The organism is Acidovorax sp. FG27, from assembly GCF_040365715.1.
Lineage (GTDB): Bacteria > Pseudomonadota > Gammaproteobacteria > Burkholderiales > Burkholderiaceae_C > Paracidovorax.
Genome location: NZ_BAABVY010000009.1, coordinates 1,181,605 through 1,406,823, shown reverse-complemented (window position 1 = coordinate 1,406,823; position 225,219 = coordinate 1,181,605). Strand labels below are relative to the sequence as shown.

The window sequence follows — 225,219 nt, the reverse complement described above, 5'->3', positions numbered from 1 at the left end:
ACGCCCAAGGAGCACCTGGGCCTGCCCGACCGCGACGACGTGAAGCAGGGGATCATCGCGTACAAGATCGCCGCGCACGCGGCCGACGTCGCCAAGGGCCACCCCGGCGCGCGGGCGCGCGACGACGCGCTCAGCCAGGCGCGCTTCGACTTCCGCTGGCAGGACCAGTTCAACCTGGGCCTGGACCCGGACACGGCCAAGCAATACCACGATGAGACCCTGCCCAAGGACTCGGCCAAGGTGGCGCATTTCTGCTCGATGTGCGGGCCGAAGTTCTGCTCGATGAAGATCACGCAGGAGGTGCGCGACTTCGCGGCCCAGGGAATGCAGGGCAAGGCGGCGGAGTTCCGGGGCACGGGCGGCGAGCTGTACGTGCCCATCCAGCCGGTCCGGGCCGAGGCCTGATCGTGCGCAGGCCACCGCCGCCAGGGCCTCGCGGTCCGGAGGCGGTATCCCCCACCAATGTGTTCTCCAAAAACAACGGTTCCAGGTGGTCCGGGGTGACATGGGGGCCGTACAAAGCAGTCACGGCCGCGGCAGGCGCTGGCAAAAAAGAGCAAACAGGGGCTGCCGCACCGTGCCGTCGCGCCTCAATGTGACAAGTTGTTTTCGCCTGTCGGAATGCCTGCCGTGAATGGGGCGAACTCCGCTATCAGGGGCAACCCCCGGATGCCGGACGCTTGGGTAGCATAGAGTTACAGATGCACGCTGGTCACAAGCCGGAGCCGGTGCTATGGCGCGTTAATTGCGTGTCGTCGTGCGAATCGTTTTGCTTGAGGAGCGCCATGAACGCATTGGGTCGTCTGTCCATCCGTACCCGCCTGTATTTCGGTACGGTTTTTTCGCTGCTGCTGCTGGTCGCCATCGGCGCCATGGGATATGGCGCCCTCCATCGCACGCAGGCCACGCTGCAGGAGCTGTTCTCGCAGCGGGTGCAGACGCTCACCGACATGGCCGACCTGCGCACCAGCCTGGGTACGCTGCGCCGCGCTGAAAAAGACATCATCATCAACTTCAACAACTCGGTCGAGGTGTCGGCCCTGCGGGAAGGCTGGGGCAAGACCCTCGCCGGCCTGCGCAAGAGCCTGGCCGACGTGCGCCAGGTGCAGTCCGGCGATGCCGAGTTCGTGGCGGCCATCGACAAGTCGCTGGTGGAGATCAAGCAGTACGAGGACGGCATCTCGCCCGTCTTCGAGCAGATCGAACGCGCCCAGCTCGATGGCGCGGGCGGCGGCGCCTATGCCGACCGTCTGAAGGGCCACATGGAAGCCACCGACCAGCTCTTCGCCTCGCTGGCCGGCACCGCCCGCCAGCGCATGGACGAGGCCCGGCAGGCGCTGGAGGAGCGCACCGCCACCATGGCCGCGCTCATCGCCGGCGCGCTGGCGCTGGGGCTGGCGGTGCTGATTCCGCTCACCTTTTTCAGCGTGCGCTCCATCACCCGTTCGCTGGGCCAGGCCCGCGAGCTGGCCGAGCGCATCGCGGGCGGCGACCTGTCGCGGCAGGTGGAGCCGCTGCAGCAGGACGAAGTCGGGCAGCTGGTGGTCTCCATGGGGCTGATGCAGGAATCGCTGCGCTCGCTGGTGGGCCAGCTGCAGCAGGCGTCCAACAACATCTCCACCGCCAGCACCGAGATCGCGAGCGGCAACCACGACCTCAGCCAGCGCACCGAGCAGACCGCCGCCAACCTGCAGGAGGCCGCTTCGTCGATGGAGCTGCTGACCAGCACGGTGCAGCAGAGCGCGCAGTCCTCGCGCCAGGCGAGCGAATTCGCCGCGTCCGCCGCCGAAGTGGCGGGGCGGGGCGGGTCGGTGGTGTCGCAGGTGGTCAGCACCATGGGCGCCATCGCCGACAGCTCGCGCAAGATCGGCGACATCACGGGCGTGATCGACTCCATCGCCTTCCAGACCAACATCCTGGCGCTGAACGCGGCGGTGGAAGCAGCCCGAGCCGGCGAGCAGGGCCGGGGCTTTGCCGTGGTGGCGAGCGAGGTGCGCTCGCTCGCGCAGCGCTCGGCCGAGGCGGCGCGGGAGATCAAGACGCTGATCGCCGCGTCGGTGGAGCGGGTGGAAAGCGGCTCGCGCCTGGTGGGCGAGGCGGGCGCTACCATGACGGAGATCGTCGGCAGCGTGCGCCGGGTGCACGGCATCATTGCCGAGATCACCGCAGCGTCGTCCGAGCAAAGCGACAACATCGGCCAGATCAGCCAGTCGGTCAGCCAGCTCGACCAGATGACGCAGCAGAACGCCGCGCTGGTGGAGGAATCCACCGCCGCCGCCGAATCGCTGCGCGACCAGGCCCGCAGCCTGACGCACGCCGTGTCACGGTTCCAGCTGGGCGACGCGGCGGCAGCGGCACCAGCCACCGCCGCCGCCGCTGCCACCACGCCCGCCGTGACGCTGGCGCGGCCAGCGGCACTGCAGCGGCTGGCGTCGCGCTGACAACGGGACGGCGGGGCTGCGAGGCGGCGGGGCGGCAGGGCGGGCTGTTCCGACCGCCGGTAGGGACAACGGCTGATGCGCGGACCGCGCGCCACGGCCTACGATGGCGGCTTTGGCCGGGCGCCCGCGCGCGGCGCCTGCCAACCCTACGCCACCCAGCGCACGAGGAGCCGCCCATGCCCCTGTCCACCCACCGAATCGTTCACCGCCTCTCGGCCACCTGCGCGGTGCTGGCCCTGGTGCTGCTGGCCCCCACCGGCGCGCAGGCCCGGCCGGACGACCGCCGGCACGGCCCGGGCGCCCATGGCGGCCCTGCGCACCACCAGCACGGCAAGCCGGGCAAGCCACACAAGGCTGGCAAGAAAGGCCCGCCGCATCGCCACGCCCATGCTGGCGGCCCGCCACCGCATGCGCCGGCCCACGGCCTGCGGCGCGGCGCAGGCCCGCACCACGACTGGTACCGTGGCGGCCGGGTGCCTCCCTCGTACCGCACGCCGCACTATGTGGTGTCCGACTGGCGCGGCCACCACCTGGCCGCCCCGCCCCGGGGCTACCACTGGGTGCAGTACGGCGGCGACTACCTGCTGATCGCCGTGGCCACCGGCGTCATCGCCCAACTGGTGCTGAGCAGCCGCTAGCGTGGCGCGGCGCCAGGCATTCAGCAGCGCCAGCGGCGGCGCCGCGGCCGCCCGTCAGTAGCTGCGCCCGCCCTTGTACATGGCGTGCTGGCGCCGCGCCAGCGTGCCGGCCTCGCCCAGTCGGGCCATGGCGGCGCCCGCGTGGGCGTGGGTGATGGCCATGCCCAGCGCGTCGGCCGCGTCGGTGCCGGGCAGGCCCGGCAGGTGCAGCAGGCGGCGCACCATCTCCTGAACCTGCGACTTGGCGGCGCGGCCATGGCCCACCACGGCTTTCTTCATCTGCAGGGCGGTGTATTCGGCCACCGGCAGGTCGCTTGACACCAGCGCGGTCACGCAGGCGCCACGCGCCTGGCCCAGCAGCAGGCTGGACTGCGGGTTCACGTTGACGAAGATGATCTCCACCGCCGCCATGTCGGGCGCATAGCGCGCCGTCACCTCGGTGATGCCGTCGAACAGCACCTTCAGCCGCCCCGGCAGGTTGCCCAGCGCCAGCGCGGTGGTGCGGATGGTGCCGCTGGCCACGTAGCTGAGCGCGTGGCCGTCCACGTCGATCACCCCGAATCCCGTGGTCTGCAGGCCGGGGTCGATTCCCAGAATTCTCATTTGCTATTGAATTGATAGCTGCTCGCGCTTATAGATTAAGCGCCAGAGGTTGATTTGACTATAAGCCGAAGTACCAGCGCACCGAATGGAAGAACACCGGCGCCGCGAAGCAGAGCGCATCCACCCGGTCCAACAGCCCGCCCGCGCCGGTGACCGACTGGCCCTGCATGCCCCAGCTGGTGATGCCCCGGTCGCGCTTGATGGCCTTCATCACCAGGTGCCCCAGGCTGCCCGCCAGGCACGCCAGCAACGACATGCCCAGCGCCTGCCCCAGCTTGAAGGGCGTGATGAAGGACAGCAGCACGCCGGCCAGCCCGCCGATGGCCACGCCCGCCAGCCAGCTCAGCCACTGGAAGCTCTGGCTCACCTGCGGCGCCACCGGCCGGTGCGGAAAGCGCTGGCCCAGCAGGTGCTGCGCGATCACGCTGGCCTGCACGACCACGACGAGGAAGAAGACGAGGAAGGCGCCCTTGCCCTGGTAGCCGGGAAAGTCGAGCAGCAGCAGCGCGGGCACGTGGCTCATGCCGTAGACGCACACCATGATGCCCCACTGCAGCTTGGCGTTGCGCTCCAGGAAGCGCTGCGGGTCGTTGGCCAGCGCGCTCACGGCCGGCAGCGCCAGGAAGACGTAGACCGGAATGAACACGGTGAACAGGTCGAACTTGCGCAGGCCCACGATGACGAACTGCAGCGGCAGCACCACGAAAAAGGCCAGCACCAGGCTGCGGTGGTCGCCGCGCCGCGTGGGCGACAGCGTGATGAATTCGCGCAGCGCGAAGAACGCCACCAGCGCGAACAGCACCGTCGCCACCGTGTCGCCCAGCGCCCAGCCCACCCAGAAGATGGTGGCCATGAACCACGAGGTCTTGAGCAGGCTCCAGAAGCGCCGCCATTCCTGCTGGTGCGCCTCCTGGCGCGCCTGCTCGGCCGGGTCGCTGGCGCCGCTGCCTTCGCGCAGCGTCTGCACGAAGGCATAGGCCGTCACCAGCGACAGCAGGCCGAAGAGCACGACAAAGAGCGCGCCGATCTGCTGGGTGGTGGAGAGATTGCGCAGGAATTCCATCATTTGGGGTCAGATATCGCGCAGGGCGATGACGGCGCGCCTGGCGCGGTCGAGGAAGGGCCGGCGCTCCTCGCCTGGGGCGAGGGCGATGGGCGCGCCGAACGTCACCGAGCAGAGGATGGGCACCGGCACCACCTCGCCCTTGGGCATGACGCGCTGCACGTTGTTGATCCAGGCCGGCACCAGCACCACCTGCGGGAACATGCGCGCCAGCATGTAGAGGCCCGACTTGAAGGGCTGCGGCTCGTCGCCATGGCCGCGGGTGCCCTCCGGGAAGATCACGATGGAATCGCCGCTGGCGAGCGCCTGCACGAGCGGCGCCAGCGGATCGTCCGCCTGCACGGCGGCGCGCAGGGCCTCGGGCGAGGGCTCGGCCGCCGGGCGGTCCGGCGCCGGATCGGGGCCGCCCGCCGCCGCCAGCTCTGCCTCCGCCGCGGGCGGCGCGGTGTGCGCTGCCGTCGCCGGCATGGCGGGCGACGCGGCGGGCGCCGGGGTGGTGGCCGTGGTGGGTGCGGCCTGCCGGGTCACGTAGACCGCGTTGAATACGGCGGTGGTGATCCACTGCCGAAACGGCGTCTGCGTCCAGTAGTCGCGCGCGGCGATGGGCCGGGTGATGCTGCGCAGCTCGTGGGGCAGCGCCGCCCAGATCATCACCAGGTCGGCATGGCTCTGGTGGTTGGCGAAATAGATGCGTTGTTCGGCCTTGGGCGGGCAGCCGTACCAGCGGGCCTGCGAGCCGGTCAGGAACCGCACCAGCGCCAGCAGGAAAAAGCTCATCAACTTGGACAGCAGCATGCGGCGGATGATACGGGCCCACTCCGGCCACCACCCGGCGCCGGTGCCTGCATGCGGGATGCGTCGCCTGCCGGAAACATTTCAAAGACAAAGTGACTGCTGCGTCACTTTTCAGTATCATGAGTTTCCATGGGGCGGAAACGCGGATCGATCTCATGCAGTAATGCATCGGCAGCTCTAGACTGCGCCCCCATCACCCCTCGGCTGCCCGCTTCTGGCGCGCAGCCGGGTTTTTTCCTTCCCCGGTTTTTTTCGTCCCACCCCACCCCTGCCATACCCCCCATGGGTCCGCCGATCATTGCCTCGCGACGCCGTTTGCTGGCCCGCAGCCTCGCTGTGTCCAGTGCGTTGGCGGGCGCCGGCCTGGTGCCCGTGCACGCCAGGCGTCCGCATCGCAGTGCCGCGTTTCCGTCGCGTCCCATCCGGCTGATCGTGCCTTTCGCGCCGGGCGGCTCCACCGACCTGCTGGCGCGGCTCATCGCCCGGCACCTGTTCGAAGGCACGCGGGCCGCCGGGGGCCACGGCGTGTGGATCGACAACGTGGCGGGCGCGGGCGGCAACACGGGCGCTGCCATGGTGGCGCGCGCGCCGGCCGACGGCCACACGCTGGAGATCGGCGCCATGTCCACGCATGCGATGAATGCGCGGCTCTATCGCGGCCTGCCGTTCGACCCGGTGCACGACTTCGACACCGTCGCCATGCTGGCCTATGCGATCAACGTGATCGCGGTGTCGGCGGACCTGCCGGTGCAGACCTTCCCCGAACTGCTGGCGTATCTGCGCGCCCACCCGGGCCGCGTCAACTACGCCTCGGGCGGCATCGGTACGCACAACCACCTCACCCTGGCGCTGCTGGCCAAGACGCAGCAGCTCGATCTGCTGCACGTGCCCTACCGTGGCGGAGGGCCGGCCGTGGCGGCGCTGCTGCAGGGCGAATGCCAGTTGTTCGCCGGAGGCGCCTCGCTGCTGCTGCCGCACGTGCCCTCGGGCCGGGTGCGGCTGATCGCCGTGACCGAAGGCCAGCGCTCCGAGCTGCTGCCCGACGTGCCCAGCGTGGCCGAGACGCTGCCCGGCTACCAGGTGACCAACTGGTACGGCGTCTTCGCGCCGCGCGGGCTGAACCCGGCCGTGCGCCAGCAGCTCAACCGCGAGATCAACCGGGTGACCGCGTTGCCCGACGTGGCGCGCCACCTGCGCAGCCTGGGGCTGATGACGTCCCAGCTGGACGCCGATCAGGTGCACGCCATCCTGCAGGCCGACCAGCAGCTCTGGGGCGCCACCATCGACGGGCTGGGCATCCATGCCGAATGAGCGCCCGGGTGCCGCCGGGGGCCTTCCTGCCGCAACGGCGGCCCGCGCGCGACCGAGCCGGCCGCTGGTGCGCGAGCGGTGCGGGTTTTCCTCCGGTCTTTCCACGAAAAAGGCGAATTCCGCCTACAAACCCGGCCCGCGACCTCGCGAAAACCTTGTTGTCCACATGCTTTCGCCCTCCGACCCATTGCCCTCGCTTCTGCCTGTCCACGCCCCCCGCAGCACCCTGGTGGTGTACCCCCGGGATGGCCGCCTGAGGGCGAGCCAGCCATGAGCACCGAAGTCCGTTCCGTTCAGCGCGCCCTGCTGATCCTGCGCGTGATGAACGAACGCTCCAACTGGAGCCTGCAGGAGCTGCACCAGCGCACCGGCCTGGCCAAGTCCACGCTGCACCGCCTGCTCAGCACCCTGGAGGCCGAGAAGTACGTGCGCACCGATCCGCACGCCTATGGGCAGTACCAGCTCACCCCCATCGTCGGCAACCTCAGCAGCGGCGTGACCGAGCAGTCGCGGCTGGTGCAGGTGGCCGGGCCGCTGATGATCGCCACCACGCGCGAGATCAAGTGGCCGCTGTCGCTGGGCGTGGTCGACCGCCACCAGATCCGCGTGGTGTTCTGCACCATGCCCTACAGCCCCTACGCGATCCGGCCCTCCAGCGTGGGGCGGCGCTACGAATTCCCCATGTCGGCCCTGGGCCGCATCTACCTGGCGTACTGCGAGCCGGCCGAGCGCCGCATCCTGATCGAGGCGGTGAACCGCCGCGAGGACAACGGACCGCGCTTCACCGACCTGTGGGCCATGCGCGCCATGGTGCGGCAGGCCCGGCGGCTGGGCTATGCCATCCGCTACGCGCAGGACAACTCGGAAACCACCGCCTTCGCCGTGCCGGTGTTCAGCAATGGGCAACTGCGCGGCGCGCTGGTGTATTCCACCTTCGCCGGCCAGATGAGCGAACGCATGCTCGAACGCTTCCTGCCCCTGGTGCGGGCCACGGCCGACCGCATCGGCCAGGCGGCGGGCAGCGAACCGCTGCAGTCGGCGCATGTCACGCCGCCCGTGCCGCCGGTGCAATCCCTCGGCCAGTTCGATCCGCGCGCGGTGATCCCGAGCGCCTGACACAGCCCCAATCCCCCGCCACCGGGACCGGCGCAGGCGCGGCCCGCATGCGGCCCGCATGCGGCGCGCGGCGGCTTGCCGGGCGCCTTCTCAGGGCAGCTCCGCGCTGGCCATGCGCCCCACGATCACCCGGGTGCGGCCGGCCAGGTAGGCCGACTGCGGCGTCTTCTCGAACCGCTTGGGCTGCGGCAGCATCACCGCCAGCCGCGCGGCCTCGCTCGCCGTCAGGCGCGACGCGCTTTTCTTGAAGTAATGCTGCGCGGCGGCTTCGGCGCCGAATATGCCGTCGCCCCATTCCACGCTGTTGAGGTAGATCTCGAGGATGCGCTGCTTGGTGAGCAGGTGCTCCAGCGCCAGCGTGAGCACGAACTCCTGGCCCTTGCGCACCAGCGTGCGCTCGCCCGACAAAAGCAGGTTCTTGGCCAGCTGCTGCGTGATGGTGGAGCCGCCCACGATCCTGGCCGGGCGGGCCGGGCGCGATGGCGCGGCCTCCAGGCGCTGGGCGGCGCGCTCCTGCGCCCGGGCGTTCCTGTCCCAGGCTTTCTCCACCGCTTCCCAGTCCACCCCGTCGTGGTTGACGAAGCCGTCGTCCTCCGACGCGATGACGGCGCGCTTGAGGTGGTCGCCGATGTCCGCATACGGCAGCCACTGCTGGCGCCAGTGCAGGCCCTGCCGCCCGGCCAGCTGGGCCCAGGCTTCCGAGCGCTGGAACGCCGTCGATTCCGGGGCCACCACCCCCATGGCGGCGATGCGGCCGATGAAGAACAGCTGCAGCGCCAGGCCCGCGAGCAGCACCAGGCCGGCCCAGCGGAGCACGGCCTTCATGCTGCGGAACCCGACACGGCCGCGATCGCCGCCGCCATTGCCATCGCCACCGCCGCCATCACTGGCCTGCCGCGATGGCCGCGCGCAGCTCGTTCAGCACGCGGGCCCCATCGGGCCGCACTCCGCGCCAGCACAGGAAGGCCTCGGCCGCCTGCTCCACCAGCATGCCCAGGCCGTCACGCGGCACGGCACCGTGGCTGCGCGCCCAGTCCAGGAACCCCTGCGCGGCGGGGCCGTACATCATGTCGTAAGCCAGGCTGCCGGCGCGCAGCACCTGGGCGCCCACGGGCGGTCCGTCGCCGCCCAGGCTGCTGGCCGTGGCGTTGATGATGACATCGAAATCGGGCTCCAGCGCTTGTACATCCTGGGCCAGTAGCTCTGTTTTTTGTAGCAAATGCGGCAGGGCCTGATGGCGCCGCACCAGCGCCTCGGCGCGGGCCTGGGTGCGGTTGGCCACCACGACGCGGCGCGGCCCCTGCTGCAGCAGCGGCCCCAGCACCCCGGCCGCGGCGCCCCCCGCGCCCACCAGCAGCAAGCTGGCCCCGGCCAGCGCCACGCCGGCATTGCGGGTGATGTCTGCCACCAGGCCCAGGCCATCGGTGTTGTCGGCCAGGGTGGAGCCGTCCGGCTGGAAGGTCAGCGTATTCGCGGCGCCCGCCAGCTGCACCCGCTCGGTGCGCACCGTGGCCCTCTCGGCCGCCTCCAGCTTGAACGGCACCGTCACGTTGCAGCCCCGCCCGCCGCCGACCGCGAAGTCGCGCAGCGCATCGGCAAAACCATCCACCGGCACCAGCCGGCGCTCATAGACGATCCGCTCGCCCGACAGCTCGGCGAAGCGCGCATGGATCCACGGCGAGCGGCTGTGGGCGATGGGGTTGCCCATGACGCAGTAGGCGTCGGGCGGCGTGCGATGGGTCATGTCAATGTCTCAGAGCGATGCATGCAGTCTCCGCGTCGCAGGAAACCGACGCGGCCTCACCCGTCCGATGGCCGCGGAGCAGGCCACGCCAGCAGACGCCGTGGAACTGGCTTTGCCAGGCCACCGGCGTCGTCCCCCTCGAGGGGGAAGGCGCCGCAGGCGACTCAGGGTTTCGGCGCACAGCGGTTGCCTTGAATGCGGCCTCTCAGGTCTGAAGGCCGCGGAGCAGGCCAAGCCAGCGGACGCCGTGGAACTGGCTTTGCCAGGCCACCGGCGTCGTTCCCCTCGAGGGGGAAGGCGCCGCAGGCGACTCAGGGGGTGTTCGTGCCTCACCGCACACTCGTTTCCAGCGTCTGGTCGCGCGTGAACTTGAAGCGCGACACCACGGCGATCTGGTCGGCCTTGGCGCGCATGCCGCTGCTGAACGGGCCGAACGGGCCGGCGGCGCGGGCGATGGCCTCGGCCCGGCGGTCGAGCAGCGGGTTGCCCGAGCCCTGCACGATCTCGGTGGACAGCACGCGGCCGTCATGGTTCACAGTCAGGATCATGGTCAGCTCGCCGTAGAGCTTCCTGCCGCCCTGTTCGGGAAAGTTGTCGGTGCCCTTGTCTTCCACCTTGCGGCGCAGCGCGTCGTAATACACGGCGTACACCTCCTCGCGCGTGGCGGGGCTGATGTAGCGCTTCTTGGGCCGGGCGTTCTCTTCGTTGATGCGCTTTTCGATCTCGGCCAGCATCTTGACCAGCTGGCGGCGCTTTTCCTCCTGGGCCAGCAGCTCGGCGCTCTGGCTGGCCTTGCGCGGGTCGGGCACGGGCAGGGTGGCCAGCTGCTTGCGCAACTGGGCCAGCAGCTGGCTCTGCTGCTCCTGCATGGCGTCCATCTTGCGCTGGGCTTCCTCGAAATCGTCGCCCACGGCCGTGAGCGCGGAATAGGGCAGGGGGCTGGTGGCGCGCCCTTGGGGCCCGTCGCCGCCGCCCGCCAGCGACGACTGGGCGATGGCCTGGGCCTTGTCGGGCCGCTCGTTCGACTGGGCGTTGACCAGGATCACTTCCAGCGGCGTGTCCTGGAACACGCGGTTGAAGGCCTCGGGGTCGACGAAGCGCACCGACAGCAGCGCCGCATGCGCGAGTACCGACACGCCCAGCGCGATCTGCAAGGTGCTGAAGCGGGCAAGGAACGAGGGCGTTTTCACGGCGGCCGATTATCCGTTGGCGTGCGTCGCGACCTGCTCAGTTCGCAGGAGCGGGCGCCTCGGCTTCGTTCACGTCCACCGCGATGGCGATCGGGCCGGCCACGGCCTCGTCGTCGCCTTCGTCCTCCGGCTCGGGCAGCGGGCCGTCGTCGCTGGCATCAAACGGGTCGTCCAGGCGCGCCAGCAGGGTGCCGTTCACGTCGAGCGTGATGTCGTCGATCTCGCCCAGCTTCACACGCACGCGGGCGCCGCGCGGCAGGCCCTGCGCGCCCAGCACCGGCAGCACCAGCGGCAACTCGTCGGCCCGCACCAGGAAGCTGCCGCCCGGGCCCTCCTTGAACACGGTGGCGTCGATCTCGGTGATGCCGTTCTGGCGCAGGTACTGCAGCGTCCAGAAGCGCTCCATGCCGGCCTGGTAGCCGTTGTAGGCGCTGTAGGCCGCGTCGAAGCTGCTGATGATCGAGAAGAGGTCGGCGTCCTTGGGCTTGAAGGGCGCGGCCAGCGCCGCCGTCTTGCCGTGGCGCACGCAGGCGATGATCTGCCACTGGTTGACCAGATCGACGTAGCGGCGCAGCGGCGACGTCGCCCAGGCATAGCTCTTCACGCCGATGCCCGCATGGGGCAGGGCCTTGGTGCCCATGCGCACCTTCATGCCGGGCGCGAGGCTCGCCTGGCTGCGGTAGATGCCGGGCACGCCGTGCTCGGCCAGCAGGCCGCCCCAGGTGCTGTTGGCCACGATGGCGGCCTCGGCCACGATCAAATCCAGCGGCGCACCGCGCCGGCGGGTGGTGATGCCGACCGTTTCGCTGCCCGTCGGCTCCGCGCCGTTGTTCCCGGAAAGCCGGAAGTTGTAGTCCGGCCGGTTGAAGGTCTCCGGCTTGCCGCGCACCACCTCGCGCTGGGCCTTGAGCTTTTGCGCCAGGCGATACAAAAATGATAGCTGCTCGCGCAGGTCCAGCAAGCGCTGGGGCGTGTTTTCGACCTGAATCGACGGGTCGGCCAGCCAGGCCTCGGTGACGATGTGGTCGAGCTGGTCGTGGCGCAGGTTCACGGCCACAGGCACGCGTTCGAGCTTGGTCTCGGTGCCGGTGATCTCCAGCGTGGCCTCGTCGATGGTCACGTAGAGCGACACGGCCGGGTTGGCGCGGCCTTCGTCCAGCGTGTAGATCTGCACCACCTCGTCCGGCAGCATGGTGATCTTGTAGCCCGGCATGTAGACAGTGGAGAGGCGGTTGCGCCCCAGCTGGTCGATGGGCGAGCCCGGCGCGATGGCCAGGCCCGGCGCCGCGATGTGGATGCCCAGCGTGACGGTGCCCGTGCCCAGGCCCTGCACCGACAGCGCATCGTCGATCTCGGTGGTCTGCGAATCGTCGATGGAGTAGGCCTCGACCGGCGCCAGCGGCAGATCGGCCGGCGGCTGCGGCGCGGTGACGGCCGGGAACGCCGTGCCCTTGGGGAAGTTGTCGAAGAGGAATCGCTTCCAGTGGAACTGGTAGGGCGAATCGATGGCGCCGGCCTGCGTCAGCAGATCGAGCGGCGCCTTGTGCGTGGCGCGGCTGGCCTCCACCACCGCCTTGTATTCGGGCGCGTTCTTGTCGGGGCGGAACAGGATCTTGTAGAGCTGCTCGCGGATCGGCTGCGGGCACTCGCCCCGGCCCAGCTGCTCGGCCCAGGCGGCGATCTGCTCCTGGATCAGGCGCTTTTTTTCGATGCCGGCCAGCGCCTGCTGCAGGATCTCGGCGGGCGCCTTCTTGAAGCGGCCCTTGCCGGCGCGGCGGAAGTAGTGCGGGGCCTCGTACAGGGCAAACAGCGCGCCGGCCTGCTCGGCCAGCGTGGCGTTGGCGGAAAAGTAATCGCGCGCCAGGTCGGCGAAGCCGAATTCGTCTTCCGGGGCGAACTCCCAGGCCAGCGGCAGCTCGATGGTGGCGGCCACGGCCTGGGCCTCGCGCACCAGGTCGGCCGGGGCGGGCTTCTCGAACTTCAGCAGGATGTGGGCGGCCTTGACCTTGACCCGTTTGCCCGAATCGAGCTCGACTTGGGCCGAGCTTTCGGCCTCGGACAGGATGCGGCCGGCGAGGAATTTGCCGGCTTCTTCAAACAATGCGTGCATGGCGGGGATTGTCCCATGGGGCGCCGCCCCGGCCGGCCGCGCCTATCATCTGGGCCCTTGCGCCCCATCACGCTTCGTTGGCGCTTCGTTTGCGCCTCGCCCCCATCCCCCCTCCAATGCCCCTGCCGACATCGATCGCGTCGCTGCTGGCCGTGCTGGCCATCGCGCTGCCCTTCCTTTTCGCGTGGACCCAGGCGCCGCTCTCCAACTTCTGGCCGCTCATGGCGACGGCCACCTGCGCCTGGGTGCTGGCCGTCATCGCCTGGGCCCGCTGCGGCCGGCCCGGCCCGCGCCATGCCGCCGGCGGCACGCCGCACGAGCACCTGGTGCGGCTGCTGGCGGGTGGCCTGGTGCTGGCCGGCACGGTGGCGGCGGTCATCGGGCTGGTGCAGTTCTTCCAGGGCGACGTGGGCTGGTCGCCCTGGGTGTTCGCCGCCACGCCCGGCCAGGCCCCGGGCAACCTGCGCCAGCGCAACCAGCAGGCCACGCTGCTGATGATGGGCCTCTGGGCGCTGCTCTGGTGGCGTGCTCGGCAACCCGCAGGCGGCGATGGGCACAGGGATGGGCACGGCAATCGGCGCGGCGACTGGCGCGGCGTGCTGGCCATGGTGGCCGGCGGGCTGATGGCGGTATCGGCCGCCGCCACGGCCTCGCGCACCGGCGCGCTGGAGTGGTTCGTGCTCGGCATGCTGGTCCTCTGCTGGCGCCGCAGCCTGGGCGCGCGCGCCCTGGGCTGGGCGGCGGGGGCCCTGCTGGCCTACGCCGCCGCCTGCGCGGCGCTGCCCCTGCTGCTGCACTGGTGGACGGGGCTGGAGACGAACAGCCTCTTTGCGCGCGTGACGGGCGAGATGCCCCTGTGCGCCAGCCGCCGGTCGCTCTGGTCCAACATGCTGCACCTCATAGCCCTGCGGCCCTGGACCGGCTGGGGCTGGGGCGACCTGGGCTACGCGCACTACGTCACCCTCTTTCCCGGCGAGCGCTTCTGCGCGCTGCTGGACAACGCGCACAACCTGCCCCTGCACCTGGCCGTGGAGCTGGGCCTGCCGGCCGCGCTGCTGCTGTGCGGGCTGGCGCTTTTCGCCACGCTGCGCGCCCGGCCCTGGGCCGAGGCGCGGCCCGCCCGCCAGCTGGCCTGGGGCGTGCTGGCCCTGATCGGCCTGCACAGCCTGCTCGAATTCCCGCTCTGGTACGGCCCCTTCCAGCTGGCGGCCGGGCTGGCCGTGCTGCTGCTGTGCCCCTGGCCTGGCGCTGCCGCACGGGCGCGCCACGCCGCGTGGTGGCGGGCGGGCGGCGCCGTGCTGGGCGCCGGGGCGCTGGCGCTGGGCGCCTGGGTGGCGATCGACTACGTGCGCGTCAGCCAGCTCTACCGCCCGGCGGCCGACCGGCTGGCCACCTACCGCGACGACACGGCCGCGCTGGTGGCCCGGCAGGTCACCTTCTTCAAGGGCACGGCGGAATTCGCCGCGCTCACCACCACCGAGGTCAACGCCCGCAATGCCGCGCAGCTCAACCCCTTGGCCCGGCGCCTGCTGCACTACTCGCCCGAGCCCCGCGTGATCGAGCCGCTGATCGCCAGCGCCCGGCTGCTCGATCTGCCGGCGGAGGTGGCCTTCCACACCGAACGCTACCGCGCCGCCTATCCGCAGGACTTCGCCCGCTGGCAGCAGGCGCGCGCGGCAGCGGCGGCGTCCACCCCGGTGGCATCCTCGGCATCGGCCACGAAGAAGCCGCTCAGGTGAGCGGCGCGGCCCCTTAGAACGTGTTGACGATTTCCCAGGGGTCGCGCAGCGGTGTGGGCGGGTGGGCTGCAAGGCGCGGTGCGCAGTGAATAGCTTGGGCTATTCACAAGCGCCGAAACGCCGCAGAGCGCCCGCCCACACCGCTGCCCTTCGGGTTGGAGCGAAATCGGGCCATGGCAACGAGTTTTGACGCCCCGGCTGCTTGCATGGGCACGGGCCCATGCGGCGCATCCGCAGCATCCACTCATCCCGATTGCACTCCAACGCGATCCCCTGCGAGATCGTCAACACGTTCTTAGGCGAGGCCCAGGAACCGGTCGATGTCGTTCAGGTAGGCAGCGAACGCGCTCAGGGCGTGGTCGCCGCCTTCCAGCAGGCGCAGGTCCGCCTCGGGGTAGCGGGCCGCCATCTCGCGCCAGTCCAGCAGCTCGTCGCCCTTGGCGATGATCGCCAGCTGCGGCGCCGGGGCCGGTTGGCCACTCACGTCCAGCGCGCGCAGCTCGTCGATGTATTCGGGGCGGAAGTAGAACGATTCGGCCGGGTCGTGCCAGGCGGTCTGCTGGCCGATGTAGCGCTCCAGGTCGCGGGCGGGGTGCACGGCCGGGTTCAGCAGCACGCTGGGGCACGCGCACTGCTGCGCCACCCAGCTGGCATAAAAGCCCCCCAGCGACGAGCCCACCACGGCCATGCTGCTCCTTGGCCAGTCGGCCACACCCTGCGCCACCAGCGCCATGGCTTCGCGCGGCGAGGGCGGCAGCTGCGGACACCATAGGTGCACGCCGGGGTGGTGGCGCGCCACGTGCTGCGCCATCTGCCGCGCCTTGGCGGACCGAGGCGACGAGCGAAAGCCGTGCAGGTAGAGCAGGTGGGTGGTGCGGGGCATGGCGGCGAACGGTTCGGACGAGGGCTGGCCGGATTGTGCCTTTCACCCTGGGGAACCTCTGCACGAATCACCGCGCCGTGTGCATCTGCGGATTCGGGCAGTCTGCGGCGTTGCAAATCCTCGCCATAGCCCCGCTATGGCTGCGGTTTGCGCCTTGCAGCCCCTCCCGATCCGCAGCCCCCACTTTCCGCTCGATGCGTGCAGAGCTCCCCTGGGGCGGCCGCCCGCCTGCCGCGCCGATAATCGCGCCCCATGTCCGCCGTCTTCGACAAACCTTCCCTGCTGCAGCGTGTGCTGCCTCTCTTTCGCGGATTCGACTGGATTCTCATCGGCCTGCTGCTGGTGCTGGCGTCCATCGGCCTGGTGGCGATGTATTCCTCCGGCTACGACCACGGCACCCGGTTCTACGACCATGGCCGCAACATGCTGCTGGCGGCCGGCATCCTGTTCGTGGTGTCGCAGGTGCCGCCGCAGCGGCTGATGATGCTGGCCCTGCCGCTCTATGCGGCGGGCGTGGCGCTGCTGGTGGCGGTGGCGCTCTTCGGCATCACCAAGAAGGGCGCCCAGCGCTGGGTGAACCTGGGCATCGTGATCCAGCCCAGCGAGATATTGAAGATCGCCATGCCGCTGATGCTGGCCTGGTGGTTCCAGAAGCGCGAAGGCCAGCTGCGGGCGCTGGACTTCATGGTGGCAGGCGCGTTGCTGGCCGTGCCGGTGGGCCTCATCATGAAGCAGCCCGACCTGGGCACCTCGCTGCTGGTGCTCGCGGCTGGGCTCTCGGTGATCTTCTTCGCCGGCCTGCCCTGGAAGCTGGTGGTGCCGCCCGTGGTGCTGGGCGGCATCGGCATTCTGCTGATCGTTTGGTTCGAGCCGCAGCTGTGCGCCGACGGCGTGCGCTGGCCGGTGCTGCACGACTACCAGCAGCAGCGCATCTGCACCTTGCTGGACCCGACGCGCGACCCGCTGGGCAAGGGCTTCCACATCATCCAGGGGATGATCGCCATCGGCTCCGGGGGCTTCTGGGGCAAGGGTTTCATGGCCGGCACCCAGACGCACCTGGAGTTCATTCCCGAGCGCACCACCGACTTCATCTTCGCCGCCTATTCCGAGGAATTCGGGCTGGCGGGCAACCTGCTGCTGATCGTCTGCTTCCTGCTGCTGGTGTGGCGCGGCCTGGCCATCGCCATGGGAGCCACCACGCTCTTCGGCCGGCTGATGGCGGGGGCGGTCTCGATGATCTTCTTCACCTATGCCTTCGTGAACATGGGCATGGTGAGCGGCATCCTGCCCGTGGTGGGGGTGCCGCTGCCCTTCGTGAGCTACGGCGGCACGGCCATGGTGACGCTGGGGCTGGCGCTGGGGGTGCTGATGTCCATCGCCCGGGCGCAGCGCCAGCCGCTGGCCGAGCGGGGCGGGGTGTGACCAGGGCCCGCCCAGGCCGACGCATTGGCGGTCAGCCCGCCCGCAGGCAAGCCTCCACCGCGCGCCCGACCTGCAGCACCCGCGCATCGGCGCCGTGCAGCCCGCCTACCGACAGGCCTACAGGCAGCCCGCCCGCCGGCTGGCAGGGCAGGCTGAGCGCGCAGCCGTCGAGGAAGTTCAGCACCGACGGATTGCGCAGCACCTTGGCGTTGGTGGCGAAGAAGCGGTCGTCGTCTGTGGCCACGTCCTGCAGCAGCGGCGCCAGCACGGCCACCGTGGGCATCAGCCAGGCATCCAGCCCCTGCAGACGGTCCCGCGCCGTGGCCTGCAGCCGTGCGCGGGCGTCCAGCAGGTCGATGTAGTCGGCCGCCGAGATGGCCGCGCCGCGCCGGGTGCGCTGGGCCACTCGCGGGTCGTAGCGGGCGGCCTGCGCCGGGTCTTGCAGCCGGTCGCGGTGCACGTGCCAGGCTTCGGCGGTGACCAGGCCGCCGGCGGCGTTGATGCCGGGCAGTTCCAGCAATTCGGCGAAACCGAAGCGCACGATCTGCGCGCCGGCGGCCGACAGCCGCGCCAGCGCCTGGTCGAAGGCCTGCGCGATGGCGCCGTCCAGGCCGTCCAGCACGAAATCCTCCGTCACCCCCAGCCGCAGGCCGGCGAGCGGTGGCGCGGCGGTGTCCAGCGTCTCGCCGCTCAGCACGGCATCCAGGATCGCGCAGCAGTCCACGCTGCGGGCCAGCGGCCCGACCGAATCGAGGCTGCGCGAGAGCGGATAGGCGCCCGCGAGCGGCACGCGGCGGGCCGTGGGCTTGAAGCCGGTCAGCCCGCAGAACGCCGACGGAATGCGGATGGAGCCGCCCGTGTCGGTGCCCAGGGCCGCGTCGGCCAGCCCCAGCGCCACCGTCACGGCCGCGCCGGACGACGAGCCGCCGGTGATGCGCGCCGCGTCGTGCGGGTGGGCCGGGTGGCCGTGGTGCGGGTTCAGGCCCAGGCCGGAGAAGGCGAACTCGCTCATGTTGGTGCGCCCCAGCAGCACGGCCCCCGCCGCGCGCAGCCGGGCCACGGCGGCGGCGTCGGCCAGCGCCGGCTGCGTTCCGGGCACTGCGCCGGCGTCGGCCAGCGCCGGCTGCGTTCCGGGCACTGCGCCGGCGGATCCGGCCTGCGTGGCCTGGCCCTGCACGTCGAACAGGTCCTTGATCGACACCGGCAGCCCTGCCAGCGGCGAAGGCACCTGGCCGGCGGCGCGGCGCCGGTCGCTGTCCCGGGCGGCCTGCAGGGCGGCGCTGGCATCGACCGTGCCGACATAGGCATGGCCGCCGCCGGCCTGGTGCGCGGCGATGCGCGCGAGCGCATCGGCCACCAGCCGCTCGCTGGTGGTGGCGCCGCGTGCCAGGGCGTCGGCCCGTTCGCGCAGGGTGGGGTGGCGGGTGAAGTCGGCGCTGGCGCCGGAAGGGGTGGTGGGGTGCGGCATGGCGTGGAATATCACACAGACTCACATCGACGCTGCCGCCCTGCTGCGCCATCGTGCAGGCTCCGCGGATGGCCGTGCTGGTGGCCGGGCTGCTGCGGCGCGCCCGGGCCGGCCGGGCCCGGGGCTTCTAGAATCCCGGCATGATCTCCCGCGAACCCACCATCGAACGCCTGTCCATCGCCCGCCAGCTGCTGCTGGAGCCCTTCGGGCTGGACGAAACCCACCTGGCGCGCGCGCTCGCCGAGATCCGCGCCCACCGCGTGGACGATGCCGACCTGTACTTCCAGTACACGCGCAGCGAGGGCTGGAGCCTGGAGGAAGGCATCGTCAAGACGGGCTCCTTCAGCATCGACCAGGGCGTGGGCGTGCGGGCGGTGAGCGGCGAGAAGACGGCCTTCGCCTATTCCGACGACATCTCCGAGGCCTCGCTGCTGGACGCGGCCCGCACCGTGCGGTCGATTTCGTCGGTGGCGCAGGCGGGACGGGTCAAGGTTGCTCCTCAAACCATAGCAAAGAGCCGGTCGCTCTATGCCGGCATCGACCCCATCGCGTCGATGGACAGCACGGCGAAGGTGGCGCTGCTGGAAAAGGCCGAGCAGCAGGCCCGTGCCAAGGACCCGCGCGTGGCGCAGGTGATGGCGGGCCTGGCCAGCGAATACGACGTGGTGCTGGTGGCCCGCGCCGACGGCACGCTGGCGGCCGACGTGCGCCCGATGGTGCGCCTCTCGATCACGGTGATCGCCGAGCAGAACGGCCGCCGCGAGGTGGGCTCGGCCGGTGGCGGCGGGCGCTTCGGCCTGGCCTATTTCGACGACGCGCAGATCACCCGGTACGTGGACGACGCGGTCAACGCCGCGCTGGTCAACCTGGAGTCGCGCCCCGCCCCGGCGGGCGAGATGACCGTGGTGCTGGGCCCCGGCTGGCCCGGCGTGCTGCTGCACGAAGCCATCGGCCATGGGCTGGAAGGCGACTTCAACCGCAAGGGCTCGAGCGCCTTCAGCGGCCGCATCGGCGAGCGCGTGGCGGCCAAGGGCGTCACGGTGCTGGACGACGGCACCATCACCGACCGCCGCGGCTCGCTCAACGTGGACGACGAAGGCCACGCCAGCCAGCGCAACGTGCTGATCGAGGACGGCATCCTGAAGGGCTACATCCAGGACGCCATGAACGCCCGCCTGATGGGCGTGGCGCCCACCGGCAACGGCCGCCGCGAGAGCTACGCGCACATCCCCATGCCGCGCATGACCAACACCTACATGCTGGGCGGCGACAAGGATCCGGCAGAGATCGTGGCCAGCATCAAGCGCGGCCTCTATGCCACCAACTTCGGCGGCGGCCAGGTGGACATCACCAGCGGCAAGTTCGTGTTCTCGGCCAGCGAGGCCTTCTGGGTCGAGGACGGCAAGATCCTCTACCCGGTCAAGGGCGCCACCATCGTGGGCAGCGGGCCGGAGTCGCTCAAGAAGGTGAAGCTGATCGGCCACGACATGGCGCTCGACAGCGGCGTCGGCACCTGCGGCAAGGAAGGCCAGAGCGTGCCCGTCGGCGTGGGACAGCCCACGCTGCGCATCGACGGACTGACGGTGGGCGGCACGGCCTGACGCGGCGCCCGATACCGGCCGGCGCGACGGCCCTTTAGCGAAAAAAAGCCCGGCGGTTTTCTACCGCCGGGCTTTTTTGGGTTTCAGAGGCGAGCAGGGCCGCTGCGGCGGCCCTGGGCGTCAGGGCGTGACGACCACCGCCACCGGGCGCTGGCGGCGAAAGCCCAGCACGCCGGCACCGGCCGCGACGGCGGCGCCGATCAGCAGCACCACTAGGGTCGCCCAGGAGCCACGGGCCACGTTCTTGGCCGCCTGTTCGCCGGCTTCGCGGGCCTTCTGTTCGGCCTGCTGCTTGGCTTCCTCGATCTTGGCGCGGGCCTGGTTGTAGGTCTGCTCGTAGTTGGCGGCGATCTGCTCGGCTTCGGCCCGGCTCTTGCCGGTGCGCGCCACGATGATGTTGACCAAGGCTTCCTTGTCGGCGGCGTTCAGCACGCGTTCGCCGCGCTGGATCACGCTGGCCAGCCAGCCCTTGGCGTCGGCGTCGGCGGTCTGGGGCGTCTGCGCCGCCGATTCGGCGCGGGCCTGGCCTTCATTGGCGGCGGCCTGCGTTTCGTTCTTGATGTTCTCGGGCTGCAGTTCCGGCTTGCCGGTCTGGCGCAGCAGCTTCTCGAGCTCGGCCTGCAGGTTGTTCACGTCCAGCGAGATGCCGGCCTGGTCGAGCTGGCGTTGCACGGCGCCGCCCACGGCAGGGGCTGCGGCCGACACACCCGCTCCGGCGACGGCGCCCACGGTGGTCAGGCCCGTCTTGGCGGCGCTGCCGGCGACGTTCAACGCGCTGCCCGTCGCGCTGACCAGCAGGTACACGGTGACCAGCGTGGTCATCGCCCAGGCGAGCAGGCCGTGCAGGCCACCCGAGCGGCGCGCCAGCAAGCCCGCCACGAAGCCGCCGACGGCGATCGCCAGCAGCGTGGTCACCCCCGCCCAGACCCCAGCGCCCACGCCGAAGCCGCTGAACGGGTTGCGGTCCCCCATCGGGTCGATGGCCGAAGCACCGATGGCGGTGCCGAGCACCGAGAGCACGAGGTAGACGATGAGCGAGAGAACGAGGCCGGCGAAGACGGCCCCCCAGGACACGGTGGCGGTCCAGGGACGCTCGTCGTAGGCGGCGGCGGTGGTGGTGTGCAGGGGCATGAAGGCTTCTTTCAAGTGATGGGAGCAAGGGTCTGAAAAGACGCCTGAAGAATAGAAAGCGCCGCGGGCCCGTTACGTCTGTAAACGCGATCTGCCGCCGTAGGACAACCCCTGGAATCCACCGATTTCCGCCCATCGAACGTGTACTACCCGCCATCAACGCTTGGCTCGACTTGTCGCCGTGTCGCCGCGCGTGTCGTCAATCGGCAACGCGAGACTTTCCGCCACCCGAAAGCTCGTGTTACATTGAATCTCATGCAAGTGCGTAGCGCGTTTTATTTTGGCTTTTGGTTCTCTGTCCCTGGCGGATGAGAGGTAAGCGCGCACCCCACTGAGCACTCACCCCCCAAGAACCGCCGAAGCTGAAAAGCCCGGCGGTTTTTTGTTTTTCCCGCTCCGTTTTTTCCCCTTCTTTTTTTCTTCTTTTCACCCTGATCCCTACGAGGAAGCAACCATGACGGCTCCTGCCCACACCGCCAGCGATACCTGGTACCGCGACGTCGAGAAAACCAGCCAGACCGACGACGAACGTATCAAGGACATCACCGTGTTGCCTCCTCCGGACCATCTGATCCGCTTCTTCCCCATCCACGGGACGGCGGTCGAATCGCTCATCACCCGCACCCGCCAGACCATCCACCGCATCATGGCCCGCGAGGACGACCGCCTGCTGGTGGTGATCGGGCCCTGCTCCATCCACGACCCGGCCGCGGCGCTGGAGTACGCCCGCCGCCTGAAGGCCGTGCGCGAGCAGTACCAGGACACGCTGGAGATCGTGATGCGCGTCTACTTCGAGAAGCCCCGCACCACGGTGGGCTGGAAGGGCCTGATCAACGACCCCTACCTGGACGAGAGCTACCGCATCGACGAGGGCCTGCGCATCGCCCGCCAGCTGCTCATCGACATCAACCGGCTGGGCGTGCCGGCCGGCAGCGAGTTCCTCGACGTGATCTCGCCCCAATACATCGGCGACCTCATCAGCTGGGGCGCCATCGGCGCGCGCACCACCGAAAGCCAGGTGCACCGCGAGCTGGCGTCCGGCCTGTCGGCGCCCATCGGCTTCAAGAACGGCACGGACGGCAACATCCGCATCGCCACCGATGCGATCCAGTCCGCCAGCCGCGGCCATCACTTCCTGTCGGTGCACAAGAACGGCCAGGTGGCCATCGTCAACACCAGCGGCAACCAGGACTGCCACGTCATCCTGCGCGGCGGCAAGGCGCCCAACTACGACGCCGCCAGTGTGCAGGCCGCCTGCGCCGACCTGGAAAAGGCCGGCCTGCCGCCCACGCTGATGGTGGATTGCAGCCATGCCAACAGCAGCAAGCAGCACGAGAAGCAGCGCGACGTGGCCCGCGACATCAGCGAGCAGATCGCGGGCGGCTCGCACAGCGTGTTCGGGCTGATGATCGAGAGCCACCTGACCGCCGGCGCGCAGAAGTTCACGCCGGGCAAGGACCAGCCCTGCAACCTGGAATACGGCAAGAGCATCACCGACGCCTGCCTGGGCTGGGACGACTCGCTGGCGGCGCTCGCCGACCTGTCGGCTGCGGTGACGGCGCGCCGCGCCCGCTGACGACCCGGGCCGTGCAGGGCGCAGGGGCGGTGTAAGCTGCCCCGTTTGCGCCCTCTCTCTTTCCACGAAAGCGAAGAACCCATGCCCAGTGAAGTCTTGGTCACCGTGTCACCCCGCCAGCAGTTCCGCTGCGACCTGCAAGGGGCCGAGCCCCTGGCCCACGAGGCCGCGCGCCGCTGGCTCGACGACGAATTCAACCGCCTGGAGTGCGAGCCGTTGCGCGCCAGCGGCAAGGTGCTGCTGGCCGACAAGGTGCTGACCGTGGCCCAGGCCGCCGGCCCGGCGCTGCTGGGCGACGAGGCCTGGTTCCAGGCTTTCGCCCGCGCCACCAGCGCGGCGCTGGCCAAGCCCATCGTCCACGTCGATCTGCCCGCGATGGCCGTGAGTTTCTAGTCCAAAGTGCCTCTGGCGCTGGTGTGGATTGGGCTTGATGCTATTTTCTTGATAGCATATCCAGCAGCAGGGCGTGCACGCCGCCGAAGCTGCCATTGCTCATGCACACCACATGGTCGCCCGGGCGCGCCGCCTCGGTGATCTGACGGGCGAGTTCATCGACCGACGCCGCCGTGAGGGCGCTGGCCCCGAGCGGCGCCAGGGCCGCGGCGGCGTCCCAGTCGAGCCCGGCGGTGTGGCAAAACGACAGGTCGGCCGCCTCCAGCGCCCAGGGCAGCTGGGACTTCATGGTGCCGAGCTTCATGGTGTTGCTGCGCGGCTCGAAGGCGGCCAGGATGCGCGCCCCGGGGCCGACCCGGCGCCGCAGGCCGTCGAGCGTGGTGCGCAGGGCCGTGGGGTGGTGGGCGAAATCGTCGTACACGGCCACGCCGCCGGCGGTGCCGCGCAGCTCCATGCGGCGCTTGACGTTGCGGAAACGGCCCAGCGCCGCCGCCGCATCGGCGGGCGACACGCCCACATGCTCCGCCGCCGCGATGGCGGCCAGGGCGTTGAGCTGGTTGTGCACCCCGCCCAGCGCCCATTCCACCCGCGCCACCACCTGGCCGCGCCGCAGCACGTCGAAGGCATGGGGTTCGCCCCGGGCGGTGAAATCGCTCACGGCCGCGCCGAAGCTGGACACCTCGCTCCAGCAGCCGGCGTGCAGCACCCGCGCCAGGCTCTCTTCGAGCCCGTTCACCACCACCCGGCCGGACGGCGGCACGGTGCGCACCAGGTGGTGGAACTGCCGCTCGATGGCGGGCAGGTCGTCGAAGATGTCGGCGTGGTCGAACTCCAGGTTGTTCAGCACGGCCGTGCGGGGCCGGTAGTGCACGAACTTGCTGCGCTTGTCGAAGAACGCGGTGTCGTATTCGTCCGCCTCGATCACGAAGAGCGGCGCGGCGCCCGACGGGCCGGTGCCCGCCACCGGGCGCCGGGCCGCACCGAGTCGCGCGGACACGCCGAAGTCCAGCGGCACACCACCCACCAGGAAGCCGGGCTCGAGGCCGGCGCATTCCAGCACCCAGGCGAGCATCGACGTGGTGGTGGTCTTGCCGTGCGTGCCGGCCACGGCCAGCACGTGCCGGCCCTGCAGCACGTGTTCGGACAGCCATTGCGGGCCGCTGGTGTAGGGCGCGCCCGCGTCCAGGATGGCTTCCATCAGCGGAAACTTGGGCGAGCCGTCGGCCAGGCGCGCCCGGCTCACCACGTTGCCGATCACGTACAGGTCGGGTTGCAGCGCCAGCTGGTCGGCGCCGTAGCCCTCGATCAGGTCGATGCCCAGCGCACGCAACTGGTCGCTCATCGGCGGATAGACGCCGGCGTCGCAGCCGGTGACGCGGTGGCCGGCCTCGCGTGCCAGCGCCGCCAGCCCGCCCATGAAGGTTCCGCAAATGCCCAGGATGTGAATGTGCATGGGCGCCGATTCTACGGTTGGATACCCAAAAGGCCGCCAGCGCCCATCCATCCAGCGCATGCAGCTATTAAAACAGTAGCAATAGCCGGTAGCGGGCGGATGCAAAGCCCCTCGGCCGCGCGCTGCCGTAGCGCGCAACAGGGCCTCGGGCCGGGGCCTTCACGCGACAATGCAGCCTTGTACCGGAGGCCCGCCATGGAAACCGCACTCGCTACCGAGATCGCCAGTACCGCCGCCCGCCTGGTCGTGGAAGAGGGGTTGGAATGGGGGCCCGCCAAGCGGCGCGCCGTCAAGCAGCTGGGGCTGCCCGCCCGTACCCCGCTGCCCGACAACGACCTGGTGGAAGACGCGGTGCGCGAATACATCGGCCTCTTTTGCGCCGACACCCAGCCGGCCGAACTGCGTGCGCTGCGCGAGCTGGCGCTGGTCTGGATGAAACGCATGGACCCGTTCCGCCCCTACCTGGCCGGCGCCGTCTGGCACGGCACGGCGACCCGCCTGTCCGACATCTACCTGCAGCTGTTCTGCGACGACTGCAAGTCCGCCGAGATCGCGCTCATCGACCACCGGGTCGACTACGAGCCCCGCACCGTCACCGGGTTCCGGGGCGAATCGGTGGAAGCGCTGAGCCTGAGCAGCCCTTCGCTCGCGCTGGGCGAAAACGTGGGCGTGCATCTCATGATCTACGATCTGGACGATCTGCGGGGTGCCCTCAAGCCCGATGCGCGGGGACGCACACCGCGTGGCGATGCCCGGGCCGTGCGCCAGTTGCTCGCCGATACCCCGCCTGTTGCAGACTGACACTCCACACCCGACGCAGCCGCCGCATGACCCCGCCCGACACCGCCGCCACCGACACGCCTCGTTCCTCTTCCCGCCGCTGGGTGCTGGCGGGGGCGGGCGCCGCCGCGGCGGTGGCTGGCGCCGGCGTGGCGTGGTGGCGCCTACAGCCGCATGCGGTCACGTCGGAAGCGGAAGCCGCGCTGTGGGCCTCGAACTTCGCCGGCCCGGGCGGCGAGCCGGTGGCCATGCAATCCTTCCGCGGGCGGCCGCTGGTGCTCAATTTCTGGGCCACCTGGTGCCCGCCGTGCGTGGAGGAATTGCCCTTGCTCAACACCTTCTACCGCGAGCAGCAGGCACGCGGCTGGCAGGTGGTGGGCCTGGCGATCGACCAGCCGTCCGCGGTGCGCCAGTTCCTGCAGCGGCTGCCGCTCGATTTTCCCGTCGCCATGGGCGGGCTGGGCGGTACCGACCTGGCGCGATCGCTCGGCAACCTGACCGGCGGGCTGCCTTTTACGGTGGTGTTGGGCAAAGATGGCAACATCTTGCACCGTAAAATGGGGCAGGTGACCCCGGACGATCTCAAGGCATGGTCGCAGATGGCCTGAGCGCCCACCATTTCCTGGGCACGATCACGTTAATTGCGACAGATTCGGCGAACTAGGGCGAAATTCAGGTAAATTCGCGCCTCTTTCGTTTTTAGGCGCTGGAGCTCCCATGGATTTGCGAAAACTCAAGACCCTGATCGACCTCGTGTCCGAGTCGAATGTCTCCGAACTGGAGATCACCGAGGCCGAAGGCAAGGTCCGCATCGTGAAGGGCGGCGGCGCCGTGGTGCAGCAGTTCGCGCCCGCTCCCCTGCAGGCCGCGCCCGCAGCGGCAGCCCCCGCCGCTGCCGCACCGGCGGCGCAGGAAGCCGCCGCACCGGCCCAGACTGGCCACATCGTCAAGTCGCCGATGGTCGGCACCTTCTACCGCGCCGCCAGCCCGGGCGCCAAGGCGTTCGTGGAAGTGGGCAGCCAGGTCAAGGAAGGCGAGACGGTCTGCATCATCGAGGCGATGAAGATCCTCAACGAGATCGAGGCCGACAAGTCCGGCACCATCACGCGCATCCTGGGCGAGAACGGCCAGGCGGTGGAATACGGCCAGCCGCTGTTCGTCATCGAGTAAAGCACCGCATGTTCAAGAAGATTCTGGTTGCGAACCGTGGCGAGATCGCGCTGCGGATTCAGCGTGCGTGCCGTGAATTGGGCGTCAAGGCCGTCATGGTGTATTCCGAGGCCGATCGCGAGGCCAAGTACGTCAAGCTGGCCGAAGAGGCGGTGTGCATCGGCCCGGCCCCCTCGCCGCTGTCGTACCTGAACATGCCGGCCATCATCTCGGCCGCCGAGGTGACCGACGCCGAGGCCATCCACCCCGGCTACGGCTTCCTGTCCGAGAACGCCGATTTCGCCGAGCGCGTCGAAAAGAGCGGTTTCCAGTTCATCGGCCCCACGCCCGAGTCGATCCGCATCATGGGCGACAAGGTGTCGGCCAAGCAGGCGATGATCCGCGCCGGCGTGCCCTGCGTGCCGGGCTCGGAAGGCGAGTTGCCTGACGATCCGGTGCAGATCCGCCGCATCGCCAAGGCGGTGGGCTATCCGGTCATCATCAAGGCGGCGGGCGGCGGCGGTGGCCGCGGCATGCGCGTAGTGCATACCGAGGCCGCGCTGGTCAATGCCGTGCAGATGACCAAGGCCGAGGCGGGCGCCGCGTTCGGCAATCCGGCCGTCTACATGGAGAAGTTCCTCCAGAATCCGCGCCACATCGAGATCCAGATCCTGGCGGACAAGCACCGCAACGCTGTCTACCTGGGCGAGCGCGACTGCTCCATGCAGCGCCGCCACCAGAAGGTGATCGAGGAGGCGCCGGCGCCGGGCATTCCGCGCAAGCTGATCGAGCGCATCGGCGAGCGTTGCGTGGCGGCCTGCAAGAAGATCGGCTATCGCGGCGCGGGCACGTTCGAGTTCCTGTACGAGAACGGCGAGTTCTACTTCATCGAGATGAACACCCGCGTGCAGGTGGAGCACCCGGTGACCGAGTGGATCACGGGCGTGGACATCGTGAAGACGCAGATCATGGTGGCCGCTGGCGAGAAGCTGCCGTTCACCCAGCGCCAGATCGAGATCCGCGGCCATGCCATCGAATGCCGCGTGAACGCCGAAGACCCGTACAAGTTCACCCCGTCGCCCGGCCGCATCACCACGTGGCACGCCCCGGGCGGGCCGGGGGTGCGGGTCGATTCGCACGCCTACACCAACTACTACGTGCCGCCGAACTACGACTCGATGATCGGCAAGATCATCGTGCACGGCGACACGCGTGAAGAAGCCCTGGCGCGCATGCGCACGGCCCTGTCCGAGACGGTGATCGAAGGCATCAACACCAACATTCCGCTGCACCGCGAACTGATGGTGGACGCCAAGTTCACGACGGGCGGCACCAACATCCACTACCTGGAAGAGTGGCTGGCGCATCACAAGCGCTGAGACGGTGGACTGAGCGATCATTGCCATGCTGGCCTCCGGCGACGGACGCCAGCATTTTTGTTGCGGGGTTCGCCCCAAGGAGTGCCGAGATGTTTGAACTGAGCCTGTTGTGCCCTGAAGACCGCGTGGAAACCGTGAGCGACGCCTTCGACGCGCTGGAAGCGCTCAGCGTGTCGGTGGAAGACGCCGATGCGCAGACCGATGCGGAGCAGGCGCTGTTCGGCGAACCCGGCATGCCCCCCCCGAAGGACGGCTGGCAGCGCAGCCGCGTGGTGGCGCTGTTCCCTGACCAGGCGGCGGCCGACGAGGCGCGGCAGCTGCTCGAGGCCCAGGATTTCTTCGAGGGCTGCAGGGTGCTGGGCGTCACGCCCGTCGCCGACCAGGACTGGGTGCGCCTGACGCAATCGCAGTTCGCGCCGGTCGAGATCACGCCCGATTTCTGGATCGTGCCCACCTGGCACGAGCTGCCCGAGGCCGCCGTGCGCAGCATCCGTCTGGACCCGGGCCTGGCGTTCGGCACCGGCACGCACCCCACCACCCGCATGTGCCTGCGCTGGATCGCGCGGCAGCCCTCTGCCTATGCGCTCGGCCGGGTGCTCGACTACGGCTGCGGCTCCGGCATCCTGGCCATCGGCGCGGCGAAGTTCGGCGCGCAGGCGATCGACGCGGTGGACATCGACCCCGCCGCGGTCGAGTCCACCCTGCAGAATGCCGAGGCCAACGGCGTACAGCTAGCCGCCGGCCTGCCCGACCGGGCGCAGGGCAGCTACCAGACCGTGCTGGCCAACATCCTGGCCACGCCGCTGAAGGTGCTGGCCCCGCTGCTGTGCGGCCATGTGGCGCCCGGTGGGCACCTGGTGCTGGCCGGCATCCTGGAGCGGCAGGCCGACGAGCTCAAGCAGGCCTATGCACCCTATGTCGCGCTGGAGGTGGCGGACACGGAAGACGGCTGGATCCTCATGACGGCCCGGCGCTGAGCGCGGCGCCGACATCCCCGGGCGGCCTGGCGGCGGCGTGCGCGAAGTGCGCACCTACAATCCTCAGCCGATGAGCCAGATCACACGCTGCCCTTCCTGCGCAACGACCTTCAAGGTCGTCGCGGACCAGCTGCGCATATCCGACGGCTGGGTGCGTTGCGGGCAGTGCAAGGAAGTTTTCCACGCGGCCTCGAACCTCCAGGTGACGCCGGCCGAGCCCCTGCTGCCGGAGTGGCCGACGCCGCCCGCGCAGGGGCCGGGCGCCCACCAGGCGCCAGCGCCTGACAACGTCGTGCCCGCGCCGGCGATGGAAGGGGCCTGGCCCGCTGCGGGCGGCGTGAAAGTCTGGGGCAGTGCCCGATCCGCCGTGGCCGATGAAGCGCGCGACGGCGCGGGTGCGGGTGCGGGTGCGGATGTGGGTGTTGCGAATGCAGAGGCCGCCCCGTCGCCCTCGGGGCTCGCGGAGACTGACCTCGGCACGGCAACACCGGCCCCGGAAGTGCCCGCCTTTTTGTCCGCATCCCGGCGGGCGCAGGCTGCGGAGGCGCCCGCGTGGAATCTCGAGCCGTTGAACCCCTTCGGTTGGCGCACCCGCCATGACCCGCCGGCCGCCGCGCCTGTCGACGTACCGGTCGATCCACCCGCTGCGGCAGCGTTCACGCCACCTCCCGACCCGTCTGCCGCGCCGGCTGCCGAAACCGCGCCCACGCCCGTCCCGCCGGTGCGGGCTGCGCAGGCACCGCTACCACCGCTATCCAATGCCTCGGCCCCGGATTCAGGGGGCTACGAACTGCCCTTTGCCGAACTGCGGGATTCTGGCTGGCCCGACGACCTGGAGCTGGACGGTGGCAACCTCCCGGCGGCCAGCGGCCACGCCGGCGAGGAGCCGATGGCCCAGGTGGTGGAAGGCGCGGAGGCGCCGTGGGCCGCGGACCCGCTCGACACGATGGTGGCGCTGGAAGCGCAGGCAGCCGCCGATGCCGGCCCGGTCCTGTCCGCCCGCTCCGTCGATGGCGACGATGTATCCGGCGCGGGCTTGCTGCGCAAGGCGGATCCGGGTGACGGGCCTGGCAGCTCCCAGGCCGAACCGCCCCCCGCGTCCTCGGACGCGCATGCGCGTGCACAGACGCGTGCAGCACGCGGGGCCACGGCGCCCTCCGTCAGCAGCAGCACGGCAGAGCAGGAGCCCGGCTTCATCCGCGTGGCGCGCAGGCAGGCCGTCTGGCAGCGCCCCGCAGTGCGCATCGCCCTGGTTTCGGTCGTGCTGCTGCTGGCGGTCTTTCTGGCATTGCAGATGGTGGTGCGGGAGCGTGACCGGGTCGCCGCGCTGGTCCCCTCGGCCCGCCCAGCGCTGCAGGCCGTTTGTGGTGCGCTGGGCTGCACCCTGGCGCCGCCCCGCAGCATCGCCGACGTGGTCATCGACAGTTCTTCGTTCACCAAGGGGCGCACCGACGGCGCGTTCCAGCTGCAGTTGTCGCTCAAGAATCGCAGCGCCATAGCCCTGGCCATGCCGGCGCTGGAACTGACGCTGACAGACGCCCAGGACCAGCCGGTGATCCGCCGCGTGATCCGCCCCGACGAAATGGGGGCTCCCGCCGCACTGGCGGCCCACGGCGAATGGACGGGCACGCTGCCCTTGACCGTGCAGGCCGACGCGGCGCGGGTCGCCGGCTACCGCCTGCTGGCCTTCTATCCTTGAATTTTTTCTGACTGGACTTCTTCTTCTATGGCTGCCCTGATCTGCGGTTCCCTGGCGTTCGACACCATCATGACTTTCGAGGGACGCTTCGCCGAGCAGATCCTGCCCGAACAGTTGCACATCCTGAACGTCTCGTTCCTGGTGCCCTCGCTGCGCCGGGATTTCGGCGGCTGCGCCGGCAACATCGCCTACGGCCTGAAGCTGCTGGGCGGAGACCCCCGCCCCATGGCGATGCTGGGCACGGACGGTTCTGACTACCTGCAGCGGCTGCAAGAGCTGGGCGTCGATACCCGCCACGTCGGCCAGGTGGAGGACACCTACACCGCGCAGGCCCTGATCATGACCGACCGCGACAACAACCAGATCACGGCTTTCCACCCAGGCGCGATGATGCAGGCGCACCGCCACCGCATCGAGGCCGACGACGAGGTCAAGCTCGCCATCATCGCGCCCGACGGCCGCGATGCGATGCTGCAGCACGCCGACCAGCTGGTGCAGGCGGGTATTCCGTTCGTGTTCGATCCGGGCCAGGGTCTGCCCATGTTCAACGGCGAAGAGCTGCGCCGCTTCGTGGAGCAGGCGAGCTGGGTGACGGTCAACGACTACGAAGGCAAGATGCTGTGCGAGCGCACCGGCTGGAGTCTGGCCGACATGTCGCGCAAGGTGCGTGGCCTGGTGGTCACGCTGGGTGCCGAGGGCTGCGAGGTGTGGGAGCAGGGCGAACACACGGTGGTTCCGGCCGTCGAGCCTGCGGCGGTGGTCGATCCCACCGGATGCGGCGACGCGTGGCGCGGTGCTCTGCTCTTCGGCCTGGAGCGCGGCTGGCCGCTGAGCCGGTGCGCGGCGCTAGGCAACCGGCTAGGCGCGCTCAAGATCGCGCAGCGCGGCCCGCAGAACTACACACTCGATTTCTCCGTGGAGTCGTGGGCCGACGGCGCTGGCGCCCTCGCTTGATCGCTGGTCGCCCGTGGCCGGGCCACCGTTCATCCGGCCCGCCCGTCCCCTGGGCCGCAGGCGGACGAAAAAAAACCCGGTGCAGGCACCGGGTGTTCAAAGACGCTGAGGTCTCGTCGTTGCTTACGGCTTGCCGCCGGTAGGAAACGGCCACGCTGCCTGTGGGTTCAGCGTCGTCTGCGCCGTGGGGGCTGCCGCTGCGGGGGCGGGCGCCTTGGCGGCCTTTTTGGGCGCCGCGGCCTTCTTGGCGGCAGGAGCGGCGGCGGTCTTCTTCACTGCAGCGGTGGCTGCCGGCTTGGACGAGGCGGCCTTCTTGGCGGGGGCGGCGGCCTTCTTGGCAGGTGCTGCAGCCTTCTTGGCAGGTGCTGCAGCCTTCTTGGCAGGAGCGGCCTTCTTCGCTGGTGCAGCGGCCTTCTTGGCAGGCGCAGCGGCCTTCTTGGCAGGTGCCGCAGCCTTCTTGGCGGCAGCGGCCTTCTTCGCCGGTGCGGCGGCCTTCTTGGCGGGCGCGGCCGACTTCTTGGCAGGAGCGGCGGCCTTCTTCGCCGGTGCGGCAGCCTTCTTGGTGGAGGCTGCGGCCTTCTTGGCAGGAGCGGCCTTCGTCGCGGAGGCAGCAGCCTTCTTGGCCGGTGCGGCCTTGGCGGTCGTCGCAGCCTTCTTGGTAGCCGTGGTGGCCTTGATCGCAGTCTTGGCAGCAGGCGCTGCCGCCTTCTTGGCCGGCGCGGCCTTCTTGGCGGTGGTCGCGGTGGTCTTCTTTTCTGCCGTCACCTTCTTGGTAGCGGAGGTCGTCTTGGTCGAAGCAGCCTTGTCGGCGGCCGGTTTTTTCGCAGTTGCCATCATTTTCTCCTTGGGTCGATTGACAAAGAGCACTTCATGCCTGCATTGGGCACGCAGTGATCCATGGCCATGGGCAGTGCCCCATGGCCATGAACGCGGGAACGCCCCAGGCCAGTGCGATCCGCGAGGCGCACTGTCGAGGGGCGTGGAAGAAGGTGCATGGCCTGGAATACCGGGATGCTAGTCCCAGGACAACGCGCCGCCGGACTGGTACTCGATGACACGGGTCTCGAAGAAGTTGCGTTCCTTCTTCAGATCGATCATCTCGCTCATCCAGGGGAAAGGGTTCTCTTCGTTGGGGAAGAGCGTTTCCAGGCCGATCTGCGTGGCCCGGCGATTGGCGATGTAGCGCAGGTAACCCTTGAACATCGAGGCATTCATGCCCAGCACGCCACGGGGCATGGTGTCTTCGGCGTACTGGTACTCCAGCTCGACGGCCTGCAGGAACAGGCCCTTGATCTCTTCCTTGAACTCGGCGGTCCAGAGGTGCGGGTTCTCGAGCTTGAGCTGGTTGATCAGGTCGATGCCGAAGTTGCAGTGCATCGACTCGTCGCGCAGGATGTACTGGTATTGCTCGGCGGCACCGGTCATCTTGTTCTGGCGGCCCAGCGCCAGGATCTGCGTGAAGCCGACGTAGAAAAACAGACCTTCCATCAGGCAGGCGAAGACGATGAGCGACTTCAGCAGGGTGCGGTCGGTCTCGGGTGTGCCGGTCTTGAAGTCGGGGTCCATGATCGCTTCGATGAAGGGGATCAGGAACTGGTCCTTGTTGCGGATCGACGCGACCTCGTTGTAGGCGTTGAAGATCTCGCTCTCGTCGAGGCCCAGCGACTCCACGATGTACTGGTAGGCGTGCGTGTGGATGGCCTCTTCGAACGCCTGGCGCAGCAGGAACTGGCGGCATTCGGGCGCGGTGATGTGGCGGTACGTGCCCAGCACGATGTTGTTGGCGGCCAGCGAATCGGCGGTGACGAAGAAGCCGAGGTTGCGCTTGACGATGCGGCGCTCGTCCTCGGTCAGGCCGTTCGGATCTTTCCAGAGCGCGATGTCGCGCGTCATGTTCACTTCCTGCGGCATCCAGTGGTTGGCACAGGTGGCCAGGTACTTTTCCCAGGCCCACTTGTACTTGAACGGCACCAGCTGATTGACGTCGGTCTGGCCGTTGATGATGCGCTTGTCGGCCGCATTCACACGGCGTGCGACGGGTGCGACGGGGGTGCTGGAAGGCTGCGCGGTGCCGGCAGTTTGCGGATGCGCAGCAGTGCTCGGGGAGGGCTCTGCAGGACGGTAGCCGGGCAGGCCGCCGTCCGTTGGTTTTTGCGATGAGGGCTTGACTTCTTCGTCCCAGGTCAGCATAGATTTTCCAGTGCTCTGATTATGGAAGCAGCGCTGCAAAATGGAAAGCGCTGCACGGGGTGCTGCCGTGTTTTTTGTTGCTCTACAGCACATGCACCGCGCCGCTGTTTTTGGCGGTTCGCGGTGCATGGCGGCACATCACTGGCAGGCTTCGCAGGTGGGGTCGTCGATGGCGCAGAACTTCACATCGGTGGCGGGCAGCGCGGCGGCCTGGGCCTGCGCCGCCGCTGCTGCGGCTTCCAGCGCGCTGGGTGCCGCAGCGGCGGACGAGCCCGCAGCCTGGCCGTTGCCTTCGCTGCCCGATGCGACGGAGTTGAGCTGACGGGTATTCACCGTGCTCATCTCGACGTGGGTGGCGCTTTGCGTGCGCAGGTAGTAGGTGGTCTTCAGGCCGCGGATCCACGCGAGCTTGTAGGTGTCGTCCAGCTTCTTGCCCGATGCACCGGCCATGTAGATGTTCAGGCTCTGCGCCTGGTCGATCCACTTCTGGCGGCGCGAGGCGGCCTCCACCAGCCACGAAGGAGCGACTTCGAAGGCCGTGGAGTAGAGCGCCTTCACTTCCTGCGGCACGCGGTCGATGGCATGCAGCGAGCCCTTGAAGTGCTTGAGGTCCATGACCATCACGTCGTCCCAGAGCTTGAGGCGCTTGAGGTCGCGCACCAGGTACGCGTTGATGACCGTGAACTCTCCGGACAGGTTCGACTTCACCGACAGGTTGCCGAACGAGGGCTCGATGGAGGCGTCCACGCCGACGATGTTGGAGATCGTGGCCGTGGGCGCGATGGCCACGCAGTTGGAGTTGCGCATGCCGTCGGCCGCGATCTTCTTGCGCAGGGCATCCCAGTCCAGCGTGGAAGACCGGTCCACTTCCACGAAGCCGCCGCGCGCTTCTTCCAGCAGTTTCAGGCTGTCGATGGGCAGGATGCCGCGGTCCCACAGGGAGCCGGTGTAGCTCTCGTAGCGGCCGCGTTCCTTGGCCAGCTCGGTCGAGGCCCAGTAGGCGTAGTAGCAGATGGCTTCCATCGACCGGTCGGCGAATTCCACCGCGTCCTGCGACGCGTAGGGAATGCCCAGCTCGTACAGGCTGTCCTGGAACGCCATCAGGCCCAGGCCCACCGGACGGTGGCGCATGTTGGACACGCGGGCCTTCTCGACCGCGTAGTAGTTGATGTCGATGACGTTGTCGAGCATGCGCATGGCCGTCGAGATGGTCTTGCGCAGCTTGGCGTGGTCGAGCTCGCGACCGTTCTGGCCATCCTTCAGGTGGCGCATCAGGTTGACCGAGCCGAGGTTGCAGACCGCGGTCTCGGTATCGCTGGTGTTGAGCGTGATCTCGGTGCAGAGGTTGGACGAGTGCACCACGCCGGCGTGCTGCTGGGGCGAGCGGACGTTGCAGGCGTCCTTGAACGTGATCCAGGGGTGGCCGGTTTCGAACAGCATCGTGAGGATCTTGCGCCACAGGTCGGTGGCCTGCACCGTGCGCGATGGCTTGATCTCGCCGCGTGCGGCCTTGGCTTCGTAGGCGACGTAGGCCTTTTCGAATTCGGCGCCGAAGAGGTCGTGCAGGTCGGGAACGGTGGACGGAGAGAAGAGGGTCCAGGTGCCCTTTTCCATCACGCGGCGCATGAACAGGTCGGGGATCCAGTTGGCCGTGTTCATGTCATGCGTGCGCCGGCGGTCGTCGCCGGTGTTCTTGCGCAGTTCCAGGAATTCCTCGATGTCCAGGTGCCAGGTTTCGAGGTAGGTGCACACGGCGCCCTTGCGCTTGCCGCCCTGGTTCACGGCCACGGCCGTGTCGTTGACGACCTTCAGGAAAGGCACCACGCCCTGCGATTCGCCGTTGGTGCCCTTGATGTGCGAGCCCAGGGCGCGCACGCGGGTCCAGTCGTTGCCCAGGCCGCCCGCGAACTTGGAGAGCAGCGCGTTTTCCTTGATGGACTCGTAGATGCCGTCCAGGTCGTCCGGCACGGTCGTCAGGTAGCAGGAGGACAGCTGGGAGCGCAGCGTGCCGCTGTTGAACAGCGTGGGCGTGCTCGACATGAAATCGAACGACGACAGCACTTCGTAGAACTCGATGGCACGCGCTTCGCGGTCGGACTCGTTCAGCGACAGGCCCATCGCCACCCGCATGAAGAACGCCTGCGGCAGCTCGATGCGGTCCTTGCGAACGTGCAGGAAGTAGCGGTCATACAGGGTCTGCAGGCCCAGGTAGTCGAACTGCAGGTCGCGCTGCGCGTTGAGCGCCTTGCCCAGCCGCACCAGGTCGAACTCCAGCAGGCGCGGGTCGAGCAGTTCGTTGTCCACGCCCTTCTGGATGAAAGTCGGGAAGTAGGACTGGTAGGCGTCGCCCATCTCGGCCGGAGCCACGTCGCGGCCCAGCACTTCGCGCACGATGGTGTGCAGCAGCAGGCGGGCGGTGGCGTAGGTGTAGTCGGGATCTTTCTCGATCAGCGTGCGCGCGGCCAGGATGGAGGCCTTGTAGACCTCGTCCATGGGCACGCCGTCGTACAGGTTGCGCATCGTCTCGGCCACGATGGGCGCGGCCTGCACGTCGGCGCCCAGGTTGGCGCAGGCGGATTCGATGAGCTGGTGCAGGCGCAGGATGTCGAGATCCACGCGCTGGCCGTTGTCGATCACGCGCAGCGCGGGCATGGCGGGAGCGAGCTTTTCCTGGTGGTGCACGCGTTCCTGGGCACGGCGCTCACGATAGAGCACGTAGGCACGGGCCACTTCGTGGTGACCGCCGCGCATCAGGCCCAGCTCGACCTGGTCCTGCACGTCCTCGATATGGAACGTGCCGCCGTTGGGGCGCGAACGCAGCAGGCCGCGCACCACCGCCTGGGTCAGCGCATCCACCACTTCGCGCACGCTGGCCGAGGCCGCACCCTGGGTGCCGTGCACGGCCAGAAACGCCTTCATCAACGCCACGGCGATCTTCTGCGGCTCGAACGGAACCACCGCGCCGTTGCGGCGGATGATCTGGTAGTGCGACAGGGTGTTTTGCGTGGGCAGACCGGTGTTTTCGTCGGCATCGGGCGACGACGAAGGGGGGCGGTTGGCGTCCAGGGCGGGGGTGTTCAGCGCAGCTTGCATCGGATCCTCTGTGGCTGTCGGGGAGAAAGGGCCATGCGGGCAGCAAAGGTGCCGCATGGCGCGCGAAATGGAGTGGCAGCAAGTGCCTGCCAACACTATATCTGGGGTGTGGGGGTGGCGCAAGACACTACATGTAGTGTTTCGTGACGGTAGGGGCATTGCGCGTTTGTGGTCAGAAACCGACGGTTTCAGGCGCATGCCCCGACCTTTGCGCCGGGGACGGGGGCGCTATTCTCGCAGCAGTTCAGAGGGAAAAAAGCGTTCGCGCTTCAGAAGATGCGTTCGCACAGACGACCGCGATGCAGCTGGCGTTCTTCTCCTACGCGCGTTCGGCCCCGGATGCGCGACTGACGGGAACGCCCCGTGGTCGGCTGGTCAACCTGCTGGAAAAGACGCAGTCGGCCAGCCCAGCCGGCGTCGCAGCAGCGCCCAATCGAACCCCGGTCCCGGATCGTTCTTGCGCCCGGGCGCCACATGCTCGTGGCCAGCGACGTGCGCGATGGGAAACCGCTCGGCCATGTGGCCGCACAGCGTCGCCAGGGTGTCGTACTGCGGTGCTTCGAAAGTCAGACCCTCCAGCCCTTCCAGCTCCACGCCGATCGAATCGTCATTGCAATTGCTGCGGCCCCGGTAGGCGGAGGGGCCGGCATGCCAGGCGCGCTGCAGGCCATCGACGAACTGCAGCAGCGTGCCGTCGCGGCGGATCAGGAAGTGGGCCGACACCTGCAGCCCGCGGATGGACTGGAAGTAGGGGTGGGCGTCCCAGTCCAGCGTGTTGGTGAACAACTGTTCGATGGCCGGACCGCCGTACTGACCGGGGGGCAGGCTGATGGAGTGCACCACGATCAGGTCGATGACCGCGCCCTCCGACCGGGGGCCGAAGTTCGGCGATATGCAGCGCCGCGCAGGTAGATACCAGCCGCCGTCCCAGAGGTGGTCGGTGGGCGCCGGCTCAGAGGCCATCGTCGGCCCCCTCGCTCGCATGCGGCGTGGCGATGTTCAGCCGTTCGATGCGATAGCGGATCTGCCGCAGGCTGATGCCCAGGCGCGCTGCCGTCGCCGTGCGATTGAAGCCGGTCTCCTTCAGGGCCCGCACCAGGATCTCGCGCTCCTGCTGGTCCAGCCAGGCCTGCAGGTCGTGGGGCAGGGTCGGCGGCACGCCTGCCGCATCCGCTGCTGGCGCCGCTCTGTCGCCCTCGGCGGCAGAAGGGGCTTGCAGGGGCTGGGCCTCCTGCGGGTGGGAGGGGGGCGCGGACGATGCCGGGCTTTCCACCACCAGGTCCTGCCCGTCGCTCAGCGCCACCGCCCGATGCAGCAGGTTTTCCAGTTCGCGGATGTTGCCGGTGAGCGGGTAGCGCGCGATCTGCCGGAGCGCGTCGTCCGTCAGGCGCGGCACCGGGCTGCCGGATTCCTGTCCGATGCGGCTCAGCAAGGCGGCACACAGCGCCGGCAGATCCTCGAGCCGCTCGCGCAGCGGCGGAATCATGAGTTCGATGACGTTCAGCCGGTAGTACAAATCCTGCCGGAAACGGCCCGCTTGAACGTCGGCTGCCAGATCGCGGTGAGTGGCGCTCACGATCCGCACGTCGACAGGCTCTTCCTGCGTCGAGCCGAGCGGCCTCACGGAACGTTCCTGGATCGCCCGCAGCAACTTCGACTGCATCGCGAGCGGCAGGTCACCGATCTCGTCGAGAAAGAGCGTGCCGCCGCGAGCGGCCTGGAAGTAGCCGTCGCGGTCTTGCGAGGCGCCGGTGTAGGACCCCTTGCGGGCGCCGAAGAACTCGGCTTCCAGCAGGTTTTCGGGAATGGCTCCGCAATTCACGGCGACCAGCGGGCCCTCGTTGCGCTGGCTGCTGGCATGCAGGGCGCGTGCGACCAGTTCCTTGCCGGTGCCCGACTCGCCCCGGATGAGGACGGGCGCCATGCTGCGGGCGACCTTGGCGATGCGCTGCTTGACGTCCTGCATCGCGGCCGACTCGCCGACCAGGCGCTGCAGCGCGTAGGTCGGCTTGTGGGCGTCGCCCGCGCCTCCTGCCAGGCGCGGGGCGCCGGCGCCCCGTGCCACCCGCAGGGCGGTGGTGTGGCCCGGGTCCTGCACCGCCGAGGCGACCACGGAGCGGAACTGCCGCAGATCCACCGGCTTGGTCAGGTAGTCGAACGCGCCGCAGCGCAGTGCCTCCACCGCGTTCTCGGCGGAACCGTAAGCCGTCATGACCACGCAGCGCTCGCGCCGGTTCTGGTTGCGCAGGTCCTGCAACAGCTCCATGCCGAAGCCGTCGGGCAGCCGCATGTCGGTGATGACGGCGTCGAAGCGCTTGGCGCTGAGCTGCTCGCGCGCCTCGGCCACGCTGGCCGCGGTCTCGACGCGGTAGCCCTCGCGCAGCAGGGTCAGCTCGTAGAGCGTCCGCAGGTCGGGCTCGTCGTCGATGACAAGAATGGAGGCAGCGGGATTCATGGTTCCAGGGGGCGTCAAACGACGATTGTGTCAAACAGCGGGGTCTTGCCGGAGGTCGGCCGCACGGCCTTGCGGAAGCTCACGATGAACGCATTGCCGCTGACGGTGCCGCGCCCGGCCAGTTCGCGCGACGAGCGCTGGTAGCCGATCGAGGCGCCATGGCGATGGCACAGCTCGCGGCAGATATAGAGGCCCAGGCCGCTCGAGCGGCTCTCCGACGAGAAAAACGGCTCGAACAGGTGGCGCTCCACCGACTTGTCCAGCGGCGCCCCGTCGCTCCACACCTGCAGGCTCAGGTGGCCCGCCGACGTCATGGACGTTTCCAGGAAGAGCGAGTCGGCGTGGGGGCCCATGTACCGGAGCGCGTTGTCCAGCAGGTTGACCAGCACCCGCCGCAGGTGGTCGGCATCGAATTCGACCTGCATGTCGGCGGCCTGGAGCGACAGCTGGGCGACGCGCCGGGCAGGGTCCTGCGCGCGCCAGTCGTTCCAGACCTGGGCCACCACATCGTCCAGCGCCAGCACGGCCGCGGGCGCGTGGCTGATCTGGTGCTGCACCCGCGCGATGTCCAGCACCTCTTCCGCGATGCGCGCCAGCCGGTCGCCGTTTTGCTGCACCATCTGGGCCAGGCGGCGGTGGGTGGGTTCGCTCAGGTCTTCTTCCAGCAGGGCGCTGGCCTGCATGATGGCCGCCAGCGGGTTGCGGATCTCGTGCGCGACGGCGGCGGACATCCGGCCCATGGCGGCGAGCTTCTCGGTGCGCAGGCGAGCTTCCATCTCCCGCAGGTCGTGCAGGAACATGACGCAGAGCGGCTGGCCGCCGCTGGACGAAGGCGCGTCACCGGGGTTGGACGTGAGCCAGGTGCGCACGCGAAGCCCCAGCGGCCTCTGGCCGGCCTGCAGAATGTCCACGTCCGCAGACTGCGGCTGCTCGTGCCCGAAGGTGCGCCGCGCCAGCGTGCGCAGGGGCGCCCAGTCTTCGGTGGCCGCAAGGGCGAAGGGCACGGCCAGCGGCGCCTCATGGCCGAGCAGCAGCAGCGCCGCCGGGTTGGCCATGCGCACCACGTTGTCACGGTCGAGCACCAGCACCCCATCCGCCAGGTTCTCGATGATGCGAGCGCTCACCGCTTCCTGCGCGCGCGCGGCCATCTGGCTCTGCTGGGCGGCCTGCTGCACGCTGATCAACCGCGTCGCCAGTTGGTGAACGAGGTAGGCGACGACGAAGTAGCCCGTGCCGGTGAGGCCTGCCTGCAGGTAGCGCTGGGTCAGGTCCCCGCCCGATTGTTCTCCGATCCACCAGACGCCGGCCAGCGTGAGCAGCGTGGCGGCCGCCGTCGTGCCCAGGGCGAGCGTCAGCGTGCCCATCACGCCCGCCATCAGGATCGGCAACCCGAAGAGCGGGGCGAAGTTCATCGCGCCCACGTGCAGCGTCTGCATGGCGGTGAACATCGCCAGATCGACGCCGACCGATGGGAGCCAGTGCGCACCCGCCTGCGGCGGGGGCGGTGCGTGGTGGGCCCAGATGCGCAAGGCGGCCGTGGCGACGAGGTACCCCACGCAGAGGGCCATCAGCACGGGCTCGTGGATCTGGTTCAACGCGGCGCCCAGGCCCTGCAGAAACAGCAGCGCCAGCGCCACCATCACGCGGCCCGTCAGGAAACCATGCCAGAGGCGCAGGAATGGGCCGTCGGCGGTACCAGGGCGTGACTGCATCAGCACGGCGTGGCGGGCGGCGCTCTCAAGCGGGGCCCCGCTGCAGGTGCTGTGGGCTGCAGTAGGCATGGGGGCCGTCCATCAGCGCCTCGGACTGCGGAACGTGCGTGCCGCAGTGCGCGCAGGCGACCATCTGGTCCACGGGCAGTGCAGGCGGCGGGCGGCGCGTGGCCGCAGGGGGCGGACTGCGCCGCTGGTGCCGCCAGATGGCCCAGGCGACCAGCAGCAGGGCGGCCAGCAGAAGGTACTTCATAGCGTGCGGCCCAGCACCACTTCGAGCACGAAGCGCGAGCCGGCATAGGCCAGCAGCAGCAGTGCCGCGCCGGTGTAGAGCACCCGCACCGCACCCCGTCCGCGCCATCCGAAGCGGGACCGGCCCGCCAGCAGGATGGCGAAGGTGACCCAGGACAGCAGCGAGAAGACGGCCTTGTGGTCCCATCGCCACGCGCGCCCGTAAAGCACCTCTCCGAAGAGCCAGCCGGCGATCAGCGTGGCCGACAGCAGGGCGAACCCGGCCGTGACGAAACGGAAAGTGAGCCGCTCCAGCGCGAGCAGGGGAATGCCGCTGTGCGAGTCCGACGCCAGCCGGATGTGGCGTTCTGCCCGCGTCATGAGCCAGGCGTGCACTACCGCGGCGGCGAACAGCCCGTAGGAAGCGATGCCCAGCGCCAGATGCAGCGGCAGCCACGGCGAGGCCGTCACGTGCAGTGGCTGGCCCGGGAAGACCATTGCCAAAATCACCGTGGCGGCGCCCAGCGCGGCAAGGGTCCAGCGCGCCTGCATCTGCGGGAAGAGCTGCCGCTCGACCACATAGGCCGTCAGCACCAGCCAGGCGGTCATCGACAGCGCAGGGCCGAAGCCGAAATGGGGCGTCTGCCCGACCAGTCCCCAGGTCAGCACCGCCCCGTGCAGCAGCCAGGCCAGCCCCAACGCGAGCCGGCCGCCCTGCGCGCCCAGCCGCGTTCCGGCGGCTGCCGGCAGCGTGTAGGCCGCTGCCGCGGCCAGGGCCAGCAGCCAGCCGGGCAGGGACGTGCTGGGTAAAATCATGGGTTCACAGTTTAGCCTTTCGCCCGCCTCCGGCAGGCAAGGCCGCCGGCCGCGATCCACGGGCCGGCCCATCGGAAATGATCCCTATGGCCTCCGCTCTTACCGACAAACTCACCCGACTCGTCAAGGAGATGCGTGGCCAGGCCCGCATCACGGAGTCCAACGTCCAGGACATGCTGCGCGAAGTGCGCATGGCGCTGCTCGAGGCCGACGTGGCGCTGCCGGTGGTGCGCGACTTCATCGCCCGCGTCAAGGAAAAGGCGCTGGGACAGGAAGTCTTGGGTTCGCTCAAGCCCGGACAGACGCTGGTGTCGATCGTCAACCGCGAGCTGGCGGCCACGATGGGCGAGGGCATCGCCGACATCAACCTCGCCGCGCAGCCGCCGGCGGTGATCCTGATGGCCGGCCTGCAGGGCGCCGGCAAGACCACCACCACCGCCAAGCTGGCCAAGCACCTGATCGAGAAGCGCAAGAAAAAGGTGCTGACCGTGTCCGGAGACGTCTATCGGCCGGCCGCCATCGAGCAGCTGAAGACGGTCACGCGCCAGGCGGGCGCCGAGTGGTTCCCCAGCACGCCCGACCAGAAGCCGCTCGACATCGCGCATGCCGCGCTCGACTATGCCCGCAAGCATTATTTCGACGTGCTGCTGGTCGACACGGCCGGCCGCCTGGCGATCGACGAAGTGCTGATGCGCGAGATCCAGGAGTTGCACGCAGCGCTCAAGCCCATCGAGACGCTGTTCGTCGTCGATGCCATGCAGGGCCAGGACGCGATCAATACCGCCCGCGCCTTCAAGGAAGCCCTGCCGCTGACGGGCATCGTGCTGACCAAGCTCGATGGCGATTCCCGCGGCGGCGCGGCGCTGTCGGTGAGGCAGGTGACCGGCGCGCCCATCAAGTTCGCGGGCGTGTCCGAGAAGATCGACGGTCTGGAGGTCTTCGACGCGGAGCGCCATGCCGGCCGCATCCTCGGCATGGGCGACATCGTGGCCCTGGTCGAGCAGGTCAGCGCCGGCGTGGACATGGAGGCCGCCCAGAAGCTCGCGGCCAAGGTCAAGAGCGGCGACGGCTTCGATCTGAACGACTTTCTCTCGCAGCTGCAGCAGATGAAGCAGATGGGCGGCCTGTCGAGCCTGATGGACAAGCTCCCTTCCCAGCTGACGGCCAAGGCTGGCCAGGTCGACATGGACAAGGCCGAGCGCGACATCCGCCGCAAGGAGGGCATCATCCAGAGCATGACGCCGCTGGAGCGGCGCAAGCCGGAGCTCATCAAGGCCACGCGCAAGAAGCGAATCGCCGGTGGCGCGGGTGTGCAGGTGCAGGAAGTCAACCGGCTGCTCAATGAGTTCGAGCAGATGCAGGGGATGATGAAGAAGATGAAGGGCGGCGGCCTGATGAAGATGATGAAGAAGATGGGTGGCCTGAAGGGCGGCCTGCCGGGCATGGGCGGCATGCCCCGCTTCTGACGCGCCGAGCCCGGGGTGCCGTTGTGGCGCCCCATGAAAAACGCCCCGCATTGCGGGGCGTTTTCGTTGTCGAGCGCGCTCAGGCCACCTTGAGCACGGGCCTTGCCAGGCGGGTGGCATGCAGCCAGGCACGGCGCAGCACGGGTGGCGACCACGATTCCTCGGGGATCAGCAGCAGGCGCTGCGAGCGGGCCGCTTCGCCCACGCCGATGTGGCTGGTCAGCACGGTCAGGGGAATCGACAGGGCCAGCGGCAGGCCGACCGGCAGCAGCCACACCAGCGCGCTGCCGTCGACGAAAGCCACCGCCACGGCCAGGGCCGCGACCACCAGGCTCATCGGCGCCAGCTTGCGGGCCGCTTCGCTCCATGGCACGGCAGCGGCTTCTCGGGGAGGCGACTTCCAGTCCAGCTTGATGCCGGTAAGGGCCACCACGACGAACAGCGAATGGGCCAGCATGCGGATGGGCGCTTGCAGGATGGCGAGCCCGCTCTCCAGCACGGCGCTCTTGAACAGACTGGCGGTGCCGCCGTACTGCTGCTGCTCGCGGCGCATCAGGATGGCGGTCACGCCCAGGATGCGGGGCAGGAACAGCATGCACAGCGTCCAGGCCCACAGGCCCACCAGTTCACTGGGCAGGATGTTCCAGTCGGCCACCAGGCGCGCGCCCGACAGCCACAGCGCCGTGCCCAGGGTGATGAAGGCCAGCCACAGGGGAGCGGACAGATACGCCATGGCGCCGGTCACGAACATGGAGCGGTGCACCGGGTGGATGCCGGGTTCGGCCATCAGGCGAGCGTTTTGCAGGTTGCCCTGGCACCAGCGGCGGTCGCGCTGCAGCTCGGCCAGCAGGTCGGGCGGTTGCTGTTCGTAGCTGCCCACCAGGTCGGCGACCAGCCAGACGTGGAAGCCGGCGCGGCGCATCAGTGCGGCTTCGACGAAGTCGTGCGACATGATGCCGCCCGCCAGGCCGCCCGTGCCCTTGATGGGGGCCAGGGCGCAGTGGTCCATGAAGGGCTTCACGCGGATGATGGCGTTGTGGCCCCAGTAGTGCGACTCGCCCAGTTGCCAGTACTGCATGCCCAGGGTGAAGAGGCGGCCGCCGACGCGGGAGGCGAACTGCTGCGCGCGGGCGTGCAGGGTGACGTGGCCGATGGCCTGGGTGGCGGTCTGGATGATGCCGGCCTGGGGGTTGGCTTCCATCAGCTTGGCCATCGAGACGATGCAGTCACCGCTCATCACGCTGTCGGCGTCTAGCACCACCATGTAGCGATAGTCCTTGCCCCAGCGGCGGCAGAAGTCGGCCACGTTGCCGGCCTTGCGGTGGGTGCGGCGGGTGCGCAGGCGGTAGTACACCTCGACCTGGGGCTGCTTCGGGCTGCTTGCCAGCGCGGAGCGCAGTTCTTCCCAGGCGGCGCGCTCGGCGGCGGCGATGGCGGGGTCGTAGCTGTCCGACAGCACGAACACGTCGAAGGTCTTGCCGTGGCCGGTGGCCGCGACGGACTCGCAGGTGGCGCGCAGGCCGGCGAACACGGTGGCCACGTCTTCGTTGCAGATCGGCATGATGATCGCGGTGCGGGCATCGGGGGCCAGGCTGTGGCTGTCCACGCTGCGGGCCGACAGCGAATGGCGGTCGCCCTTGAGCATGACCCAGAAGCCCATCAGCGCCGTCAGGAAGCCGGAGACGACCCAGGCCGAGAGCAGGGCGAAGAGCGCGAGCTGGCCGTACTCGAGCCATGCGCTTTCATAGTTGGGTTGCACGCCGGCGAACAGGGTCGTCGCCAGCGCACTGCTGACCAGGGCCAGCAGCAGGAACACGGTGCGGCGCTGGCGGGCCGCGGCTTGCCAGGTCTGTTCCGGCTCGTTGGGGCGCGCGGCCTTCGAACGGCCCGTCAGGCGCATCAGCGCGGCGGTGCTCACGCTGTTCCAGAAACCGCGCCAGGGGCGGGCGGGCATGGAACCGCGGTGCACCGGGGGTGCCGTGAGGGAGTTGGGGTGGCGGTCCTCGCGCAGCGGGCTGCGGGTCGAGGCGACCGGTGCGGGATAGCTGGAGCCCAGGCGGGCGACAGCGGCGGCATCTGGAGCAGCTGCGTCAGCCAATCCAGTCCGTGAAGACATAAGTGGATCCATGGGGTGCTCACTGCGTTGGGTTGCGTTGGAAGGCAGCCAAGCGCCCGCCCGCACCGCGCCGGGCGAGCGGGTGCGGAAGGCTGGAGAGGGGTTGCGCGCTTGGTTCATGCGGTACATAGGGCAAACCCCGTGCCAACCGCAAAAAAGCGTTAACAATCAAGCGCTTGGAGCAATTTGCCGGGTTGCTTGCCGGCCGCGCTGACCGGATGGCCCCCAAAACACGGGTTTTTGTCGCAAAACAGCGACCTGTCGCACCCCGTGAAATGCGTTTTCCTTTGAAATCAACGACTTAGTCGTGTCGCTCTTCAGCGACATCGTCGGCTGAGGTCCCGTCGTTCTTGAATTGCCCCGGCGTCAGGCCATGCTTTTGCAGCAGCCGGTAGAACTCCGTGCGGTTGCGCTGCGCCAGGCGCGCCGCGTCGGCCACGTTGCCGTCGGTCATCTTCAGCAGGTCGACCAGATACTCCCGCTCGAACCGCTGGCGGGCGTCGCTCAGGCTCAGCACCTGGACGGCCGGTGTGCGCAGCGCACGCTGGACCAGCCCCAGCGGCACCAGGGGCGTGGTCGAAAGCGCGCAGACCTGCTCCACCACGTTGAAGAGCTGGCGCACGTTGCCCGGCCAGGAGGCACTGGTGAGCGCCTTCAACGCCTCGGGCGAGAAGCCGGACAGCCGCTTGGCGTACTTGCGCGCCAGCAGGTCGAGAAAATGGTTGGCCAGCAGCGGGATGTCCTCGCGGCGGTCGCCCAGGGTGGGCAGCGACAGCGTCACCACGTTCAGCCGGTAGTAGAGGTCTTCCCGGAACTGGCTCGCCGCCATCGCAGCCTCCAGGTCGCGGTGCGTGGCCGAGATGATGCGCACGTTCACCGGCAGCGACTGGCTGGAGCCGACGGGGCGCACGGCGCGTTCCTGCAGCACGCGCAGCAGCTTGACCTGCAGGGCCGGCGGCATGTCGCCGATCTCGTCCAGCAGCAGCGTTCCGCCATCCGCCGCCTGGAACAGGCCCTTGTGGTTGCTGACGGCGTCGGTGAACGCTCCCTTGACGTGGCCGAAGAGTTCCGACTCGAGCAGGGCTTCGGGAATGGCGCCGCAGTTGACCGCCACGAACGGCTTGGCGGCCCGGGGGCTGGCCTTGTGGATGGCGCGTGCCAGCATCTCCTTGCCCGTGCCGCTGTCGCCCAGCAGCAGCACGCTGGCGTCCGACTGGGCCACCATGTGTGCCTCGGCCAGCACCTCCGCCATGCGGTTGGACCGGCTCACGATGTCCGAGCGCCAGGTCTCGTTGGCATGGCTGTTCTGCGTGACCGGGGCGCTGAGCGCCAGGGCCTGGTGGATCTTCTCGATCAGTGCCTTGCCGTCGTACGGCTTGGTCAGGTAGGTGAAGACGCCCCGGGCCGTCGCCTCGACGGCGTCGGGAATGGTGCCGTGGGCGGTCAGCAGGATCACCGGCAGCGACGGGTGGCGCGCCCGCACTTCGTCGAACAGGGCCAACCCGTCGCGGCCGGGCAGCTGCACGTCGCTCAGCACCAGCTGCGGGCGGTCCGTGTCGAGCTGGGCGAGTGCGGCTTCGGCCGAACCGACGGCCGTCACCTCGTAGCCGGCTCCCTGCAGGCGCAGGGACAGCAGCCGCAGCATGTCAGCATCGTCGTCCACCACCAGAATGCGGGGCTTGCTGGAAGACGGCGTGGATTTGGGCGCGGGCATGGCGGGGTCTCGGTTCAGGGCGTGGCCGGCCGGGCGGCCGGAGCGGCGGGCGCGCCCGGCCGGGCGTTCAGGCTGCGCTCGATGGCCCGCATGGCCTCCAGCCTTTCGTTCAGCTGGTCGTTGCGCCGCTGGGCTTCACGCAGCTGCTGCGCCTGCCGGTCCACGAGGTCTTCCAGCCGCCGCGTGTTCAGGAACCGCGTCTCCAGCAAGCGGCCGAACGCCTGCTGGCCCGCGGTGAGCCCTTTCTGCGACAGCGCCCGCTGCACCAGGCCCAGGGCGCGCGCGGTATCGACCGGCTGGCGGGTCTGGCCCAATGCCATGGCCAGCTCCAGCTGGCGCTGAATCGACTCGTCCTGCACCGGCGTCAGCCGGGCGATCTCGCCGGAAAGCTCGGGTCCGCTCAAGGTCGCCACCCGGGCGGAAAACGCCAGCAGCTGCGACACCATCGTGGCCTGTCGCGGCTCCTGCGGCGTGGCTGCAGGGGATGCGGCGACGGTCTCTTCCGCCGCCGCATCCGGTGCCGGGACTGCCGGTGTGGGGGCTTGCACTTGCGCTGGCGCGGCGGCTGCCGGTGCGACCTGTGGCTCACAGGCGGTTTCGGCCTCGACGGTGGCGCAGCCCGCCAGCCCCAGCGCCAGTGCGGCGACGGGCGCTGCGAGCAAGGCGCGGAGATGGCTCAGGGGTCGAAGGCTAGGTGGCATGGGGCAATTCGATGCGAAAGGGAGTGCGGTCGCCGTCCTTCACCAGCTCCACCCGTCCGCCATGGGCGGTCAGGTATTCCTGAACGATGGACAGGCCGATGCCCGTGCCGCGGGCGGCGTCCTGCGGCTGGCGAACGCCGCGGTAGAAGGGCTCGAAGATCCGGGATTGGTCATTCTCGTCCACGCCCGGGCCCTGGTCGATGAAGTCCACCCGAATGCGGCCGGGCAGATGTGACAAAACAATGCGAATGGCGCCACCTTGCGGCGAAAAGCGGATCGCGTTGGACAGCAGGTTGCCCACGGCCGACGCGATCTTGTCCGCATCCAGCGGCAGCGTTACCGGCTTGCCCTCCACCGTCACTTCGAGCTTGCGGGCCTGCCACTGCAGGCGCTGCGCTTCCACCTGCGCTTCCAGCAGGGCCAGCAGGTCGGTGTTGCTGCGGCGCAGCTGCCGTGCCTCGAACGCGGCGGCGTTGAAGCGCAGCAGGGCTTCGATCTCGCCCTGCAGCACCAGGGTGTTCTGCTGCAGGATGGTCACCACCTCGCGCTGCCCGGCGTTCAGCTCGCCGGTCACGCCGTCCTGCAGCAGCGCCACGCCTTCGCGCAGCGACGCCAGCGGCGTCTTCAGCTCGTGCGAGACATGGCGCAGAAAGCGCGCCTTGTCCGCATCCAGCTCCAGCAGCCGCACGCGCAGCCATTCCAGTTGCTGGCCCACCCGGCGGATGTCCACCGGCCCGGCGATGTCCACGGACTTGTCCAGCTCGTTGTCGCCCAGCAGCCGGATGGCGTTCTCCAGCCGCTTGAAGGGGCGGGCCAGCCAGACGCCCAGCAGCAGGGCCAGCACCAGCGCCAGCACGATGACCCCCACCACCTGGTGCGTCACCTCCCGGCGGCTGGCCTCGATCTGGTCCTGCAGCGCACTGCTGCGCCGGGCATTGATGTCCTGCACCTCCTGCGAGATCAGCGCATTCAGCGCGTCGATCTCCAGGAACATCGCCGCCACCACGCGCTCGTTTTCCAGCGACTGGGCGGCGGGTGCATCCAGCAGCACCGCCACTTCGGCCAGGTGCGCCTGCCAGCGGCGCGACTGCTCCAGCGGCAGGCCGTTGAGTTCCAGCCGCTGCAGGATCTCGCGGGCCTCCCGGGCGCCTTCCTCGAAGCGGCGCCGCAGCTGCGCATCGGCCAGCACCAGCGACTGGCGGGCGGCGCGTTCCAGCGTCTGGCTGCGGGCGGTGAGGTTGCGTGCGGCCGCGCTCAGCTGGATGGCTTCGGCCGCGCCCTGGCGGCTCTGGCCCATCAGCTGCTCGAGCGTGAAGATGGCGCGCAGCGAGCTGGCCCCCAGCAACCCGGCGATGAGAAGAAAGGCCAGCAACAGCAACTGCTGGAACGACAGGCCGTTCAGCGAGGCGACCTTAGGGTGACGTGCGGACATGCTCATCGGAGGGGGTGGATCTCGGCCGGCCGTCACGCCGCCAGCGGCGCCTCCGCCGTGACCACCTCGCCGCGCAGGGTGTAGGCCTTGGCTTCGGTGATGGTGACATCGACCATCTGGCCCACCAGCCGCGGCTGGCCGACGAAGTTCACCACCCGGTTGCATTCGGTGCGGCCCATGAGCTCGGAGGTATCGCGCCGGGAGGCGCCCTCCACCAGGATGCGCTGCACCGTGCCCACCCGGCTCTCGCTGATCGACTTGATGTTGCCGTTGATGACCGCCTGCAGCTCCTGCAGGCGGCGCAGCTTGACCTCGTGCGGCGTGTCGTCGTCCAGGCCCGCGGCGGGCGTGCCCGGGCGGGGGCTGAAGATGAAGCTGAAGCTGTTGTCGAAATGCACGTCGTCGATCAGCTTCATCATCTTGCGGAAGTCGTCCTCCGTCTCCCCCGGAAAGCCGACGATGAAATCGCTGCTCATGGCCAGGTCGGGGCGGATCGCCCGCAGCTTGCGCACCGTGCTCTTGTATTCCATGGCCGTGTAGCCGCGCTTCATCGCCATCAGGATGCGGTCCGAGCCGTGCTGCACCGGCAGGTGCAGATGGCTCACCAGCTTCGGGATGCGCGCATAGGCATCGATCAGGCGGGGCGTGAATTCGTTCGGGTGGCTGGTCGTGTAGCGGATGCGCTCGATGCCCGGAATGTCGGCCACGTACTCCAGCAGCAGCGCGAAGTCGGCCACCTCGGCGGTGCCGCCCATCCTGCCCAGGTAGGCGTTCACGTTCTGGCCCAGCAGCGTGACCTCCTTCACGCCCTGGTCGGCCAGGCCCGCCACTTCCACCAGCACGTCGTCGAAAGGGCGGCTCACTTCCTCGCCGCGGGTGTAAGGCACCACGCAGTAGCTGCAGTACTTGCTGCAGCCTTCCATGATCGACACGAAGGCGCTGGCGCCCTCGACCCGGGCGGGCGGCAGGTGGTCGAACTTCTCGATCTCGGGGAAGCTGATGTCCACCTGGGGCCGCTGCAGGCGCTCGCGCTCGGCCAGCAGGTCCGGCAGGCGGTGCAGGGTCTGCGGGCCGAAGACCACGTCCACGTAAGGCGCGCGCTTGATGATCTCCTGCCCTTCCTGGCTCGCCACGCAGCCGCCCACGCCGATCTTCACCCCGCGGCTCTTCAGGTGCTTGATGCGGCCCAGGTCGCTGAACACTTTCTCCTGCGCCTTCTCGCGCACCGAGCAGGTGTTGAAGAGGATCAGGTCGGCCTCCTCCATGTTGCCGGTGGGCTCGTAGCCCTGCGCGGCATGCAGTACGTCGGCCATCTTGTCCGAGTCGTACTCGTTCATCTGGCAGCCGAAGGTTTTGATGAAGACTTTTTTGGGCATGGCAGGAATTCGGGGAGTGCAGGGCGGGTGTGCCGGTGCAACGGGCTGATCAAGGGAGGCATCGGCTGCGCATGCGCGCGGGCGGTCGTCTGCGCCGATGCAGGAGCGCGCAGGGCTAGCGCCGGGCGGGCGCGGTGTCGGACTCGGCGCGGAAGTTGCGCTCGACCGTGTCGCTCCCCTTGCGCGGCTGCCTGGCTTCGCCTTCGGTCAGGATCCAGGCGCTCAGCAGCATGCCGGTGCTCGCTTCCAGCACGTAGTTCACGCGGAACCGCTGGCCGATCACCGTGTGCAGGAAGACCAGGCTGTTCTGCGGGCTGAAAAGCCGCATGCCGGGGGCCATGCGGATGGGCTGGCCATTGAGTTGCGCCTCCACGGTGCTCTGGACCACCAGGGTGCCGCGCAGCGAAGCATCGGGAAAGTTGCGCACGATGCCCAGGCCCGGCGGCACATCCTGGGCCAGCGCCGTTGCCGGCGCCGACAGCGCGCCCAGCACGAGGGCGGCAATGCCGGAAACGGTCCGGGCGGTGAAGTGAGGGGGCAGACAGCGATTCATGGTGTACATCCAGGGGCTGAAGGCGTCGATTCTAAAAAAGCAGGCATGGCGCCCCTGCGCAGTGGCTGGGTGGGCGGCAAACCGGCCGGCCCAAAGAAAAAACCCACAGTGCGTGCACTGTGGGTTTCCTGTTTGGTGGTGGTAGGTGGACTTGAACCACCGACATCAGCATTATGAATGCTGCGCTCTAACCAACTGAGCTATACCACCGAAGCCCCGGATTATAGGGCAGATTTCAGAGGTGCGTAAAGTTCGCGGGGCGTTTGTTCAGGAAAGCGTCCATGCCTTCCTTCTGGTCCTGGGTGGCGAAGAGCGCCTGGAAGAGGCGCCGCTCGAACATCACCCCGTCCGACAGCGCGCCCTCGAAGGCCCGGTTGACCGATTCCTTGGCGGCCATGACGGCGATCTGCGAGAAGCCCGCGATGATGAGGGCCGCACCCAGCGCCTCCTCCTGCAGCTTGTCCAGCGGCACGACGCGGCTGACCAGCCCGGCGCGCTCGGCCTCCACAGCATCCATCATGCGGCCGGTGAGCGCCATGTCCATGGCCTTGGACTTGCCCACCGCGCGCGGCAGCCGCTGGGTGCCGCCGGCGCCGGGAATGACACCCAGCTTGATCTCCGGCTGGCCGAACCGGGCATTGTCCGCCGCGATGATGAAGTCGCACATCATGGCCAGCTCGCACCCGCCGCCCAGGGCGAAGCCGCTGACGGCCGCGATCACCGGCTTGCGGATGGAGCGGATGTGCTCCCAGTTGCGCGTGATGTAGTTGCCCTTGTAGGCGTCGGCGAAGCTGTACTTGGCCATGGCGCCGATGTCCGCGCCGGCCGCGAAGGCCTTCTCGCTGCCCGTGATGACGATGCAGCCGATGGCTTCGTCCGCGTCGAACGCACGCAGCGCCTCGCCCAGCTCGTCCATCAGCTGGTCGTTCAGCGCGTTGAGCTGCTTGGGCCGGTTCAGCGTGATGATGCCGACCTTGTCCGCCTCGGTGCGGACTTCGATGACTTCGTAGGCCAAGATGTCTCCGTCTTTCGTTGTGATGGTGCGGCAGACTATACCCAAGGCCCCCGCACCGGCTCAAGCGCGCCCTTCAGGCGAGCCAGCGCTCGGCCTGCGCGGCATCCGCCACCGTGAGGCGCACGGTGTCGGCCGGCCGGCCGGCCGCCGGCTGCAGGCCGAGCGGCAGGCGCAGCAGGCGCCGGTCGCGCGACACCCAGGCCGTCACCTCGGTGGCCGAGCCCGCGTAGAGCGGCAGCTCGTCGAGCTTCATCAGCCGCCAGGTGCCGCCGTGGACTTCCACTGCCAGCCACTCGTCGCCCGCCATGAAGCCGGCCTGCTCGGCCAGCCCGCCGCGCAGCACGACCTTGACCTGCAACCCCTGGGCTTCGCTCACCCGCAGGCCCAGGCGCTGCGCCCACTGGGGCGGCTCTTCGTGCAGGGTCACGCCATGGGCCTGCAGCAGCTCGGCCAGGGGCAGCTCGCCGGTGCCGTGCACCCACTGGGCGATCTCGCGCGACCAGTCGCGGCCGGACAGCGATTTCAGTGTCTGCAGCAGGTCGGCCTCGGTCATCGGGCCGCCCGCGCAACGCTGCCACAGGCCGCGCATCACTTCGTCCAGCGAGGTCCGGCCTTCCCGCCGCAGGGCGAGGTCGAGGCACAGGGCCACCAGGGAGCCCTTGGTGTAGTAGTTGACCGTGGCGTTGGCGGTGTTCTCGTCTTGGCGGTAGTACTTGACCCAGGCATCGAAGCTGGCCTCCGCCACCGACTGCACCTGCCGGCCCGGCGCCTGCAGCACCTGCTGGATGGCCCTGGTCAGCAGGCGCAGATAGGCCGTGTTGTCCAGCAGGCCGCAGCGGCGCAGCAGCAGGTCGTCGTAGTAGCTGGTGAAGCCCTCGAAGAACCACAGCAGCTGGGTGTAGTTCTCCCGGGCATAGTCGTAGCGGGCGAATTCGGACGGGCGCAGCCGCTTGACGTTCCAGGTGTGGAAGTACTCGTGGCTCACCAGCCCCAGCAGCGTGGTGTAGCCCTCCGGCGCGCGGGCCTCGCCCACGCGGGGCAGGTCGCGGCGCCCGCAGATGAGGGCGGTCGAGTTGCGGTGCTCCAGCCCGCCGTAGCCGTCGTCCACCACGTTGAGCATGAAGACGTAGCTGGCATGCGGTGCCTTGCCCGTGCCGTGCCAGAAGCGGATCTGGTGCTCGCAGATGCGGCGCATGTCGGCCACCAGGCGCTCGCCATCGAAAGAGGGCGCCGCGCCAGCCACCACGACCCGGTGGGGCACGCCCGCGGCGGTGAAGCGCGCGCTCCAGAACGTGCCCATCTCCACCGGGCAGTCCACCAGTTCGTCGTAGTCGGCCGCCAGGTAGGTGCCGAAGCCATTGCGCGTGGCCTTGGCGGGCGCCAGGCCGGTGGCGGCCGACCAGCCGGCCACCGCCGGCGTGCGCACCAGGTCCAGGGCGTGAGGGCCGTCTTCCTGGCCATGCACCCGCAGGCACAGGCTGGTGCCATTGAAGAAGCCCCGCGAGGCATCGAGCCAGGCCGTGCGCACCGACGTGTCGTAGGCCGCCACCTCGTAGGTCAGCACCAGGGGCTGGCCCTTCCTGCATTGCGCCTGCCAGCGATGCTTGTCGAGCTGGGTCAGCGCCACGGGGCGGCCGCCCTGCGTAGCCCGCAGCGACTGCAGGTTCTTGGAGAACTCGCGCACCAGGTAGCTGCCGGGAATCCATACCGGCAGCGACAGTTCCTGCCGGGGCGCGGGCGCCGCCACGGTGAGCGTGACGGCGAAGAGATGGGCGTGCAGGTCGGCGGGCTCCACGCGGTAGTGGACCGGGGCGGAAGAAGCGGGTGGACGTGGGGCGGGCATGGGGTGGGGCGTCGGTCAGGCCGCGCGGCGCACGCGGGGCAATGAAAAAAGGCCGCCCATGCGGCGGCCGGTGGAGCCGGGTGGCCGGCGGTCAGTTGGCCTTGGCCAGTTCGGCAAAGCGCTTTTCGATGTCTGCCGCGCCGATCGCGCCCGGCACGCGCGTGCCGTCGGCGAACAGCACGGTCGGCGTGCCGGTGATCTTGTGCTTCTTGCCGAAGGCCAGGTTGCGCTGCAGGGCGCCAGTGTCGCAGCTGGCGGCTTCCGGGGTCTTGTCTCGCACCATCAGGTCTTGCCAGGCGGCCACGCGGTCCTTGGCGCACCAGATGTTGCGCGACTTTTCCGCAGAATCCGGGCTCAGGATGGGATAGAGGAACAGGTGGACCGTCACGTTGTCCACGTTCTGCAGGTCTTTCTCGAAGCGCTTGCAGTAGCCGCAGTTCGGGTCTTCGAACACGGCGATCTTGCGCTTGCCGTTGCCGCGCACGATGGTGAAGGCATCCTGGAAGGGCAGCGCGGAAAAATCCATCGCCGTCAGCTTGTTGATGCGGTCTTCCGTCAGGTTGCGGCGTGCCTTGGTGTCGATCAGCTCGCCCTGGATCAGGTAGTTGCCCTGCGCGTCGGTGTAGAACACGTCGGTGCCCACCCGCACCTCGTAGAGGCCCTTCATCGGCGTGGCCTGGACCTCGTCGACCTTGCCCAGCTGCGGAATGCGCTGCTCCAGCGACTTGCGTATCGCCGCATCCTGGGCGCTGGCGCCGAAGCTGCAGGTCAGCGCGGCCAGTGCCAGCAGCGCGGGGAGGAATTTGGTGCCTTGCAAAGTCGTGTCCTTCTGTCGATTCATGCCCGTCGCATCGTTGGTTACCGTCGTCATCTTCCACATCATCGCTGCGTGGCCCCGGGGTCGCAGGCGGCCTTCAGGGCGTGCCCATGGCGCGGCGCGCCACCCAATCCTTCAGCGGCCCGCTGAACTCGAAACCCTGCATGCCCCAGTTGCGCAGGCTCTGCACGGCCCCCTCGCTGCGGCCGAAGAGCTGCTGCAGGCCGTCCATGGCCAGGCCCACCGGCAGCAGCGCCGCCTTGCGCTCGCGTTCGTACTGGCGCAACACGCGCAGATCCCCCACGCCGCGCCAGTAGTCGCGCGTGCGGACCATGCGCGCCAGCGATTCCGCGTCCGCCAGCCCCAGGTTCAGCCCCTGGCCGGCCAGCGGATGCACCGTGTGCGCCGCATCACCCGCCAGCGCCCAGGTGCGCTGCGCGCCCCGGGCCGGCTGCACGGGCAGCGCCCCGCACCAGCGGCGGGCTCGGGCCTGCTGCAGCGGCCAGCTGGCGCGGCTGCCGATCGGCCGCAGCGCGCCCAGTGCGTTCTGGCTGGCCTCCTGCAGGCGCTGGGCGAAAGCCTCCGCGTCCAGCGCCATGGCCTCGGCCACGCGCTCCTGCGAGACTGACCACACCACGGCCACGGAGTTCCCCTGGTCGCCGTCCAGCGGCAAAAAGGCCAGGATGCCGTCCGGCAGGAACCACTGCCGGGCGACCTCGCCATGGGGCTTTTCGCAGTGCAGCCGGGTGGCGATGGCGTGCTGCGCATAGGGCGTCACGTCGAACTCCACGCCCAGCTCATCGCGGGTGCGGCTGGCACGCCCTTCGCAGATCACCGTCAGCGCGGCGGGCACCGGTGCCGGTACCAGCTCCACCTGCGGTTGAAAGCGCACGGCGTCGGCCAGCCGCGACTCGAGCGCGGGCACGTCCACGATCCACGCCAGGGCGTCGCCCTGCTGCGGGCCGGCGTCGAAGGTGACCCGACCGCTCCGGTCGCCGTGCACCTCCATGTGGCGCACGGCCGTGGCATGGGCCGCGTCGGGCCAACTGCGCACCGATTCGAGCAGGCTGCGGGACGCGGTATTGAGCGCATAGGCGCGCACGTCGTCGCCAGCAGGGCTACCTGCCTCGGCGGGCGGAACCCACGGGGCCGGCGTCGCGGCCACCAGGGCCACCCGCAGGCGCTCGCGGGCCAGCAGCAGCGCGAGCGTGCGGCCGACCACGCCGGCTCCGCGAATACAGACATCGAAAGTTTGCGCCATGGCCGGGATTGTAGGAGGCCCGTACCATGCGCCCCGATGACCCGGCGGCACGGGCAGAATGCCGGGTTTCGCCGCCGAACCGCCGCCTCTTTCCCCGTTGCTTTCCGCCTTCGCCGCCAGGACGCCCGCGTGACTTTCCGCTCCCACCATGACCTTTCCGGCACCATCGCGCGCCTTTTCGTCCACCCGATCAAGTCGTGCGCGGCGGTGGAGGTGCGCGAAGCCCTGCTGACCGGCACCGGCCTCGAATGGGACCGAGCCTTCATGGTGGTCGATGCCCAGGGCGTCTTCCTCACCCAGCGCGAACATGCCCGCATGGCGCTGGTGCGGCCCCGCATCGGCGCGCACGCGCTCACGCTGGACGCGCCAGGCATGCCGAGCCTGGCCCTCTCGCTGGGCGAGGTGGCGGGCACCGCGACGGTGTCGGTCTGGGGCGACGCGATGCCGGCGCAGGACATGGGCGCCCCGGCCGCGCACTGGTTCAGCGAATTCCTCGGGCAGCCCTGCCGGCTGGTGCGGTTCGACCCCACGCACCGGCGCCTCTCCAGCCCCCGGTGGACGGCGGGCATCGACGCCCTCAACCAATTCTCCGACGGCTTTCCGCTGCTGGTGACCAGCCAGGCCTCGATGGACGGGCTGAACGAGCGGCTGCGGGCGCAGGCCCGCGCCCCGGTGGGGGTGGAGCGCTTCAGGCCGAACGTCGTCATCGACGGCGTGGACGACCACGACGAGGACCGCATCGACACCCTCTACATCGGCGGGGATCAGGGCGAAGGCGGGGATCAGGGCGGGGAGGAGGACGGGGCGGCGAACGAAGTCCACCTGCAGCTGGTCAAGCCCTGCGCCCGCTGCCCCATCCCCGACATCGACCCGGCCACCGCCGAGAGCACCCCGGCCGTGGGCGACACGCTGCGCCGCTACCGGCAGGACCGGCGGCTGGACGGCGCCATCACCTTCGGCATGAACGCCATCGTGCTGCAGGGCGCCGGGCGGGTGCTGCGCGTCGGCCAGCCCATCGCCGCCGACCTGCGCTTCGACTGAGTTCCGGGGGGCGTTTCGGGCCCTCGCGGCGGGGGCGCGAGCGCGCGGCTGGGCACCCGCCGGGCGGGCACCGTAAAATCGACGGTTTGTCTCCCCGAACCCTGAAAGCCCTGCCATGAGCCTGAAATGCGGCATCGTGGGCCTGCCCAACGTCGGCAAGTCCACCCTCTTCAACGCCCTCACCAAGGCCGGCATCGCCGCCGAGAACTACCCCTTCTGCACTATCGAGCCCAACACCGGCGTGGTGGAAGTGCCCGACCCGCGCCTGCAGCAGCTCGCCGGCATCATCACGCCCGAGCGCATCGTTCCGGCCATCGTCGAATTCGTGGACATCGCCGGCCTGGTGGCCGGTGCCTCCAAGGGCGAAGGCCTGGGCAACCAGTTCCTGGCCCACATCCGCGAGACCGACGCCATCGTCAACGTGGTGCGCTGCTTCGAAGACCCGAACGTGATCCACGTGGCCGGCCGCGTGGACCCGATCGCCGACATCGAGGTCATCCAGACCGAACTCTGCCTGGCCGACCTGGCCACGGTGGAGAAGGCCCTGAACCGGTACAGCAAGGCCGCCAAGTCGGGCAATGACAAGGAAGCCGCCAAGATCGTCGCGCTGCTCACGCCCCTCCAGGCCGCGCTGGACCAGGGCAAGCCCGCACGCACCATCGCCGTCAGCAAGGAAGACGCGCCGCTGCTCAAGCAGTTCTGCCTGATCACCGCCAAGCCGGCCATGTTCGTCGGCAACGTGGCCGAGGACGGCTTCGAGAACAACCCGCTGCTCGACCGCCTGAAGGAATACGCCGCCGCGCAGAACGCGCCCGTGGTGGCCATCTGCGCCAAGATCGAGTCCGAGATGAGCGAGATGAGCGACGAAGACCGCGACCTCTTCCTGGCCGAGATGGGCCAGGACGAGCCCGGCCTGAACCGCCTGATCCGCGCCGGCTTCAAGCTGCTGGGCCTGCAGACCTACTTCACCGCCGGCGTGAAGGAAGTGCGCGCCTGGACCGTGCCCGTGGGCGCCACCGCCCCGCAGGCCGCCGGCGTGATCCACGGCGACTTCGAGCGCGGCTTCATCCGCGCCCAGACCATCGCCTTCGACGACTTCATCGCCTTCAAGGGCGAACAGGGCGCGAAGGACGCGGGCAAGATGCGGGCGGAAGGCAAGGAATACATCGTCAAGGACGGCGATGTGATGAACTTCCTGTTCAACGTCTGACCGGCTTTTTGCAGCAACACGCCGCGCCGCCGCTGGCGCTGGTGTGGACGAGCTGGCGGGTGGGCACCGAAGGCGCGAGGGCGGTGCCGGGGCCTGGCCGTGGATTCCTGGCGCGGCCCGAGCGGCTGTACGCGCTGCACCGAAGCCTGCGCTAGCATCGCCGGCTCCGTCCCCTCGGGCGCCACTCTCCCCACCAGCTTCCCTCCCCCATGCAGATCGGCATCCTCTACGCCACGCTCGCCTATGTGGCGTGGGGCATCTTCCCCGTGTACTTCCACCAGGTGGCTTCGGTGCCGGCGCTGGAGGTGGTGCTGCACCGCACGCTCTGGTCGATGGTGCTGCTGGCCGTGGTGCTGGCGGCGCGGCGGCAGCTTGCCTGGGTGCTGGCGCTGCGGCGGCAGCCCCGGGTGGTGGCGGCCTTCCTGCTGTCGGCCCTGCTGCTGTCGGCCAACTGGGTGATCTATGTCTGGGCGGTGCACAACCAGCACGTGGTGGACGCCAGTCTGGGCTATTTCATCCTGCCGCTGGTGAACGTGGCCCTCGGACTCGTGTTCCTGGGGGAGCGGCCCCGGCGCGGGCAGTGGATGGCGCTGGCCGTGGCGGCGTGCGGCGTGCTGTGGCTCACGGTGCAGACCGGGCGGCTGCCCTGGATCGCCCTGGTGCTGGCGCTGACCTTCGGTTTCTATGGCCTGCTGCGCAAGACGGCGGTGCTGGGCGCCATCGAAGGGCTGGCGCTGGAGACCGCCTTGCTCGCGCCGCTGGCCCTGGGGCTGCTGGCCTGGTGGACGCTGACCGGCCAGGCGGCCTGGCCGCGGGCGGACGCCGCCACCCAGGCCTGGCTGCTGGCGGCCGGGCCGATCACCGCCGTGCCGCTGCTGCTTTTCGCGGCGGGTGCCCGGCGCATTCCGCTGGCCACCATGGGCGTGCTGCAGTACATCTCGCCGACGCTGCAGTTCGCCCTGGGCGTGTGGCTCTTTGGCGAGGCGGTGCAGCCGGCGCGGCTGGCGGGCTTCGCGATGATCTGGGCGGCGCTCGCGCTCTACACGCTGGAGGGCGTCTGGCAGCGGCGCTGGGCGATGCGGCCGCGCCCTTGACGGCGCATTCAAGGCTCTGACAGGGCGGTAGCGCCCGATCTGCCTGCGCAGGATGCTATTGAAACGATAGCGTTCATGGGGTGTGGCCATGGCACGGGGCTGTCACACAACCAGGCCACAATGCGCCGGATTCGCTGCACCCTGGGGTGGCGCGCGCGCCCCTTACGAGGGGCGGCTGCGTGCCGTGGGTTGCGAGACAACGATTCGCCGCGTTGCGAGGGGGCCGGGGGCGCCCCGGCGGCTTGCTGAGGCGGGGCGCGCCGTGCGCGCGCCGGCCAGGAGTTCACATGCGTTGGAATGGTGGAGAGGCGCGCCGCTGGGCGCTGGGGCCGGGTGCGGCGGTGCTGGTGGCGGTGGCCTGCGCTCCCATGGCGGCACGGGCCCAGGCGGCCCAGGCTGCCGAAGTGGGGCAGGGGGCGCAAGCCGTGGAAGCAGTGGAAGCCGTGAAAGTGGTGGATGCGGAGCCCTGGACCGCCCGGTTCCAGTCCACCTACGTCTGGCAGGGCAAGCGCCCCTTCGCGGCCGCGTACTCCGGCCCCCGCAGCCTGTCGCCGGACAAGGAGCGCAGCTACTCGTTCACCGCCACGGCCTTCCTCGGGGTGCGTGCGTGGCAGGGCGGCGAGCTTTACTTCAACCCCGAGGCGGCGCAGGGCGTGCCGCTCTCCAACCTGACCGGCCTCGGGGGCCTGACGAACGGCGAGATGGCGCGCACGTCGGGGTCGGAACTCAAGTTCTACCGCGCCCGGCTCTTCCTTCGCCAGACCTGGGGCCTGGGCGGCGGGCAGGAGGCGGTGGATCCCGGCCCCAACCAGCTGGCCGGCATGGTCGACAAGCGCCGGCTGGTGTTGACGGCCGGCAACCTGTCGGTGACGGACGTCTTCGATGCCAACGCCTACAGCCACGACCCGCGCACGCAGTTCCTGAACTGGTCGGTCATGACGCACGGCGCCTACGACTTCGCGGCCGATGCGCGGGGCTACACCTGGGGCGCCGCGCTGGAATGGCAACATGACGACTGGGCGCTGCGCGCCGGCCGCTTCATCCAGCCGCGCCAGCCCAACCAGCAGCAGCTGGACCACGACATCTTCCGCCACTACGGCGACCAGATCGAGCTGGAGCACGCCCACACGCTGGCTGGCCGGCCGGGCACGGTGCGGCTGCTGGCCTTCCACAACCGGGCGCGCATGTCGCGCTTTGCCGACGCGCTCGACCTCGCGGCCCGCACCGGCGCCGTGCCGGACATCGACGCCGTGCGCACCGGCGCGCAGGGCAAGGGCGGCTTCGGCGTCAACATCGAACAGGCGGCGACCGACGACGTGGGCCTCTTCCTGCGCGCCAGCCGGGCCGATGGCAAGACCGAGACCTATGCCTTTACCGAGATCGAGCGCTCGCTCTCCGGCGGCGTGCTGGTCAAGGGCACGGCCTGGGGCCGGGGCGGCGACACGCTGGGCGTGGCCTTCGCGCGCAACGGCCTGTCGGGCGTGCACCGGCGCTACCTGGCCGCCGGCGGCACGGGCTTTTTCATCGGCGACGGGCGGCTGAACTACCGGCCGGAAACGATCTACGAAGCCTTCTACAGCGTGCAGCTGGCCCGGGCCGCCTGGATCACGCTGGACTGGCAGACCATCCGCAACCCGGCCTACAACGCCGATCGGGGGCCGGTGAAGGTGGGGTCGGTGCGGCTGCACGCCGAGTTCTGAGTCCCGGTTCGCCGGATTCTTGCCGAAAATGGCCTGCAGCGCTCATGCAGCAAGCGCATGCAGCTATCGATTCAATAGCAAGCCGGGCGACGCTCAATGCGGCACGGCGCCCGGCCAGAAGTAGAGCAGGCCGGCCGTCATCACCAGATAGCGGGCGAACTTGCCCACCGCCATGTAGGCCATGCAGGGCCAGAACGGCAGCTTCAGCCACCCGGCCACCGCGCAGAGCGGGTCGCCCACCACCGGCAGCCAGCTCAGCAGGCAGGCCTTGGGGCCGAAGCGTTCCAGCCACTTGAGCGCGCGCGGCTCCTTGTGGACGCCCCGCGCCTTGTCCACCGCCTTGTGCGCGCCCAGCCCCATCCACCAGCTCACCCCGCCGCCCAGCGTGTTGCCGGCGGTGGCGACCAGCACGGCGGGCCAGAACAGCTCCGGGTTGATCTTGATGAGGCCGAACACCGCCGGCTCCGAGCCCAGGGGCAGCAGGGTGGCCGAGATGAAGGACACCACGAAAACGGTGCTGAGGCCGAACTGGGGCAGGGCCAGCACGTCCATGAGGTGATTCATCCAGAGTTCCATAGCTGGGCGGGAGTGTAGGGCGGCCCGGTCGCGCGGCCGTGTAGCCCGGCGCCCCGTGCGGCGGTGCGCCGACGGCCGGCCGGCCGGCTGTCGCGGGGCGCCGTCCCGGCTGCCGGCATGGGCGGGCGGCTACAATCCTGCCTCCTTTTTCAGCACGCGCTGCCTCCCCCTTCCCCCCGACCCCATGCACATCGGCCATATTCCTTTGGCGAATCGTCTGTTCGTCGCCCCCATGGCGGGCGTGACGGACCGGCCTTTCCGCCAGCTGTGCAAGGCGCTGGGGGCGGGCTATGCGGTCAGCGAGATGGTGACCTCGCGCAAGGACCTGTGGAACAGCCTCAAGACCTCGCGCCGGGCCAACCACGAGGGCGAGCCGGGTCCCATCGCGGTGCAGATCGCGGGCACCGACGCCGCCATGATGGCCGAGGCCGCGCTCTACAACGTGGACCGCGGCGCCGAGATCATCGACATCAACATGGGCTGCCCGGCCAAGAAGGTCTGCAACAAGTGGGCCGGCTCGGCGCTGATGCAGAACGAGGCGCTGGCCATCGAGATCGCGCAGGCGGTGGTCGATGCCTGCGCGCCGCGCAACGTGCCGGTCACCCTGAAGATGCGCACCGGCTGGTGCCAGCAGCACAAGAACGCCGTGCAGCTCGCCCGCGCGTTCGAGGGCGTGGGCATCCAGATGCTGACCGTGCACGGCCGCACGCGCGAGCAGGGCTACAAGGGCCAGGCCGAGTACGACACCATCGCCGCCGTCAAAGCCGCGGTGCGCGTGCCGGTGGTGGCCAACGGCGACATCACCTCGCCCGAAAAGGCCCGGGCGGTGCTGGCCGCCACGGGCGCCGACGCGGTGATGATCGGCCGCGCCGCCCAGGGCCGGCCGTGGATCTTCCGCGAGATCGGCCATTACCTCGCCACCGGCGAGCACCTGGCGCCGCCCCTGGTGGCCGAGGTGCAGCGCCTGCTGCTGGACCACCTGCAGGACCACTACGGCCTCTACGGCGAGCCGACCGGCGTGCGCAGCGCGCGCAAGCACATCGCCTGGTACGTGCGGGCGCTGCCCGGCGGAGAGGCCTTGCGGCAACACATCAACACGATTGAAGACTGCGCGGCCCAGTGGCAGGCGGTGGCCGATTACTTCGATGCCCTGGGCGCATCGATGGACCGGCTGCCCCCCGCCAGCGACGCCGACGCGGACCCGAGAGAGCGAATGCATGAGCAAGAAACACATTGAAGAATGCGTGCGCGAAAACCTGCAGGGGTACTTTCGCGACCTGGGAGGCGAGGCGCCGGACGGCATGTACGACATGCTGGTGCGGCTGGTCGAGAAGCCGCTGCTGGAGGTGGTGATGACCCACGCCGAGAACAACCAGTCCCGCGCGGCCGAATGGCTGGGGCTGAACCGCAACACGCTGCGCAAGAAGCTGGTGGAGCACAAGCTGCTCTGACGCGTCCCGTTGTCCGATTACTATAAAAATAGTAGCTACCAGTGCCGATGCATCAAGCGCTGGAGCCTGATTTGATTCCAAAACCCTTCGTTGAATCCATGAACGCACTTCTTTCCGTCTCCGACAAGACCGGCATCGTCGAATTCGCGCAGGCGCTGCATGCCCTGGGCATCCGCCTGCTGTCCACCGGCGGCACCGCCAGGCTGCTGGCCGACCAGGGCCTGCCCGTCACCGAGGTGGCCGAGGTGACGCAGTTCCCCGAGATGCTCGACGGCCGCGTGAAGACGCTGCACCCCAAGGTGCACGGCGGCCTGCTGGCGCGGCGCGATGTGCCGGCGCACATGGCGGCGCTCAAGGAACACGGCATCGACACCATCGACCTGCTGGTGGTGAACCTCTACCCCTTCGAAGCCACCGTCGCCAAGCCCGGCTGCACGCTGGCCGACGCCATCGAGAACATCGACATCGGCGGCCCGGCCATGGTGCGCAGCGCCGCCAAGAACTGGCAGGACGTGGGGGTGGTCACCTCGGCTGACCAATATGGCGCCGTGCTGGGCGAGCTGAAGGCCGCAGGCAAGCTGTCCGACAAGCTGCGCTTTCAGCTCTCGGTGGCCGCGTTCAACCGCATCGCGCAGTACGACGGCGCGATCAGCGACTACCTCTCGTCCGTCACCTTCGACGCGGACAAGCTGTCCGACACCTACGTGCCCGAGCGCAGCCAGTTCCCCGGCCAGAGCAACGGCCAGTTCGTCAAGGTGCAGGACCTGCGCTACGGCGAGAACAGCCACCAGCAGGCGGCGCTCTACCGCGACCTGCACCCCGCGCCCGGCTCCATCGTCACCGGGGAGCAGCTGCAGGGCAAGGAGCTGAGCTACAACAACATCGCCGACGCCGACGCCGCCTGGGAATGCGTCAAGAGCTTCGACGCGCCGGCCTGCGTGATCGTGAAGCACGCCAACCCCTGCGGCGTGGCCGTGGGCCTGGATGCCGCCAGCGCCTACGGCAAGGCCTTCCAGACTGACCCCACCAGCGCGTTCGGCGGCATCATCGCCTTCAACCGCCCGGTGGACGCCGCCGCCGCGCAGCTGGTCGTCAAGCAGTTCGTCGAGGTGCTGATGGCGCCGGGCTTCACGCCCGAGGCGCTGGAGATCTTCCGCCCCAAGACCAACGTGCGCCTGATGCAGATCGCGCTGCCCGGCTATGAGGGCTCGACCGCCTGGAGCCGCGGCCGCAACGCCATGGACGCCAAGCGCATCGGCTCCGGCATGCTGCTGCAGTCGGCCGACAACCACGAGCTGGCGCTGACCGACCTGAAGGTGGTCACACAGAAGCAGCCCACGCTCGAAGAGATGGAAGACCTGCTCTTCGCCTGGAAGGTCGCCAAGTACGTCAAGAGCAACGCCATCGTCTTCTGCAAGGGCGGCATGACCATGGGCGTGGGCGCCGGCCAGATGAGCCGCCTCGATTCCGCCCGCATCGCCAGCATCAAGGCCGAGCACGCGAAGCTGTCGCTGCAGGGCACGGTGGTGGCGAGCGACGCCTTCTTCCCGTTCCGCGACGGCCTGGACGTGGTGGTGGATGCCGGCGCGACCTGCGTCATCCAGCCCGGCGGCTCGATGCGCGACCAGGAAGTGATCGACGCGGCCAACGAACGCGGCGTGTCCATGGTGTTCAGCGGCGTGCGCCACTTCCGGCACTGATCCCGGCACTGATCCCGGCGCAGCGCCCGGCTAACGGCCTGCGGTGGGCCGGTCGTCCAGAACCAGAAAGCGGCCCCGGGGGCCGCTTTCTTTTTTGGGGCGCCGGTTTCGCGCCGCCAACGATGGGTTTGGGCTCGGCTTTTTGGAGCCAAATCGCCTGCTGGCGCCCATCCCGCCTGAGCAGGCTGCTATGGTTTTTGATGATCCTGGCGAGGGTCGGCAGGGGCCGTTCCCAGGCAGGCATCGAGCCGCGCATCCTTCTCGCGCCAGAGGCCGTCCAGCCATTCCTGCATGGCGTTGCGCGCGCCGGCCCGTGCACCGGCTGCCGGCACCGGGCGCCGTTCCACATGCACGACCACGCGGCCCAGCCGGCCGGCCAGGGCGTCCGTGAAACTGGGCACGCCGTCGGGGTAGGCGATGGTCACGTCCAGCACCGAGTCGAGCTCGCCCTGCAGCGTCTGCAGGGCCGTGGCCATGCCGCCGTACTTGGGCACCAGCAGGTGGCGGTAGGGAGAGGCCTGCTCGGCCTGCTTTTCGGGCGTGAAGCGGGTGCCTTCCGAGAAGTTCATCACCGCCGTGGGCATGCGGCGGAACTTCTCGCAGGCGGCCTTGGCGGCGCGCAGGTCCTGCCGGGCGCTGGCGCCGCCGCTGCTGCGGCGCATGAAGGGAAAGTCCAGCGCCCACCAGGCCAGGCCGATCACCGGCACGTAGATGAGTTCGCGCTTCAAAAAGAACTTCAGGAGCGGAATGCGCCGGTTGAACACGCGCTGCAGCACCACGATGTCCACCCAGCTCTGGTGGTTGCAGGTGACGAGGTACCAGTGGCGCGGGCTCAAGCCCTCCAGGCCCGAGACCTGCCAGGGCGCCCGGTTGGCGGCGCCGATCCAGAGGTTGTTGATGCCGATCCACAGCTCAGCCAGGGCGGCGAGGGCCCGGTCGGTCACCCGCCGCACGGGCGTGAACGGCAGCACCAGCTTGGCCAGCGCGAAAGGCATCATCAGCGAGAAGCAGCCCACGGTATTGAGCGCCAGCACCAGGCCGCACGCCACCATCTTCAACAGGGCGAGCATCTTCAGCGGGCAGCCCAGGCCTGGAACACCTCGGCCGCGGCGGCCACCGTGGCCTCGATGTCGTCATCGGTGTGGGCCGCGCTCACGAAGCCGGCCTCGTACAGCGCGGGCGCGATGTACACGCCGCGCTCCAGCAGGCCGTGGAAGAGGGCGTTGAAGCGCGCGCCGTCGGTGGTCATCACCGTGGGGTAGTTCTGCGGCAGCTCGGGCAGCAGGAAGAAGCCGAACATGCCGCCCTCGCAGTCGGCGCTGAAGGGCACGCCGGCCGCCTGCGCAGCGCCGGCCAGGCCTTCGACCAAGCTGCGCGTGCGGGCCGCGAGCGTGTCGTAGAAGCCGGGGCGGCTGATCTCCTGCAGCGTGGCCAGGCCGCAGGCGGTGGCCACCGGGTTGCCCGAGAGGGTGCCCGCCTGGTAGACCGGGCCGAGCGGCGCCAGCTGTTCCATGATGGCGCGCGGCCCGCCGAAGGCCGCGAGCGGCATGCCGCCGCCGATCACCTTGCCCAGCACCGTGATGTCGGGTCTGAAGCCGGGAATGTCGCGCGCATAGAGGCTTTGCGCGCTGCCCAGGGCCACGCGGAAGCCGGTCATCACCTCGTCGAACACCAGCAGCGCGCCGTGCTGCGTGCAGAGCTCGCGGCAGCGGCGCATGAAGGGCACGCTCGCGCGCACGAAGTTCATGTTGCCGGCGATCGGCTCGATCATCAGGCCGGCGATCTCGCTGCCGTGCAGCGCGAAGGCTTCTTCGAGCTGGGCGACGTCGTTGTATTCGAGCACCAGCGTGTGCTGTACCACCTCGGGCGGCACGCCGGCGCTGGTGGCGTGGCCGAAAGTGGCCAGGCCCGAGCCGGCCTTGACCAGCAGCGCGTCGGCATGGCCGTGGTAGCAGCCGTTGAACTTGATGATCTTGCTGCGGCCGGTGGCGCCGCGTGCCAGGCGGATGGCGCTCATGCCGGCCTCGGTGCCGGAGCTGACCAGGCGGATCATCTCCATCGACGGCACGTGGCGCAGGATGGCTTCGGCCAGGTCGACCTCGCGCTCGGTGGGCGCGCCGAAGCTGAAGCCGTCCAGCGCCGCCTTCTGCACGGCCTCCAGCACGGCGGGGTGGCCGTGGCCCAGGATCATCGGGCCCCAGGAGCCGATGTAGTCGATGAAGCGCTGGCCGTTGGCATCCCAGAAATAGGCGCCCTGCGCGCGCTGCACGAAACGCGGCGTGCCGCCCACCGCCTTGAAGGCCCGCACCGGCGAATTGACGCCGCCGGGAATGAGCGCCTTGGCGCGTTCGAAAAGGGGAAGGTTCAGGTCAGTGCTGGGTGTCATGGGGAGGCATCACGAAGCCGTCGATGGCCGTGGGGTCTTGCGGGGTCTCGTCGTCGTCGTCGGCTTCGTCGTCATCGTCGGGCTGCGCCCAGAACAGGCGGTCGGGCACCACGTGGCCCATGCCCGGGCGAAAGCCGCCGTCCAGGCAGCTGTCCAGGTAGGTCAGCGCTTCGCGGGCGGCGTCGGCCAGGTCGTCGCCGCTGGCCACCAGGGCCGTGAGCGCGGCCGACAGGGTTTCGCCCGCACCCGCGAAGGTCGCCTCGAACCGCTCGAAGCGGGAGGAGCCCAGCACGGTCTGCGGCGAGGCCAGCACGTTGTCGATGAACTGGTCGGGCGCGGGAATGCCCGTCACCAGCACGTAGGGCACGCCCAGGGCGGACGCCGCCTGGGCGATGTCGCGCGCGGACGGTGCCTTGTCGCTGCTCCAGTCGGGCAGCAGCCAGCGGCGCAGCGTGCTGTAGTTGCCCACCAGCACCGAGGTCTGCGGCAGCAGCAGTTCCTGGCAGGCGTCGAGGTACTGGTCGATCAGGTCGTCGCGCCACCAGGACAGGTCGGGCATGTACGCGATGACGGGCACGTCGCCATAGTCGGAAGCCACGCTGGCGACCGCGCCGAGGTTTTCCGGGGTGCCCACGAAGCCGACCTTGATCGCCTGCACGGGCATGTCCTCCAGCACGGCGCGGGCCTGCTCGGCCACGGCCTCGTCGTCCAGGGCGTAGTGGTCGAACACCTCGGCCGTGTCGCGCGCATAGGCGCCGGTGACGACCGCAACCGGATGGCCGCCCACGGAGGCGATGGTGGCGATGTCGGCCGTGAGGCCGCCGGCGCCGCTCGGGTCGCTGGCGTTGAACACCATCACGCAGACCGGCGAGGCGGCGTCGTCAGCGTCCGCCGCTTCTTCGATTTCGGGGGGAAGGGAGGTAGGGAGAGTCATGGGCAGATGCGAGCCTAAACCGTGGCACGGAAGCTGCATCCCGCTGAGATGCCTGGATACAATCGTTGCATTCTATGTGAACGCACTTTAAGCTGCGATCGATCAGCGACCGCATGCGCCTGGTGCGCAGGCGGGTCCTGAACGAAGCGCGGAGCGCCCTCGAACGCGGCATGGCAGGCGTTCACGGGTGCCGTGCCCGCGCCCCGCACCTGCTGCTCCGGCAGGGGTGCGCGCATGGGAAGACTTCGAGATGGTCCGGATCTGAAACGCGGCTCCTGCCAGCGTTGTTTCAACCAATCCCCAGGAGCAGCAACATTGACTACGACGGGTGCAACCTTCAAGGTGCTGGTGGTGGACGACAGCAACACCATCCGGCGAAGCGCCGAGATTTTTCTCAAGCAGGGCGGCCACGAGGTTCTGTTGGCCGATGACGGTTTCGACGCCCTTGCCAAAGTCAATGACTATCAGCCGCAGCTGATCTTTTGCGACATCCTAATGCCAAAGCTCGATGGCTACCAGACCTGCGCCATCATCAAGCGCAATGCGCGTTTCGCCGACACGCCCGTGGTCATGCTGTCGTCCAAGGACGGCGTGTTCGACAAGGCGCGCGGCCGCATGGTGGGCTGCCAGGAATACCTCACCAAACCCTTCACCAAAGACCAGCTGCTGCAGGCCGTGCAGCAGTTTGGCAGTGCCCCCCAAGGAGCTCTCTGATGCCGATCCGGAAAGTGCTGGTCGTCGACGATTCCAAGACCGAACTGATGTTCCTGACCGATCTGCTGCAGAAAAAAGGCATGCAGGTGCGCACGGCCGAGAATGCGGAAGAAGCCTTCCGCCGCCTGGCCGAGGAAAAGCCCGACCTCATCCTGATGGACGTGGTCATGCCCGGCCAGAACGGCTTTCAGCTCACGCGGTCGATCTCCCGCGACCCGCAGTACGCGGACGTGCCGATCATCATGTGCACCAGCAAGAACCAGGAGACCGACCGGGTGTGGGGCATGCGCCAGGGCGCGCGCGGCTACATCACCAAGCCGGTCGATCCCGCGGAACTGCAGGCCAAGATCAACGCGTTGAACTGAAGAAACGGCTGCGTCGCCCATGGCCAATCGCGAAGCCCTGAGGGAGCTCCAGACCCGTCTCGCGGCCCGCCTCCAGGCGGCGCGGGGCGAAGGCTCGAACGTGTCGTCGTGGCTGGCCGTCGAGGCGGCGGGGCGCCGTTTCCTGCTGCCGCTCGAACAGTCCGGTGAGATCTTCTCCTGGCGCGGCGTGCAGCCGGTGCCTTACACGCAGCCCTGGTTCCTGGGCGTGACCAATCTGCGCGGCGCGCTGCTGGGCGTGGTCGACGTGGCGGGGCTGATGGGCGAGACCTCCGCCCGCTCTGAGGCCGCGCTGGCCGAATCCAGCCTGCTGGCGCTCAATGCCGCGCTCGACGTCAACGTCGCCCTGCTGGTGGACCGGCTGGCCGGCCTGCGCGGCACCGACGCCTTTGTCGCCTCCGAGCCGCCCGCGGACACCGCGCCGGCCTTCTTCGGCACCTCCTACCAGGACGCCCAGGGCGCCCGCTGGCAGGAGCTCAACCTGCAGATCCTGTCCCAGGACCCTGCCTTTCTCAGCATCAGTGCTTGAATCTTTCGTCAAGGCCACACCATGTCCGTCGTCAACCCTTTCGGAAAACTATTCAGCCGCAAGCCCGTGGAGCCGGATGCCGACCTGAACCTGTCGCCGGCGCAGTCGGGCCCGGGGCCGGCGGGGCGCGACAGCGACGTGCTGCTGAGCGAAGGCTTCGCGGCCGAGGGCCTGAACAGCGTGCAGGGCGACCCCGGCGCCTCGGCCTATCCGGCCTATCCCTCTGCGGCGGCGCAGGAGCCGGAGCTGGACGACGTGGGCGACGACCTCATCACCCTGCCGCTGCTCGGGCGGGCCACGGCGGCGCAGCACCAGCGGCGCCTGCTGATCCTGCTGGCCGCGGGCCTGGTCGTGCTGGCCGTCATCGCCGGCTGGGTGCTGCGGCAGGCCGATCGCTCCGCGCAGCAGCTGGCCGCCACCGGGCAATCGCTGATGCAGTCGCAGCGGCTGGCCAAGTCGGTGTCGCAGGCGCTGGTGGGCAGCCCGCAGGCCTTCCCTGACGTGGTGGAGAGTTCGGGCGTGCTGGCGCGCAACGTGCGCGCCCTCAACAGTGGCGACAGCGAACTGGGCGTGCAGGCGCTCGGCGAGTCGTACCGGCCCGAACTGGAGGCGGTGACCCCGCTGGTGGACCGCGCCGAGCGCAACGCCGCGGTGGTGATGGGCCAGCAGAAGATCCTGACGCAGGTGGGCGACGCGCTGCGCACCATCAACCGCCAGTCGTCCGACCTGCTGGAGATCGCTGAAACCGTCTCGTCGCTGAAGCTGCAGCAGAACGCAGGCGCGGCCGACGTCTCCGCCGCCGGCCAGCTCGTGATGCTGACGCAACGCATCGGCAAGTCCGCCAACGAATTCCAGACCATGGAGGGCGTGAGCCCCGAGGCCGTGTTCCTGCTGGGCAAGGATTTGAACTCGTTCAAGGAAATCGCCCAGGGCATGCTGGACGGCAGCGCCGACCTGCGCCTGGCCCCCACCCGCGACCCTCAGACCCGCGAGCAGCTGGGCAACCTGATCCAGCTCTACGAGCAAACCCGCACGCAGGCGGGCGCCATCCTGGGCAACCTGCAGGGCCTGGTGTCGGCGCGTGAAGCGCAGACCGCGATCATCGTGGACAGCGAGCCGATGCGCCGCCAGCTCGAAGCGCTGCAGGAGCGCCTCTCGGCGCAGACCGGCCTGGGCGCCGGGCAGTTCGCCGCCCTGGCCGTGGCCGGCCTCTTCGTGCTGCTGTGCGGTGTGGGCATTTCGCGGGTGCAGCTGATGGACAGCCGCACGCGCCAGACTGCCGCCGAAACGCTGCAGCAGGACGCCAAGCGCCAGGAGCAGGAAGCCAAGCGCGTGAACGACGCCAACCAGGCCGCCATTCTGCGGCTGATGAACGAATTGCAGTCGGTGGCCGAAGGCGATCTGACGCAGGAAGCCACCGTGACCGAGGACATCACCGGCGCCATCGCCGACTCGGTGAACTACACCGTGGAAGAGCTGCGTCAGCTGGTGGGCAGCGTGCAGAACACAGCCGCCCGGGTGGCCCAGACGACGGCGCAGGTGGACAGCACGTCGACCGAACTGCTGGCCGCCTCGACCGAACAGCTGCGCGAGATCCGCGAGACCGGCCGCTCGGTGCTGGACATGGCGACCCGCATCAACGACGTCTCCACCCAGGCGCAGGAATCGGCCTCGGTGGCGCGCCAGTCGCTGCAGGCGGCCGATTCCGGTCTGCAGGCCGTGCAGAACGCCATCGGCGGCATGAACTCGATCCGCGACCAGATCCAGGACACCTCCAAGCGCATCAAGCGCCTGGGCGAGTCGTCGCAGGAGATCGGCGAAATCACCGAACTGATTTCCGACATTACCGAGCAGACCAACGTGCTGGCGCTGAATGCCGCCATCCAGGCCGCGTCCGCCGGCGAAGCGGGCCGGGGCTTCTCCGTCGTGGCGGAAGAAGTGCAGCGCCTCGCCGAGCGCTCGGCCGACGCCACGCGCCAGATCTCGGCGCTGGTGAAGGCCATTCAGACCGACACGCAGGACGCCGTGGCCGCCATGGAGCGCTCCACGCAGGGCGTGGTCGAGGGTGCGCGCCTGTCCGACTCCGCCGGTACGGCGCTCACCGAGATCGACCGCGTGTCGCGCCGCCTCGCCGAGCTGATCGAGCAGATCTCGTCGTCCACCTCGCGCGAAGCGGAGCTGGCCAATGAGGTGGCAGGCAACATCCAGCACATCTTCGCGGTGACCGAGCAGACCGGGGAGGGCACCCGCACCACCGCCCAGCAGGTGCGGGAGCTCTCGCACATCGCCGAAGAACTGCGGCAATCCGTGTCGCGGTTCAAGATCGCCTGACGCGCGCCTTTTTCTCCGATCAAACACTGGCTGGAGGCAGCCGGGGACGAATTCATGCCATCTTTGGACGCCGCAATCGCAACAGACGCCGATGGCTCGAAGGGCGAGCAGGACCTGGGGCCGCTCGCGTGGGTGCTGGACGAGCTGCGCAAGTCGCTCGATGGGGCCGTCAAGTCGCTGCGCCGCTTCGTGCGCGAGGCCGACCTGGCGCGCGAATCCGACCTGGCCTCGCTCGACGCCGGCGCCCTGCGGGTCGCCCGCCAGCAGCTGCACCAGGCGAGCGGCGCGCTGGAGATGGTCGGCATGGCGCCCGCGGCGCTCGTGCTGCGCTCGATGGAGGCCGCCGTCCAGCGCTTCGTGCAGCGCCCGGAGCACTGCGGCGACGACGCGGTATCGGTGCTCGAGCGCGCCAGCTTCGCCCTGGTCGAATACCTCGACAACGTGCTGGCGGGCAAGAACATCTCGCCCGTGGCGCTGTTCCCGCAGTACCGCGACGTGCAGGCGCTGACCGGTGCCGAGCGCGTGCATCCGGCAGACCTCTGGCCCACCGAGCGCCGCCGGCGCGAGCCCGAGCTCACGGCCGAGGCCGAGCCCCTGCCGTACGGACCCGCTGCGCGCGCGCGGCTCGACCATGCCGTGCTGCGCATCGTCAAGCTGGGCGACCAGGCCGCGGCAGGTCAGCTGCGCGACGCCTGCCTGGGCTTCGTCGCCTCCCAATCCGATCCGCAGGCGCGGTCCTTCTGGAAGATCGCGGCGGGCTTTTTCGACGCATTCGCTCACGGCCTGCTCACGCCCGACGTCTACGTCAAGCGCGTCGCCTCGCGCGTGCTCATGCAGTACGCGACCCTGGCCAAGGGCGACCCCACCATCGCGGACCGCCTGCTGCAGGATCTGCTGTTCTTCTGCGCCCAGGCGCGTGAACCCGAGGGCACGCAGGCCGCTGCCGGCCCCGCCGCGCCCACGCTGCATGCCGTTCGCCAGACCTTCGATCTGGGCCGGTTCGGCCCGGTGGACTACGAAACCCCGCGCTACGGCCTCTACGACCCGGCGGTGCTGGCGCAGGCCCGCCGGCGCATCGCGGCCGCCGCCGAAACCTGGTCCGCCCTGGCCGGCGGCGACCGCAACAAGCTCAAGCCCTCGGCCGACCAGTTCAGCCTGGTCTGCGATTCCCTGGGCCGGCTGCACCCCGGCAGCGAGGCGCTGGCCCGCGCCCTGACGCGTGCGGTGGAGACCACCGCCGCCTCGGGCGAACCGCCGTCGCCGGCGCTGGCGATGGAGGTCGCGACCTCGGTGCTCTACCTGCAGGCCGCATTCGAGGAACTGGACACCGCGCAGGACTACATGGCCGAGCGCGCTGCCCGGCTGGCCGAGCGGCTCGACCGCGTGGTCGCGGGGGGCGAGCCCGAACCCCTGGAACACTGGATGGAAGAGCTGTATCGGCGTGTCAGCGACCACCAGACCATGGGGAGCGTGGTGGGCGAACTGCGCGCCACGCTGGGTGAAGCCGAGAAGGCGATGGACCAGTTCTTCCGCGACCCGGAAGACCTGTCGGTGCTGATGCCGGTGCCCGACCGGCTGGCGCAGATGCGCGGCGTGCTGTCGGTGCTGGGACTGGAGCAGGCTTCGCTCGCCGTGCTGCGCATGCGCGACGCGGTCGAGCGCCTGCTGACGAACGACGTCCCCGCGGCGGACCGGCAGGCGGTCTTCGAGAAGCTGGGCAACAGCCTCGGCGCGCTGGGCTTCCTGATCGACATGCTCAGCTACCAGCGCAACATGGCGCGCAAGCTCTTCGTGTACGACGAGGAGGCTGGTGAATTGCGCCTGCTGACGGGCCGCGCCCGCAGCCGCGCCGGCGACGGCCCGGCCGAGCCAGGCAAATGGCCCGACGTGGCAGAGGCCGCAGCGCCGTCCGCCATGCCCGCCGCTGCCCAAGCGCTGGCGCCGCCGCTCCACCCGCAGCCCGCCTTCGACGCCGAGCCTGCGCCAATGCGCGAAGGCGCTTCCGCGCCGCAGCCCGAGCCGGTGCCGGTGCCGTCCTGGGCGCCCGTCGACGATGCCCCGGCTTTCGCCGGGCTGCCCGCCGACACCGACCCGGCACCCGCCCCGGTGCCCGCCGCCGAGCCGATGTTCGATTTCGACCTCGATCTGGCTCCGCAGGAGCTGCATCCCGTCGAATCGCTGGCCGCCGCCGTTCCGCCCGAACCGCTGCCCGTGCCGGCGGCCGCTCCGCTGCCCGCGCCGGACGAGGAAGACCAGGAACTGCTCGACATCTTCCTGGAGGAGGCCCGCGAGGTGGTGGAAAGCGGCGGCGCCGCCGTCCAGGCCCTGCGCGCGGCGCCCGGCGATCTGAGCGAGCAGACGACGCTGCGCCGGGCGTTCCACACGCTCAAGGGCAGCTCCCGCATGGTGGGCCTCAACCCTTTCGGCGATGCCGCCTGGGCCATGGAGCAAACGCTCAACGCCTGGCTGGCCGAGCAAAAGCCCATCCCGCCCGACCTGCTCGACCTGTCGGAGCAGTCGCTGCAGGCCTTTGGCCGCTGGGGCGATGCCATCGCACGCGGCGATGCCGACGCATGGAGCCCGCAGCCCTTCCAGCAGGCCGCCGAGGAAGCCCGCTCGGGCAGCTGGACCGGGCCGCTGCAAGTGCCCGGCAGCCCAAACTCGGAGCCCGCCGAGCCCGTCGAGCCAGTCGAGCCCGCGGCGGAGACGCCGGGCGCGCCGGTGGTGGAACACCACGGCCCGGCCGACGAACCGCATGCTCCCGTCGACGAAGGCGCCTGGCCGCAGACCACGCTGCAGGAACCGGCTGCGCCCCCCGACTTCGCCGACACCACGCTCGCCGACGACTTCGCGGACTGGCCGGTCTCGCTGGACGACGAAGGCGCGGTGCCGATGCCGGCGCCCGATCTGGCGGAGGACATCGACTTCGCCGCCTTCACCCGGGCCCTCGAAGACGCCGATGCGGCGGCCAAGGGCCTGCTGGCGGCCGATTACCGCGATACGGCTGCAGGCGACGCCGAAGCGCTGCCTGCCACGGCGCTCGCCGCCCCGGATGACGTGGACGTGCCCGCGCCGGAACGGGCGCTGGACGATGCCACGGGCTACGTAGCGGACGACGTAAAGGGCGATACGCCGGACCTCGTTTCGCAAGAACCCTCGGCGGCATCCGCCGCGCAGGAGGCTCGCACCGATGCCGGCACCGACCAGGATGTGCTTGCGGACCTGGATGCGCCGTGGCCCGCCGATATCGACGTCGATGCAATCGATGGCACCGACGGCACCGACGGCGTCGATGGCACCCCGTCCGAAGAAACGGCGGACCTGTCCGCCACGGCGTCCGCCGACGAAGCGGTCAAGGTCATCGACACCTTGCGCATCGGCATCCCGCTCTACAACGTCTATCTGAACGAAGCGGACGAGTGGTCGCGCCGCCTGGCGACCACGCTCCAGGAATGGGCGCTGGAGCTGCACGAACCGCTGCCCGACGTGGCCGTGGCGCTGGCGCACTCGCTGGCCGGCAGCTCGGCCACCGTCGGGTTCGCGGCGCTGTCGGAAATGGCGCGCACGCTGGAGCATGCGCTGCAGCACGTGCAGCTGCAACGGCGCGGCATCGCCGAACAGGCGGCCGTGTTCAGCGCGGCGGCGGAAGACATTCGCCGCCTGCTGCACCAGTTCGCCGCCGGCTTCCTGAAGGAGCCCAACGCCCAGGTGCTCGAGCAACTGCGCGCCATCCTGCAGACCGAGGTGGAGACCGGCAGTGCGCCGCTCGCGCACGGGCCGGCCGATGCCGAGGCGGCCACCGAGTCCGCCGCCGACTTCCCCGACTCGCTGGCGCCCACGGAATTCCTGCCCCTGGCCGACCTGCCCGCGCCGGCGTCGGACCGGTTCGACTTCGAGGGCGCGCTGGAGCCGACCGAGTTCGCGTCGCTCGCGCATCTGGATTCGCCGGCGCCCGTGGAGCCTGCCGATCTGTCGCCTGCGGAGCAAACCGCTGCTGCCGGCACGCCTGGATACGTGGCGCCAGCGCTGTCGGTGGTGGGTGCCGGCATCGACGCTGCCGCAGCGGACGATTCCGCGGCCGCGCCGGTCCTGCCCCTGGGCGGAGACATCGACGACGACATCGATGCGCTCGACGTGATCGATCCCGACCTGTTCCCGATCTTCGAGGAAGAGGCCATCGAACTGCTGCCGGGCCTGGGCGGCGCGCTGCGCCAGTGGGTGGCGCGGCCCGACAACATGGGAGCGCGCAGCGAGCTGCTGCGCGGCCTGCACACGCTCAAGGGCAGTGCGCGGCTGGCCGGTGCCATGCGCCTGGGCGAAATGGCGCACCGCATGGAGTCCGCCGTCGAGCAGATCGACACGGAGGCCCCGCGCAGCCAGGACATCGAGCCGCTGCTGGCCCATCTGGACGGGCTGCAGGGCAACTTCGGCGCCCTGCGCGCCATCGGCGCCCAGCCGCTGACCGAGCCGGTCGCGGTGGTGCCTGGCACCGTGGCGCCGCCAGGCGCCGCGCCCGATGCGTTCGGCCCTGGCGCCGGCCCTGAGGGCGCGGATGCCGCCGTGCCCCCCGCGATGCCGGCCGCGCAGCCGGTGCGCCGCGTTCCGCTGTCGACCGGACCGCTGGCCGCGCGCGGCGCGGCCGCCGGCCAGTCGGTGCGGGTGCGCGCCCAGCTGCTCGACCGGCTGGTCAACCAGGCGGGCGAGGTCATGATCGCGCGGTCCCGGCTGGACGTGCGGGTCGGCCAGATGCGCACCTCGCTCGACGAGCTGTCGGGTAACCTGGACCGGCTGCGCCAGCAACTGCGCGACATCGAGGTGCAGGCCGAGTCGCAGATGCAGTCGCGCCTGGCGCTGTCCAAGGACAGCGGCGCCGGCTTCGACCCGCTCGAATTCGACCGTTTCACCCGCGTGCAGGAGCTGACCCGCATGATGGCCGAGTCGGTCAACGACGTGGCCACCGTGCAGCGCAACCTGCAGCGCACGGTGGAGTCGGCCGAGGACGACCTGATCGCCCAGGGCCGGCAGGCGCGCGAGCTGCAGCGCGACCTGCTGCGCACCCGCATGGTGGAGTTCGAGGGCATCGCCGAGCGGCTCTACGCCGTGGTGCGCCAGGCCTCGAAGGACACGGGCAAGCAGATCAAGCTCGACATCTCCGGCGGATCCATCGAGATGGACCGCGGGGTGCTGGACCGCATGACCCCCGCCTTCGAACACCTGCTGCGCAATTGCGTGGCGCACGGCATCGAAAGCCCGGACCAGCGGGCCGCGGCCGGCAAGCCCGCAGCGGGCACCATCACCGTCGCGCTGCGCCAGGAAGGCAACGACGTGTCGGTGGACTTCCGCGATGACGGCGCCGGCCTGGACCTGGGGCGCATTCGCCAGCGCGCCGTTGCGCAGGGCCTGGTGCCGGAAGCTGCCGAGATCGGCCCCGACGAAGCGGCTCAGCTCATTTTCCTGCCTGGTTTCTCCACGGCCGGGGAAGTGACCGAGCTGGCGGGCCGCGGCATCGGCATGGACGTGGTGCGCGCCGAGGTGCAGGCGCTGGGCGGACGCATCGAAACCGCATCGGAGCCCGGCCGGGGCACGTCGTTCCGCCTCGTGCTGCCCCTGACCACGGCCGTCACGCAGGTGGTGATGCTGCGCGCGGGCCACCAGTCGATCGGCGTGCCAGCCAATCTGGTGGAGATCGTGCGCCGCACCACCGTGGCCGAACTCGAGGACTGCTACCGCACCGGCCACTTCAAGGACGGCGCCGAGAGCATCCCGTTCTTCTGGTCGGGCGCGCTGCTGCAGTCATCGGCCGCCAGCCACGAGCCGGCCAGCCGCATGCGGCCGGTGGTGGTGTTGCGCAGCGCCGCGCAGCGCATCGCCCTGCACGTGGACGAAGTGCTGGGCAACCAGGAAGTGGTGGTGAAGAACCTGGGGCCCCAGCTGTCCCGGCTGCCGGGGCTCGCCGGCATGTCCGTGCTGGCGTCCGGCGCCGTGGTGCTGATCTACAACCCGGTGGCCCTGGCCACGGTGTACGGCGACCAGGTGCGAGCGGCCGCGCAGGCGCGGGTGGAAGCGCGCACCGAGGCGCCCACGCCCCTGCACGGCGCCGTGGCTGCCGCGGGCGCCGGCGCCCCGGCACTGGCGGGAGCGGAAGCGCGCAGCGTGCCGCTGGTGCTGGTGGTGGACGATTCCATCACCGTGCGGCGCGTGACGCAGCGCCTGCTGCAGCGCGAAGGCTACCGCGTGGCGCTGGCGGCCGACGGCCTGCAGGCGTTGGAGCGCCTGCAGCAGGAGCGGCCCACCCTGGTGCTGTCCGACATTGAAATGCCGCGCATGGACGGCTTCGATCTGGCGCGCAACATCCGGGGCGACGCGGCGCTGCGCGATCTGCCGATCGTGATGATCACCTCGCGCATCGCGCAGAAGCACCGCGACCACGCCATGGAGCTGGGCGTGAACCACTACCTGGGCAAGCCGTATTCCGACGAGGAGCTGCTGAGCTTGGTCAAGCACTACGCGCAGAAGGCCGCGCAGGCGCAGGAAGCCTGATCGTCTCCCCGGTGCCAGACCACGGGCCGCCGCGTGCGGCCCGTGCTTTTTCCCTGCGGTTGGAAAGCGGGCTGCAGCTCGCGGGGTCGGGCGGCAGAGCCTGAAGGGATGGGGCGAGGAACCCGAGCCCGCGGAACGGCGAACCCCGGTTTCGCCCGCCTGGTCAACCGCCCTTGACCACTGCGTAGCGCTTCAGTGTCCGCTCACGCGCCGCGTCATGCTCCACCAGCGGTTCCGGATAGTCCCGGCCCAGCACCACCCCCGCGGCTTCCAGCTCGATCGGCTTGGCCAGCCAGGGCGCGTGCAGGGCCGCATTCGGCAGGCGCGCCAGTTGCGGCAGGTAGCGGCGGATGAAGCTGCCGTCCGGGTCGAACTTCTTGCTCTGGCTGACCGGGTTGAAGATTCGGAAGTAGGGTTGCGCGTCGCAGCCGCTGGAGCTGGCCCACTGCCAGCCGCCGTTGTTCGCCGACAGGTCGTAGTCGTTGAGCTTTTCGGCGAAGTAGCGCTCGCCCCAGCGCCAGTCGATGCCCAGGTCCTTCATCAGGAAGCTCGCCACCACCATGCGCAGCCGGTTGTGCATGTAGCCCGTCTGGTTGATCTGGGCCATGGCGGCATCCACCAGCGGGTAGCCGGTGCGGCCCTCGCACCAGGCGGCGAAGTGTTCGTCGGCCTGCTTGCCCTCTTCCCAGGCGATGGCGTCGTAGGCCGGCTTGAAGCTCGAGCCCGCCACGTGCGGATGGTGGGCCAGCACCTGGAAGTAGAAGTCGCGCCAGATCAGCTCGCTGAGCCACGTCGCGGCGCCGGCGCTGCCCTTGCGGCTGCGCTCGTGCGCGAGGCGCGCCGCCTGCCGGACCGACAGCGTGCCGAAGCGCAGGTGCACGCTGAGGTAGCTCGGCCCCTTGATCGCAGGGAAGTCGCGCGCATCGTCGTACGCGTCGATGCGCTCGAGGAAGTCCTTCAGCAACTGCTGCGCGCCGCTCATGCCGGTCGGAATACGCAACTGCGCCAGCGTGGTCTTCTCGAAGCCGATGGCCTGCAGCGACGGGACCGGGCCGCGCAGGCCCTCGGGGCGCCGGGCGAGCCGGCGGGCGTGCCGCTCCACCGGATAGGCGCTCAGGTAGAAGTCGTCGACCTTGCGCAGCCAGGCGTTCTTGTAGGGCGTGTAGACGGTGTAGGGCGTGCCGGACTGGGTCAGCACCTCGGCGCGCTCGAAGACCGTGTGGTCCTTGAAGGTCAGCAGGCGGATGCCCAGCGCCAGCAGCACCGCCCGCACGTGGTGGTCGCGCTCCAGCGCCTGCGGCTCGTCGTCGTGGTTGGTGAAGACGGCCTGCACGCCCAACGAGCGGGCCAGGGCGGGAAGCTCGTCGCGGGCCACCGCATGGCGCACGATCAGCCCGCCATGCTCGTCGCCCGAGAGCTTGCGCAACGCATCATGCAGCTCCACCAGCGATTCGCGGATGAACTCCACCCGCCGGTCGGCGCGGGGCAGTGGGTCCAGGATCTCGCGGTCGAAGACGAAGACGCAGTGCACCTGGCGGCACTGGCGCAGCGCGTGGTAGAGCGCGGCCTGGTCGTCCGACCGCAGGTCGCGCCGGAACCAGACCAGCCCGGAAGAAAAAGTGGAGTCCATGTTCACCGTTAAAATTGCGGAATGCCTGCCGATTCTGCGCCCATGAACCTGACGCACCACTTCCTGATCGCCATGCCGGGGGTGGAAGACGCGTCTTTCTCGCGCAGCGTGGTCTATGTGTGCGAACACAGCGAACGCGGGGCGCTGGGGCTCATCATCAACAAGCCCTCCGACATCAGCCTGAGCGGCCTTTTCGACAAGGTCGACCTGTCGCTGCGCCGCGACGACCTCACCGAGGAGCCGGTCTACCAGGGCGGCCCGGTGCAGACCGAGCGCGGCTTCGTGCTGCACGAGCCCATGGTGGCCGCCTCGGCCGACACCGGCACGCCCATCGATCCGGACGAATCGATCTACGCCTCCACCATGACCATCCCGGGCGGCCTGGAGATGACCACCTCCAAGGACGTGCTCGAAGCCATGGCCACCGGCGCCGGCCCCCGCCGGGTGCTCGTCACGCTGGGGTACTCGTCCTGGGCGCAGGGGCAGCTCGAATCCGAGGTAGCCGAAAACAGCTGGCTCACGGTGGGCGCCGATCTGTCCGTCATCTTCGACACGCCGGTGGGCCAGCGCTACGACCGCGCCCTGGGCCTGCTGGGCCTGCAGGCGTGGACGCTCTCGCCCGAGGCCGGGCGCGCATGAGCAGCACGCCTGCTCCAGCCCCCGCCGTTACTGCTGCCGTTCCCGCGCATTTCCAGTCGTTCCTGGCGCTCGACCTGGGGCTCAAGCGCACCGGGGTGGCGGTGGGCAATCGCATGCTCCGCACCGCCACGCCGCAGGCCACTATCCGCGCCGAGGGCGACGCCCGCTTCGCCCAGGTGGCCGAGCGCATCCGCGAATGGCAGCCCGACGCCTTGGTGATCGGCGTGCCTTACCACCCCGACGGCGCCAGCCACGAGAACACCGCCCGCGCGCTCAAGTTCGCCCGCCAGCTGCGGGGCCGCTTCGGCCTTTCGGTCTTCGAGGTGGACGAGCGCTACAGCACCACCGAAGCCCATGCCGCCGGCGCCCGCGATGCGGACGCCGCCTCCGCCTGCATCATCCTGGAACAGTTTTTGAGGAATCTGCCATGAGCGCCCCCCCATCGCCTTCCACCGCCCCACGTGCCACGGGCACGCTGTCGCTCGACGCCGAGGCGCTCTACGCCGAGCTGCTGCGCGGCGTGCGCGCCCTGCGCAGCGGGCAGACGCAGCTGGCGGGCATCGCCTCGGGCGGCGCCTGGCTGGCCGAGCGGCTGCAGAAGGACCTGGGCCTGGCGGGCGAAGCGGGTGTGCTGTCTTCGGCCATGCACCGCGACGATTTCTCGCAGCGGGGCCTCGCGCAAAGCGCGCAGACCACGCTGCCTTTCGAGGTGAACGGCGCCGACATCCTGCTGCTGGACGACGTGCTCTACACCGGCCGCACCATCCGCGCCGTGCTCAACGAGTTGTTCGACTACGGCCGCCCCGCCAGCGTGCGGCTGGCCGTGCTGGTGGACCGGGGCGGGCGCGAGCTACCGGTGCAGGCGGACTTCGCCGCCGCCCGCGTGGCGTTGCCGGCCAGCCAGTCGCTGGCGCTGGCCCGCACCGACGCCGGCGCGTTCCATTTCGACGTGAAAGACGTGAACATCCAAGAGGTCTGACGGTGCTGTACAAGCGCAACCCCCAACTCAACGCCAACGGCGAGCTGATCCACCTGCTCTCCATCGAGGGCCTGCCCAAGGGCATCCTCACCCACATCCTCGACACCGCGGCCAACTTCGTCAGCGTGAACGACCGCGAGGTGAAGAAGGTGCCGCTGCTGCGAGGCAAGAGCGTGTTCAACCTGTTCTTCGAAAACAGCACCCGCACGCGCACCACCTTCGAGATCGCGGCCAAGCGCCTGTCGGCCGACGTGATCAACCTGGACATCGCGCGCAGCTCTGCAGCCAAGGGCGAATCGCTGCTGGACACCATCGCCAATCTGTCGGCCATGGCCGCCGACCTGTTCGTGGTGCGGCACAGCGAATCGGGCGCGCCCTATCTCATCGCGCAGCACGTGGCGCCGCATGTGCATGTGATCAACGCGGGCGACGGACGGCATGCGCACCCTACGCAGGGGCTGCTCGACATGTACACCATCCGCCACTACAAGAAGGATTTCTCCAACCTCACGGTGGCCATCGTGGGTGATGTGCTGCATTCGCGCGTGGCGCGCTCGGACATCCATGGCCTGACCACCCTGGGCTGCCCCGAGGTGCGCGTGGTGGGCCCGCGCACCCTGGTGCCGGGCGACCTCTCGCAGATGGGCGTGCGCGTCTGCCACACGCTGGAAGAGGGCATCAAGGACGCCGACGTGGTCATCATGCTGCGCCTGCAGAACGAGCGCATGAGCGGCGCGCTGCTGCCCTCCAGCCAGGAATACTTCAAGAGCTTCGGCCTCACGCCCGAGAAGCTGCAGCTGGCCAAGCCCGACGCCATCGTCATGCACCCCGGCCCGATCAACCGTGGCGTGGAGATCGACTCCGCCGTGGTGGACGGCAAGCAGAGCGTGATCCTGCCGCAGGTCACTTTCGGTATTGCCGTGCGCATGGCGGTCATGTCGATCGTCGCCGGGAACGAGGCTTGATTGCTATAAAAATAATAGCTGCTGGCGCTTATTCATCAAGCGCTGGGGGCATATGGGGCTTGAAACCATGAAGATACTGATCCAGAACGGCCGCGTGATCGATCCGGCCAGCGGCTTCGACCAGACCTGCGACGTCGCCCTGGCGGCCGGCCGCATCATCGCGCTGGGCGGCGCGCCGCGCGACTTCGCGCCTGCCCGCGTGATCGATGCCGCCGGCTGCCTGGTGGTGCCGGGCCTGGTGGACCTGGCGGCGCGCCTGCGCGAGCCCGGCCACGAGCATGAAGGCATGCTCGAATCCGAAATGGCAGCGGCCGTGGCCGGCGGCGTGACCAGCCTGGTCTGCCCGCCCGACACCGACCCGGTGCTGGACGAGCCCGGCCTGGTCGAGATGCTCAAGTTCCGCGCCGAGAAGCTGCACCAGTCGCGGCTCTTCCCGCTGGGCGCGCTCACGCGGGGCCTGGCCGGCGAGGTGCTGACCGAGATGGCCGAACTCACCGAATCGGGCTGCGTGGGTTTCAGCCAGGCCGAAGTCGCGCTGCAGAGCACCCAGGTGCTGCAGCGCGCCCTGCAGTACGCCGCCACCTTCGGCTACACCGTATGGCTGCGCCCGCAGGAGATGTACCTGGGCCGGGGTGTGGCCGCCAGCGGGCCGCTGGCCACGCGGCTGGGCCTGTCGGGCATTCCCGTGGCGGCCGAGACCATCGCGCTGCACACCATCTTCGAACTGCTCAAGACCACCGGCGCGCGCGTGCACCTGTGCCGCCTCTCCAGCGCTGCCGGCGTCGATCTGGTCCGCCAGGCCAAGGCGGCGGGCCTGAAGGTGACGGCCGACGTGAGCATCAACTCGCTGATGTTCACCGACACCGACATCGGCTTCTTCGACAGCCGCGCTCGCCTCTCGCCCCCGCTGCGCCAGCAGCGCGACCGCGACGCGCTGCTGGCCGCGCTGGCCGACGGCACCCTCGACGCGCTGGTGTCCGACCACACGCCGGTCGATGAAGACGAGAAGGTGCTGCCCTTCGCCGAGGCCGAGCCCGGCGCCACCGGGCTGGAGCTGCTGCTGAGCGTGGCGCTCAAGTGGTCGCAAGACGCCGGCGTGCCGCTGGCGCGGGCCCTGGCCGTGGTGACCGCCGAGCCGGCCCGCGTGCTGGGCAGCGCCCTGGGCACGCTGCAGGCCAGCGTCGGCCAGATCGTCGAAGGCGGCGTGGCCGATCTGTGCGTGGTCGATGCGCAAGGCGCCTGGACGGTGGAAGCCGCCGCGCTGCGCAGCCAGGGCAAGCACACGCCTTTCTCGGCCTACGAACTGCCGGGCCGGGTGCGCTGCACGCTGGTGGGCGGCCAGGTCGCATTCGAGCGCCAGGCCTGATCGCCCAGCCGTTTCCGCCACGCCCGCGCGTCGCCCCATGAACCGCCACGTTCGCGCCTGCGCGCGCCTGCTGCGGCTGGTCGCCCACATCGGCAGCGGCCTGTGTACGGTGCTGCTGCGGTTTCCGCGCTTCACGGTGGCCGAGCGCAATGCCCGCGTGCAGGCCTGGGCGGCCGGGCTGCTGCGGCACGCCGGGGTTGCATTGCAGGTGCGCGGCACACCGCCCGTCCACGGGCCGCTGCTGCTGGTGGCCAATCACATCTCCTGGCTCGACATTCCGGTGCTGCATGCGGCACGGCACTGCCGGTTCGTCTCCAAGTCCGACGTCCAGCACTGGCCGGTGGTCGGGCGGCTCGCCACCGCCGCCGGCACGCTCTACATCGAACGCGCCTCGCGCCGCGACGCCCTGCGCGTGGTGCACACCATGCGCGAGGCGCTGGAGGCGGGCGACCTGCTGGCCGTGTTCCCCGAAGGCACCACCAGCAACGGCATCGTGCTGCTGCCGTTCCATGCCAACCTGCTGCAGGCGGCCATCAGCGCCGATGCGCCCGTGCTGCCGGTGGGCCTGCGCTTCGTCGACGCCCGCACCGGCGCACCCAGCCAGGCCGCGAGCTACGTGGGCGAGGAGACGCTGGTCGGCTCGCTCTGGCGCACCCTCGGCGCCGACGGCCTGGTGGCCGTGGTGCATTACGGAGCGCCGCAGCACGCCGACGGGCGCGACCGCCGCACCTGGGCGGACGATCTGCGGGGCGTGGTGGACGGACTGCGGCGCAGCTGAAGCGGTGAGGGGGCGCAGCCGCCCTTCACCATCACAACATTGCTATTAAAAATATAGCGTAAGACCCTTATCCAGCGGGCGATGGTGGCCTAACTGGTATGGAATCGGCAGCGCATCAGCCCCGAGGAAACGTCACCACGTGCTGCACCTGCGGCCGGATGCCGATCCAGTCGCCGACCGCATGGTCGTGGTGGGTGGGCACATGGGCCATCACGGTGAGGCCATTCGCCAGCTGCAGGGTGTAGAGGAATTCCGACCCCCTGAACGCCTTGCGCACGATGCGCGCCTGCACCGGCGCATCGTCGTCGTGCACCACGTCGTCGGCGCGCAGCAGCACGTCGCATTCGCCGCCCGGGTAGGCGCCGGGCAGCGGGCATTCCTCCAGGTCGGTCAGGTCGCCCAGCGGGGTGCGGGCCACTACCCCGCCGCCGGGTTGGTGCTGCAGCGTGGCCGGGGCGAACACGCCGTGGCCGATGAAGTCCGCCACGAAGCGCGTGGCCGGGCGGTGGTAGAGCGCATAGGCGGCGTCCCACTGGTGCAGGGTGCCCGACTCCACCACGCCGATGCGGTCGCCGATGGCGAAGGCCTCCAGCTGGTCGTGGGTGACGAAGAGCGCCGTCGCGCCGGCCGCCTTCAAGATGCCGCGCACCTCGTGCGCCAGGCGTTCGCGCAGCTCCACGTCCAGGTTGGAGAAGGGCTCGTCCAGCAGCATCAGCTGGGGGCGCGGCGCCAGCGCCCGAGCCAGCGCCACGCGCTGCTGCTGCCCGCCGGAGAGTTCGTGCGGAAAGCGCCCGGCGCTGCCTTCGAGCCCCACCAGCGCCAGCACCTCGGCCACGCGCGCGGCCTGCTCGGCCTTGGGCGCGGAATGGATGCCGAAGGCCACGTTGCGGCCCACCGTCAGGTGCGGGAAGAGGGCGTAGTCCTGGAACACCATGCCGATGCGCCGGCGCTCGGGCGGCACGCTGCGGCCCACGCCGCCCACCACCGCGCCGCCCAGGCGGATCTCGCCGCCCGTCACCGGCTCCAGCCCCGCCACGGCGCGCAGCAGCGTGGTCTTGCCGCAGCCCGACGGGCCGATGAGCACGCCGATCTCGCCGGCCGGCAGGCCCAGGCTCACGCCGCGCACGGCCGGTTGCGGGCGCCCGGCGTAGCGCACTTCCAGTTCGGAGACTTCAAGAAACATGGGCGGGATTCTAGAAGGCGCGGATACGCAGATGCGTAGAATTCGCATTTGCATTGCAGGCGCGAGGGGTACCCCACGCGGTGTCCTGTCAGCCGGCCGGCCACGGCGCGACTCGCCTTCCTTCTCTCTTTCTACCGGTCCAAGCTCCTTGTCTTCCTTCCGATTCGCCCGCTCCGCGCTGCGCTCGCTGCCGCTCGTCGCGCTGGCCGCCCTGCTCACCCTGCCCGTGCTGGCGGTGCTGGGCTCGTGGCTGCCCTGGGGCCAGGGCGGCGAGGCGGCGGGCGCCATCCTGCGCGAGATGGCGTCCACCGTGCTGCCCGGCTACTTCGCCACCACCGTTTGGCTGGGGCTGGCCGTGGCGGTGGGTGCCGCCGTGGTGGGCACGGCCACGGCGGCGGCCGTCACGCTGTTCGACTTCCGCGGCCGACGCACCATGGAATGGCTGCTGCTTCTGCCGCTGGCCATGCCGGCCTACGTGACGGCCTATGCGTACACCGACTTCCTGCAGTTCAGCGGCCCGCTGCAGGTCTGGCTGCGCGCCACCTATGGGCTGGAAGGGCGGCTCCTGCCCGAGGTGCGCAGCCTGGGCGGGGCGATATGGGTGTTCATCTTCTCGCTCTACCCGTATGTGTACCTGCTGGCGCGCACCGCCCTGGGCGAGCGCGCCGCGCACCTGATGGAGGCTGCCCGCCTGCTGGGCGCGCCGCTTTCCCGCCGCATCCGCACCGTAGCGCTGCCGCTGGCGCGCCCGGCCGTCGCCGCCGGCGTGGCGCTGGTGCTGATGGAGACGCTTGCCGACTTCGGCGTGGCCAGCTATTTCGGCATCCAGACCTTCACCACCGGCATCTACAAGGCCTGGCTGTCGATGGACAACCGGCTGGCGGCGGCGCAATTGGCCACCATGCTGCTGGTGCTGGTTGTGGTGCTGCTGCAGCTGGAGCTGCGCGCGCAGCGCCGCATGCGCTTTGCCACTGGCAGCGCCGGGCGCGCCGGCTCGGCCGAGGCGCAGCCGCAGCAGCTGACGGGCTGGCGCTGCGCGGGCGCCTGGGCCGTCTGCCTGCTGCCGGTGCTGCTGGGTTTCGCGGCGCCGGTGGCCTTCATGCTGCGGCCGCTGGCGGCCGACTGGTCGGTGCTGCCCTGGGACCGATTCGTGGAGTGGGCCGGTAACAGCGTGCGGCTGGGCACGATCACGGCCGCGCTGGCCGTGGCGATCGCGCTGGCGCTGGCATTCGCCGTGCGCCGCCGGCCGGCCGCGCTGACCCGGGGCGTGGTGCAGCTGGCCAGCCTGGGCTACGCGGTGCCGGGCGCCGTCATCGTGGTGGGGCTGCTGCTGCCCGTGGGCTGGGCGCAGAGCGTGGCGCTGCAATGGGGCCTGCCCGCGCTCATCACGGCGACGGCCGTGGGCATCGTGTGGGCGTACCTGGTGCGCTTTTGCGCGGTCGCGCTGCAGTCGCTGCAGAGCGGCTATGCCCGCATTCCCGCCAGCCTGGACGAATCGGCGCGCATGCTGGGCGCCGGCGGGGCAGGGCTGCTGGCGCGCGTGCACTGGCCGCTGCTGCGGCGATCGACCGCCGCCGCCGCGCTGCTGGTGTTCGTCGACGTGATGAAGGAGCTGCCCGCCACCATGGTGCTGCGGCCCTTCAACAGCGACACGCTGGCCGTCGTCGCCTACCAGCTGGCCCGCGACGAGCGGCTGGGCGAGGCCGCGCTGCCCTCGCTGGCGCTGGTGGCCGTGGGCCTGGTGCCGGTGATGCTGCTGAGCCGCACGCTGCGGGCGTCCGGCCGGTCGGGCACGAGCGCCTAGCGAGCGCCTAGACTCTCCCGCCATGACCGAATCCGCCATCACCCTCTACCACAACGCCCGCTGCAGCAATTCGCGCGGAGCCCTGGCGCTGCTGCAGGAGCGCGGCATCGAGCCGCGCATCGTCGACTACATCGCCACGCCGCTGGACCACGCCCAGCTGCGGGCGCTGGTGGCCCGCCTGGGCGTGCCCGTGCGCGAGCTGATGCGCACGAAGGAGGCGGTCTACGCCGATCTGGGCCTGGCCGATCCGCGGGTCGGCGATGAGCAGCTCATCGACGCCATCGCCCGCCACCCGGTGCTGCTGAACCGGCCCATCGTGGTCACGCCCAGGGGCGCCTTGCTCTGCCGCCCGCCGGAGCGGGTGCTCGGGCTGCTGGACTGAGCTGAGCTTCGCGGGCGGCAGGGCCCCGAAAACGGTGCGGTTGCGCCCGCGAGCCGCCGCTTTGTATAATGGCGGGCTTCGCAGCGATTGACAGGTTCCGCGGCGAAGTCTCATCCCCACCTAAGAGGCTTCCTTCAGAGAAGCACCGACCGTGGAAAAGAACCGACCAAACCCCTCTTTTCTTCAGAGAGAAACTCATGACTACTACTTTCAGCGCAAAGCCCGCTGAGGTCGTGCACGAGTGGTTTGTGATTGACGCGACCGACAAGGTCCTCGGACGAGTAGCCAGCGAAGTTGCTCTCCGTTTGCGCGGCAAACACAAGGCCATTTACACGCCTCACGTCGATACCGGCGATTTCATCGTCATCATCAACGCAGCCCAACTCAAGGTCACCGGCACCAAGTCGCTCGACAAGGTGTACTACCGTCACTCGGGCTATCCCGGCGGTATCACGGCCACGAACTTCCGCGACATGCAAGCCAAGCACCCCGGCCGCGCGCTGGAAAAGGCCGTCAAGGGCATGCTGCCCAAGGGCCCGCTCGGCTACGCCATGATCAAGAAGCTCAAGGTGTACGGCGGCGCGGAACATCCGCACACCGCTCAGCAGCCCAAAGCGCTGGAAATCTAAGGAGCCTTGAATGATTGGTGAATGGAACAATGGCACCGGCCGTCGCAAGTCCAGCGTCGCCCGTGTGTTTCTGAAGAAGGGTTCCGGCAAGATCACTGTGAATGGCAAAGACATTCAGCAGTACTTCGGCCGCGAAACCTCCATCATGATTGCCAAGCAGCCGCTGGTGCTGACCAACCATGTCGAGACCTTCGACATCCAGGTCAACGTGCACGGCGGCGGTGAATCCGGCCAGGCCGGTGCAGCCCGCCACGGCATCACCCGCGCCCTGATCGACTACGACGCAACGCTGAAGTCCATGCTGAGCCAAGCCGGCTTCGTGACCCGCGACGCCCGTGAAGTCGAACGTAAGAAGGTCGGTCTGCGCTCCGCACGCCGCGCCAAGCAGTTCTCGAAGCGTTAATCCGCCTCGCTGCATCTGCCGCCATGCTGTCCGGGCCGGTCACATCCGACTCGCAGCGTGCCGCGAAAACCGCCTCCGGGCGGTTTTTTCGTTTCCGGATCGCGCCTTCCGCTTCCAGCCCGAGGAGACACCCGCCATGCGATTTCGCCTGCTGCGCCGCCGCCTGACCATCAGTGCACCGCGCGTGTCCATCCGCAGTGCCTTGCCCTGGCCGCTGCGCTGGCTGGTGGCGGCCGTGCTGCTCGGGTTCTCGGCCGCGCTGGCGCTCTGGGCCTTCGAATTCGGCAAGAGCATCGCCGGGCTCGACACCGGCTCGCGGGAAGAGCTGGTGCGCCTGCGCGAAGACGTCACGCGGCTGCGCGCCGACGCCCGCCAGCAGCAGGAAGCGGCCAGCACCGCCACCAGCCTGCTCACGGCCGAGCGCGCCGCGCTGGAGCGCGTGCAGACGCAGATGCGCCAGCTGCAGGCCGACAACCAGGCGCTGCGCGACGACCTGGGCTTCTTCGAGAAGCTCATTCCCGCCGCCCGCGCGGACGGCGTCTCCATCCGCGCGCTGCAGGCCGAGCGGCAGGGCGCCCGCCAGCTGCGCTGGCAGGTGCTGGTGCTGCAGCCGGTGCGCAACGCACCCGAATTCAAGGGCCGGCTGGAGGTGCTGCTGTCGGGCACGCAGAACGGCCAGCCCTGGTCAGGCGCGCAGCCGGCGGCCGCCCAGCCGCTGCAGCTGCAGCAGTACCGCCGGCTGGAAGGGGTTGCCGAGCTGCCCGAAGGTGTCGTGGTAAAAACCGTCACCGCTCGCGTGCTGGAAGGCAATGCCGTGCGCACCGTCCACAGCGTGGACCTCGATTGACGCCGATCCGCACCGCCGATCCGCAGCCCGGCCTGCCCGCCGCGCCTGCATCCCCCCAGGAGCCCAACCCATGTTTTCACGCAAGAAGCAACCTCCCATCAAGAGCCTGATCGCCCAGGGCACGCGCGTGCAAGGCGACGTGCAGTTCAGCGAAGGCCTGCGCATCGACGGCGAGGTGGTGGGCGAGGTGCGGGCCGCGCCGGACGTGCCCAGCATCCTGGTGGTGTCCGAATCCGGCCGGGTGGAAGGCGCACTGCATGCGGCGCACGTCATCATCAATGGAGCGGTCGAGGGCCCCGTGCATGCGGCCGAGCTGCTGGAGCTGCAGCCCAAGGCCCGCATCACCGGCGCCGTGCACTACAAGGCGCTGGAGATGCACCAGGGCGCCACCATCACCGGGCAGATGTCGCCCACGGCGGTGCCGCTGCTCGAGGAAAAGCCCACACTGAAGTTGGCGTCAAACGCGAGCTGACCTGAATGAACCCGGGGATTGCAGTAGCATCCCCTGCAAACCCTCCCGAAGGAGCACCCGATGAGCGCCGTAGCCGACAACATCCAGACCGACATGCCCGCCCCGATCCTCTTCACCGACAGCGCCGCTGCCAAGGTGGCGGATCTGATCGCCGAAGAAGGCAACCCTGACCTGAAGCTGCGCGTATTCGTGCAGGGCGGCGGGTGCTCGGGCTTTCAATACGGCTTCACGTTCGACGAGATCACGAACGACGACGACACCACCATGACCAAGAACGGCGTGTCGCTGCTGATCGACGCGATGAGCTACCAGTACCTGGTCGGCGCCGAGATCGACTACAAGGAAGACCTGCAGGGCGCGCAGTTCGTCATCAAGAACCCGAACGCCACCACCACCTGCGGTTGCGGTTCGAGCTTCTCGACCTGACACCCCGCCAGACCGCCACAAGCCGCCATCAGGGCGGCTTTTTCGTTCCCGCCCGCCGCGCTCCATGTCCCTCCACCCCGCCGACCCGTCCCCGACGCCCGCCCCGAACCCGGAACGCCGCATCCTGCTCTGGATCGTGGCGGTGGGTTTCTTCATGCAGACGCTGGACGCCACCATCGTCAACACGGCATTGCCGGCCATGGCGGCCAGCCTGGGCGAGAGCCCGTTGCGCATGCAGTCGGTGATCGTCGCCTATTCGCTGACCATGGCGATGCTGATTCCCGCGTCCGGCTGGCTGGCCGACCGGTTCGGCACGCGCCGCGTCTTCCTCTTCGCCATCGCCGTGTTCTCGCTGGGCTCGCTCGCCTGCGCGCTGTCGCGGCACGTGAACGAGCTGGTGGCGGCGCGGGTGCTGCAGGGCCTGGGCGGGGCGCTGCTGCTGCCCGTGGGGCGCCTGGCGGTGCTGCGCACCTTCCCCCGTGGCGAGTTCCTGGAGGCGATGAGCTTCGTGGCCATTCCTGGGCTCATCGGCCCGCTACTCGGGCCCACCCTGGGCGGCTGGCTGGTGCAGAGCGCCTCCTGGCACTGGGTGTTCCTCATCAACCTGCCGGTGGGCCTGCTGGGCCTGGCCGCCGCCGCGCGCTACATGCCGGACCTGCGGCCGCCCAAGGTGGACGGGTTCGATCTGGGCGGCTATCTGCTGCTGGCCTTCGGCATGGTGGCCATTTCGCTGTCGATCGAGGCCGCCGGCGTGGTGGGCCGCGCGGGTGCGGCGGCGCTGGGCGTGGGCGGCCTGGTGGCGCTGGTGGTGTACTGGCTGCATGCGGTGCGGCACGAGCGGCCGCTCTATTCGCCGCAGCTCTTTCGCGTGCGCACGCTGTCCGTGGGGCTGCTGGGCAATCTGTTCTGCCGCCTGGGCAGCGGGGCGATGCCGTTCCTCATTCCCGTGTCGCTGCAGCTGCTGCTGCAGTATTCGCCGCTGCATGCCGGCCTGATGATGCTGCCCGCCGCGCTGGCGGGCATGGCCGTCAAGCGCATCGCCGCGCCACTGATCCGCCGCCACGGCTACCGCAACACGCTGGTGACCAACACGGCAGTGCTGGGCCTGCTGATGGCCAGCTTCGCGCTGCGCCAGCCGGACTGGCCGCTGGCCTGGCAGGTGCTGCAGCTGGCCGCGTTCGGCGCCGTCAACTCGCTGCAGTTCACGGCCATGAACACCATCACCCTGAAAGACCTGGACGGAGCCAGCGCCAGCAGCGGCAACGGCCTCCTGTCGATGGTGCAGATGCTGGCCATGGGCCTGGGCGTGGCGGTGGCGGGCGCGGTGCTGTCGGAGTGGAGCCAGACTTATGGCGGCTCGGAAGTGCCGAGTGCCGTGCTGCACGCCTTCCAGTCCACCTTCCTGACGGTGGGCTTCATCACCGTCGCCTCGGCCGCCGTCTTCTGGCAGTTGCCGAAAGAGGCGCGCACGCCGCCCCGCGAAGGCCCCGAGGTGTCGGGCCAGGGCTGAGCGATGGGGAAAGGGGCTGCCGGCCTGGCGGCCCGCTGGCGCATCAGGCCGGGTAGAGGGCGCCCAGAATCCGCGGCCCGGCGGCGCCGGTCACCTGAGGCAGGTTGCCCGGTTCTCGCCGAATGGCCCGGCGTGCCAGCCAGGCGAACGCGGCGGCCTCGACCTGCTGGGACGGCAGGCCGAACGCGTCGGTGGGACGCACGTCGACGCCCGGCAACGCAGCGGCCATGCGCCGCATCAGGTGGCCATTGCGCGCCCCGCCGCCGCACACCGCCAGCTGTTTGCTCTCTTTTCCATAGCTGACCACGCTGGCGGCGCAAGCGCGGGCGGTCAATTCGGTCAAGGTGGCCTGCACGTCTGGCGGTGCCACGCCAGGGCAGGCCTGCAGGTGGCCGTCCAGCCATGCGGCATGGAACAGATCGCGCCCCGTGCTCTTGGGCGGCGGCTGGTGCAAGAAAGGTTCGGCCAGCAGCCGCTCCAGCAGGTCGGGCAGGACGCGGCCCTGCGCCGCCCAGGTGCCGTCCGCGTCGTAGGGTCGGCCGGTGTGCCGCTCGCACCAGTGGTCCATCAGGGCATTGCCCGGGCCGCAGTCGAAGCCCAGCACCTCGCCGCCTGCGCCCAGCACGCTCAGGTTGGCGATGCCGCCGATGTTCAGCACGCAGACCGTCGCACCCGCCTGCCCGAACACGGCCTGGTGGAAGGCCGGCACCAGCGGCGCGCCCTGGCCGCCGGCGGCCACGTCGCGGCTGCGGAAGTCGGCCACCACGGTGATGCCGGTGCGCTCGGCCAGCAGGGCCGGGCTGTTCAGCTGCAGGGTGTAGCCGACGCCGTCGAAAAGCCCCGGCCGGTGCCGCACCGTCTGTCCATGCGCGCCGATTGCCCGCACGTCGGCGGGCTGGAGCCGTGCTTGCTGCAACAGGCGCTGCACCACCTCGGCATAGATCGCCGTCAGCGCATTGGCGGCCAGGGCGGCGCGGTGCAGCTCGTCCGCCCCGCTGGTGTTGAGCGCCAGCAACTCCGCTTTCAGTGCGTCGGGCAGCGATGCGGATTCGAAGCCGGTGACCCGCAGTGCGCCAGTGGCGTCGAACGCGACCAACGCGCCATCGACCCCATCGAGCGAGGTGCCCGACATCAGTCCGATGTAGCGTTCAGTGGAAACCATCTTCGAACAAACCAGGGGCGTGTGGCGAGGGCAGGGTGTTGACCAGTGGACGCCACGGAACCGGCTTCGCCGGGCCGTCGGCGTCGTCACCCTTCCCGGCTTGCGCAGCAAGCCGAGAGGAGGGGGGAGCGGCGTAGCCGATCAGGGGGATGAACCTCTATTCAGCGCTGGCCACTTCGACCTGCGCGGCGGAAGCCAGCTGCACGCGCATGTTCGACGCCAAGCGGCTGAAGGCGGCGCGCGATGCGGCCGACACCGGCTGGGCGGCTTCGCTCTGCTGGGCGATGGTCATCGGATCCTGGTGCTGGCCGTTGACGCGGAATTCGAAGTGCAGGTGGGGGCCGGTGGCCCAGCCGGTCGCGCCCACGGCGCCGATCTTCTGGCCTTGCTCCACCGACTGGCCGGGGCGCACGTCGATGCGGCTCAAGTGGGCGTAGACGGTGACGTGCTGGTTGCGGTGCTTGACGTAGATCACGTTGCCGTAGCCGTTCTGCACGCCGGCGAAGTCCACCACGCCGTCGCCCACCGTGCGCACGGCGGTGCCCGTGGGGGCGGCAAAGTCGGTGCCCAGATGGGCGCGCCACTTCTGCAGGATGGGGTGGAAGCGCATCTGGAAGCCGCTGGAGATGCGCGAGAACTCGACCGGAGAGGTCAGGTAGGCGCGGCGCATGCTCTCGCCGTTCAGCGTGTAGTAGGCGCCCTTGGAGGCGTTCGGCTCCTGGAACCACACGGCGTCGTGCGTCTTGCCGTTGTTGTGGAATTCGGCGCTCAGCACACGGCCGCTGCGCAGCGGCTCGCCGTCGGCTTCGAGCGTTTCATACACCACCGAGAAGCGGTCTTCCTTGCGCAGTGCGCGGTGGAAGTCGATGTTGCTGGAGAAGACCTCGGCCAGCTGGATGGCGACGGCGTCGGGAATGTTGGCCGCATCGGTCGCGGCGAAGAGCGAGCTGCGGATGACGCCGCCGGCCAGGCGCGCGCCCACCGACAGCGGGGCGGTCTCGATGCGCGAAGCGAAAGCGCCGTTGCCCTCGGCGCGCTCGACCACCAGGCGCTTGAAGCTGCCGCTGTCGTCCGGCGCCCAGCGGGCCGTCATGCGCACCAGCCGGTGGTCGTCGGTGGCTTCGATGCTCACCGAGCGGCCTCCGCGGCCCAGCAGGTTCTGGCGCACCAGGTTGTCGCCGCGCAGGAAGGCGGCGGCGGCCGGGTCGGCCACGCCCATGCGCTGCAGGATGCTTTCGGCCGAGTCGTTGGCGCGGGTCTGGTCGGTACGGTAGAGCGAATAGCTGGGAATGTCGAGCAGGGCCGTGAGCGGCGTGTCGCTGGCCAGCGATTCCACCGGGTAGGCCACGGTGCGCACGGGCAGGTCCGACGCATCGGGGGCCAGGTTGGCGACGGCGAAAGCGCCACCACCGGCGGTGAGGAGCAGGGTGGCGATGGCGGCGGTGATGCGCTTCGGGTGCTTGCTGGCGATGGTGGACAGGCGATCCAGCACGGTCAGGCAGGCAGTGGTCAAGCCGTTGGTCAAAGGTGGTCCCCAAATGGTGCAGCCAGGCCCTGCCGGCCGGTGAGGGTGCCGGGCGGGCGAGGGCGGGATGCACGGATGTCAGTGCGCAGCGGCGCGGCCGGCGGTGAGCGGGCCACTAGAATCAGCCAGTGCGAAGTGGGCCGAAGTATAGCGATGCGCCTACGGATAGACCGCCAAAAAACCCTTATGAATCAATCTGCTGTTACAACATTCCCGGTGACCGATGGTGTAGGACGCGCGCTGGAGGTCACGCTGCGGGGTGTGGAAGAGCTGCTGCCTCGGGACGAATGGACCCGCAAGCTGGCCCGCTCCGAAGCCACCGGCCAGCCGCTGCGCATCAAGCTGGGCCTGGACCCGACCGCGCCGGACATCCACTTCGGGCACACCGTGGTGCTCAACAAGATGCGCCAGCTGCAGAACCTGGGACACCAGGTGATCTTCCTGATCGGCGACTTCACCACGCTGATCGGCGACCCCTCGGGCCGCAACACGACGCGCCCGCCGCTCACGCCCGAGCAGATCAAGGCCAACGCCGAGACCTACTACACCCAGGCCGCCAAGGTGCTGGACCCGGCCCGTACCGAGATCCGCTACAACAGCGAATGGAGTGAGCCGCTGGGCGCCGCCGGCATGATCCAGCTGGCCGCCAAGTACACCGTGGCCCGCATGATGGAGCGCAACGATTTCCACCAGCGCTTCACCGACGGCAGCTCGATCAGCCTGCATGAGTTCCTCTACCCACTGCTGCAGGGCTATGACTCCGTCGCCCTGAAGAGCGACCTGGAACTGGGCGGCACCGACCAGAAGTTCAACCTGCTGATGGGCCGCCACCTGCAGCAGGAGTACGGCCAGGAGCCGCAGTGCATCCTCACCATGCCGCTGCTGGTGGGCCTGGACGGCGTGGACAAGATGTCCAAGTCGAAGAACAACTACATCGGCATCACCGAAGAGGCCAACAGCATGTTCGCCAAGGTGCTGTCGATCTCCGACACGCTGATGTGGGACTGGTACACGCTGCTGTCGTTCAAGACGATGGCCGAGATCGAGGCGCTGAAAAGCGAGGTGGCGGGCGGGCGCAACCCCAAGGACGCCAAGGTGGCGCTGGCCAAGGAGCTCACCGCACGCTTTCACAGCGCCGCGGCGGCCGATGCGGCCGAGCAGGACTTCATCCACCGCAGCAAGGGCGGCGTGCCCGACGAGATTCCCGAGGTGCAACTGGCCGGCGCGCCGCTGGGCATCGGCGCGCTGCTGAAGCAGGCGAACCTGGCGCCCTCGTCCAGCGAGGCCCACCGGCTGATCGACGGCGGCGGCGTGCGGGTGGACGGCGCGGTGGTCAGCGACAAGGGCCTGAAACTCGATGCCGGCACCTTCGTCGTTCAGGTGGGCAAGCGCAAGTTCGCCCGGGTGACGCTCGGCGCCTGAGCGGCCCCATGCGCCACCTTTTTGAATGAAAACCGGCCCGCGCGCCGATGGGTATTGGGCCTGTAGCTATAAAAAATATAGCAAAAGAGTGCCGACGCCTTCTCAGGCGAGCGACGAGCCGTCCAGATCGTCGTTCAGGTCCGGGTCGGGCACCTCGCCGATCGCTTGGCGCGTGGCATCGGCCTGGCGCATCAGCCAGGCGCAGAAGGCCTTGATCTCGGGCCGCTGGCCGCTGCGCGGGCCGACCATCATCCAGTAGGCCAGCGGCGAGTCGAGCCGATGGCCCGGCAGCACTTCCACCAGGTCGCCCGCAGCCAGGCCGTCGGCGATCAGCGGCATGCGCGCCAGCGCCAGGCCCTGGCCGGCCAGGGCCGCCTGCACGATCTGCTGGGCGTAGTTGAAGTACAGCCAGCGCTTGGGCTGCAGCTTGCCGTGGCCGTGCAGCTCGAACCAGCGGCGCCAGGTCAGCCATTCCAGGTTCTGCGTGCGGTGGGCGTCGCCCGCCTCGATCAGCGTGAACTGGGCGATGTCCTCCGGCCGGCGGATGGGCGGCGCGCTTTTCAGCAGCCACGGGCTGGCCACCACCGCCAGCTGCTCGCCGAACAGCCGGTGCGCGCCGTGTTCCACGCCGCCGGGCAGGCGGTAGCGCAGCGCCAGGTCCACATCGGCGGTGTCCAGGTCCACCACCGTGTCGGTGGCGTCGATGCGGATGTCGATGTCGGGGTTGTCGCGCTGGAATTCCTCCATGCGCGGGATGAGCCACATTGACGCGAAGCTGGCCCAGGTGGTGATGGCCACGCTCTTGCGGCCGGCCGTCTGCCGCACCAGCCGCACGGCGGCGTCCATGCGCTCGAGCGCCGGGCCCACGGCGCGCTGCAGCTGCGCGCCTGCGCTGGTGAGTTCCACCGCCCGCGTGTGGCGCAGAAAGAGCGGCACGCCCACTTCATCTTCCAGCGACTGGATCTGCCGGCTGACGGCCGACTGGGTGAGCGAGAGTTCCTCGGCCGCCGCCCGGAAGTTCAGGTGACGCGCCACGGCCAGGAAGGCGCGCCAGTGGCCGGCCGCCACGGGCCGGGTGCGCAGGTGGGCGATCGGGGCGGGAGACGAGGTCATGGCGCGCTTTTCGTATTGATGCGAAATGAACATTAAACGAGCGGGCTTGCGTCATCAATCGCCAGCCCTTGCAGGGGCTGCAGCGTCATCAACGCGCCAACCGCTTCGCCGCGAATTTTGCCATTGATGCGAATCGGGAATCTTTGCCGCAGTTGCTTTTCATTGGACGCTGCAGTGCGGCCCGCGCACCATCGGGGCCTGGATCCATGACGGATCTGGAATTTTTACCGGAGCCCAGCACCATGAACCCGAGCAATGTCCTGAATTCGCAAACGTCATCGAGCCCTGTCGGCGTGGCCGCGCAGGATATCCACACCCTGGCCGCCGGCCAGGCCCGCAGCCTGCATGCCCGCACGCCCATGGCGCTGCGCGTGATGAGCGGGCGGGCCTGGGTCACGATCGAGGCCGCGCCGGACGGCACCGGGGGCCAGGCGGCCGGGGACGTGTTCCTGCACGCGGGCCAGACGTTCTGGGTCGGCCCCCGCCAGCACCTGGTGCTGGAGCCTCTGGGCCGGGGCGCGCTGCAGTTCTGCTGGCGTGCGGCCAGCGCCGTGCGCGCCGAGGCCGCGGGCCACGATGCGCGCATCGGCTGGCCGGTGGCGCAGGCCGGCGGCCCCTGCGGCGCCTGAGCACCGATGCTTGGCGCGCCCGTTCAATGCAAAGAGCCTGCAGCGCCCGTCGAAGGGGCGCTGCAGGCTCTTTGTTTGTTTGGGAAGGCAGCCGGCGAGGCTTACTCGGGCTCCACCGCCAGGTCGACGAACGCCCGCACGGCGGCCGGCCCGCGCAGGCCTTCCAGCCGCTCCAGCGCGGTTTCGTCCTCGAGCGTGCTGAACCCCAGGCTGAAGTTCTGGAAGCGGCGCGCGGCCAGCGGCGCGTCGTGCAGCACCTCCACGTAGACGTGGCGCGGGTCTTTGCGGATGCGGTCCAGCAGGGCGCGCACTTCCAGCTCGGGGCCTTCCAGTTGCTGGCCGAAGCGCTGGCCGTCGAACACCAGCAGGCCGGTGATGCCCGACAGCTGGTTGTGGTGCCGCGCGTACCCGGCGATGCTGGCCACGGCGCTCAGCGGCTGACCCTCGGACAAGGTGCTGACGTAGAGGACTTCGTAGAGGGGCGAGGTGGAGGGCGGAACGGCGGACATTGCGGCGCATCCTGCCCGCGCCGAGCCCCCCGCGCAATGTCAAAAGACATAGGATTTCCCCCCTAGAATCGCGCCGCCATGAACGCTGCCGCCGCCCACACCGTGTGCCCCCGTCATTGCGACGAATGCGGTCTGCGCCGCACCGCCGCCTTCTCTCCCGTCAACCCGTCGGTGCTCTCGTCCATCGAACGCCTGCGCAGCGGTACGCACCTGGTGCCGGCCGGGGGCACGCTGATCCGAGAGCGCCAGCCCAACGTACGGCTCTACACGCTGTATGCCGGCTGGGCCTTCCGCTACAAGACGTTGTCGGACGGGCGGCGGCAGATCCTGAACTTCCTCTTGCCGGGCGACCTGGCCGGCCTGCAGCAGCAGTTCGGCGAGACCTCGCTGCACGGCGTGGACGCCATCACCGACTGCCATTTCTGCGTTTTCGAGGAAGACACGCTCTGGGAGCTGTACAAGGACCATTCGCGCCTGGGCTACGAGGTCACCTGGCTCGCCGCGCGCGAGGAAAGCCTGGTGGACGACAACCTGCTCACCGCCGGCCGCCGCACCGCGCCGGAGCGGGTCGCCGTGCTGCTGCTGCAGCTGCACCGCCGGCTGGACCGGCTGGGCCTGGTCGATGCGGACGGCTCCGTGGCGTTCCCGCTCACCCAGCAGCACATCGCCGATGCCCTGGGCCTGTCGCTGGTCCACACCAACAAGACGCTGCGCCGGCTGGCCCAGCTGGGCCTGCACGACCTCTCGGGCGGGCGGCTGCGCATCCTGAACGCACGGGTGCTGGCGCGCATCGCCGAGGTGTACGACACCGTGCCGCGCCAGGCGCCGCTGCTGTAGCCGGCCGCCGGTGGCGTGGCGCTGCCGCGGGCCTGGCGGCACACGGCCGGCCGGATAATCGCGGCAGACCCGTTCCGCGTCCTGCGCTTCGCTTCCTTCCTCGCCCCTGCCATGACCGCTGCCACCGCCTCCTCCCTCGTTCCTTCTTCCGCCACCGCGCCGGATTCCGCTTCGGGCGCCACGGCGCTGGACGTCGTCATCATGGCCGCCGGCAAGGGCACCCGCATGAAGAGCCGCACGCCCAAGGTGCTGCAGCGCCTGGCCGGGCGTCCGCTGCTCTGGCACGTGCTGGATCAGGCCGCCAGCCTGTCCGCCCGCCGCGTCGTCGTGGTGACGGGCCATGGTGCTATGGAAGTAGAAGCATCCACCGCAGGCGCGGCGGGCGCTGGCGGCACTTTTGACCTTCAATTCGTGCGGCAGGAGCCGCAGCTGGGCACGGGCCACGCCGTGCAGCAGGCCGTGCCTGCGCTGGCGGGCGACGGCACGGTGGTGGTGCTGTCGGGCGACGTGCCGCTCACCCGGGCCGACACGCTGGCCGCGCTCGTGGCCGCCTCGCGCCCCGACCGGCTGGCCCTGCTGACCGTGACGCTGCCCGACCCCACCGGCTACGGCCGCATCGTGCGCGGCGCGGACGGGGCCGTGCGGGGCATCGTCGAGCACAAGGACGCCAGCGACGCCGAGCGCGCCATCGACGAGGTCTACAGCGGCATCATGGCCGTGTCCGCGCGCCTGCTGGCCGCGTGGCTTTCGCGCCTCTCCAACGACAACGCGCAGGGCGAGTACTACCTGACCGACATCGTCGCCTTGGCCGTCGCCGACGGCGTGCCCGTGGCGGCCCACCGCATCGCCGACGCGCTGCAGGTGGCGGGCGTCAACAGCCCCCTGCAGCTGGCCGAGCTGGAGCGCGCCCATCAACTGCGTCAGGCCCGTGCGCTGATGGAGCAGGGCGTGCGCCTGGCCGACCCGGCGCGCTTCGACGTGCGGGACGACGCGCGCAGCGGCTCGCGCGGCCAGCTGGTCTGCGGGCAGGACGTGGAGATCGACGTCAACTGCGTCTTCACCGGCCGGGTGGAGCTGGGCGAGGGCGTGCAGATCGGCGCGAACTGCTGCATCGCCAACGCGGCCATCGCCGCGGGCGCGGTGATCCACCCGTTCACCCACATCGACGGCGAGAAGGCCGGCGCGGCGGTGGGCGCGGGCGCGCTGATCGGCCCCTTCGCCCGGCTGCGGCCCGGCGCTCAACTGGGGCGTGACGTGCACATCGGCAACTTCGTCGAAGTGAAGAATTCCACCCTGGCCGACGGCGCCAAGGCCAACCACCTGGCCTACCTGGGCGACGCCACGGTGGGCGAGCGGGTCAACTACGGCGCGGGCAGCATCACCGCCAACTACGACGGCGCCAACAAGCACCGCACGGTGATCGAGGCGGACGTGCACGTCGGCAGCAACTGCGTGCTGGTGGCGCCGGTCACCATCGGCGCGGGCGGCACGGTGGGCGCGGGCTCCACCATCGCCAAGAGCACGCCGCCCGGTGCCTTGAGCGTGGTGCGCGGCAAGCAGATCGTGAAGGACCCCTGGCAGCGCCCGGCCAAGCAGCCGCCGGCCCCCAAGGCATGACCGGCGCCGGCCGCACCGCGCTCGCCGGCCCGCCGGCCGATGCCGCGGCGCCCGGCGACGGGCTGGATGCCGGTGCGCTGCGCGCCCTGCTGGCCGAGCGCGACCGAGCCCTGTCCGACGCCCGCGCCGCGCAGGAGGAATTTCTGCGCGCCGTCTCGCACGACCTGCGGGCGCCGCTGCGGCACATCACCTCCTACACCCCGCTGGTGCGTGAACTGGTGGAGGACGACGTGCAGGGCCTGCAGGGCGAGGCGCGGGCGGAGGCCGGCAGCTTTCTCGACACGCTGGACCAGGCTGCGCGGCGCATGGGCCGGATGCTCGACGGCCTGCTCGCGCTGTCGCGCATCGCCCAGGCGCAGCTGGACCGCGCGCCGGTGGACCTGGGCGCCGTCGTGGCCGACGTGCGGCACACGCTGGCCGGCGCCGCGCCGGGCCGCGCCATCGACTGGCAGGTCGCGCCGGCGTTGCCCGTCGTCGTGGGCGATGCCGCGCTGCTGGGGCTGCTGCTCGCCGAAGTGTTGGGCAATGCGGTCAAGTTCACGCGGGACCGCGCACCGGCGCGCATCGACGTGGACGGCGGCACGGCCGCAGACGGCACGGCCTGGCTGTCGGTGCGCGACAACGGCACCGGATTCGAGCCGGCGCGCGCCGGCGCGCTGTTCGGCGTGTTCCAGCGCCTGCACCGTGACGCCGACTTCGACGGCATGGGCGTGGGGCTGGCCAAGGCGCGTGCGGTCATGCAGCGCCATGCGGGCCACATCGGCATCACAGCGGTGACGGGAGAAGGCTGCACGGTCGAACTGAGGTGGCCGGCCGCCCCGGCGGCGCCCGCCTGACGGCGGGGCGCCACTCTGCTTCACGCCGCTTGGGCGGTCGCTGCGGCGGTGGCGCCGCCCGGGTGCACCGAGATGCCGTTGCGCCCCTCGTGCTTGGTCTGGTAGAGCGCGGCGTCGGCGGCGTCCACCCAATCGCGCACGCCCCGGTGGGCCGCGTCGGTGGCGGCGATGCCGATGCTGCAGGTCAGGCGGAGCTCGGGCACGCCCGGCAGGCGCGTGTCGAACGCCTGGGCGCGAATGCGCTCCGCGACCGCATGCGCGGCCGCCACGTCCTGGCCCGGCAGCACGACGGCGAACTCGTCGCCGCCGTAGCGGCCCGCGCAGTCGGTGGCGCGCACGTTGGCGCGCACCAGCTGCGCCATCGACCGGATCACCTCGTCGCCGACGCTGTGGCCCCACTGGTCGTTGATGTGCTTGAAATGGTCGATGTCCAGCATCAGCAGGCTGGTCACCAGGCCTTCGGACTGAAAGCGCGCCAGCGCCGCCTCCGCCTGCTCCTGCCAATGGTGCCGCCCATAGAGGCCGGTGAGCGCGTCGACGCGCCGCAACTCGTCGAGCTGCTGGTTCTGGTGCGACACCTTGCGAATCAGCCGGTAGCTGGTCACGCTCACGGCCAGGGAATGCATCACCAGCACCGGCAGGCAGGCCACCGTGACCCAGAGCGAGGTCTCGGGCTCGAAGCCCGGCTGAAGGACCAGCGTGCCGAGCAGCCCGGCCGCCACCATGCCGGGCAGCGACCGGGCCCACAGCCCCTGGATGCCGGTGGTGATCTTGTCCTGCATGGTGAGCGTGCACAGCAGCACGCTGGGCAGCAGGGCGAAGTGCATGAGCGGCACCAGGAACGCGGTCAGGGCCGAGTCCACCAGCAGGTTGCGGATCTCGGCGCGGTAGGGGTCGGGGCTGCGGCGGGCCAGCCGGAAGGCCAGTTGCGGCCACGCCAGCGAGATCAGGCCGAGCACGGCCCAGTCGGAGAGGGCCGCACCGTGCTCCCACAGCACGGCGGCCACCACCGCGCCACCCAGCCCCATGCCCAGCATGCGCAGCGGGTAGATGCTGCGGTACATGTGGTGCGTGGGGTGGCGCTTCGGGCGGGGCATGGCGGTGCGAGCGGGTGGCGTGAGACTCTACCGCACGGCTCCGCGTTGCGCGAGGCGTGGTTTACCAGCGGGCCGGGCCCGGCGGCCTGCTGATTCGCTCATTCGTTCAGGGCCAGGGCGATGCGGGTGTCGAACTTGGCGCGGTGGACGCCGAAAAACGCCTTGACGTTGCGCACGTTGGCGTCCGCCGTGAAAAGCCGCTGCGTGAGCGACAGATAGCCCGGCATGTCGCGCACGTGCACCACCAGCATGAAGTCCGGCCCCGGCGCGACCCGCCAGCACTGCTGCACGGCGGGCTCGGCCACGGCGCGGGCCTCGAACGCCTGCAGCAGCTCCGCGCCCTGGCGGTCCAGCGTCACCTGGGCGAAGGCCGTCAGGCCATGCCCCTGCAGCGTGGCAAGGCGGTCGGGCCGCAGAATGGCCACCTGCCGCTCCACCAGTCCGGCATCGTGCAGCCGCTTGACGCGGCGCAGGCAGGTCGGGGGCGATACGTGCACCATCGCAGCCATGGCCTGGTTGCTCAGGCTGGCGTCGTTCTGCAGCAGGTCCAATAGCCGGAGGTCGGTGGCGTCGAGCTCGAATGGTTCCATTTTCGGTCTATTTTTGGAATCTGATTTCGTATTGTGATCTTTGTGGAATTCGTATCCGATTTTTGCTGAAAATCGATCAGAAATTTCATGGTCCCTTGCCTACGATCGCGATTCTCCGGGCCGAAAGCCCGCTTTTCTTCCTCTTCTTGAAGGAATCTCCCCATGTGCGGCATCGTCGGCGCGGTCTCCACGCGCAACATCGTTCCCATCCTCGTGCAGGGCCTGCAGCGGCTGGAATACCGGGGCTACGATTCCTGCGGCGTCGCGGTGCATGAAGCCAGCCTGGGCGGCCTGCCCACCGGCGGCCTGCGCCGCGCGCGCAGTACCGCCCGGGTGGCGGAGCTGCTGGAGCAGGTGGCGGTGGACCATGTCGAGGGCGCGACCGGCATCGCCCACACCCGCTGGGCCACGCACGGCGCGCCGGCCGTGCACAACGCGCATCCGCATTTCAGCCATGGCGCGGGCGTGGGGGCCGATCCGGGCGTGGGCGAACCCCTGCGGCTGGGCCGTGTGGCATTGGTGCACAACGGGATCATCGAAAACCACGAAGAATTGCGCGCCGCGCTGCAGGCACGCGGCTATATCTTCACCAGCCAGACCGACACCGAGGTCATCGCGCACCTGGTCGAAAGCCTCTACGAGGGCGACCTGTTCCAGGCCGTGCGTGCGGCCGTGCAGCAACTGCACGGCGCCTATGCCATCGCCGTCATCCACCGGGACGAGCCCCACCGCGTGGTGGGCGCGCGGGCCGGCTCTCCGCTGATCCTGGGCGTGGGCCAGAACGAACACTTCCTGGCCAGCGACGCCATGGCCCTGGCCGGCGTGACCGACCAGATCGTCTATCTGGAAGAGGGCGACCTGGTGGACCTGCAACTGGGCCGCTACTGGGTCGCCGCCAGGAACGGCCAGCCACTGGAGGCCGCCGCGCGGCCCGTGCGCACGGTGCTGGCCCACAGCGGCGCGGCCGAGCTGGGGCCGTACCGCCACTACATGCAAAAGGAGATCTTCGAGCAGCCCCGCGCCATCGCCGACACGCTGGAAGGCGTGCAGGGCATCGTGCCGGAACTCTTCGACGGCCAGGGCCTGCACGGCGAGCCCGGGGCGGCGGCCTGGCGGGTGTTCGCCGAGATCGACTCGGTCCTCATTCTGGCCTGCGGCACCAGCTACTACAGCGGCTGCGCGGCCAAGTACTGGCTCGAATCCATCGCCGGCATCTCCACCCAGGTGGAGGTGGCCAGCGAATACCGCTACCGCACCAGCGTGCCCAACCCGCGCACGCTGGTCGTCACCATCAGCCAGTCCGGCGAAACGGCCGACACGCTGGCCGCGCTGCGCCATGCGCAGAGCCTGGGCATGCAGCACACGCTGACCATCTGCAACGTCGCCACCAGCGCCATGGTGCGTGAGTGCAAGCTGGCCTACATCACCCGGGCCGGCGTGGAGATCGGCGTGGCGTCGACCAAGGCCTTCACCACGCAACTGGCAGGCCTCTTCCTGCTGACGCTGGCACTGGCGCAATCGCGCGGGCGCCTGAGCGAGGAGCAGGAAGCCGCCCACCTGAAAGCCATGCGCCACCTGCCGGTCGCGCTGCAGGCCGTGCTGGCGCTCGAACCCCAGGTCATCAGCTGGGCGGAAGACTTCGCCCGCATGGAAAACGCCCTGTTCCTGGGCCGCGGGCTGCACTACCCCATCGCCCTGGAAGGCGCGCTGAAGCTCAAGGAGATCAGCTACATCCACGCCGAGGCCTACCCGGCCGGCGAACTCAAGCACGGCCCGCTGGCGCTGGTGACCAGCAGCATGCCCGTCGTGGCCGTCGCGCCCAACGACACCCTGCTGGAAAAGCTCAAGAGCAACCTGCAGGAAGTGCGCGCACGCGGCGGCGTGCTGTACGTGCTGGCCGATGCGGACACCCGCATCGACAGCGGCGAGGGCGTGAACGTCATCCGCATGCCCGAGCACTACGGCGCGCTGTCGCCGCTGCTGCACGTGGTGCCGCTGCAGCTGCTGGCCTACCACACGGCCTGCGCGCGGGGGACGGACGTGGACAAGCCGCGGAACCTGGCCAAGAGCGTGACGGTGGAGTGAAGGGCGGGGCCTCGCGGGCGGCCGCCGCGGCTGCCGTTACCGCCGCCGTGTCCTCAATCCTCCCATGGCGCACATCGCAAGGCAGCCGGCCAGGCCGATCAAGGCCCAGGGGCCCAGCGAGGGGACAGGGGTCGGGGTGCCGGACCCTGGCACGATGCACGGCACGCCAGCGGTGGAATCCACCCAATTCGACGTGGTGCCGGTCAGGGCAAAATTCTGCAACGTTCCGGCTTGCGGGGCCGAGCCGCCGTCCGTCAGCGTGGTCACCCCGGCGTTGTTGCCGTTGGCCGTACCTTGGTCGAAAGCATAGGAGTTGGTGGCCCCGGCGGGATAGTCGTTGCACTGCGCCTGCCGGATCTGAAGGTCGGCCAGCGCGGAGGGGTAGATGGCCAGCCGGTCCAGACTGCCTGGGAAAAACTGCGCTCCATCCGAGCGCGCCCCGAGCGTCATGATGCCATCTGTGCCGGTCGAGCTGGAGCCGCCGCTGCTCGTGGCGGCCTGGATGCCGTTGATGAATATGCTCACCGACTGGCTGGACGATTTCCAGACCACGGCAACGTGTGACCACGCGCCCGCGGGAATCGAGCCGGACGTGACCACGGAGTAGGTCGTGCCGTTGACGACGACATAGGCATAGAGCGTGTTGCCAGTATTGACGGCAATGGAGAAGAAATTGCTGTTGTTCTGCTGGGCGAACAGCACCCGCCGAAAGTTGGCCGTGCCGCTGGGTCGAATCCAGGTCAGCACGGTGAAGTCGCTGCCGGCGAGGTTTTGAAACGGGGTTGGCAGGGACGCCATGACGACACGGTCGTCCACTCCGTCGAAAGACAGGGCGTTGTTGGCACCGGCGGGTTGGGCGTGGGCGCCCGTGCCCAGGCACAAGACCAAGGCCCACCACAGGGCCAGCCATCGAAGCTTCAAGATCGAGGTCATGAACACAATCCTTCTGTCGGCAACCGCCTAGCGAAGATGCGCGGCCACTGGGGGCATCGCATCGGGATGTCTGCCAGTCATTCTCGGAGAGCGGCGCGCCGGCGGTTTCGCGCAGGGCGAGAATAACTCTTTGACATTCGCTTTGGCTATCGAATCTTCGCGGCGATCAAGGCTCGTTGCAACACCGCCGTGCTGCCGGGTCTCGTGCGGGGACGCGTGCCGGCTGTAGGCGGCGCCTCCCCGGCGGGCTTTCAGCAGCGAAGCCGGTACTGTTCATCCCTTGCCGACTTGCGCTCGCGCCGGACCCAGTCGAGGTCGTAGTGCAGACTGCCCGCACGGCCCATGCTGTCCAGGCTTTTGACCCGATCGTCCAGCGACGCGCAAGCCTCGCGGCGGCCGGGCGCAGGCGCGGGCTGGGACATTGGCGCGGTGTCGTACGTGACGGGGGGCGGCGCCAGCAGCGCCGCGGTGGCATCGCGCTGCGAGCGTGCGATGCGGACCTGCTCATCCCAGCCAATGCCGCTGGGCACGGTTTCCGTCCGTTCGATCCACGCATCGTGCTGGTGACAGTGCTGCTGCGCCCAGAACTGCCCGCCGCCCTTGCTGCTGCAGAGATAGATCTTCTGCCTTCCCGGGGGCGATGCGCTGCCGTGGCTGGTCACGGGCGGCGCGGTGTCGATCACCCGGGCGCCCTTGCAAGGCTCTTGCGTGTAGGTATTGCCGCAGCGGTAGACCTGCGCGGTGGCTGACATCGCCGACCAGGCGAGGGCGCAGAGAAGTGCGGCATGCGGAATGGGGTGCATGCGCCCGATGGTATGGGCGCACGCTTGCACCGAGCTTGCGGCGCCAGGGGTTTTGCGAGGTCGCTGGCGCCAGCTGCCTTCAAACCTCCCTATCGAAGCAGCGCCCGCATCCACGCCACGATGTCCGCCGTCACCTCGTCCCGGTGCGTCTCGTTCACGATTTCGTGGCGGGCGCCGGGGTAGAGCTTAACGGCCACATCCGCCAGCCCGGCGTCGCGGTAGCGCTGGGCCAGCACGCGCAGCCGCTCGCCGCCGGCTGCGAGCGGGTCCGCGTCGCCCGAGGCGATGAGCACCGGCAGGTCGGCGCGGATGCGCGCGAGCTGCCGTGGGTCGGTCAGGCGGGGCGCCGGGGCGAGCAGTGCGGGGAAGACGTCGGCGGGCACCTCCCATCCGCACCAGGGGTCGGCCATGTAGGCGTCGACCTCCGCCGCGTCGCGCGACAGCCATTCGTAGCCCGTGCGGTGCGCGAAGCCGGCATTGAGCGCGGCGAGGCCCGCCGGCGCGTCCGGTGGCGGGTTGGCCAGATCGGCGGCGAAGAGGTCGAGTGCGGTCGAGCCCGACAGCACGACGCCGGACCAGACCGATGCGTGGTCGAGCATGGCGGCCTGGGCGGCGAAAGAGCCCATCGAATGCGCGAAGAGAAAGATCGGCAGGCCCGGATGCCGGGCGCCGAGCAGGGCGCCGAACTGGGCCACGTCGGCGATCAGCCCGCCGAAGCCGGCAGCGCCGAAGTCGCCCAGCCGCTCCCCGGCCGTGCGGCCATGGCCGCGGTGGTCCACGGCGTGGACGATGAAGCCGGCGGCGTTGAGCGCCTGGGCGAAGCGGCCGTAGCGCTCGCCGTGCTCGGCCAGGCCGTGGGCGATCTGCACCACGCCGGCCGGCGTGCCGGCGACGTCGGCCCAGGTGGAGGTGGCGACGCGGGTGCCGTCCGCGTCGGAGACGAAGAAGGAAGAGGTCGAAGGGCTCATCGTCCCATTCTCACACCAGGGCGCGGGTCGATGCCGACCCGGACCGGGCGTGCCGCCGCCGATCAATCCCGGGGCAGGGCGTCGCCGCCGTAGCGCCGCTGGTGCTGGCGGCAACCCCGCGCCATGGCGGCCGTGTGGCTGGGCACCACCCACCCGTCCGACTCGGCCATCCGCAGCATGGTCGCGCAGACCTGCTCGAAATGGCGCGCGGCGACGGTGGGCCGCGCGAAATGGTGGAGGTAGGAAGCGCGATAGGCCCTGGCCCGTGGCGAGCCGCTCGCCAGGGTGTCGAGGAAGGCCGCGTAGTCCTGCGCGATGGGGGCGCCGAACTGCCGGTCCGTCCATGTGCGGAAGGCCATCAGCAGCACGGCGATTGCGAGGACGGCCGCCAGCGGCACAAGCCAGCGCTTGCGTGGCCGGCGGGTCGGTGGGTAGTCAGGCGGGGAATGCACGGAGTCGAGGTCTGCAGTGAAAGGCGCCGCTGGGTGAAGAGCGCGGCGGAGTGCAGTCTAGAGGCTCGCGGTCGAACGGAAGGCGGTGAGGGCGCCGGCATTCCGACCGGCGATGCGCGGTGCCGGACAGCGGGGCATTCGCTCCGGCCCCATCCAAACTCTTGATGACCCCTTGCAAAGTCGATTTCGCCATCCATCTGGATGGTATGTGGATGTAAAAAGGATGGTCCAAATGAACAATACCGCTGCAGTCAGCCGCCCGGGCAGGGCCGGCGATTCCGAGAAGATCACCATCAACCTGGGCTATGTCGACCTGGGGCAGATCGACCTGCTGGTTGCCGAAAGCTTCTATGGCAACCGGACGGACTTCATCCGCACGGCGATCCGCAATCAGCTGGCGGTGCACGCCGACGCGCTCAGGCAGGTGGTGGCGCGCAAGATGCTGGTGTTGGGGCTGCAGCATTTCAGCGCCGCCGATCTGGAGGCGGCCCGCTCCGCCGGCCAGCGCTTGCAGATCCGCGTGCTGGGTCTCGCCACCATCGACCCGGAGGTGACGCCCGAGCTGGCGCTGGCCACGATCGAGTCCATCCACGTGCTGGGGTCGCTGCAGGCCAGCAGTGCCGTCAAGGCAGCGCTCGCCGCACGCATTCATTGAATTCAAGAAAGCCCGCCATGAACCACCAATTCTTCTCGCAGTGGATGGACGACGCCGCCCGGTCCACCCGCGCCGGCCGCCTGGCCGAGGCCACCGAGGTCATCCAGCGCGCCCTGCGCGACGCCGGGCTGGCTCCAGGAGCCGTGCAGCCACCGGCCGCGCAGCCTGCGGCGCAGGGGCCGGCTTCGGTGGCTGAACAGGGGTCGCCCTGGGTGCTCGACGGCCTGACCCGCGTCATCGACGACGACGAGCCGGCAGCGCCGGCCCGTTCCCCCGGGGTTGCCCCCGCGGGCACCGCTCGCGGCGCCACTGCCTCGAGCACGCCGGGTGGCGCGACTGGCGGGGTGGGCGGGACTGGCGAGCGCTGGCTGCGTGACAGCTTCACGCACCGCGGCCGCACGCTGGCCTACCGCCTCTACCTGCCGCCCGAACCCGCTGCCACGGCTGGCACGGCCGCCGCGTCGCCGCGGCCCCTGGTGGTGATGCTCCATGGCTGTACGCAGAACGCGGACGACTTCGCCGCCGGCACGCAGATGAACCGGCTGGCACGCGATCGCGGCGTGGCAGTGCTCTACCCCGAGCAGGCGCAGCGCGACAACGCACAGCAATGCTGGAACTGGTTCAAGCCGCAGCATCAGCAGCGCGGCCGGGGCGAGCCCGCCGCCATCGCGGCACTGGTGCAGTCAGTCTGCGCCGCGCATTCCATCGATCCGGCACGGATCTACGTGGCGGGCCTCTCGGCCGGCGGCGCCATGGCGGACATCATGGGCCAGTGCTATCCCGACGTGTTCGCCGCCGTCGGCGTGCATTCCGGGCTGCCGCAGGGCTGCGCGGCGGATGTGGCGTCGGCGCTGTCGGTCATGCGAAGCGGGCCGTCCCCGGTGCGTGGCCCCGGGCGTGCGGAAGGGCAGCGCGCCCCGGTCCCCACCATCGTGTTCCACGGCGATGCCGACACCACGGTGCATGTGAGCAATGGCGCGGCCATCGCCCAGGCAGGCAGCCAGGCGGCCGATGCCGCCCAGGGGCGCGCTGGGCGGCGGGGGGCGTCCGAGGCCACCCAGGGCAGATCCGGCCGGGGCGACCGGCACACCCGCACCCTCTATACCGATGCGGGTGGCGGGACCACGGTCGAGTACTGGAAGCTGCACGGCACGGGCCATGCCTGGTCGGGCGGCAGCGCGGCGGGCAGCTACACGCACCCGGGCGGCGTGGATGCGAGCGCGGAAATGCTGCGGTTCTTCCTTGAGCACCCGCGAGCCCGCTGACCTTCGCTCCGTGCGTTCCGGGGCGGCCTGCCGGCCCCATGCCGGGCGCGGCGCCATGCCAGGCGCAGCGCAAACTTCTCGCGCTCAGGCCACCTTCTTGAACATCTGGGAGGCCCCGCTGGCGCGCGCGACGTTGTTTGCGGCCAGCAGCAGCTGCGGACCCAGCGCTTCCATCCGCTCGGGGGTCAGGCGCACGAGGGGCCCGGCAATGGTGACCACACCGATGGCCGCGCGCTTGTCGCCAAAGACGGGCGCGGCCATGGCGGTCATGCCCGGGGCGAACATCTCGGTGATCATGCTGAAACCGCGGCGACGGGCCGCCGCCACGCAGGCCATGGCGGCCTTCAGGGTGGTCGGCGCCTTGGGACCATGGTCCTGGGGCGACGCGAGGCCCTTCCTGGCCAGCACGGCCAGGGCGTCGTCGTCCGTCATGGTGGAAAGCCACGCGTGCCCCGCCGCGCTGCATGACAGCGCGACCGACAAGCCCATGTCCGGGTCGTAGCGCAGGCCCTTGGTGGCGCCCTGCGACTTCGCGACGAAGATCAGGTCGTCCCCGTCGACCACGGCCAGGCGCACCAGCTCGCCGCTGGCGAGCGCCAGGTCGTCCAGCAGCGGCTGGGCGATGTCCACGATGCCGGAGCTGCTGAGGAAGGAAAGCCCCATCGACACCAGCTTGATGGTCAGCACGTACTGCCCGTCGCCCGGCGACTGCCGCACATACCCCAGCCGGATCAGCTCCGCCAGCAGGCGGTGCGTGGCGCTCAGCGGAATCTTCAGCTCGGTGGCGAGCGAGGACAGCGCGCAGCCCCCGGGGTGAGCCGACAGGCGCTCCAACACCTGAAATCCCCGCTCCAGCACTCCGCTCATAGGACTCTCCGTGGTCTGTTATGGCGGCAGTTTAACTGCGCGCCAATACATAAAAAGGAAGGGATTTCCATAGTGGAATTGATTTCCACTAGGAATAGCATTTGCCCATCCTGACGGAGGGATGGCCGCCTCGCCTGCTCCGCCCGGATGGCAGCCGCCGGCGCCCGCCGGGCAGATCCGACGGCAGCAGTGCAGATCCTTCGTCGCTTCGATTCGCTCCCATCCCGTCGCCGGCGGGACGACGTGTCCGTCATCACCCCATGCAAGGAGACCATCTTGAAATTCCAACGTTCAGCTGCAGGCGCCGCCGTCACGGCGACCTTGCTCGCGATGTCATTGAGTGGCTGTGGCGGAGGGGGTGGCGACGACGACCCGTCCGCAGTGGCAGAGGCTGGCGCCAGCTTCGACACCTACTACAACGTGTGCCGGGGCCTGGACCCCAAGTGCTACAACGAGTGGGGCGCCTTCGCCTCCACGCCCAACCGCGTGCTGATCTATTCGCGCACCGCGGGTCCCCGGCATGCCAACCTGGGCACCGCCATGGGCCCAGGCCTGAATCCGGTGATGAATGCCGACAACATAATGCAGGCGGGGCTCAGGCGCATGATGGAAGAGGCGGGCATCGCCGCGGACTGGACGGAGGACGTGGCCGTCCTCGCGAGCCGCATCAACAACTACAAGACGGTGATCTTCGCCAGCTCGAACCGCGACACGCTCTGGAACGAGGCGGTCACCTCCGGCAATGACGCCGCCCGCACGGCACTGCGCAACTACATGCGCCGCGGGGGTGGATTCGTCGGCCTGCACAACGCATTCGGCGCCGAGTACAACTGGCCCTACTACGAGGGCTTGCTGGGCAACGCCAACTTCTACAACCACGGCCCCAACCGCGCCGGGACGGTGGAACTCATGGAGCCGGACCCCTCGACCGAAGGCGTGCAGGCCCGGTTCGACTTCCAGGACGAGTGGTACAACCTCACGCCGTTCCCGACGCGGGTGAAGTTTCTGGCCAAGGTCGATACCTCAACGCTCAATCCGCTGACGGCAGCGCCCCATCCGGGGCACAAGGACTTCCACCCCGTCGCCTGGTGCCAGTTCTACGACGGCGGACGCGCCTGGCTCACCACGCTGGGCCACAACACGCATTCCTTCCAGGCGAACTCCACCGGTCCCGGCGCTGCCGCCTTCCAGAAGATGGTGGTGCAGGGCGTGAAGTCGACCATGGGCCTGCTGCCCTTCTGCACGTCGGCGCCCGCCGCCGCCCCAGCCACCCCTGGCACGTCCGGCACGTCCGGCACGCCCACTGCGGCCAACTGAGCCCGCTCGACCTCCAGAGGAAACACACAATGACAACCCATTACCGGGCACTGGGCGCCCTCTCGGCCACGGTGCTGGCCATTCCGGCGCTGCTCTACGGGTGCGGCGGCAGCGGCGGTGGCGGTGGCGCTCCCGCCAGCGACGTCGCTGCCCTGCTCAAGGACTGCTGCACACCCGGGGACAAGGACTTCCCGAAGGTCGGCGGCAACCTCGGGAACCAGAACTACTCGTCGCTCACAAGGGTGGACAAGCGTAGCGTGAACCAGCTCGGCGGCGCCTGGCTGAACCGCATCGAGGGCGGCGCGACCACCGGCACCAACCAGAGCACCACGGTCGCCGTCGACGGCGTGATCTACATCGAATCGGCCGCCGGCAACGTGATCGCGGTGGATGGCAAGACGGGTGCCACGCGCTGGAAGTGGACCACGCCCTACGGCGTGATCACCCGGCGCGGCGTGGCCGTGGCGAAGGACCTGGGGCTGGTCTACACCGTGGCCAACGGCAACCGGCTGGTGGCGCTCAAGCAGGCCACGGGCGAGGTGGCGTGGATCAAGCAGTACCCCTCCGCGACGACCGACCCCGATTACCTCGGCGCGGTGCAGAAGGTGGCCATCGTCTACCACAGCGGCCGCCTGCACATCGGCACCAACGACGGCAACCGGGGCGCGGCCTTCTCCGCCGATGCCAGCAACGGCAATGTGCTGAACGTCTTCTGGGGCATTCCGCGCGCGGGCGAGAAAGGCCATGACACCTGGGGCGGTGCCGCCGAGGCGGACCGCACGGGCGCCACGCCCTGGATCCACCCCGCGGTCGATCCGGAGCTGAACATGGTGTACTGGACGTTCGGCAACGTGCGAGGAGGCTCGTCGCAAGACGGCTCCAAGCGGCCGGGTCTGAACCTGTTCGCCAATTCCATCGTCGCGCTCGACCTCACCACCGGTGCGTACAAGTGGCACTTCCAGTCCGTGCACCACGACATCTGGGACATGGACAACGTGATGTCCCCGGTGCTGGCCGACGTGCCGATCAACGGCCAGATGCGCAAGGTCGTCATCTACGGCAGCAAGACCGGCATGTACTACATCCTCGACCGCAAGGACGGCACCGCCCCGCTCGGCATCGACGAAGTGCCGGTCAAGCAGGACGCACGGCAGGCGACCTGGCCGACCCAGCCCATTCCGCGCCAGGGCGCCTGGACGGAGACCTGCATTTCCGACCAGACCCTGGGCACCGCGGTGCCAGGCGACCCGAACCGCGCGGTACCCAACTACGCGCGCGGCTGCCTCTACGACCCGCACTGGGACGTGCCCATCCTGTCGATGCCCGGCCACGGCGGCGGCGCCAACTGGAACCACCAGTCGTTCAGCCCCCAGACGGGGCTGGTCTACACGGGGATGGGATTCGTCGGCGCGGCGCATTCGCTGACCGAGGCCAGCAATGGGCTGCGGCCGCCGGGCTCGTACATGACGGGCGGCGTCGTCGCGGTGGACCCGAGCACCAACCTCGTGCGCTGGAAGAAGCTCATGCCGTACTCCCTCGCCCACGGCAACGGCATCCTCTCCACCGCGGGCGGCCTGCTCTTCATCGGCCAGCCGGACGGCAACCTGCTGGGCCTGGATGCGGACAGCGGCAACGAGCTGTGGCGCTTCCAGACCGGCGCGGCCATCAGCGCCAGCCCGATCGCCTATGAAGTGGATGGCGAGCAGTACGTCGCGGTGTATGCCGGCGGCACCTCCATTCCGTACAGCGACGCGCCTCGCGGCGACTTCCTCTGGGCCTTCAAGGTGGGCGGCACGGTGCCGCAGGCAGCGGTGCCCACGCCACCGCAGGTGCGGCGGCCGGTATCGGGCACGGCGGTGGAAGGGGCCGCGCTGCCCCAGCGCAACACGGTGGTCCTGGCCCGGGTCCAGACGAGTGCCAACGCGCCGGGCACGGCCGAGTCCACGGCCGTCAACGCCATGACACCCACCTGGATGCGGGTGCCGGTGAACACGACCGTCACCTTCCTGAACCCGGCCGACAACCGCAACGAGCATTGCGCCACGCAGTTCTTCGAAGGCTTGTTCAACTTCCGGCTGGCACCGGGGCAGTCCGCGCAATACACCTTCAACCAGCCCGGCGAGTACTTTTACAACGACTGCTTCAGTCCCCGGCCCACCGGGAAGATCGTCGTGTACTGAAGCGAAGCGGAGCGGGGCAGGCACCGGCCCCGCTCCGGGGTTGGGCGTGGCCCTGATTGCCAGTGCCGATCCGACGGCCGTGTCGCACGGCACGGCCGTCGGTCTTCAACGCGCACGATGGCAAGCCGGGGAAGGGATTTCCATAGTGGAAACAATTTCCACAAAAAATAGAATGACTGCAGTTCCACTCACAACCAGGAGACTTCCATGAAGCTGTTTCGCCGCGTGCTGGCCTGTGCCATGTGTGCCGCCTTCGTCGCGCCCGTATTCGCCCAGAGCGAGCGGGTCATCCGATTCGGCCATCTGAACAATACCGACCACCCGGTCAGCCTGGGAGTGAAGCGGTTCGCCGAATCGCTTGCTGCCAAGAGCGGCGGCAAGATGAAGGTGCAGGAATTTCCCGCCAATCAACTGGGCACGGAGCAGCAGCAGCAATCGGCGCTGCAGGGCGGCGTGCAGCAGATGTATTCGCCGGCCACCACGTCGCTGGCGGGCATCGTCAAGGAATTCGGCCTGCTGGACTTTCCGTTCGCCGTGAGCAACTTCGAGCAGGCCGACGCCCTGCTGGACGGGCCGCTCGGCAAGGCGCTCATCGAGCAGCTGCCCAAACGCGGCCTGGTGGCGCTGGGCTATTGGGACCTCGGCTTTCGCAACGTCACCAACAGCAAGCACGCCATCCAGCAGCCCGAGGACCTGCGCGGTCTCAAGATCCGCGTGATCCCCAACCCTGTGTTCCTCGAGACGTTCCGCGCGTTCGGGGCCAACCCGGTGCCCATGCCCTTCGCCGAGCTGTACGGCGCGCTGGAGGCCAAGGCGGTCGACGGCCAGGAAAACCCTTTCGCCGTGATCCTGTCCAACAAGTTCTACGAAGTGCAGAAGTTCGTCAGCGCCACCAACCACGTATACGCGGCCAACATCATTTTGGTCAGCAAGAAGTTCTGGGACCAGCTCACGCCCGCTGAGCAGAAGTGGATGCAGGAAGCCGCCGATGAATCGCGCGGCTACCAGCGCCAGGCGAGCCGCGCGGCCGCCAGGAAGGCGGTGGAAGAGCTGCAGGCCAAGGGCGCTCAATTCAACGACGTGAGCGCCAAGGAGCAGGCGCGCATGCGCGAGGTGGCCCGGCCCGTGGTCGAGAAATTCTCCACCCAGTACGACCCCGCGATCGTCAAGCTCTACAACCAAGAGCTCGGCCGCATCCTGAAGCCCTGATCCGCGACGCCGTTGCCATGTCCATGAAAATCCTAGTCCTTCACGGCCCGAACCTGAACCTGTTCGGCCGGCGCGAGCCGCACATCTACGGCACCACCACCCTGGCCGAAATCAATACCCGGATCGAAGCGCTCGCCCGCGAGCTGGAGATCGAGGTGGCCATCCTGCAGTCGAACCACGAGGGCGTGCTGATCGACTTCCTGCACCAGCACATCGACAGCGCGCAAGGCGCACTGGTGAATCCGGCGGGCCTCACGCAGCATGGGGTGCCCCTGCACGATGCGATCAAGGCCATGCCTTTCCCGGTGGTCGAGGTGCACATGTCCAACATCGCCGCGCGCGAGGCCTGGCGGGTGCACTCCATCATCTCGCCGGCGGTGAGGGGCACGGTCCAGGGCCTGGGCCCGCACTCGTACCTGGCGGCTTTGCGCGCGCTGCGCGACATCGTGCAGGGCGCGGCAGCCTGATCGAGGGCGTCCCGGGGGCGGGCCCCGCCAGCGCCTGCGCGACGCGGTCCGCGCCGACCCTCCGCCCGGGCATTTCACACTGAAGGTTTTTCCATGCGTGTCTGGATCGACGGAATCTGCAAGGCCATCGAGGCCCTGCTGGCGGCATGCCTTGCCGTCATGGTGGTACTGGTGTTCGGCAACGTGGTGCTGCGCTACGGATTCAATTCCGGCATCACCGTGTCGGAGGAGGTGTCGAGATGGCTGTTCATCTGGATCACCTTCCTCGGTGCCGTGGTCGCGCTCAAGGAGAATTCGCACCTGGGCGTGGACATGGTGGTGTCGAAGCTGCCCCCCGCGGGCAGGAAGTTCTGCCTGGTGGCCAGCCACGGCGTGATGCTCTACATCCTGTGGCTGCTGGCCGACGGCAGCCTGTCGCAGATCGAGATCAACCGGGAGGTCACCGCGCCGGTCACCGGGGCGTCGATGGCCATCATCTATCTCGCGTCCCTGGTGTTCGCCGTCGGGGCCGCCGTACTGCTGCTGGGCAACCTGCTGAGGGTGGTGACCGGCCGCCTGTCGGATGACGAACTGATCACCATCCAGGAATCGGAAGAGGCGGCCGTGCTGGCGCAGGTGCTGCCGCCCGCGTCTGCGGCTGGCCGCGAAGCAGGCTCCCAGGGAGGTGCGCGATGACCATCGCCGTCTTCCTGGGCTCGTTGCTGCTGGCCATGGCCATCGGCATGCCCATCGCATTCGCCCTGCTGGCCAGCGGGGTCGCGCTGATGTGGCAGCTCGACCTCTTCGATGCGCAGATCCTCGCGCAGAACCTGGTGGGCGGCGCCGACAGTTTCCCGCTGCTGGCCGTGCCTTTCTTCATGCTGGCCGGCGAGATCATGAACGTGGGAGGCCTGTCCCGACGCATCGTGAACCTGGCACTCGCGCTGGTCGGCCACGTCCGCGGGGGGTTGGGCTACGTCACGATCATGGCCGGTTGCCTGCTGTCCGCGCTGTCGGGCTCGGCGGTGGCCGACGCCGCCGCCCTGTCGGCCCTGCTGCTACCCATGATGGTGGCGGCCGGCCACGACAAGCGCCGCTCGGGCGGGCTGATCGCCGCCACCGGCGTGATCGGTCCCGTCATTCCACCCAGCATCGGGCTGGTCATCTTCGGCGTGGCGGCCAACGTGTCGATCTCCAAGCTGTTTCTCGCGGCCATCGTGCCCGGGCTGCTGATCGGGGGCGCGCTCTGGGTCACCTGGGCCTGGCTGGTGCGCCACGAAAGGCTTCAGCCGCCGGCGCGCAAGTCGGCAGCCGAGATCTGGAAGGCCGCCCGCGACGCCGGCTGGGCGCTGCTGCTGCCGGTGATCATCCTGGTGGGGCTGCGCATGGGTGTCTTCACGCCCACCGAAGCCGCCGTGGTGGCGGCGGTCTATGCCTTCTTCGTGGCCACCGTGATCTACCGGGAGCTGTCGTTCAAGGCGCTCTATGCCGTGTTCGTCACCGCCGCCAAGACCAGCGCCGTGGTGATGCTGCTGATCGCCGCCGCCATGGTCAGTGCCTGGCTCATCACCGTGGCCGACCTGCCGGCGAAGGTCGTCGGCATGCTGCAGCCGTTCCTGGGCAACAAGATCCTGCTGATGATGGCGATCATGTTCCTGGTCATGGCCGTGGGCACCGCCATGGACATGACGCCGACCATCCTCATCCTGACGCCGGTGCTCATGCCGGTGGTGAACGCGGCCGGGATCGACCCCGTCTATTTCGGCGTGATGTTCATCATCAACAACTCCATCGGGCTCATCACCCCGCCCGTGGGCGTGGTGCTGAACGTCGTCGCCGGGGTCGGCAGGATGCGCATGGACGATGTGACGCGGGGCGTGCTGCCGTTCATGGCCGCCGAGTTCGGTGTCATGTTCCTGATGGTCCTCTTCCCCGCCCTGGTGACGGTGCCGGCGCGCTGGTTCGCCGGGTGACGGCTGGTGCGCCGTGGGGCACGTGCAGACGATTGGCTGACACCAGCTTCCAACTTGTCCGACAGGCGCTGGGGCAGGGCGTGGTTACCTTGGGACCTTCAGCTCCAGGAGAGAATGCCATGCCCGCCACCAAGCCCCTGTCCGGACCGGACGCCCCGCTCAGTGAAAAGCCCCACGCCGCCCAGACCAAGCACCGCGCGCCCAGCATCGGGGTGATCGGCACGGCGGTGGCGGTGGCGGCCATCGTCGTCGCGGCGGTGGCCTTCATGTGGCGCGACAAGATCTACGACCCGGCCAGCAGCTACGGCACCGAGTCGCCGCACGTCGCGGTGCCCGCGCAGTCCGAGCCGCCGCAGCGCTGAGCCGTGGCCGGCCCCGCCAAGGCGCTGCCCCCTGCGGGCCCTGCCGCACCACGGGGCTCCCGGCCGGTCGGTGGCGAACGCACCTCGCCCCACCGCCAACCCGCTCGCCCGTTCCATCGCCGCTGCATCCCCCACGCATGAATTGCGCCCGCGACCCCTCCAACCCTGCTGCGGGCGGCTTCATCCGGGTGCGCGGCGCGCGCGAACACAACCTGCGCAACGTCGATGTCGAGATTCCCCGCAATGCCGTCGTGGTGTTCACTGGCGTCTCCGGTTCCGGCAAGTCGTCGCTGGCGTTCGGCACCCTCTACGCCGAGGCGCAGCGGCGCTACTTCGAGTCGGTCGCTCCCTACGCCCGCAGGCTGATCGACCAGGTCGGCGTGCCGCAGGTCGACGCCATCGACGGACTGCCGCCCGCCGTCGCGCTGCAGCAAAACCGCGGCACGCCCACGGCGCGCTCTTCGGTGGGCAGCGTCACGACGATCTCCAGCCTGGTGCGCATGCTGTATTCGCGCGCCGGGCACTATCCCGCGCACCAGCCCATGCTGTATGCGGAAGACTTCTCGCCCAACACGCCCCAGGGCGCCTGCCCGCACTGCCACGGGCTGGGCCGCATCTACGAAGTGACCGAAGCCTCGATGGTGCCCGACGACTCGCTGACCATTCGGCAGAAGGCCGTCGCCGCCTGGCCCAGCGCCTGGCAGGGTCAGAACCTGCGCGACATCCTCACCACGCTGGGGCACGACATCGACGTGCCCTGGCGAGACCTGCCGAAGAAGACCCGCGACTGGATCCTTTTCACCGACGAGCAGCCCACCGTGCCGGTGTATGCCGGCTTCACGCTGCAGGAGGCGCGCCGTGCGCGGCGGGCGAAGCAGCAGCCCAGCTACATGGGCACCTTCACCGGCGCGCGCCGCTACGTCATGCACACCTTCGCCACCAGCCAGAGCGCGATGATGAAGCGCAAGGTCTCGCGCTTCATGGTGGGCACGCCGTGCCCCGTGTGCCACGGCAAGCGGCTCAAGCCCGAGGCGCTGTCCGTCACCTTCCAGGGCCTGGACATCGGCGACTTCACGCACCTGCCGCTGGCGGCCCTGGCGAGCGTGCTGCAGCCGGTGGCCGAAGGGAAGGCGGGCGGCGGCGCCCCACCCGGCGGCGACGAGCCGCTGCCCCGCGCCGCGCGCGACCGCGCCACCGCCGCCCGAGTGGCGGCCGGTGGCTCGGCCCACGCCGCCGCGCCCGACGTGCGGCGCACGCCCTCGCATTCGGCCGAAAAGCAGATCGCGGCCCAGCGCATCGCCGCCGAATTGCTGGGCCGCATCCGTGCACTGACCGACCTGGGCCTGGGCTATCTGTCGCTCGACCGCGCCACGCCCACGCTCTCGCCGGGTGAGCTGCAACGGCTGCGGCTCGCCACCCAGCTCGCATCCCAGCTCTTCGGCGTGGTCTACGTGTTGGACGAGCCCTCCGCCGGGCTGCACCCCGCCGACACCGAAGCCCTGCTGACGGCGCTGCAGCGGCTGAAGGCGGCGGGCAATTCCATCTTCGTGGTGGAGCACGACGTGGCCACCATGCAGCGCGCCGACTGGCTGGTGGACGTGGGGCCCGAGGCGGGCGAGCGCGGCGGCCGGGTGCTCTACAGCGGCCCACCGCAGGGCCTGGCCGACGTGGCTGCGTCGCAGACGCGCCGCTACCTTTTCGAAGGTGCCGCCGACCGGCCGCGCCGCGCGCCGCGCCTGCCGCAAGACTGGCTGACGCTGGAGGACGTGCACCGCCACAACCTGCGCGGGGTGGACGCCGCCTTCCCGCTCGGCTGCCTCACGGCGGTGACCGGGGTCTCCGGCTCCGGCAAGTCGAGCCTGGTCAGCCATGCCCTGCTGGAACTCGTGGCGGAGCGCCTGGGCGACGACGCATCGCCCGCCGGCGACGAAACGCTGGCGGGCGGCCCGCCGGATGCCGCCGCGGGCGACGACGACCCGGGCGCCGGCGGCGCCGACGACACTGCGGTCCCCACGCGCGGGCGGCTGGGCGGCGCCGCCGATCGGGTGGGGCGGCTGGTGCAGGTCGACCAGAAGCCCATCGGCCGAACGCCACGGTCGAACCTCGCCACCTACACCGGGCTGTTCGACGCCGTGCGCAAGCTGTTCGCCGCCACGCCGGCAGCGCGCAGGAAGCGTTACGACGCCGGGCGGTTCTCCTTCAACGTCGCCAAGGGCCGCTGCCCGACTTGCGAAGGCGAAGGCTTCGTGAGCGTGGAGCTGCTGTTCCTGCCCAGCGTGTACGCGCCGTGCCCTACATGCCACGGCGCACGCTACAACCCCGACACGCTGGCCATCACCTGGCACGGGCTCACCATCGCCGACGTGCTGCACCTCACCGTCGACGCCGCCTGCGAGGCCTTCGCGGGCGAGCCCTCCGTGCTGCGGCCGCTGCAGGTGCTGCAAGGCATCGGCCTCGGCTACCTGCGGCTGGGCCAGCCGGCCACCGAACTGTCGGGCGGAGAGGCCCAGCGCATCAAGCTCGCCACCGAGCTGCAGCGCACCCAGCGCGGCCACACGCTCTACGTGCTGGATGAGCCCACCACCGGGCTGCATCCGGCCGACGTGGACCGGCTGCTGGCGCAGCTGGACGCGCTGGTGCAGGCCGGCAACACCGTCGTCGTGGTGGAGCACGACATGCACTTCGCCGCCTCGAGCGACTGGGTCATCGACATGGGACCGGGCGCGGGCGAGGAGGGCGGTCGTATCGTCGTGGCCGGCACGCCGCAAGAGGTGGCACGGCATGCGGCCTCGCGCACCGCCCCCTACCTGGCTTGCGCCTTGCGGCCCGCTCCGGCGGGCGGTGCGTCCGCGACGCCGGCCGAGCGGCCCCAGGCGGCATAGGACGAATTGCGCACCAGCTTGCGGTTCTCGTCCGGCGCTCCGTCCGTCCACCAGACCGGGCCACGCTCGCCCAGCGCTTCTTTGGTGCGCTGCACCGCGCCCCGTGCGGCGGCCCGGTCTTCCTCGGTGCCGTGCCCGCGCAATGCCCGCCGGGCGGCCATGAGCTGGCGTACCAGCGTGCCGCGCTCGCCTTCCGCCAGGGAAGGGTCGGCCATGCGCCACAACCGGCCGCGCACCACGAAGTAGCGGCCGTCCGGAGTCACGGGATGGGGCTGCGCGGCGCCCTTCGCCTCCGTATCCGACCCATCCGTGCCCCGCCGCGTCACTTGTCCATCCTGCCCAGCCGGATCGGGCCGCCCGGCGCGGTGGCATCGACCGGCACACCCTGCCGGGTCACGCGCAGGCGGCCGGCCCTCGCGAGCTCCTGCGCCACCTCGCGGATGTGCGGCATCCATTCACGCCAGGGGTCGCCGGGCCCGGCGAAAGAACGGGCGACCTCGGAGGGGCAGATGGTCGCGCCTGGCTGCCGCTCGTCCAGCAGCGAGAAGATGCGCGCCTTCACTGCGGCCTGCGGGGGCGTGGAAAGTGCGGCGGTCATTGGCGCGAAAGTGGAGGATGGTCAGGACCTGGATTTGGACTTGGACTTGGACGACTTCGCCGCCACGTGCATGTTGTCCACCAGGTTCGGATACGGCCGGCCCGCCTTCTTCGCGCGGCGTCTGGCGGTCGCCTTCTGCGCCGGTGTCAGGCGCTTGCTGCGCTGGGCGGATTTCGGGTTGCGCTTGTTCCAGGGGCTGGCGCGGCTGGTCTTCTTCTTTTTCTTGCGGTGCGAGGTGCTCATGCGGTCGGCTCCCGAGGGGTGTTGAACGTGACGCCCATCAGACCCTGACCTCCGTGGCGCTGGGGTGGGCAGCAGGCGGCGTGTGCTGTGGGACGGGATACCATCCGCCCATGGCCCAGGGCAAATCTTCTTCCGCCGCAGACGGCAACCGCACCTCGCATGCCGGCAACAAGGCCGGCCTGCCCAGCAAGCTCTGCGCCGCCTGCGGCCTGCCCATGGCCTGGCGCCGCAGCTGGGCCCGGAACTGGGAAGAGGTCAAGTACTGCTCCGACCGCTGCCGGCGCCACAAGGGCTGAAGCCCGGTCAGAATCGCGCCATGGCTCAAGGCAAACGTGTATCGGTAGACATTTCCGGCGAGGCCCTCGCCGCCATCCGCGCTCTGGGCGCCGCAGCCCGGCAGGCGCGCCTGGCCGCGGGCGAGGGGCAGTCGGCCGCTGCCGCCCGGCTGGGCGTGCATGTGCAGACCATCGGCCGCGTCGAGGCGGGCGAGCCCGGCGTGGCGATCGGCCATGTGCTGGGGCTGCTGGCGCTGTACGGCGTCGAGGTGACGTGCCGCCCGAACGCTGGCGGATCGCCCGCCGCCGCCAACGCCGCTTCCTGAGAACGTGTTGACGATCTCCCAGGGGTCGCGCAGCGGTGTGGGCGGGTGGGCTGCAAGGCGCGGTGCGCAGTGAATAGCACGGCTATCCACAAGCGCCGCAACGCCGCAGACCGCCCGCCCACACCGCTGCCCTTCGGGTTGGAGCGAAATCGGGCCATGGCAACGAGTTTTGACGCCCCGGCTGCTTGCATGGGCACGAGCCCATGCGGCGCATCCGAAGCATCCACTCATCCCGATTGCGCTCCAACGCGATCCCCTGCGAGATCGTCAACACGTTCTGAAGGTTCGCTTCGCGGTCCGTGCTGCCGCACGCAGCGCCGTGGCGCTGACCGGCACCGTCCCGCCCCCGGGTTTCTGCGGGTACCCATTTAGTTGACAACTAAACTATTGAGAACCAAACTGACCGCTTCTGAACTCGGGAAGGCGGCAGGCCATGAAGATCGTGTGCATCGGCGGGGGCCCCTCGGGGCTGTATTTCGCGCTGCTCATGAAGCTGCAGGACCCGGTCCACGACATCCGCGTCGTCGAGCGCAACCGCCCCTACGACACCTTCGGCTGGGGCGTGGTGTTCTCCGACCAGACGCTCGGCAACCTGCAGGCGGCCGATCCGGTCACGGCCGCGCAGATCCTCGATGCCTTCAACCATTGGGACGACATCGACGTGCACATCCACGGACAGACGGTGCGCTCGGGCGGCCACGGCTTTTGCGGCATCGGGCGCAAGCGCCTGCTCAACATCCTGCAGGCCCGCTGCGAGGCGCTGGGTGTGCAGCTGGTGTTCGAGACCGACGTGCAAAGCGACGAGGACTACGCCGACGCCGACCTGGTCATCGCCGCCGACGGCCTCAACAGCCGCATCCGCACGAAGTACGCCGCCACCTACCAGCCCGACATCGACCTGCGCCTGTGCCGCTTCGTCTGGCTGGGCACGCACCAATTGTTCGACGCCTTCACCTTCGCCTTCGAGAAGACCGAGCACGGCTGGTTCCAGGCGCATGCCTACCGCTTCGACGACGACACCTCCACCTTCATCGTCGAGGCGCCCGAGAAGGTCTGGCGCGCCGCCGGGCTGGACACGATGGACAAGGAAGAGGCGATCGCCTTCTGCGAGCGGCTCTTCGCCCGCCACCTGGGCGGGCATGCGTTGATCTCCAACGCCAGCCACCTGCGCGGCTCGGCTCAGTGGATCCGCTTTCCGCGCGTGATCTGCCAGCGCTGGGTGCACCACAACGGCCATGCGCCGGTGGTGCTGATGGGCGATGCGGCCCATACCGCGCACTTCTCCATCGGCTCGGGCACCAAGCTGGCGCTGGAAGACGCGATCGAGCTGGCCCGCTGCATCGGTCGCCAGCCGGGCGACCTGGCCGCCGCGCTCGCCGAGTACGAGGCGGTGCGCGGCGTAGAAGTGCTGCGCATCCAGAACGCGGCACGCAACTCCACGGAGTGGTTCGAGAACGTGGACCGCTACGCCAGCCTGCCGCCCGAGCAGTTCGCCTATTCGCTGCTCACGCGCAGCCAGCGCATCAGCCACGAGAACCTGCGGCTGCGCGATGCCGGCTACGTGGAGCGCTACGAGGACTGGATCGCCCAGCAGGCGGGCCTGCCGCAGCGCCGGCCCGACCGGCGCGCCGTGCCGCCCATGTTCACGCCGTTCACGCTGCGCGGCGTCACGCTGAAGAACCGGGTCGTGGTCTCGCCCATGGCCCAGTATTCGTGCACCAACGGCCTGCCCGCCGACTACCACCTGATGCACCTGGGCGCCCGCGCCCTGGGCGGGGCCGGCCTGGTCTTCGCCGAGATGACCTGCCCCTCGCCCGACGCCCGCATCACCCCTGGCTGCCCGGGCCTCTGGAATGAAGCGCAGCGCGATGGCTGGAAGCGCATCGTCGATTTCGCGCATGCCCACGGCAGCGCGAAGATGGCCCTCCAACTCGGCCATGCCGGCGCCAAGGGCGCCACGCGGCCGGCGTGGGACGGCATCGACCAGCCGCTGCCCGAAGGCGAGCGCTGGCCGCTGGTCTCCGCCTCCCCGCAGCAGTATCTGGAGGGCGTGAGCGACACCTCGCGCGCCATGACGCGGGCGGACATGGACCGGGTGCGCGGCGAATTCGTGCAGTCCACCCGCTGGGCCGACGAGGCCGGCTTCGACTGGCTCGAACTGCACTGCGCGCACGGCTACCTGCTCAGCAGCTTCATCTCGCCGCTCACCAACCAGCGCACCGACGACTACGGCGGCTCGCTGGAGAACCGGCTGCGCTACCCGCTGGAGGTGTTCGCCGCCATGCGCGCTGCGTGGCCGCAGGACAAGCCGATGTCGGTGCGGATCTCGGCCCACGACTGGGTGGAGGGCGGCATCACGCCGGACGACGCCATCGAGATCGCCCGCGCCTTCAAGGCCGCGGGCGCCGACATGATCGACTGCTCCGCCGGCCAGGTGAGCAAGCGGGAGAAGCCGGTCTACGGCCGCATGTTCCAGACGCCCTTCGCCGACCGCGTGCGCAACGAAGCCGGCATTCCGACGATGGCGGTGGGCGCGATCTCCGAGGCCGACCACGTCAACGGCATCATCGCCGCCGGCCGGGCCGACCTCTGCGCCGTCGCCCGCCCGCACCTGGCCAACCCGGCCTGGACGCTGAACGAGGCGGCCCGCATCGGCTACTTCGGGGTGGAGTGGCCCCGGCAGTACCAGGCCGGCAAGGTGCAGCTGGAACGCAACCTGGAGCGCGAACGCTCCATGGCCGCGCAGGCCGCCGCGCTGTCGCCCCTGCAGCGCGCCCGACAGGCGGAGGCGAACTGATGGCGTCCCTGCAAGGCCGCCATGCGGTCATCACCGGCGCAGGGCGCGGCATCGGCGCGGCCATCGCCCGGCGGCTGGCGGGCGAAGGCGCCGTGCTCACACTGCTGGGCCGCAACCTGGGCACGCTGCAGGCGCTGGCGGCCGAGCTGCCGGGCGCCGCCCGGGCAATGCCGGTGGCCTGCGACATCACCTCGGACGCCAGCGTGGCGCAGGCCTTCGCCGCCGCCCGCGCTGCGGCCGGGCCGGTCGCCATCCTGGTCAACAACGCGGGCCAGGCCGAGAGCACGCCGTTCCACCGCATGGATGCCGCGCACTGGCAGCGCATGCTGGACGTGAACCTGACGGGCACCTTCCGCTGCACCCAGGCAGCCCTGCCCGACCTGCTGGCCGCCGCCGCGTCAAGCCCGGCCGGCAGCCGGGGCCGCATCGTCAACATCGCCAGCACCGCCGGCCTGCGCGGCTATGCCTATGTGGCCGCCTATGCCGCGGCCAAGCACGGCGTGATCGGCCTGACGCGGTCCCTGGCGCTGGAGCTGGCGGCCAAGGGCATCACCGTGAACGCGGTGTGCCCGGGCTACACCGACACTGACATCGTGCGCGAAAGCGTGGAGCGCGTCGCCGCCAAGACCGGCCGCAGCGCCGAGCAGGCGCAGGCCGAGTTCGTGCGCGGCAACCCGCAGGGGCGGCTGGTGTCGCCGGCCGAAGTGGCCGACACGGTGGCCTGGCTCTGCGGCGACGGTGCGGCGGCGGTGACCGGCCAGTCGATCTCCGTCTCGGGCGGCGAGGTGATGTGAGATGGCGCGCAGCCTTGTTCCTGTTCCTGCCCCCGGCCCATCGCCCGCGCCCATGCTGGCCGACGACTGCATCGGCCACGAGGCCCGCGCGGTGGCCGGCGACCACATCGACCTGAAGATCTGGCTGCGGCTGCTGGCCTGCAGCACGCAGATCGAGCAGCAGATCAGCCAGCGGCTGCGGGCGCGCTTTGGCACCACGCTGGCGCGCTTCGACTACCTGGCCCAGCTGCAGCGCCACCCCGAAGGCCTGCGCATGAACGCGCTGTCGCGCTACCTGATGGTGACGGGCGGCAACATCACCGGCCTCACCGACCAGCTGGCCAAGGAGGGGATGGTCACGCGGGTGGACGACCCGGATGACCGCCGCTCCTGGCGCGTGGCGCTCACCCCCAAGGGCCGCGCCGACTTTGCCGCCATGGCCGCCGAGCACGAAGCCTGGCTCACCGCCATGTTCGCGGGGCTGGGCGGCACCGACAAGGAACAGCTCTACGACCAGCTGGGCCGGCTGCGGGTGCGGCTCGCGCAGCACGGCGCCGGGCAGCCGGCGCCGCCCTCCGAGCCTGGCGCGGCGGCCGATTCCGGCGCGCCACACACCGCCCCATCCCGATCCGCCTCATCCCGATCCGCACCTTCCCGCACGAAGAAGACCGCACCATGACCGACCGCATCGACCCCGCCCTCATCGCCGGCAACCGCACCACGCTGGCGGGCCATGTCGCCACGCACTTCCTCTGGCAGGTGGAAGGCGGCGTGGGCACCATCACGCTGAACCGGCCCGAGCGCAAGAACCCGCTCACCTTCGATTCGTATGCCGAGCTGCGCGACCTGTTCCACCGCCTGCGCCAGGCCACCGACGTGCACGCCGTGGTGCTGCAGGGCGCGGGCGGCAACTTCTGCTCGGGCGGCGACGTGCATGAAATCATCGGCCCGCTGGTGCAGCTGAAGGCGCCCGAGCTGCTGATGTTCACCCGCATGACCGGCGCTCTGGTGTCCGAGATGCGCCACTGCCCGCAGCCCATCGTCGCGGCCATCGACGGCGTGTGCGCCGGGGCCGGCGCAATCATGGCCATGGCGTCGGACCTGCGCCTGGGCACGGCGCGCAGCAAGACGGCCTTCCTCTTCAACCGCGTGGGCCTGGCCGGCTGCGACATGGGCGCCTGCGCCATCCTGCCGCGCATCGTCGGCCAGGGGCGGGCGTCGGAGCTGCTCTACACCGGCCGTTCGCTGCCGGGCGACGAGGCCGAGCGCTGGGGCTTCTTCAACCGGCTGTGCGAGCCCGACGCGCTGCTGGCCGAGGCGCACCAGCTGGCGCAGGACATCGTGGCCGGCCCCACCTTCGCCAACGGCATCACCAAGACCATGCTGCACCAGGAATGGGCCATGACGGTGGACCAGGCCATCGAGGCCGAAGCCCAGGCCCAGGCCCTCTGCATGCTGACCGGCGACTTCGAGCGCGCCTACCGCGCCTTCGTGGACAAGCGCCGGCCGGTGTTCGAGGGCCACTGAGCCTGCCCTGCTTGCAGATGCTATAAAAAGAATAGCTACTGGCGCTTATGGAACAAGCGCTGGAGCCTGATTTGATGCAGAAATTCGCCGTCCACACGCCGCCCGGCAAGGAAACCTCATGAGCGACACCCGCTATCTCGACTGGCCGTTTTTCGATGAGCGCCACCGCGACCTGGCCCGCAGCCTGGACGCCTGGGCGACGCGGCACGTCACCGACGCCCGCGGCCGCGACGTGGACGACGCCTGCCGCGCCCTGGTGCGCAGCCTGGGCGCGGCCGGCTGGCTGCGACACGCGGTGGCCGCCGAGGCGGGCGACGCCATCGACACCCGCGCCATCTGCCTGATCCGCGAGACGCTGGCGCGCCATGCCGGGTTGGCCGACTTCGCCTTCGCCATGCAGGGGCTGGGCTCGGGCGCGATCTCGCTGGCCGGCAGCGACGGGCAGCGCGCCCGCTACCTGGGCCGCGTGGCGGGGGGCGAGGCCATCGCCGCATTCGCGCTGTCCGAGCCCGAAGCGGGCTCCGACGTGGCGGCCCTGGCCTGCACGGCGCATCAGCAAGCGGAGGGCGGCGACTACCTGCTGGACGGCGAGAAGACCTGGATCTCGAACGGCGGCATCGCCGACTTCTACGTGGTCTTCGCCCGCAGCGGCGAAGCCCCTGGAGCCCGAGGGATCAGCGCCTTCATCGTCGACGCCGGCACGCCCGGCTTCGAGATCGCCGAGCGCATCGAGGTGATCGCCCCGCACCCGCTGGCGCGCCTGCGCTTCACGCAGTGCCGCATTCCTGCCGCGCAGCGCATCGGCGCGGCGGGCGAGGGCTTCAAGATCGCTATGCGCACGCTGGACGTGTTCCGCACCTCGGTGGCGGCCGCCGCGCTGGGCTTCGCACGCCGGGCGCTGGATGAAGCCCTGGCCCGCGCCACGCGGCGCCGCATGTTCGGTGGCGTGCTGGCCGACTTCCAGCTCACGCAGTCCAAGCTGGCGCAGATGGCCACCATGATCGACAGCGCCGCGCTGCTCACCTACCGCGCCGCCTGGATGCGCGACCAGGGCCACAACGTGACCCGCGAGGCGGCGATGGCCAAGCTCACCGCCACCGAGAACGCGCAGCAGGTGATCGACATGGCGGTGCAGATCTGGGGCGGCCTGGGCGTGGTGAGCGAGCAGCCGGTGGAGCGCCTCTACCGCGAGATCCGCTCGCTGCGCATCTACGAAGGCGCCACCGAGGTGCAGCAGCTCATCATCGCGCGCGACCTGCTGCGGGCGTGGAGCGCGCCGGCCGATGCGGCCGCGGCCGGCTGACGCCGCTGGCTGACCGCACAACGGATTCGGATCTTCGAAACGCGTCGCACCACAGGGGGTTTCCGCATGGCCAGCGCACACATCGACACCTTCGCCCGCGACCGATTGCCGCCCGTCGCAATGCAGCCGGAATTCCTTTTCGAGCTGCCCGAGCTGCAGTTCCCCGAGCGCCTCAACTGCGGGGCCGAACTGCTCGACCGGGCCATCGCCCGGGGCTGGGGCGACCGGCTCTGCGTGCGGGGCGCCGGCCTGCGCTGGACCTATGCCGACCTGCTGGCGCACGCCAACCGCATCGCCCATGTGCTGGTGGGCGACATGGGCCTGGTGCCCGGCAACCGCGTGCTGCTGCGCGCCCCCAACACGCCCATGCTCGCGGCCTGCTGGTTCGCGGTGATGAAGGCGGGCGGCATCGCGGTGGCCACCATGCCGCTGCTGCGCGCCAAGGAACTTGTGGCCATCATCGACAAGGGGCAGGTCAGCCATGCGCTCTGCGACCTGCGGCTGGCCGACGAGCTGCAGGCCGCCGCCCGGGCCTGCCCGGTGCTGCGGCAGGTGCGCTGCTTCAACGACCCGTCGCCCCAGGGGCTGGAGGCCGCGATGGCGGCGCGGCCCGCCACCTTCGACAACATCGATACCGCCGCGGACGACACCTGCATCCTGGCCTTCACCTCCGGCACCACCGGCGTGCCCAAGGCCACCATGCACTTCCACCGCGACGTCATGGCCATCTGCGCCTGCTGGCCGGGCCACGTGCTGCGGCCCTCGGCCGACGACGTCTTCATCGGCAGCCCGCCCATGGCCTTCACCTTCGGGCTGGGCGGGCTGCTGCTCTTTCCGATGGCCGTGGGCGCATCGACCGTGCTGCTGGAAAAGGCATCGCCCGCCCAATTGCTGGAGGGCATCCGCGACTATGGCGCCACCGTGCTGTTCACCGCGCCCACCTCGTACCGCACGCTGGCGGCCCACGGCGACGCGATCCGCGCCAGCACGCTCAGGCGGTGCGTGTCGGCAGGCGAGGCGCTGCCCGCCGCCACGCGGGCGCTCTGGAAGCAGGCCACCGGCATCGAGCTCATCGACGGCATCGGCGCCACCGAACTGCTGCACATCTTCATCTCGGCCGACGAATCGCGCGCGCGGCCGGGCGCCACCGGCACGGCGGTGCCCGGCTACCGCGCCCGCGTGGTCGACGCCGAGGGCCGGCCGGTGCCGCCCGGCACCGTGGGCCGGCTGGCCGTGCAGGGCCCCACCGGCTGCCGCTACCTGGACGATGCCCGCCAGGCGCAGTACGTGCAGAACGGCTGGAACCTGACGGGCGACGCCTACCTGATGGACGAGGGCGGCTACTTCCACTACCAGTCGCGCACCGACGACATGATCGTCTCGGCCGGCTACAACATCGCCGCGCCCGAGGTGGAAGAGGCGCTGCTGCAGCACCCGGCGGTGGCCGAATGCGGCGTGATCGGCGTGCCCGACGAGGAGCGGGGCCAGATCGTCAAGGCCTTCGTGGTGCTGCGGCCCGGCCATGCCGAGGGGCCCGAGATGGCCCGCACGCTGCAGGAATTCGTCAAGCAGACGGTGGCTCCGTACAAATACCCACGCGCAGTCGCCTTCGCGAGCTCCCTGCCGCGCACCGAAACAGGCAAACTCCAGCGGTTCCGCCTGGGCCAGGCCGATGCCGCCGGCATCGCCGGCGCGGGCACCGACCCCCGCGAAGCCACCCCCTCCACCGACAGAAAGGTTGCCCCATGAAAGCCGTCTCCGCCGCCTCCCCGCTCAAGCCCCTGGCAGTGGCCGCGCTCGCCGCCCTGGCCTTCTCCGCCCAGGCCGCCGATGCGGTCAAGATCGGGCTGCTCAGCACCCTGTCCGGGCCGGGCGCGGGCCTCGGCATCGACATCCGCGACGGTTTCCAGCTCGCCGTCAAGCACGGCGGCGGCAAGCTCGGCGGCCTGCCCGCCGAGGTGGTGGTGGCCGACGACCAGCAGAGCCCCGACGTGGCCCGCCAGACGGCCGACCGCCTGATCAAGCGCGACAAGGTCGATTTCATGACCGGCGTAGTGTTCTCCAACGTCATGCTGGCGGTGGGCGCGCCCACCTTCGCCTCCAAAACGTTCTACATCAGCGCCAACGCCGGCCCGTCGCAGTACGCGGGCGAGCAGTGCAACCCGTATTTCTTCAGCGCCAGCTACCAGAACGACAACCTGCACGAAGCCGTCGGCAAGACCGTGCAGGACAAGGGCTTCAAGCGCGTCGCGCTGCTGGCGCCCAACTACCCCGCCGGAAAGGACGCGCTGGCCGGCTTCAAGCGCTTCTACAAGGGCGAGGTGCTGATGGAAAGCTACACGCCCCTGAACCAGCTGGACTACGGCGCCGAGATCGCCAAGATGCGCGCGGCCAAGCCCGACGCGGTCTACATCTTCCTGCCGGGCGGCCTGGGCATCAACTTCATCAAGCAGTTCGTGGGTTCGGGCCTGTCCAAGGACATGACCCTCTTCGGCCCCGGCTTCTCGGCCGACGAGGACGTCATCAAGGCGGTGGGCGAACCCATGCTCGGCATGTTCAACAGCTCCCTCTGGGCGCACGACCTGGACAACGCCGCCAACAAGAAGTTCGTGGCCGACTTCCAGAAGGAATACGGCCGCCTGCCCACGCTGTACGCGGCGCAGGGCTACGACGCAGCGCGGCTGATCGACGGCGCGGTGCGCGACGTCAAGGGCAACCTGGCCGACAAGGCGGCGGTGCGCCGTGCGCTGGAGGCCGCGCGCTTCGACTCGGTGCGCGGGCCGTTCAAGTTCAACACCAACCATTTCCCGATCCAGGACTACTACCTGCGCGTCATCACCAAGGACCCGCAGGGCCGCGTCACCAACCGCACGCTGGGCACCGTGTTCAAGAGCCACGCGGACGCCTACGTCGGCAGCTGCAAGATGCCGGCGGCATGAGCGGGGCAGCCATCCGCGCCGATGCCGTGATCGGGGACAGGCCATGACCGGGGTGCTGGTGCTGGAGCAGTCCCTGAACGGGCTGCAGTTTGGGCTGATGCTGTTCCTGCTGGCGGCTGGCCTCACGCTGGTGTTCGGCATCATGGACATGATCAACCTGGCGCACGGCTCGCTCTACATGGTGGGCGCCTACCTCATCGCCACGGCGGCGGCGGCCACCGGCTCGTTCTGGATCGGCCTCGCCGCCGGCGTGGTGGGCACGGCGCTGATCGGCATGCTGCTGGAGGTCACGGTGCTGCGCCGGCTCTACCAGCGCGACCATCTCTCACAGGTGCTGGGCACCTTCGCCCTGCTGCTGATGGCCAACGAGGGGGTGCGCATGCTCTGGGGCGCGCAGCCCATCGCGCTCAATCCGCCGGCCAGCCTGGCCGGCCCGGTGGAGCTGCTGCCCGGCTTCTTCTACCCGGCCTACCGGCTGCTCATCATCGGCGTGGGCCTGGGCGTGGCGCTGCTGCTCTACGTGCTGGTCACGCGCACGCGGCTGGGCATGCAGGTGCGCGCGGGCGCATCGAACCGCGAGATGGCCCTGGCCATGGGCACCAACGTGCGGCGCCTGTTCACGGCGGTGTTCGGCCTGGGCGCGGCGCTGTGCGCGGTGGCGGGCGGCATGCTGGGCCCGCTGCTGGCGGTGCAGGTGGGCATGGGGGAAAGCATCCTGATCCTGGCCTTCGTGGTGATCGTGATCGGCGGCATCGGCTCCATCCGCGGCGCGCTGTTCGGCGCCCTGCTGGTGGGCGTGGTCGACACCGCCGGCCGTGCGCTGATCCCGCTGGCCTTCGGCCACTGGCTGGGACCGGAAGCCGCCAGCGGCGCCGGCCCTGCGGTGGCGTCGATGCTGATCTACCTCCTGATGGCCGCGGTGCTGTTCTGGAAGCCGCGCGGGCTGTTCCCGGCGCATGGCTGACGCAACGGCCGAAGGACTCCACTGCATGCAACCCGCTTCTGCTTCCTCCCGCTCGCCGCAGGCGATGTCGCCGCGCGAGGGGCCGCCCGGCCTCCTCGACCATGCGCTGCACCTGCGCTGGACGCTGCCGCTGCTGGCCGTGCTGGCCGCGCTGCCGCTGGTGGCCTCCGCGCTCGGCGAGGCGTTCTACGTGGGGCTCGCCACGCGCATCCTGATCTTCGCGCTGGCCGCCACCAGCCTGAACCTGATCCTGGGCTTCGGCGGCATGGTCAGCTTCGGCCACGCGGCCTTCATCGGCATCGGCGCGTATGCGGTGGGCATCCTGATGCAGCAGGGAGTGGTGTCGGCCTGGATCGCCTGGCCCGCCGCCGTGCTCGCCAGCGCCCTCTTCGCGCTGGTGGTGGGCGCCATCAGCCTGCGCACACGGGGCGTGTACTTCATCATGATCACGCTGGCCTTCGCGCAGATGCTGTTCTACCTGATGGTGTCGGTCAAGGCCTGGGGCGGCGAAGACGGCCTCAGCCTGGCCGGCCGCTCGGTGCTGGGCGGGGGCTTCGACTTGGGCGACGACACCCGCTTCTATTACGTGGTGCTGGTGCTCTTCGTGCTGGCCTTCCTCGTGATCCAGCGGCTGCTCAACGCCCGCTTCGGCCACGTGCTGCAGGCCATCCGCGAGAACGAGACCCGCATGCTCGCCATCGGCTTTCCGGTCTATCGCTACCAGCTCGCGGCCTTCACGCTGGCCGGGGGGCTGGCCGGCCTGGCCGGCGCGCTGCTGGCCAACCAGTCGAGCTTCGTCAGCCCCTCGCTGCTGCAGTGGAACCAGTCGGGCCTGCTGATGGTGATGGTGATCCTCGGCGGAGTGGGGCACCTCTGGGGCGGCTTCATCGGTGCGGTGGTGTTCCTGCTGCTGGAGGAGGTGCTGGCTGCCTACACCATCCACTGGCAGTTCGTCCTGGGGGCCGTGCTGCTGCTGGTGGTGCTGGCCGCGCCGCGCGGGCTGGCCGGCCTGCTGCGGCGGGAGAGGCGCGCATGAGCGTCCAGCCCCTTCACGCGGACACCGCGGCTCCGCTGCTGCATGTGGATGGCCTGGTCAAGCGCTTCGGCGGCCTCGTCGCCACCGACCACGCCGAGCTGCGCGTGCAGCCCGGTGAGCTGCATGCGCTGATCGGCCCCAACGGGGCGGGCAAGACCACGCTGATCCACCAGATCTCGGGCGCGCTCGCGCCCGACGAAGGCCGCATCGTCTTCGGCGGCGACGACATCACCCGCCGGGCCATGCCCGAGCGCGTGTTGCGCGGCCTGGCCCGCTCCTACCAGATCACCAGCATCTTCAAGCGCCTCTCGGTGCTGGACAACGTGGCCCTGGCCGTGCAGGCGCGGCAGGGCAGCAGCATGCGCTTCTGGCAGGCCGCCCGCGCCGAGCGCGCGCGCTACGCGGAAGCGGCGGCGGTGGTCGAGCGGGTGGGCCTGGGCGCGCAGATGCACGCGCTGGCCGGCGCGCTGGCGCATGGCGAGCAGCGGCAGCTGGAGGTGGGCCTGGCGCTGGCCACCGCGCCCCGCCTGCTGCTGCTGGACGAGCCCATGGCGGGCATGGGGCCGGACGAATCGGAGCGCATGGTGGCGCTGCTGCAGTCGCTGCGCGGCAGCACCACGCTGCTGCTGGTCGAGCACGACATGGACGCCGTGTTCCGCCTGGCCGACCGCATCTCGGTGCTGGTGTTCGGCCGCGTCATCGCCTGCGGCACGCCGGCCGAGATCCGCAACCACCCCGACGTGCGGCGCGCCTATCTGGGCGACGAGCTGTCCGAGGAGCACCCGGCATGACGACGACTTCCTCTGCCGCACGGCCCACCGAACGGCCTGCGCTGCTCGAAGTGGACGACCTGCAGACCGCCTACGGCAGCAGCCAGGTGCTGTTCGGCGTGGGCCTGCGCATCGACGCGGGCGACGTCGCCACGCTGCTGGGCCGCAACGGCATGGGCAAGACGACGACGGTGCGGTCGCTGCTCGGCCTGGTGCGGTCGCGGGGCGGCACCGTACGCTTCCGGGGCGAGCGCATCGAGCGGCTGGAGCCCGACCGCATCGCGCGCATGGGCCTGGCCGTGGTGCCCGAGGGCCGGCAGATCTTTCCGAACCTTTCCGTGTCAGAGAACCTGCGCGCCTTCGCGGGCAACCGCAACCACTCGCCCGACCCCTGGACGCTGGAGCGGGTCTACGACCTCTTCCCGAGGCTCGCCGAACGGTCGCGCAACATGGGCAACCAGCTGTCGGGCGGCGAGCAGCAGATGCTGGCCATCGGCCGGGCGCTGATGACCAACCCCTACCTGCTGGTGCTGGACGAAGCCACCGAGGGCCTGGCCCCGCTGGTGCGCGAAGAGATCTGGCACTGCCTGGCGCAGCTGCGCGCGCAGGGCCAGAGCATCCTGGTCATCGACAAGTACGTGCAGCGGCTCATCCAGCTGGCCGACCGGCACACCATCATGCAGCGCGGCCGCGTGGTCTGGCAGGGCGACTCAAAGGCGCTGGCCGCGGACCCCGGCCTCTGGCAGCAATACATCGGCGTATGAACACCTCGACCTTCCTCATGGCCTCCACCGAACCTTCCGCCCCGTCCCCATCGCCCGTGGTCTTCGAGCGGCCGCTGCGCATCCGCTTCGCCCACTGCGATCCGGCCGGCATCGTGTTCTTTCCGCAATACCTGGTCATGCTCAACGGCCTGGTCGAGGACTGGTTCAACGACTGCCTGGGCGTGTCGTACTCCGGCCTGCTCGGGCCGCGCCGCATCGGCATGCCCATCGTCCGGCTGGAGTGCGAGTTCCGCGCCGTCAGCCGCATGGGCGACGACGTGACGCTGGGCCTGGCCGTGGAGCGTGTGGGCAACAGCTCCCTCACCCTGGCGCTGCACTGCCGGGCGGGGGAGGAGGAGCGCATGCGGTCCCGCCAGGTGCTGGTGGCCACCGACCTGAAGACCCACAAGGCGCGGGCCCTGCCCGACGACGTGCGGGACGCGCTGGCGCGGCTGCCGCGCTGACGCACCGAGGCGCCGCCTCCCCCGCTTTCCACCGATCTTCCGGAGACCTTGCATGCAGACTCTTCTTCCTCCCGGCTGGCCCCGCCCACGCGGCTATGCCAACGGCGTCGCGGCACGTGGCCGCATGGTGTTCGTCGCCGGCATGATCGGCTGGGACGCCGAGGGCCTCTTCCACACCGACGATCTGGCGGGCCAGGTGCGGCAGGCGCTGCAGAACGTGGTGGCCGTGCTGGCCGAAGGTGGCGCCCGGCCCGAGCACATCGTGCGCATGACCTGGTACGTGACCGACCGCAAGGCCTACGTGGCGGCCTATCCCGAGATCGGGAAGGCCTTCCGCGAGATCATCGGGAGCTTCAATGCCGCGATGACGGCCGTGGAGGTGGCGGGCCTGATCGAGGACCGCGCCCAGGTCGAGATCGAAGTCACCGCCGTCGTGCCGGACTGAAAGCAAGCGGGCATGGCGACGCTCTACCGCGACTTCACGACCCAGGAGCAGATCGACGCGCAGTACGACACCGCCTTGCCGGTGGCGGACCGCGCCGCGGAGATGCGGCACTTCGCGGACCGCAGCGCCCTGGCGCGGGCCACATTGCGCTGCACGCTGGATGTGCCCTACGGCCCCACGCGGGCCGAGACGCTGGACATCTTCCCGGCACAGGCCCCGGGCGCGCCGGTCTTCGTGTTCATCCACGGCGGCTATTGGCGGGCGCTGTCGTCCAAGGAATTCAGCTGCGTGGCGCTCGGGCTGGTGCGGCGCGGCATCACCGTTGTGGTGCCCGACTACGCCCTGTGCCCGGCCGTCGCCATCGACGAGATCGTGCGGCAGATGCGCGCTGCCTGCGCCTGGGTGCTGCGCCACGTCGGCGAACACGGCGGCGACCCGCAGCGCGTGGCCGTGGGCGGCAGCTCGGCGGGCGGACATCTGGCGGCCATGTGCCTGCAGACCGAGTGGCAGCGCGACTACGGCCTGCCGCAAGACCCGTTCCGCGCCGCGGTGATGGCCAGCGGCCTCTACGACCTGGCGCCCCTGCGCCACAGCTACCTGCAGCCGAAGATCCAGCTCACCGAGGGCACCGTGCGCCGCTGCTCGCCCGTACTGCATGTGCGTCCTTGCGCCACGCCCGTGCTGCTGACCTGGGGCGGGCTCGAGCAGGCGGAATTCGCCCGCCAGAGCCTGGCCTGGCGCGACGCGTGGTGCGGCGCGGGCAACCGGGCCGAACTGCTGGAGCAGCCCCGGGCCCACCATTTCAGCGCCATCCACGGCTTCGAAGAGCCGGACAGCCCGATGTGCGACTGGCTGGCTGCGGCACTGCATGAGGTGGGCTGACGGCAGGCGCGTCCGCCCGCCGACAGACCCTCGCCTGCGCTTCCTACACCGCCGCGGCGACCTTGCGGCGACCATCTGGGCTCCACTCAACGAGGACCCCTCCCATGCGCAAGATGATTCTGATGGCCGTCGCCGGCTTCCTCTGGAAGAAATTCCAGGCCAAGCGCACCGGAACGCCCACGGCGGCCGGTTACCGCCACCGCTGAGTCGCCGCGGTCCGCAGATGCGGACCACGCCTCTCTCTATCTCGAGAACCCCTGGGGGCCCATGGCCGCCAGGGGTTTCTTGTTGCTGCCGTCGGGTGGGGGAGGGTCGGGGGCCGCGCCAACACCCACGCGCCCCGCGGGCTTTGGTCGCACTCCCCATGCCGCGCCCACGCGCTGTTCAGCCCGCCACCTACAGCGGCGGTCGGCAAGTTGCGTGAGGCTGCCAGCCAGTGGTGCGCCCTGCGCCTGCTACCCCACGAGTCGCGGCGCACGACCGCGACCACAACAACGGACGCCCCATGGATCCAAACGCCCCCTTCCCGCTGTCGCGCCGCGACCTGCTCATCGCCGGCGCCACGTCGGCCGCCGCCACGGCGGTGCCTGCCACGGCCCATTCCCAAACCAAGCCCCCCACCATGACTGCTGCTGCCGCACCCCTGTCCGTCCGCTTGAGCGTCAACGGCGCTCCTCGCCAACTCGAGGTGGATCCCCGCACGACGCTGCTGGATGCGCTGCGCGAGAACATGCACCTGACCGGGACCAAGAAGGGTTGCGACCACGGCCAGTGCGGTGCCTGCACCGTGCTGGTGAACGGCCGGCGCGTCGTGTCGTGCCTCAGCCTCGCGGTGATGAACGAGGGGGCCAACGTGACCACCATCGAAGGCCTCGGAACGCCCCAGGCGCCGCATGCCCTGCAGACCGCCTTCGTCAAGCACGACGGTTACCAGTGCGGCTACTGCACGCCCGGGCAGATCTGCTCCGCCGTGGGGGTGATCGACGAGATCAAGCGGGGCTCGCCCAGCCATGTCACCGCCGACCTGACCGCCCAGCCGATGCTGTCGGCCGAGGAACTGCGCGAGCGCATGAGCGGCAACCTGTGCCGCTGCGGCGCCTATTCCAACATCGTCGATGCCATCACCGAAGTGGCGGGGGCCAAGGCATGAAATCCTTCACCTATGAACGCGTGACATCGCCGGCCCAGGCCGCCGCGGCCGTGGCGGCCAAGCCCGGCGCCAAGTTCGTCGCGGGCGGCACCAACCTGCTCGACCTGATGAAGTTGCAGATCGAGACCCCCACCCACCTGGTGGACGTGAACGGCATCGGCCTGGACACCGTCGAGGCCACGCCCCAGGGCGGGCTTCGCATCGGCGCGCTGGTGCGCAACAGCGACCTGGCGGCGCACCCCACGGTGCGGCGCGACTACGGCGTGCTGTCGCGCGCGCTGCTGGCCGGCGCTTCGGGCCAGCTGCGCAACATGGCCACCACGGCCGGCAACCTGCTGCAGCGCACCCGCTGCCCGTATTTCTACGACACCAACATGCCGTGCAACAAGCGCCAGCCCGGCAGCGGCTGCTCGGCCATCGGTGGCTACAGCCGGCAGCTGGCGGTGATCGGCAGCAGCGACGCCTGCATCGCCACCCATCCCAGCGACATGGCGGTGGCCATGCGCGTGCTGGACGCCACGGTGGAAACCGTGCGCGCCGACGGCGTCACCCGCGTCATCCCGATCGCCGACTTCCATCGCCTGCCCGAGGCCACGCCGCACATCGAGACCCAGCTGCAGCCCGGCGAGCTCATCACCTCCGTCACGCTGCCCGCGCCGGTCGGCGGCACGCATGTCTACCGCAAGGTGCGCGACCGTGCCTCGTATGCCTTCGCACTGGTGTCCGTCGCGGCCATCGTGCAGCCGGGCGGCGTCGGCCGCGTGGCCGTGGGTGGCGTGGCCCACAAGCCCTGGCGGGTGGAGGCAGCCGAGGTCGAGATGCCCCAAGGCGCCAGGGCCGTCGCCAGCCGTCTCTTCGCCGGTGCCCGCCCCACGCCCGAGAACGCTTTCAAACTGCCACTGGCCGAGCGCACGCTGGCCGCCGCGCTGAACCAGGCCAGGAGCTAGAAGTCCATGAAATTCGACACCCCCGCAAGCACCAACCCAATCGACCAGTTGAAGGTCGTCGGCCAGCCGGTGGACCGCATCGACGGCCTGCTCAAGACCACCGGCACCGCGCCCTATGCCTATGAACGGCACGACGTGGTCTCCAACCCGGCCTATGGCTACGTCGTAGGTTCCGCCATCGCCAAGGGCCGCATCCGCCGCATCGACGGGGCCGAGGCCCGCAAGGCGCCCGGCGTGATCGCCATCGTGACGGCCGAAACCGCCGGCAAGCTGGGCCAGGGCAAGATGAACACCGCCCCGCTGCTGGCAGGCCCGCAGGTGGACCATTACCACCAGGCCGTGGCGCTGGTGGTGGCCGAAAGCTTCGAGCAGGCGCGTGCCGCTGCCCAGCTGCTGCGCGTGGACTACGAAACGGCGCCTGGCAACTACGACCTGGCCAAGGCCAAGGACTCCGCCACCAAGCCCAGCGACATCAACGGCGACGCGCCCGACACCGCGGTGGGCGACTTCGCCGGCGCCTTCGCGGCCGCCCCGGTGCAGCTGGACGCCACCTACACCACCCCCGACCAGTCGCACGCGATGATGGAGCCGCACGCCACCATCGCCGCCTGGAAGGGCGACGAACTCACGGTGTGGACCTCCAACCAGATGATCGCCTGGGGCCAGGGCGAGCTGGCCAAGACGCTGGGCATTCCGAAGGACAAGGTGCGGCTGGTGTCGCCCTTCATCGGCGGCGGCTTCGGCGGCAAGCTGTTCCTGCGCGCCGACGCGCTGATGGCGGCGCTGGGCGCCCGAGCGGCCCAGCGTCCCGTCAAGGTCACGCTGCAGCGTCCGCTGATGTTCAACAACACCACGCACCGGCCGGCGACCATCCAGCGCGTGCGCATCGGTGCGGACAAGGAAGGCAAGATCCTCGCCATCGGCCATGAATGCTGGTCGGGCGACCTGCCCAAGGGCCAGGCCGATGCGGCGGTGGACCAGACCCGGCGCCTCTATGCCGGCGCCCACCGCATGACGGCCACCCGCCTCGCCGAGCTGCATCTGCCCGAAGGCAACGCGATGCGCGCGCCGGGCGAGGCCACCGGCCACATGGCGCTGGAAGTGGCCATGGACGAGCTGGCCGAGAAGCTGGGCATGGACCCGGTGGAGCTGCGCATCCGCAACGACACGCAGGTGGTGCCCGACACGACCGGCGAGAAGTCGTCGTCCGGCGACAAGGAAGAAGGCGGCAAGCGCCCGGAAAAGCGCTTTTCGCAGCGCCAGTTGGTGCAGTGCCTGCGCCTGGGCGCCGAGCGCTTCGGCTGGGACCAGCGCAAGGCGCAACCCGCGCAGACCCGCGACGGCCGGTGGCTGGTGGGCCTGGGCGTGGCGGCGGCCTACCGCGCCGCGCCGGTGATGAAGTCCGGCGCCCGCGTGCGGCTCGACGGGCGGAGCATCGTGACCGTCGAGACCGATATGACCGACATCGGCACCGGCACCTACACCATCATCGCCCAGACCGCCGCCGAGATGATGGGCGTGCCGCTCGAGCGCGTGGTCGTGCGCCTGGGGGATTCGAAGTTCCCAGTGTCCGCCGGCTCCGGCGGGCAGTGGGGCGCTGCCAGCTCGACCTCCGGCGTCTACGCCGCCTGCGTGAAGCTGCGCGAAGCGGTGGCCCAGAAGCTGGGCCTCGACGCCGCGACTGCCCGCTTCGAGGGCGGCCAGGTGCTGGCGGGCGGGCGCAGCATGCCTCTGGCCGAGGCGGCACGCGGCGCCGATCTGACGGCCGAGGACAGCATCGAATTCGGCGACAACACCAAGAAGACCCAGCAGTCGACCTTCGGCGCGCATTTCGTCGAGGTGGCGGTGGACGCCTTCACGGCCGAGGTGCGCGTGCGCCGCATGCTGGCCGTGTGCGCGGCGGGCCGCATCCTCAACCCCAAGTCGGCGCGCAGCCAGGTGATCGGCGCGATGACCATGGGCGTGGGCGGCGCGCTGATGGAAGAGCTGGCGGTGGACACGCGCCGGGGCTTCTTCGTCAACCACGACCTGGCGGGCTACGAGGTGCCGGTGCATGCCGACATCCCGCACCAGGAGGTGATCTTCCTGGACGAGGTGGACCCGCTGGCGTCGCCGATGAAGGCCAAGGGCGTGGGTGAGCTGGGCATCTGCGGCGTGAGCGCGGCGCTGGCCAACGCCATCTACAACGCCACCGGCGTGCGCGTGCGCGACTACCCCGTCACGCTCGACAAGCTCATCGAAGGCCTGCCGCTCGCGGCGTGACGCCGGCGTGCGCGCGGATTGCATGAACGCAGCAGAAGAGAGGCATCGCCATGGATGATCTGAACAGCCGTGTCCTGCGCACCGCCAGCGCATGGGTGGCCGCCGGCACGCAGGCCGCGCTGGTGACCGTGGTGCGCACCTGGGGGTCCGCGCCGCGCCCGCCGGGCTCGCTCATGGCCATCAATGCGCAGGGCGAGACCGTGGGATCGGTCTCCGGTGGCTGCATCGAGGACGACCTGATCGCCGACATCCGCGAGGGCGGGCTGGACACGGTCTGCGCCGGCGGGCTGCCCGCCGTGCTGCGCTACGGCATCTCGGCCGACCAGGCACACCGCTTCGGGCTGCCCTGCGGCGGCACCATGGAGCTGGTGGTCGAGCCGCTGTCGGAGCAGAGCCGGCTGGCCGACCTGCTGCAGGCCTGCGAACGCCGCCGCCCCACCGAGCGCATCCTTGAACTGGCCACCGGCCTGGTCAGGCTGCGGCCCGCCGCGCGCGACGGGGTGCCCGTGCTGGAAGGCGCCCGGCTGCGCAGCAGCTTCGGCCCGCCTGCCCGCATCATCGTGATCGGAGCGGGCGATCTCTCGGCCTTCCTGTGCCAGATCGCGCTGGGCCTGGGCTTCGAGGCCATCGTGTGCGACCCCCGCGCCGAGCACCGCGCCACCTGGTGCGTGCCCGGCGTGGAGGTCAGCCACGAGATGCCGGACGACCTGATCCTGCGCCTGCAGCCGGACGAGCGCACCGCCGTGGTGGCGCTGACGCACGACCCCAAGCTCGACGATCTGGCGCTGATCGACGCACTGCAGTCCAAGGCCTTCTACGTGGGTGCCATCGGCTCGCGGCGCAATGCCGCCACGCGGTCGCAGCGGCTGCAGCAGCACTTCGGCCTGTCGGCGGCCGACCTGGCGGCCCTGCACTCGCCCGCCGGCCTCTACATCGGCAGCAAGACACCGGCCGAGATCGCCCTGTCGATCATGGCGGAGGTGGTGGCCGCCAAGAACGGCGTGCTGGTGCCGCAGCAGGCGAAGGTCGCCACCGCCAAGCAGCTCAGGGAGGAAGGCGCCGCCACGGCGCTGTCGACCGGCCTGCTCGCGCCGACGTGCGCGGTGTGAGTCCTTCGGACACGCGGCACCCCCGTGCACCCTGCGTGAGCGTGCTGGCCGCTGGCCTGGGCAGCCGCATGGGCGGCTGCGCCAAGCCGGCGATCGCCGTAGGCGGGGCCACTGTCCTGGAGCGGCTGACGACCGCGTTTCGCTCCGCGGGTTGCGAGCAGGTCAGCGTGGTGCTGGGGCCTTACCGGGACGCGATGCTGGCGCTGGCGGACCGGTGCCAGGCCCGCCCGGTGGTGCACACGCTGCCCGAGCCGACCCTGGCGGATTCGCAGCGCCTGGCCATCGATGACCACGTGTCTGCGCATGCGGGGAGCGACCTGATGCTGGTGGTGGGCGACCTGCCGCTGCTCGCCACGCCGCACGTGCGGGCGCTGCGTGCGGCCTGGCAGGGCAGGCCGGCCCACATCGATGCGCTCATACCCACCGTGGAGGGCGTGCCGGGTCACCCGGTGATGCTGTCGTGGCGGGCGGTGTGCGCCATCCATGCGCTGCCGTCGCCCTTAAGCGTGCGCGACTGGATGGCCGCCGACACGGCCAGGCTGTGGCGCTGGCCCGGTGCCGACGCGGCATACGTCACCGACATCGACACGCCACAGGACCTGGAGCGTGCCAGGGCCGCCCTTGCGCCATCGGGACATGCCCGCACCGCCACGGCATTCGCATGGCGAGTGAATCAATAGTTCGGCCTCACAGCGGTTCCACGACGAAGCTCTCCATCGGCAGGTCGGCGGCGCGCCGGTCCTCGAAGCGCCGCGCCGTGTCCAGCGCCTCCGCGATGGTGACGTGCATGTCGATGTAGCGGTAGGTGCCCAGCCGGCCGACGAAGGTCACGCCGCGCTCCTGCCGCGCTCGCTCGACGTACCGGGCCAGCAGCGACTTTTCGTCGACCAGGCGAATGGGGTAGTAGGGCGTGTCCGCCCCTTCGCACAGGCGGCTGTACTCCTTGAAGATCACGGTGTCGGCATGCTGCTCCCACGGCGCGAAATGCTTGTGCTCCGAAATCCGCGTCCAGGGCACCGATTCGTCGCAGTAGTTGATCACCGCGTTGCCCTGGTAGTCGCCCGCGTGATCTTCCCGCACGAAGTCCAGAGTGCGGTAGCCCAGGCGCCCTTCGTCGTAGCCGAACCAGGCGTCGATGGGCCCGCTGCAAAAGACGTGGTCGTAGCGCGATGCGTCCGGCCGGTGAAAAGGCGTTCCCAGGTGCACCGACACGCCCGGCACGTCGAGCAGGTTCTGCACGATCGCGGTGTAGCCGTCCTTAGGAATGCCCTGGTAGTGGCTCGCGTAGTAGTTGTCGTCGTAGTTGAACCGCACCGGCAGCCGCTTCAGGATGCTGGCCGGCAGCGCCGAGGGTGGCATGCCCCACTGCTTGGTGGTGTAGCCGGCGAAGAAGGCGCCGTAGAGCTCGCGTCCCATCAGGCGCAGCGCCTGTTCCTCGAAGTTCTGCGGCTCGCCCTCGCCAGGCTCGCCGATCCGTGCGAAGAAGGCTTCGGCCTCGCGCGGGGAGAAGGTCTCGCCGAAGAACTGGTTGATCGTCAGCAGGTTGAGCGGCAGCGAGAACACCCGCCCGCCGGTGATGGCCTTCACCCGGTTCACGAAGGGCACGAATTCGCCGAAGCGGCGGATATAGTCCCACACCACCTGATTGCTGGTGTGGAAGATGTGGGGGCCATAGGTGTGCAGCATCACGCCGCTGGCCTCGTCGCGCGCCGTGTGGCAGTTGCCGCCGACGTGCGGGCGCGTGTCGAAGACGTCCACCGCGTGGCCGGCTCGGCCCAGCTCCTGGGCCAGCACGGCGCCGGAGAACCCCGCGCCGACGATGGCGATGCGCGAGGCGCGCCCCGTCTTCGCGGGGGTGCCGGGGGTGGCGGGGGCGGCGCTCATGTGGCGGAGACCGCTTCTTCGGCCGGGGTGGCCTGCAGCGAGCGCAGGTGGTCCATCGCTTCGGCGGCGTCGCCCAGGCGCTCCAGCAGCTGCTGCATGGCGGCGGCCGTCAGGTCCCACGAGGTGGCGGCCACCTTGGCCCGGGCCTTGCGCTGGAAGTCAGCCCGCTCCTGCTCGCTCCAGCCCAGGATGCGCCCGCACGCGGCGATGAACTCGCCGTGGGAACGAGCGATGGGCACCACGCCGGCATAGTGCTGGCGCACGTCGTGGATGTCGGTGCTCACCGCGGGCTTGCCCGCGGCCAGGTATTCGAGCGTCTTGGTCGGGCTGATGAAGCGCGTGGACGCATTGAGCGCGAACGGCATCAGGCACACGTCCCAGCCGGACAGGAAGGCCGGCAGCTCGTCGTAGCGGCGCTGGCCCATCCAGTGCAGGTTGGGCCGCTGGGGCAGGGTGGCGGGGTCGATCTTCACGACCGGGCCGACCATCACCCACTGCCAGTCGGGATGCGCATCGGCGGCGGTCGCCATCAGCGCCAGGTCGAGCCGCTCGTCGATCACGCCGTAGTACCCCAGCCGTGGCCGCGCCAGCCCGGCCTGGTCGGGATGGTCCGGCACGCCGGTCTGGCCGAAGTGGGCGTGGTCGACGCTGCTCGGAAAGCAGTGCACGTCGCCATGCCGGCTGCGCTTGGATTCGTAGAGGCTGCGGCCGCCGGTGAAGACCAGGTCCACCGAGCGCAGCAGGGCCTCTTCCCGCGCCAGCAGCTCCTTGGGCGCGAAGTCGAACGCCGAGAGTTCGTCCATGCAGTCGTACACCGATCCGCGCGGCGTCAGCTCCTCGGCCAGCGGCAGGGCCATCGGGGTATAGAACCACAGCAGGTAGTCGTGGATGTCCTGCTCCAGCAGATGGCTCAGCAGCAGGGTGCGCATGCCTTCCATGTGCTGCGCGTCGAAGCCGTGGGCGGTGCCGGGCATGTGCATGCGCAGCACCTCCACGCCGGCGCAGGGGCTGTAGCGCTCCAGCCAGGGCCGGTCGGCGCCGGGCAGGGGCTCTTCGACGAACAGCACAGGGTACCTGGCCGCCAGGCGCGAGAGCAGCTGCTGCGGGCGCTGATAGACGAAGTCCCAACGGAGATGCGAGAAAACGATCAGGTGGGTCATGGGAGTCTCCGGTGAGGGGTGAAGGGAATCGGTGTGGGCCATGGGCGCGGGCAGGTGGCGCTGCCAATGCCTCAGCCGGTCGGCGTAGGGGGCGCAGAGGCGCCGGTCCATCCCGCCCGAACGGGCGTCCGGCAGGTCCCACAGGCCGCTGTGGTGCCAGTGCTGCGGGTCCTGCCAGTCCGGTCGGTCGATGAGCGGGTAGAGGCACATGCCCAGCAGCGGAATGCCGCGCGCCCTGCAGGCGGCAGCCTCGGCCGCGACGTGGTCGAGCCAGTCGGCACGGCCCACGCCGACATGGCCCGTCTCCGACAGGCACAGCGGCCGCCCGTACCGTTGCCACATCTCGGCGATCAGCTGCGACGGCCGGCGCCTGCGGGCGTCGTTCAGGTGCCAGTGCAGCCGTGCATGGCTGCCGTGTTCCCACTGGTTGTTGTGGTAGTAGTTCAGGCCGATCAGGTCGAGGTAGCGCGGCGCGCCGCCCAGCTCGGGCGCCGCACGGCCGCACAGCATGTCCCACGCCTCGAACTGGCCGGCATGCTCCTGCGTGGCCCGGGCGCAGGCCCCTGGCCCCGCGCCGCGCGGCGGCTCCACGTGCATCACCGGGTCGGTGTGCAGCAGGCGAGCGCCGGGCGCCACGCTCCACACCGCGTCGGCTCCTCGCAGCGCGGCGCGCACCAGCAGGCGCTTGAAGGCCTGGGCGCGATGCGGGTCCGCGCTCGGGGTGTGGGGCCAGACCAGGCCGGTGCGGGTGGCCGCCCAGGCCAGGAACGAAATCTCGTTGACCGGCTGGTACACCGGCGCCGGGCCGGGAATGCCCTGCAGGGTCTCGGCCACGCGCCGGCAGTGGGCCGCGAAGGCATCGACGAACGCATCGGGCCGCTCGAACGGGTCGAGCCCGTCGGGCCAGCCGTAGTGCATCAGCGTCCAGACCACCTGCAGACCATGGGCTGCGGCCAGATGGGCCTGCCGGGCCAGTGCCCGGAATCCTTCAGCGCCGGCCTGGTCGATCAACCGCCAACCGATGCTTTCCCGGACCACGCGGATGCCGAGCGGGCCGAGCGCTGCATAGTCGTCCGCCAGCCGTGCGCTGTGCCCATTGCGCAGGTTGGCATCCAGCGGCACGCCCCAGCCGTTGACGTGGTCGGCCCCTTCGTAGCCGCCCATCCAGAAGCCCTGGAACGGACTGGGCTCGTGCGGAGCGCCGGTGGGTGGTTGCCCGGCCGGCCGGCGTGCCGCCGGCGGAAAAGATGCGCGGCGCAGCACGGGCATGGGGGGTGGGGATGAAGGGTCCGCGCAGGGCGGACGGGTTGAAGGGTTCCGGCAGGCTGCATCGCGCCGCCTGGCCACCAGCCTGCGCCCGGGCCTGTGCCGGGACGTAGGTGGAGATGCCGCATCAGGCTAGGAGCGGGCGCTGCTTGTCGCACGCCGTGCTGCGGCACGGTCTTTAGCGGCCCGCCTGGTCATCCGGCGGGATGCAGAACCGTGTCAGGCCGTGGCCACGGCCAGCGGCCGTGCGGCTTCCAGCTTGGGATCGTTGGCCGCCGTGCGGCGCGGTGCGCGGCGCTTGACCGCGAGCCGGACGAAGTCGGGGTGGAAGCAGCGCCGGCTGCCATCGGCGAAGGCCACGGTCACCGACTGGCCATCCGCTGCCGCCACGGTGCCCTCACCGTACTTCTTCACGCGTACCACGGCACCGATTTCGAATCGAGTGGGTGCGGGCGGCGCGGTCGGCAGCCCGGTGCGGCGGGCTGCTGTCGCCGTCGCCGTGGCCACCGGGCTGAGCTGCGGGGCCGCTGCGGGCGAGGGCGCCGCGCCCCGGCCCGGCACGGGCGTGCCGGCGCGAGAAGCGGGCACACGCGCCGCGTCGCCCCGGCGCGCCGGAAGCGGCTGGACGGCGGCGGTTTGCCGGCCATCGGCCATGCGGTCCTGCGCCGCCTGCGCCTGGGCCATGCGCACGCAGTTGTCGCACGCGCCGCAGGCCTCGGCGTCCTCGATCTGGTTCATGGTGCCCAGCAGCACCTGCCAGCGGCAGCGGCCGGTCTGCGCATAAAACACCATGTGCTCCAGCCCGTCGTGGTCCAGCGTGCGCTTTTGCACGTAGTCTTCCACCAGGGCGCCGAGCGCATCTTCGTTCAGCCCGTTGCGCTGCAGCTTGACGTGCCCCTGCGCGCTCTGCACGGCGATGCGGCGGCGGCGCAGCAGGCCCAGCGCCACCTGCAGCTTGGCGCGCGGGCGGTCCAGCACGCGCTGCAGGCTGTCCAGGTCCCAGGCCGTGGCATCGCCGGGGGGCGGGTCCTGCAGCGCCTCGTACAGTGCCGACAGGTCTTCCAGCGTGGGGTAGCGGCCCGCCAGGAAGAACTGCTGCACGGCCTTGTCCTTGCGCAGGAAGAGCAGGGTGCAGTCGGCCGGCTGGCCGTCGCGGCCGGCGCGGCCGGCCTCCTGGTAATAGGCGTCCAGCCCGCCGGGCATCTGATAGTGCACGACGAAGCGCACGTCCTGCTTGTCGATGCCCAGGCCGAAGGCATTGGTGGCCACCATCACGCGGGTGTCGCCGCGCATGAAGCGGTCCTGCGCCTCGCTACGCTCGGCGGAGGGCATGCGGCCGTGATAGAGCCCCACGGACTCGCCCTTGCCGGCCAGCAGGCCATGCACTTCTTCAGCGGCTTTCACGGTGGCGGCATAGACGATGCCGGAGCCGGTGGCCTCGCGCACCGTGCGCAGCAGGGCGTCGCGCTTCTCGGGCTCGGTGGCCAGCTGCACGGCGTGAAAGCGCAGGTTGGGCCGGTAGGTGCCCGTGTCCAGCAGCCCTGCGGCGGGAATGCCCAGCTGGCGGCGGATGTCCTGCGCGACGGCGCCGGCCGCCGTGGCGGTCAGTGCCAGCACGGGCGGCTTGCCCAGGCGCGGCAGGGCGTGGGCGATGTCGAGGAAGGCGGGGCGGAAGTCGTGGCCCCACTGGGAAATGCAATGCGCCTCGTCCACCACCAGCAGGCCCACGGGGCCGCTTTCCGACAGCAGCGTCATGAAGTCGGCATCGGCCAGCCGCTCGGGCGTGGTGAGGATGATGCGCGCGCTGCCGTCGCGGATGGCGGCTTCGGCCGCCTGGGTCTCGGCGCTGGACAGTGCGCTGTGCAGCTGCACGGCGGCCACGCCGCACTCGCGCAGCGAGTCGCACTGGTCGCGCATCAGCGCGATCAGCGGCGACACGACCACCGTGCGGCCGGGCATCAGCAATGCGGGCAGCTGGTAGCACAGCGACTTGCCGGCGCCGGTAGGCATCACGGCCAGGGTGTTCTCGCCGCGCAGCACGCGCTCGATCACCTCGCGCTGGCCGGATCGCAGGGCGCGCAGACCGAACACGTCCTTGAGCACGGCCTGGATGCGCGCCTGCCCGGGGATGCGGGGGCGGGTAGGGCTTTGGGGCGCCGACGTGGAAGAACGGGGCGTGCGGTGGCTGCGAGCAGCTGTGGAAGCAGGCATGGTGTGTGGTGCATCGAGGCCGCACGGTGTGCCGCCATGGAGTGAATGTCCCGGCACCGAGTGGGCGCCCGCGTGGGACGGTGCTTACGCAGCCTGTCGTCCCCGGGCGCCAAGGTCGGCCCTACAACGCCGTACGGCCGGTCAACGAACGCATTCGAGCAGCTGGGCGTTGAAGGCCGGCAGGTCGTCGGGCTTGCGGCTGCTTACCCAGCGGCCGTCCACCACCACCTCCTGGTCGACCCAGGTCGCGCCGGCGTTGCGCAGGTCGGTGGCGAGGCTCGGCCAGCTGGTCAGCTTGCGGCCCTGCACCAAGCCCGCGTCGATCAGCAGCCAGGCGCCGTGGCAGATCACGGCAATGGGCTTGCCGGCCTCGTCGAAGGCCCGCACGAAGGCCTGGGCCTGCTCGTCGGTGCGCAGCGTGTCGGCGTTGAGCACACCGCCCGGCAGCACCAGCACGTCGAAATCCTCGGCGCGGGCCTGGGCCAGCGGCAGGTCGACCGGAAAGCTGTCGGCCTTCTCGTCATGGTTGAAGCCCTGCACGCTGCCGTCCTTGGGCGAGACGATGCGCGGCTCGGCGCCGGCCTGGCGCAGCGCATCGCGCGGGCTGGTGAGCTCGACCTGCTCGAAGCCGTCGGTGACCAGCATGGCCACCCTGCGGCAGGGTTGGGAAGACACAGCGGATGCATTCATTGCAATACTCCTTGAAGGATAGGTAACTGCCCGGGGGCAGGAGAAAGACAGCCCGGAATGCTCGCCATGCCCGGCGCCGTGGGCGGTAGGAGAACGGCCTGCCCGCCCGTCGCCCGCGCCGCCCTTTGCTGCCCGTTGCTGCCCGCAAAAGCCCCGGTGGCGCATCCGTAGGCTTCGGCTGACAACGGGGTGCGGCGTCGCCCGCCGGGCGGCCTTCGGACGCCCTTCTACATTTCCCTCCATGCAAGCGCAGACGGCACTGTTCACTACGTACACGGCATTGGTTCGTGAGGTCAGGCAGGGTGCTTCGGAGCGCTGCTCCCCATTCGCTGCGATGTGCTTTTGGCGGTGACCGCCATGGCACAAGGAAGCGGCTCCACCTCCGGCGACCTCGTCGTCGCTCGCCCCCAGGGCTTGTATTGCACGGCCGGCGATTTCTACATCGACCCCTGGCGTCCGGTGGACCGCGCCGTCATCACCCACGGCCATTCCGACCATGCCCGCATGGGCCACGTCCACTATCTGGCGCACACCGACAGCGAAGGCACACTGCGGCAGCGCCTGGGGGCCGACATCCAGCTGCAGACGCTGCCCTATGGCGAGGTGATCGAACACCACGGCGTCAAGCTGTCGCTGCATCCGGCGGGCCACGTGCTGGGTTCCGCGCAGGTGCGGCTGGAGCACGGCGGCCGGGTCTGGGTGGCCTCCGGCGACTACAAGACCGAAGCCGATGGCACCTGCGCACCCTTCGAGCCGGTGCGCTGCGACACCTTCATCACGGAATCCACGTTCGGCCTGCCGATCTACCGCTGGCCCACCCAGCCGGTGCTGTTCGCCGACATCAACGCCTGGTGGCGCGCCAACGCGGCCGACGGGCGCCCGTCCGTGCTGCTCTGCTATGCCTTCGGCAAGGCTCAGCGCATCCTCCACGGGGTGGATCGCAGCATCGGGCCGATCGTGGTGCATGGCGCCGTGGAGCCCCTCAACGAGGTCTACCGCGCCGCCGGCGTGGATCTGCCGGAGACCCTGCGCGCCACCGATCCGCGCGTGACGCCCTCCCTGTTGAAGACGGCCCTGGTGCTGGCGCCGCCCTCGGCCCAGGGCACGCCCTGGATGCGCCGCTTCCCCCGCCATTCCGACGCCTTTGCCAGCGGCTGGATGCAGCTGCGCGGCACGCGCCGCCGGCGCGGCGTGGACCGGGGCTTCATCATGTCCGACCATGCCGACTGGCCCGGGCTGCAGTCGGCCATCGGCGCGACCGGCGCGGAGCGCATCTTCGTCACCCACGGCAGCGTGGCCGTGCTGGTGCGGTGGCTGCGTGAGCAGGGGCTGGACGGCCAGTCGTTCCACACCGAGTACGGCGACGAGGACGATCAGCCGGACGCGGCGCAGCACCCCGCCAGCGGCTCGACTACGGCAGCTGCGGAGGGCGCCGCAGGCGACGCCGAGCCGAAGTCGGCGCAGGAGCCGGCCGGCGCATGAAGGACTTTGCGGCGCTCTACCGCGCGCTCGACTCCAGCACCTCCAACCTGGCCAAGCAGGCGACACTGCGCGCCTATCTGGAAGCCGCCGCGCCCGAAGACGCCGCCTGGGCCGTGTATTTCCTGGCCGGCGGCAAGCCGCGCCAGCTGGTGCCCTCCAAGCTGCTGCGCAGCTTCGCGCGCGAGGCCGCGGGCCTGCCGGAATGGCTGTTCGACGAAAGCTACGACGCCGTGGGCGATCTGGCCGAGACCATTTCGCTGCTGCTGCCTGCGCCCCTGCAGACCCACGAGCTGGGCCTGGCCGAGTGGATGGAGCACCACCTCCTGCCGCTGCGCGGCCAGCCGCCCGAGGTGCTGGAGCCCACCCTGCGCGAGCAGTGGAGCGCCCTGGCGCAGGACGAGCGGCTGGTGTACTTCAAGCTCATCACCGGCGCCTTCCGCGTCGGCGTGTCGCGCCTGCAGGTCACCCAGGCGCTGGCGGCGGTGAGCGGGGTGGACGCCAAGCGCGTGGCGCAGCGGCTGATGGGCTACACGCACATCGGCGCACGCCCCGGCGCTGCCGACTACCTGCGGCTGGTGGCGGCCGCCGACGCGGCGGGCGACGAAGCCGCCGAGGGCGAGGTGCGCGGCCATCCGTATCCCTTCTTCCTGGCGCACCCGCTGCAGTTGCCGGTGGAGCAGTTCGACGCCGTGCTCGGCGCGCCGGACCGCTGGCAGGTCGAGTGGAAGTGGGACGGCATCCGCGCCCAGCTGGTGCGCCGCGCGGCGGCCGACGGCTCCGCCGCCGGCACGTGGCTCTGGTCGCGGGGCGAGGAGCTGGTGAGCGACCGCTTTCCCGAGCTGCAGGCTCTTGGCGACCAACTGCCGCCGGGCACGGTGATCGACGGCGAGATCGTCGTCTGGCGCGCGGCCGAGGGCGACACACCGGCTCGCGTGCGCCCCTTCGCCGACCTGCAGAAACGCATCGGCCGCAAGACGCTGGGCCCGAAGCTGCTGCGCGACCTGCCGGTGGTGCTGCTGGCCTACGACCTGCTGGAAGAGTGCGGGCAGGACCTGCGCGCGCTGCCGCAGCACGAGCGCCGCGCCCGGCTGGACGCGCTCGTCGCCCGCCACCCGCACCCCGCGCTGATCGCCAGCCCCGTGCTGCAGGGCAGCAGCTGGGCCGCGCTGGCCGAGCAGCGCAGCGAGGCCCGCGCCCTGGGCGTGGAGGGCATGATGCTCAAGGCCCGCGATGCGCAATACGGCGTGGGCCGCACCAAGGACGTGGGCACCTGGTGGAAGTGGAAGATCGACCCGCTCTCGGTCGATGCCGTGCTGATCTACGCGCAGCGCGGCCACGGCCGCCGCGCCACGCTCTACAGCGACTACACCTTCGCCGTGTGGAACGCCGAGCCCGGCGTGCCGGAGCGCCAGCTGGTGCCCTTCGCCAAGGCCTACTCGGGCCTGACCGATGCCGAGATGGCGCGGGTGGACGCCATCATCCGCCGCACCACGGTGGAGACCTTCGGCCCCGTGCGCAGCGTGCGGCCCACGCTGGTGTTCGAGCTGGGCTTCGAGGGCATCGCCCGCAGCAGCCGGCACAAGAGCGGCATCGCCGTGCGCTTTCCGCGCATGCTGCGCTGGCGGGAAGACAAGCCGGTGGAAGAGGCGGATTCGCTGGGCACCCTGGCCATGCTGCTGCCGGCGGCGGATGGCTGATGCTATCTAAATGATAGCTGCAGGCGCTTATGAATCAAGCGCTGGAGGGTGATTTGACCTGAATTTTTCGGTCGGAACGGCAGCCAGCGTCAGCCCGCGGCCTCCGGCGGGCGGTCGTTCTCGATCCACACCTTGGTCGCGTCGCCCACGCGCGAGAGCTGCATGTGGTACTCGTACCGCTCGGGGTGGTAGAGCCCGGTCAGGAACTGCACCGGCCGGCCGGCCGCATCGACCGCCACCCGGGCCACGCGCAGCAGCGGCACCCCCGGCGCCACGCGCAGGGCCGCCGCCACGTGCAGGTCGGCGAGCGCCGCGCCCAGGGTCTGCTCGGCCGACACCACCTGCACGCCCGACTGCTCCAGCGCGACCAGCATGGGCACGTCCTGCAAGGTGGGCTTTTCCACCGCCGTGGCCAGGTCGGGAGGCAGGAACACCTCGGTGTACGCGATGGGCTGGCCCTTGAACTTGCGCACCCGCACCACCTTCAGCACCGGGCTGCCCGCCGGCAGCTGCAAGGCCTGGGCGACGTGCGAGGGCGCCGGCAGCAGCCGGTGCTCCAGCACCGTCACGCGCGTGCGCCGGCCCATGTTGACGATGTTGTCCAGCAGGCCGCCGCGCAGCCGCAGGTGCGCGGGCAACTCGTCCTGCGCCGCCGGCAGCGTGCCCTTGCCGCGCAGCCGCACCACCAGGCCTTCTTCTTCCAGCCGCGCCAGGGCCGATCGGATGGTGACGCGGGCCACGCCGAACTCCTCGGCCAGCTGGCGTTCGCCCGGCAGCGGCAGGCCGCGTTCGTACTGGCCGGACTTGAGCCGTTCGCGCAGGATGAGCCGCACCTGGTGGAAGCGCGGCAGGGCGGACGAGGGGGAGAGGTCGGGCGGCTCGGTCATTGCAGCCACTGTAGGAGCCCGGTCGGCCGAGGGCAAGGCGCCGGCCCGGCCCCGGTCACTCGTAGCGCTTGGCGCCCGCCAGCAGCTCCGGCGTGCCCAGCAGCTGGTTGAGCCCGTCGAACTGCAGCATCTGCGGCCAGTACGGCTCGGTCGTGCCGTGCCGGTGCAGGCTGGCCAGGTAGCCCTGCAGCGCGTGGCTCAGCGCGCGCACGGTGCCACCGGGGAAGATGGCCAGCCGGTAGCCCAGCGCCTGCAGCTCGGCGGCGGGCAATAGGGGCGTCTTGCCGCCTTCCACCATGTTGGCCAGCAGGGGGCCGCGCGGCGAGAGGCGCGCCAGGGCGGTCGCCATGTCGTCCCGCGTGCGCAGCGCCTCCACGAAGAGCACGTCGGCGCCCGCGTCGGTATAGCGGTCCATGCGGTCGAGCGCGGCATCCAGGCCCTCCACCGCCACGGCATCGGTGCGGGCGACGATCAGCGTGCCGCTGTCACGCCGCGCATCGCAGGCGGCGCGGATCTTGCCGGCCATCTCGGCCGCGCCGATCAGCGTCTTGCCGTCCAGGTGGCCGCAGCGCTTGGGGCTGGTCTGGTCCTCCAGCTGGATGGCCGATGCGCCGGCGCGCTCCAGCAGGCGCACGGTGCGCTGCACGTTGATGGCGTTGCCGAAGCCGGTGTCGGCATCCACGATCAGGTGCAGCGCCTCGTTGCGCTCCCGGATGGCGGTGGTTACCTGGGCCACGTCGTCCAGCGAGAGCAGGCCGATGTCGGGCCGGCCCAGGCGGGTGTAGGCGATGCTGGCACCGGACAGGTAGGCCGCGTCGAAGCCGGCCTGCGCGACCAGCAGGGCCGAGAAGGCGTCGTACACGCCGGGCGCGGTGACGATGGCGGGCGACTGCAGGCGGGTTTTCAGGTCTGTGGTCATGGGTTGGGTGTGGGGGCGTGGCCGGCGCGCTGGGCCGCCAGGCGTTTTTCGAGGTGCGGCAGCAGCCCGCCGTCCCGGATCATGGCGACCAGGTGCGCCGGAATCGGCTCGCAGGCCAGCACCCGGCCGGTGGCCAGGTCGTGCACGCGGGCCCGGTCCAGGTCGCAGGCCACCGGGGCGCCCGCGGCCACGGTGGGCGTGTCGGGGCACACCAGCAGCGGCAGGCCCAGGTTGAAGCCGTTGCGGTAGTAGATGCCCGAAAAGGACCGGGCCACCACGCAGGCCACGCCCAGGTGCCGCAGCACCTCGGCCGCCTGCTCGCGCGACGAGCCGGCGCCGAAGTTGCGCCCGGCGAAGACGATGTCGCCCGGCCGCACTTCGGCGGCGAAGCGCGGGTCCACCGACTCCAGGCAATGGCGCGCGATCTCGGCGATGCCGAACTTCATGTAGGCGCCCGGGGCCAGCAGGTCGGTGTTCAGGTCGTCGCCGAACACCCAGGCGCAGCCCGTGGCGGGTGCGGTGTGCGGCGCGCTCATTGCAGCATCTCCCGCGGGTCGGCGACGCGGCCGGCCACGGCCGATGCGGCCACCGTCCACGGCGAGCCCAGGTAGATCTGCGCCTGGGGCGAGCCCATGCGGCCCTGGAAGTTGCGGGCCGTGGTGCTGATGGCCACCACGTCGGGCCCGAAGGTGTGCGCGCCGTAGCCGGCGCAGGCGCCGCAACTGGTGGGCAGCAGCTCGGCGCCGGCGTCCACCAGCGTGCCGAGCACGCCTTCCGCCTCGGCGCGCTGCTGGTCCTGCAGGCTGGCGGGGGCCACCAGCAGGCGCACCCCTGCGGCCACCTTGCGCCCGCGCAGCACGTCGGCCGCCATGCGCAGGTCGTCCAGCTTGGCGCCGGTGCAGGCGCCCACGTAGGCCAGGTTGATGGCCACGCCGGCCAGGTCGGCCGCGTCGCGGCCATGGGCCGGGCTGTGCGGCTCGGCCACCTGCGGTGCGAGGGCGGTGGCATCGAAGACATGGTCGGCCAGCAGCGGCGCGCCTTCGTCGGTGTGCCAGTGCGCCAGGTCCACGTCGCCGGCGCCGGCGCGGGCCAGCCAGTCGCGGGTGACTTCGTCCGGTGCCACCAGGCCGGCCTGGGCGCCCAGTTCCGCCGTCATGTTGGAGAGCGTCATGCGCTCCTGCATCGACAGCGCCTGCACTGCCGGGCCGGCATATTCCACCGCCTGGTACTGACCGCCGTCCATGCCGAAGCGGGTGCAGAGGAACAGCATCATGTCCTTGGCGGACACGCCCGGCGCCAGCCGGCCGTTCCAGGCCATGCGCAGGGTGTGCGGCACCTTGAGCCAGATCTCGCCGGTGACCAGCACGCCCAGCATCTCGGTCGCGCCCACGCCGAACATGTAGGCACCAAAGGCGCCGCCGGTGGGCGAATGGCTGTCGCCGCCCACGGCGAACATGCCGGGCCGCAGGTAGCCCTTTTGTGGCACCACCACGTGGCAGATGCCTTCGCCGTCATGGAAGCGCGCCACGCCCGCGCTCTTCACCCAGTCGCGGGCGATCTGCACGATGGCGCGGCTGTCGTCGTCGTAGGCCGGCACGTAATGGTCGGTGACCACCACCACCTTGTCCGGGTCCCACACCGTCGCGCCCAGGCGGTCGAGCATGGGCTTGACGCGGCGCGGCCCGCCCGAGTCGTGCATCATGGCCAGATCGACCCGGCAGGTGACGATCTCGCCCGGCGTGACGTGGGCGACGCCCGCCGCGCGGGCCACCAGCTTCTGCGCCAGGGTCTGCGGGCCCGCCCCAGCGGAAAGGGAAACGGCGGCGGCGCTCATTCCACGCTCGCGCCGGAAGCCTTGATGATCTTCGCCCAGTCCTGCACGTCCTGCGCCACGAACTTCGCGAACGCGGCGGGCGGCATGTCCACCGTGGTGGCCGCCTCGGTGCGCATGCGCTCCTGGTAGTCGGGCGACTCGATGGCTTTCTTCACGGCGGCATAGAGCTTCTGCGTCACGTCCGCCGGCATCTGCGCCGGGCCGAACAGGCCGAACCAGGCCATCGACTCGAAACCCTTCACGGTCTGCGCGATCGGCGGCACGCCGGCGAACTGCGGCAGCGGCTCGCGGCTGCTCACGCCCAGCAGCTGGATGCTGCCGTTCTTCATGTGCGGCAGCACGTTGACCGTGCTGGCGAACATCAGGTCCACCGTGCCTGCCAGCACGTCGGAGAGGGCCGGGCCGGTGCCCTTGTACGGCACGTTGACGATGTCGGTGCCGGTCAGCATCTTGAACTGCTCGCTGGCCAGGTGCAGCGACGAGCCCTGCGCGCCGATGGCGAAGTTCAGCTTGGCCGGATGGGCCTTGGCGTAGGCGATGAGCCCGCGCGTGTCGGAGAACGGGGCGCCCTTGCGCGCGATGAGCACGCTGGGCACCTTGGCCACCATGGTGATGGGGGTGAAGTCCTTCACCGGGTCGAACCCCAGGTTCTTGTAGAGCGTGGCGTTGATGGTGTGGCCGGTGAAGCTCATCAGCAGCGTGGACCCGTCGGCCGGCGCCTTCGCCACGTAGGCCGCGGCGATGTTGCCGCCGGCACCGGCGCGGTTCTCCACGATCACCGGGCGGCCCAGGGTGTCGCCCATCATGCGGCCGATGACGCGGGCCAGCGTGTCGGTGGTGCCGCCCGAGGGGCTGCCCACGATGATGGTGATGGGCCTGCCGCCGTCCTGCGCCAGGGCGAATGAGGGTGCCAGCGCGGCGGGCAGGGCGCAGAGCGCGGCCAGGGCGCAGCGCCGGGTCAGGGCTGTGTTCATCTTGCTTGTCTCCGTCGTTCGTTCGTTCTCGTAGAAGGCCCATCCTAGGCAGCCCGGCTGCGGCTTTCAATGGAACCTGCTGGTCCCATCGTGCAGACCAGATGGCGGCCGACCGGCGCAGACGGCGGGCGTGGCCTTTGGCCTACGCGGGGCGCCAGTGCGGCGCGTTGTAATCGCTGCCATGGAACCGAGCGACGCCGACACTCCGGGCCGCCGCCCGCCGCGCCGGGGCGCCGCGCAGCAAGCCGTGGCCCGGTGGATGGCCTCGCGCGGCTGGAAGCCCTTCACCTTCCAGCGCGAGGTATGGCGCGCACTCGCCGAAGGCCGCAGCGGCCTGCTGCACGCCACCACCGGCGCGGGTAAGACCTATGCGGTGTGGCTGGGCGCGCTGCAGGCCTTCGCCGACCAGCGCCCACCGCTGAAATCCAGGTCAAAACAGGCTGCAGCGCTTGAATCACGGGCGCGGGTAGCTATTGAAACAGTAGCAAAGACGCGCCGGCCCACGCCGGAGCCGTTGACCGTGCTGTGGCTCACGCCCATGCGCGCCCTGGCGGCCGACACGCTGCGCGCCCTGCAGACGCCGCTGGACGCCCTGGCGCCCGAGCACCCGGTGCTGGCCCGCTGGACGGCCGGCGCCCGCACTGGCGACACCGCCAGCGGCGAGCGCAGCGCGCAGTCGCGCCGCCTGCCCACCGTGCTGGTGACCACGCCCGAAAGCCTGTCGCTGCTGCTGGCGCGGGCCGACGCGCGGGAGACGCTTTCCACCGTTCAGCTGGTGGTGGCCGACGAATGGCACGAGCTGCTGGGCAACAAGCGCGGGGTGCAGGTGCAGCTGGCGATCGCCCGGCTGCGCGGCTGGAACCCGGGGCTGCGCGTCTGGGGCATGTCGGCCACGCTGGGCAACCTGCCCGAGGCCATGCACACGCTGCTGGGCGACGGGCAGGCCGAGGGCGCCGGCGGCGCGGGCGTGCTGGTGCAGGGCAAGGTCGACAAGCGGCTGGTGGTGGACACGCTGCTGCCCGACCACCCCGAGCGCTTTTCATGGGCCGGGCACCTGGGCCTGTCGATGCTGCCGGCGGTGGTGCGCGAGCTGGCCTCGTCCGGCACGACGCTGGTGTTCGTCAACGTGCGCTCGCAGGCCGAGGTCTGGTACAAGGCCATCCTCGATGCGCGGCCCGACTGGGCGGGCGAGCTGGCCATCCACCACGGCTCGCTGGACCGGGGCGTGCGCGAATGGGTGGAAGCGGGGCTCAAGGCCGGCCAGCTGCGCGCCGTGGTCTGCACCAGCAGCCTCGACCTGGGCGTGGACTTCCTGCCCGTGGAGCGGGTGCTGCAGATCGGCTCGCCCAAGGGCGTGGCGCGGCTGCTGCAGCGCGCCGGGCGCTCGGGCCACGCACCGGGCCGGCCCTCGCGCATCACGCTGGTGCCTACCCACAGCCTGGAGCTGGTGGAAGCCGCCGGTGCCCGCGCGGCCGTGCAGGCCGGCCAGGTGGAGATGCGCGCCAGCCCGCGCCGGCCCATCGACGTGCTGGTGCAGCACCTGGTGACCGTGGCGCTGGGCGGCGGCTTCGAGCCCGAGGCGCTGTATGCGGAAGTGCGCGGCACGGCGGCCTATCGCGACCTGCCGCGCGACGTCTGGCAGTGGTGCCTGGACTTCGTGCATCGCGGCGGCCCTTCGCTTGCCGCCTATCCCGACTACCAGCGCGTGGCGCCCGACGAAGACGGCGTGTGGCGCGTGCCCAGCGCCCGGCTGGCGCGCCGGCACCGCGCCAACATCGGCACCATCGTGAGCGATGCGAGCATGGTCGTGCAGGTGCTGCACGGCGCGCGGCTGGGCACCATGGAAGAGAGCTTCCTCTCGCGCCTCTCGCCGGGCGACTGCTTCGTCTTCGCCGGCAACGTGCTGGAGATGGTCAAGATCGAGGACATGACGGCCTACGTGCGCCGCGCCGCCCGCGGCCGGCCCACGGTGCCGCGCTGGGGCGGCTCGCGCATGCCGCTTTCCACCGTGCTGGCCGACTTCGTGGTGCGCCAGCTGGCGCAGGCGGCCGAGGGAGACTACAGCGGCCCCGAGATGCGCTGCGTGCGCCCGCTGCTGGAAGTGCAGCAGCGCTGGTCCGCGTTGCCCACGCCCGGCACGCTGCTGGCCGAGACGCTGCGCACGCGAGAAGGCTGGCACCTGTTCCTCTACCCCTTCGCCGGCCGCCATGCCCACACCGGCCTGGCCAGCCTGTTCGCCTGGCGGGCGGCGCAGGGCGAGGCGGGCACTTTTTCCATCGCCGTCAACGACTACGGCCTGGAACTGCTGAGCGCCACCGAGCGCGACTGGGCCGCGCTGCTGCCCGAGCTGCTGCGGGCCGAGCCCGCCGCTCCATCCGCCACCCCGGCACCGGGGGTGCCCGCGACCGAGGCCCTGGCCATTCGCAACACCGCCAACGCCCAGGGCGGCACGCCGGCCGCCGACGCCGCCCGCCAGGCCCTGCTGCACGAGGTGCTGGCCAGCCTGAACGCCACCGAGATGGCGCGGCGGCGCTTTCGCGAGATCGCGCGCGTCTCGGGCCTTATCTTCCAGAGCCACCCGGGCGAGCGGCGCAGCGCCCGCCAGCTGCAGGCGTCGTCGCAACTCTTTTTCGAGGTCTTCCGCAAGTACGACAGCGCCAACATGCTGCTGCGCCAGGCCGACGAGGAGGTGCTGAGCCAGGAGCTGGACGTGGCCCAGTTGCTGGCCGCGCTGCGCCGCATGCAGAACCAGCGGCTGGAAGTGCGCTCCCTGGCGCGGCCCAGTCCGTTCGCCTTTCCGCTAATGGTGGAGCGCTTTCGCGAAAAGCTCACCAACGAACACCTGGCCGACCGCATCGCCCGCATGCTGGCCCAGCTCGACAGCGCCGCCGACGCCCCCGCCGGCAAGGCGCAGGCCGCGCCGCCGCCGCAGGACGTGGTGCCGCCCGATCCGCCGCAGCGCCCCGCAAAACGCAAGGCGCGCACCGCTTCGGCGCGGCCGGGGGCGGCGCCCGACCCAGTGGCCGGGGAGCCGGCCGAGCCCACGGAGCTGCAGGCGGCCGCGGCCACGGTGCGGCGCATGCTCGATTTCTCGCTCACCAGCGCCGATGGGCCCGAAGCCGGCGGCAGCCAGCGCCCGCGCCGCGTGCGCAAGCCTTCGCGGCCTTTGCCGCCGCTTTGAACGGTGTCACCCGCCTTGGCGGGGCACGCCGGCTGGCTCGCTGCGCGCATGGGCGCCATCAGTCGATGGAGGCACCGGACTCCTTGACGATCTTCGCCCACTTGTCCGTGTCGTTCCTGATCCGTTGCTCGAACTCGGCTGGCGTGGAGGCCAGCGGCGTTGCGCCCTGCGCAGCGAGCTTGTCCAACGCCGCCTTTTCGCTGGAGATCTCGGTGATCTCCCTGGAAAGCCTGTCGAGGATGGCCGGGGGCAGGCCCTTGGGCGCGATGACGCCAAACCACACTTCGGCCACATAGCCGGGGACGCCGGCCTCCGCCATCGTCGGCACGTCAGGCAGGGCGGGCGACCTGGCGGCGCTCGTGACCGCCAATGCGCGCAATGCGCCTGCCTTCACCTGGGGCAGCGAGCCCGGCAGGTTGTCGAACATCAGCTGAATCTGGTTGCCCAGCAGGTCCGCCATGGCAGGGCCGCTCCCCTTGTAGGGCACGTGGATGAACGAGGCCCCCGTCATCGACTTGAACAGTTCTCCGGAAAGATGGTTCGTCGTTCCGCTGCCCGCCGAGCCCATGTTCAGGGTGTCCGGCCTGCTCTTCGAGTAGGCGATCAGTTCTGCCACGGTCTTCACCGGCACCAGCGGATTCACCACCAGAATGTTGGGCACGCTGGCGAAAGGCGCGACGGACGTGAAGTCCTTTTTCGGATCGTAAGGAAGCCGATGGTAGAGCGACGCGTTGATCGCACTGGTGCCCACCGTGCCGAACAGCAGTGTGTACCCGTCGGCCGGCGCTTTGGCCACCAGGTCCGCGCCGATGTTGCCGCCCGCTCCACCGCGGTTGTCGACGACCACCTGCTGGCCCAGGCGCTGGCTCAGGCGCGTCGCCAGTTGCCGGCCCAGGTTGTCGGTAGTGCCGCCCGGAGGAAACGGCACCACCAGCCGGATCGGCTTGACGGGATAGCTGTCTGCGGCGGCGGAAACGGCGAGCAGCATGGCAGCTGCTGCGAGAGCGACCTTGGTGGCGGAGATCATGGCGGGTTCCTCGTGGCGGGTGGGATGAAGCGGGATCGATCGGGTCAGCAGGTCGGCAAGGCGGCGAGAGCGCTCAGCTCCCTCTGGAGCGTGGCCTGCGCGTGCGCTTGCGCCTGGCGCATTCGGGCGGCGCGCTCCCGGGAGCCATCGAGCGCTGCCCGCTGATGCTGGGCTCGCTCGATGACCAGGCAGGGTGCCGGCCCACCCCGCACCGAGCGCGAGGCCAGGCTCGAAGCGGGGTCCAGGCAGGCCTGCACCGACGGTTCGCTGAGTTGCACCGGGATTCCGGTCTGTTCGGCGGCTGCCGCGTTGACCATCGTCGCAGTGATGGCGCTGGCGGGCAGATGGGCATCGAGCGCCTGGCGCACCACGGCACCGACGACGTGGTGCGCCTGTCGGAACGACAGGCCCGCCTCGCGGACCAGGGCGTCGGCCAGATCGGTGGTGGTGGAAAAGTCGGAGCGGGCCCTGTGCAGCATGACGGCCTCGACCGGTTGCGCCGAGCCGATCACCAGCTTCAGCAGTGCCAGGCACCGTGCGCATTCCTCGGCGCCTTCCCAGAAGCTGCGCATGCTTTCGCGGTTGCCGTCGCCGCTGTGGGTGAAGTGGGTGCCCTTCACGGTGGACAAGGCGGCCGTCAGCAGGCCGATGAGGTGACCGGTCTTGCCCTTCAGGTACTCCAGCACCACCGGGTTCTTCTTCTGCGGCATGATGCTCGAGGTGCCCGCGACGCTGTCCGGGAAGTCGATGAGGCCGAATTCCGGCGTCGCCCACACGTAGAAGTCCTGGGCGACGCGGCCCCAGGTGAGCGAGGCGATGGCCATCGCGGACATCAGCTCCCAGGCGAAGTCGCGCGATGCCACGGCGTCCAGCGAGTTCTCGGCGCAGCATGAAAAGCCCAGCAGGCGTGCCGTTTCCTCGCGCTGGATGGGGAACGCGGTTCCTGCCAGCGCCCCGGCCCCCAGGGGGCATGCGTCCAGCTCCACGATCGCGTGCTCGATGCGCCGCGCATCGCGTGCCATGGCCTCGGCCACGGCCGAGAGGTAGTGGCCGTAGCTGATCGGCTGGGCGGACTGCAGGTGCGTGTATCCGGGCATCACCGTACCGGCATGCGCGGCGGCGCCGGCCAACGCGCTGTCCCGCACGGCGTTGAGCGCATCGAGCACGTTCAGCCCTGCATCGCGGGCCCGCAGGCGGTCGTGCGTGGCGAGGATGTCGTTGCGGCTGCGGGCCACATGCAGGCGGCCGCCCATGTCGACCCCGGCGCATTCCATCAGGTGCGCCTCGTAATTGAAGTACGCGTCCTCGCGTTGGGGGTCCAGGGCCACCGCGGACGGCCCCTCCTGCTGCATCTGCAGCAGCGCCTGGGCCAGGCGGGCGGCGACATGGGCGGGGATCAGCTGCGCCTTGTGCAGCATCAGCAGGTGTGCCGCATTGATGCCGGTGAGATAGGTGAAGCCGCTGGCGAACTCCCGGTTCAACCGAGGCAGATAAATGTGCTCGCAGACCTCTGGTGCGGTGGCTTGCTGGAGACGTCGACTGACTTTCGATTCCATGACGGGCTGTTCCTTGCTGCCGGGGGACCGACTCCTCCGGCTTGTTGGAAGAAGTATGGAAATGGCGTGTCATAGCGTCAAATACAAATAATCAGCCCATCCATACATTCTTGTTATGCTGGAGAAAGCCAGGGCAAGGAGGCTTCCATGAAGTTCAAGCAGGTCGAGACGTTCAGGGTGGTGATGCTCACGGGGTCGATGACGCTGGCGGCCCGGGAGCTGCACACAACGCAGCCCAACATCAGCAGATTCATCGCGCAGCTGGAGGCCGAGGCCGGTTTTCGCCTGTTCGAGCGCAAGGCGGGCCGGCTGCACCCCACGGCCGAGGGGGAGGCCTTCTATCAGGAAGTGCAGCGCTCTTTCCTCGGCATGGATGCGCTGGAAGACTCGGTCCGAATGATCCGCAGGCTGGGCACGGGCACGCTGCGGGTGGGCGCGGTTCCTTCGATCGCCATGAGCGTGATGCCCGAGGTCATCAAAATGTTCCGCCAGCGCTACCCGGATACGCCGGTGTCCATCCACACCAATGACTCACCCACCGTGGCCAAGTGGACTGCGACGCGGTACTGCGACTTCGGGCTGGTTTCCTACGTCGTCGATACCGCCGGACTGCGCTCCAGCCTGTGGGCGGAGGAAGAAGGGGTATGCATCGTCCCTGCTGCGCACCGTCTGGCCAGCAAGCGCGCCGTGAAGGCGAGCGATCTCGACGATGAGCCTTTCATCTCGCTCTCGCAGGGCGACGGGGCGCGCGCAGCGGTCGATGCCGCGTTCTCGCCGGATCGGCGCAAGCTGATGCTCGACACGCCTTATGCCTCGACGATCTGCCGGATGGTGGAGATGGGGCTGGGTGTCAGTGTGGTGAGCCCGCTGGTGGTGCGCAGCATGAAGCTCTCCGGCATCAAGGCGCTTCCCTTCAAGCCATCGGTGCATTTCGGGCGGTATCTTCTCGTCTCGCAACAGCACGGCGCATCCGCCGCCATGGCGGCCTTCCTCGAATGCCTGTCGGCGGTGTAGGGGCGAGGCCTGCCCATCGCATGCAGGGGGTTCTGCCCGCCCGCTACCATCGCCGCATGCTCTTCGGATCCGAGACGTTGTCCCCCGCCGCGCTGGTCGGCGCGCATGCCACCACCCTTGCAGGGGAGCCTGTGCATTTGCTGGCGGGCCACGCCCTGTGGTGGCCGGCGGGCGCCACCGTCTTCGTGGCTGACGTGCACCTGGGCAAGGCGGCCACCTTCCGTGCGCGGGGCATTCCGGTGCCCGGCGGCACCACGCAGGACAACCTGGCGCGGCTGACGGCGCTACTACACGGCCTGCCGGCGCGGCGCCTGGTGGTGCTGGGCGACTTTCTTCACGCCGCCGAGGCGCACACGCCCACGCTGCGCGCGGCGCTCGCCGACTGGCGGGACCAGCACGCGGCGGTCGACATGGTGCTGGTGCGCGGCAACCACGACAGCCATGCGGGCGACCCGCCGCCGGGCCTGGGCATAGCGGTGGTGGACGAGCCCTGGTGCGCCGGCCCCTTCGCGTGCTGCCACCACCCGCAGGACCACGCCAGCCATCACGTGCTGGCGGGCCACGTGCACCCGGCCACGGTGCTGTGGGGGCCGGGCCGCGACGCCCTGCGCCTGCCGTGCTTCGCCGTGGCGCCACTTCTCACCCTGCTGCCGGCCTTCGGCAGCTTCACCGGCGCGGCCACCTTGCCGCCGCAGGCCGACCGCCGGCTGTTCGCGGTGGGCGGCGGCCGGGTCTGGCCGGTGCCGCCGGGGCGCTAGGCCGCGTCCCTCCGCCGTCCTACAGGAGCCTGCGGGGCCGGGTGCTAATTTGCCCCACGCAGCTTCTGGAGACCCCCATGGCAGACGACGACGGCAAGGCCCCCACATCGACTCGCACCCTCTGGAAGGGCGCCATCAGCTTCGGGCTGGTGCACGTGCCGGTGGGCCTCTATGCGGCCACGCAGAATTCGGGCATCGACTTCGACTGGCTCGACAAGCGGTCGATGGAGCCGGTGGGCTACAAGCGCATCAACAAGATCACCGGCAAGGAGATCACGGCCGCCAACATCGTCAAGGGCGTGGAGTACGAGGACGGGCGCTACGTCGTGCTGTCGCCCGAGGAGATCGAGGCGGCCTTTCCCAAGACGACGCAGACCATCGAGATCGAGGCCTTTCTCGATGCCGACGAGATTCCGTTCGTGTACCTGGAGCGGCCCTATTACACGGCCCCGCTCAAGCGCGGCGAGAAGGTCTACGCGCTGCTGCGCGAGGCGCTGCGCAAGACCAACAAGGTGGGCGTGGCCAAGGTGGTGATCCAGACCAAGCAGCACCTGGCGGTGCTGATCCCGTGCGGGCGGGCGCTCATCCTGAACCTGCTGCGCTGGGGCGGGGAGATCCGCTCGTTCGAGCAGCTGAACCTGCCGCCCCTGGGCGCGAAGGCGGCCGGCATCCGCGACGCGGAGATGAACATGGCCACGCAGCTGATCGACGACATGACGCAGGGTTGGAACGCCGACCAGTTCCGCAATTCGTTCGCCGAGGAGATCCACAAGCTGGTGCAGACCAAGGCCGAGGCGGGCGACATCGCCGACGTGGTGAAGGAGTCGGCGCAGGAGACCGCGCCCGCCACCGCCGACGTGCTGGACCTGACCGCGCTGCTCAAGCGCAGCCTGGAGGGCGGCAAGGGCAGGAAGGCCGGCGGCACCGGCAAGGGCGGCGCGGACCCGGATGCGGATGACGAAGCCGATGAGGGACATGCCGGGAAGAAGACCGCGAGCCGGGGCGGCAAGTCCGCCTCGGTGACCGACCTGCCCCGCAAGGCCGCCGCCAAGAAGGCTGCGCCCGCAGCCAAGAAGGCCCCCGCTGCCGGGAAGGCTCCCGCCAAGAAAGCCGCTGGCGCTGCCAAGGCGAAGAGCCGCAGCCCCGCGCCAGCGAAGAAGCCCGCCCGCCGGGCGGCCTGAGAGGCAGGCGCGCCATGGCCCGAAAGACCCAGGACACGACGACCGCGAAGAAGCCGAAGGGGAAGAGGGCCGCTCCCGCGGCCGGGGCCGACGCGCTGGCGGTCTACCGCGGCAAGCGCAACTTCGCGGTCACGCCGGAGCCCGCCGAAGGCGGCGAGCCGGGCACGGAGGCGCTGCAATACGTCATCCAGAAACACTGGGCCAGCCGGCTGCACTACGACTTGCGGCTGGAGATCGGCGGCACCATGAAGAGCTGGGCGGTGCCCAAGGGCCCCAGCTTCGACCCCGCCGACAAGCGCATGGCGGTGCAGGTGGAAGACCACCCCATCTCCTACAACCGCTTCGAGGGGCAGATCCCGGCCAAGCAGTACGGCGCCGGCAAGGTCATCATCTGGGACAGCGGCTACTGGTCGCCTGTGGGCGACCCGGAAGCCGGCTGGCGCGAGGGCAAGCTCAAGTTCAGCCTGCACGGCCACAAGCTGCAGGGCCACTGGACCTTGGTGCGCATGCACGGGCGCGGCAGCGAGAAGCAGCCCCCGTGGCTGCTCATCAAGGAGCGCGACGGCCTGGAGCGCCCCGCCGCCAAGTTCGACGTGGTGGAAGCCATGCCCGACAGCGTGGCGGCGCTGCCCCCCGTGCCGGCACCGGGCGCGCAGGTGGCGCGTGCCGCTGCAGAACCCACGGTCCAGCACGCAGCCAAGGCCCGCCGGGCGGCGCTGCCGCAGGAGCTCAAGCCCCAGCTCGCCACGCTGGTGGACGGCCCGCCCGCCGATGCGAAGGACTGGCTCTGGGAGCTCAAATTCGACGGCTACCGCCTGCTCGCCCGCATCGAACGCGGAGCGGTGCGCCTGATCACGCGCAACGGCAACGACTGGACGGCGCGCATGCCGCGCCTGGCGAAGGCGGTGGCGCAGCTGCCTTTGAAATCCGGCTGGATCGACGGCGAAGTGCTGGTGATGGACGAGCAGGGCGCGCCCGACTTCCAGGCGCTGCAGAACGCGTTCGACGCCGAGGCCACCAGCGACCTGGTGTACTACGTCTTCGACATGCCCTTCGCCGATGGGCGCGACCTCAGGCCGCTGCCGCTGCAGGAGCGGCGCGAGCTGCTGCGGGCGGTGATGGCGCAGGCGGCGGAGGCCGCGGCCGATGCGGTGCGCTTCAGCGAGGCATTCGAGGCGCGGGCGTCCGACCTGGTGCCCGCGGCCTGCCGCCTGGGGTTCGAGGGCGTGATCGGCAAGCGGCGCTCGGCCCCCTATGCCTCGCGCCGCAATGCCGACTGGATCAAGCTCAAATGCAGCCACCGGCAGGAATTCGTCATTTGCGGCTTCACCGAACCACAAGGCACGCGCACCGGCCTGGGCGCGCTGCTGCTGGGCGTGCACGGCGACGATGGCGCGCTGCGCTATGCCGGCAGCGTCGGCACCGGCTTCAACGAGCGCACGCTGGTGGAACTGCGCGAGCGGCTGGAAGCGCTGCAAGCCGAAGCCAGCCCGTTCGAGCGGGCGCCCGCTATCGGCAAGAAGCCCCATTGGGTCCGGCCCCGCCTGCTGGCCGAGGTGGCATTCGCCGAGTGGACGCGCGAGGGCCGCATCCGCCACGCGGTGTTCCACGGCCTGCGCGAGGACAAGCCCGCCCGGGCCATCGTGCGCGAGACGCCGCAGGAGGCGCCGGGGGCCGCCACGGGCAAGCCACCCGCCCGCCAGGCGGCAAAGGGCGCCCGGGCGGCGAAGGCCGGCGGGTCCGCGCGGCAACCCGCCGAGGCGGCCGCCCCGGGGGCCCCATCCTTGCGCGTGACGCATCCCGAGCGGGTGATCGACCCCTCCACCGGCTTCACCAAGATGGACCTGGTGCGCTACTACGCCAAGGTCGGGCCGCTGATGATGGAGCACCTCGAGAAGCGCCCGGTGGCACTGGTGCGGGCGCCGGACGGCGTGGGCGGTGAGCTCTTCTTCCAGAAGCACATGGAGCGCATGGCGCTGGACGGCATCGCCCAGCTGGACCCGGCGCTGGACCCGGGCCACGGCCCGCTGATGGCGATGGAGCGGCCGCAGGGCCTGCTGGCCGCCGCGCAGATGAACGTGCTGGAATTCCACACCTGGAACGCCCGGCAGGACCGCATCGAAAAACCCGACCGGCTCACCCTGGACCTGGATCCGGGCGAGGGCGTGCAGTGGGGCCATGTGCAGGAAGCCGCCCAACTGGTGCGGGTGCTGCTCACCGAACTGGGCCTGGCCGCTTACCTGAAGACCAGCGGCGGCAAGGGGCTGCACGTGGTGGTGCCCATCAAGCGCCTGCACGGCTGGGATACGGTCAAGGGCTTTTCGCAGGCGCTGGTAAAGCACCTGGCCCGCACCATTCCACAGCGTTTCGTCGCCAAGAGCGGACCGAAGAACCGGGTGGGAAAGATCTTTGCCGACTACCTGCGCAACGGGCGGGGCGCCACCACGGTGAGCGCCTGGTCGGCACGCTCGCGGCCCGGCATGGGGATTTCGGTGCCGGTGGGCTGGGACGAGCTGAAGCGGTTGACGAGCGGCGCGCACTGGACGGTCGCCACGGTGGACGAGCGCCTGCGGCTGGGCAACACGCCGTGGGAGGGCTACGACCGGGCGGCAGTGTCGATCACGGCGGCCGTGAAGCGGCTGGCGGCGCTGGGAGAAGACTGAGCGGGCCTTCAGCCCAGCGCCTGGGGCTCCGAAAACGCCGAATCGGCGAACTGGCGCTCCTGCGGCTGGCGGCGCCGCGCGGGGCCGTAAAGCGGCAGGTCGTCCGCCTGCTGGCGCTGGTGCCCGGGCAGGTCGGCCTCGCCCATCTGCCAGCGGATGGATTCGTCGTCCTCGAACGAATTGTCGAACATGAACATGATGGCCTCCGCATGCCGGCGCGGTAGGGCCAGCTTGTATGCACCGATTGGGCTGGGCGGCGGGCGCGAAGTCGGTCGGCGTGGTGGCGCAGTCGCTGTAGGCGGGTGCTGACGGATGCCCGGGGCTGACTAGAATCGCGCCCTTTGCCCGCCGCCACCGCCCGGCCCCGCTTTTTTCTCACCATGCACATCGTCGTCAACGAAGAACTCAAGGCCTACATCGACCCCCTGACCCCGCAGGAGCACGAAGCACTGGAGCGCAGCCTGCTGGCCGAAGGGTGCCGCGACGCGCTGGTGCTGTGGGGCGACATGCTGGTGGACGGCCACAACCGCTACGGCATCTGCATGCGCCACGGCCTGCCCTTCCAGACCATGCAGGCCACCCGGTTCGAGACGATGGAGGACGTGCATCTGTGGATGATCGACCAGCACCTGGGCCGGCGCAGCGTGTCGGACTTCCAGCGGGGCGTGCTCGCCCTGCGCAAGAAGGAGATCGTGCAGGCGCGGCTCGCGCGCGGGCAGGGCACCCCGGATGCCGCTGGCGGCGAAGCGCGAGCCGGCCACGGCGGGGAGCAGGCCGGCCCGCAGGCGGGGGCCGAGGTGGGCGCGCCTTTCCAGGCGCCCGAGGCGCTCGACAGCCGCGAAGCCATCGCCCGCGCCGCGCGCATCAGCAGCAGCCAGGTGCTGATGATCGAAAAGATCCGCAAGCAGGCCGCGCCCGAGGTGGTCGCGGCCGTGAAGTCGGGTGCTATCTCGATCAACGCGGCGGCCGCCGTCGCCACGCTGCCCCAGCAGGAACAGGTGGCCGCCGCGACGGGCGGCAAGGACGAATTGCGCCAGGCGGCCAAGCGGGCGCGCGAGGCCCGGCGCAAGCCGGCAGCGGCCGAGGCCGGCTCGCAGGCGGCTGGCGCCGAAACGGAAGCTGCGCCCCCGCAGGCGGGCGGCGGCGAACTGCAGGCCTTGCGCGATCGCGTCGCGGCGCTGACGGCGGAGAACGCCGCGCTGCGGGCACGGCTGCAGGCGCTGGGCGACGGGGACGCGGCGGCGCCCTTCTGACCCGCCGTGGAACGTTGGGTGCTTGAAGGTTTCAGCCTACAAGCGGATGGGCAAACGGCCCCTATCATCCGCGTCCACTTCTTCCGCCGGCCCACTCCGTGACTGCATCCATCGACGACGAGAAACGACGCCTCGAGCGCCCCACCATGCCCCTGCGCCTGTTCGTCGGTTTCATGCTGGCGGCGCTGGCCACCGTGGTGATCGCGCTGTTCACCTACCAGAACGGCCAGAACCGCGCCGCGGCGGTCGCCCGCATCAACATGGGGGTGGAGGTGATATCGCAGGTGCAGGCGGTGCTGTCCACGCTCAAGAATGCCGAGACGGGCCAGCGGGGTTACCTGCTGACCGGCAAGGAGACCTACCTGGAGCCGTTCCGCGCTTCGGAGGCCGCGCTGGGGCAGGAGTTCGACGTGCTCAAGACGCTGCTGGCGGACAGCCCCGAGCAGCTCGGCCGGCTGACCACCGTGCAGCGCATGGCCGCGCAGAAGATGGACGAGCTGCGCCGCACCATCGCGCTGCACCGCGCCGGCCAGCAGGGCGACGCACTGGCGCTGGTGCAGAGCGACGAGGGCTTCGTGCTGATGAACGACGTGCGCGCCCAGTTGCGCGACATGCTCAATGCGGAGCGCCTGTCGCTCGAGGAGCGGCGCCGCACCTGGGAAGACGCGGCCAACTTCGCCGCGTACTTCACCTGGGCCAGCTCGCTGGTGCTGCTGGTGCTGGTCTGTGCATCGGCCGCCATGACCGCCGCCGACCACCGTGCCAAGGCGCGCGAGAACTGGATCAAGTCGGGCCTGGTGGCGCTGGGCTCGCGCCTGCAGGGCGACCACCGGCTCGACGAGCTGGGCCAGCGGGTGGTGGAATTTCTGGCGCAGTGGCTGGGCGCGAAGGTGGGCGCGGCCTACGTGAGCGAGGGGCACGGCCTCTACCAGCGCATGGGCGGCTACGGCCTGCCGGACGGGCAGCTCAAGACCAAGGTGGTGAAGGGCGAAGGCCTGCTGGGCCAGACCGCGCAGTCGCGTGAACTGGTGCACCTGCGGGACGTGCCCGAGGGTTATCTGCCCATCACGTCGGGCCTGGGCAGCGGCACGCCGCGCGAGATCGCCATCGTGCCGGCGCTGCTGAACGGCAAGGTGCACGGCGTGATCGAGCTGGGCTTCCTGCGCCAGCTCACCGCCACCGACATCGACTTCCTGCAGCGGGCGTCAGAGCAGGTGGCGCTGTCGGTGCGCTCGGCCATCGACCGCACGCAGCTGGAATCCCTGCTGGAGGAAACCCAGCGGCAGGCCGAGGAGCTGCAGGCCCAGCAGGAAGAGCTGCGGGTGAGCAACGAAGAGCTGGAGCAGCAAAGCCGCGTGCTGCAGGAATCGCAGGCGCAGATGGAGGCGCAGCAGTCAGAGCTGGAACAGAGCAATGCCCAACTGGAAGAGCAGACCCAGCAGCTCGAATACCAGAAGCAGCAGCTGCTGCGCGCGCAGGACGCGCTCGGCTCCAAGGCGCACGACCTGGAGCTGGCGAGCCAGTACAAGAGCGAATTCCTCGCCAACATGAGCCACGAGCTGCGCACCCCGCTCAATTCCAGCCTTATCCTGGCCAAGCTGCTGGCCGACAACAAGCAGGGCAACCTGACCGAAGAGCAGGTGCGCTACGCCCAGACCATCCACGGCGCGGGCAACGACCTGCTGGCGCTGATCAACGACATCCTCGACCTGGCCAAGATCGAGGCCGGCCAGGCGACCATCACCGTGGAGACGGTGCCCATCGCCCGCTCGGTACAGGGCTGGATCGAGCCGCTGCGGGCGCTGGCGCAGGACAAGGGCCTGCAGCTCACCGCCGTGGTGGACCCGGAGGCGCCCGCCACGATCGAGTCCGACGCGCAGCGGCTGGGCCAGGTGCTCAAGAACCTGCTGTCGAACGCGCTCAAGTTCACCGAGCAGGGCGAGGTGACCCTGCACGTGCTGCCCCGCGAACGCGGCGGCGTGGCCTTCGAGGTGCGCGACACGGGCATCGGCATTCCGGAGCACCAGCAGCAGCTGATCTTCGAGGCCTTCCGCCAGGCCGACGGCAGCACCCACCGCAAGTACGGCGGCACGGGCCTGGGGCTGTCGATCTCGCGCGACCTGGCCCAGCTGCTGGGCGGCAGCATCGGCGTGCAGAGCGTGCCTGGGCAGGGCAGCACCTTCACCCTGGTGCTGCCCGCCGTGGCGCCGGCGCAGCCCGAGGCCGGGGCGCCGGCCCAAGCCACGTCCGCCGCCGTGCCGGCCGCCATGCCCCGGCCCGCGCCGCTGGCGGCCGAGCGCCGCGAGCCGCCCCTGCCGGCGCCGCCAGCCGACGCGCCGGTGGTCCGCCGTGCGCAGGCCGGCGTGCCGGACGACCGCGACCGGCTGCAGCCCGGCCAGCGCACCATGCTGGTGGTGGAGGACGACCCGCGCTTCGCCCGCATCCTGTACGACCTGGCGCATGAGATGGGCTTCCAGTGCGTGCTGGCGGCGACCGGCAGCGAGGGGCTGGCCGCGGCGCTGGAGCACCAGCCGAGCGCGGTGGTGCTGGACATGAACCTGCCCGACTTCTCCGGCCTGGGCGTGCTGGACCAGCTCAAGCGCAACCCGGCCACCCGGCACATCCCGGTGCACGTGGTGTCGGTGGCCGACTATTCGCAGGAGGCGCTCGGGCGCGGCGCGGTGGGCTATGCCCTCAAGCCCGTCAAGCGCGAGGAACTCAAGCAGGCGCTGGAGCGCATGGAGGCGAAGTTCACGCAGAGCCTGCGCCGCGTGCTCGTGGTGGAGGACGACGAGCGCCAGCGCGAGAGCGTGGGCCACCTGCTGGCCAATGGCGACGTGGAGATCGTCGGCGCGGAAACGGCGCGCCGCGCGCTGGAGCTGCTGCGCTCCACCACCTTCGACTGCATGGTCATGGACCTGAACCTGCCCGACCTCAGCGGCTACGAGCTGCTCGAGCAGATGGCCAGCCAGGAGGACGTGGCCTTCCCGCCCGTGATCGTCTATACCGGCCGCTCGCTCACCCGCGACGAGGAGCAGCAGCTGCGGCGCTTCTCCAAGTCGATCATCATCAAGGACGCCCGCTCGCCCGAGCGGCTGCTCGACGAGGTGACGCTGTTCCTGCACCAGGTCGAATCGGCCCTGCCGGTGGAGCGGCGCAAGATGCTGCAGGTGGCGCGCGACCGCGATGCGAGCTTCGAAGGCCGCACCATCCTGATCGTGGAAGACGACGTGCGCAACGTGTTCGCGCTCTCCAGCGTGCTGGAGCCCACCGGCGCCAAGGTCGAGATCGCCCGCAACGGCCGCGAGGCGCTGCAGGCCCTGGAGCGCGCCCAGGCGGCCGGCGCCGCGGCGGTGGACATGGTGCTGATGGACATCATGATGCCGGAGATGGACGGCTTCACCGCCATGGTGGAGATCCGCAAGCGGCCCGAATGGCGCCGCCTGCCCATCATCGCGCTCACGGCCAAGGCCATGAAGGACGACCAGGAAAAGTGCCTGGCCGCGGGCGCCAACGACTACATCGCCAAGCCGCTGGACGTGGAGAAGCTGCTGTCCCTCGTGCGGGTCTGGATGCCCAAGTGACCCGGCACCCCGCGCCGCCGCCGGCGGTGGAGCTCGCACCCGCGCCGGGCGCCGCCGTGGCCCCCCATCGCAAGAAGACCTTCGACATCGAGCAGCAACTGCTGGTCGAGGCGATCTACCACCGCTACCACTACGACTTCCGCGGCTACGCCCAGGCGTCGCTCAAGCGGCGGTTGCAGACGGCGCTCACGCGCTTCCAGTGCCGCACGCTGTCGCAGCTGCAGCACCTGGTCCTGCACGAGCCCGAGGTCTTCCCGGCCATGCTCGAGTACCTCACCGTGCAGGTGAGCGAGATGTTCCGCGACCCGCTCTACTTCCGGGCGCTGCGCGAGACGGTGGTGCCCATCCTGCGCACCTACCCGTCGCTCAAGATCTGGGTGGCGGGCTGCAGCACCGGCGAGGAGGTGTATTCCCTCGCCATCCTGCTGCGCGAGGAAGGGCTGCTCGAGCGCACGCTGATCTACGCCACCGACATCAATGCCACCGCGCTGCAGAAGGCCGAGGCGGGCGTGTACGACATCGACCGCGCGCGCGGCTTCACCGAGAACCATGCCCGCTCGGGCGGGCGCGGCTCCCTGTCGGAGCACTACACCGCCGCCTACGGCCGCATGATGATCGACAAGACCCTGCGCCGGCACATCGTGTTCTCCGACCACAGCCTGGCGACCGACAGCGTCTTCGCCGAGGTGCACCTGGTGTCGTGCCGCAACGTGCTGATCTATTTCGACCGCGACCTGCAGAACCGCGCCCTGTCGCTTTTTCGCGATGCGCTCTGCCACAAGGGCTTTCTCGGCCTAGGCTCCAAGGAGTCGCTGCGCTTTTCCACGCAGGCGCCCGCCTTCGACGAATTCGTGGCGCAAGAGCGCGTCTACCGCAAGAAGGCGGGGCTGTGATGAGACGAACGCTTTCCGCCGCATCGCGGCAGCGGCGGTTCGAGACGGTGGTGATCGGCGGCTCGGCCGGCAGCATCGACGCGCTGGCGGTGCTGCTGGCGGCCCTGCCGGCCAGCCTGCGCGCGGCCGTGGTGGTGGTGGTGCACCTGCCCCGGGAAAAGCCCAGCCTGCTGCCCCGGATCTTCGAGCCGCGCTGCGCGCTGCCGCTGCGCGAGGTGCACGACAAGGAGCCGCTGGAACCTGGCACGGTGTACTTCGCCCCGCCCGACTACCACGTGCTGCTCGACGCCGGGCCGACCCTCGCGCTGTCGGTGGACGATCCGGTGCATTTTTCGCGGCCCTCCATCGACGTCCTCTTCGAGTCGGCGGCGGACGCCTGCGGCGACCGGCTGCTGGCCATCCTGCTGTCGGGCGCCAATGCCGACGGTGCGCAGGGGCTGGCGGCGGTGCAGGCCGCCGGCGGCGCCACGCTGGTGCAGTCGCCGGCCAGCTGCCTCATGCCCTTCATGCCCGAGGCCGCCCTGGCGCGCCTGCGGCCGGACCACGTACTGCCGCCTGACGCCATGGCGGCATTGCTGTTGCAATGGCATTCCGGGAGACACCTGTGATTCTTGCCCCTTCCTCCCCCCGCTGCCCGCCCCGTGCCGGCCGGGTGAAATGCCTCATCGTCGACGACGTCGAGGAAAACCTCATCGCGCTGGAGGCGCTGCTGCGCCGCGACGACGTGGAGATCCTGCGTGCCGCCTCCGGGCCCGAGGCGCTGGAGCTGCTGCTGCAGCACACCGACGTGGCGCTGGCGCTGCTGGACGTGCAGATGCCCGAGATGAACGGCTTCGAACTGGCCGAGCTGATTCGCGGCAGCGAGCGCACGCGCCACGTGCCGCTCATCTTCATGACCGCGGGCTCGCGCGACCAGAACTGGCAGTTCAAGGGCTACGAGTCCGGCGCGGTCGATTTCCTCTACAAGCCCATCGATCCGCACATGCTGGTCAACAAGGCGGGCGTGTTCTTCGAGCTGCAGCACCAGAAGCAGGCGCTGGCGTTCGAGCTGCAGGAGCGCACCGAGGCGCTGCGCATCAACGACATGTTCATGGCCGTGCTGAGCCATGACCTGCGCGGGCCCCTGAGCGCCATCCTGGCGTCGGCCGTGGTGCTGCAGCGGCCGATCGATGCCGACAAGGTGCCGCTGCTGGGCAGCAAGATCCAGGCGAGCGGCCGGCGCATGGGCCGCATGATCGAGGACCTGCTGGACGTGACCCGTGCGCGCCAGGCGGGCGGCCTCGTCATGCAGACCGGCACGCAGGTCGACCTGGGGGCCGCGGCCCAGCGCACGGTGCAGGAGCTGCGCGACGCCCACCCCGCGCGCGCCATCGAGCTGAGCCAGCAGGGCGACCTGCAGGGCTGGTGGGACATCGACCGGCTCTGCCAGGTGCTGGGCAACCTGCTGGGCAACGCCATCCACCACGGCACGCCGGACCAGCCGGTGCAGCTGTACCTCGACGGCACGGCGCCCTGCGAAGTGGTGTTCAGCACGTCCAACGGGGGCACGATTCCCGCCGCGCTGCTGCCGCACCTGTTCGATCCGTTCCGGGGCAGCACGCAGGCGGCGCCGGGGCAGCACAAGGGGCTGGGCCTGGGGCTCTACATCGTGCAGCAGATCGTGCACGGCCACGGCGGGCAGATCGAGGCCGCGTCGACCGCAGGGCGCACCGTGTTCCAGGTGCGGCTGCCTCGCGGCGCGTCGCCGGCCGGGCGCTGACGGAAGCCTTGCCCCCTCGCATCACCCCGGGGCGGGGTCTTTCACACGGTGTCAGGCCACGCCCACGCCCTGCAGTCCGGCCTGCGCCTCGTCCAGCAGCGACTCCAGCTCGTCCATCTCGAACGGCTTGAGCAGGGTGCGCACGTTCGGGCCCAGGGCGCTCGCGGCTTCCTGCCCGAACGGGTAGCCCGAGCACAGCACCATCCACTGCGTGGGGTTCCTCTCCAGCAGGCGGCGAGCGAGGTCGGTGCCGCTCATGCCGGGCAAGGTCACGTCGGTGATCACCAGGTCGAACGGCGCCTCCGCGTCGTGCCGCAGGGCTTCCTCGGCCGTGGCGCAGGCAGTCACCGCGCGCCCTGGTCCCTCCAGCAGCATGCCCATGGCTTCCCGCAGTTCGCAGTTGTCCTCCACATAGAGGATGCGCAGCAGGGGCATGCCGGGGCCGAGACTTCCGGCGGCGGTAGCGATGGCGGTGTGCGGTGAAGTCAGGCGATGTCCTCGTTGGCGGTAGAAAAGGCGTGCGTCGGCCGCTCCACATCGCTGGGGTTCGGCCGGTACGTTGCGATCTTCTGCGGCTTTGTCCGATGCCCATGTAGGACGAGGGCGCTGGGCGCACCACGGAGTGCTGCGGCTTGCGCGGGGGCGCGGTATCCGCCGACAGCGGCGCTACCCCGTGGGCACGACACTGGCGGAAAGCCCTGGGCCGTGCGTGTTGCGCGGCCTGGGCCCCGACTGGAAAAGCCCGTCCCATGATCAGAATCAAACTGCAGGTGGATCTCGCCTACACCGTGAACGCTCCCGGTGGCGATTTCATTTTCAACTTCCACGCGGCCCACACCGGCCACCAGACCGTGCAGGACGAAACCCTGGTGGTGACGCAGGGCCGCGGCAACGGCACGCCGGCGGTGCCCACCCACCTGTCTACGGACCCGACCACCGGCACCCGTTGCCTGCGCCTGAGTGCGCAGCCCGGCCCGCTGAACGTGGCCTACGCCGCCACGGTGGACATGCACCACGCCGTCGCCGATCCGGCCCGCATCCCCGAGGTGCCGGTATCCCAGTTGCCCAACGAGACGCTGCAGTACCTCTATCCCAGCCGCTACTGCCAGTCCGACCAGCTGTCCACCCTTGCCTTCCGCGAATTCGGCCACCTCTGGCAGGGCTACAGCCGGGTGCAGGCGATCCGGGACTGGGTGCACGCCCATGTGGAGTTCCGCTCCAACACCTCGACCTCGACCACCTCGGCGCTCGACACGTTCGTGCAACGGGTGGGCGTCTGCCGCGACTTCGCACACCTCATGATCGCGCTGTGCCGGGCATTGAACATTCCCGCCCGCTTCGTGACCGGCACCGACTACGGCGCCGACCCGGCGCTGGGGCCACCGGATTTCCACGCGTACGTCGAGGCCTACCTGGGCGGCCGCTGGTACCTGTTCGACCCGTCGGGCACGGCCATTCCCATGGGCATGATCCGCATGGCCACCGGCCGGGACGCTGCCGACGTGGCCTTCGCCACCATCTTCGGCGATGTCGGCACCGAGGCGCCCAAGATCCGCGCCTGGGCGGTGCAGGATCCGTCGCGCGGGTTCGAGCTGCCGCACCATTCGTCGCTGGCGCTCTCCACCGACGGACCCGCACCCCAGCAAGGGCGACGCCAGGCGCAGTGACCTGTTTTCAGGTATGTTTTTGGCCTCCAGCGCTTATGGAATGAGCGCATGCAGCTATTAAAAAAATAGCAAGCGTCATCCGGCCTTGCGCAGCGTCAGGTTGACGCGCCACGGCCCGGTGAGCGCATGCGTGCCCTGCGCGACCGGCGCCACGCCGTGAAAGCGCAGCCGGTCCTCGCCTCCCCACACCACCACGTCGCCGTGCGCCAGCGGCACCCGGTGCACGGCGTTGCCGCGGGCATGGCCGCCCCAGAGAAAGGTGGCGGGCAGGCCCAGGGACACCGACACGATGGGCGCCGCCAGGTCCTGCTCGTCGCGGTCCTGGTGCAGCGACAGCCGCGTGCCGGGAGCGTAGCGGTTGATGAGGCAGGCATCCGGTGCGAAGCCGCCCTGGCCGGCAGCCGCTGCCGCCCGGCCCGCCAGCGCGGCGAACGCTTCGGGCAAGGGCAGCCAGGGGCGCCCCGTCGCAGGGTCGCAGGCTTCGTAGCGGTAGCCGCGCCGGTCGCTCACCCAGCCCAGGGCGCCCGCGTTCGTCGTGGCGACGCCCATGCGCCGGCCGCCCGGTGTTTCCATGTGGCGCCAGGGCGCCGCCAGCGCGGCCTGCTCGATGCCCTGGAACAGCTGGGGCACCACCGCGAGCGCGAATCCGCGCAGCAGCACGGCATCGCGGCCCAGTTCCAGGGTGGCGGGGATGTGGGGGTCGTTCGAGAACAGATCGGCGGTCATGGCGGAGGGTGGGGCGGGGGCGATGTCCGCGCCGCCCACGGGGCGACGGCGATGCGCCTACGATGCCAGTTTCGCAATCACCTTTCAGCCCATCCGCCATGACCGCTTCCACGCCTTCCCACCATGCACCTGCCCAGCGGCTGAAGGTTGACTTCGTTTCCGACGTCTCGTGCCCGTGGTGCATCATCGGCCTGAAGGCACTGGAGCAGGCGGCCGGGCGCCTGCAGGGCGAGGTGGCGCTCGACCTGCATTTCCAGCCGTTCGAGCTGAACCCGCAGATGGGCCCCGAGGGCCAGGACATCGGCGAGCACCTGCAGCAGAAGTACGGTGCCACGCCCGAGCAGTCGCAGCGCAACCGCGACGCCATCGCCGAGCGGGGCGCGGCGCTCGGCTTTGTATTCCGCATGGATCAGCGCAGCCGCATCTACAACACCTTCGACGCGCACCGGCTGCTGCACTGGGCGGGCGAGGAGGGCGCTGCCGGCGCGCAAGCCGCGCTCAAGCACGCGCTCTTCACCGCCTATTTCACCGAGGGCCTGAACCCCGGCGACCACGGCGTGCTGCTGGGCGCGGCGGCCGACGCGGGGCTGGACGTGGACAGGGCGCGGTCGGTGCTCGCGTCTGGCGAGTTCGCCGACGCGGTGCGGGAGCGCGAGGCGTTCTATCAGCAGCACGGCATCCACTCGGTGCCGGCCATCATCGTCAACGACCGCCACCTGATCCAGGGCGGCCAGCCGGTGGAAGTGTTCGAGCAGGCGCTACGGCAGATCGCCGCGCAGGGGTGAGCCAGGCCCGCACGTGCAGCTTCGCGGGGCCGATACCATCGATGCGTGATGGCGCACACTTGGGTGCCTGCCGGGGCGTATGCGGGGGTGGCCCGCCGCTCCCCCGGTGCACGCGGAGATTCTCCACGCTGACCTTGGAATGGGGAGACAGACGATGAACGCAGCCACTACCGAAGAGCCAGGGCGATGCCTTTGCGGCGCCGTCCGATTCCGCGCGACGATCGGCGCCCGGGAAATGGGCGCCTGCCATTGCTCGATGTGCCGCCGCTGGTCGGGCGGCGTGTTCCTGGCGGTGGAGTGCCAGGGCGTGTCCGTCGAGGACTCGGAGCACCTGGGCGTGTACTCCTCTTCCCAGTGGGGAGAGCGGTGCTTCTGCAAGCAGTGCGGCAGCACGCTCTTCTGGCGTTCGAAGGACGGTGCGCACCATGCCGTCTCGGTGCAGGCCTTCGAAGACCCCTCGACCTTCGCGCTCGTATCCCAGATCTTCGTCGATGAAAAGCCCGCCAGCTATTCGTTTGCCGAGGCGACCAGGGACATGACCGGTCCTGAATTCATGGCGATGATCGCCTCGGCCGGGCCCTGAACCGCCGGCCGTTCCGGCAGACCCTTATTTGCCCACCGGGATCGGCGTGGCCCGGTCCACCGGCACGGCGGTGACGCTGTTCTGCGGCGAGCCGTCGATCAGCCGGTCGGAATAGCTCAGGTAGATCAGCGTGTTGCGCGTCGAATCCACCATGCGCACCACGCGCAGCCGCTTGAACAGGATGGACGTGCGCTCGCTGAACACTTCTTCCTGCTTTTTGAGCGGTGCCTTGGCGAAGGTGATCGGGCCGGTCTGGCGGCAGGCGATGGAGGCTTCGGACTTGTCTTCGGCCAGGCCGAGCGAGCCCTTGATGCCGCCGGTGCGGGCGCGCGAGACATAACACGTCACGCCCTGTACCGCGGGGTCGTCGTAGGCCTCGACGATGATGTCGTGGTCGCGGCCGAGCAGCTTGAAGGCCGTGTCCACGGTGCCGATGGTTTCTGCCGCTGCCTGCGCCGACAGCGCGGCGCCGGCCAGCGCCAGCAGCACGCCGATGCGCCGTGCCTTGTGGAATGGGTGGGTGTTCATGGTGGTCCGGGGTGTCATGCGGGCTGCCGGCCTGTCAGGCTGCGGAGGGCGGCGCTTCCGCGCAGCGGCGGGCCAGGTGGGCCAGGGCTTCTTCCACCTGGTCCACCAGCACCAGGCACAGGTCGCCCGGCTGCAGGCGGTCCAGCGCGGTGTCGATGGCGATGAATTCGCCGCGGATCTCTTCCACGTGCTTCGTGCGCGCCGCGCCGGCCAGGCCTTCTCGCAGCAGCGCCATCACTTCGCCGTCGGCACGGCCGCGCTGCGCGGCGTCCTGGTACAGCAGCACGTCGTCGAACGCCTGGCCCAGGATGGCGGTCTGCTCGCGGATGTCTTCGTCGCGCCGGTCGCCGGCGCCGCTGATGACCACGCTGCGGCGCTGGGCGGGCAGTGCCTCCACGGCCTGCACCAGGGCGCGCATGGCGTCGGGGTTGTGGCCGTAGTCGGCGATGACGGTGGCGCCGCGGAAGTCCATGATGTTGAATCGCCCGGGGGCGTTGTCGCTGTCGTTCACGAAGCCCGACAGTCCGCGGCGGATGGTCTGCCAGGGCAGGTTCACGCCCCAGGCGGCGGCCACGGCGGCCATCACGTTCTCGACCTGGAAGCCCAGCTTGCCGCCCTGCGTGATCGGCACGTCGCGCAGGTGGATGGTCTCGCGCCACGAGCCTTCGGCCGCCACGATGGAGTCGCCGTCGACATACACCGAGCGGTGTCCTTGGGCGCGGTGCGTGGCCATCACCGGGTGGTGGCGGTCGCTGGCGAAGTAGATCACCTTGGCGGTGGTGGCCGAGGCCATGGCCGCGACCACCGGGTCGGTGGCGTTGAGCACGGCATAGCCCTCGGGCGCGACGTTCTGCACGATCACGCGCTTGACCAGGGCCAGGTCCTCCACCGTGTTGATGTAGTTCATGCCGAGGTGGTCGCCGGCGCCGATGTTGGTCACCACGGCCACCGAGCAGCGGTCGAAGCCCAGCCCCTCGCGCAGGATGCCGCCGCGTGCTGTCTCGAACACGGCCGCGTCCACCTCGGGGTGCAGCAGCACGTTGCGGGCGCTCTTGGGGCCCGAGCAGTCGCCGGAGTCGATCTGGTGGCCATTCACGTACACGCCGTCGGTGTTGGTCATGCCCACGCGCAGGCCCTGGGCCGAGAACAGGTGGGCGATCAGGCGTGCCGTGGTGGTCTTGCCATTGGTGCCGGTGATGGCCACGGTCGGAATGCGGCCGTCCTGGCCGTGCGCGTAGAGCTTGTCCACCATGGCCTGGCCCACGTTGCGCGGCTTGCCGTAGCTGGGCGTCAGATGCATGCGCAGGCCGGGGGCGGCGTTGACCTCGACGAAGCCACCGCCTTGCGTCTCCAGCGGCTGCAGCACGGTTTCGGCCACCATGTCCACGCCGCAGATGTGCAGGCCGACCATCTGGGCGGCCGCGATGGCGCGGGCCGCCACGTCGGGGTGCACGTCGTCGGTCACGTCGGTGGCGGTGCCGCCGGTGGACAGGTTGGCGTTGTTGCGCAGGATGACGCGCTGGCCCTTGGCCGGGATCGATTCGGGCGTCAGGCCCTGCATGGCCAGGCGTGCGACGGCGATGTCGTCCAGCCGGATCTTGGTGAGCGAGGTGGCATGGCCTTCGCCCCGGCGCGGGTCGAGATTGACCAGGTGCACCAGGTCGCGCACCGACCGCTCGCCGTCGCCCAGCACCTGGGGCGGCTCGCGGCGGGCGGCGGCCACCAGCTGGTCGCCCACCACCAGCAGGCGGAAGTCGTGGCCGGGCAGGAAGCGCTCGACCATCACCGTGCCGTATTCGGCGGCGGTGCGGAAGGCTTCATCCAGCTGCGCGCGGTCGGTGATGTTCACCGTCACGCCCTTGCCCTGGTTGCCGTCCTGCGGCTTGACGACCACCGGCAGGCCCACCTTCAGCGCCACGGCCCAGGCCTCGTCGGGCGTGTCCACCGGCGCGCCCAGCGGCACGGGCACGCCGGCCGCGTGCAGCAGGCGCTTGGTGAGGTCCTTGTCCTGCGCGATGGATTCGGCCACGGCGCTGGTGGAGTCGATCTCCGCCGCCTGGATGCGGCGCTGCTTGGAGCCCCAGCCCAGCTGCACCAGGCTGCCGCGCGTGAGGCGCCGGTACGGAATGCCCCGGGCCACGGCCGCATCGACGATGGAGCCGGTGCTAGGGCCCAGGCGCTCGTCCTCGTCCAGCTCGCGCAGGCGGGCCACGGCGGCGTCGGCGTCGAAATGGCTGCCGGCCAGCGCGGCGGCGATCAGCGCCTGGGCGTCCTCGAAGGCCTGGCGGCCCACCGCTTCCTCGCTGTATTCGACGACGACCTGGTAGACACCCGCGTCGGTGGTGGCGGTGGTGCGGCTGAAGCTCACCGGGCAGCCGGCCTGCGCCTGCAGCGCCAGCGCGGCGGCCTGCAGCACGTGCGCCAGGGAGATGTCGGCATCGGTGTTCTCGGCATGCAGCGCGCCCACGGCCGGGAACAGCGCCCGCAGGCGGCTCTCGAAGCCGGCGATCTGGTGCATGGCGCGCTCGTTCTCGGCGCAGGTCACGATGGCCTCGATGGAGGTGTGGCGGCTCCAGAGGTTGGGGCCGCGCAGGGCCCGGGTGCGGGATACGTCCATGACGAATCGGTCTTTCTTGGGTTCGATCGTGGTCGAAAAATCGAAGGGGATGCGGGCGCCGGGCGCTCAGCGGGTGGACGCCGTGGCGGCGCAGGGGGTCTCGGGCTCGAAGGTCTTGATGCCCGCGCCGATCAGATCGGGCGCGATGTCCATCGCCCAGGCGGTCGCGACGATGGCCAGCAGCGTATCGGTGTCGGTCGGCACTGCGTTGCGGCCGAAGGTCAGGTCGGCCACCGCGCCCAGCGCGTGCTCGGCCGTGCCGGTGGCCAGCACCACCTGGCCGTTCTTCACGAACACGGCGCGGCCGGCGCTGTCGGCGCGGTGGGCGGCCAGCGCGGGCAGCGTGCCGTCCTGCGCATAGAGCACCACGCTGCCGTCGCAGAGTTCGGCCAGTTCCAGCACCTGCGGCTCGGCGGCGTTCAGCACCGCGGCGCCGCCGGGCAGCACCACGTCCACCTGCGTGCGCAGCACCTTGTACATCTGCGACTGCTCGTGCACGTCGAATTCGGCGAGGCTGGCCAGGCCGTCCATGTCGGTCACCACACCCACCTGGCAGCGGTCGTAAGCCAGGCCGTCGCGCAGGATGGTGCGGGCGTCGTTCTCGATCACGGCGGCCTGCACCATCTGGTTCATCAGCAGGCGGTGGGCGGCTTCCCAGTGGGCGCTGTCGCCGGTGTCCACGCAGCGGCGGTCCAGGTAGAGGCCCTCGCGGCAGGCCAGGCCCGTGTGGTGGCCGCCCAGGTGCATCAGCCAGGCGACCACGCGGGCAATGGTGCTCGTGCCGCGCGTGCCGGCCACGCCCACCAGGGGAATGCGGCCGGCGCTCTGGCGGCCGTCGTCGGCCTCGGCCGAAGGGAACAGGTGTTCGGCGATGGCCTGGCCCACGGGCCGTGGCGCGCCGATGGCGGGCTTCAGGTGCATCAGCAGGCCCGGGCCGGCGTTCACCTCGACGATGGCGCCGTTCTGCTCGTGCAGCGGGCGGGAGATGTCGGTCGCCACCATGTCGATGCCGGCGATGTCCAGCCCGACCACGCGGGCCGCCAGCTGGGCGATGTAGGCGACCTCGGGGTGCACGTCGTCGGTGCAGTCCACCGCCACGTTGCCGTTGCGCTGCACCACGATCTGGCGGCCGGCGGCGGGCACGGAGTCGGCGGCGAGGTCCTGGCGCTTGAGCTCGAGCTGCACCTTGGCGTCGCTCGCCACGTCGATGATCTCGAGCGGATACTCTTCCTCGTAGCCGCGCCGGGGGTCGGAATTGAGCTGGCTGTCGATGAGTTCGCGCACGGTGGAGCGGCCGTTGCCGGTGATGCTCACCACCTCGCCGCGCGCCACCGCCACCACCTTGCCGCCCACCACCAGCACGCGGTGCTCGTCGCCGGGGATGAAGCGCTCGACCATCACGTCGCTGCCCTCGGGGTAGGCGACGTGGTAGGCGGCCTCGATGTCTTCCTTCTTGCGCAGGTCCAGCGTCACGCCGCGGCCGTGGTTGCCGTCGGAGGGCTTGACCACCACCGGCAGGCCGATGTCCTCGGCTGCTTCCCAGGCTTCCTCGGGGCTGTTCACCACGCGGCCCTCAGGCACCGGCACGCCGCACGAGCGCAGCAGGCTCTTGGTGAGGTCCTTGTCGCTGGCGATGCCCTCGGCGATGGCGCTGGTGAGTTCGCTCTCGGCCGTCCAGATGCGGCGCTGCGCGGCGCCGTAGCCCAGCTGCACCAGGTTGCCGTCGTTCAGGCGGATGTGCGGAATGCCGCGGTCGGTGGCGGCCGAGACGATGCAGGCCGTGCTGGGGCCGAGGTACTGGTCGTCCACCTCGGTGCGCACCCGCGCCACGGCGGCGGCCACGTCGAAGGGCGTGTCGTTGATGGCCGCCATGATGAGCTGGTGGCCCTGCTCCAGGGCCACCCGGGCCACGCGCTCGTCGCGCGCCCGGAACACCATGCGGTAGACGCCCGTCTGGCTGGTCGAGCGCGTCTGGCCGAAGCCGGTGGGCATGCCCGCCAGGTTCAGCAGCTCGATCACGATGTGCTCCAGCACGTGGCCGCACCAGGTGCCGCCCTCCAGCCGCTCCAGGAAGCCACCGCGCTCGCCCACGCCGCAGTGGTGCTCGATCAGCGCCGGCAGCCAGGCCGTCAGCCGCTGGTTGAAGCCGGGCAGGGTGTTGGACGGGTGTTCCTCCAGGGCGCCCAGGTCGAGCCAGACCTCGAGCACGGGACGATACGTCCAGATGTTGGGGCCGCGCAGGTAGTTGATGCGCAGCAGTTGGATGTCATTGAAGGTCGCCATGGATTGCAGCGGATTGGAATGCGGAGGGGCCCTGCGGCAGGGCCGGCGGAAGGAAGGGCCGACGACTGGATTGTGCGCCGAGTCGGGGCGCCATTCCCCAGCTCTGTCAGCGCGTTGTAGGACGGGCGCGTTAGGCAGTGATCCTGATGGCGCCGCCAGCGGGCGTCCTGAGACAATCGGATACAGGCCCTCTGGCCGAGACGACGCGCCGGCGGGAGCGCAGGAAACCAACACAATGCAGCAACATCACCATCCTGTGGACGCCTCGGGTGTCATGACGGGCCCCGTGGGGGCCGAACTGCGAGCCAGGCTCGCGCCTTCAGAAAACGTGCTCGCCGAGCTGGAGGTTGACCTGAGCGATACCTTGCGCTTCGAGCCGGGCCTGCTGCTGCTGACCCATGCCCGCCTTATGGCGCAGGACGCGCACGGCGCCCAGCAGGAATGGCCGCTCGAATCCGGCATGGCGCTGCGCCTGATCGACCATGCCGGCGTCGGCACGCTGGAGCTGCAGGGCAGCGGCCGGCGCCTGGCGCTCTGGCGCTTCACGCTGGGCGCGCACACCGCCGCGCTGCGGCTGGTGCAGGCGTTCGAGCGGCAACTGGCCCGCGTGGCGCTGCCGGCGGGCTCCGCCGCCGGACCGCAGGAAGAGGAAGAAACGCTCTGCCAGGACTGCGGCGCGCCGCTGCCGCCCGACACCGAGGAATGCCCGGCCTGCGCCCGTTCGCCCGCGCCGCAGACGTCCACCTGGGTGCTGCTGCGCCTCTGGCGATTCGCGCGGCCCTATCGCAAGCAGCTGGCGGCGGGCTTCGCGCTCACGGTGGCCTCCACCGCGGCCACGTTGGTGCCGCCCTACATGACCATTCCGCTGGTGGACGACATCCTCATTCCCTATCAGAACGGCCAGGCCATTCCGGTCACGCTGGTGGCGATGTACCTGGGCGGCCTGCTGGGCGCCGCGCTGCTGGCCTGGGGCCTGGGCTGGGCGCGCACCTACACGCTGGCGCTGGTGTCCGAGCGCATCGGCGCCGACCTGCGCACCACCACCTACGAGCACTTGCTCAAGTTGTCGCTCGACTACTTCGGCGGCAAGCGCACGGGCGACCTGATGGCCCGCATCGGCTCCGAGACCGACCGCATCAACGTCTTCCTGTCGCTGCACGCGCTCGACTTCGTCAACGACGTGCTGATGATCCTGATGACGGCGGCCATCCTGTTTTCCATCAACCCCTGGTTGGCCCTCGTCACCCTGGTGCCGCTGCCCTTCATCGCCTGGCTGATCCACAACGTGCGCGACCGGCTGCGCACCGGCTTCGAGAAGATCGACCGCGTCTGGTCCGAGGTGACCAACGTGCTGGCCGACACCATCCCCGGCATCCGCGTGGTCAAGGCCTTCGCCCAGGAAAAGCGCGAGGCGCAACGCTTTCGCGACGCCAACCAGCACAACCTGGAGGTGAACGACCGCCTGAACCGTACCTGGTCGCTGTTCACCCCCACCGTGTCGCTGATGACCGAGATCGGCCTCCTGGTGGTCTGGGGCTTCGGCATCTGGCTGGTGGCGCACAACCAGATCACCGTCGGCGTGCTGACGGCCTTCATCGCCTACATCGGGCGCTTCTACACCCGGCTCGACTCGATGAGCCGCATCGTTTCGGTCACGCAGAAGGCGGCGGCCGGCGCCAAGCGCATCTTCGACATCCTGGACCACGTCAGCAACGTGCCCGATCCGGTGCAGCCCGCCCGGCTGGAGAAGGTGCGGGGCGCGCTCACCCTGCGCAACGTGGGCTTCCGCTATGGCAGCCGCTCGGTCATCAAGGGGCTGAACCTGGACATCCGCCCGGGCGAGATGATCGGCCTGGTGGGCCACAGCGGCTCGGGCAAGAGCACGCTGGTCAACCTGATCAGCCGGTTCTACGACGTGAGCGAGGGCTCCATCCTGGTCGACGGGGTGGACCTGCGCCGCCTGCGGGTGGCCGACTACCGCAGCCACATCGGCCTGGTGCTGCAGGAGCCGTTCCTCTTCTTCGGCACCATCGCCGAGAACATCGCCTATGGCAAGCCCAGCGCCACGCGGGCCGAGATCATCGCCGCCGCCCGCGCCGCGCATGCGCACGAATTCATCCTGCGGCTGCCGCACGGCTACGACTCGCTGGTGGGAGAGCGCGGGCAGGGGCTGTCGGGCGGCGAGCGCCAGCGCATCAGCATCGCCCGTGCGCTCTTGATCGACCCGCGCATCCTGATCCTGGACGAAGCCACCTCGGCCGTGGACACGGAGACCGAGAAGGAGATCCAGCGGGCGCTGGACAACCTGGTGCAGGGCCGCACCACCATCGCCATCGCCCACCGCCTGTCCACGCTGCGCAAGGCCGACCGGCTGGTGGTGATGGACCGGGGCGAGGTGGTGGAGGTCGGACCGCACGATGAACTGATGGCCAAGGAAGGCGCCTACTGGCGGCTCTATGAAGCCCAGGCCCGCCGCGCCGAGGAAGACGCCCAGGCCGCCGGCGTGGTGATCGTGGAAAGCGGGCTGCTGCATCCGGCGCACCCCGCCGGACAGTCCTGAGCCCTGCCTCCCACGAACCGAAAGCAGCTCCATGACGAACCCACCCAACTCCCTTCCCGACGCGGCGCCGAACTTCACGCTGCGGCGCAACGACTACGGCCGCCTGGTGCTCCGCCTGCCGGATGGCTCCGAGCATGCCGGCGTCGTGCCCGTGCGGGCCTTCCCCATCGCCGCGCCCGACGAGGGCGTGTCGCTGGTCGGGCTGGATGGCCACGAGCGCATCTGGATCGCCCGGCTCGACGCCCTGCCGCCCGCTCAGCGCCAGCTGATCGACGAAGAACTGGCCTCGCGCGAGTTCGTGCCCATCATCCAGGGCATCACGGCGGTGTCCAGCTTTTCCACGCCCAGCACCTGGACGGTGAAGACCGACCGGGGCGAGGCACGCCTCGTGCTGAAGGCGGAAGACGACATCCGCCGCCTGGGCGTGCGCACCTCGCTGCTGATCGCCTCCAGCGACGGCGTGCAGTTTCGCGTGCCCGACGTGACGGCGCTCGACCGCGCCTCGCGGCGCCTGCTGGAGCGGTTTTTGTAGCAGCCGGCGCAGGCAGGGCGTGGGCCGTGCCCCGATCCAAGGGTGCGGCGAGCCGATCGCGGCAGCGCCTCTCCATCGGCGAAAAGATAGGGGTAAACCCTTATTTTTCGTCTGAAAGGCAGAAAAGGGCTCAATTTCCCCTTTTGTTTGTCGTTATAGGGTACGACAAGGGGGTTACTCCGCCCGTGTCGCCGCTGCCATGTTGAGGAGCCCGCTGCCATGTCCATACCCTCTCTAGACCGATCGCCGAGCTGGCGCCCCCAGGGCGCCGACCTGTATCCCACCGGGGCTGCCGTCGCCATTCCGGCCGCGCGCGCCGGCGGCGGCAGCGCGCCCGCGCCGGTCGAGTCGGCCGACCGGCTGGGCGAGGGAGCGAAGATGCGCGACCCGGACAAGCCTTCTGCCGCGGCAGAGGCGACCAACCGGGACTGGACCGAGGTGAAAAAGGCCGAAAAGCCCAAGGAAGAAGAGCCGCCGAAGGAGCCCATCTCCAAGCTCCTGCTGGAATTCATCCAGTCGATGTGGCGTGCCAGCGGCAGCGCGGTGGAACTGGCGCAGGAGATCAACAAGGCGGCCCAGCAGGATCGGCAGGCCCAGCAGGAGCAGCAGACACCCCAGACGCCGCTCACCTATGCCGACCCGAAGGTCAAGCGCACCAGCGGGCTGTGAGCGCTTTTCACCGCACGGCGGCTGGTTGATCTGCTATCTAAATAATAGCTATATACCCTTGATGGGTGGGCGCTGGAGCCTGATTCGGCTCTGATCGTTGCATCAGGGCCTGGCCGATGGGGCAGCGGCCGCCGCCTTGGCCCGGTCCCGCTCGGCGCGGTACTTCACGGCGAAAGCGCGCACCTCGTCCAGCGTCACGAAGCCATCGCGGTTGGTGTCGGCGGCGTCGAAGGCCCCGGCCAGGCGTGGCATCAGGGCCACTTCCTGGCGGCTGAGCTTGCCGTCGCCGTTGAAGTCCAGCATCTTGAATTCGCGAATCGCCTTGGCCTCGCCCTTGCTCATGGGGGCGCTGGCCGACGCCGCTGGCGTGGGAGCGGCGGCGGTGGTGGGGCCCGCCGCACTGGCGGTGCCGGCGCTCCACGCCAATGCGACACCGACGCACGCCAGGAAGGCGGCGCGGATCCACGCGGCAACCGGAGCTGGAATCGATGGACGGCGGGCCGGCGCGGGGTGCAGGAATGAAGGCATCACCGTGGGACCTCCACCGGCGCCACCGGTTCCCGGCGCAGTGGATTGGAAATACCGGATCGCACATGGCCGGCGGGCACATGCCGCGCGGCCGAGTCCACGTGGCCGGTCTGGTCGTCGAAGAAGAAGTCGGGTTCGAACTCCCGCAGGAACGGGCCTTTCTCCAGGCCGCCCAGGAACATGGCTTCATCCACCGCCAGGTTCCATTTCATCAGCGTGTTGATGGCGCGTTCGTGGGCCGGGGCGCTGCGGGCCGTGACCAGCGCGGTGCGCAGCCGCATGCCCGAGACGTCCGCCTGCTGCTGCAGCTGGTGCAGCGCCGCCAGCAGGGGCTTGAACGGCCCGCCCGACAGCGGCAGCGCCGCCTTGGTGATCTCGTGCGTCTGGAAGGCGGCCAGTCCCTCGGCCTGGTAGACCCGCTCGGCCTCGTCGGAGAACAGCACGGCGTCGCCGTCGAAGGCGATGCGCAGTTCGTCCGGATAGTTCTCGCCGGCCGCCACCGACTGGGTCAGCACCCGCGCGGCGGGAAAGCCCAGCGCCAGCGCCTCGCTCACGTCGTCCTCGTTGGCCGACAGGAACAGGTGCGCGCCCAGCGGCCGCAGGTACTTGAACGGGTCGCGCCCCTGGGTGAACACGCCGCGCTCCAGCGGCAGGCCGGCGTCCTGCGCGGAATGGAAGATGCGCAGCGCGCTCACCGGGTCGTTGCGCGAGAGGATCACCACCTCGACCCGGCGCGCCTGCACTGTGTTGAAGGCGAGCAGCTTGCGCACCAGCGGAAAGGCCACGCCCGGCTTGGCCGGCACGTGCAGGCGTTCCTGCTGCAGTTGCATGTAGGGCAGCGGGTTCTTCGCGTCGAAGATGCGGTTCTCTTCCTCGAAGTCGAAGAGCGCCCGGGACGAGATGGCGACGACCAGCTTGTCGTTGAGGTGAAGGGCCATGGCGCTGGAGGCTGAAGGGGGATGCGGCGGGAGCCGGGTGGTTATTTGACGAACTGGTTGAGCTGGATGATCGGCATCAGCACCGCCAGCACGATCAGCATGACGACCAGGCCCATGGCCACGATCAGCAGCGGCTCCAGGATGGTCGCCAGCTGCATCGAGCGGCGCTGCACCTCGGCCGACAGCTGTATGGCCGCGCGCTGCAGCATCACCGGCAGCTGGCCCGTCTGCTCGCCCAGCCGCGCGAACATCGCCACCAGGCCGGGAAAGCGTTTCTTTTGCGCCAGCGCGGATGCGAGCGGCGCACCCTCGCGCACCAGCACCAGCGCATCCATGGCGTCGGCCCGCAGAGCGCGGTTGTTCAGCGTTTCGGCAGCGGCCTGCAGCGCCTTCAGGATGGGCACGCCCGCGCCCGCCAGCATGGCCAGCGTGCCCGCGAAGCGCGCCGCGTTGTAGCCGCGTGCCAGCCGGCCGACCACCGGCAGCGTGAGCCACCAGCCGTCGAACTTCTGGCGAAAAGCGGGCTGGGCCAAGGCGTAGCGGCCGCAGACTGATATCAAGATGAGAGCGCCCAGCATCGCCCAGCCGTAATGCCGCACGGCGTCGCTCACGGCCAGCATCGCCACCGTGAGGAAGGGAAGAGCCCGCTTGGTGCCGGCGAACACGCTGGCCACCTGCGGCACGACGTAGCCCACCAGGAACAGCACGATGACGATGGCCACCACCGTGACGATGGCCGGGTAGAGCGCCGCGCCGATCAGCTTGCCGCGCAGCGTCTGGCGCTCTTCCAGGTCGTCCGCCAGCCGCTCCAGCACCAGGCCCAGGCTGCCGCTGGATTCGCCCGCGCCCACCACGGCGCAATAGATGTCGGAAAACTCGCGCGGATGACCCGCCAGCGCCCGCGCGAAGGTCGAGCCGGCGTTGACCTCGGCCCGCAGCGCCGCGACCAGGTGCCGCTGTCGGTCGCCTTCCGCCTCGTCGGCCAGCGCAGTGAGTGCGCGCTCCAGCGGCAGGCCCGACGCCACCAGGCCCGAGAGCTGCCGCGTCCAGATCGCGAGACCCGCCGCATTGAACACGGGCCGGGTGAGCAGCCGCTCGCCCAGGCCGGGTACCGCACCGCCCTGCGCCTGGGCCGACGAGGCCAGCGGCTCGACGCCCAGCGGCACCAGCGCCTGCGCGCGCAGCAGGCTGCGGGCCGCCTTGGGCGAGTCGGCCTCGATGGTGCCCTTGCGGGGCTGGCCCTGGGCGTCGATCGCTTCGAAGGAAAAGGCAGGCATGCGGGCGTGGAAGGTAAGGAAAAGACGCCCCCTGGGTCCGGGCCCGAACGGTCGAAGGCCGTCGTCGCAAGCCGGAACGGGCCCGGGCCGGAGCCGGCGTCTGCGAGGGCGGAATACTCCGCCGCCGGCCCCTCGGCCAGCTCAGGCAGGCCGGCCGTGGTTCACCCGCATCGACGATTGCTTCAACTGACAGGCTTGGCCCCCAGGAGGTGGCGACCAGCCTGCGATGGTAGCCGCTGCCGTGGGCGCCGGCATGAAGGCCGTCGGGGCAATGGGCGTGCCCTCGGCGCCGGCACGGCCGGCATGCCGGATTGCTTCGCGCCGGTTCAGGCGAAGGCCGGGGCGGCCGGGGCGCTCAGGGCGGCATGCGCCTGGGCGGCGATCTCCAGCGAGCGCAGGCGCAGGTCGCCGTCGAACACGTCGCTCACCAGGATGAACTCGTCCGCCTCGGTGGCACGCGCCAGCTCCGCGAAGCCTTCGCGCACCGTGTCCGGGCCGCCCACCACGCCTGCCGCGAGGAAGTCGCCGATGGCAGCGCGCTCCTGCGGCTGCAGCGACTGGGCGTAGCCCTGCACCGGCGGGCGCAGCAGGCCGCGCTGGCCGGTGAGGATGCCCAGCACCCGCTGGTAGGTGCTGCTGGCGAGGAATTCGGCCTCTTCGTCGGTGGGCGCGGCGATCACCGGCACGCCGATGGCCACGTAGGGCCGCTGCAGCGTGGCCGACGGCTGGAACAGGCGGCGGTAGAGGTCGATGGCGGCATGCATCAGGCGGGGCGCAAAATGCGACGCGAACGCGTAGGGCAGGCCCTTTTCGGCCGCCAGCTGCGCGGAAAAGAGGCTCGAGCCCAGCAGCCAGATCGGCACCTCGGTGCCCGCGCCTGGCACCGCCGTGATGCGCTGGCCGGGCTGGGCCGGCGCCAGCAGGCGCTGCAGCTCGGCCACGTCACGCGGGAAGTCGGCTTCGGTTTCGACCCGGTCGCGGCGCAGGGCGCGCATGGTCGGGCCGTCGGTGCCGGGCGCGCGGCCCAGGCCCAGGTCGATGCGGCTGGGGTAGAGCTCGGCCAGCGTGCCGAACGCCTCGGCCACCACCAGCGGCGCATGGTTGGGCAGCATGATGCCGCCCGAGCCCACCCGGATGGAACGGGTCGCGCCCGCCACATGGCCGATCAGCACAGCCGTGGCGGAGCTGGCAATGCCGGGCATGTTGTGGTGCTCGGCCATCCAGTAGCGGCGAAAGCCCAGGCTTTCGACGTGCTGCGCGGTACGCACGGCCAGCGCCAGCGCGTCGGCCACTGTGGCACCTTCGCGCACGGCCACCAGGTCGAGCATGGAGAGAGCGGGTTGTCGTGGGATGGAGTTCATCGGCCCATTGTGGGCGCCGCGCCAAATCCGTGCTGACGGCAGGAATAGCCGGCCGCGCTGAACAACATTCGCGCTTCGGGCGGTCGATCAGGCGGACTCATCGATAAGAGCCGGAGAGATCCCTCTTGCCGCCCGTAGAACGCACTTAGCCGATGCCGTCACCCTGAATTCCGCCACAGCCATTCGTGTAGGCCTTCGCCAGCGCCTCAAGCGGCGCGGGACTCAACGCACCTCTGGTGCGGGGCGGCCGGGCGCTGCTGCTCCAGGGCGACAGCAGCCATTCACGCCACCGCCGGATGACGGCGAGGCTTCTCGCGAGATCCGTCGGTGGAGCGCTGGAACTGGTCGGGTCGCCGCCGGCCGGGCGCGAGCCGCAACCCGCCACGAGCCGTCCCGGCGTCCTTGGAATAGGCGCAGGCGCTAGTTCTTTTCCATCGCAAGACCTCGGGCGTGTACTGTCATTGCAGGGCGAGCTGCACCTTCAGCGCCGCCCAGGCCGTGCCGTTGAGGCGTTGGGTTTGGCTCAATACCTGGTTCACGTCCGTTGTGGGCCTCTGCTGCCGGTTTTGGTAGACCGCGCCGTTGTATTCGGCATAGCCGCGCGTGTTGTCCAGCGTCGTGTTCGGGTGCCCGCCGCCACGCCGGCGCGGCGCTCGAACTGCTGCACGTTGCCGTTCGCGTCCACCACGCCGTCGGTTTCCCGCACGGCATAGGTGTAGTTCTGCGCTTCAGTGTGGTTCAGCGATCCCAGCGTGGTCGTGGACGCGGCGGGGGCCGAGACGGCCCCCGTGGTGGCAACGCCGCCCCATTCGAAGACGGACGCCGTGATCTGGGAGGCGGTGCGGGCCGTGTCGGGCAGCACCGCCGCGGAGGGCAGTGGGTCGTCCTGGTAGTCGTAGAGCTTGGCCACCGGCACAGCCAGTTGCTGCGCCACGGCGGCTTCGGCATCGGCCAGCGGCAGGCCCTTGGCCGCGGCGTTCTGCACCAGGGTAGTCAGGGGCGAGACCTGGGCCGACTTGCCGGCCGGTGCGGCCATCACGTATCCGCGCGTGGCGACCGTGGAGTTGGGGTCGGCCGCATACACCGCCGACGTGCCCACCACCGCCAGCACCGCCGCCACCTGGAAGGCGCTGGCGACCGCGGCGTCGGCGGGCTGGTAGGTCAGCGTGTAGGCACCGGCGGCCGGGCACGGGAAGCGTCGCGGCCTTGATCGCGGAGCTGCACGCCGCGCTGGACTGATACGGATGTGCCTTCGACCGTATGACGCAAGTTGGTTCGCGTCGCCGTGCTACAGCACTGTCTTCGGCTTCCCACCTCGTTATCCGATGGAAGCTAGACCGCTATGAAGCGCAGCACGGGAACCCCCCACTCACCCCCACGCCCACCGTTGCGGCGCGGGGCCGCCGGATGGATCAATCGCGCGTGACGCGCAGCACCTCTTCGGGGCTGGTGATGCCGGCCTGCACCAGCCGCTCGCCGTCGTCCCGCATCAGGCGCATGCCGCGCGCCAGGGCGGCGGCGCGGATGTCGGCCTCGGCCGCCTGGTTGTGCACCTTCTCGCGGATGGCGTCGTCCACCACCAGCAGCTCGAAGACGCCCGTGCGGCCCCGGTAGCCGCTCGGGTCGGCGGGGTCGAGCTTGCGCACCAGGCGCTGGGCCAGCACGCCCAGCAGCGAGCTGGACAAGAGGAACGGCTCCACGCCCATGTCGGTCAGGCGGGTGATGGCGCTGGCCGCGTCGTTGGTGTGCAGCGTGGCCAGCACCAGGTGGCCGGTGAGCGATGCCTGGATGGCGATCTGCGCGGTCTCGAAGTCGCGGATCTCGCCGATCATGATCACGTCCGGATCCTGCCGCAGGATGGCGCGGAGGGCCTTGGCGAAGGTCAGGTCGATGCGGGTGTTCACCTGCGTCTGGCCCACGCCCGCCAGTTCGTATTCGATCGGGTCTTCCACCGTCATGATGTTGCCCTGCGTCGCGTCCATGCGCTGCAGCGCGGCGTAGAGCGTGGTGGACTTGCCCGAGCCCGTGGGCCCCGTCACGAGGATGATGCCGTGCGGCTGGGCGATGAGCTGCTCGAAGCGCGAGAGCGTGTCGCCCTGCATGCCCACCGATTCCAGCGTCAGCTTGGTCTGCGTCTTGTCCAGAAGGCGCAGCACGGCGCGCTCGCCGTGGGCGCTGGGCAGGGTGGACACGCGCACGTCGATGGCGCGCGTGCCCAGGCGCAGGCTGATGCGGCCGTCCTGCGGCAGGCGCTTTTCCGAGATGTCGAGGTCCGCCATGATCTTCAGGCGCGAGATCAGCGCGGCGTGCAGGGCGCGGTTGGGCTGCACCACCTCGCGCAGCGTGCCGTCCACCCGGAAGCGCACGCTGGAATGCCGCTCGTAGGGCTCGATGTGGATGTCGCTGGCGCCATCGCGCGCGGCCTGGGTCAGCAGGGCGTTCAACATGCGGATGATGGGCGCGTCGCCGGCCGATTCCAGCAGGTCCTCCACGGCCGGCAACTCCTGCATCATGCGCGAGAGGTCGGCGTCGCTCTCCACCTCGCTCACCACCATGGCGGCGCTGGATTCGGTCTGCGAATAGGCGGCGCTGATGCGCTGGGCCAGCGCCGTCGCGTCCAGCGGCATCAGCTGCCGCACGGCCGGGTGCTTGCGCAGCACCTCCGACAGTGCGCCCGCATCGGGCACCAGGCCGTGCCAGAGCACCAGGTTCTGGCCGTCGTCTTCCAGCAGCAGCTGCGCGGAGCGCGCGAACGCGTAGGGCAGGGGGTGGCGCATGGGCGGGCCGTGCCTTATTGCGGGCTGTAGGGCGACGGGTTGCCCGGCACATAGGCCGGGGCCGGCGCGGGCGCGGCGGGCTGCACCAGCGGCACCGGCTGCAGCGGCGCGATCAGCGGCGGCGGCGTGGGCGCGCGCGGCGCGGCGGGTGCGCCGGGATGGGTGGCGATGGGCTGGGCGGGCAGCGGCGGCAGCACCGGCGCCTCGGGCACGCTGCGCATCACCGTGCTGGGCGCGGGCTGGGTCACCTGCTGCAGCGCGCGGATGGCTTCATAGCGGTCCATCACCAGCGCGTCGCTGGTGGCGCCGTCGCGCACCACCACCGGCCGCAGGAAGACCATCAGGTTGGTCTTGCGGCGCGAGCGGTTCTCGTTGCGGAACAGCGCGCCCACCACCGGCAGGTCGCCCACCACCGGCACCTTGTCCTGCCCCAGCGCGTACCGGTCTTCCAGCAGGCCGCCCAGCACGATCACGCTGCCGTCGCCCACCAGCACGGTGGATTCGATGGAGCGCTTGCTGGTGGTCGGGCCGTTGACCGAATTGAGCGTGGAGGCGTCCACCTGCGACACCTCCTGGTAGAGCGTGAGCTTGACGGTGCCGTTCTCGTTGATCTGCGGGCGCACGCGCAGCATCAGGCCCACGTCCTTGCGCTCGACCGTGGTGAACGGGTTCACCGTGGCGCTGCCGGTGGTGTTGGCGTAGGAGCCCGTGGGGAAGGGCACGTTGTTGCCGATGATGATCTGGGCCTCTTCGTTGTCCAGCGTCATCAGGTTGGGGGTGGAGAGCACGTTGGCGTCGCCCGTGTTCTCCAGGAAGTTGGCCAGCGCGCCCAGGTAGTAGTTGCCGTTGATGCGCGGCGCGATGGCGACGTTCAGGCCGTTGTTCAGGCCCGACACCGCCCCGGCGATGTTGGTGGCGTTGCCCGTGGCGGCCGCCAGCGCCAGGTTGAGGATGTTGGCCCCGCCTCCGGAACTGGACGCGCTGGAGTTGGTGCCCAGCACGCCGATGGTGCCGTTGCCATAGTTGCCCATCACCCCCTGCCACTGGATGCCGAATTCGGCCACCTTGTTGGCCGAGACCTCGACGATCAGGCTCTCCACCAGCACCTGGGCGCGGCGGCCGTCGAGCTGGTCGATGACCGCGCGCAGCTGGCGGAACTGCGGCTCGGGTGCCGAGATGATGAGCGAGTTGGTGGTCGGGTCGGCCTGGATCTGCCCGCCGGTCGAAGGCTGGTTGCTGTTGGCGGAATTCAGGCTGCCGGCCGCGCTGCCCAGGCCCCCGGCGCTGCTGCTGCCGCCGCCCATGCCGCCCGCCGCGCCGCCGAAAGTGCCGCCGCTCATTCCGGCGTTCATGCCGCCCGTTTGCGACAGCCCGCCACCCGTGGCGGCACTGGGAATGCTGCCGCCCGAGCTGCCGCCTGCGGCGCTGCTGCCCATCGACGCCGCCAGCGCGGCGCGCAGCGTGGTCGCCAGCTTGGTCGCGTCGGCGTTCTTCAGGTAGACCACGTGGATGTTGCCGTTCGCCGCGCTGCTGCCGGGCGCGGCCGGCTGGTCCAGCTTGGCGACCAGCGTGCGCACCAGGGCCAGGCGCGCCGGGTTGGCCGCCCGCACGATCAGCGAGTTGCTGCGCGGCTCGGCCAGCAGCGTGGTGCGAAAGCCCGTGTCCGACTGGCCGGCGGTGGGGGTGCCCTGGGCGATGGCGGCCGTGGGGGCCGCGCTGCCCGAGCCCTCGATCAGCCGCGACACCAGCGGCGCCAGCTCGCTCGCCACGGCGTTCTGCAGCGGAATGATCTCCACGTCGCTGGCATTGGACACATCCATCGCCGCCACGATGCGCGCGATGCGCTGCAGGTTGTCGGCGTAGTCGGTGATCACCAGCGAGTTGTTGCCGGGGTTCACGTTGATCGTGTTGTTGGGGCTGATGAGCGGGCGCAGCACCGGCACCAGGTTGGCCGCGTTCTCGAAGTTCAGCTTGAAGATCTGCGTGACGATCTGCCCGCCCGAGGGCGCGCGGCCCGAGCTGCCCTGCGTCACGCTCACCGAGCCGGCCTGCAGCTTGGCGTCTGCTTCGGGCACCACCTTGTAGAGCCCGGCCGCTTCCACCACCGTGAAGCCCTGCAGCCGGAGCGCCGCCAGGAACTGGTCGAACGCGGCGGCCGGCGTCACGGCCCGCTCGGTCACCAGGTTGAGCTGGCCCTTCACGCGCGGATCGACCACCACGTTGCGGCCGGTGATGGTGGCCATGGTGCGGGCCACGGCCTCGATGTCGGCGCCGGCGAAGTTCAGCGTGACCGGCTCGCCCGCCCGCACGCTGCCGGTGCTGGTCGACACCGCCGTTTGGGCATGCAAACTGCCGCTGGCGCAGGCCATTAAAGCGCATCCAGCTATGAAATGAATAGCAAATTGCAGCCGTTGAGGAGGCAGGGAATTCATACGGTCAACCCACGGTGATGATGGAGCGCGCGCCGGTGCGCCGCCCGATGATGTTGAGAAGGTTCGCCAGCGCGGCCTCGCGGTCGGGCGCGGCGGTGGCCTCGCCGGTGAAGCGCAGGCGGCTGCCCACCCACTGGCCGCTGCCCTGCAGCAGCAGCGCGCCGCCCAGCGTGGTCAGCGTGAGCGTGGGGGCCGGGCCGCCGCCCTGCAGCGCCAGGCGGTAGCTGCCCATGGGGCGCAGGGTGGACAGGCGGGAGGACATGTCGAGAGCGTCCAGCTGCAGGCCGCCGCCCAGCTGCATGCGGCCGTCGGCCCACGACAGGGCCAGCGCCTGGGTGGACAGCTGCAGCTGGCCTTGCGGCTGCACGGTGTTCCAGGGCGTGCCCAGCCCGGCCAGCACCGCGGCGGGCCACTGGCTGCGGCCGTCGGCCAGCGCCACGTGCGCCGTGCCCCAGCCGGCCCGCAGCGCGATGCGCAGCGGCTCCGCCGCGCTGGTGCAGCAGTCGGCCCGCAGCACGGCGCGCGCGCCGGCCCAGGCCGGGCGCAGCTGCCACTGCAGCCGGCCGGGCAGGGCGGCGCGGTCCTGGCTGCCGCTGCCGCCGGTGAGCAGCAGCTGCGCCGAGCCGTTCCACACGGTGCCACGCGGCTCGGCCAGCAGCACCTGGCCGGCGCTGGCCCGGGCCACGCCGGCGGCCAGCCAGCGGGCCGGCGCGAAGAGCGCGAGCGCCGGCAGCACGCCCAGCAGCAGCCCGAGCACGGCCCAGCCCCACGGCGAGCGGGGCGCGGCGGTGGAAGGCAGGGTGCGCGATGGAGAGCGGGCCACGACAGCTGGGGTGTGAAAGAGGGTGGAAAGGCGGGGGAGCGGAGCGCGCTTGGACGAGGTGGGGCGGCGGGGTCAGCGGACGTGCTGGGTGGGGAAAAAAACGCTGCGATCTTCAGGCGGCCGGCAGCGCCAGCACCAGCGTTCCATCCCAGCGCGGCGGGCCCGCCGGCGCGGCAGCGGGCGCCGGGGCCGCGCCGGCGCGGGCGCCGCCGGATGGGGGCGCGAGCGTGGCCGGGGCTGCGTTCGCGGGCGTTGGGGCCGTGGACCGGGTCAATCGCGCTTCGAGCGGCACCACGCGGCTGGTGGTGCGCGCCTGGGTGAGCCACTGCGCCAGCGCATCGGCCGGCGCGCCTTTCAGGGTGACGGTGACGCGGTCGCCCGCAGTGGAGATCTGCGCGCTCGCACCCAGCTGCTGGGTGATCGACGCCTGCAGGCTGCGCAGCGCATCGCCGCCGCGTGCGCGAGGCGCGGCCTGCAGCTGCAGCGCCTCGGCCTGCAGCGACTGCATGTGCTGCAGTTGCGCGTCGAGCGCGGCATGGCGCGCCGGGGCGGTGCGCAGCGTCTGCAGCGCAGGCGCCAGGGCCACCCACCACAGCAGGGCCAGCGCCACCACGCCGGCCGCGGCCAGCACCAGGGTCTGTTCACGCCGCGCCAGCGCCCTCCAGCGGGCCTGCAGCGCGGGGGCCAGCGTGCGGGCCGGGCCGCCGGGCCGGGTGCCGGCGCCGCGCGGATTGCGGGCTGTGTTCATCGCTGCACCTCCTGCCGCACCTGCAGCAGTCCATTCTGTTCACGCGCCAGGTAGCCGCGTGCCATCAGCCGCTGGTTCAGCGTGTCGATGGCGGGGGCGCCCAGGTCCAGCCCGCGCAGGCGCAGCTCGCCGCCCGCGTATTCCAGTGATGCAGGCAGCTGCCCGTCCGGCAGGGCGGCGCCGGTGGCGGCCATCAGGGGCTCCAGGTCGCCGGGCGCGAGGCTGCCGGCAGCCTGGCGCAGCAGGGCCAGCTCGCGCTCCATCTGCACCGGCGCGTCGACGATGGCCTTGACCTGCGGAAAGGTCTGGGTGAGCGCGCCGCGCACGCCGGCCTCCTTGGCGGCCAGGGCCCGGCGTTCCTGCCAGGCCCACACGTTCAGGCCCACCACCTGGGCGACGAGCAGCACGCCGATGGCCCAGCGGGCGGCGCGCCACTGCGGCGCGCGCGCCAGCAGGCCGGCGGCGCTGCCGGCCTTGCGCAGGGCGCGGGTGCGGCCGCTGCTGGCCAGGTCGAACTGGGCCAGGTCCCAGTCGCCGCGGGCCGCCTCCAGGGCGCGCTGGCTGGCGGTGCGCAGTTCCACCGGGCGGCCCAGCAGGCGTTCGGCCAGGGCGGCCACGGCGGGTTCCGCCCGCAGCGCTGCGGGGGCGGCACCGTCGGCCGGAGCGGCGGTGGCGCCCAGCCAGTCCAGCGACGCGGGCGTGAGCGGCAGCATGACCACGGCCTGGTCGGCGCCGTGGCCGGTGGCCACCAGCTGCGGATCTTCCGGCGTGCCGACGGCGAAGAATTCGGCCGCGCCGCTGGCCGTGGGGCCGGGCGCGAATTCGGGCACCACGCGCGACACCGGCCGGCCGGCGGCCTCCAGCGTCTGCAGGGCGGCGCGCAGCCAGGCGCGGTCGCACACGGCGACCCAGGCGGGCTCGCCCGCGCGCGCGCCGGGCTGCAGGGCGAAGTGCAGCAGCACGGTGTCGTCGAGCAGGCGCTCTTCCAGCAGCCCTTCCAGCACGGCACGCAGGCGCGGCGCCTGGCCGCCCGTGCCCTGGGGCAGCGTCACCCGGTGCCAGGACAGCAGGCGCGCGGGCACCACGGCCACCGTCTCTCCGGCGCGCCCAGGGTCGGGCAGCAGGGCTGCGGTGGCACTGGCGTGGCGGATGGCGGTGTGGCCGTCGGCGGTCAGCGTGTAGCCGTACTCGGCGGCGGGCCCCGGCATGTCCGGGGGCAGGGTCAGGATGAGGGTGCTCATGGATCGGTTCGGCGGGCCATTCTAGAGGCGGGCGATGACGGTGCCGCACGCGGGGGCCGGTGGAGCACCGGTGGCGGGGCTGGCCATGGGCTAGCGGCGCAGCGCATCGGCGCTGTCGCGCACGAAGCTGCCGCGCTCGCGCCACAGCGTGCGCACCGAGCCGCGCTGCTTGAGCACCAGGGACCGTTCCTCCACCACCGCCGTGCCCAGCCGCAGCCGGCCGCGCACCTCGAAGTAGCTGGACGACACGGAATGCGTGGCCCCGGTCAGCTCGGCCTGGCTGCCGATCAGCCGGGCGGCGTCGCTCTCGGTCTTGAAGTAGTTGCCTTCCCGCGCCTGCACCAGCCGCTGCGCGTCGGCCATGTCCAGCTTGTCGATGCTGGCCCACAGCACCACGGCGTCGGCCGTGTTTACGTTGACGCGGGTGGCCACCGGCAAGAGCGTGGCGTAGGGCGCCAGCGCGGCCACGCTGGCCGGCGACAGGCCCCACCAGGTCAGTTGCGACACAGTCTGCGGCAGCAGGGGCGCGCCGGCACTGCGGCTGGCGCCGGCCGGGGCGGCGCTGCCGGTGCCCGAACCGGTGCCGGTGCCGCGCTGTACCTGCGCCTGCGCCATGCCCTGGCTCAGCAGCGTCAGATCCTGCATCGGCAGGCCGAGGTATTCGAACAGCCGGGTGAACTGGCGCAGCGCCACCGGGTTGACCTGCCCGTTGCTGGCCAGGTTGCGCAGGTTCAGGCGCGACTGCAGGTCGGTGATCTGGCCGGAGAGAAAGGCGTTGGCGGTGTCGGTGCTGGCGTCTTCCACCTGCGCCACGCCCCGCTGCGCGGCCAGGAAGGTGGACAGGCGCGCCTCTTCCAGCGGCACCGCCCAGGGCTCGGTCAGGTTGTCGGTGCCGTCGCCGTTGCGCGCCAGCGAGTCCTCCCGCAGGATCAGCCGCGACCAGTCCAGCGCCCCCACCAGGATCCAGGCCGACTGCACGCGCGCCCGCTCGGCCGTTTCCACCTCCACCGACCGCCACTGCTGCCACATGGCGGCCGAGGCGAACGCGGCCACCAGCGTCACGGTCAGCATGGCGGCCAGCAGGGCGGCGCCCCGCTGCGCGCTGCGGGGGCGGGGGCGGGGGCGGTGGTGGTGGCGCACCGTCATGACTTGTTGCCCCCTTGCAGCGGGTTCACCCAGTCGATCGTCATCTCGCCGGCCAGCGCGCCGCCGGCGGGCAGCAGCAGCTGCAGGCGAATGCCGTCGGGAATGCTGGCCGCCTCGGGCGACAGCCCGCCCGGCGTCTGCGGCGACGCCGAGGTGCCGGTGCTCGACTGCGCGTTCGACCACGCGCCGCCCCGGAAATAGAACACCTGCCACTGCTGCACCGGCATCAGCACCGTCTCGGCGCGGCGCTCGGCCTCGCCCGGGGTGCGCGCCCACTGCGCCGCGCGCTGCCAGGCGTCTTCCCACTCGCCATGCGTGCGCAGCGGCGGCGACTGCCAGCGCAGCCACTGCGTGCGGCCCTCCACCGCCCGCGCCGCCCAGGCCACCACCAGCGCGCCCTCGTCGGGCAGGCGCGTGCCGTGGCGCGTCAGCCGCAGCACCTGCCCGTCCCACGCCAGAGGCTCGGTGCCCTCCACGGCCTGCAGCGCATCCAGGTCGGCCTTCCACTGCGCCAGCACCGTCTCCATCACCAGCAGGCCATCGGTCCGCTCGCGCGTCTGCTCCTGCGACCGCACCATGCCGTCCAGCCCGCGCCAGCTCATGATGGCGATCAGCGCCATCACGGCGATGGCGACCATCAGCTCGATCAGCGTGAAGCCGCGCAGGGCGCGGGTGTGGTTCGTGCGCGGCCCAGGCCAGCAGCCGCCGCGCAAGGGCCGCCCCGCCGCGCTGGCGGCGTCCCCCTTCCCGCATCGCGCAGCGATGCGAGAGAAGGGGGAAGGCGCGAAGCGCCACAGGGGGATGGGCATCAATACCTCCCCACGATGGTCGAAACCCGCAGCACCGAGTTGCCACCCTCCGACACCTGCGCATCGACGCGCCGGAACTGCGGGTTGGGCAGCGGCAGCACCGACACCAGCACGTCGTAGCGCCGCCCCGCCTGCTCGCAGGTGAGCTGGGAGTCGCCGATCGAGGGAATCTGGCTGGACAGCCGCACCTTCACCAGTTCGTTCTCGGCGCACACGTGGGCCAGCAACACATCGGTCTGGCGGGCGGCGTTGCGCGTGAGGGCGGACGTCGCCTGCAGCCCCGCCAGCAGGGCGATGGCGACGATGGCCAGCGCCACCATCACCTCGACCAGCGTGAAGCCCCGCTGCGGCGCGGCGGGTGCGCGGGGGCGGGTCACTGCAGTCCCTGCGCGGAAAAAGGCCGCAGCCCGTCGGTGGCCACGCGCACCGCGCGCTGCGGGTGCGCGCTGCTCACGATCACCACCTGCTGTGCGCCGATCAGCGGCTCGGGCCCCAGCCACAGCACGGCCGGCCCGCGCACGCCGGTGGCGCCGTCCAGCCACTGCGTGGGCAACTGTGCGCCCTGCGGCAGCCCGTCGAAGCGGAAACCCTGCGGCCCGCCCTGCCAGCGCACCGCCACGCCCGAGGTGCGCGACTGCACCCGCGCCGACTCCAGCAGCGCCGCCAGGCGCTCGCCCTCGCGCTGCAGCTGCGTTTCGCCGCCATCGCGCAGCGCGAACCCCACGCCGACGGTGGCCAGGGCGATGATGGAGATCACGACCATCAGCTCCAGCAGGGTGAAGCCGCGGTGACGGCCACGCCGACGCACGCACAAGGAACCAGCCACCGTCACCCCACCGAATCAGTCAGAGAAAGGTTTCGCCGCCGGGCCGCCCCAAGGCGAAACGCGGCCCCCTCGGGGGGCAGGGAGCGACACGCAGTGCGCGAGCGTGGGGGCGCTTCCTGCCGCCGGGCCGCCCCAAGGCGAAACGCGGCCCCCTCGGGGGGCAGGGAGCGACACGCAGTGCGCGAGCGTGGGGGCGCTTCCTGCCGCCGGGCCGCCCCAAGGCGAAACGCGGCCCCCTCGGGGGGCAGGGAGCGACACGCAGTGCGCGAGCGTGGGGGCGCTTCCCGCCGCCGGGTCGCCCCAAGGCGAAACGCGGCCCCCTCGGGGGGCAGGGAGCGACACGCAGTGCGCGAGCGTGGGGGCGCTTCCCGCCGCCGGGTCGCCCCAAGGCGAAACGCGGCCCCCTCGGGGGGCAGGGAGCGACACGCAGTGCGCGACCGTGGGGGTCATCCTTTACTGCCAGCTGCCGATGTCGGCATCCTTGCCTTCGCCGCCGGACTGGCCGTCGGCGCCGAAGGACATCACGTCCACTTCGCCCTTGATGCCGGGGCTGAGGTACTGGTAGGGCCGGCCCCAGGGGTCGTTGGGCAGCTTTTCCAGGTAGGGGCGCCAGTTGCCGGGCGCCGGGCCGGTGGTGGGTTTGGCGATCAGCGCCTGCAGGCCCTGCTCGGCCGTGGGGTAGCGCTGGTTGTCCAGGCGGTAGAGCTTCAGGGCCTGCACGATGTTGGTGACGTCGGTGCGGGCGGCGGTGCTGCGGGCGTCGTCGGCGCGGTCGAGCACGTTGGGCACGATCAGCGCGGCCAGCACGCCGATGATGACCAGCACCACCATCAGCTCGATCAGGGTGAAGCCGGCCGCCACGCGGCGGCGGATGCGCTGGCCGAGCCGCCGGCCGGTCGCGGCAGGCCCGCGCAGGGGTGCGGGGCCGGCCTGGCCAGCGGCAGGCATCAAGGGCGTGGTGTCGATCAGACGCGGTGGGGGGCTCGTGTGGGACATATCCGGTCAATCATAATCCTGCGATGGTGACAAACACATTCAGCCCCTGGGGCGTGCGGCTGGGCACGATGGCGCTCTGGGCCGTGGCGGGCGCCAGCACCGTGTACTGGGGCCTGAAGCTCTCGGCGCAGGCTCCCGCCCTGCCGGTGGCCGTGGCAGCGCCCGAGCCGGTGGCGCCCGATGCGCAGGCCCTGGCCCGGTTGCTCGGCGCCGTGCCGGCGGCTCCGGTGGCGGCGCCTGCGGCGGCCAGCCGTTTCGCCCTGGTGGGCGTGCTGGCCGGCACCGCCAGCGGCGGCGGTGCCGCGCTGATCGCCATCGACGGCAAGCCCGCCAAGCCGTATCGCGTGGGGGCCGAGCTGGAGCCCGGGCTGGTGCTGCAGGCGCTGGGGCGCAACCAGGCGCGGCTGGGCCCCTCGATGGGGGGCGAGACCAGCGTGGCGCTGGACATGCCGCTCAGGAAATAGCCACCCACACCGGCCCGCAGGCCGGGGTCTTAGAACGTGTTGACGATCTCCCAGGGGTCGCTGCCCTCCGGGTTGGAGCGAGATCGGGCGATTGGAGGCTCCGGCTGCTTGCATGGGCACGAGCCCATGCGGCGCATCCGCAGCATCCACTCATCCCGATTGCGCTCCAACGCGATCCCCTGCGAGATCGTCAACACGTTCTTAGCCCAGCGGCACCGTGGCCCAGCCGCCGAATGCGGGGGCTGCGTCCGTCCATTCATGCGACCGCGGCAGCCGCTCGCCATGCCGCTGCAGCCAAAGCACGCACCGCGCCACGCCGGCGTGGGTGATCCAGAGCACGTCCGCGCCCTGTGCCCGGCCTGCGGCGCGCCGGGCGTCGGCCAGCGCATCGGCCACGCGCCGCAGCATGGCCGCCAGCGGCTCGCCGCCGCCGGGGGCGTGGCTGTCGAAGGCACCGGTCCAGGCGTCGATGTCGGCGCGGGCGATGTCGCTCCAGGCGCGCGCCTCCCAGGTGCCGAAGTGCAGTTCGGTCAGGCGGGTGTCTGGATCAAAGGTCAAATCGGGCCGCAACGCCCGTATTTCCAACGCAAGCTGCTCACATCTTTGTAGCGGAGAATGCCAGCACGCCGCCAGTCGCCCGGGCAGGGCGGCATGCAGCGCGGCCGCCGCCTGCACGGTAGCCCGTGCATCGGCGGGAACGTCGTGGCGGCCATAGCAGATGCCGGCAGCGATCAGCGGCCGGGCGTGGCGGGCCAGCCAGAGCCGGGGCGGGGTCACGCCCCGCGTGGCGCCAGCGCGATGGCGGCGCCCAGGTAGAAGGCCAGTTCGCACACCTGCTGGGTGGCGCCCAGGCAGTCGCCGGTGAAGCCCTGCAACCGGCGGGCGAACCAGCGGTGCATGGCGGCGGCGGCCAGGGCGCTGGCGGCCAGGCTTGCTGCGAAAGTGATAGCGCCCAGCGCCCATCCCACCAGCGCCAGGGGCACGAAGCACCATGCAGCGGCGGCCCACAGGGCGGGCAGGCCGATGCGGTCGGCCAGCGGCTTGCTCTTGGAGGTGGCGGTGTCGCCCACATGCGGCAGGGCGCGGATCAGCAACAGCGGCCAGCCGCGCGACGAGACGTGCCCCGCCCAGAGCAGCAGCAGCGTCGCCACGAGCCCGTGGCTGCCGATGAGCGCCAGCAGCGACACCTTGGCCAGCAGCGCCAGCACCAGCGCCATGGCGCCGAACGCCCCGATGCGCGAGTCTTTCATGATCTCCAGCGCCCGCTCGCGCTGCGCGCTGCCGCCCAGGCCGTCGGCCACGTCGGCCAGGCCGTCTTCATGGAAGCCGCCGGTGGCGAGCACGGTGGCGATGGTGCTGCCGACGGCGGCCACCCACAGCGCCAGGGGTTGCGCGAGGCCGCCGCCCAGTGCCGCGTGCAGCAGGGCATGGACGGCCACGGCCACGCCGCCCACCAGCCAGCCGACACCCGGAAAATGCGCCGCGCTGGCCCGCAGCATGGCCGGGCTGTAGCCCACCCAGCCGGCCAGCCGCCCGGTGACCGGCAGCCGCGTGAAGAACTGCACCGCCAGCAGGTAGTGGCGCAGCGCCTGCTGCGAGCGGTGCCAGGGATTCATCGGTTTGCTATCGAATGTATAGCTTGAGGCGCTTGTGTAGTGGGCGCCACGGGCCTATTTGGCTTGAAGAAACAGCCGGTAGGCCGGGTTGGCGGTCTCTTCGACCCAGGGGTAGTCGAGCGCCTGCAGGAAGGCGTCGAACGCGGCCTTGTCCTCGGCCGGCACCTGCATGCCCACGAGGATGCGGCCATAGTCGGCGCCCTGGTTGCGGTAATGAAAGAGGCTGATGTTCCAGGTGGGCTGCATCAGGCTCAGGAACTTGAGCAGCGCCCCGGGCCGCTCGGGAAAGGTGAAGCGCATCAGCCGCTCGTCCTGCGCCAGGGCCGAATGGCCGCCGACGAGGTGGCGCAGGTGTTCCTTGGCCAGCTCGTCGTGCGTCAGGTCCAGTGCCTCGAAGCCCTGTTGCTCGAAGGTGCCGGCGATCTGGGTGGACTCGCCCCGGCCCAGCGTGGTCAGGCCCACGAACACGTGGGCGCGGGCGGCGTCGCTGATGCGGTAGGTGAATTCGGTCACGTTGCGCGGGCCGCCGGGCAGGGTGCCGACGACTTCGCAGAAGCGCCGGAAGCTGCCCCGCGCCTCGGGAATGGTCACGGCGAAGAGGGCCTCGCGCTCCTCGCCCACCTCGGCGCGCTCCGCGACGAAGCGCAGGCGGTCGAAGTTCATGTTGGCGCCGCAGAGGATGGCGGCATACGTTTCGCCCGTGGTGCCGCGGTCGGCCACGTACTGCTTGATGGCGGCCACGGCCAGCGCGCCGGCTGGCTCCACGATGCTGCGCGTGTCCACGAAGATGTCCTTGATGGCGGCGCAGACGGCGTCGGTGTCGACGGTGATGAACTCGTCCACCAGGCCGCTCGCGACGCGGAAGGTTTCTTCACCCACCAGCTTGACGGCGGTGCCGTCCGAGAACAGGCCCACGTCGGGCAGCGTCACCCGCTGGTGGGCGCGCACCGACTGCGCCATGGCGTCGGAATCGTTCATCTGCACGCCGATCACGCGGATGTCCGGGCGCACCGCCTTGATGTAGTTGGCCACGCCGCTCACCAGCCCGCCGCCGCCGATGGCGACGAAGACGGCGTCGAGCCGGCTGCTGCCCAGGCTCTGCAGCTGCCGCAGGATCTCCATCGCGATGGTGCCCTGGCCGGCGATGACGTCGGGGTCGTCGAACGGGTGCACGAACGTCAGCCCTTGCTCCTGCTGCAGCCGCACGGCGTGGCCGTAGGCGTCGGAATAGCTGTCGCCGTGCAGCACCACGTCGCCCCCCAGCGTGCGCACGGCGTCGATCTTCAGCTGCGGCGTGGTCGTGGGCATGACGACCACGGCGCGGGCGCCGAGCTTGCGCGCGCTCATCGCCACGCCCTGGGCGTGGTTGCCGGCCGAGGCGCAGATCACGCCCTTCTTCAGCTGCTGGGGCGTCAGGTGCGCCATCTTGTTGTAGGCGCCGCGCAGCTTGAAGCTGAACACCGGCTGTTGGTCTTCACGCTTGAGCAGCACCTGGTTGCCCAGCCGCTGGCTCAGGGCGCGGGCCGGCTGCAGGTCGGACTCGACGGCCACGTCGTAGACGCGGGCAGTGAGGATCTTCTTCAGGTAGTCGAACGGGGTGAGGGGCTGGTTCATGGGCAGAGCGTCGGAAAGAGCCCGCCGCGGCAAGCGGCGGGGCCGCCATCATAGGCGCCTGCTTCCGCGGCCCGAGCCGCACACCGATCGGGCAAAAAAAACGGCCCCGAACCGTGAGGTCCAGGGCCGAATCCATCCTTTGAGGAGATGGAGGAGACAATGGGTGCGCTGATCAAATAAAGCAGCGCATGGGTCAAGTGTAGCGCAATGGATGCTGCGATGCAGCAAAATTGCATCGCCGGCGGTCGGACAAGCTGTACCGTTGGTCCAACTTTGGGAAAAAAACAACATGGAATGCACCGTCAGCTGGACTGGAGCCAGCGGAACCCGCTCTGGAATGGGCTTCGTCGCCGAGACCGGCAGCGGCCACATCCTGGCCATGGACGGCGCGCCCGACGCCGCCAGCCCCGCCAACGGCGGCCAGAACCTGGCGCCGCGCCCGATGGAAACCGTGCTGGCCGGCACCGGCGGCTGCACCGCCTACGACGTGGTGCTGATCCTCAAGCGCGGCCGGCACGACGTGCGCGGCTGCAGCGTCAAGCTGACCTCGGAGCGGGCCGAGGTCGATCCCAAGGTGTTCACCAAGATCCACATGCAGTTCACGGTGACCGGACGGGGCATTCCGCCCGCAGCCGTCGAGCGGGCCATCGCGATGAGCCACGACAAGTACTGCTCGGCCAGCATCATGCTGGGCAAGACGGCCGAGATCACGACCGGCTTCGACATCGTGGAAGGCTGAAGGGGCGGCGCCCTTCTTCTCTTCTTATAGATAGTGCGCCGTGGTGGTCATCACCTTGGCGGCCGCGCGCATCGCCCAGCGGGCCGGGGCCGGCAGGGGCAAGGCGCCAGAGGCCAGGGCGTGCGCCGCGTGGCGCTCTTCATCCGCCTGCATGCGCACCACCACGGCGCGTGACGCATGGTCGGCCTGCGGCAGGCGGCCGAGGTGGCCCTTCAGGTGCTGGGCCACCTGGCGTTCGGTTTCCACCACGAACCCCAGGCTGGCGCGGTCGCTTACCTTGGCCGCCACTAGGCCGATGGTGAACGCCCCGGCATACCAGAGCGGATTCAGCAGGCTGGGCCGGGCGCCCAACGCATCCAGCCGTTCCTGCGTCCAGGCCAGGTGGTCGGTTTCCTCGCGGGCCGCCTCCAGCAGGTCGCGGCGCAACGCCGGGTCCGACGTGACGCTGGCCTGGGCGGTGTAGAGCGCCTGGGCGCAGACCTCGCCAACATGGTTGACACGCATCAACGCGCCTGAGAGCCGCCGCTCTGGCGCGGAAAGTGCTTGTTGTGCCACGCCACGGGCCGGCGAGGGCTCCGCGGCGGCCGGCTTGGCGAACAGGGTTTTGAGCGCGGCGTCGGCGGCGATCAGGAATGAGTCCATGGTGACGATGAAAATGGGGGAATCTGCCAGGGAATAAAAGGGAAAACGGTGTAGGCGAAGAAGCCGCTGTTTCGAGGGTTTTCTGCGATTGCGGGGGGCTGTTGCAGCACTGCAACGGAATACTGCTTCGCAATCGAATTGTGCGGGAATTCCTTTGCGAAACCTGCTGGCGTCTGTTGCAATACCCGTAACTTCCCCACCAGGAGGTTGGCCCGGGGAACCGGCGAGGGCTGCGCGTCTTTCGCAGCTCGGCCCTCTGAACCGGCGCCCTCTGTTTAACCTTGGAGTAACTCGCAATGAAAAAATCCCTGATTGCCCTGGCTGTGCTGGCTTCCTCCGGTGCTGCAATGGCTCAGTCGTCCGTGACGCTGTTCGGTATCGTCGACACCGGCGTGACCTACATCGACAACGCCAACGCTGCTGGCGACAACGTGTACGGCCTGACCACCAGCGGCAACGCGACGAGCCGCCTGGGCTTCCGCGGTACCGAAGATCTGGGTGGCGGCCTGAAGGCTGGCTTCTGGCTCGAAGGCGAAATCTTCGGTGACAACGGCAACGCTTCCGGCTTCAACTTCCAACGTCGTTCGACCATCAGCCTGATGGGCGGCTTCGGTGAAGTCCGTCTGGGCCGTGAACTGACCCCTGGCTACAGCAAGACCAGCGGCTACGACGTCTTCGGTCAAACCGGTATCGGCCAATTCAACGGCTGGCAAAACTGGGTGGGCAGCCCAACGGCTGACGCTGGCAACGTTCGTTCCAGCAACATGATCAGCTACTACACGCCTAACTTCGGCGGCTTCACCGCTGGTCTGGGCTACGGCTTCGACGAGCAAACCGTTGGCAAGGCTGGCCGCTACGCTGGCGGCTTCGGCGCCTACGACAACGGCCCTCTGAGCGTTGCCGTGTCGTACGACCAACGTGACCTGGTGACCGCTGCCAACGCCGCGATCTCCCGCGACACCCTGACGGTCGGCGCTTCGTACAACCTGAACGTCGCCAAGCTGAGCACGCTGCTGCAACAGTCGAAGTACGACCGTCCAGGCCAGTCCGATGCCAAGTTCAACGCATACGCTGTGGGCGCATCCGTGCCTGTCGGCGCCGGCGAGTTCAAGCTGCAATACGCTCTGTACGACCAAAAGGCCATCGACTCCAAGGCTCACCAGCTGGCTCTGGGCTATGTGCACAACCTGTCCAAGCGCACCGCCCTGTACGGCACGTACGCTTACCTGAAGAACAAGGACGCTTCGAACCAAGTTCTGCCAGGCGTGGCTTCCAAGGGTCTGTCGAACGTCGGCGGTCCTGGCATCGGCGAAAACCAATCCGGCGTGCAAGTCGGTGTGCGCCACTCCTTCTAATTCCTCGCTGGCATCCGCCAGCCTGGGTTAGCAAGACCGAAGACCGCTGCGTTCACGCAGCGGTTTTTTTTTGTCACATAGGCAACAGGAATGTAGGGAAAACGACTGTGGCTGCGTAGCCAACGGCTCTTTCGACGGGAAGCGTTGATTTCTAGAATGAAATTTCCTTCATCCCTGCAGAAAGAGACAACACATGCGTACTTCGTCTGTGAAAAAAATGGCGGCAATGACCGCCGTGGCAGCAGTGGCCCCCTTCGCGTTCGCACAGCAGGCCGCCACCAGCAGCGTACAGCTGTACGGCATCGTGGACGTGGCGTACCGGCACACCAACAACGAGGGTGCCAGCGCCAACGACTCGCTGAGCCAGCTGGTCGGCGGCGGCATGTCGCAGAGCCGCTGGGGCATCAACGTGAATGAAGAGCTGGGCGGCGGGCTCAAAGCCATCGCTAACCTCGAGAACCGCTTCGGCGCCGACACCGGCACGCCGACCACGCCGTACTTCCAGCAGTCGTGGGTGGGACTGCAGGGCGGTTTCGGCCGCGTCACGCTGGGGCGCCAATACAACATGCTGTTCGACCTGGTGACCTCCACCTATGCGTCGTTCCCTTATTCGCCCTACATGGAAGCCTACAAGCCCGAGCTGGGCATGGCCATGGGCGCGCGTGCCAACAACGCCATCAAGTACATGGCCGAAGTGGGTGGCCTGCGCGGCGCACTGCAGTATTCGTTCGACGAGGGCAACACCGTCGACCAGCTCGGCACCTCGGTCAACCCCGCAGGTGCGATCCGCACGGCAGGCGGCTACCTGCGTTACGCCACCGGCGGCTGGGCCGGCGGTGTGGGCTACCTGAACACCCGCCTGCCCGGCGGCACCAAGGTGGATGCCTGGACGGCCGGCGGCTCCTACCGCACCGGCCCCTGGTACCTGAACCTGGGCTACGGCCTGAACAAGCGCCAGGACGACTATCCGCTGAGCGCTTCCGGCGTGGTGGACAGCGCCCTGATGGGGGCCTACTGGTCGGGCTCTTCCAACGGCGGCTTCCTGCCCGGCGCGTCCGTCAACCCTGCCGCCCCCGCCACGCTGCTGGCGCTGCGCAACCATGCCGACAAGCGCCAGATGTACAAGGCAGGCTTCGGCTACCAGGCCACGCCGCAGCTCAACGTGGGCCTGCATTATTTCCATGCCCGCCAGAGCGGTTCCGCCTCGGGCGCATACAACGGCAAGGCCAACTTCCTGGTGTCCGTGCTGGACTATGCGCTCTCCAAGCGCACCGATGCGTACTTCGCGCTCGACCACACGCGGGTGAGCGGCGGCGCCGGCATGGCGCTGGACGCCAACGGCGCCCGCAACCGCACGGGCATCACCGTAGGGATGCGTCACCGTTTCTGATGGAGGGGGCGGCCCGGCGGCAGCAGCTGCCACCTCGGCCGCCGCTCCATCCGCGGTGCGCCGTGTCCGGCATGCGTGGCCGTGCCGACCAGCCGACGGCCCTTCTCGGGCGGTCGGCTTTGTTTTTGCAGCCCTCGCCTGCGCGACGGCCCGCACCCGGCAGTCCGCGGCCCGTCGCAGCAGGTGCAGCAGGTGCAGCAGGCGCAGGGCGCCACCTGCGCGCTGGCATCGGCCTTGCTCTGATCCGCTCGCACCGCACCATCGGGTGCGACGCCGCACCATCGGCGGGATTCGGCTGCAGCCGGGCCGATACCTTGCCTCGCGGCGGCGTGCCCCCTGCCGCCAGGCCGTTCTCCCTTCGTTCATTCCGTTCGTCGCTGCAGAGCCCAGCCCGCCTGCCGATTACCTCGCCCTCCACCCCCAGGCAACGCAGGCCAACGTCCGATTCCGGCCGGCTCCCTGCTAGCATGCCCCGTCCAACTCCGGTTCTCTGAATGCTCGCCTTTATCCTGCGCCGCCTCATCCAGGCTGTGATCGTGATGGTCACCGTGGCCTTCATCTCGTTCATGCTGTTCCAGTACGTCGGCGACCCGGTCGTGTTCCTGCTGGGGCAGGACGCAACGGCCGAGCAGATCCGCGACATGCGCGCCTCGCTCGGCCTGGACAAGCCGTTCATCGTGCAGTTCTGGCACTTCCTGGTGAACGCCGCCCAGGGCGAATTCGGGCTCAGCCTGCGGCAGGGCGCCAAGGTCTCGCGGCTGATCGCCGAGCGCTTCCCGGCCACGCTGGAGCTGGCGCTGGTCGCCGCGCTGATGGCCCTGTTGATCGGCGTGCCCATGGGCGTCTATGCCGCGCTGCGCCGGGGCACCTTCACCAGCCAGCTCTTCATGACGCTGTCGCTGCTGGGCGTGTCGCTGCCCACCTTTCTGATCGGCATCCTGCTGATCCTGGTGTTCGCCGTGCACCTGGGCTGGTTCCCCAGCTTCGGGCGGGGCGACGTCACGCAGCTCGGCTGGTGGAGCACCGGCCTGCTGACGGCCAAGGGCTGGCACCACATCGTGCTGCCGGCGGTGACGCTCGCCATCTACCAGCTCACGCTCATCATGCGGCTGGTACGCGCCGAAATGCTCGAGGTGCTGCGCGCCGACTACATCAAGTTCGCCCGCGCGCGCGGCCTCACCGACCGCGCCATCCACTTCGGCCACGCGCTCAAGAACACGCTCGTGCCCGTGATGACCATCACCGGCCTGCAGCTGGGCGGCCTGATCGCCTTCGCCATCATCACCGAGACGGTGTTCCAGTGGCCGGGCATGGGCCTCTTGTTCATCCAGGCCGTCACCTTCGCCGACATTCCCGTCATGGCCGCCTACCTCTGCCTGATCGCGCTGATCTTCGTGGTCATCAACCTGGTGGTGGACCTGCTGTATTTCGTGGTCGACCCGCGCCTGCGCGTCGGCAAGGCCGGAGGGCATTGAGATGAATCCGCCCGTCACCACCCCCACGCTGGCCCAGCCCCCGCGCCTGAAGGCCGGCGGCCGCGCCTTCGCGCAGATCGCGCAGTTCCACCCCGAACTCACCGCCTTCCGCCGCGATCTCCATGCGCACCCCGAACTGGGCTTCGAGGAGGTCTACACCGGCGCGCGGGTGAAGGAGGCGCTCAAGGTGTGCGGCGTCGACGAGATCCACGACGGCATCGGGCGTACCGGCATCGTCGCCGTCATTCGCGGCCAGGGGCGGGGCAGCGGCAGCATGGTGGGCCTGCGCGCCGACATGGATGCCCTGCCGATGGCCGAGCAGGGAGAGGTGCCCTGGCGTTCGTGCAAGCCCGGCCTGATGCACGGCTGCGGCCACGACGGCCACACCGCCATGCTGGTGGGCGCGGCGCGCTACCTGGCGGCCACGCGCAACTTCGACGGCACGGCCGTGCTGATCTTCCAGCCCGGCGAGGAAGGCTTCGGCGGCGCGCGGGTGATGATCGAGGACGGCCTGTTCGAGCGCTTCCCGGTGCAGTCCGTCTTCGCGATGCACAACTGGCCGGCCATGAAGCCCGGCACGGTGGGCATCAACGACGGCGCCATGATGGCGGCGGCCGACCGAATCACCATCGAGATCAGCGGCCGCGGCGGCCACGGCGCGCATGCCTACCAGACCGTGGACGTCGTGCTGGTGGCGGCGCACATCATCACGGCGGTGCAGGGCATCGTCTCGCGCAACGTGCGGCCGCTCGACAGCGCCGTCATCAGCCTCTGCGCCGTGCAGGCGGGCGACCTGGGCGCCTTCAGCGTGCTGCCCGGCACCGCCACGCTGGTGGGCACCGTGCGCAGCTTCGACCCCGCCGTGCAGGAGATGGTCGAGCGGCGCATCCAGGAGCTGTGCGGCGCCATCGCCCTGGGCTTCGGCGCCACGGCCACCGTGCGCTACGAGCGCATCTACCCGGCCACCATCAACACCGCCAGCCACGCCGTCTTCGCGGGTGACGTGGCGCAGAGCCTGGTCGGCGCCGACAACGTGGTGCGCGACCTGGAGCCCAGCATGGGCGCCGAGGACTTCTCCTTCATGCTGCAGAGCCGCCCGGGCGCCTACCTGCGCATCGGCCAGGGCATGGGGCCGGGCAACAGCGCGCTGCACAACAGCCGCTACGACTTCAACGACGACATCCTGCCGCTGGGCGCCGCGCTGCACGCCAGCCTGATCGAGCAGGCGATGCCGCTGGCCACGCTGTGAGGAGCTGCATGCCTTCCACCACACGGGTTCCACGCATGCATTTCATGCAAAAACTGGCTCTGGCGACCATCCTGATGGGGCTTATAGCTATTCATTCGATAGCATCGGCGCAAACGATTCGCGTGGCCAACCAGGGCGACGCGACGTCGCTGGACCCGCACTCGCTCAACGAGTCGCTGCAGCTCAGCCTGCTCGGCAACGTCTACGAGCCGCTGATCACCCGCAACCGCGACCTGAGCCTGGCGCCGGCCCTCGCCACCGCCTGGCGGCAGACCGCGCCCACCGTCTGGCGCTTCGAGCTGCGCCAAGGCGTGCGCTTTCACGACGGCACGCCGTTCACGGCCGACGACGTGGTGTTCTCGCTGGCCCGCACCCGGCTGGACGGCTCCGACATGAAGAGCCACACCAACTACGTCAAGGAAGCGCGGAAGCTCGACGAGCACACGGTGGAGATCGAGACCACCGTGCCGTTCCCCGTGCTGCCCGACGTGCTCACCATGGTCTACATGATGAGCCGGCAGTGGTGCGAGACCCAGCATGCCCAGGCGCCGGCCGACCGCCGCAGCGGCGCGGAGAACGCGGCCTCGTTCCAGGCCAACGGCACAGGCCCTTTTCGCGTGCGCGACCGCCAGCCCGGCGTGCGCACCGTGTTCGCGCGCCACACCGACTACTGGGCGCCCCTCGATGGCAGCCCGGCCGAGGTCATCTTCACGCCCATCGGCAGCGACGCCACGCGGGTCGCCGCGCTGCTATCGGGCCAGGTGGACGTGATGGAGCCGGTGCCGGTGCAGGACCTGGCCCGCGTCAACGCCGGCCCCGGCACCCGCGCCGTGACGGGCCCCGAGCTGCGCACCATCTTCCTCGGCATGGACCAGCAGCGAAGCGAGTTGCTCCATGCCAGCGTGAAAGGCAAGAATCCGTTCAAGGACGTGCGCGTGCGCCGGGCCTTCTACCAGGCCATCGACATCGACGCCATCCAGAAGGTGGTGATGCGCGGCGCCTCCAACCCGTCGGCGCTGCTGGTGGGCCCGGGCGTGAACGGCTTCCAGCCCGACATCAAGCGCCTGCCCTACGACGCGCGCGCCGCCCAGCGGCTGATGAACGAGGCGGGCTACGGCAGCGGCTTCGAGATCACGCTCGACTGCCCGAGCGACCGCTACGTGAACGACGCGCTCATCTGCCAGGCCGTGGCCGCCAACCTCGCGCGCATCCAGGTCAAGGTGCGGCTGCAGGCCGAACCCAAGGCCACCTATTTCCCGAAGGTGCTGCGCCGCGACACCAGCTTCTACCTGCTGGGCTGGACGCCCGCCACCTACGACGCCCACAACGCCATGAACGCGCTCATGGCCTGCGTGGACGGCAAGGGCGCCGGCCAGTACAACCTGGGCAGCTACTGCAACCCCCGGGTGGACGAGCTCACGCGCCGCGTGCTGACCGAGCAGGACAAGGACCGCCGCAACGCCATGATCCGCGAAGCCTTCCAGCTGCATGCCGCCGACGTGGGCCACATCCCGCTGCACCAGCAGGCACTGGCCTGGGGCGTGTCCACCAAGGCCAGCGCGGTGCAACTGGCGGACAACGCCATGCCGTTCAAATGGATGAGCATCAGCCCATGACGACCTGACACGCGCCCCGACGCCGCCGGCTGGGCGCCCCCGGGCGTAGCGCCAGCCCCCGGGCGCCGCGTCCGGCCCGCGACTCCCGCTTCTTCTCCAGAATTTCCCGAGAGCCCCACGATGAAGACAACCCTGTTCCGCTGGTACGACAGCGACGTCGGCCACAGTTTCCGCACCTCGCCGGTGGCCATCGGCGCGGCGCTGGTCGCGCTGGTGTGCGTGATCTGCGCCGTGTTCGCCGCCTGGGTGGCGCCGCACAACCCGTTCGACCTGACCACGCTGGAGCTGTCCGACGCGCGCCTGCCGCCGGGCTGGAGCACGGAAGGCGGCGGCACCTGGAAGTACCCGCTGGGCACCGACGACCAGGGCCGCGACATCCTCTCGGCGGTGATCTACGGCGCCCGCATCTCGCTCATCGTCGGCTTCGCCTCGGTGATCCTGTCGGTGGTGGTGGGCGTGGCGCTGGGCCTGCTGGCCGGCTTCAAGGGCGGCTGGATCGACGGGCTGCTGATGCGCCTGTGCGACGTGATGCTCTCGTTCCCGGCCATCCTGGTCGCGCTGCTGATCGCGGGCGTCGGCCGGGCGGTGTTCCCGAACGCGGGCGAATCCATGGCCTTCGGCGTGCTGATCCTGTCCATCTCGCTCACCGGCTGGGTGCAGTACGCCCGCACGGTGCGCGGCTCCACCCTGGTCGAGCGCAACAAGGAATACGTGCAGGCCGCGCGGGTCACGGGCGTGTCGTCCCTGTCGATCATGCGTCGCCACGTGCTGCCCAACGTGCTGGGGCCGGTCATGGTGCTGGCCACCATCCAGGTGGCGACGGCCATCATCACCGAGGCCACGCTCTCGTTCCTGGGCGTGGGCGCGCCGCCCACCTCGCCCTCGCTGGGCACGCTGATCCGCATCGGCAACGACTACCTCTTTTCCGGCGAATGGTGGATCACCGTGTTCCCGGGCGTGATGCTGGTGCTGATCGCCATCTCGGTGAACCTGCTGGGCGACTGGCTGCGCGATGCGCTCAATCCCCGGCTGCGCTGAGCGCCCCCGGGCGCCAGAAATTCGAATCAAATCGGCCGCAAACGCTTGATGCATAAGCGCATGCAGCTATAAAAAAAAGAGCAACCATGATGAATCCGCAATCCGAAGGACGGCCCGATGTCGCTGCTTGAAGTCCAGAACCTCGTCGTCGAATTCCCGAACCGCCGCGGCACGCTGCGTGCGCTGGACGACATCTCCTTTTCCATCGCGCCGGGCGAGATCCTGGGCGTGGTGGGCGAGTCGGGCGCCGGCAAGTCGCTCACGGGCGGCTCCATCATCGGCCTGCTGGAGCCGCCGGGGCGCATCGCGTCGGGCCAGATCCTGCTCGAAGGCGAGCGCATCGACAACCTGCCGGCGCACAAGATGCGGCAGGTGCGCGGCCGCCGCATCGGCGCCATCTTCCAGGACCCGCTCACCTCGCTGAATCCGCTCTACACCGTGGGCCAGCAGCTGGTCGAAACCATCCGCACCCATCTGCCCATGGGCGCGGCCGAGGCCCGCCAGCGCGCCATCGACCTGCTCAAGGACACCGGCATCCCGGCGGCCGAGCAGCGCGTCGACCACTACCCGCACCAGTTCTCCGGCGGCATGCGCCAGCGCGTGGTCATCGCCCTGGCGCTGGCGGCGTCGCCCCAGCTCATCGTGGCCGACGAGCCCACCACGGCGCTCGACGTCTCCATCCAGGCGCAGATCATCCAGCTGCTGAAGAACATCTGCCGCTCGCGCGGCGCCGCCGTGATGCTCATCACCCACGACATGGGCGTGATCGCCGAGACCTGCGACCGCGTGGCCGTCATGTACGCCGGCCGCATCGCCGAGATCGGGCCGGTGCACCAGGTCATCAACCACCCGGCGCACCCCTACACCGCGGGCCTGATGGCCTCCATTCCCGACATGGCGCAGGACCGCGAGCGCCTGAACCAGATCGACGGCGCCATGCCGCGCCTGAACGCCATTCCCAAGGGCTGCGCCTACAACCCGCGCTGCCCGCACACCTTCGACCGCTGCCGCACCGAGCGGCCCGAGCTGATGCCCGCGGGGGCCACGCGCGCCGCCTGCTGGCTGCACGACCCCGCCTCGGCCGCCGAGGCCGCTGCCGTTCGCCTGCAAGGAGCCGCCGCATGACCACGCCCACCGCAAACCACGCCGCCCAGCCCACCCCGCAGCCCACCACGCAGCCACTCGTGCGCGCCCACGACCTGGCCCGCACCTTCGACGTGTCGGCCCCCTGGCTCAACCGCGTGCTGGAGCGCAAGCCGCGCACCCTGCTGCACGCGGTCGATGGCGTCAGCTTCGAGATCGAGCGCGGCAAGACGCTGGCGCTGGTGGGCGAATCGGGCTGCGGCAAGAGCACCGTCGCCCGGCTGCTGGTGGGCCTGTACGAGCCCACGCGGGGCGGCTTCACCTTCGACGGGCAGGACGCGCACGCCGCCTTCGAGGGCCGTGACGCACGCGCCATGCGCCGCCGCATCCAGATGATCTTCCAGGACCCGTATGCCAGCCTGAACCCGCGCTGGCTGGTGGAAGACATCATCGGCGAGCCGCTGCGCGAGCACGGCCTGATCACCGACAAGGCCCAGCTCAAGACCCGCGTGGGCGAGCTGCTGCAGTCCGTGGGCCTGTCGTCGCTGGACATGGTCAAGTACCCGCACCAGTTCTCGGGCGGCCAGCGCCAGCGCATCTCCATCGCCCGGGCGCTGGCCACCGAGCCGGAATTCCTGGTGTGCGACGAGCCCACCTCGGCGCTCGACGTCTCGGTGCAGGCGCAGGTGCTCAACATCATGAAGGACCTGCAGCGCGAGCGGCAGCTCACGTACCTCTTCATCAGCCACAACCTGGCCGTGGTGCGCCACGTGGCCGACCAGGTCGGCGTGATGTACCTGGGCCGGCTGGTGGAGGTGGCGGACAAGCGGCAACTCTTTGCCGTGCCGCGCCACCCCTACACCCGCATGCTGCTGGACGCGATCCCGAAGATGCACGACACCGGCCGCGCCCGCACGCCGGTGCAGGGCGAGGTGCCCAACCCTTTGAACCCGCCGGCCGGCTGCGCCTTCAACCCGCGCTGCCCCTACGCCAACGACCGCTGCCGCACCGAGCGGCCCGCGCTCATGGAGCAGGGCGGCACCCGCGTGGCCTGCCATGGGGTCGAAGAGGGCCGCATTCCGCTGGCGGAGCTGGCGGCCGCCTGACCATCTTTTGCCGGCAGTTACACGTGTTTTCCGGCTCTGGCGCCGATGAATCAAGCGCCGGGTGCTACTGATTCAGTAGCAAGAGCGGCAGGCGCTCAGTTGAAGCGGCCGTACGCGCCGCCCACGCTATAGCGCCCCGCGCCCAGCAGCATCACTGCCAGCGCGCCGAACAGGTACAGGCCCTGCAGCTCCAGCGCCCAGCCGCCCTGCTTGGTCAGCGCGAACAGGTCGGCCATGTGCACCAGGCCGAAGGCCACCAGCATGTTGACCACGATGATGGCCGCGCCCGCCCGGGTGAAGAGCCCCAGGATGAGCAGCACCGGCGCCACGATCTCGCCGACGTAGACGCCGTAGGCCAGCACGCTGGGCAGGCCGGCCTTCTCCAGCATGCCGGCGATGAAGCCCACGCCCGCCTGCAGCTTGTAGATGCCGTGCAGCAGCACCAGCACGCCGATGGCCAGGCGCAGCACCAGCTTGCCGGCATCGTCGGTCGACGGCACGGGGGCGACGGGGGGGACACGGGTTGCGTTCATGGAAAACCTCTCGATGGATGGGGTGGAAAGCCGTGGTGGATGGACCGTGCGCCCTGTGGCGCGCCGGATCGGAAGTGTGCGCAGGCCGGTGCGAGCCGTCTGTGCGCCAGCGCACACCGCGCAGTATGTGGCGCGCGGAGCCCATCGGCCAGTCCACCCCTTCGCCGGGAGGCTGTCGAAGCGCCTCAGAACGTGTTTACGATCTCCCAGGGGTCGCGCAGCGGTATGGGCGGGTGGGGTGAAAGGCGCGGTGCGCAGTGAATAGCGTGGCTATTCACAAGCGCCGCAACGCCGCAGACCGCCCGCCCACACCGCTGCCCTTCGGGTTGGAGCGAAATCGGGCGATTGGAGGCTCCGGCTGCTTGCATGGACATGAGTCCATGCGGCGCATCCGGAGCATCCACTCATCCCGATTGCGCTCCAACGCGATCCCCTGCGAGATCGTCAACACGTTCTCAGGTGTACCGCTTGGCCCGCAGGTTGTCCTTCATCTGCTGCAGCCCGCGCTGCAGTGGCTCGCCGATGCGCAGCGCCACGCAGGTGGCCAGCACGTCGATGATGAGCAGGTGCAAAAGGCGGGACACCATGGGGCTGTAGCGGTCGTAGCCCTCCGGGTGGTCGGCCGCCAGGTGGATGGCGCAGGCCTGGGCCAGGGGCGAGCCGCTGGCGGTGATGGCGATGGTGGTCGCGCCGTTCTTGCGGGCGATGTCGGCCGCGTCCATCAGGTCGCGCGTGCGGCCCGAGTTGGAGACGATGATCAGGCAGTCGCCCGGGCCCAGCAGCGTGGCGCTCATCACCTGCATGTGGCCGTCGCTGGTGCTGATGCTGGTGATGCCGAGGCGAAAGAACTTGTGCTGCGCGTCCTGCGCGACGATGCCGGAGTTGCCCACGCCATAGATCTCGATGCGGTGCCCGGTCTTCCAGGTCGCCGCGATGGCGTCCACCGCCCGCTCGATGGCGCCGTTGGTGGCGGCATTGCGGTACTGCAGGAAGGCCGCCACCGCGTTGTCCACCACCTTGACCAGCACGTCGCCGGTCTTGTCGTCGGCGTCCACGCTGCGGTGGATGAAGGGCACGCCCTCGCTCACGCTGCCGGCCAGCTTGAGCTTGAAGTCGGCCAGTCCGTCGTAGCCCATGCTGCGGCAAAAGCGCACCACGGTCGGCTTGCTCACCCCGGCCCGCGCCGCGAGCTCGCGCACCGGCAGGCGGGCGAAGGCGCGCGCGTCCTGCAGCACCAGCGCGGCCACGCGCTGCTCGGCCGGCGCCAGCGAGGGCAGGGAGGCGGTGATTCGCTCAAGCATGGCGGGGTCCTTTCATGGCGAAGCCGTTCCCGCGCTGCTGGAAACCGACGCGGCCCTGACTGTCAGCAAGGCCGCGGAGCAGGCCACGCCAGCAGACGCCGTGGAACTGGCTTTGCCAGGCCACGGGCGTCGTCCCCCAGCGGGGGAAGGCGCCGCAGGCGACACAGGTGGGGCTCAAGCTTCCTCGATCCAGCTGTGGCCGTCGCGCGCCACCATGGCGCTGGCGGCGGCCGGGCCCCAGGTGCCGGCGGCGTACGGGCGCGGGCCTTCGCTTGCGTCCTGCCAGGCCTGCATGATGGGCTCGACCCAGCGCCAGGCGGCTTCCTGCTCGTCGGCACGCACGAAGAGGTTCAGGCGGCCGGCGATCACGTCCAGCAGCAGGCGTTCGTAGGCGCCCACCCGCTCGGTGCCGAAGCGCTGCTCGAAGTCCAGGTCCAGGTGCACCGGGGCCAGCGACTGGGCGTCGGCCCCGCCGCGTGTGCCGCGCTTGTCCTGGCCGGCGGCGAACAGGTGCAGCGCCACGCCATCGCGCGGCTGCAGGTGGATCACCAGCCGGTTGGCCGTGCCCAGCGGCGTGCGGTAGATGGGGTGCGGCGTGGCGCGGAAGTTGATGGCGATGTGCGCCTCGTGCGCGGCCAGCCGCTTGCCGGTGCGGATGTAGAAGGGCACGCCGGCCCAGCGCCAGTTGGCGATCTCGGTGCGCAGGGCGACGAAGGTCTCGGTGCGGCTGTCGGGCGGCACGCCGGCCTCTTCGGCGTAGCCGGGCACGCGCTCGCCGCCGGTGCTGCCGGCGGTGTACTGCCCACGGATCACGTCGCGCGACAGGGTGGCGGGCGTCCAGGGCACCAGCGAATGCAGCACCTTGAGCTTCTCGTCGCGGATGGCGTCGGCCGTGGCGTTGATGGGCGGCTCCATGGCGATGGCGCACAGCAGCTGTAGCGCATGGTTCTGCACCAT

The 225,219-nt window shown here is 70.1% G+C and carries 197 protein-coding genes and 1 tRNA gene (2 of these 198 cut by a window edge); 109 read left to right on the top strand and 89 right to left on the bottom strand.

All coding sequences use genetic code 11. From position 1 onward, the window contains the following. The 3 genes from thiC to ABWV53_RS13320 all read left to right on the top strand — a co-directional run. Window positions 1-405, top strand: the 3' portion of a protein-coding gene (thiC, locus tag ABWV53_RS13330; RefSeq protein ID WP_353366572.1) for a phosphomethylpyrimidine synthase ThiC. Its footprint begins 1,461 nt before the window's first position; 405 of the gene's 1,866 nt are visible here — the last part of the coding sequence; the start codon falls outside the window, past its left edge; the stop codon is at window positions 403-405. 380 nt (window positions 406-785) lie between these two features. Further along, on the top strand, window positions 786-2,441 hold the full coding sequence (locus tag ABWV53_RS13325; RefSeq protein ID WP_353366571.1) for a methyl-accepting chemotaxis protein: 1,656 nt from the start codon (window positions 786-788) through the stop codon (window positions 2,439-2,441). A 176-nt stretch (window positions 2,442-2,617) separates the two neighbouring features. Next, on the top strand, window positions 2,618-3,079 hold the full coding sequence (locus ABWV53_RS13320) for an RcnB family protein (RefSeq protein WP_353366570.1): 462 nt from the start codon (window positions 2,618-2,620) through the stop codon (window positions 3,077-3,079). A gap of 54 nt (window positions 3,080-3,133) precedes the next feature. Here ABWV53_RS13320 and ruvC read toward each other — a convergent pair whose 3' ends face one another. Genes ruvC through ABWV53_RS13305 form a run of 3 tightly spaced genes read right to left on the bottom strand, consistent with a single transcriptional unit; the run spans window position 3,134 to window position 5,537 of the window. Further along, window positions 3,134-3,682, bottom strand: coding sequence for a crossover junction endodeoxyribonuclease RuvC (ruvC, locus tag ABWV53_RS13315; protein WP_353366569.1), 549 nt, complete (start codon window positions 3,680-3,682; stop codon window positions 3,134-3,136). Between the two features lie 58 nt (window positions 3,683-3,740). After that, window positions 3,741-4,748 carry a phosphatidate cytidylyltransferase gene (locus ABWV53_RS13310; RefSeq protein ID WP_353366568.1) on the bottom strand — a complete coding sequence of 336 codons (1,008 nt, stop codon included), beginning with the start codon at window positions 4,746-4,748 and terminating at the stop codon, window positions 3,741-3,743. 6 nt (window positions 4,749-4,754) lie between these two features. Next, complete coding sequence (locus tag ABWV53_RS13305; protein ID WP_353366722.1) at window positions 4,755-5,537, bottom strand: lysophospholipid acyltransferase family protein; 783 nt, start codon at window positions 5,535-5,537, stop codon at window positions 4,755-4,757. 339 nt (window positions 5,538-5,876) lie between these two features. Between ABWV53_RS13305 and ABWV53_RS13300 the strand changes: the two genes are divergently transcribed. Continuing rightward, the gene (locus ABWV53_RS13300; RefSeq protein ID WP_353366567.1) at window positions 5,877-6,851 is read left to right on the top strand and encodes a Bug family tripartite tricarboxylate transporter substrate binding protein; all 975 of its coding nucleotides are present in this window, start codon (window positions 5,877-5,879) and stop codon (window positions 6,849-6,851) included. Window positions 6,852-7,121: 270 nt separating this feature from the next. Next, window positions 7,122-7,967 (top strand): IclR family transcriptional regulator, encoded by an 846-nt coding sequence (locus ABWV53_RS13295; protein WP_353366566.1) that lies wholly within the window; start codon window positions 7,122-7,124, stop codon window positions 7,965-7,967. 90 nt (window positions 7,968-8,057) lie between these two features. Here the strand turns inward: ABWV53_RS13295 and mtgA are convergent, their stop codons facing one another. The 4 genes from mtgA to ABWV53_RS13275 form a co-directional block, all read right to left on the bottom strand. Continuing rightward, window positions 8,058-8,792, bottom strand: a complete 735-nt coding sequence (gene mtgA, locus ABWV53_RS13290) for a monofunctional biosynthetic peptidoglycan transglycosylase (RefSeq protein ID WP_353366565.1) — start codon at window positions 8,790-8,792, stop codon at window positions 8,058-8,060. A gap of 58 nt (window positions 8,793-8,850) precedes the next feature. Continuing rightward, the gene (aroE, locus tag ABWV53_RS13285; protein ID WP_353366564.1) at window positions 8,851-9,711 is read right to left on the bottom strand and encodes a shikimate dehydrogenase; all 861 of its coding nucleotides are present in this window, start codon (window positions 9,709-9,711) and stop codon (window positions 8,851-8,853) included. Between the two features lie 329 nt (window positions 9,712-10,040). Continuing rightward, the gene (locus tag ABWV53_RS13280; protein WP_353366563.1) at window positions 10,041-10,901 is read right to left on the bottom strand and encodes a TonB family protein; all 861 of its coding nucleotides are present in this window, start codon (window positions 10,899-10,901) and stop codon (window positions 10,041-10,043) included. Between the two features lie 37 nt (window positions 10,902-10,938). Continuing rightward, window positions 10,939-13,011 (bottom strand): ribonuclease catalytic domain-containing protein, encoded by a 2,073-nt coding sequence (locus tag ABWV53_RS13275; RefSeq protein WP_353366562.1) that lies wholly within the window; start codon window positions 13,009-13,011, stop codon window positions 10,939-10,941. A gap of 116 nt (window positions 13,012-13,127) precedes the next feature. Here ABWV53_RS13275 and ABWV53_RS13270 point away from each other — a divergent pair, with 116 nt between their 5' ends. Beyond that, window positions 13,128-14,750, top strand: coding sequence for a Wzy polymerase domain-containing protein (locus tag ABWV53_RS13270; RefSeq protein ID WP_353366561.1), 1,623 nt, complete (start codon window positions 13,128-13,130; stop codon window positions 14,748-14,750). Window positions 14,751-15,045: 295 nt separating this feature from the next. Here ABWV53_RS13270 and ABWV53_RS13265 read toward each other — a convergent pair whose 3' ends face one another. Continuing rightward, complete coding sequence (locus ABWV53_RS13265) at window positions 15,046-15,633, bottom strand: YqiA/YcfP family alpha/beta fold hydrolase (RefSeq protein WP_353366560.1); 588 nt, start codon at window positions 15,631-15,633, stop codon at window positions 15,046-15,048. A 252-nt stretch (window positions 15,634-15,885) separates the two neighbouring features. Here ABWV53_RS13265 and rodA point away from each other — a divergent pair, with 252 nt between their 5' ends. Then, complete coding sequence (gene rodA / locus ABWV53_RS13260; RefSeq protein ID WP_353366559.1) at window positions 15,886-17,055, top strand: rod shape-determining protein RodA; 1,170 nt, start codon at window positions 15,886-15,888, stop codon at window positions 17,053-17,055. A 31-nt stretch (window positions 17,056-17,086) separates the two neighbouring features. On the opposite strand, the gene ABWV53_RS13255 is transcribed toward rodA, so the two are convergent. Then, window positions 17,087-18,523: an amidase gene (locus ABWV53_RS13255; RefSeq protein ID WP_353366558.1), complete on the bottom strand. Its 1,437-nt coding sequence runs from the start codon at window positions 18,521-18,523 to the stop codon at window positions 17,087-17,089. Window positions 18,524-18,663: 140 nt separating this feature from the next. On the opposite strand from ABWV53_RS13255, the gene tldD reads away from it, so the two are divergent. Then, window positions 18,664-20,124: a metalloprotease TldD gene (gene tldD, locus ABWV53_RS13250; RefSeq protein WP_353366557.1), complete on the top strand. Its 1,461-nt coding sequence runs from the start codon at window positions 18,664-18,666 to the stop codon at window positions 20,122-20,124. A gap of 120 nt (window positions 20,125-20,244) precedes the next feature. On the opposite strand, the gene ABWV53_RS13245 is transcribed toward tldD, so the two are convergent. Further along, entirely contained in the window at window positions 20,245-21,255 is a 1,011-nt protein-coding gene (locus ABWV53_RS13245; RefSeq protein ID WP_353366556.1) for a hypothetical protein, read from the bottom strand. Window positions 21,256-21,709: 454 nt separating this feature from the next. Between ABWV53_RS13245 and ABWV53_RS13240 the strand changes: the two genes are divergently transcribed. Both ABWV53_RS13240 and ABWV53_RS13235 read left to right on the top strand, forming a co-directional pair. After that, window positions 21,710-22,831: a 3-deoxy-7-phosphoheptulonate synthase gene (locus ABWV53_RS13240; protein ID WP_353366555.1), complete on the top strand. Its 1,122-nt coding sequence runs from the start codon at window positions 21,710-21,712 to the stop codon at window positions 22,829-22,831. Between the two features lie 81 nt (window positions 22,832-22,912). Beyond that, the gene (locus ABWV53_RS13235) at window positions 22,913-23,224 is read left to right on the top strand and encodes a hypothetical protein (protein WP_353366554.1); all 312 of its coding nucleotides are present in this window, start codon (window positions 22,913-22,915) and stop codon (window positions 23,222-23,224) included. Between the two features lie 40 nt (window positions 23,225-23,264). Here ABWV53_RS13235 and mpl read toward each other — a convergent pair whose 3' ends face one another. Beyond that, complete coding sequence (gene mpl, locus ABWV53_RS13230; RefSeq protein ID WP_353366553.1) at window positions 23,265-24,677, bottom strand: UDP-N-acetylmuramate:L-alanyl-gamma-D-glutamyl-meso-diaminopimelate ligase; 1,413 nt, start codon at window positions 24,675-24,677, stop codon at window positions 23,265-23,267. A 195-nt stretch (window positions 24,678-24,872) separates the two neighbouring features. Here mpl and ABWV53_RS13225 point away from each other — a divergent pair, with 195 nt between their 5' ends. The 7 genes from ABWV53_RS13225 to ABWV53_RS13195 all read left to right on the top strand — a co-directional run bounded on the left by ABWV53_RS13225 (window position 24,873) and on the right by ABWV53_RS13195 (window position 31,615). Next, entirely contained in the window at window positions 24,873-25,478 is a 606-nt protein-coding gene (locus tag ABWV53_RS13225) for a hypothetical protein (RefSeq protein WP_353366552.1), read from the top strand. Window positions 25,479-25,504: 26 nt separating this feature from the next. Further along, window positions 25,505-26,065: a TlpA family protein disulfide reductase gene (locus ABWV53_RS13220; RefSeq protein ID WP_353366551.1), complete on the top strand. Its 561-nt coding sequence runs from the start codon at window positions 25,505-25,507 to the stop codon at window positions 26,063-26,065. 109 nt (window positions 26,066-26,174) lie between these two features. Further along, entirely contained in the window at window positions 26,175-26,627 is a 453-nt protein-coding gene (gene accB, locus ABWV53_RS13215) for an acetyl-CoA carboxylase biotin carboxyl carrier protein (protein WP_353366550.1), read from the top strand. 8 nt (window positions 26,628-26,635) lie between these two features. Beyond that, window positions 26,636-27,985 (top strand): acetyl-CoA carboxylase biotin carboxylase subunit, encoded by a 1,350-nt coding sequence (gene accC, locus ABWV53_RS13210; RefSeq protein ID WP_353366549.1) that lies wholly within the window; start codon window positions 26,636-26,638, stop codon window positions 27,983-27,985. Window positions 27,986-28,074: 89 nt separating this feature from the next. Beyond that, window positions 28,075-28,962 (top strand): 50S ribosomal protein L11 methyltransferase, encoded by an 888-nt coding sequence (prmA, locus tag ABWV53_RS13205; protein WP_353366548.1) that lies wholly within the window; start codon window positions 28,075-28,077, stop codon window positions 28,960-28,962. Between the two features lie 37 nt (window positions 28,963-28,999). Continuing rightward, window positions 29,000-30,661, top strand: a complete 1,662-nt coding sequence (locus tag ABWV53_RS13200; protein WP_353366547.1) for a DUF3426 domain-containing protein — start codon at window positions 29,000-29,002, stop codon at window positions 30,659-30,661. 27 nt (window positions 30,662-30,688) lie between these two features. Further along, a complete protein-coding gene (locus ABWV53_RS13195; RefSeq protein WP_353366546.1) occupies window positions 30,689-31,615 on the top strand; it encodes a carbohydrate kinase family protein in 927 nt (308 codons plus the stop codon). A gap of 123 nt (window positions 31,616-31,738) precedes the next feature. Here ABWV53_RS13195 and ABWV53_RS13190 read toward each other — a convergent pair whose 3' ends face one another. The 8 genes from ABWV53_RS13190 to ABWV53_RS13155 form a co-directional block, all read right to left on the bottom strand. Then, window positions 31,739-32,449, bottom strand: coding sequence for a hypothetical protein (locus ABWV53_RS13190; protein ID WP_353366545.1), 711 nt, complete (start codon window positions 32,447-32,449; stop codon window positions 31,739-31,741). Between the two features lie 180 nt (window positions 32,450-32,629). Then, window positions 32,630-33,805 (bottom strand): ribonucleotide-diphosphate reductase subunit beta, encoded by a 1,176-nt coding sequence (locus tag ABWV53_RS13185; RefSeq protein ID WP_353366544.1) that lies wholly within the window; start codon window positions 33,803-33,805, stop codon window positions 32,630-32,632. A 138-nt stretch (window positions 33,806-33,943) separates the two neighbouring features. After that, window positions 33,944-36,898: a ribonucleoside-diphosphate reductase subunit alpha gene (locus ABWV53_RS13180; RefSeq protein ID WP_353366543.1), complete on the bottom strand. Its 2,955-nt coding sequence runs from the start codon at window positions 36,896-36,898 to the stop codon at window positions 33,944-33,946. 375 nt (window positions 36,899-37,273) lie between these two features. Continuing rightward, the gene (gene ampD, locus ABWV53_RS13175; RefSeq protein WP_353366542.1) at window positions 37,274-37,861 is read right to left on the bottom strand and encodes a 1,6-anhydro-N-acetylmuramyl-L-alanine amidase AmpD; all 588 of its coding nucleotides are present in this window, start codon (window positions 37,859-37,861) and stop codon (window positions 37,274-37,276) included. After that, on the bottom strand, window positions 37,851-39,353 hold the full coding sequence (locus ABWV53_RS13170; RefSeq protein ID WP_353366541.1) for a sigma-54-dependent transcriptional regulator: 1,503 nt from the start codon (window positions 39,351-39,353) through the stop codon (window positions 37,851-37,853). The genes ampD and ABWV53_RS13170 overlap by 11 nt, the downstream gene beginning before the upstream one ends. A 14-nt stretch (window positions 39,354-39,367) precedes the next feature. Continuing rightward, window positions 39,368-41,065 (bottom strand): two-component system sensor histidine kinase NtrB, encoded by a 1,698-nt coding sequence (locus tag ABWV53_RS13165; protein WP_353366721.1) that lies wholly within the window; start codon window positions 41,063-41,065, stop codon window positions 39,368-39,370. Between the two features lie 25 nt (window positions 41,066-41,090). After that, on the bottom strand, window positions 41,091-41,318 hold the full coding sequence (locus tag ABWV53_RS13160; RefSeq protein WP_353366540.1) for a PP0621 family protein: 228 nt from the start codon (window positions 41,316-41,318) through the stop codon (window positions 41,091-41,093). After that, window positions 41,315-42,112 (bottom strand): cytochrome C assembly family protein, encoded by a 798-nt coding sequence (locus ABWV53_RS13155; protein WP_353366539.1) that lies wholly within the window; start codon window positions 42,110-42,112, stop codon window positions 41,315-41,317. Before ABWV53_RS13155 ends, ABWV53_RS13160 begins: the two co-directional genes overlap by 4 nt. A gap of 86 nt (window positions 42,113-42,198) precedes the next feature. Between ABWV53_RS13155 and ffh the strand changes: the two genes are divergently transcribed. Continuing rightward, window positions 42,199-43,578 (top strand): signal recognition particle protein, encoded by a 1,380-nt coding sequence (gene ffh, locus ABWV53_RS13150; protein WP_353366538.1) that lies wholly within the window; start codon window positions 42,199-42,201, stop codon window positions 43,576-43,578. Window positions 43,579-43,657: 79 nt separating this feature from the next. Here the strand turns inward: ffh and mdoH are convergent, their stop codons facing one another. From mdoH to ABWV53_RS13095, 11 genes are all read right to left on the bottom strand, one after another. Continuing rightward, complete coding sequence (mdoH, locus tag ABWV53_RS13145; protein ID WP_353366537.1) at window positions 43,658-45,694, bottom strand: glucans biosynthesis glucosyltransferase MdoH; 2,037 nt, start codon at window positions 45,692-45,694, stop codon at window positions 43,658-43,660. 301 nt (window positions 45,695-45,995) lie between these two features. After that, window positions 45,996-47,408, bottom strand: a complete 1,413-nt coding sequence (locus ABWV53_RS13140; RefSeq protein ID WP_353366536.1) for a sigma 54-interacting transcriptional regulator — start codon at window positions 47,406-47,408, stop codon at window positions 45,996-45,998. A 14-nt stretch (window positions 47,409-47,422) separates the two neighbouring features. Then, window positions 47,423-48,070 (bottom strand): hypothetical protein, encoded by a 648-nt coding sequence (locus tag ABWV53_RS13135; protein ID WP_353366535.1) that lies wholly within the window; start codon window positions 48,068-48,070, stop codon window positions 47,423-47,425. Between the two features lie 28 nt (window positions 48,071-48,098). Further along, a complete protein-coding gene (locus ABWV53_RS13130; protein ID WP_353366534.1) occupies window positions 48,099-49,541 on the bottom strand; it encodes a sensor histidine kinase in 1,443 nt (480 codons plus the stop codon). A gap of 32 nt (window positions 49,542-49,573) precedes the next feature. Next, window positions 49,574-50,917, bottom strand: coding sequence for a tRNA (N6-isopentenyl adenosine(37)-C2)-methylthiotransferase MiaB (gene miaB, locus ABWV53_RS13125; RefSeq protein ID WP_353366533.1), 1,344 nt, complete (start codon window positions 50,915-50,917; stop codon window positions 49,574-49,576). Window positions 50,918-51,032: 115 nt separating this feature from the next. Next, complete coding sequence (locus tag ABWV53_RS13120) at window positions 51,033-51,470, bottom strand: hypothetical protein (protein WP_353366532.1); 438 nt, start codon at window positions 51,468-51,470, stop codon at window positions 51,033-51,035. A 133-nt stretch (window positions 51,471-51,603) separates the two neighbouring features. Next, window positions 51,604-51,680: transfer RNA gene (locus ABWV53_RS13115), tRNA-Met, on the bottom strand. Window positions 51,681-51,705: 25 nt separating this feature from the next. Continuing rightward, window positions 51,706-52,485 carry an enoyl-CoA hydratase gene (locus tag ABWV53_RS13110; protein WP_353366530.1) on the bottom strand — a complete coding sequence of 260 codons (780 nt, stop codon included), beginning with the start codon at window positions 52,483-52,485 and terminating at the stop codon, window positions 51,706-51,708. Window positions 52,486-52,558: 73 nt separating this feature from the next. After that, window positions 52,559-54,328, bottom strand: a complete 1,770-nt coding sequence (locus tag ABWV53_RS13105) for a M61 family metallopeptidase (RefSeq protein WP_353366528.1) — start codon at window positions 54,326-54,328, stop codon at window positions 52,559-52,561. Window positions 54,329-54,419: 91 nt separating this feature from the next. Continuing rightward, window positions 54,420-55,169 carry a DsbC family protein gene (locus ABWV53_RS13100; protein ID WP_353366720.1) on the bottom strand — a complete coding sequence of 250 codons (750 nt, stop codon included), beginning with the start codon at window positions 55,167-55,169 and terminating at the stop codon, window positions 54,420-54,422. Between the two features lie 73 nt (window positions 55,170-55,242). After that, a complete protein-coding gene (locus tag ABWV53_RS13095; protein WP_353366526.1) occupies window positions 55,243-56,406 on the bottom strand; it encodes an FAD-dependent monooxygenase in 1,164 nt (387 codons plus the stop codon). A 129-nt stretch (window positions 56,407-56,535) separates the two neighbouring features. Here ABWV53_RS13095 and ABWV53_RS13090 point away from each other — a divergent pair, with 129 nt between their 5' ends. The 4 genes from ABWV53_RS13090 (at window position 56,536) to ABWV53_RS13075 (ending at window position 61,451) form a co-directional block, all read left to right on the top strand. Next, a complete protein-coding gene (locus tag ABWV53_RS13090) occupies window positions 56,536-57,447 on the top strand; it encodes an MOSC domain-containing protein (RefSeq protein WP_353366524.1) in 912 nt (303 codons plus the stop codon). A 115-nt stretch (window positions 57,448-57,562) separates the two neighbouring features. After that, the gene (gene ychF, locus ABWV53_RS13085; protein WP_353366522.1) at window positions 57,563-58,657 is read left to right on the top strand and encodes a redox-regulated ATPase YchF; all 1,095 of its coding nucleotides are present in this window, start codon (window positions 57,563-57,565) and stop codon (window positions 58,655-58,657) included. A 209-nt stretch (window positions 58,658-58,866) separates the two neighbouring features. Further along, complete coding sequence (gene rarD / locus ABWV53_RS13080) at window positions 58,867-59,751, top strand: EamA family transporter RarD (protein WP_353366520.1); 885 nt, start codon at window positions 58,867-58,869, stop codon at window positions 59,749-59,751. Between the two features lie 287 nt (window positions 59,752-60,038). Continuing rightward, window positions 60,039-61,451: a carbohydrate porin gene (locus ABWV53_RS13075; protein WP_353366518.1), complete on the top strand. Its 1,413-nt coding sequence runs from the start codon at window positions 60,039-60,041 to the stop codon at window positions 61,449-61,451. Window positions 61,452-61,544: 93 nt separating this feature from the next. On the opposite strand, the gene ABWV53_RS13070 is transcribed toward ABWV53_RS13075, so the two are convergent. After that, on the bottom strand, window positions 61,545-62,027 hold the full coding sequence (locus ABWV53_RS13070) for a YqaA family protein (RefSeq protein ID WP_502903880.1): 483 nt from the start codon (window positions 62,025-62,027) through the stop codon (window positions 61,545-61,547). A gap of 184 nt (window positions 62,028-62,211) precedes the next feature. On the opposite strand from ABWV53_RS13070, the gene dusB reads away from it, so the two are divergent. The 3 genes from dusB to purH all read left to right on the top strand — a co-directional run bounded on the left by dusB (window position 62,212) and on the right by purH (window position 65,178). Next, on the top strand, window positions 62,212-63,264 hold the full coding sequence (gene dusB, locus ABWV53_RS13065; protein ID WP_353366514.1) for a tRNA dihydrouridine synthase DusB: 1,053 nt from the start codon (window positions 62,212-62,214) through the stop codon (window positions 63,262-63,264). Then, window positions 63,245-63,478: a Fis family transcriptional regulator gene (locus ABWV53_RS13060; RefSeq protein ID WP_353366512.1), complete on the top strand. Its 234-nt coding sequence runs from the start codon at window positions 63,245-63,247 to the stop codon at window positions 63,476-63,478. Before dusB ends, ABWV53_RS13060 begins: the two co-directional genes overlap by 20 nt. A gap of 98 nt (window positions 63,479-63,576) precedes the next feature. Further along, window positions 63,577-65,178, top strand: coding sequence for a bifunctional phosphoribosylaminoimidazolecarboxamide formyltransferase/IMP cyclohydrolase (gene purH / locus ABWV53_RS13055; RefSeq protein ID WP_353366510.1), 1,602 nt, complete (start codon window positions 63,577-63,579; stop codon window positions 65,176-65,178). Window positions 65,179-65,366: 188 nt separating this feature from the next. Here purH and yihG read toward each other — a convergent pair whose 3' ends face one another. The 3 genes from yihG to thiD are packed head-to-tail and all read right to left on the bottom strand — an operon-like array spanning window position 65,367 to window position 68,498. Further along, window positions 65,367-66,248 carry a 1-acylglycerol-3-phosphate O-acyltransferase, YihG family gene (gene yihG / locus ABWV53_RS13050; RefSeq protein ID WP_353366508.1) on the bottom strand — a complete coding sequence of 294 codons (882 nt, stop codon included), beginning with the start codon at window positions 66,246-66,248 and terminating at the stop codon, window positions 65,367-65,369. 2 nt (window positions 66,249-66,250) lie between these two features. Then, window positions 66,251-67,564, bottom strand: a complete 1,314-nt coding sequence (gene hemL / locus ABWV53_RS13045; protein ID WP_353366506.1) for a glutamate-1-semialdehyde 2,1-aminomutase — start codon at window positions 67,562-67,564, stop codon at window positions 66,251-66,253. Then, window positions 67,548-68,498 carry a bifunctional hydroxymethylpyrimidine kinase/phosphomethylpyrimidine kinase gene (thiD, locus tag ABWV53_RS13040; protein ID WP_353366504.1) on the bottom strand — a complete coding sequence of 317 codons (951 nt, stop codon included), beginning with the start codon at window positions 68,496-68,498 and terminating at the stop codon, window positions 67,548-67,550. The genes hemL and thiD overlap by 17 nt, the downstream gene beginning before the upstream one ends. 315 nt (window positions 68,499-68,813) lie before the next feature. On the opposite strand from thiD, the gene ABWV53_RS13035 reads away from it, so the two are divergent. Genes ABWV53_RS13035 through ABWV53_RS13015 form a run of 5 tightly spaced genes read left to right on the top strand, consistent with a single transcriptional unit; the run spans window position 68,814 to window position 78,995 of the window. Then, a complete protein-coding gene (locus ABWV53_RS13035) occupies window positions 68,814-69,212 on the top strand; it encodes a response regulator (protein WP_353366502.1) in 399 nt (132 codons plus the stop codon). After that, window positions 69,212-69,577 (top strand): response regulator, encoded by a 366-nt coding sequence (locus ABWV53_RS13030; RefSeq protein WP_056660334.1) that lies wholly within the window; start codon window positions 69,212-69,214, stop codon window positions 69,575-69,577. Before ABWV53_RS13035 ends, ABWV53_RS13030 begins: the two co-directional genes overlap by 1 nt. 19 nt (window positions 69,578-69,596) lie before the next feature. Next, on the top strand, window positions 69,597-70,124 hold the full coding sequence (locus tag ABWV53_RS13025; RefSeq protein WP_353366499.1) for a chemotaxis protein CheW: 528 nt from the start codon (window positions 69,597-69,599) through the stop codon (window positions 70,122-70,124). A 21-nt stretch (window positions 70,125-70,145) separates the two neighbouring features. After that, entirely contained in the window at window positions 70,146-72,455 is a 2,310-nt protein-coding gene (locus ABWV53_RS13020) for a methyl-accepting chemotaxis protein (RefSeq protein WP_353366497.1), read from the top strand. Window positions 72,456-72,509: 54 nt separating this feature from the next. Continuing rightward, window positions 72,510-78,995 carry a hybrid sensor histidine kinase/response regulator gene (locus tag ABWV53_RS13015; protein WP_353366495.1) on the top strand — a complete coding sequence of 2,162 codons (6,486 nt, stop codon included), beginning with the start codon at window positions 72,510-72,512 and terminating at the stop codon, window positions 78,993-78,995. 163 nt (window positions 78,996-79,158) lie between these two features. Here the strand turns inward: ABWV53_RS13015 and ABWV53_RS13010 are convergent, their stop codons facing one another. Next, window positions 79,159-80,625: a cryptochrome/photolyase family protein gene (locus ABWV53_RS13010; RefSeq protein WP_353366719.1), complete on the bottom strand. Its 1,467-nt coding sequence runs from the start codon at window positions 80,623-80,625 to the stop codon at window positions 79,159-79,161. Window positions 80,626-80,646: 21 nt separating this feature from the next. Between ABWV53_RS13010 and ABWV53_RS13005 the strand changes: the two genes are divergently transcribed. The 6 genes from ABWV53_RS13005 (at window position 80,647) to ABWV53_RS12980 (ending at window position 85,352) form a co-directional block, all read left to right on the top strand. After that, window positions 80,647-81,264 (top strand): YqgE/AlgH family protein, encoded by a 618-nt coding sequence (locus ABWV53_RS13005; RefSeq protein WP_056660349.1) that lies wholly within the window; start codon window positions 80,647-80,649, stop codon window positions 81,262-81,264. Next, window positions 81,261-81,695 (top strand): Holliday junction resolvase RuvX, encoded by a 435-nt coding sequence (gene ruvX, locus ABWV53_RS13000; RefSeq protein WP_353366492.1) that lies wholly within the window; start codon window positions 81,261-81,263, stop codon window positions 81,693-81,695. Before ABWV53_RS13005 ends, ruvX begins: the two co-directional genes overlap by 4 nt. Beyond that, the gene (pyrR, locus tag ABWV53_RS12995; RefSeq protein WP_353366490.1) at window positions 81,692-82,243 is read left to right on the top strand and encodes a bifunctional pyr operon transcriptional regulator/uracil phosphoribosyltransferase PyrR; all 552 of its coding nucleotides are present in this window, start codon (window positions 81,692-81,694) and stop codon (window positions 82,241-82,243) included. The genes ruvX and pyrR overlap by 4 nt, the downstream gene beginning before the upstream one ends. After that, window positions 82,240-83,208: an aspartate carbamoyltransferase catalytic subunit gene (locus ABWV53_RS12990; RefSeq protein ID WP_502903897.1), complete on the top strand. Its 969-nt coding sequence runs from the start codon at window positions 82,240-82,242 to the stop codon at window positions 83,206-83,208. Before pyrR ends, ABWV53_RS12990 begins: the two co-directional genes overlap by 4 nt. A 67-nt stretch (window positions 83,209-83,275) precedes the next feature. After that, window positions 83,276-84,574 carry a dihydroorotase gene (locus ABWV53_RS12985; protein WP_353366486.1) on the top strand — a complete coding sequence of 433 codons (1,299 nt, stop codon included), beginning with the start codon at window positions 83,276-83,278 and terminating at the stop codon, window positions 84,572-84,574. A gap of 37 nt (window positions 84,575-84,611) precedes the next feature. Further along, window positions 84,612-85,352, top strand: coding sequence for a lysophospholipid acyltransferase family protein (locus tag ABWV53_RS12980; protein WP_353366484.1), 741 nt, complete (start codon window positions 84,612-84,614; stop codon window positions 85,350-85,352). Between the two features lie 115 nt (window positions 85,353-85,467). Here ABWV53_RS12980 and ABWV53_RS12975 read toward each other — a convergent pair whose 3' ends face one another. Beyond that, on the bottom strand, window positions 85,468-86,535 hold the full coding sequence (locus ABWV53_RS12975; RefSeq protein WP_353366482.1) for an ABC transporter ATP-binding protein: 1,068 nt from the start codon (window positions 86,533-86,535) through the stop codon (window positions 85,468-85,470). 148 nt (window positions 86,536-86,683) lie between these two features. On the opposite strand from ABWV53_RS12975, the gene ABWV53_RS12970 reads away from it, so the two are divergent. From ABWV53_RS12970 to mdtD, 8 genes are all read left to right on the top strand, one after another. Beyond that, complete coding sequence (locus ABWV53_RS12970; RefSeq protein WP_353366480.1) at window positions 86,684-88,339, top strand: ABC transporter permease; 1,656 nt, start codon at window positions 86,684-86,686, stop codon at window positions 88,337-88,339. A 22-nt stretch (window positions 88,340-88,361) separates the two neighbouring features. Then, on the top strand, window positions 88,362-88,721 hold the full coding sequence (arsC, locus tag ABWV53_RS12965) for an arsenate reductase (glutaredoxin) (RefSeq protein ID WP_353366478.1): 360 nt from the start codon (window positions 88,362-88,364) through the stop codon (window positions 88,719-88,721). A gap of 197 nt (window positions 88,722-88,918) precedes the next feature. After that, on the top strand, window positions 88,919-89,350 hold the full coding sequence (gene rplM / locus ABWV53_RS12960; protein ID WP_056414298.1) for a 50S ribosomal protein L13: 432 nt from the start codon (window positions 88,919-88,921) through the stop codon (window positions 89,348-89,350). Between the two features lie 10 nt (window positions 89,351-89,360). Further along, the gene (gene rpsI / locus ABWV53_RS12955) at window positions 89,361-89,753 is read left to right on the top strand and encodes a 30S ribosomal protein S9 (RefSeq protein ID WP_353366475.1); all 393 of its coding nucleotides are present in this window, start codon (window positions 89,361-89,363) and stop codon (window positions 89,751-89,753) included. 136 nt (window positions 89,754-89,889) lie between these two features. Next, window positions 89,890-90,600: a DUF6776 family protein gene (locus ABWV53_RS12950; RefSeq protein ID WP_353366473.1), complete on the top strand. Its 711-nt coding sequence runs from the start codon at window positions 89,890-89,892 to the stop codon at window positions 90,598-90,600. A 70-nt stretch (window positions 90,601-90,670) separates the two neighbouring features. Further along, the gene (locus ABWV53_RS12945; protein ID WP_353366471.1) at window positions 90,671-91,072 is read left to right on the top strand and encodes a bactofilin family protein; all 402 of its coding nucleotides are present in this window, start codon (window positions 90,671-90,673) and stop codon (window positions 91,070-91,072) included. A 60-nt stretch (window positions 91,073-91,132) separates the two neighbouring features. Then, entirely contained in the window at window positions 91,133-91,498 is a 366-nt protein-coding gene (erpA, locus tag ABWV53_RS12940; RefSeq protein WP_353366469.1) for an iron-sulfur cluster insertion protein ErpA, read from the top strand. A gap of 64 nt (window positions 91,499-91,562) precedes the next feature. Next, window positions 91,563-93,008, top strand: a complete 1,446-nt coding sequence (mdtD, locus tag ABWV53_RS12935) for a multidrug transporter subunit MdtD (RefSeq protein ID WP_353366467.1) — start codon at window positions 91,563-91,565, stop codon at window positions 93,006-93,008. A gap of 43 nt (window positions 93,009-93,051) precedes the next feature. Here the strand turns inward: mdtD and ABWV53_RS12930 are convergent, their stop codons facing one another. Together ABWV53_RS12930 and ABWV53_RS12925 are read right to left on the bottom strand one after the other, a co-directional pair. After that, entirely contained in the window at window positions 93,052-94,170 is a 1,119-nt protein-coding gene (locus tag ABWV53_RS12930; protein WP_353366465.1) for an anhydro-N-acetylmuramic acid kinase, read from the bottom strand. A gap of 157 nt (window positions 94,171-94,327) precedes the next feature. Next, window positions 94,328-95,695, bottom strand: coding sequence for a peptidoglycan DD-metalloendopeptidase family protein (locus ABWV53_RS12925; RefSeq protein WP_353366463.1), 1,368 nt, complete (start codon window positions 95,693-95,695; stop codon window positions 94,328-94,330). 186 nt (window positions 95,696-95,881) lie between these two features. On the opposite strand from ABWV53_RS12925, the gene tyrS reads away from it, so the two are divergent. Next, window positions 95,882-97,117, top strand: a complete 1,236-nt coding sequence (gene tyrS / locus ABWV53_RS12920; RefSeq protein WP_353366461.1) for a tyrosine--tRNA ligase — start codon at window positions 95,882-95,884, stop codon at window positions 97,115-97,117. Window positions 97,118-97,219: 102 nt separating this feature from the next. Here tyrS and ABWV53_RS12915 read toward each other — a convergent pair whose 3' ends face one another. Further along, window positions 97,220-98,230, bottom strand: a complete 1,011-nt coding sequence (locus ABWV53_RS12915; RefSeq protein WP_353366459.1) for a LysR substrate-binding domain-containing protein — start codon at window positions 98,228-98,230, stop codon at window positions 97,220-97,222. A 242-nt stretch (window positions 98,231-98,472) separates the two neighbouring features. Between ABWV53_RS12915 and ABWV53_RS12910 the strand changes: the two genes are divergently transcribed. Then, window positions 98,473-98,859: a DUF2917 domain-containing protein gene (locus tag ABWV53_RS12910; RefSeq protein ID WP_353366457.1), complete on the top strand. Its 387-nt coding sequence runs from the start codon at window positions 98,473-98,475 to the stop codon at window positions 98,857-98,859. A gap of 101 nt (window positions 98,860-98,960) precedes the next feature. Here ABWV53_RS12910 and ABWV53_RS12905 read toward each other — a convergent pair whose 3' ends face one another. Then, complete coding sequence (locus ABWV53_RS12905) at window positions 98,961-99,368, bottom strand: BLUF domain-containing protein (RefSeq protein WP_353366455.1); 408 nt, start codon at window positions 99,366-99,368, stop codon at window positions 98,961-98,963. Between the two features lie 78 nt (window positions 99,369-99,446). On the opposite strand from ABWV53_RS12905, the gene ABWV53_RS12900 reads away from it, so the two are divergent. The 3 genes from ABWV53_RS12900 (at window position 99,447) to ABWV53_RS12890 (ending at window position 102,658) form a co-directional block, all read left to right on the top strand. Next, window positions 99,447-100,205 (top strand): Crp/Fnr family transcriptional regulator, encoded by a 759-nt coding sequence (locus ABWV53_RS12900; RefSeq protein ID WP_353366453.1) that lies wholly within the window; start codon window positions 99,447-99,449, stop codon window positions 100,203-100,205. A 201-nt stretch (window positions 100,206-100,406) separates the two neighbouring features. Then, window positions 100,407-101,822 (top strand): bifunctional UDP-N-acetylglucosamine diphosphorylase/glucosamine-1-phosphate N-acetyltransferase GlmU, encoded by a 1,416-nt coding sequence (glmU, locus tag ABWV53_RS12895; protein ID WP_353366718.1) that lies wholly within the window; start codon window positions 100,407-100,409, stop codon window positions 101,820-101,822. Then, complete coding sequence (locus ABWV53_RS12890; protein ID WP_353366451.1) at window positions 101,819-102,658, top strand: sensor histidine kinase; 840 nt, start codon at window positions 101,819-101,821, stop codon at window positions 102,656-102,658. Before glmU ends, ABWV53_RS12890 begins: the two co-directional genes overlap by 4 nt. Window positions 102,659-102,678: 20 nt before the next feature. On the opposite strand, the gene ABWV53_RS12885 is transcribed toward ABWV53_RS12890, so the two are convergent. Both ABWV53_RS12885 and ABWV53_RS12880 read right to left on the bottom strand, forming a co-directional pair. Further along, window positions 102,679-103,755, bottom strand: a complete 1,077-nt coding sequence (locus ABWV53_RS12885; protein ID WP_353366449.1) for a sensor domain-containing diguanylate cyclase — start codon at window positions 103,753-103,755, stop codon at window positions 102,679-102,681. A gap of 98 nt (window positions 103,756-103,853) precedes the next feature. Then, entirely contained in the window at window positions 103,854-104,345 is a 492-nt protein-coding gene (locus ABWV53_RS12880) for an Lrp/AsnC family transcriptional regulator (RefSeq protein WP_353366447.1), read from the bottom strand. 162 nt (window positions 104,346-104,507) lie between these two features. Here ABWV53_RS12880 and glmS point away from each other — a divergent pair, with 162 nt between their 5' ends. Next, window positions 104,508-106,430 (top strand): glutamine--fructose-6-phosphate transaminase (isomerizing), encoded by a 1,923-nt coding sequence (gene glmS / locus ABWV53_RS12875; protein ID WP_353366445.1) that lies wholly within the window; start codon window positions 104,508-104,510, stop codon window positions 106,428-106,430. Window positions 106,431-106,466: 36 nt separating this feature from the next. Here the strand turns inward: glmS and ABWV53_RS12870 are convergent, their stop codons facing one another. The 4 genes from ABWV53_RS12870 to ABWV53_RS12855 form a co-directional block, all read right to left on the bottom strand. Next, entirely contained in the window at window positions 106,467-107,363 is an 897-nt protein-coding gene (locus tag ABWV53_RS12870) for a LamG domain-containing protein (RefSeq protein ID WP_353366443.1), read from the bottom strand. 251 nt (window positions 107,364-107,614) lie between these two features. Beyond that, window positions 107,615-108,166, bottom strand: a complete 552-nt coding sequence (locus ABWV53_RS12865; RefSeq protein ID WP_353366441.1) for a hypothetical protein — start codon at window positions 108,164-108,166, stop codon at window positions 107,615-107,617. A gap of 89 nt (window positions 108,167-108,255) precedes the next feature. Further along, window positions 108,256-109,134: an alpha/beta fold hydrolase gene (locus tag ABWV53_RS12860; RefSeq protein ID WP_353366439.1), complete on the bottom strand. Its 879-nt coding sequence runs from the start codon at window positions 109,132-109,134 to the stop codon at window positions 108,256-108,258. A 62-nt stretch (window positions 109,135-109,196) separates the two neighbouring features. Continuing rightward, window positions 109,197-109,586 carry a hypothetical protein gene (locus ABWV53_RS12855; RefSeq protein ID WP_353366437.1) on the bottom strand — a complete coding sequence of 130 codons (390 nt, stop codon included), beginning with the start codon at window positions 109,584-109,586 and terminating at the stop codon, window positions 109,197-109,199. Window positions 109,587-109,818: 232 nt separating this feature from the next. Between ABWV53_RS12855 and ABWV53_RS12850 the strand changes: the two genes are divergently transcribed. Further along, window positions 109,819-110,241, top strand: coding sequence for a ribbon-helix-helix domain-containing protein (locus tag ABWV53_RS12850; RefSeq protein WP_353366435.1), 423 nt, complete (start codon window positions 109,819-109,821; stop codon window positions 110,239-110,241). Window positions 110,242-110,258: 17 nt separating this feature from the next. Beyond that, window positions 110,259-111,506 carry an extracellular catalytic domain type 1 short-chain-length polyhydroxyalkanoate depolymerase gene (locus ABWV53_RS12845; protein ID WP_353366433.1) on the top strand — a complete coding sequence of 416 codons (1,248 nt, stop codon included), beginning with the start codon at window positions 110,259-110,261 and terminating at the stop codon, window positions 111,504-111,506. 84 nt (window positions 111,507-111,590) lie between these two features. On the opposite strand, the gene ABWV53_RS12840 is transcribed toward ABWV53_RS12845, so the two are convergent. Then, window positions 111,591-112,373, bottom strand: a complete 783-nt coding sequence (locus ABWV53_RS12840; protein WP_353366431.1) for an IclR family transcriptional regulator — start codon at window positions 112,371-112,373, stop codon at window positions 111,591-111,593. 276 nt (window positions 112,374-112,649) lie between these two features. Here ABWV53_RS12840 and ABWV53_RS12835 point away from each other — a divergent pair, with 276 nt between their 5' ends. The 8 genes from ABWV53_RS12835 (at window position 112,650) to ABWV53_RS12800 (ending at window position 122,742) form a co-directional block, all read left to right on the top strand. Then, entirely contained in the window at window positions 112,650-113,690 is a 1,041-nt protein-coding gene (locus tag ABWV53_RS12835; RefSeq protein ID WP_353366429.1) for a ThuA domain-containing protein, read from the top strand. A 29-nt stretch (window positions 113,691-113,719) separates the two neighbouring features. Continuing rightward, complete coding sequence (locus ABWV53_RS12830) at window positions 113,720-115,870, top strand: outer membrane protein assembly factor BamB family protein (RefSeq protein ID WP_353366427.1); 2,151 nt, start codon at window positions 113,720-113,722, stop codon at window positions 115,868-115,870. A gap of 207 nt (window positions 115,871-116,077) precedes the next feature. Continuing rightward, window positions 116,078-117,079, top strand: a complete 1,002-nt coding sequence (locus ABWV53_RS12825) for a TRAP transporter substrate-binding protein (RefSeq protein WP_502903878.1) — start codon at window positions 116,078-116,080, stop codon at window positions 117,077-117,079. 23 nt (window positions 117,080-117,102) lie between these two features. Next, window positions 117,103-117,546 (top strand): type II 3-dehydroquinate dehydratase, encoded by a 444-nt coding sequence (locus ABWV53_RS12820; protein WP_353366425.1) that lies wholly within the window; start codon window positions 117,103-117,105, stop codon window positions 117,544-117,546. 93 nt (window positions 117,547-117,639) lie between these two features. After that, on the top strand, window positions 117,640-118,221 hold the full coding sequence (locus ABWV53_RS12815; RefSeq protein WP_353366423.1) for a TRAP transporter small permease: 582 nt from the start codon (window positions 117,640-117,642) through the stop codon (window positions 118,219-118,221). Then, the gene (locus ABWV53_RS12810; RefSeq protein ID WP_353366421.1) at window positions 118,218-119,498 is read left to right on the top strand and encodes a TRAP transporter large permease; all 1,281 of its coding nucleotides are present in this window, start codon (window positions 118,218-118,220) and stop codon (window positions 119,496-119,498) included. Before ABWV53_RS12815 ends, ABWV53_RS12810 begins: the two co-directional genes overlap by 4 nt. 119 nt (window positions 119,499-119,617) lie before the next feature. After that, window positions 119,618-119,860, top strand: coding sequence for a hypothetical protein (locus ABWV53_RS12805; protein WP_353366419.1), 243 nt, complete (start codon window positions 119,618-119,620; stop codon window positions 119,858-119,860). 137 nt (window positions 119,861-119,997) lie between these two features. Beyond that, window positions 119,998-122,742 (top strand): excinuclease ABC subunit UvrA, encoded by a 2,745-nt coding sequence (locus tag ABWV53_RS12800; protein ID WP_353366417.1) that lies wholly within the window; start codon window positions 119,998-120,000, stop codon window positions 122,740-122,742. On the opposite strand, the gene ABWV53_RS12795 is transcribed toward ABWV53_RS12800, so the two are convergent. From ABWV53_RS12795 to ABWV53_RS12785, 3 genes are read right to left on the bottom strand one after another with little or no spacing between them, the layout of a single operon-like run. Further along, a complete protein-coding gene (locus ABWV53_RS12795; RefSeq protein WP_353366415.1) occupies window positions 122,664-123,005 on the bottom strand; it encodes a hypothetical protein in 342 nt (113 codons plus the stop codon). The two genes, ABWV53_RS12800 and ABWV53_RS12795, sit on opposite strands and share 79 nt — an antisense overlap. A 59-nt stretch (window positions 123,006-123,064) precedes the next feature. Continuing rightward, a complete protein-coding gene (locus ABWV53_RS12790; protein WP_353366413.1) occupies window positions 123,065-123,340 on the bottom strand; it encodes a DUF3253 domain-containing protein in 276 nt (91 codons plus the stop codon). Between the two features lie 21 nt (window positions 123,341-123,361). Next, entirely contained in the window at window positions 123,362-123,583 is a 222-nt protein-coding gene (locus ABWV53_RS12785) for a hypothetical protein (RefSeq protein WP_353366411.1), read from the bottom strand. Window positions 123,584-123,693: 110 nt separating this feature from the next. Here ABWV53_RS12785 and ABWV53_RS12780 point away from each other — a divergent pair, with 110 nt between their 5' ends. The 21 genes from ABWV53_RS12780 (at window position 123,694) to ABWV53_RS12680 (ending at window position 144,996) form a co-directional block, all read left to right on the top strand. After that, on the top strand, window positions 123,694-123,879 hold the full coding sequence (locus ABWV53_RS12780) for a DUF2256 domain-containing protein (protein ID WP_353366409.1): 186 nt from the start codon (window positions 123,694-123,696) through the stop codon (window positions 123,877-123,879). A gap of 20 nt (window positions 123,880-123,899) precedes the next feature. Continuing rightward, window positions 123,900-124,184, top strand: coding sequence for a helix-turn-helix domain-containing protein (locus ABWV53_RS12775; RefSeq protein ID WP_353366407.1), 285 nt, complete (start codon window positions 123,900-123,902; stop codon window positions 124,182-124,184). A 433-nt stretch (window positions 124,185-124,617) separates the two neighbouring features. Then, the gene (locus ABWV53_RS12770; protein WP_353366405.1) at window positions 124,618-126,981 is read left to right on the top strand and encodes a bifunctional salicylyl-CoA 5-hydroxylase/oxidoreductase; all 2,364 of its coding nucleotides are present in this window, start codon (window positions 124,618-124,620) and stop codon (window positions 126,979-126,981) included. After that, window positions 126,981-127,775, top strand: coding sequence for an SDR family NAD(P)-dependent oxidoreductase (locus ABWV53_RS12765; RefSeq protein ID WP_353366403.1), 795 nt, complete (start codon window positions 126,981-126,983; stop codon window positions 127,773-127,775). Before ABWV53_RS12770 ends, ABWV53_RS12765 begins: the two co-directional genes overlap by 1 nt. A 52-nt stretch (window positions 127,776-127,827) precedes the next feature. Then, window positions 127,828-128,433, top strand: a complete 606-nt coding sequence (locus ABWV53_RS12760; protein ID WP_353366401.1) for a MarR family winged helix-turn-helix transcriptional regulator — start codon at window positions 127,828-127,830, stop codon at window positions 128,431-128,433. Further along, complete coding sequence (locus ABWV53_RS12755) at window positions 128,430-129,281, top strand: enoyl-CoA hydratase family protein (RefSeq protein WP_353366399.1); 852 nt, start codon at window positions 128,430-128,432, stop codon at window positions 129,279-129,281. Before ABWV53_RS12760 ends, ABWV53_RS12755 begins: the two co-directional genes overlap by 4 nt. A gap of 118 nt (window positions 129,282-129,399) precedes the next feature. Then, complete coding sequence (locus ABWV53_RS12750; protein ID WP_353366397.1) at window positions 129,400-130,584, top strand: acyl-CoA dehydrogenase family protein; 1,185 nt, start codon at window positions 129,400-129,402, stop codon at window positions 130,582-130,584. A gap of 66 nt (window positions 130,585-130,650) precedes the next feature. After that, window positions 130,651-132,333, top strand: a complete 1,683-nt coding sequence (locus tag ABWV53_RS12745) for an AMP-binding protein (protein WP_353366395.1) — start codon at window positions 130,651-130,653, stop codon at window positions 132,331-132,333. Continuing rightward, window positions 132,330-133,523 (top strand): ABC transporter substrate-binding protein, encoded by a 1,194-nt coding sequence (locus tag ABWV53_RS12740; protein ID WP_353366393.1) that lies wholly within the window; start codon window positions 132,330-132,332, stop codon window positions 133,521-133,523. Before ABWV53_RS12745 ends, ABWV53_RS12740 begins: the two co-directional genes overlap by 4 nt. Window positions 133,524-133,566: 43 nt before the next feature. Then, the gene (locus ABWV53_RS12735; RefSeq protein WP_353366391.1) at window positions 133,567-134,487 is read left to right on the top strand and encodes a branched-chain amino acid ABC transporter permease; all 921 of its coding nucleotides are present in this window, start codon (window positions 133,567-133,569) and stop codon (window positions 134,485-134,487) included. Between the two features lie 64 nt (window positions 134,488-134,551). Next, entirely contained in the window at window positions 134,552-135,523 is a 972-nt protein-coding gene (locus ABWV53_RS12730) for a branched-chain amino acid ABC transporter permease (protein ID WP_353366716.1), read from the top strand. Further along, window positions 135,520-136,314: an ABC transporter ATP-binding protein gene (locus ABWV53_RS12725; RefSeq protein WP_353366389.1), complete on the top strand. Its 795-nt coding sequence runs from the start codon at window positions 135,520-135,522 to the stop codon at window positions 136,312-136,314. Before ABWV53_RS12730 ends, ABWV53_RS12725 begins: the two co-directional genes overlap by 4 nt. After that, entirely contained in the window at window positions 136,311-137,057 is a 747-nt protein-coding gene (locus tag ABWV53_RS12720) for an ABC transporter ATP-binding protein (protein ID WP_353366387.1), read from the top strand. The genes ABWV53_RS12725 and ABWV53_RS12720 overlap by 4 nt, the downstream gene beginning before the upstream one ends. Before the next feature lie 17 nt (window positions 137,058-137,074). Further along, window positions 137,075-137,521, top strand: a complete 447-nt coding sequence (locus ABWV53_RS12715; protein WP_353366715.1) for an acyl-CoA thioesterase — start codon at window positions 137,075-137,077, stop codon at window positions 137,519-137,521. A gap of 52 nt (window positions 137,522-137,573) precedes the next feature. Next, entirely contained in the window at window positions 137,574-137,966 is a 393-nt protein-coding gene (locus ABWV53_RS12710) for a RidA family protein (RefSeq protein WP_353366385.1), read from the top strand. Between the two features lie 12 nt (window positions 137,967-137,978). Continuing rightward, the gene (locus ABWV53_RS12705; protein ID WP_353366383.1) at window positions 137,979-138,848 is read left to right on the top strand and encodes an alpha/beta hydrolase; all 870 of its coding nucleotides are present in this window, start codon (window positions 137,979-137,981) and stop codon (window positions 138,846-138,848) included. Window positions 138,849-139,353: 505 nt separating this feature from the next. Next, entirely contained in the window at window positions 139,354-139,998 is a 645-nt protein-coding gene (gene paoA, locus ABWV53_RS12700; RefSeq protein WP_353366381.1) for an aldehyde dehydrogenase iron-sulfur subunit PaoA, read from the top strand. Next, window positions 139,995-140,945, top strand: a complete 951-nt coding sequence (locus ABWV53_RS12695) for an FAD binding domain-containing protein (RefSeq protein ID WP_353366379.1) — start codon at window positions 139,995-139,997, stop codon at window positions 140,943-140,945. Before paoA ends, ABWV53_RS12695 begins: the two co-directional genes overlap by 4 nt. 6 nt (window positions 140,946-140,951) lie before the next feature. After that, window positions 140,952-143,207: an aldehyde oxidoreductase molybdenum-binding subunit PaoC gene (gene paoC, locus ABWV53_RS12690; protein ID WP_353366377.1), complete on the top strand. Its 2,256-nt coding sequence runs from the start codon at window positions 140,952-140,954 to the stop codon at window positions 143,205-143,207. 50 nt (window positions 143,208-143,257) lie between these two features. Then, the gene (locus ABWV53_RS12685) at window positions 143,258-144,316 is read left to right on the top strand and encodes an XdhC family protein (RefSeq protein WP_353366375.1); all 1,059 of its coding nucleotides are present in this window, start codon (window positions 143,258-143,260) and stop codon (window positions 144,314-144,316) included. A 35-nt stretch (window positions 144,317-144,351) separates the two neighbouring features. Continuing rightward, the gene (locus tag ABWV53_RS12680) at window positions 144,352-144,996 is read left to right on the top strand and encodes a nucleotidyltransferase family protein (RefSeq protein WP_353366373.1); all 645 of its coding nucleotides are present in this window, start codon (window positions 144,352-144,354) and stop codon (window positions 144,994-144,996) included. A 7-nt stretch (window positions 144,997-145,003) separates the two neighbouring features. Here ABWV53_RS12680 and ABWV53_RS12675 read toward each other — a convergent pair whose 3' ends face one another. From ABWV53_RS12675 to ABWV53_RS12660, 4 genes are all read right to left on the bottom strand, one after another. Next, window positions 145,004-146,200, bottom strand: coding sequence for a UDP-galactopyranose/dTDP-fucopyranose mutase family protein (locus ABWV53_RS12675; RefSeq protein ID WP_353366371.1), 1,197 nt, complete (start codon window positions 146,198-146,200; stop codon window positions 145,004-145,006). Next, entirely contained in the window at window positions 146,197-148,629 is a 2,433-nt protein-coding gene (locus tag ABWV53_RS12670) for a glycosyltransferase (RefSeq protein WP_353366369.1), read from the bottom strand. Before ABWV53_RS12670 ends, ABWV53_RS12675 begins: the two co-directional genes overlap by 4 nt. A gap of 216 nt (window positions 148,630-148,845) precedes the next feature. Further along, window positions 148,846-150,837 carry a RecQ family ATP-dependent DNA helicase gene (locus tag ABWV53_RS12665; RefSeq protein WP_353366367.1) on the bottom strand — a complete coding sequence of 664 codons (1,992 nt, stop codon included), beginning with the start codon at window positions 150,835-150,837 and terminating at the stop codon, window positions 148,846-148,848. Between the two features lie 141 nt (window positions 150,838-150,978). Beyond that, a complete protein-coding gene (locus ABWV53_RS12660) occupies window positions 150,979-151,527 on the bottom strand; it encodes a type 1 glutamine amidotransferase domain-containing protein (protein ID WP_353366365.1) in 549 nt (182 codons plus the stop codon). Window positions 151,528-151,884: 357 nt separating this feature from the next. Here ABWV53_RS12660 and ABWV53_RS12655 point away from each other — a divergent pair, with 357 nt between their 5' ends. Then, window positions 151,885-153,009, top strand: coding sequence for a ligase-associated DNA damage response exonuclease (locus ABWV53_RS12655; protein ID WP_353366363.1), 1,125 nt, complete (start codon window positions 151,885-151,887; stop codon window positions 153,007-153,009). Continuing rightward, window positions 153,006-154,706 carry an ATP-dependent DNA ligase gene (locus ABWV53_RS12650; protein ID WP_353366361.1) on the top strand — a complete coding sequence of 567 codons (1,701 nt, stop codon included), beginning with the start codon at window positions 153,006-153,008 and terminating at the stop codon, window positions 154,704-154,706. The genes ABWV53_RS12655 and ABWV53_RS12650 overlap by 4 nt, the downstream gene beginning before the upstream one ends. A gap of 89 nt (window positions 154,707-154,795) precedes the next feature. Here the strand turns inward: ABWV53_RS12650 and ABWV53_RS12645 are convergent, their stop codons facing one another. From ABWV53_RS12645 to ABWV53_RS12625, 5 genes are read right to left on the bottom strand one after another with little or no spacing between them, the layout of a single operon-like run. Further along, window positions 154,796-155,593 carry a GntR family transcriptional regulator gene (locus ABWV53_RS12645; RefSeq protein ID WP_353366359.1) on the bottom strand — a complete coding sequence of 266 codons (798 nt, stop codon included), beginning with the start codon at window positions 155,591-155,593 and terminating at the stop codon, window positions 154,796-154,798. A 55-nt stretch (window positions 155,594-155,648) separates the two neighbouring features. Further along, window positions 155,649-156,512: an isocitrate lyase/PEP mutase family protein gene (locus ABWV53_RS12640; protein WP_353366357.1), complete on the bottom strand. Its 864-nt coding sequence runs from the start codon at window positions 156,510-156,512 to the stop codon at window positions 155,649-155,651. Further along, window positions 156,509-157,048: a LeuD/DmdB family oxidoreductase small subunit gene (locus tag ABWV53_RS12635; protein WP_353366355.1), complete on the bottom strand. Its 540-nt coding sequence runs from the start codon at window positions 157,046-157,048 to the stop codon at window positions 156,509-156,511. Before ABWV53_RS12635 ends, ABWV53_RS12640 begins: the two co-directional genes overlap by 4 nt. Beyond that, complete coding sequence (locus ABWV53_RS12630) at window positions 157,045-158,346, bottom strand: 3-isopropylmalate dehydratase large subunit (protein ID WP_353366353.1); 1,302 nt, start codon at window positions 158,344-158,346, stop codon at window positions 157,045-157,047. The genes ABWV53_RS12635 and ABWV53_RS12630 overlap by 4 nt, the downstream gene beginning before the upstream one ends. Beyond that, entirely contained in the window at window positions 158,343-159,320 is a 978-nt protein-coding gene (locus ABWV53_RS12625) for a Bug family tripartite tricarboxylate transporter substrate binding protein (RefSeq protein WP_353366351.1), read from the bottom strand. The genes ABWV53_RS12630 and ABWV53_RS12625 overlap by 4 nt, the downstream gene beginning before the upstream one ends. Before the next feature lie 259 nt (window positions 159,321-159,579). Between ABWV53_RS12625 and ABWV53_RS12620 the strand changes: the two genes are divergently transcribed. Continuing rightward, window positions 159,580-162,501: a ligase-associated DNA damage response DEXH box helicase gene (locus ABWV53_RS12620; RefSeq protein WP_502903895.1), complete on the top strand. Its 2,922-nt coding sequence runs from the start codon at window positions 159,580-159,582 to the stop codon at window positions 162,499-162,501. A gap of 58 nt (window positions 162,502-162,559) precedes the next feature. Here the strand turns inward: ABWV53_RS12620 and ABWV53_RS12615 are convergent, their stop codons facing one another. After that, window positions 162,560-163,528, bottom strand: coding sequence for a Bug family tripartite tricarboxylate transporter substrate binding protein (locus tag ABWV53_RS12615; RefSeq protein WP_353366347.1), 969 nt, complete (start codon window positions 163,526-163,528; stop codon window positions 162,560-162,562). 44 nt (window positions 163,529-163,572) lie between these two features. Then, entirely contained in the window at window positions 163,573-165,084 is a 1,512-nt protein-coding gene (argH, locus tag ABWV53_RS12610) for an argininosuccinate lyase (RefSeq protein ID WP_353366345.1), read from the bottom strand. A 147-nt stretch (window positions 165,085-165,231) separates the two neighbouring features. Here argH and ABWV53_RS12605 point away from each other — a divergent pair, with 147 nt between their 5' ends. The 4 genes from ABWV53_RS12605 to ligD all read left to right on the top strand — a co-directional run bounded on the left by ABWV53_RS12605 (window position 165,232) and on the right by ligD (window position 170,700). Then, the gene (locus tag ABWV53_RS12605) at window positions 165,232-166,098 is read left to right on the top strand and encodes a LysR family transcriptional regulator (protein WP_353366343.1); all 867 of its coding nucleotides are present in this window, start codon (window positions 165,232-165,234) and stop codon (window positions 166,096-166,098) included. Window positions 166,099-166,154: 56 nt separating this feature from the next. Next, on the top strand, window positions 166,155-166,856 hold the full coding sequence (pdeM, locus tag ABWV53_RS12600) for a ligase-associated DNA damage response endonuclease PdeM (RefSeq protein WP_353366341.1): 702 nt from the start codon (window positions 166,155-166,157) through the stop codon (window positions 166,854-166,856). A 77-nt stretch (window positions 166,857-166,933) separates the two neighbouring features. Further along, window positions 166,934-168,037 carry a non-homologous end joining protein Ku gene (gene ku, locus ABWV53_RS12595; RefSeq protein ID WP_353366339.1) on the top strand — a complete coding sequence of 368 codons (1,104 nt, stop codon included), beginning with the start codon at window positions 166,934-166,936 and terminating at the stop codon, window positions 168,035-168,037. A gap of 14 nt (window positions 168,038-168,051) precedes the next feature. Continuing rightward, window positions 168,052-170,700, top strand: coding sequence for a DNA ligase D (ligD, locus tag ABWV53_RS12590; RefSeq protein WP_353366337.1), 2,649 nt, complete (start codon window positions 168,052-168,054; stop codon window positions 170,698-170,700). A gap of 8 nt (window positions 170,701-170,708) precedes the next feature. Here the strand turns inward: ligD and ABWV53_RS12585 are convergent, their stop codons facing one another. Further along, window positions 170,709-170,897 carry a hypothetical protein gene (locus ABWV53_RS12585; protein ID WP_353366335.1) on the bottom strand — a complete coding sequence of 63 codons (189 nt, stop codon included), beginning with the start codon at window positions 170,895-170,897 and terminating at the stop codon, window positions 170,709-170,711. 183 nt (window positions 170,898-171,080) lie between these two features. Between ABWV53_RS12585 and ABWV53_RS12580 the strand changes: the two genes are divergently transcribed. The 5 genes from ABWV53_RS12580 to ABWV53_RS12560 all read left to right on the top strand — a co-directional run bounded on the left by ABWV53_RS12580 (window position 171,081) and on the right by ABWV53_RS12560 (window position 178,189). Further along, a complete protein-coding gene (locus tag ABWV53_RS12580) occupies window positions 171,081-171,953 on the top strand; it encodes a ParB N-terminal domain-containing protein (protein WP_353366333.1) in 873 nt (290 codons plus the stop codon). Window positions 171,954-172,099: 146 nt separating this feature from the next. After that, on the top strand, window positions 172,100-175,537 hold the full coding sequence (locus ABWV53_RS12575; RefSeq protein ID WP_353366714.1) for a response regulator: 3,438 nt from the start codon (window positions 172,100-172,102) through the stop codon (window positions 175,535-175,537). A gap of 56 nt (window positions 175,538-175,593) precedes the next feature. Then, complete coding sequence (locus ABWV53_RS12570; RefSeq protein ID WP_353366713.1) at window positions 175,594-176,430, top strand: CheR family methyltransferase; 837 nt, start codon at window positions 175,594-175,596, stop codon at window positions 176,428-176,430. Next, complete coding sequence (locus ABWV53_RS12565) at window positions 176,430-177,038, top strand: chemotaxis protein CheB (RefSeq protein ID WP_353366331.1); 609 nt, start codon at window positions 176,430-176,432, stop codon at window positions 177,036-177,038. The genes ABWV53_RS12570 and ABWV53_RS12565 overlap by 1 nt, the downstream gene beginning before the upstream one ends. Beyond that, complete coding sequence (locus ABWV53_RS12560) at window positions 177,014-178,189, top strand: hybrid sensor histidine kinase/response regulator (protein ID WP_502903877.1); 1,176 nt, start codon at window positions 177,014-177,016, stop codon at window positions 178,187-178,189. Before ABWV53_RS12565 ends, ABWV53_RS12560 begins: the two co-directional genes overlap by 25 nt. Before the next feature lie 51 nt (window positions 178,190-178,240). Here the strand turns inward: ABWV53_RS12560 and ABWV53_RS12555 are convergent, their stop codons facing one another. After that, window positions 178,241-178,615: a response regulator gene (locus tag ABWV53_RS12555; protein WP_353366712.1), complete on the bottom strand. Its 375-nt coding sequence runs from the start codon at window positions 178,613-178,615 to the stop codon at window positions 178,241-178,243. A gap of 323 nt (window positions 178,616-178,938) precedes the next feature. Here ABWV53_RS12555 and ABWV53_RS12550 point away from each other — a divergent pair, with 323 nt between their 5' ends. Next, complete coding sequence (locus ABWV53_RS12550; RefSeq protein WP_353366327.1) at window positions 178,939-179,856, top strand: transglutaminase-like domain-containing protein; 918 nt, start codon at window positions 178,939-178,941, stop codon at window positions 179,854-179,856. 75 nt (window positions 179,857-179,931) lie between these two features. On the opposite strand, the gene alkB is transcribed toward ABWV53_RS12550, so the two are convergent. Further along, window positions 179,932-180,582 carry a DNA oxidative demethylase AlkB gene (gene alkB / locus ABWV53_RS12545; protein ID WP_353366325.1) on the bottom strand — a complete coding sequence of 217 codons (651 nt, stop codon included), beginning with the start codon at window positions 180,580-180,582 and terminating at the stop codon, window positions 179,932-179,934. Window positions 180,583-180,680: 98 nt separating this feature from the next. Between alkB and ABWV53_RS12540 the strand changes: the two genes are divergently transcribed. Together ABWV53_RS12540 and ABWV53_RS12535 are read left to right on the top strand one after the other, a co-directional pair. Beyond that, the gene (locus ABWV53_RS12540; RefSeq protein ID WP_353366323.1) at window positions 180,681-181,367 is read left to right on the top strand and encodes a DsbA family oxidoreductase; all 687 of its coding nucleotides are present in this window, start codon (window positions 180,681-180,683) and stop codon (window positions 181,365-181,367) included. A 154-nt stretch (window positions 181,368-181,521) separates the two neighbouring features. Next, the gene (locus ABWV53_RS12535) at window positions 181,522-181,950 is read left to right on the top strand and encodes a GFA family protein (protein ID WP_353366321.1); all 429 of its coding nucleotides are present in this window, start codon (window positions 181,522-181,524) and stop codon (window positions 181,948-181,950) included. A gap of 24 nt (window positions 181,951-181,974) precedes the next feature. Here ABWV53_RS12535 and ABWV53_RS12530 read toward each other — a convergent pair whose 3' ends face one another. The 3 genes from ABWV53_RS12530 to ABWV53_RS12520 form a co-directional block, all read right to left on the bottom strand. After that, window positions 181,975-182,478 (bottom strand): CreA family protein, encoded by a 504-nt coding sequence (locus ABWV53_RS12530; protein WP_353366319.1) that lies wholly within the window; start codon window positions 182,476-182,478, stop codon window positions 181,975-181,977. A gap of 34 nt (window positions 182,479-182,512) precedes the next feature. After that, on the bottom strand, window positions 182,513-185,095 hold the full coding sequence (gene cphA / locus ABWV53_RS12525; RefSeq protein WP_353366317.1) for a cyanophycin synthetase: 2,583 nt from the start codon (window positions 185,093-185,095) through the stop codon (window positions 182,513-182,515). A 66-nt stretch (window positions 185,096-185,161) separates the two neighbouring features. Next, complete coding sequence (locus ABWV53_RS12520; protein WP_353366315.1) at window positions 185,162-187,378, bottom strand: cyanophycin synthetase; 2,217 nt, start codon at window positions 187,376-187,378, stop codon at window positions 185,162-185,164. Between the two features lie 235 nt (window positions 187,379-187,613). On the opposite strand from ABWV53_RS12520, the gene ABWV53_RS12515 reads away from it, so the two are divergent. From ABWV53_RS12515 to ABWV53_RS12505, 3 genes are all read left to right on the top strand, one after another. After that, window positions 187,614-189,938, top strand: coding sequence for a cyanophycin metabolism-associated ABC transporter (locus ABWV53_RS12515; RefSeq protein ID WP_353366313.1), 2,325 nt, complete (start codon window positions 187,614-187,616; stop codon window positions 189,936-189,938). A 31-nt stretch (window positions 189,939-189,969) separates the two neighbouring features. Then, window positions 189,970-190,470 carry a cyanophycin metabolism-associated DUF1854 family protein gene (locus ABWV53_RS12510; protein WP_353366311.1) on the top strand — a complete coding sequence of 167 codons (501 nt, stop codon included), beginning with the start codon at window positions 189,970-189,972 and terminating at the stop codon, window positions 190,468-190,470. Window positions 190,471-190,689: 219 nt separating this feature from the next. Further along, window positions 190,690-191,139 (top strand): hypothetical protein, encoded by a 450-nt coding sequence (locus tag ABWV53_RS12505; protein WP_353366309.1) that lies wholly within the window; start codon window positions 190,690-190,692, stop codon window positions 191,137-191,139. Between the two features lie 102 nt (window positions 191,140-191,241). On the opposite strand, the gene ABWV53_RS12500 is transcribed toward ABWV53_RS12505, so the two are convergent. The 15 genes from ABWV53_RS12500 to gspG all read right to left on the bottom strand — a co-directional run bounded on the left by ABWV53_RS12500 (window position 191,242) and on the right by gspG (window position 207,041). After that, on the bottom strand, window positions 191,242-191,667 hold the full coding sequence (locus ABWV53_RS12500) for an EF-hand domain-containing protein (protein WP_502903894.1): 426 nt from the start codon (window positions 191,665-191,667) through the stop codon (window positions 191,242-191,244). Further along, window positions 191,667-192,605 (bottom strand): 5'-nucleotidase, encoded by a 939-nt coding sequence (locus ABWV53_RS12495; RefSeq protein ID WP_353366305.1) that lies wholly within the window; start codon window positions 192,603-192,605, stop codon window positions 191,667-191,669. Before ABWV53_RS12495 ends, ABWV53_RS12500 begins: the two co-directional genes overlap by 1 nt. Window positions 192,606-192,646: 41 nt before the next feature. Continuing rightward, window positions 192,647-193,882, bottom strand: a complete 1,236-nt coding sequence (gene gspF, locus ABWV53_RS12490) for a type II secretion system inner membrane protein GspF (RefSeq protein ID WP_353366303.1) — start codon at window positions 193,880-193,882, stop codon at window positions 192,647-192,649. Between the two features lie 326 nt (window positions 193,883-194,208). Then, window positions 194,209-195,243 carry an LLM class flavin-dependent oxidoreductase gene (locus ABWV53_RS12485; RefSeq protein WP_353366301.1) on the bottom strand — a complete coding sequence of 345 codons (1,035 nt, stop codon included), beginning with the start codon at window positions 195,241-195,243 and terminating at the stop codon, window positions 194,209-194,211. Between the two features lie 535 nt (window positions 195,244-195,778). Continuing rightward, complete coding sequence (locus ABWV53_RS12480; RefSeq protein ID WP_353366299.1) at window positions 195,779-196,363, bottom strand: hypothetical protein; 585 nt, start codon at window positions 196,361-196,363, stop codon at window positions 195,779-195,781. A gap of 292 nt (window positions 196,364-196,655) precedes the next feature. Then, the gene (locus tag ABWV53_RS12475; RefSeq protein ID WP_353366297.1) at window positions 196,656-198,020 is read right to left on the bottom strand and encodes a GspE/PulE family protein; all 1,365 of its coding nucleotides are present in this window, start codon (window positions 198,018-198,020) and stop codon (window positions 196,656-196,658) included. A 14-nt stretch (window positions 198,021-198,034) separates the two neighbouring features. Beyond that, on the bottom strand, window positions 198,035-200,452 hold the full coding sequence (gene gspD / locus ABWV53_RS12470; protein ID WP_353366295.1) for a type II secretion system secretin GspD: 2,418 nt from the start codon (window positions 200,450-200,452) through the stop codon (window positions 198,035-198,037). 4 nt (window positions 200,453-200,456) lie between these two features. Next, window positions 200,457-201,275: a type II secretion system protein N gene (gene gspN / locus ABWV53_RS12465; protein WP_353366293.1), complete on the bottom strand. Its 819-nt coding sequence runs from the start codon at window positions 201,273-201,275 to the stop codon at window positions 200,457-200,459. Window positions 201,276-201,387: 112 nt separating this feature from the next. Next, window positions 201,388-202,023, bottom strand: coding sequence for a type II secretion system protein M (locus ABWV53_RS12460; protein WP_353366291.1), 636 nt, complete (start codon window positions 202,021-202,023; stop codon window positions 201,388-201,390). After that, window positions 202,020-203,264 carry a type II secretion system protein GspL gene (gene gspL, locus ABWV53_RS12455; protein ID WP_353366289.1) on the bottom strand — a complete coding sequence of 415 codons (1,245 nt, stop codon included), beginning with the start codon at window positions 203,262-203,264 and terminating at the stop codon, window positions 202,020-202,022. Before gspL ends, ABWV53_RS12460 begins: the two co-directional genes overlap by 4 nt. Window positions 203,265-203,354: 90 nt before the next feature. Next, on the bottom strand, window positions 203,355-204,335 hold the full coding sequence (gene gspK / locus ABWV53_RS12450; RefSeq protein ID WP_502903893.1) for a type II secretion system minor pseudopilin GspK: 981 nt from the start codon (window positions 204,333-204,335) through the stop codon (window positions 203,355-203,357). A 71-nt stretch (window positions 204,336-204,406) separates the two neighbouring features. Next, on the bottom strand, window positions 204,407-205,048 hold the full coding sequence (locus tag ABWV53_RS12445) for a PulJ/GspJ family protein (RefSeq protein WP_353366711.1): 642 nt from the start codon (window positions 205,046-205,048) through the stop codon (window positions 204,407-204,409). A 170-nt stretch (window positions 205,049-205,218) separates the two neighbouring features. After that, a complete protein-coding gene (gene gspI / locus ABWV53_RS12440) occupies window positions 205,219-205,596 on the bottom strand; it encodes a type II secretion system minor pseudopilin GspI (protein WP_353366285.1) in 378 nt (125 codons plus the stop codon). Continuing rightward, window positions 205,593-206,051, bottom strand: coding sequence for a pilus assembly FimT family protein (locus tag ABWV53_RS12435; RefSeq protein WP_353366283.1), 459 nt, complete (start codon window positions 206,049-206,051; stop codon window positions 205,593-205,595). Before ABWV53_RS12435 ends, gspI begins: the two co-directional genes overlap by 4 nt. A gap of 447 nt (window positions 206,052-206,498) precedes the next feature. Beyond that, entirely contained in the window at window positions 206,499-207,041 is a 543-nt protein-coding gene (gene gspG, locus ABWV53_RS12430) for a type II secretion system major pseudopilin GspG (protein ID WP_353366281.1), read from the bottom strand. Between the two features lie 23 nt (window positions 207,042-207,064). Here gspG and ABWV53_RS12425 point away from each other — a divergent pair, with 23 nt between their 5' ends. Next, window positions 207,065-207,505: a type II secretion system protein N gene (locus ABWV53_RS12425; RefSeq protein ID WP_353366279.1), complete on the top strand. Its 441-nt coding sequence runs from the start codon at window positions 207,065-207,067 to the stop codon at window positions 207,503-207,505. Window positions 207,506-207,706: 201 nt separating this feature from the next. Here the strand turns inward: ABWV53_RS12425 and ABWV53_RS12420 are convergent, their stop codons facing one another. Genes ABWV53_RS12420 through ilvA form a run of 3 tightly spaced genes read right to left on the bottom strand, consistent with a single transcriptional unit; the run spans window position 207,707 to window position 210,735 of the window. After that, on the bottom strand, window positions 207,707-208,282 hold the full coding sequence (locus ABWV53_RS12420) for a histidine phosphatase family protein (protein WP_353366277.1): 576 nt from the start codon (window positions 208,280-208,282) through the stop codon (window positions 207,707-207,709). Beyond that, window positions 208,279-209,121: an adenosylcobinamide-GDP ribazoletransferase gene (locus ABWV53_RS12415; protein ID WP_353366275.1), complete on the bottom strand. Its 843-nt coding sequence runs from the start codon at window positions 209,119-209,121 to the stop codon at window positions 208,279-208,281. The genes ABWV53_RS12420 and ABWV53_RS12415 overlap by 4 nt, the downstream gene beginning before the upstream one ends. Before the next feature lie 54 nt (window positions 209,122-209,175). Next, window positions 209,176-210,735, bottom strand: coding sequence for a threonine ammonia-lyase, biosynthetic (gene ilvA, locus ABWV53_RS12410; protein ID WP_353366273.1), 1,560 nt, complete (start codon window positions 210,733-210,735; stop codon window positions 209,176-209,178). Between the two features lie 289 nt (window positions 210,736-211,024). Between ilvA and ABWV53_RS12405 the strand changes: the two genes are divergently transcribed. Then, window positions 211,025-211,474 carry an OsmC family protein gene (locus ABWV53_RS12405; protein ID WP_353366271.1) on the top strand — a complete coding sequence of 150 codons (450 nt, stop codon included), beginning with the start codon at window positions 211,025-211,027 and terminating at the stop codon, window positions 211,472-211,474. A gap of 24 nt (window positions 211,475-211,498) precedes the next feature. On the opposite strand, the gene coq7 is transcribed toward ABWV53_RS12405, so the two are convergent. Beyond that, the gene (coq7, locus tag ABWV53_RS12400) at window positions 211,499-212,116 is read right to left on the bottom strand and encodes a 2-polyprenyl-3-methyl-6-methoxy-1,4-benzoquinone monooxygenase (RefSeq protein ID WP_353366269.1); all 618 of its coding nucleotides are present in this window, start codon (window positions 212,114-212,116) and stop codon (window positions 211,499-211,501) included. 296 nt (window positions 212,117-212,412) lie between these two features. Between coq7 and ABWV53_RS12395 the strand changes: the two genes are divergently transcribed. From ABWV53_RS12395 to ABWV53_RS12360, 8 genes are all read left to right on the top strand, one after another. After that, window positions 212,413-213,471, top strand: coding sequence for a porin (locus tag ABWV53_RS12395; protein WP_353366267.1), 1,059 nt, complete (start codon window positions 212,413-212,415; stop codon window positions 213,469-213,471). Between the two features lie 193 nt (window positions 213,472-213,664). Next, window positions 213,665-214,861 carry a porin gene (locus ABWV53_RS12390; protein ID WP_353366265.1) on the top strand — a complete coding sequence of 399 codons (1,197 nt, stop codon included), beginning with the start codon at window positions 213,665-213,667 and terminating at the stop codon, window positions 214,859-214,861. Window positions 214,862-215,355: 494 nt separating this feature from the next. Next, window positions 215,356-216,336, top strand: coding sequence for an ABC transporter permease (locus ABWV53_RS12385; protein WP_353366263.1), 981 nt, complete (start codon window positions 215,356-215,358; stop codon window positions 216,334-216,336). Between the two features lies 1 nt (window position 216,337). Further along, window positions 216,338-217,585 carry a M20 aminoacylase family protein gene (locus ABWV53_RS12380; protein WP_353366261.1) on the top strand — a complete coding sequence of 416 codons (1,248 nt, stop codon included), beginning with the start codon at window positions 216,338-216,340 and terminating at the stop codon, window positions 217,583-217,585. 44 nt (window positions 217,586-217,629) lie between these two features. Beyond that, complete coding sequence (locus ABWV53_RS12375) at window positions 217,630-219,201, top strand: ABC transporter substrate-binding protein (protein WP_353366259.1); 1,572 nt, start codon at window positions 217,630-217,632, stop codon at window positions 219,199-219,201. A 120-nt stretch (window positions 219,202-219,321) separates the two neighbouring features. Beyond that, window positions 219,322-220,239 carry an ABC transporter permease gene (locus tag ABWV53_RS12370; protein WP_353366257.1) on the top strand — a complete coding sequence of 306 codons (918 nt, stop codon included), beginning with the start codon at window positions 219,322-219,324 and terminating at the stop codon, window positions 220,237-220,239. 117 nt (window positions 220,240-220,356) lie between these two features. Beyond that, a complete protein-coding gene (locus tag ABWV53_RS12365) occupies window positions 220,357-221,364 on the top strand; it encodes an ABC transporter ATP-binding protein (protein WP_353366255.1) in 1,008 nt (335 codons plus the stop codon). Next, window positions 221,361-222,428, top strand: a complete 1,068-nt coding sequence (locus tag ABWV53_RS12360) for an ABC transporter ATP-binding protein (protein WP_353366253.1) — start codon at window positions 221,361-221,363, stop codon at window positions 222,426-222,428. The genes ABWV53_RS12365 and ABWV53_RS12360 overlap by 4 nt, the downstream gene beginning before the upstream one ends. Before the next feature lie 95 nt (window positions 222,429-222,523). On the opposite strand, the gene ABWV53_RS12355 is transcribed toward ABWV53_RS12360, so the two are convergent. From ABWV53_RS12355 to zwf, 3 genes are all read right to left on the bottom strand, one after another. After that, complete coding sequence (locus ABWV53_RS12355) at window positions 222,524-222,961, bottom strand: DoxX family protein (protein WP_353366251.1); 438 nt, start codon at window positions 222,959-222,961, stop codon at window positions 222,524-222,526. Window positions 222,962-223,416: 455 nt separating this feature from the next. Then, entirely contained in the window at window positions 223,417-224,262 is an 846-nt protein-coding gene (locus ABWV53_RS12350) for a MurR/RpiR family transcriptional regulator (RefSeq protein ID WP_353366249.1), read from the bottom strand. Window positions 224,263-224,436: 174 nt separating this feature from the next. After that, window positions 224,437-225,219: the 3' portion of a glucose-6-phosphate dehydrogenase gene (zwf, locus tag ABWV53_RS12345; RefSeq protein ID WP_353366247.1), read on the bottom strand. It continues 687 nt past the right edge of the window; the window shows 783 of its 1,470 coding nt (coding positions 688-1,470); the start codon falls outside the window, past its right edge; it ends in the stop codon at window positions 224,437-224,439.

What these genes read in the sequence shown, in the direction of transcription:
- ABWV53_RS13325 (WP_353366571.1), top strand. Translation starts at nt 786, where the DNA reads ATGAACGCATTGGGTCGTCTGTCCATCCGTACCCGCCTGTATTTCGGT.
- ABWV53_RS13320 (WP_353366570.1), top strand. Translation starts at nt 2,618, where the DNA reads ATGCCCCTGTCCACCCACCGAATCGTTCACCGCCTCTCGGCCACCTGC.
- ruvC (WP_353366569.1), bottom strand. Translation starts at nt 3,682, where the DNA reads ATGAGAATTCTGGGAATCGACCCCGGCCTGCAGACCACGGGATTCGGG.
- ABWV53_RS13310 (WP_353366568.1), bottom strand. Translation starts at nt 4,748, where the DNA reads ATGATGGAATTCCTGCGCAATCTCTCCACCACCCAGCAGATCGGCGCG.
- ABWV53_RS13295 (WP_353366566.1), top strand. Translation starts at nt 7,122, where the DNA reads ATGAGCACCGAAGTCCGTTCCGTTCAGCGCGCCCTGCTGATCCTGCGC.
- mtgA (WP_353366565.1), bottom strand. Translation starts at nt 8,792, where the DNA reads ATGAAGGCCGTGCTCCGCTGGGCCGGCCTGGTGCTGCTCGCGGGCCTG.
- aroE (WP_353366564.1), bottom strand. Translation starts at nt 9,711, where the DNA reads ATGACCCATCGCACGCCGCCCGACGCCTACTGCGTCATGGGCAACCCC.
- ABWV53_RS13275 (WP_353366562.1), bottom strand. Translation starts at nt 13,011, where the DNA reads ATGCACGCATTGTTTGAAGAAGCCGGCAAATTCCTCGCCGGCCGCATC.
- ABWV53_RS13270 (WP_353366561.1), top strand. Translation starts at nt 13,128, where the DNA reads ATGCCCCTGCCGACATCGATCGCGTCGCTGCTGGCCGTGCTGGCCATC.
- ABWV53_RS13265 (WP_353366560.1), bottom strand. Translation starts at nt 15,633, where the DNA reads ATGCCCCGCACCACCCACCTGCTCTACCTGCACGGCTTTCGCTCGTCG.
- rodA (WP_353366559.1), top strand. Translation starts at nt 15,886, where the DNA reads ATGTCCGCCGTCTTCGACAAACCTTCCCTGCTGCAGCGTGTGCTGCCT.
- ABWV53_RS13255 (WP_353366558.1), bottom strand. Translation starts at nt 18,523, where the DNA reads ATGCCGCACCCCACCACCCCTTCCGGCGCCAGCGCCGACTTCACCCGC.
- tldD (WP_353366557.1), top strand. Translation starts at nt 18,664, where the DNA reads ATGATCTCCCGCGAACCCACCATCGAACGCCTGTCCATCGCCCGCCAG.
- ABWV53_RS13245 (WP_353366556.1), bottom strand. Translation starts at nt 21,255, where the DNA reads ATGCCCCTGCACACCACCACCGCCGCCGCCTACGACGAGCGTCCCTGG.
- ABWV53_RS13240 (WP_353366555.1), top strand. Translation starts at nt 21,710, where the DNA reads ATGACGGCTCCTGCCCACACCGCCAGCGATACCTGGTACCGCGACGTC.
- ABWV53_RS13235 (WP_353366554.1), top strand. Translation starts at nt 22,913, where the DNA reads ATGCCCAGTGAAGTCTTGGTCACCGTGTCACCCCGCCAGCAGTTCCGC.
- mpl (WP_353366553.1), bottom strand. Translation starts at nt 24,677, where the DNA reads ATGCACATTCACATCCTGGGCATTTGCGGAACCTTCATGGGCGGGCTG.
- ABWV53_RS13225 (WP_353366552.1), top strand. Translation starts at nt 24,873, where the DNA reads ATGGAAACCGCACTCGCTACCGAGATCGCCAGTACCGCCGCCCGCCTG.
- ABWV53_RS13220 (WP_353366551.1), top strand. Translation starts at nt 25,505, where the DNA reads ATGACCCCGCCCGACACCGCCGCCACCGACACGCCTCGTTCCTCTTCC.
- accB (WP_353366550.1), top strand. Translation starts at nt 26,175, where the DNA reads ATGGATTTGCGAAAACTCAAGACCCTGATCGACCTCGTGTCCGAGTCG.
- accC (WP_353366549.1), top strand. Translation starts at nt 26,636, where the DNA reads ATGTTCAAGAAGATTCTGGTTGCGAACCGTGGCGAGATCGCGCTGCGG.
- prmA (WP_353366548.1), top strand. Translation starts at nt 28,075, where the DNA reads ATGTTTGAACTGAGCCTGTTGTGCCCTGAAGACCGCGTGGAAACCGTG.
- ABWV53_RS13195 (WP_353366546.1), top strand. Translation starts at nt 30,689, where the DNA reads ATGGCTGCCCTGATCTGCGGTTCCCTGGCGTTCGACACCATCATGACT.
- ABWV53_RS13190 (WP_353366545.1), bottom strand. Translation starts at nt 32,449, where the DNA reads ATGGCAACTGCGAAAAAACCGGCCGCCGACAAGGCTGCTTCGACCAAG.
- ABWV53_RS13185 (WP_353366544.1), bottom strand. Translation starts at nt 33,805, where the DNA reads ATGCTGACCTGGGACGAAGAAGTCAAGCCCTCATCGCAAAAACCAACG.
- ABWV53_RS13180 (WP_353366543.1), bottom strand. Translation starts at nt 36,898, where the DNA reads ATGCAAGCTGCGCTGAACACCCCCGCCCTGGACGCCAACCGCCCCCCT.
- ampD (WP_353366542.1), bottom strand. Translation starts at nt 37,861, where the DNA reads ATGGCCTCTGAGCCGGCGCCCACCGACCACCTCTGGGACGGCGGCTGG.
- ABWV53_RS13170 (WP_353366541.1), bottom strand. Translation starts at nt 39,353, where the DNA reads ATGAATCCCGCTGCCTCCATTCTTGTCATCGACGACGAGCCCGACCTG.
- ABWV53_RS13165 (WP_353366721.1), bottom strand. Translation starts at nt 41,065, where the DNA reads ATGCAGTCACGCCCTGGTACCGCCGACGGCCCATTCCTGCGCCTCTGG.
- ABWV53_RS13160 (WP_353366540.1), bottom strand. Translation starts at nt 41,318, where the DNA reads ATGAAGTACCTTCTGCTGGCCGCCCTGCTGCTGGTCGCCTGGGCCATC.
- ABWV53_RS13155 (WP_353366539.1), bottom strand. Translation starts at nt 42,112, where the DNA reads ATGATTTTACCCAGCACGTCCCTGCCCGGCTGGCTGCTGGCCCTGGCC.
- ffh (WP_353366538.1), top strand. Translation starts at nt 42,199, where the DNA reads ATGGCCTCCGCTCTTACCGACAAACTCACCCGACTCGTCAAGGAGATG.
- mdoH (WP_353366537.1), bottom strand. Translation starts at nt 45,694, where the DNA reads ATGTCTTCACGGACTGGATTGGCTGACGCAGCTGCTCCAGATGCCGCC.
- ABWV53_RS13140 (WP_353366536.1), bottom strand. Translation starts at nt 47,408, where the DNA reads ATGCCCGCGCCCAAATCCACGCCGTCTTCCAGCAAGCCCCGCATTCTG.
- ABWV53_RS13130 (WP_353366534.1), bottom strand. Translation starts at nt 49,541, where the DNA reads ATGTCCGCACGTCACCCTAAGGTCGCCTCGCTGAACGGCCTGTCGTTC.
- miaB (WP_353366533.1), bottom strand. Translation starts at nt 50,917, where the DNA reads ATGCCCAAAAAAGTCTTCATCAAAACCTTCGGCTGCCAGATGAACGAG.
- ABWV53_RS13120 (WP_353366532.1), bottom strand. Translation starts at nt 51,470, where the DNA reads ATGAATCGCTGTCTGCCCCCTCACTTCACCGCCCGGACCGTTTCCGGC.
- ABWV53_RS13105 (WP_353366528.1), bottom strand. Translation starts at nt 54,328, where the DNA reads ATGCCCGCCCCACGTCCACCCGCTTCTTCCGCCCCGGTCCACTACCGC.
- ABWV53_RS13100 (WP_353366720.1), bottom strand. Translation starts at nt 55,169, where the DNA reads ATGAATCGACAGAAGGACACGACTTTGCAAGGCACCAAATTCCTCCCC.
- ABWV53_RS13095 (WP_353366526.1), bottom strand. Translation starts at nt 56,406, where the DNA reads ATGGCGCAAACTTTCGATGTCTGTATTCGCGGAGCCGGCGTGGTCGGC.
- ychF (WP_353366522.1), top strand. Translation starts at nt 57,563, where the DNA reads ATGAGCCTGAAATGCGGCATCGTGGGCCTGCCCAACGTCGGCAAGTCC.
- rarD (WP_353366520.1), top strand. Translation starts at nt 58,867, where the DNA reads ATGCAGATCGGCATCCTCTACGCCACGCTCGCCTATGTGGCGTGGGGC.
- ABWV53_RS13075 (WP_353366518.1), top strand. Translation starts at nt 60,039, where the DNA reads ATGCGTTGGAATGGTGGAGAGGCGCGCCGCTGGGCGCTGGGGCCGGGT.
- ABWV53_RS13070 (WP_502903880.1), bottom strand. Translation starts at nt 62,027, where the DNA reads ATGGAACTCTGGATGAATCACCTCATGGACGTGCTGGCCCTGCCCCAG.
- dusB (WP_353366514.1), top strand. Translation starts at nt 62,212, where the DNA reads ATGCACATCGGCCATATTCCTTTGGCGAATCGTCTGTTCGTCGCCCCC.
- ABWV53_RS13060 (WP_353366512.1), top strand. Translation starts at nt 63,245, where the DNA reads ATGAGCAAGAAACACATTGAAGAATGCGTGCGCGAAAACCTGCAGGGG.
- purH (WP_353366510.1), top strand. Translation starts at nt 63,577, where the DNA reads ATGAACGCACTTCTTTCCGTCTCCGACAAGACCGGCATCGTCGAATTC.
- yihG (WP_353366508.1), bottom strand. Translation starts at nt 66,248, where the DNA reads ATGCTCGCCCTGTTGAAGATGGTGGCGTGCGGCCTGGTGCTGGCGCTC.
- hemL (WP_353366506.1), bottom strand. Translation starts at nt 67,564, where the DNA reads ATGACACCCAGCACTGACCTGAACCTTCCCCTTTTCGAACGCGCCAAG.
- thiD (WP_353366504.1), bottom strand. Translation starts at nt 68,498, where the DNA reads ATGACTCTCCCTACCTCCCTTCCCCCCGAAATCGAAGAAGCGGCGGAC.
- ABWV53_RS13030 (WP_056660334.1), top strand. Translation starts at nt 69,212, where the DNA reads ATGCCGATCCGGAAAGTGCTGGTCGTCGACGATTCCAAGACCGAACTG.
- ABWV53_RS13025 (WP_353366499.1), top strand. Translation starts at nt 69,597, where the DNA reads ATGGCCAATCGCGAAGCCCTGAGGGAGCTCCAGACCCGTCTCGCGGCC.
- ABWV53_RS13020 (WP_353366497.1), top strand. Translation starts at nt 70,146, where the DNA reads ATGTCCGTCGTCAACCCTTTCGGAAAACTATTCAGCCGCAAGCCCGTG.
- ABWV53_RS13015 (WP_353366495.1), top strand. Translation starts at nt 72,510, where the DNA reads ATGCCATCTTTGGACGCCGCAATCGCAACAGACGCCGATGGCTCGAAG.
- ABWV53_RS13010 (WP_353366719.1), bottom strand. Translation starts at nt 80,625, where the DNA reads ATGGACTCCACTTTTTCTTCCGGGCTGGTCTGGTTCCGGCGCGACCTG.
- ABWV53_RS13005 (WP_056660349.1), top strand. Translation starts at nt 80,647, where the DNA reads ATGCCTGCCGATTCTGCGCCCATGAACCTGACGCACCACTTCCTGATC.
- ruvX (WP_353366492.1), top strand. Translation starts at nt 81,261, where the DNA reads ATGAGCAGCACGCCTGCTCCAGCCCCCGCCGTTACTGCTGCCGTTCCC.
- pyrR (WP_353366490.1), top strand. Translation starts at nt 81,692, where the DNA reads ATGAGCGCCCCCCCATCGCCTTCCACCGCCCCACGTGCCACGGGCACG.
- ABWV53_RS12985 (WP_353366486.1), top strand. Translation starts at nt 83,276, where the DNA reads ATGAAGATACTGATCCAGAACGGCCGCGTGATCGATCCGGCCAGCGGC.
- ABWV53_RS12980 (WP_353366484.1), top strand. Translation starts at nt 84,612, where the DNA reads ATGAACCGCCACGTTCGCGCCTGCGCGCGCCTGCTGCGGCTGGTCGCC.
- ABWV53_RS12975 (WP_353366482.1), bottom strand. Translation starts at nt 86,535, where the DNA reads ATGTTTCTTGAAGTCTCCGAACTGGAAGTGCGCTACGCCGGGCGCCCG.
- arsC (WP_353366478.1), top strand. Translation starts at nt 88,362, where the DNA reads ATGACCGAATCCGCCATCACCCTCTACCACAACGCCCGCTGCAGCAAT.
- rplM (WP_056414298.1), top strand. Translation starts at nt 88,919, where the DNA reads ATGACTACTACTTTCAGCGCAAAGCCCGCTGAGGTCGTGCACGAGTGG.
- rpsI (WP_353366475.1), top strand. Translation starts at nt 89,361, where the DNA reads ATGATTGGTGAATGGAACAATGGCACCGGCCGTCGCAAGTCCAGCGTC.
- ABWV53_RS12950 (WP_353366473.1), top strand. Translation starts at nt 89,890, where the DNA reads ATGCGATTTCGCCTGCTGCGCCGCCGCCTGACCATCAGTGCACCGCGC.
- ABWV53_RS12945 (WP_353366471.1), top strand. Translation starts at nt 90,671, where the DNA reads ATGTTTTCACGCAAGAAGCAACCTCCCATCAAGAGCCTGATCGCCCAG.
- erpA (WP_353366469.1), top strand. Translation starts at nt 91,133, where the DNA reads ATGAGCGCCGTAGCCGACAACATCCAGACCGACATGCCCGCCCCGATC.
- mdtD (WP_353366467.1), top strand. Translation starts at nt 91,563, where the DNA reads ATGTCCCTCCACCCCGCCGACCCGTCCCCGACGCCCGCCCCGAACCCG.
- ABWV53_RS12930 (WP_353366465.1), bottom strand. Translation starts at nt 94,170, where the DNA reads ATGGTTTCCACTGAACGCTACATCGGACTGATGTCGGGCACCTCGCTC.
- tyrS (WP_353366461.1), top strand. Translation starts at nt 95,882, where the DNA reads ATGAATCAATCTGCTGTTACAACATTCCCGGTGACCGATGGTGTAGGA.
- ABWV53_RS12915 (WP_353366459.1), bottom strand. Translation starts at nt 98,230, where the DNA reads ATGACCTCGTCTCCCGCCCCGATCGCCCACCTGCGCACCCGGCCCGTG.
- ABWV53_RS12910 (WP_353366457.1), top strand. Translation starts at nt 98,473, where the DNA reads ATGAACCCGAGCAATGTCCTGAATTCGCAAACGTCATCGAGCCCTGTC.
- ABWV53_RS12905 (WP_353366455.1), bottom strand. Translation starts at nt 99,368, where the DNA reads ATGTCCGCCGTTCCGCCCTCCACCTCGCCCCTCTACGAAGTCCTCTAC.
- ABWV53_RS12900 (WP_353366453.1), top strand. Translation starts at nt 99,447, where the DNA reads ATGAACGCTGCCGCCGCCCACACCGTGTGCCCCCGTCATTGCGACGAA.
- glmU (WP_353366718.1), top strand. Translation starts at nt 100,407, where the DNA reads ATGGCCGCCGGCAAGGGCACCCGCATGAAGAGCCGCACGCCCAAGGTG.
- ABWV53_RS12890 (WP_353366451.1), top strand. Translation starts at nt 101,819, where the DNA reads ATGACCGGCGCCGGCCGCACCGCGCTCGCCGGCCCGCCGGCCGATGCC.
- ABWV53_RS12885 (WP_353366449.1), bottom strand. Translation starts at nt 103,755, where the DNA reads ATGCCCCGCCCGAAGCGCCACCCCACGCACCACATGTACCGCAGCATC.
- ABWV53_RS12880 (WP_353366447.1), bottom strand. Translation starts at nt 104,345, where the DNA reads ATGGAACCATTCGAGCTCGACGCCACCGACCTCCGGCTATTGGACCTG.
- glmS (WP_353366445.1), top strand. Translation starts at nt 104,508, where the DNA reads ATGTGCGGCATCGTCGGCGCGGTCTCCACGCGCAACATCGTTCCCATC.
- ABWV53_RS12870 (WP_353366443.1), bottom strand. Translation starts at nt 107,363, where the DNA reads ATGACCTCGATCTTGAAGCTTCGATGGCTGGCCCTGTGGTGGGCCTTG.
- ABWV53_RS12865 (WP_353366441.1), bottom strand. Translation starts at nt 108,166, where the DNA reads ATGCACCCCATTCCGCATGCCGCACTTCTCTGCGCCCTCGCCTGGTCG.
- ABWV53_RS12860 (WP_353366439.1), bottom strand. Translation starts at nt 109,134, where the DNA reads ATGAGCCCTTCGACCTCTTCCTTCTTCGTCTCCGACGCGGACGGCACC.
- ABWV53_RS12850 (WP_353366435.1), top strand. Translation starts at nt 109,819, where the DNA reads ATGAACAATACCGCTGCAGTCAGCCGCCCGGGCAGGGCCGGCGATTCC.
- ABWV53_RS12845 (WP_353366433.1), top strand. Translation starts at nt 110,259, where the DNA reads ATGAACCACCAATTCTTCTCGCAGTGGATGGACGACGCCGCCCGGTCC.
- ABWV53_RS12840 (WP_353366431.1), bottom strand. Translation starts at nt 112,373, where the DNA reads ATGAGCGGAGTGCTGGAGCGGGGATTTCAGGTGTTGGAGCGCCTGTCG.
- ABWV53_RS12830 (WP_353366427.1), top strand. Translation starts at nt 113,720, where the DNA reads ATGACAACCCATTACCGGGCACTGGGCGCCCTCTCGGCCACGGTGCTG.
- ABWV53_RS12825 (WP_502903878.1), top strand. Translation starts at nt 116,078, where the DNA reads ATGAAGCTGTTTCGCCGCGTGCTGGCCTGTGCCATGTGTGCCGCCTTC.
- ABWV53_RS12820 (WP_353366425.1), top strand. Translation starts at nt 117,103, where the DNA reads ATGAAAATCCTAGTCCTTCACGGCCCGAACCTGAACCTGTTCGGCCGG.
- ABWV53_RS12815 (WP_353366423.1), top strand. Translation starts at nt 117,640, where the DNA reads ATGCGTGTCTGGATCGACGGAATCTGCAAGGCCATCGAGGCCCTGCTG.
- ABWV53_RS12810 (WP_353366421.1), top strand. Translation starts at nt 118,218, where the DNA reads ATGACCATCGCCGTCTTCCTGGGCTCGTTGCTGCTGGCCATGGCCATC.
- ABWV53_RS12805 (WP_353366419.1), top strand. Translation starts at nt 119,618, where the DNA reads ATGCCCGCCACCAAGCCCCTGTCCGGACCGGACGCCCCGCTCAGTGAA.
- ABWV53_RS12800 (WP_353366417.1), top strand. Translation starts at nt 119,998, where the DNA reads ATGAATTGCGCCCGCGACCCCTCCAACCCTGCTGCGGGCGGCTTCATC.
- ABWV53_RS12790 (WP_353366413.1), bottom strand. Translation starts at nt 123,340, where the DNA reads ATGACCGCCGCACTTTCCACGCCCCCGCAGGCCGCAGTGAAGGCGCGC.
- ABWV53_RS12785 (WP_353366411.1), bottom strand. Translation starts at nt 123,583, where the DNA reads ATGAGCACCTCGCACCGCAAGAAAAAGAAGAAGACCAGCCGCGCCAGC.
- ABWV53_RS12780 (WP_353366409.1), top strand. Translation starts at nt 123,694, where the DNA reads ATGGCCCAGGGCAAATCTTCTTCCGCCGCAGACGGCAACCGCACCTCG.
- ABWV53_RS12775 (WP_353366407.1), top strand. Translation starts at nt 123,900, where the DNA reads ATGGCTCAAGGCAAACGTGTATCGGTAGACATTTCCGGCGAGGCCCTC.
- ABWV53_RS12770 (WP_353366405.1), top strand. Translation starts at nt 124,618, where the DNA reads ATGAAGATCGTGTGCATCGGCGGGGGCCCCTCGGGGCTGTATTTCGCG.
- ABWV53_RS12765 (WP_353366403.1), top strand. Translation starts at nt 126,981, where the DNA reads ATGGCGTCCCTGCAAGGCCGCCATGCGGTCATCACCGGCGCAGGGCGC.
- ABWV53_RS12760 (WP_353366401.1), top strand. Translation starts at nt 127,828, where the DNA reads ATGCTGGCCGACGACTGCATCGGCCACGAGGCCCGCGCGGTGGCCGGC.
- ABWV53_RS12755 (WP_353366399.1), top strand. Translation starts at nt 128,430, where the DNA reads ATGACCGACCGCATCGACCCCGCCCTCATCGCCGGCAACCGCACCACG.
- ABWV53_RS12750 (WP_353366397.1), top strand. Translation starts at nt 129,400, where the DNA reads ATGAGCGACACCCGCTATCTCGACTGGCCGTTTTTCGATGAGCGCCAC.
- ABWV53_RS12745 (WP_353366395.1), top strand. Translation starts at nt 130,651, where the DNA reads ATGGCCAGCGCACACATCGACACCTTCGCCCGCGACCGATTGCCGCCC.
- ABWV53_RS12740 (WP_353366393.1), top strand. Translation starts at nt 132,330, where the DNA reads ATGAAAGCCGTCTCCGCCGCCTCCCCGCTCAAGCCCCTGGCAGTGGCC.
- ABWV53_RS12735 (WP_353366391.1), top strand. Translation starts at nt 133,567, where the DNA reads ATGACCGGGGTGCTGGTGCTGGAGCAGTCCCTGAACGGGCTGCAGTTT.
- ABWV53_RS12730 (WP_353366716.1), top strand. Translation starts at nt 134,552, where the DNA reads ATGTCGCCGCGCGAGGGGCCGCCCGGCCTCCTCGACCATGCGCTGCAC.
- ABWV53_RS12725 (WP_353366389.1), top strand. Translation starts at nt 135,520, where the DNA reads ATGAGCGTCCAGCCCCTTCACGCGGACACCGCGGCTCCGCTGCTGCAT.
- ABWV53_RS12720 (WP_353366387.1), top strand. Translation starts at nt 136,311, where the DNA reads ATGACGACGACTTCCTCTGCCGCACGGCCCACCGAACGGCCTGCGCTG.
- ABWV53_RS12715 (WP_353366715.1), top strand. Translation starts at nt 137,075, where the DNA reads ATGGCCTCCACCGAACCTTCCGCCCCGTCCCCATCGCCCGTGGTCTTC.
- ABWV53_RS12710 (WP_353366385.1), top strand. Translation starts at nt 137,574, where the DNA reads ATGCAGACTCTTCTTCCTCCCGGCTGGCCCCGCCCACGCGGCTATGCC.
- ABWV53_RS12705 (WP_353366383.1), top strand. Translation starts at nt 137,979, where the DNA reads ATGGCGACGCTCTACCGCGACTTCACGACCCAGGAGCAGATCGACGCG.
- paoA (WP_353366381.1), top strand. Translation starts at nt 139,354, where the DNA reads ATGGATCCAAACGCCCCCTTCCCGCTGTCGCGCCGCGACCTGCTCATC.
- ABWV53_RS12695 (WP_353366379.1), top strand. Translation starts at nt 139,995, where the DNA reads ATGAAATCCTTCACCTATGAACGCGTGACATCGCCGGCCCAGGCCGCC.
- paoC (WP_353366377.1), top strand. Translation starts at nt 140,952, where the DNA reads ATGAAATTCGACACCCCCGCAAGCACCAACCCAATCGACCAGTTGAAG.
- ABWV53_RS12685 (WP_353366375.1), top strand. Translation starts at nt 143,258, where the DNA reads ATGGATGATCTGAACAGCCGTGTCCTGCGCACCGCCAGCGCATGGGTG.
- ABWV53_RS12675 (WP_353366371.1), bottom strand. Translation starts at nt 146,200, where the DNA reads ATGAGCGCCGCCCCCGCCACCCCCGGCACCCCCGCGAAGACGGGGCGC.
- ABWV53_RS12670 (WP_353366369.1), bottom strand. Translation starts at nt 148,629, where the DNA reads ATGCCCGTGCTGCGCCGCGCATCTTTTCCGCCGGCGGCACGCCGGCCG.
- ABWV53_RS12665 (WP_353366367.1), bottom strand. Translation starts at nt 150,837, where the DNA reads ATGCCTGCTTCCACAGCTGCTCGCAGCCACCGCACGCCCCGTTCTTCC.
- ABWV53_RS12660 (WP_353366365.1), bottom strand. Translation starts at nt 151,527, where the DNA reads ATGAATGCATCCGCTGTGTCTTCCCAACCCTGCCGCAGGGTGGCCATG.
- ABWV53_RS12655 (WP_353366363.1), top strand. Translation starts at nt 151,885, where the DNA reads ATGGCACAAGGAAGCGGCTCCACCTCCGGCGACCTCGTCGTCGCTCGC.
- ABWV53_RS12650 (WP_353366361.1), top strand. Translation starts at nt 153,006, where the DNA reads ATGAAGGACTTTGCGGCGCTCTACCGCGCGCTCGACTCCAGCACCTCC.
- ABWV53_RS12645 (WP_353366359.1), bottom strand. Translation starts at nt 155,593, where the DNA reads ATGACCGAGCCGCCCGACCTCTCCCCCTCGTCCGCCCTGCCGCGCTTC.
- ABWV53_RS12640 (WP_353366357.1), bottom strand. Translation starts at nt 156,512, where the DNA reads ATGACCACAGACCTGAAAACCCGCCTGCAGTCGCCCGCCATCGTCACC.
- ABWV53_RS12635 (WP_353366355.1), bottom strand. Translation starts at nt 157,048, where the DNA reads ATGAGCGCGCCGCACACCGCACCCGCCACGGGCTGCGCCTGGGTGTTC.
- ABWV53_RS12630 (WP_353366353.1), bottom strand. Translation starts at nt 158,346, where the DNA reads ATGAGCGCCGCCGCCGTTTCCCTTTCCGCTGGGGCGGGCCCGCAGACC.
- ABWV53_RS12625 (WP_353366351.1), bottom strand. Translation starts at nt 159,320, where the DNA reads ATGAACACAGCCCTGACCCGGCGCTGCGCCCTGGCCGCGCTCTGCGCC.
- ABWV53_RS12620 (WP_502903895.1), top strand. Translation starts at nt 159,580, where the DNA reads ATGGCCTCGCGCGGCTGGAAGCCCTTCACCTTCCAGCGCGAGGTATGG.
- ABWV53_RS12615 (WP_353366347.1), bottom strand. Translation starts at nt 163,528, where the DNA reads ATGATCTCCGCCACCAAGGTCGCTCTCGCAGCAGCTGCCATGCTGCTC.
- argH (WP_353366345.1), bottom strand. Translation starts at nt 165,084, where the DNA reads ATGGAATCGAAAGTCAGTCGACGTCTCCAGCAAGCCACCGCACCAGAG.
- ABWV53_RS12605 (WP_353366343.1), top strand. Translation starts at nt 165,232, where the DNA reads ATGAAGTTCAAGCAGGTCGAGACGTTCAGGGTGGTGATGCTCACGGGG.
- pdeM (WP_353366341.1), top strand. Translation starts at nt 166,155, where the DNA reads ATGCTCTTCGGATCCGAGACGTTGTCCCCCGCCGCGCTGGTCGGCGCG.
- ku (WP_353366339.1), top strand. Translation starts at nt 166,934, where the DNA reads ATGGCAGACGACGACGGCAAGGCCCCCACATCGACTCGCACCCTCTGG.
- ligD (WP_353366337.1), top strand. Translation starts at nt 168,052, where the DNA reads ATGGCCCGAAAGACCCAGGACACGACGACCGCGAAGAAGCCGAAGGGG.
- ABWV53_RS12585 (WP_353366335.1), bottom strand. Translation starts at nt 170,897, where the DNA reads ATGTTCATGTTCGACAATTCGTTCGAGGACGACGAATCCATCCGCTGG.
- ABWV53_RS12580 (WP_353366333.1), top strand. Translation starts at nt 171,081, where the DNA reads ATGCACATCGTCGTCAACGAAGAACTCAAGGCCTACATCGACCCCCTG.
- ABWV53_RS12575 (WP_353366714.1), top strand. Translation starts at nt 172,100, where the DNA reads ATGCCCCTGCGCCTGTTCGTCGGTTTCATGCTGGCGGCGCTGGCCACC.
- ABWV53_RS12565 (WP_353366331.1), top strand. Translation starts at nt 176,430, where the DNA reads ATGAGACGAACGCTTTCCGCCGCATCGCGGCAGCGGCGGTTCGAGACG.
- ABWV53_RS12560 (WP_502903877.1), top strand. Translation starts at nt 177,014, where the DNA reads ATGGCATTCCGGGAGACACCTGTGATTCTTGCCCCTTCCTCCCCCCGC.
- ABWV53_RS12550 (WP_353366327.1), top strand. Translation starts at nt 178,939, where the DNA reads ATGATCAGAATCAAACTGCAGGTGGATCTCGCCTACACCGTGAACGCT.
- alkB (WP_353366325.1), bottom strand. Translation starts at nt 180,582, where the DNA reads ATGACCGCCGATCTGTTCTCGAACGACCCCCACATCCCCGCCACCCTG.
- ABWV53_RS12540 (WP_353366323.1), top strand. Translation starts at nt 180,681, where the DNA reads ATGACCGCTTCCACGCCTTCCCACCATGCACCTGCCCAGCGGCTGAAG.
- ABWV53_RS12535 (WP_353366321.1), top strand. Translation starts at nt 181,522, where the DNA reads ATGAACGCAGCCACTACCGAAGAGCCAGGGCGATGCCTTTGCGGCGCC.
- ABWV53_RS12530 (WP_353366319.1), bottom strand. Translation starts at nt 182,478, where the DNA reads ATGAACACCCACCCATTCCACAAGGCACGGCGCATCGGCGTGCTGCTG.
- cphA (WP_353366317.1), bottom strand. Translation starts at nt 185,095, where the DNA reads ATGGACGTATCCCGCACCCGGGCCCTGCGCGGCCCCAACCTCTGGAGC.
- ABWV53_RS12520 (WP_353366315.1), bottom strand. Translation starts at nt 187,378, where the DNA reads ATGGCGACCTTCAATGACATCCAACTGCTGCGCATCAACTACCTGCGC.
- ABWV53_RS12515 (WP_353366313.1), top strand. Translation starts at nt 187,614, where the DNA reads ATGCAGCAACATCACCATCCTGTGGACGCCTCGGGTGTCATGACGGGC.
- ABWV53_RS12510 (WP_353366311.1), top strand. Translation starts at nt 189,970, where the DNA reads ATGACGAACCCACCCAACTCCCTTCCCGACGCGGCGCCGAACTTCACG.
- ABWV53_RS12505 (WP_353366309.1), top strand. Translation starts at nt 190,690, where the DNA reads ATGTCCATACCCTCTCTAGACCGATCGCCGAGCTGGCGCCCCCAGGGC.
- ABWV53_RS12500 (WP_502903894.1), bottom strand. Translation starts at nt 191,667, where the DNA reads ATGCCTTCATTCCTGCACCCCGCGCCGGCCCGCCGTCCATCGATTCCA.
- ABWV53_RS12495 (WP_353366305.1), bottom strand. Translation starts at nt 192,605, where the DNA reads ATGGCCCTTCACCTCAACGACAAGCTGGTCGTCGCCATCTCGTCCCGG.
- gspF (WP_353366303.1), bottom strand. Translation starts at nt 193,882, where the DNA reads ATGCCTGCCTTTTCCTTCGAAGCGATCGACGCCCAGGGCCAGCCCCGC.
- ABWV53_RS12485 (WP_353366301.1), bottom strand. Translation starts at nt 195,243, where the DNA reads ATGAACTCCATCCCACGACAACCCGCTCTCTCCATGCTCGACCTGGTG.
- ABWV53_RS12475 (WP_353366297.1), bottom strand. Translation starts at nt 198,020, where the DNA reads ATGCGCCACCCCCTGCCCTACGCGTTCGCGCGCTCCGCGCAGCTGCTG.
- gspD (WP_353366295.1), bottom strand. Translation starts at nt 200,452, where the DNA reads ATGAATTCCCTGCCTCCTCAACGGCTGCAATTTGCTATTCATTTCATA.
- ABWV53_RS12460 (WP_353366291.1), bottom strand. Translation starts at nt 202,023, where the DNA reads ATGAACACAGCCCGCAATCCGCGCGGCGCCGGCACCCGGCCCGGCGGC.
- gspL (WP_353366289.1), bottom strand. Translation starts at nt 203,264, where the DNA reads ATGAGCACCCTCATCCTGACCCTGCCCCCGGACATGCCGGGGCCCGCC.
- gspK (WP_502903893.1), bottom strand. Translation starts at nt 204,335, where the DNA reads ATGCTGACCGTGACGCTGGTGGCCGCGTTCGCCTCGGCCGCCATGTGG.
- ABWV53_RS12445 (WP_353366711.1), bottom strand. Translation starts at nt 205,048, where the DNA reads ATGGTCGCCATCGCCGTGATGGCGCTGATCGCCATCATGAGCTGGCGC.
- gspG (WP_353366281.1), bottom strand. Translation starts at nt 207,041, where the DNA reads ATGTCCCACACGAGCCCCCCACCGCGTCTGATCGACACCACGCCCTTG.
- ABWV53_RS12425 (WP_353366279.1), top strand. Translation starts at nt 207,065, where the DNA reads ATGGTGACAAACACATTCAGCCCCTGGGGCGTGCGGCTGGGCACGATG.
- ABWV53_RS12415 (WP_353366275.1), bottom strand. Translation starts at nt 209,121, where the DNA reads ATGAATCCCTGGCACCGCTCGCAGCAGGCGCTGCGCCACTACCTGCTG.
- ilvA (WP_353366273.1), bottom strand. Translation starts at nt 210,735, where the DNA reads ATGAACCAGCCCCTCACCCCGTTCGACTACCTGAAGAAGATCCTCACT.
- ABWV53_RS12405 (WP_353366271.1), top strand. Translation starts at nt 211,025, where the DNA reads ATGGAATGCACCGTCAGCTGGACTGGAGCCAGCGGAACCCGCTCTGGA.
- coq7 (WP_353366269.1), bottom strand. Translation starts at nt 212,116, where the DNA reads ATGGACTCATTCCTGATCGCCGCCGACGCCGCGCTCAAAACCCTGTTC.
- ABWV53_RS12395 (WP_353366267.1), top strand. Translation starts at nt 212,413, where the DNA reads ATGAAAAAATCCCTGATTGCCCTGGCTGTGCTGGCTTCCTCCGGTGCT.
- ABWV53_RS12390 (WP_353366265.1), top strand. Translation starts at nt 213,665, where the DNA reads ATGCGTACTTCGTCTGTGAAAAAAATGGCGGCAATGACCGCCGTGGCA.
- ABWV53_RS12385 (WP_353366263.1), top strand. Translation starts at nt 215,356, where the DNA reads ATGCTCGCCTTTATCCTGCGCCGCCTCATCCAGGCTGTGATCGTGATG.
- ABWV53_RS12380 (WP_353366261.1), top strand. Translation starts at nt 216,338, where the DNA reads ATGAATCCGCCCGTCACCACCCCCACGCTGGCCCAGCCCCCGCGCCTG.
- ABWV53_RS12375 (WP_353366259.1), top strand. Translation starts at nt 217,630, where the DNA reads ATGCAAAAACTGGCTCTGGCGACCATCCTGATGGGGCTTATAGCTATT.
- ABWV53_RS12370 (WP_353366257.1), top strand. Translation starts at nt 219,322, where the DNA reads ATGAAGACAACCCTGTTCCGCTGGTACGACAGCGACGTCGGCCACAGT.
- ABWV53_RS12365 (WP_353366255.1), top strand. Translation starts at nt 220,357, where the DNA reads ATGTCGCTGCTTGAAGTCCAGAACCTCGTCGTCGAATTCCCGAACCGC.
- ABWV53_RS12360 (WP_353366253.1), top strand. Translation starts at nt 221,361, where the DNA reads ATGACCACGCCCACCGCAAACCACGCCGCCCAGCCCACCCCGCAGCCC.
- ABWV53_RS12355 (WP_353366251.1), bottom strand. Translation starts at nt 222,961, where the DNA reads ATGAACGCAACCCGTGTCCCCCCCGTCGCCCCCGTGCCGTCGACCGAC.
- ABWV53_RS12350 (WP_353366249.1), bottom strand. Translation starts at nt 224,262, where the DNA reads ATGCTTGAGCGAATCACCGCCTCCCTGCCCTCGCTGGCGCCGGCCGAG.